General features: G+C 66.4%; 200 protein-coding genes, 10 tRNA genes, 5 rRNA genes and 4 pseudogenes (2 of these 219 only partly in view). 139 read left to right on the top strand and 80 right to left on the bottom strand.

Going from position 1 to position 225,915, the window contains the following annotated elements; all coding sequences use genetic code 11:
* Positions 1–1,790: the 3' portion of a membrane-bound PQQ-dependent dehydrogenase, glucose/quinate/shikimate family gene (locus M9799_RS07600; protein ID WP_231043038.1), read on the top strand. The gene continues 589 nt to the left of window position 1, outside the view; only the last 1,790 of its 2,379 coding nucleotides appear in the window; the start codon falls outside the window, past its left edge; it ends in the stop codon at positions 1,788–1,790.
* 56 nt (positions 1,791–1,846) lie between these two features.
* Here M9799_RS07600 and M9799_RS07595 read toward each other — a convergent pair whose 3' ends face one another.
* The gene (locus M9799_RS07595; protein ID WP_231043247.1) at positions 1,847–2,587 is read right to left on the bottom strand and encodes a GntR family transcriptional regulator; all 741 of its coding nucleotides are present in this window, start codon (positions 2,585–2,587) and stop codon (positions 1,847–1,849) included.
* 312 nt (positions 2,588–2,899) lie between these two features.
* Here M9799_RS07595 and M9799_RS07590 point away from each other — a divergent pair, with 312 nt between their 5' ends.
* The 12 genes from M9799_RS07590 (at position 2,900) to M9799_RS07535 (ending at position 15,361) form a co-directional block, all read left to right on the top strand.
* Positions 2,900–4,228: an aromatic ring-hydroxylating dioxygenase subunit alpha gene (locus M9799_RS07590; RefSeq protein WP_231043039.1), complete on the top strand. Its 1,329-nt coding sequence runs from the start codon at positions 2,900–2,902 to the stop codon at positions 4,226–4,228.
* A 9-nt stretch (positions 4,229–4,237) separates the two neighbouring features.
* Entirely contained in the window at positions 4,238–5,677 is a 1,440-nt protein-coding gene (locus tag M9799_RS07585) for a glutamine synthetase family protein (protein WP_231043040.1), read from the top strand.
* Between the two features lie 10 nt (positions 5,678–5,687).
* On the top strand, positions 5,688–6,011 hold the full coding sequence (locus M9799_RS07580) for a 2Fe-2S iron-sulfur cluster-binding protein (RefSeq protein ID WP_231043041.1): 324 nt from the start codon (positions 5,688–5,690) through the stop codon (positions 6,009–6,011).
* 3 nt (positions 6,012–6,014) lie between these two features.
* Positions 6,015–7,274, top strand: a complete 1,260-nt coding sequence (locus M9799_RS07575; protein WP_231043042.1) for an NAD(P)/FAD-dependent oxidoreductase — start codon at positions 6,015–6,017, stop codon at positions 7,272–7,274.
* A gap of 44 nt (positions 7,275–7,318) precedes the next feature.
* Positions 7,319–8,497 (top strand): ABC transporter substrate-binding protein, encoded by a 1,179-nt coding sequence (locus M9799_RS07570; RefSeq protein WP_231043043.1) that lies wholly within the window; start codon positions 7,319–7,321, stop codon positions 8,495–8,497.
* A 231-nt stretch (positions 8,498–8,728) separates the two neighbouring features.
* A complete protein-coding gene (locus M9799_RS07565; RefSeq protein WP_231043044.1) occupies positions 8,729–9,586 on the top strand; it encodes a branched-chain amino acid ABC transporter permease in 858 nt (285 codons plus the stop codon).
* 1 nt (position 9,587) lies between these two features.
* A complete protein-coding gene (locus M9799_RS07560; protein ID WP_231043045.1) occupies positions 9,588–10,550 on the top strand; it encodes a branched-chain amino acid ABC transporter permease in 963 nt (320 codons plus the stop codon).
* A complete protein-coding gene (locus M9799_RS07555) occupies positions 10,547–11,326 on the top strand; it encodes an ABC transporter ATP-binding protein (RefSeq protein WP_231043046.1) in 780 nt (259 codons plus the stop codon). The genes M9799_RS07560 and M9799_RS07555 overlap by 4 nt, the downstream gene beginning before the upstream one ends.
* The gene (locus M9799_RS07550) at positions 11,319–12,029 is read left to right on the top strand and encodes an ABC transporter ATP-binding protein (RefSeq protein WP_231043047.1); all 711 of its coding nucleotides are present in this window, start codon (positions 11,319–11,321) and stop codon (positions 12,027–12,029) included. The genes M9799_RS07555 and M9799_RS07550 overlap by 8 nt, the downstream gene beginning before the upstream one ends.
* Before the next feature lie 43 nt (positions 12,030–12,072).
* Positions 12,073–13,236, top strand: a complete 1,164-nt coding sequence (locus M9799_RS07545; protein WP_231043048.1) for an ABC transporter substrate-binding protein — start codon at positions 12,073–12,075, stop codon at positions 13,234–13,236.
* Positions 13,233–14,636 (top strand): amidase family protein, encoded by a 1,404-nt coding sequence (locus M9799_RS07540; protein ID WP_231043049.1) that lies wholly within the window; start codon positions 13,233–13,235, stop codon positions 14,634–14,636. Before M9799_RS07545 ends, M9799_RS07540 begins: the two co-directional genes overlap by 4 nt.
* A gap of 2 nt (positions 14,637–14,638) precedes the next feature.
* The gene (locus tag M9799_RS07535; RefSeq protein ID WP_231043050.1) at positions 14,639–15,361 is read left to right on the top strand and encodes a type 1 glutamine amidotransferase; all 723 of its coding nucleotides are present in this window, start codon (positions 14,639–14,641) and stop codon (positions 15,359–15,361) included.
* A 10-nt stretch (positions 15,362–15,371) separates the two neighbouring features.
* On the opposite strand, the gene M9799_RS07530 is transcribed toward M9799_RS07535, so the two are convergent.
* Positions 15,372–16,574 carry an MFS transporter gene (locus M9799_RS07530; protein ID WP_231043051.1) on the bottom strand — a complete coding sequence of 401 codons (1,203 nt, stop codon included), beginning with the start codon at positions 16,572–16,574 and terminating at the stop codon, positions 15,372–15,374.
* 293 nt (positions 16,575–16,867) lie between these two features.
* Here M9799_RS07530 and M9799_RS07525 point away from each other — a divergent pair, with 293 nt between their 5' ends.
* A complete protein-coding gene (locus M9799_RS07525) occupies positions 16,868–18,283 on the top strand; it encodes an SGNH/GDSL hydrolase family protein (protein ID WP_231043248.1) in 1,416 nt (471 codons plus the stop codon).
* Between the two features lie 46 nt (positions 18,284–18,329).
* Here M9799_RS07525 and M9799_RS07520 read toward each other — a convergent pair whose 3' ends face one another.
* Positions 18,330–19,133 (bottom strand): exodeoxyribonuclease III, encoded by an 804-nt coding sequence (locus tag M9799_RS07520; protein ID WP_231043052.1) that lies wholly within the window; start codon positions 19,131–19,133, stop codon positions 18,330–18,332.
* Between the two features lie 11 nt (positions 19,134–19,144).
* On the opposite strand from M9799_RS07520, the gene pyrE reads away from it, so the two are divergent.
* Positions 19,145–19,855, top strand: a complete 711-nt coding sequence (pyrE, locus tag M9799_RS07515) for an orotate phosphoribosyltransferase (RefSeq protein WP_231043053.1) — start codon at positions 19,145–19,147, stop codon at positions 19,853–19,855.
* An 8-nt stretch (positions 19,856–19,863) separates the two neighbouring features.
* Positions 19,864–20,505 carry a DUF4124 domain-containing protein gene (locus M9799_RS07510; RefSeq protein ID WP_422688927.1) on the top strand — a complete coding sequence of 214 codons (642 nt, stop codon included), beginning with the start codon at positions 19,864–19,866 and terminating at the stop codon, positions 20,503–20,505.
* A 4-nt stretch (positions 20,506–20,509) separates the two neighbouring features.
* On the opposite strand, the gene M9799_RS07505 is transcribed toward M9799_RS07510, so the two are convergent.
* From M9799_RS07505 to gatC, 7 genes are all read right to left on the bottom strand, one after another.
* Positions 20,510–20,872: a hypothetical protein gene (locus M9799_RS07505; RefSeq protein ID WP_231043054.1), complete on the bottom strand. Its 363-nt coding sequence runs from the start codon at positions 20,870–20,872 to the stop codon at positions 20,510–20,512.
* A gap of 11 nt (positions 20,873–20,883) precedes the next feature.
* Positions 20,884–22,023, bottom strand: coding sequence for a GTP pyrophosphokinase (locus M9799_RS07500; RefSeq protein WP_231043055.1), 1,140 nt, complete (start codon positions 22,021–22,023; stop codon positions 20,884–20,886).
* Positions 22,024–22,096: 73 nt separating this feature from the next.
* Positions 22,097–22,330 (bottom strand): hypothetical protein, encoded by a 234-nt coding sequence (locus M9799_RS07495; RefSeq protein ID WP_231043056.1) that lies wholly within the window; start codon positions 22,328–22,330, stop codon positions 22,097–22,099.
* Between the two features lie 100 nt (positions 22,331–22,430).
* The gene (locus M9799_RS07490) at positions 22,431–23,540 is read right to left on the bottom strand and encodes an HPP family protein (protein WP_231043057.1); all 1,110 of its coding nucleotides are present in this window, start codon (positions 23,538–23,540) and stop codon (positions 22,431–22,433) included.
* Between the two features lie 65 nt (positions 23,541–23,605).
* Positions 23,606–25,051: an Asp-tRNA(Asn)/Glu-tRNA(Gln) amidotransferase subunit GatB gene (gene gatB / locus M9799_RS07485; RefSeq protein ID WP_231043058.1), complete on the bottom strand. Its 1,446-nt coding sequence runs from the start codon at positions 25,049–25,051 to the stop codon at positions 23,606–23,608.
* A gap of 23 nt (positions 25,052–25,074) precedes the next feature.
* Positions 25,075–26,577, bottom strand: a complete 1,503-nt coding sequence (gatA, locus tag M9799_RS07480; RefSeq protein ID WP_231043059.1) for an Asp-tRNA(Asn)/Glu-tRNA(Gln) amidotransferase subunit GatA — start codon at positions 26,575–26,577, stop codon at positions 25,075–25,077.
* 10 nt (positions 26,578–26,587) lie between these two features.
* On the bottom strand, positions 26,588–26,887 hold the full coding sequence (gatC, locus tag M9799_RS07475; RefSeq protein ID WP_231043060.1) for an Asp-tRNA(Asn)/Glu-tRNA(Gln) amidotransferase subunit GatC: 300 nt from the start codon (positions 26,885–26,887) through the stop codon (positions 26,588–26,590).
* 209 nt (positions 26,888–27,096) lie between these two features.
* On the opposite strand from gatC, the gene M9799_RS07470 reads away from it, so the two are divergent.
* The 4 genes from M9799_RS07470 to mrdA all read left to right on the top strand — a co-directional run bounded on the left by M9799_RS07470 (position 27,097) and on the right by mrdA (position 31,912).
* Positions 27,097–28,140 (top strand): rod shape-determining protein, encoded by a 1,044-nt coding sequence (locus M9799_RS07470; RefSeq protein ID WP_231043061.1) that lies wholly within the window; start codon positions 27,097–27,099, stop codon positions 28,138–28,140.
* An 89-nt stretch (positions 28,141–28,229) separates the two neighbouring features.
* Positions 28,230–29,222: a rod shape-determining protein MreC gene (mreC, locus tag M9799_RS07465; RefSeq protein WP_231043062.1), complete on the top strand. Its 993-nt coding sequence runs from the start codon at positions 28,230–28,232 to the stop codon at positions 29,220–29,222.
* The gene (mreD, locus tag M9799_RS07460) at positions 29,219–29,737 is read left to right on the top strand and encodes a rod shape-determining protein MreD (RefSeq protein WP_231043063.1); all 519 of its coding nucleotides are present in this window, start codon (positions 29,219–29,221) and stop codon (positions 29,735–29,737) included. The genes mreC and mreD overlap by 4 nt, the downstream gene beginning before the upstream one ends.
* 63 nt (positions 29,738–29,800) lie before the next feature.
* Positions 29,801–31,912 carry a penicillin-binding protein 2 gene (mrdA, locus tag M9799_RS07455; protein WP_231043064.1) on the top strand — a complete coding sequence of 704 codons (2,112 nt, stop codon included), beginning with the start codon at positions 29,801–29,803 and terminating at the stop codon, positions 31,910–31,912.
* Here the strand turns inward: mrdA and M9799_RS07450 are convergent.
* The 6 genes from M9799_RS07450 to M9799_RS07425 all read right to left on the bottom strand — a co-directional run bounded on the left by M9799_RS07450 (position 31,909) and on the right by M9799_RS07425 (position 37,937).
* On the bottom strand, positions 31,909–32,604 hold the full coding sequence (locus tag M9799_RS07450) for a hypothetical protein (protein WP_231043065.1): 696 nt from the start codon (positions 32,602–32,604) through the stop codon (positions 31,909–31,911). The two genes, mrdA and M9799_RS07450, sit on opposite strands and share 4 nt — an antisense overlap.
* 41 nt (positions 32,605–32,645) lie before the next feature.
* Entirely contained in the window at positions 32,646–33,386 is a 741-nt protein-coding gene (locus tag M9799_RS07445) for an amino acid ABC transporter ATP-binding protein (RefSeq protein ID WP_231043066.1), read from the bottom strand.
* Entirely contained in the window at positions 33,383–34,165 is a 783-nt protein-coding gene (locus M9799_RS07440) for an amino acid ABC transporter permease (protein ID WP_231043067.1), read from the bottom strand. The genes M9799_RS07445 and M9799_RS07440 overlap by 4 nt, the downstream gene beginning before the upstream one ends.
* A 41-nt stretch (positions 34,166–34,206) precedes the next feature.
* Positions 34,207–34,980 carry an ABC transporter substrate-binding protein gene (locus M9799_RS07435; protein WP_231043068.1) on the bottom strand — a complete coding sequence of 258 codons (774 nt, stop codon included), beginning with the start codon at positions 34,978–34,980 and terminating at the stop codon, positions 34,207–34,209.
* 141 nt (positions 34,981–35,121) lie between these two features.
* Entirely contained in the window at positions 35,122–35,880 is a 759-nt protein-coding gene (locus M9799_RS07430) for a sulfite exporter TauE/SafE family protein (RefSeq protein ID WP_231043069.1), read from the bottom strand.
* 317 nt (positions 35,881–36,197) lie between these two features.
* Positions 36,198–37,937, bottom strand: coding sequence for a GMC family oxidoreductase (locus M9799_RS07425; protein ID WP_231043070.1), 1,740 nt, complete (start codon positions 37,935–37,937; stop codon positions 36,198–36,200).
* A gap of 285 nt (positions 37,938–38,222) precedes the next feature.
* On the opposite strand from M9799_RS07425, the gene M9799_RS07420 reads away from it, so the two are divergent.
* The 6 genes from M9799_RS07420 (at position 38,223) to M9799_RS07395 (ending at position 43,286) form a co-directional block, all read left to right on the top strand.
* Positions 38,223–39,362, top strand: a complete 1,140-nt coding sequence (locus M9799_RS07420) for an MlaE family ABC transporter permease (RefSeq protein ID WP_231043071.1) — start codon at positions 38,223–38,225, stop codon at positions 39,360–39,362.
* A gap of 3 nt (positions 39,363–39,365) precedes the next feature.
* Positions 39,366–40,205, top strand: coding sequence for an ABC transporter ATP-binding protein (locus M9799_RS07415; RefSeq protein ID WP_231043072.1), 840 nt, complete (start codon positions 39,366–39,368; stop codon positions 40,203–40,205).
* Positions 40,205–41,182: an MlaD family protein gene (locus tag M9799_RS07410; RefSeq protein ID WP_231043073.1), complete on the top strand. Its 978-nt coding sequence runs from the start codon at positions 40,205–40,207 to the stop codon at positions 41,180–41,182. Before M9799_RS07415 ends, M9799_RS07410 begins: the two co-directional genes overlap by 1 nt.
* A 9-nt stretch (positions 41,183–41,191) precedes the next feature.
* The gene (locus M9799_RS07405) at positions 41,192–41,869 is read left to right on the top strand and encodes an ABC-type transport auxiliary lipoprotein family protein (protein ID WP_231043074.1); all 678 of its coding nucleotides are present in this window, start codon (positions 41,192–41,194) and stop codon (positions 41,867–41,869) included.
* A gap of 186 nt (positions 41,870–42,055) precedes the next feature.
* Positions 42,056–42,433 carry a hypothetical protein gene (locus M9799_RS07400; protein WP_231043075.1) on the top strand — a complete coding sequence of 126 codons (378 nt, stop codon included), beginning with the start codon at positions 42,056–42,058 and terminating at the stop codon, positions 42,431–42,433.
* 163 nt (positions 42,434–42,596) lie between these two features.
* On the top strand, positions 42,597–43,286 hold the full coding sequence (locus M9799_RS07395; RefSeq protein ID WP_231043076.1) for a dienelactone hydrolase family protein: 690 nt from the start codon (positions 42,597–42,599) through the stop codon (positions 43,284–43,286).
* A gap of 80 nt (positions 43,287–43,366) precedes the next feature.
* Here M9799_RS07395 and M9799_RS07390 read toward each other — a convergent pair whose 3' ends face one another.
* Positions 43,367–44,479, bottom strand: a complete 1,113-nt coding sequence (locus M9799_RS07390; RefSeq protein WP_231043077.1) for a magnesium transporter CorA family protein — start codon at positions 44,477–44,479, stop codon at positions 43,367–43,369.
* A gap of 56 nt (positions 44,480–44,535) precedes the next feature.
* A complete protein-coding gene (hemB, locus tag M9799_RS07385) occupies positions 44,536–45,549 on the bottom strand; it encodes a porphobilinogen synthase (protein WP_231043078.1) in 1,014 nt (337 codons plus the stop codon).
* Positions 45,550–45,691: 142 nt separating this feature from the next.
* Here hemB and M9799_RS07380 point away from each other — a divergent pair, with 142 nt between their 5' ends.
* The 21 genes from M9799_RS07380 to M9799_RS07280 all read left to right on the top strand — a co-directional run bounded on the left by M9799_RS07380 (position 45,692) and on the right by M9799_RS07280 (position 60,742).
* The gene (locus tag M9799_RS07380) at positions 45,692–46,120 is read left to right on the top strand and encodes a CopD family protein (protein ID WP_231043079.1); all 429 of its coding nucleotides are present in this window, start codon (positions 45,692–45,694) and stop codon (positions 46,118–46,120) included.
* Positions 46,121–46,139: 19 nt separating this feature from the next.
* Positions 46,140–47,246 carry a VanZ family protein gene (locus M9799_RS07375; RefSeq protein WP_231043080.1) on the top strand — a complete coding sequence of 369 codons (1,107 nt, stop codon included), beginning with the start codon at positions 46,140–46,142 and terminating at the stop codon, positions 47,244–47,246.
* Between the two features lie 82 nt (positions 47,247–47,328).
* Positions 47,329–47,745 (top strand): (2Fe-2S) ferredoxin domain-containing protein, encoded by a 417-nt coding sequence (locus M9799_RS07370; protein ID WP_422688968.1) that lies wholly within the window; start codon positions 47,329–47,331, stop codon positions 47,743–47,745.
* A 66-nt stretch (positions 47,746–47,811) separates the two neighbouring features.
* Positions 47,812–48,453 carry an alpha/beta hydrolase gene (locus M9799_RS07365; protein ID WP_231043081.1) on the top strand — a complete coding sequence of 214 codons (642 nt, stop codon included), beginning with the start codon at positions 47,812–47,814 and terminating at the stop codon, positions 48,451–48,453.
* A gap of 77 nt (positions 48,454–48,530) precedes the next feature.
* On the top strand, positions 48,531–49,697 hold the full coding sequence (locus tag M9799_RS07360; RefSeq protein WP_231043082.1) for a D-alanyl-D-alanine carboxypeptidase family protein: 1,167 nt from the start codon (positions 48,531–48,533) through the stop codon (positions 49,695–49,697).
* A gap of 390 nt (positions 49,698–50,087) precedes the next feature.
* Positions 50,088–50,465 carry a 30S ribosomal protein S12 gene (gene rpsL / locus M9799_RS07355; protein ID WP_231043083.1) on the top strand — a complete coding sequence of 126 codons (378 nt, stop codon included), beginning with the start codon at positions 50,088–50,090 and terminating at the stop codon, positions 50,463–50,465.
* Positions 50,466–50,627: 162 nt separating this feature from the next.
* Positions 50,628–51,101: a 30S ribosomal protein S7 gene (gene rpsG / locus M9799_RS07350; protein WP_231043084.1), complete on the top strand. Its 474-nt coding sequence runs from the start codon at positions 50,628–50,630 to the stop codon at positions 51,099–51,101.
* 145 nt (positions 51,102–51,246) lie between these two features.
* Positions 51,247–53,355, top strand: coding sequence for an elongation factor G (fusA, locus tag M9799_RS07345; protein ID WP_231043085.1), 2,109 nt, complete (start codon positions 51,247–51,249; stop codon positions 53,353–53,355).
* A 156-nt stretch (positions 53,356–53,511) separates the two neighbouring features.
* A complete protein-coding gene (gene tuf / locus M9799_RS07340; RefSeq protein ID WP_231043086.1) occupies positions 53,512–54,702 on the top strand; it encodes an elongation factor Tu in 1,191 nt (396 codons plus the stop codon).
* A 25-nt stretch (positions 54,703–54,727) separates the two neighbouring features.
* Positions 54,728–55,039, top strand: coding sequence for a 30S ribosomal protein S10 (gene rpsJ / locus M9799_RS07335; protein ID WP_005796953.1), 312 nt, complete (start codon positions 54,728–54,730; stop codon positions 55,037–55,039).
* Between the two features lie 203 nt (positions 55,040–55,242).
* Positions 55,243–55,917 (top strand): 50S ribosomal protein L3, encoded by a 675-nt coding sequence (rplC, locus tag M9799_RS07330; RefSeq protein ID WP_231043087.1) that lies wholly within the window; start codon positions 55,243–55,245, stop codon positions 55,915–55,917.
* Positions 55,917–56,540 carry a 50S ribosomal protein L4 gene (gene rplD, locus M9799_RS07325; RefSeq protein ID WP_231043088.1) on the top strand — a complete coding sequence of 208 codons (624 nt, stop codon included), beginning with the start codon at positions 55,917–55,919 and terminating at the stop codon, positions 56,538–56,540. Before rplC ends, rplD begins: the two co-directional genes overlap by 1 nt.
* Positions 56,537–56,851 (top strand): 50S ribosomal protein L23, encoded by a 315-nt coding sequence (gene rplW, locus M9799_RS07320; RefSeq protein ID WP_175505428.1) that lies wholly within the window; start codon positions 56,537–56,539, stop codon positions 56,849–56,851. Before rplD ends, rplW begins: the two co-directional genes overlap by 4 nt.
* Entirely contained in the window at positions 56,852–57,676 is an 825-nt protein-coding gene (gene rplB / locus M9799_RS07315; RefSeq protein WP_231043089.1) for a 50S ribosomal protein L2, read from the top strand.
* 10 nt (positions 57,677–57,686) lie between these two features.
* Positions 57,687–57,965 carry a 30S ribosomal protein S19 gene (gene rpsS / locus M9799_RS07310; RefSeq protein WP_175505426.1) on the top strand — a complete coding sequence of 93 codons (279 nt, stop codon included), beginning with the start codon at positions 57,687–57,689 and terminating at the stop codon, positions 57,963–57,965.
* Positions 57,966–57,974: 9 nt separating this feature from the next.
* Positions 57,975–58,307 (top strand): 50S ribosomal protein L22, encoded by a 333-nt coding sequence (rplV, locus tag M9799_RS07305; protein WP_175505425.1) that lies wholly within the window; start codon positions 57,975–57,977, stop codon positions 58,305–58,307.
* A gap of 15 nt (positions 58,308–58,322) precedes the next feature.
* Positions 58,323–59,204 carry a 30S ribosomal protein S3 gene (rpsC, locus tag M9799_RS07300; protein WP_231043090.1) on the top strand — a complete coding sequence of 294 codons (882 nt, stop codon included), beginning with the start codon at positions 58,323–58,325 and terminating at the stop codon, positions 59,202–59,204.
* Between the two features lie 2 nt (positions 59,205–59,206).
* Entirely contained in the window at positions 59,207–59,623 is a 417-nt protein-coding gene (gene rplP, locus M9799_RS07295; protein WP_231043091.1) for a 50S ribosomal protein L16, read from the top strand.
* A gap of 15 nt (positions 59,624–59,638) precedes the next feature.
* Positions 59,639–59,836, top strand: coding sequence for a 50S ribosomal protein L29 (gene rpmC / locus M9799_RS07290; protein WP_231043092.1), 198 nt, complete (start codon positions 59,639–59,641; stop codon positions 59,834–59,836).
* Between the two features lie 11 nt (positions 59,837–59,847).
* Positions 59,848–60,117 carry a 30S ribosomal protein S17 gene (rpsQ, locus tag M9799_RS07285; RefSeq protein WP_092940977.1) on the top strand — a complete coding sequence of 90 codons (270 nt, stop codon included), beginning with the start codon at positions 59,848–59,850 and terminating at the stop codon, positions 60,115–60,117.
* A gap of 118 nt (positions 60,118–60,235) precedes the next feature.
* Positions 60,236–60,742 carry a peroxiredoxin gene (locus M9799_RS07280; RefSeq protein WP_231043093.1) on the top strand — a complete coding sequence of 169 codons (507 nt, stop codon included), beginning with the start codon at positions 60,236–60,238 and terminating at the stop codon, positions 60,740–60,742.
* Between the two features lie 117 nt (positions 60,743–60,859).
* On the opposite strand, the gene M9799_RS07275 is transcribed toward M9799_RS07280, so the two are convergent.
* Both M9799_RS07275 and M9799_RS07270 read right to left on the bottom strand, forming a co-directional pair.
* Positions 60,860–61,351 carry a GNAT family N-acetyltransferase gene (locus M9799_RS07275; RefSeq protein ID WP_231043251.1) on the bottom strand — a complete coding sequence of 164 codons (492 nt, stop codon included), beginning with the start codon at positions 61,349–61,351 and terminating at the stop codon, positions 60,860–60,862.
* A gap of 511 nt (positions 61,352–61,862) precedes the next feature.
* Positions 61,863–62,366 (bottom strand): TlpA family protein disulfide reductase, encoded by a 504-nt coding sequence (locus M9799_RS07270; RefSeq protein WP_231043094.1) that lies wholly within the window; start codon positions 62,364–62,366, stop codon positions 61,863–61,865.
* A gap of 165 nt (positions 62,367–62,531) precedes the next feature.
* Here M9799_RS07270 and M9799_RS07265 point away from each other — a divergent pair.
* The 3 genes and pseudogenes from M9799_RS07265 to ptsP all read left to right on the top strand — a co-directional run.
* Positions 62,532–62,976 (top strand): annotated as a pseudogene (locus tag M9799_RS07265) (PTS sugar transporter subunit IIA); the annotation flags it as partial.
* Complete coding sequence (locus tag M9799_RS07260) at positions 62,948–63,217, top strand: HPr family phosphocarrier protein (protein ID WP_231043095.1); 270 nt, start codon at positions 62,948–62,950, stop codon at positions 63,215–63,217. The pseudogene M9799_RS07265 and the gene M9799_RS07260, both read left to right, overlap by 29 nt.
* 93 nt (positions 63,218–63,310) lie before the next feature.
* Positions 63,311–65,038, top strand: a complete 1,728-nt coding sequence (ptsP, locus tag M9799_RS07255) for a phosphoenolpyruvate--protein phosphotransferase (RefSeq protein ID WP_231043096.1) — start codon at positions 63,311–63,313, stop codon at positions 65,036–65,038.
* A gap of 407 nt (positions 65,039–65,445) precedes the next feature.
* Here ptsP and lipA read toward each other — a convergent pair whose 3' ends face one another.
* Genes lipA through M9799_RS07240 form a run of 3 tightly spaced genes read right to left on the bottom strand, consistent with a single transcriptional unit; the run spans position 65,446 to position 67,481 of the window.
* The gene (gene lipA / locus M9799_RS07250; RefSeq protein WP_231043097.1) at positions 65,446–66,432 is read right to left on the bottom strand and encodes a lipoyl synthase; all 987 of its coding nucleotides are present in this window, start codon (positions 66,430–66,432) and stop codon (positions 65,446–65,448) included.
* Between the two features lie 12 nt (positions 66,433–66,444).
* Positions 66,445–67,137, bottom strand: a complete 693-nt coding sequence (gene lipB / locus M9799_RS07245; protein ID WP_231043098.1) for a lipoyl(octanoyl) transferase LipB — start codon at positions 67,135–67,137, stop codon at positions 66,445–66,447.
* Positions 67,138–67,154: 17 nt separating this feature from the next.
* Positions 67,155–67,481 carry a YbeD family protein gene (locus M9799_RS07240; RefSeq protein ID WP_231043099.1) on the bottom strand — a complete coding sequence of 109 codons (327 nt, stop codon included), beginning with the start codon at positions 67,479–67,481 and terminating at the stop codon, positions 67,155–67,157.
* A gap of 255 nt (positions 67,482–67,736) precedes the next feature.
* Here M9799_RS07240 and M9799_RS07235 point away from each other — a divergent pair, with 255 nt between their 5' ends.
* The 9 genes from M9799_RS07235 to M9799_RS07195 are packed head-to-tail and all read left to right on the top strand — an operon-like array spanning position 67,737 to position 74,857.
* Positions 67,737–68,216 (top strand): ATP synthase subunit I, encoded by a 480-nt coding sequence (locus M9799_RS07235; RefSeq protein WP_231043100.1) that lies wholly within the window; start codon positions 67,737–67,739, stop codon positions 68,214–68,216.
* A gap of 21 nt (positions 68,217–68,237) precedes the next feature.
* The gene (atpB, locus tag M9799_RS07230) at positions 68,238–69,101 is read left to right on the top strand and encodes a F0F1 ATP synthase subunit A (protein ID WP_231043101.1); all 864 of its coding nucleotides are present in this window, start codon (positions 68,238–68,240) and stop codon (positions 69,099–69,101) included.
* A gap of 46 nt (positions 69,102–69,147) precedes the next feature.
* Positions 69,148–69,396, top strand: coding sequence for a F0F1 ATP synthase subunit C (atpE, locus tag M9799_RS07225; RefSeq protein WP_231043102.1), 249 nt, complete (start codon positions 69,148–69,150; stop codon positions 69,394–69,396).
* 35 nt (positions 69,397–69,431) lie between these two features.
* Positions 69,432–69,902, top strand: a complete 471-nt coding sequence (locus tag M9799_RS07220) for a F0F1 ATP synthase subunit B (RefSeq protein ID WP_231043103.1) — start codon at positions 69,432–69,434, stop codon at positions 69,900–69,902.
* An 11-nt stretch (positions 69,903–69,913) separates the two neighbouring features.
* Positions 69,914–70,453 (top strand): F0F1 ATP synthase subunit delta, encoded by a 540-nt coding sequence (locus M9799_RS07215; protein ID WP_231043104.1) that lies wholly within the window; start codon positions 69,914–69,916, stop codon positions 70,451–70,453.
* Positions 70,454–70,496: 43 nt separating this feature from the next.
* A complete protein-coding gene (gene atpA / locus M9799_RS07210) occupies positions 70,497–72,050 on the top strand; it encodes a F0F1 ATP synthase subunit alpha (protein WP_231043105.1) in 1,554 nt (517 codons plus the stop codon).
* 18 nt (positions 72,051–72,068) lie between these two features.
* Positions 72,069–72,938, top strand: coding sequence for a F0F1 ATP synthase subunit gamma (gene atpG, locus M9799_RS07205; RefSeq protein ID WP_231043106.1), 870 nt, complete (start codon positions 72,069–72,071; stop codon positions 72,936–72,938).
* Between the two features lie 33 nt (positions 72,939–72,971).
* Positions 72,972–74,381 (top strand): F0F1 ATP synthase subunit beta, encoded by a 1,410-nt coding sequence (gene atpD / locus M9799_RS07200; protein ID WP_231043107.1) that lies wholly within the window; start codon positions 72,972–72,974, stop codon positions 74,379–74,381.
* A gap of 59 nt (positions 74,382–74,440) precedes the next feature.
* On the top strand, positions 74,441–74,857 hold the full coding sequence (locus tag M9799_RS07195) for a F0F1 ATP synthase subunit epsilon (RefSeq protein WP_231043108.1): 417 nt from the start codon (positions 74,441–74,443) through the stop codon (positions 74,855–74,857).
* Between the two features lie 61 nt (positions 74,858–74,918).
* On the opposite strand, the gene M9799_RS07190 is transcribed toward M9799_RS07195, so the two are convergent.
* The 4 genes from M9799_RS07190 to M9799_RS07175 form a co-directional block, all read right to left on the bottom strand.
* Positions 74,919–75,179, bottom strand: a complete 261-nt coding sequence (locus M9799_RS07190; protein WP_231043109.1) for a hypothetical protein — start codon at positions 75,177–75,179, stop codon at positions 74,919–74,921.
* A gap of 77 nt (positions 75,180–75,256) precedes the next feature.
* Positions 75,257–75,802 carry a TPM domain-containing protein gene (locus M9799_RS07185; RefSeq protein WP_231043110.1) on the bottom strand — a complete coding sequence of 182 codons (546 nt, stop codon included), beginning with the start codon at positions 75,800–75,802 and terminating at the stop codon, positions 75,257–75,259.
* A 2-nt stretch (positions 75,803–75,804) separates the two neighbouring features.
* A complete protein-coding gene (locus M9799_RS07180; protein WP_231043111.1) occupies positions 75,805–76,737 on the bottom strand; it encodes a TPM domain-containing protein in 933 nt (310 codons plus the stop codon).
* Between the two features lie 12 nt (positions 76,738–76,749).
* Positions 76,750–77,355, bottom strand: coding sequence for a LemA family protein (locus M9799_RS07175; protein ID WP_231043112.1), 606 nt, complete (start codon positions 77,353–77,355; stop codon positions 76,750–76,752).
* A 119-nt stretch (positions 77,356–77,474) separates the two neighbouring features.
* Between M9799_RS07175 and M9799_RS07170 the strand changes: the two genes are divergently transcribed.
* On the top strand, positions 77,475–78,002 hold the full coding sequence (locus M9799_RS07170) for a DUF2946 family protein (RefSeq protein WP_231043113.1): 528 nt from the start codon (positions 77,475–77,477) through the stop codon (positions 78,000–78,002).
* A gap of 52 nt (positions 78,003–78,054) precedes the next feature.
* On the opposite strand, the pseudogene M9799_RS07165 reads toward M9799_RS07170, so the two are convergent.
* The 4 genes and pseudogenes from M9799_RS07165 to M9799_RS07150 form a co-directional block, all read right to left on the bottom strand.
* Positions 78,055–78,702, bottom strand: a pseudogene (locus tag M9799_RS07165) (c-type cytochrome); the annotation flags it as partial.
* Positions 78,703–78,885: 183 nt separating this feature from the next.
* Positions 78,886–80,313, bottom strand: a complete 1,428-nt coding sequence (locus M9799_RS07160) for an efflux transporter outer membrane subunit (protein WP_231043114.1) — start codon at positions 80,311–80,313, stop codon at positions 78,886–78,888.
* Positions 80,306–83,470, bottom strand: a complete 3,165-nt coding sequence (locus M9799_RS07155) for an efflux RND transporter permease subunit (RefSeq protein WP_231043115.1) — start codon at positions 83,468–83,470, stop codon at positions 80,306–80,308. Before M9799_RS07155 ends, M9799_RS07160 begins: the two co-directional genes overlap by 8 nt.
* An 11-nt stretch (positions 83,471–83,481) precedes the next feature.
* On the bottom strand, positions 83,482–84,810 hold the full coding sequence (locus M9799_RS07150) for an efflux RND transporter periplasmic adaptor subunit (protein ID WP_231043116.1): 1,329 nt from the start codon (positions 84,808–84,810) through the stop codon (positions 83,482–83,484).
* 197 nt (positions 84,811–85,007) lie between these two features.
* Here M9799_RS07150 and M9799_RS07145 point away from each other — a divergent pair, with 197 nt between their 5' ends.
* The 21 genes from M9799_RS07145 to M9799_RS07045 all read left to right on the top strand — a co-directional run bounded on the left by M9799_RS07145 (position 85,008) and on the right by M9799_RS07045 (position 105,656).
* Entirely contained in the window at positions 85,008–85,715 is a 708-nt protein-coding gene (locus M9799_RS07145) for a TetR family transcriptional regulator (protein ID WP_231043117.1), read from the top strand.
* Between the two features lie 52 nt (positions 85,716–85,767).
* Positions 85,768–85,843: transfer RNA gene (locus M9799_RS07140), tRNA-Arg, on the top strand.
* 83 nt (positions 85,844–85,926) lie between these two features.
* Positions 85,927–86,012 (top strand) — tRNA-Tyr (locus M9799_RS07135).
* A 56-nt stretch (positions 86,013–86,068) separates the two neighbouring features.
* A tRNA-Gly gene (locus tag M9799_RS07130) sits at positions 86,069–86,142 on the top strand.
* Positions 86,143–86,190: 48 nt separating this feature from the next.
* Positions 86,191–86,265 (top strand) — tRNA-Thr (locus M9799_RS07125).
* Between the two features lie 70 nt (positions 86,266–86,335).
* Positions 86,336–87,526 carry an elongation factor Tu gene (tuf, locus tag M9799_RS07120; RefSeq protein ID WP_231043118.1) on the top strand — a complete coding sequence of 397 codons (1,191 nt, stop codon included), beginning with the start codon at positions 86,336–86,338 and terminating at the stop codon, positions 87,524–87,526.
* A gap of 12 nt (positions 87,527–87,538) precedes the next feature.
* A tRNA-Trp gene (locus M9799_RS07115) sits at positions 87,539–87,614 on the top strand.
* A gap of 86 nt (positions 87,615–87,700) precedes the next feature.
* A complete protein-coding gene (gene secE / locus M9799_RS07110) occupies positions 87,701–88,084 on the top strand; it encodes a preprotein translocase subunit SecE (protein WP_231043119.1) in 384 nt (127 codons plus the stop codon).
* Positions 88,084–88,677, top strand: a complete 594-nt coding sequence (nusG, locus tag M9799_RS07105; protein WP_231043120.1) for a transcription termination/antitermination protein NusG — start codon at positions 88,084–88,086, stop codon at positions 88,675–88,677. Before secE ends, nusG begins: the two co-directional genes overlap by 1 nt.
* A 135-nt stretch (positions 88,678–88,812) precedes the next feature.
* The gene (gene rplK / locus M9799_RS07100) at positions 88,813–89,244 is read left to right on the top strand and encodes a 50S ribosomal protein L11 (RefSeq protein ID WP_231043121.1); all 432 of its coding nucleotides are present in this window, start codon (positions 88,813–88,815) and stop codon (positions 89,242–89,244) included.
* A 1-nt stretch (position 89,245) separates the two neighbouring features.
* Positions 89,246–89,941, top strand: coding sequence for a 50S ribosomal protein L1 (gene rplA / locus M9799_RS07095; protein ID WP_231043122.1), 696 nt, complete (start codon positions 89,246–89,248; stop codon positions 89,939–89,941).
* 242 nt (positions 89,942–90,183) lie between these two features.
* Entirely contained in the window at positions 90,184–90,711 is a 528-nt protein-coding gene (gene rplJ, locus M9799_RS07090; RefSeq protein ID WP_231043123.1) for a 50S ribosomal protein L10, read from the top strand.
* Positions 90,712–90,751: 40 nt separating this feature from the next.
* Positions 90,752–91,129: a 50S ribosomal protein L7/L12 gene (gene rplL / locus M9799_RS07085; protein WP_231043124.1), complete on the top strand. Its 378-nt coding sequence runs from the start codon at positions 90,752–90,754 to the stop codon at positions 91,127–91,129.
* Between the two features lie 276 nt (positions 91,130–91,405).
* Entirely contained in the window at positions 91,406–95,518 is a 4,113-nt protein-coding gene (rpoB, locus tag M9799_RS07080) for a DNA-directed RNA polymerase subunit beta (RefSeq protein ID WP_231043125.1), read from the top strand.
* A 21-nt stretch (positions 95,519–95,539) separates the two neighbouring features.
* Positions 95,540–99,766 carry a DNA-directed RNA polymerase subunit beta' gene (gene rpoC, locus M9799_RS07075; protein ID WP_231043126.1) on the top strand — a complete coding sequence of 1,409 codons (4,227 nt, stop codon included), beginning with the start codon at positions 95,540–95,542 and terminating at the stop codon, positions 99,764–99,766.
* Between the two features lie 113 nt (positions 99,767–99,879).
* Positions 99,880–100,449, top strand: coding sequence for a LemA family protein (locus M9799_RS07070; protein WP_231043127.1), 570 nt, complete (start codon positions 99,880–99,882; stop codon positions 100,447–100,449).
* Positions 100,446–101,834: a 16S rRNA (cytosine(967)-C(5))-methyltransferase RsmB gene (rsmB, locus tag M9799_RS07065; RefSeq protein WP_231043128.1), complete on the top strand. Its 1,389-nt coding sequence runs from the start codon at positions 100,446–100,448 to the stop codon at positions 101,832–101,834. The genes M9799_RS07070 and rsmB overlap by 4 nt, the downstream gene beginning before the upstream one ends.
* 4 nt (positions 101,835–101,838) lie before the next feature.
* Positions 101,839–102,450 (top strand): DUF4390 domain-containing protein, encoded by a 612-nt coding sequence (locus tag M9799_RS07060; protein WP_231043129.1) that lies wholly within the window; start codon positions 101,839–101,841, stop codon positions 102,448–102,450.
* A gap of 8 nt (positions 102,451–102,458) precedes the next feature.
* Positions 102,459–104,804 (top strand): ATP-binding protein, encoded by a 2,346-nt coding sequence (locus M9799_RS07055; protein ID WP_231043252.1) that lies wholly within the window; start codon positions 102,459–102,461, stop codon positions 104,802–104,804.
* A gap of 14 nt (positions 104,805–104,818) precedes the next feature.
* Entirely contained in the window at positions 104,819–105,511 is a 693-nt protein-coding gene (locus tag M9799_RS07050) for a response regulator (protein WP_231043130.1), read from the top strand.
* Between the two features lie 69 nt (positions 105,512–105,580).
* Positions 105,581–105,656, top strand: a tRNA-Phe gene (locus M9799_RS07045).
* A gap of 379 nt (positions 105,657–106,035) precedes the next feature.
* On the opposite strand, the gene M9799_RS07040 is transcribed toward M9799_RS07045, so the two are convergent.
* Positions 106,036–106,392 carry a response regulator gene (locus tag M9799_RS07040; RefSeq protein WP_231043131.1) on the bottom strand — a complete coding sequence of 119 codons (357 nt, stop codon included), beginning with the start codon at positions 106,390–106,392 and terminating at the stop codon, positions 106,036–106,038.
* 76 nt (positions 106,393–106,468) lie between these two features.
* Here M9799_RS07040 and M9799_RS07035 point away from each other — a divergent pair, with 76 nt between their 5' ends.
* The gene (locus tag M9799_RS07035; protein ID WP_231043132.1) at positions 106,469–108,370 is read left to right on the top strand and encodes a PAS domain-containing hybrid sensor histidine kinase/response regulator; all 1,902 of its coding nucleotides are present in this window, start codon (positions 106,469–106,471) and stop codon (positions 108,368–108,370) included.
* Positions 108,371–108,376: 6 nt separating this feature from the next.
* Here M9799_RS07035 and M9799_RS07030 read toward each other — a convergent pair whose 3' ends face one another.
* On the bottom strand, positions 108,377–109,312 hold the full coding sequence (locus M9799_RS07030; protein WP_231043253.1) for a tripartite tricarboxylate transporter substrate binding protein: 936 nt from the start codon (positions 109,310–109,312) through the stop codon (positions 108,377–108,379).
* Between the two features lie 230 nt (positions 109,313–109,542).
* Between M9799_RS07030 and M9799_RS07025 the strand changes: the two genes are divergently transcribed.
* Positions 109,543–111,753: a rhodanese-like domain-containing protein gene (locus M9799_RS07025; RefSeq protein ID WP_231043133.1), complete on the top strand. Its 2,211-nt coding sequence runs from the start codon at positions 109,543–109,545 to the stop codon at positions 111,751–111,753.
* A 120-nt stretch (positions 111,754–111,873) separates the two neighbouring features.
* Here M9799_RS07025 and metC read toward each other — a convergent pair whose 3' ends face one another.
* The 6 genes from metC to M9799_RS06995 form a co-directional block, all read right to left on the bottom strand.
* Positions 111,874–113,154 (bottom strand): cystathionine beta-lyase, encoded by a 1,281-nt coding sequence (gene metC, locus M9799_RS07020; RefSeq protein ID WP_231043134.1) that lies wholly within the window; start codon positions 113,152–113,154, stop codon positions 111,874–111,876.
* Positions 113,151–114,059, bottom strand: coding sequence for an amino acid ABC transporter ATP-binding protein (locus tag M9799_RS07015; RefSeq protein WP_304505204.1), 909 nt, complete (start codon positions 114,057–114,059; stop codon positions 113,151–113,153). Before M9799_RS07015 ends, metC begins: the two co-directional genes overlap by 4 nt.
* A complete protein-coding gene (locus tag M9799_RS07010; protein WP_231043135.1) occupies positions 114,046–114,852 on the bottom strand; it encodes an amino acid ABC transporter permease in 807 nt (268 codons plus the stop codon). The genes M9799_RS07015 and M9799_RS07010 overlap by 14 nt, the downstream gene beginning before the upstream one ends.
* Positions 114,842–115,591 carry an amino acid ABC transporter permease gene (locus tag M9799_RS07005; protein ID WP_231043136.1) on the bottom strand — a complete coding sequence of 250 codons (750 nt, stop codon included), beginning with the start codon at positions 115,589–115,591 and terminating at the stop codon, positions 114,842–114,844. Before M9799_RS07005 ends, M9799_RS07010 begins: the two co-directional genes overlap by 11 nt.
* A gap of 9 nt (positions 115,592–115,600) precedes the next feature.
* Positions 115,601–116,452: a transporter substrate-binding domain-containing protein gene (locus tag M9799_RS07000; RefSeq protein WP_231043137.1), complete on the bottom strand. Its 852-nt coding sequence runs from the start codon at positions 116,450–116,452 to the stop codon at positions 115,601–115,603.
* Positions 116,453–116,639: 187 nt separating this feature from the next.
* A complete protein-coding gene (locus tag M9799_RS06995; protein WP_422692656.1) occupies positions 116,640–118,274 on the bottom strand; it encodes a rhodanese-like domain-containing protein in 1,635 nt (544 codons plus the stop codon).
* Between the two features lie 468 nt (positions 118,275–118,742).
* Between M9799_RS06995 and recC the strand changes: the two genes are divergently transcribed.
* From recC to M9799_RS06925, 14 genes and pseudogenes are all read left to right on the top strand, one after another.
* Positions 118,743–122,339 (top strand): exodeoxyribonuclease V subunit gamma, encoded by a 3,597-nt coding sequence (gene recC, locus M9799_RS06990; protein ID WP_231043139.1) that lies wholly within the window; start codon positions 118,743–118,745, stop codon positions 122,337–122,339.
* Positions 122,336–126,034: an exodeoxyribonuclease V subunit beta gene (gene recB, locus M9799_RS06985; RefSeq protein WP_231043140.1), complete on the top strand. Its 3,699-nt coding sequence runs from the start codon at positions 122,336–122,338 to the stop codon at positions 126,032–126,034. The genes recC and recB overlap by 4 nt, the downstream gene beginning before the upstream one ends.
* The gene (gene recD, locus M9799_RS06980) at positions 126,031–128,139 is read left to right on the top strand and encodes an exodeoxyribonuclease V subunit alpha (RefSeq protein ID WP_231043141.1); all 2,109 of its coding nucleotides are present in this window, start codon (positions 126,031–126,033) and stop codon (positions 128,137–128,139) included. The genes recB and recD overlap by 4 nt, the downstream gene beginning before the upstream one ends.
* Before the next feature lie 288 nt (positions 128,140–128,427).
* Positions 128,428–128,811: a DUF2946 family protein gene (locus tag M9799_RS06975; RefSeq protein ID WP_231043142.1), complete on the top strand. Its 384-nt coding sequence runs from the start codon at positions 128,428–128,430 to the stop codon at positions 128,809–128,811.
* A gap of 114 nt (positions 128,812–128,925) precedes the next feature.
* Complete coding sequence (locus M9799_RS06970; RefSeq protein WP_231043143.1) at positions 128,926–129,426, top strand: copper chaperone PCu(A)C; 501 nt, start codon at positions 128,926–128,928, stop codon at positions 129,424–129,426.
* 150 nt (positions 129,427–129,576) lie between these two features.
* Positions 129,577–130,323 (top strand): PhaM family polyhydroxyalkanoate granule multifunctional regulatory protein, encoded by a 747-nt coding sequence (locus tag M9799_RS06965; protein WP_231043144.1) that lies wholly within the window; start codon positions 129,577–129,579, stop codon positions 130,321–130,323.
* Positions 130,324–130,364: 41 nt separating this feature from the next.
* Positions 130,365–131,660: pseudogene (locus tag M9799_RS06960) on the top strand (MFS transporter); the annotation flags it as partial.
* 43 nt (positions 131,661–131,703) lie between these two features.
* Positions 131,704–132,786, top strand: coding sequence for a zinc ribbon domain-containing protein (locus M9799_RS06955; RefSeq protein WP_231043145.1), 1,083 nt, complete (start codon positions 131,704–131,706; stop codon positions 132,784–132,786).
* A gap of 188 nt (positions 132,787–132,974) precedes the next feature.
* The gene (locus tag M9799_RS06950; protein WP_231043146.1) at positions 132,975–134,048 is read left to right on the top strand and encodes an ABC transporter ATP-binding protein; all 1,074 of its coding nucleotides are present in this window, start codon (positions 132,975–132,977) and stop codon (positions 134,046–134,048) included.
* Positions 134,049–134,065: 17 nt separating this feature from the next.
* Entirely contained in the window at positions 134,066–135,088 is a 1,023-nt protein-coding gene (locus tag M9799_RS06945) for an extracellular solute-binding protein (RefSeq protein ID WP_231043147.1), read from the top strand.
* A complete protein-coding gene (locus M9799_RS06940; RefSeq protein WP_231043148.1) occupies positions 135,088–135,939 on the top strand; it encodes an ABC transporter permease in 852 nt (283 codons plus the stop codon). Before M9799_RS06945 ends, M9799_RS06940 begins: the two co-directional genes overlap by 1 nt.
* Positions 135,932–136,756: an ABC transporter permease gene (locus M9799_RS06935; protein ID WP_231043149.1), complete on the top strand. Its 825-nt coding sequence runs from the start codon at positions 135,932–135,934 to the stop codon at positions 136,754–136,756. Before M9799_RS06940 ends, M9799_RS06935 begins: the two co-directional genes overlap by 8 nt.
* A gap of 3 nt (positions 136,757–136,759) precedes the next feature.
* On the top strand, positions 136,760–137,236 hold the full coding sequence (locus M9799_RS06930; RefSeq protein WP_231043150.1) for an ureidoglycolate lyase: 477 nt from the start codon (positions 136,760–136,762) through the stop codon (positions 137,234–137,236).
* Positions 137,237–137,268: 32 nt separating this feature from the next.
* Positions 137,269–138,189 (top strand): allantoinase PuuE, encoded by a 921-nt coding sequence (locus tag M9799_RS06925; protein WP_231043151.1) that lies wholly within the window; start codon positions 137,269–137,271, stop codon positions 138,187–138,189.
* Positions 138,190–138,213: 24 nt separating this feature from the next.
* Here the strand turns inward: M9799_RS06925 and M9799_RS06920 are convergent, their stop codons facing one another.
* On the bottom strand, positions 138,214–139,662 hold the full coding sequence (locus tag M9799_RS06920) for a sensor domain-containing diguanylate cyclase (RefSeq protein ID WP_231043152.1): 1,449 nt from the start codon (positions 139,660–139,662) through the stop codon (positions 138,214–138,216).
* Positions 139,663–139,779: 117 nt separating this feature from the next.
* Complete coding sequence (gene tgt / locus M9799_RS06915) at positions 139,780–140,952, bottom strand: tRNA guanosine(34) transglycosylase Tgt (RefSeq protein ID WP_231043153.1); 1,173 nt, start codon at positions 140,950–140,952, stop codon at positions 139,780–139,782.
* A 96-nt stretch (positions 140,953–141,048) separates the two neighbouring features.
* On the opposite strand from tgt, the gene M9799_RS06910 reads away from it, so the two are divergent.
* Positions 141,049–141,546 carry a universal stress protein gene (locus tag M9799_RS06910; RefSeq protein ID WP_231043154.1) on the top strand — a complete coding sequence of 166 codons (498 nt, stop codon included), beginning with the start codon at positions 141,049–141,051 and terminating at the stop codon, positions 141,544–141,546.
* A 185-nt stretch (positions 141,547–141,731) separates the two neighbouring features.
* Here M9799_RS06910 and M9799_RS06905 read toward each other — a convergent pair whose 3' ends face one another.
* The 4 genes from M9799_RS06905 to M9799_RS06890 all read right to left on the bottom strand — a co-directional run bounded on the left by M9799_RS06905 (position 141,732) and on the right by M9799_RS06890 (position 145,985).
* A complete protein-coding gene (locus tag M9799_RS06905; RefSeq protein WP_231043155.1) occupies positions 141,732–142,124 on the bottom strand; it encodes a hypothetical protein in 393 nt (130 codons plus the stop codon).
* Positions 142,125–142,288: 164 nt separating this feature from the next.
* Positions 142,289–143,467 carry a phospholipase A gene (locus tag M9799_RS06900; protein ID WP_231043156.1) on the bottom strand — a complete coding sequence of 393 codons (1,179 nt, stop codon included), beginning with the start codon at positions 143,465–143,467 and terminating at the stop codon, positions 142,289–142,291.
* Entirely contained in the window at positions 143,464–143,910 is a 447-nt protein-coding gene (locus M9799_RS06895) for a hypothetical protein (protein WP_231043157.1), read from the bottom strand. The genes M9799_RS06900 and M9799_RS06895 overlap by 4 nt, the downstream gene beginning before the upstream one ends.
* A gap of 11 nt (positions 143,911–143,921) precedes the next feature.
* Entirely contained in the window at positions 143,922–145,985 is a 2,064-nt protein-coding gene (locus tag M9799_RS06890; protein WP_231043158.1) for an ATP-dependent helicase, read from the bottom strand.
* A gap of 197 nt (positions 145,986–146,182) precedes the next feature.
* Here M9799_RS06890 and M9799_RS06885 point away from each other — a divergent pair, with 197 nt between their 5' ends.
* Both M9799_RS06885 and M9799_RS20645 read left to right on the top strand, forming a co-directional pair.
* Positions 146,183–147,133, top strand: coding sequence for an AEC family transporter (locus M9799_RS06885; RefSeq protein ID WP_231043255.1), 951 nt, complete (start codon positions 146,183–146,185; stop codon positions 147,131–147,133).
* A 299-nt stretch (positions 147,134–147,432) separates the two neighbouring features.
* Positions 147,433–147,693, top strand: a pseudogene (locus tag M9799_RS20645) (ChbG/HpnK family deacetylase); the annotation flags it as partial.
* A gap of 193 nt (positions 147,694–147,886) precedes the next feature.
* Here the strand turns inward: M9799_RS20645 and M9799_RS06875 are convergent.
* The 3 genes from M9799_RS06875 to hemE form a co-directional block, all read right to left on the bottom strand.
* On the bottom strand, positions 147,887–149,047 hold the full coding sequence (locus M9799_RS06875) for an asparaginase (protein WP_377007572.1): 1,161 nt from the start codon (positions 149,045–149,047) through the stop codon (positions 147,887–147,889).
* 132 nt (positions 149,048–149,179) lie between these two features.
* Positions 149,180–151,342 (bottom strand): replication restart helicase PriA, encoded by a 2,163-nt coding sequence (gene priA / locus M9799_RS06870; RefSeq protein ID WP_231043159.1) that lies wholly within the window; start codon positions 151,340–151,342, stop codon positions 149,180–149,182.
* Between the two features lie 699 nt (positions 151,343–152,041).
* Positions 152,042–153,154: a uroporphyrinogen decarboxylase gene (gene hemE, locus M9799_RS06865; protein ID WP_231043160.1), complete on the bottom strand. Its 1,113-nt coding sequence runs from the start codon at positions 153,152–153,154 to the stop codon at positions 152,042–152,044.
* A 326-nt stretch (positions 153,155–153,480) separates the two neighbouring features.
* Between hemE and M9799_RS06860 the strand changes: the two genes are divergently transcribed.
* The gene (locus tag M9799_RS06860; protein ID WP_422688966.1) at positions 153,481–154,323 is read left to right on the top strand and encodes a GNAT family N-acetyltransferase; all 843 of its coding nucleotides are present in this window, start codon (positions 153,481–153,483) and stop codon (positions 154,321–154,323) included.
* Here M9799_RS06860 and M9799_RS06855 read toward each other — a convergent pair.
* The 3 genes from M9799_RS06855 to M9799_RS06845 form a co-directional block, all read right to left on the bottom strand.
* Positions 154,311–154,859 carry a hypothetical protein gene (locus tag M9799_RS06855; RefSeq protein ID WP_231043161.1) on the bottom strand — a complete coding sequence of 183 codons (549 nt, stop codon included), beginning with the start codon at positions 154,857–154,859 and terminating at the stop codon, positions 154,311–154,313. The genes M9799_RS06860 and M9799_RS06855 overlap by 13 nt on opposite strands.
* Positions 154,860–155,018: 159 nt before the next feature.
* Positions 155,019–157,214, bottom strand: coding sequence for a protein-disulfide reductase DsbD family protein (locus M9799_RS06850; protein WP_231043162.1), 2,196 nt, complete (start codon positions 157,212–157,214; stop codon positions 155,019–155,021).
* Between the two features lie 74 nt (positions 157,215–157,288).
* A complete protein-coding gene (locus M9799_RS06845) occupies positions 157,289–158,779 on the bottom strand; it encodes an MATE family efflux transporter (protein WP_231043163.1) in 1,491 nt (496 codons plus the stop codon).
* Positions 158,780–158,831: 52 nt separating this feature from the next.
* Between M9799_RS06845 and M9799_RS06840 the strand changes: the two genes are divergently transcribed.
* Positions 158,832–159,698 (top strand): creatininase family protein, encoded by an 867-nt coding sequence (locus M9799_RS06840; protein ID WP_231043164.1) that lies wholly within the window; start codon positions 158,832–158,834, stop codon positions 159,696–159,698.
* A 150-nt stretch (positions 159,699–159,848) separates the two neighbouring features.
* Here M9799_RS06840 and M9799_RS06835 read toward each other — a convergent pair whose 3' ends face one another.
* From M9799_RS06835 to flgB, 16 genes are all read right to left on the bottom strand, one after another.
* A complete protein-coding gene (locus M9799_RS06835; protein ID WP_231043165.1) occupies positions 159,849–160,523 on the bottom strand; it encodes a histidine phosphatase family protein in 675 nt (224 codons plus the stop codon).
* A gap of 79 nt (positions 160,524–160,602) precedes the next feature.
* Complete coding sequence (locus M9799_RS06830; RefSeq protein WP_231043166.1) at positions 160,603–161,535, bottom strand: PhzF family phenazine biosynthesis protein; 933 nt, start codon at positions 161,533–161,535, stop codon at positions 160,603–160,605.
* Complete coding sequence (locus M9799_RS06825; RefSeq protein WP_231043167.1) at positions 161,535–162,737, bottom strand: aminotransferase-like domain-containing protein; 1,203 nt, start codon at positions 162,735–162,737, stop codon at positions 161,535–161,537. The genes M9799_RS06830 and M9799_RS06825 overlap by 1 nt, the downstream gene beginning before the upstream one ends.
* Positions 162,738–162,964: 227 nt before the next feature.
* The gene (locus tag M9799_RS06820) at positions 162,965–163,564 is read right to left on the bottom strand and encodes a LysE family translocator (RefSeq protein ID WP_231043168.1); all 600 of its coding nucleotides are present in this window, start codon (positions 163,562–163,564) and stop codon (positions 162,965–162,967) included.
* 123 nt (positions 163,565–163,687) lie between these two features.
* Entirely contained in the window at positions 163,688–164,863 is a 1,176-nt protein-coding gene (locus tag M9799_RS06815) for an HDOD domain-containing protein (RefSeq protein ID WP_231043169.1), read from the bottom strand.
* A 17-nt stretch (positions 164,864–164,880) separates the two neighbouring features.
* Entirely contained in the window at positions 164,881–166,089 is a 1,209-nt protein-coding gene (gene flgL / locus M9799_RS06810) for a flagellar hook-associated protein FlgL (protein ID WP_231043170.1), read from the bottom strand.
* A 17-nt stretch (positions 166,090–166,106) separates the two neighbouring features.
* Entirely contained in the window at positions 166,107–168,065 is a 1,959-nt protein-coding gene (gene flgK, locus M9799_RS06805; RefSeq protein WP_231043171.1) for a flagellar hook-associated protein FlgK, read from the bottom strand.
* 12 nt (positions 168,066–168,077) lie between these two features.
* On the bottom strand, positions 168,078–169,031 hold the full coding sequence (flgJ, locus tag M9799_RS06800; RefSeq protein WP_231043172.1) for a flagellar assembly peptidoglycan hydrolase FlgJ: 954 nt from the start codon (positions 169,029–169,031) through the stop codon (positions 168,078–168,080).
* On the bottom strand, positions 169,028–170,173 hold the full coding sequence (locus M9799_RS06795) for a flagellar basal body P-ring protein FlgI (protein WP_231043173.1): 1,146 nt from the start codon (positions 170,171–170,173) through the stop codon (positions 169,028–169,030). Before M9799_RS06795 ends, flgJ begins: the two co-directional genes overlap by 4 nt.
* 21 nt (positions 170,174–170,194) lie before the next feature.
* Positions 170,195–170,899 (bottom strand): flagellar basal body L-ring protein FlgH, encoded by a 705-nt coding sequence (locus M9799_RS06790; protein WP_231043174.1) that lies wholly within the window; start codon positions 170,897–170,899, stop codon positions 170,195–170,197.
* Between the two features lie 127 nt (positions 170,900–171,026).
* On the bottom strand, positions 171,027–171,809 hold the full coding sequence (gene flgG / locus M9799_RS06785; protein ID WP_231043175.1) for a flagellar basal-body rod protein FlgG: 783 nt from the start codon (positions 171,807–171,809) through the stop codon (positions 171,027–171,029).
* Positions 171,810–171,822: 13 nt separating this feature from the next.
* Entirely contained in the window at positions 171,823–172,563 is a 741-nt protein-coding gene (locus M9799_RS06780; RefSeq protein ID WP_231043176.1) for a flagellar basal body rod protein FlgF, read from the bottom strand.
* A 28-nt stretch (positions 172,564–172,591) separates the two neighbouring features.
* The gene (flgE, locus tag M9799_RS06775) at positions 172,592–173,833 is read right to left on the bottom strand and encodes a flagellar hook protein FlgE (protein ID WP_231043177.1); all 1,242 of its coding nucleotides are present in this window, start codon (positions 173,831–173,833) and stop codon (positions 172,592–172,594) included.
* A 19-nt stretch (positions 173,834–173,852) separates the two neighbouring features.
* Positions 173,853–174,509, bottom strand: coding sequence for a flagellar hook assembly protein FlgD (locus M9799_RS06770; RefSeq protein WP_231043178.1), 657 nt, complete (start codon positions 174,507–174,509; stop codon positions 173,853–173,855).
* 2 nt (positions 174,510–174,511) lie between these two features.
* Complete coding sequence (gene flgC, locus M9799_RS06765; RefSeq protein ID WP_231043179.1) at positions 174,512–174,916, bottom strand: flagellar basal body rod protein FlgC; 405 nt, start codon at positions 174,914–174,916, stop codon at positions 174,512–174,514.
* 27 nt (positions 174,917–174,943) lie between these two features.
* Positions 174,944–175,354: a flagellar basal body rod protein FlgB gene (flgB, locus tag M9799_RS06760; protein WP_231043180.1), complete on the bottom strand. Its 411-nt coding sequence runs from the start codon at positions 175,352–175,354 to the stop codon at positions 174,944–174,946.
* 239 nt (positions 175,355–175,593) lie between these two features.
* On the opposite strand from flgB, the gene flgA reads away from it, so the two are divergent.
* From flgA to M9799_RS06745, 3 genes are all read left to right on the top strand, one after another.
* Positions 175,594–176,337 carry a flagellar basal body P-ring formation chaperone FlgA gene (gene flgA, locus M9799_RS06755; protein ID WP_377007561.1) on the top strand — a complete coding sequence of 248 codons (744 nt, stop codon included), beginning with the start codon at positions 175,594–175,596 and terminating at the stop codon, positions 176,335–176,337.
* Between the two features lie 97 nt (positions 176,338–176,434).
* On the top strand, positions 176,435–176,770 hold the full coding sequence (gene flgM, locus M9799_RS06750; RefSeq protein WP_231043181.1) for a flagellar biosynthesis anti-sigma factor FlgM: 336 nt from the start codon (positions 176,435–176,437) through the stop codon (positions 176,768–176,770).
* A 10-nt stretch (positions 176,771–176,780) separates the two neighbouring features.
* Complete coding sequence (locus M9799_RS06745) at positions 176,781–177,152, top strand: hypothetical protein (RefSeq protein ID WP_231043182.1); 372 nt, start codon at positions 176,781–176,783, stop codon at positions 177,150–177,152.
* A gap of 312 nt (positions 177,153–177,464) precedes the next feature.
* Here M9799_RS06745 and M9799_RS06740 read toward each other — a convergent pair whose 3' ends face one another.
* From M9799_RS06740 to motA, 9 genes are all read right to left on the bottom strand, one after another.
* A complete protein-coding gene (locus tag M9799_RS06740; protein ID WP_231043183.1) occupies positions 177,465–178,178 on the bottom strand; it encodes an RNA polymerase sigma factor FliA in 714 nt (237 codons plus the stop codon).
* A gap of 5 nt (positions 178,179–178,183) precedes the next feature.
* Positions 178,184–178,945, bottom strand: a complete 762-nt coding sequence (locus M9799_RS06735; protein ID WP_231043184.1) for a hypothetical protein — start codon at positions 178,943–178,945, stop codon at positions 178,184–178,186.
* The gene (gene flhF, locus M9799_RS06730) at positions 178,938–180,506 is read right to left on the bottom strand and encodes a flagellar biosynthesis GTPase FlhF (protein WP_231043185.1); all 1,569 of its coding nucleotides are present in this window, start codon (positions 180,504–180,506) and stop codon (positions 178,938–178,940) included. The genes M9799_RS06735 and flhF overlap by 8 nt, the downstream gene beginning before the upstream one ends.
* Positions 180,503–182,602 (bottom strand): flagellar biosynthesis protein FlhA, encoded by a 2,100-nt coding sequence (gene flhA, locus M9799_RS06725; RefSeq protein WP_231043186.1) that lies wholly within the window; start codon positions 182,600–182,602, stop codon positions 180,503–180,505. The genes flhF and flhA overlap by 4 nt, the downstream gene beginning before the upstream one ends.
* Entirely contained in the window at positions 182,599–183,753 is a 1,155-nt protein-coding gene (locus M9799_RS06720; RefSeq protein WP_231043187.1) for an EscU/YscU/HrcU family type III secretion system export apparatus switch protein, read from the bottom strand. Before M9799_RS06720 ends, flhA begins: the two co-directional genes overlap by 4 nt.
* 276 nt (positions 183,754–184,029) lie before the next feature.
* Entirely contained in the window at positions 184,030–184,686 is a 657-nt protein-coding gene (locus M9799_RS06715) for a protein phosphatase CheZ (protein ID WP_231043188.1), read from the bottom strand.
* 4 nt (positions 184,687–184,690) lie between these two features.
* Positions 184,691–185,077: a chemotaxis response regulator CheY gene (gene cheY, locus M9799_RS06710; RefSeq protein WP_231043189.1), complete on the bottom strand. Its 387-nt coding sequence runs from the start codon at positions 185,075–185,077 to the stop codon at positions 184,691–184,693.
* 71 nt (positions 185,078–185,148) lie between these two features.
* The gene (gene motB, locus M9799_RS06705; RefSeq protein ID WP_231043190.1) at positions 185,149–186,072 is read right to left on the bottom strand and encodes a flagellar motor protein MotB; all 924 of its coding nucleotides are present in this window, start codon (positions 186,070–186,072) and stop codon (positions 185,149–185,151) included.
* Positions 186,073–186,092: 20 nt separating this feature from the next.
* A complete protein-coding gene (motA, locus tag M9799_RS06700; RefSeq protein WP_231043191.1) occupies positions 186,093–186,953 on the bottom strand; it encodes a flagellar motor stator protein MotA in 861 nt (286 codons plus the stop codon).
* Between the two features lie 425 nt (positions 186,954–187,378).
* On the opposite strand from motA, the gene M9799_RS06695 reads away from it, so the two are divergent.
* The 5 genes from M9799_RS06695 (at position 187,379) to M9799_RS06675 (ending at position 192,733) form a co-directional block, all read left to right on the top strand.
* Complete coding sequence (locus M9799_RS06695; protein ID WP_231043192.1) at positions 187,379–188,551, top strand: flagellin; 1,173 nt, start codon at positions 187,379–187,381, stop codon at positions 188,549–188,551.
* A 276-nt stretch (positions 188,552–188,827) separates the two neighbouring features.
* Entirely contained in the window at positions 188,828–190,303 is a 1,476-nt protein-coding gene (locus M9799_RS06690) for a flagellin N-terminal helical domain-containing protein (protein ID WP_231043193.1), read from the top strand.
* 159 nt (positions 190,304–190,462) lie between these two features.
* Positions 190,463–191,890, top strand: a complete 1,428-nt coding sequence (fliD, locus tag M9799_RS06685; protein ID WP_231043194.1) for a flagellar filament capping protein FliD — start codon at positions 190,463–190,465, stop codon at positions 191,888–191,890.
* Between the two features lie 125 nt (positions 191,891–192,015).
* Entirely contained in the window at positions 192,016–192,432 is a 417-nt protein-coding gene (gene fliS / locus M9799_RS06680) for a flagellar export chaperone FliS (RefSeq protein WP_231043195.1), read from the top strand.
* 1 nt (position 192,433) lies between these two features.
* Complete coding sequence (locus M9799_RS06675) at positions 192,434–192,733, top strand: flagellar protein FliT (RefSeq protein WP_231043196.1); 300 nt, start codon at positions 192,434–192,436, stop codon at positions 192,731–192,733.
* 529 nt (positions 192,734–193,262) lie between these two features.
* Here the strand turns inward: M9799_RS06675 and fliE are convergent.
* Positions 193,263–193,580: a flagellar hook-basal body complex protein FliE gene (gene fliE / locus M9799_RS06670; protein ID WP_231043197.1), complete on the bottom strand. Its 318-nt coding sequence runs from the start codon at positions 193,578–193,580 to the stop codon at positions 193,263–193,265.
* A gap of 176 nt (positions 193,581–193,756) precedes the next feature.
* Between fliE and fliF the strand changes: the two genes are divergently transcribed.
* From fliF to fliR, 13 genes are all read left to right on the top strand, one after another.
* Entirely contained in the window at positions 193,757–195,418 is a 1,662-nt protein-coding gene (gene fliF / locus M9799_RS06665) for a flagellar basal-body MS-ring/collar protein FliF (protein ID WP_231043198.1), read from the top strand.
* Between the two features lie 27 nt (positions 195,419–195,445).
* Positions 195,446–196,441, top strand: a complete 996-nt coding sequence (gene fliG / locus M9799_RS06660) for a flagellar motor switch protein FliG (RefSeq protein ID WP_231043199.1) — start codon at positions 195,446–195,448, stop codon at positions 196,439–196,441.
* On the top strand, positions 196,434–197,207 hold the full coding sequence (locus tag M9799_RS06655; RefSeq protein WP_231043200.1) for a FliH/SctL family protein: 774 nt from the start codon (positions 196,434–196,436) through the stop codon (positions 197,205–197,207). The genes fliG and M9799_RS06655 overlap by 8 nt, the downstream gene beginning before the upstream one ends.
* Positions 197,197–198,597, top strand: coding sequence for a flagellar protein export ATPase FliI (gene fliI / locus M9799_RS06650; protein WP_231043201.1), 1,401 nt, complete (start codon positions 197,197–197,199; stop codon positions 198,595–198,597). Before M9799_RS06655 ends, fliI begins: the two co-directional genes overlap by 11 nt.
* A gap of 12 nt (positions 198,598–198,609) precedes the next feature.
* A complete protein-coding gene (locus M9799_RS06645) occupies positions 198,610–199,074 on the top strand; it encodes a flagellar export protein FliJ (protein ID WP_231043202.1) in 465 nt (154 codons plus the stop codon).
* A gap of 2 nt (positions 199,075–199,076) precedes the next feature.
* A complete protein-coding gene (locus M9799_RS06640) occupies positions 199,077–200,261 on the top strand; it encodes a flagellar hook-length control protein FliK (protein ID WP_231043203.1) in 1,185 nt (394 codons plus the stop codon).
* A gap of 454 nt (positions 200,262–200,715) precedes the next feature.
* Complete coding sequence (locus tag M9799_RS06635) at positions 200,716–201,294, top strand: flagellar basal body-associated FliL family protein (RefSeq protein ID WP_263725671.1); 579 nt, start codon at positions 200,716–200,718, stop codon at positions 201,292–201,294.
* An 18-nt stretch (positions 201,295–201,312) separates the two neighbouring features.
* The gene (fliM, locus tag M9799_RS06630; protein WP_231043205.1) at positions 201,313–202,305 is read left to right on the top strand and encodes a flagellar motor switch protein FliM; all 993 of its coding nucleotides are present in this window, start codon (positions 201,313–201,315) and stop codon (positions 202,303–202,305) included.
* On the top strand, positions 202,302–202,727 hold the full coding sequence (fliN, locus tag M9799_RS06625) for a flagellar motor switch protein FliN (RefSeq protein ID WP_377007547.1): 426 nt from the start codon (positions 202,302–202,304) through the stop codon (positions 202,725–202,727). The genes fliM and fliN overlap by 4 nt, the downstream gene beginning before the upstream one ends.
* Positions 202,720–203,082, top strand: a complete 363-nt coding sequence (locus M9799_RS06620) for a FliO/MopB family protein (protein ID WP_231043207.1) — start codon at positions 202,720–202,722, stop codon at positions 203,080–203,082. Before fliN ends, M9799_RS06620 begins: the two co-directional genes overlap by 8 nt.
* Positions 203,072–203,827: a flagellar type III secretion system pore protein FliP gene (gene fliP / locus M9799_RS06615; protein ID WP_231043208.1), complete on the top strand. Its 756-nt coding sequence runs from the start codon at positions 203,072–203,074 to the stop codon at positions 203,825–203,827. The genes M9799_RS06620 and fliP overlap by 11 nt, the downstream gene beginning before the upstream one ends.
* 8 nt (positions 203,828–203,835) lie before the next feature.
* A complete protein-coding gene (gene fliQ, locus M9799_RS06610) occupies positions 203,836–204,105 on the top strand; it encodes a flagellar biosynthesis protein FliQ (protein WP_231043209.1) in 270 nt (89 codons plus the stop codon).
* A gap of 9 nt (positions 204,106–204,114) precedes the next feature.
* Positions 204,115–204,885 carry a flagellar biosynthetic protein FliR gene (gene fliR, locus M9799_RS06605; RefSeq protein ID WP_231043210.1) on the top strand — a complete coding sequence of 257 codons (771 nt, stop codon included), beginning with the start codon at positions 204,115–204,117 and terminating at the stop codon, positions 204,883–204,885.
* Positions 204,886–205,183: 298 nt separating this feature from the next.
* Here the strand turns inward: fliR and M9799_RS06600 are convergent, their stop codons facing one another.
* Together M9799_RS06600 and M9799_RS06595 are read right to left on the bottom strand one after the other, a co-directional pair.
* Positions 205,184–205,813 carry a response regulator gene (locus M9799_RS06600; protein WP_231043211.1) on the bottom strand — a complete coding sequence of 210 codons (630 nt, stop codon included), beginning with the start codon at positions 205,811–205,813 and terminating at the stop codon, positions 205,184–205,186.
* 32 nt (positions 205,814–205,845) lie between these two features.
* On the bottom strand, positions 205,846–206,931 hold the full coding sequence (locus tag M9799_RS06595) for a hybrid sensor histidine kinase/response regulator (protein ID WP_231043212.1): 1,086 nt from the start codon (positions 206,929–206,931) through the stop codon (positions 205,846–205,848).
* Between the two features lie 202 nt (positions 206,932–207,133).
* Between M9799_RS06595 and M9799_RS06590 the strand changes: the two genes are divergently transcribed.
* The 7 genes from M9799_RS06590 (at position 207,134) to M9799_RS06560 (ending at position 213,378) form a co-directional block, all read left to right on the top strand.
* Positions 207,134–207,580, top strand: coding sequence for a hypothetical protein (locus tag M9799_RS06590; RefSeq protein ID WP_231043213.1), 447 nt, complete (start codon positions 207,134–207,136; stop codon positions 207,578–207,580).
* A 38-nt stretch (positions 207,581–207,618) separates the two neighbouring features.
* Positions 207,619–207,981 carry a response regulator gene (locus M9799_RS06585; RefSeq protein ID WP_231043214.1) on the top strand — a complete coding sequence of 121 codons (363 nt, stop codon included), beginning with the start codon at positions 207,619–207,621 and terminating at the stop codon, positions 207,979–207,981.
* Positions 207,982–208,022: 41 nt separating this feature from the next.
* Positions 208,023–210,146: a chemotaxis protein CheW gene (locus tag M9799_RS06580; RefSeq protein WP_231043215.1), complete on the top strand. Its 2,124-nt coding sequence runs from the start codon at positions 208,023–208,025 to the stop codon at positions 210,144–210,146.
* A 62-nt stretch (positions 210,147–210,208) separates the two neighbouring features.
* Positions 210,209–210,688 carry a chemotaxis protein CheW gene (locus tag M9799_RS06575; protein ID WP_231043216.1) on the top strand — a complete coding sequence of 160 codons (480 nt, stop codon included), beginning with the start codon at positions 210,209–210,211 and terminating at the stop codon, positions 210,686–210,688.
* A 25-nt stretch (positions 210,689–210,713) separates the two neighbouring features.
* Positions 210,714–211,583, top strand: coding sequence for a CheR family methyltransferase (locus M9799_RS06570; RefSeq protein WP_231043217.1), 870 nt, complete (start codon positions 210,714–210,716; stop codon positions 211,581–211,583).
* Positions 211,570–212,262, top strand: coding sequence for a chemoreceptor glutamine deamidase CheD (gene cheD, locus M9799_RS06565; protein ID WP_231043218.1), 693 nt, complete (start codon positions 211,570–211,572; stop codon positions 212,260–212,262). Before M9799_RS06570 ends, cheD begins: the two co-directional genes overlap by 14 nt.
* A 15-nt stretch (positions 212,263–212,277) precedes the next feature.
* Complete coding sequence (locus tag M9799_RS06560) at positions 212,278–213,378, top strand: protein-glutamate methylesterase/protein-glutamine glutaminase (protein ID WP_231043219.1); 1,101 nt, start codon at positions 212,278–212,280, stop codon at positions 213,376–213,378.
* A gap of 49 nt (positions 213,379–213,427) precedes the next feature.
* Here M9799_RS06560 and M9799_RS06555 read toward each other — a convergent pair whose 3' ends face one another.
* Entirely contained in the window at positions 213,428–215,323 is a 1,896-nt protein-coding gene (locus tag M9799_RS06555; protein ID WP_231043220.1) for an ATP-binding cassette domain-containing protein, read from the bottom strand.
* 536 nt (positions 215,324–215,859) lie between these two features.
* Here M9799_RS06555 and M9799_RS06550 point away from each other — a divergent pair.
* The 9 genes from M9799_RS06550 to M9799_RS06510 all read left to right on the top strand — a co-directional run.
* Positions 215,860–217,392: ribosomal RNA gene (locus tag M9799_RS06550) — 16S ribosomal RNA — on the top strand.
* A gap of 75 nt (positions 217,393–217,467) precedes the next feature.
* Positions 217,468–217,544 (top strand) — tRNA-Ile (locus M9799_RS06545).
* A gap of 130 nt (positions 217,545–217,674) precedes the next feature.
* A tRNA-Ala gene (locus tag M9799_RS06540) sits at positions 217,675–217,750 on the top strand.
* 388 nt (positions 217,751–218,138) lie between these two features.
* A 23S ribosomal RNA gene (locus M9799_RS06535) occupies positions 218,139–221,015 on the top strand.
* A 128-nt stretch (positions 221,016–221,143) separates the two neighbouring features.
* Positions 221,144–221,256: ribosomal RNA gene (rrf, locus tag M9799_RS06530) — 5S ribosomal RNA — on the top strand.
* 317 nt (positions 221,257–221,573) lie between these two features.
* A 16S ribosomal RNA gene (locus M9799_RS06525) occupies positions 221,574–223,106 on the top strand.
* Between the two features lie 75 nt (positions 223,107–223,181).
* Positions 223,182–223,258: transfer RNA gene (locus M9799_RS06520), tRNA-Ile, on the top strand.
* A gap of 25 nt (positions 223,259–223,283) precedes the next feature.
* Positions 223,284–223,359: transfer RNA gene (locus tag M9799_RS06515), tRNA-Ala, on the top strand.
* A 387-nt stretch (positions 223,360–223,746) separates the two neighbouring features.
* Positions 223,747–225,915: ribosomal RNA gene (locus M9799_RS06510) — 23S ribosomal RNA — on the top strand (it continues 707 nt past the right edge of the window).
* The 16S, 23S and 5S rRNA genes sit together here with 4 tRNA genes alongside, the layout of an rRNA operon.

Genomic DNA, 225,915 nt, shown 5'->3' with positions numbered 1-225,915 from the left:
GCACCGGCGACATGCGCGGGCCCAAAGACATCGGCGAGACCACCTACCAGGCCACGCCGCTCAAGGTGCATGGCCTGCTGTACCTGTGCACGCCGCACAGCTGGGCCATGGCGCTCGATGCCGATACCGGCAAGGAGCGCTGGCGCTTCGACCCCCAGTCCGGCCTCGAGTCCAAACGCCAGCACCAGACCTGCCGTGGCGTGGCCTACCACGGCAGTGCTGCAGCGCCCGCTGCCGCAACCACGGCCGCAGGCGCCGGGGTGCAGGCCGCAAGCCTGTGCGCCAACCGCATCTTCCTGCCCACGGCCGATGCCAAGCTCTATGCGCTCGATGCCGCCACCGGCAAGCCCTGCGCCGATTTCGGCAAGGGCGGGGCGCTGGACCTGACGCACAATATGCCGTTCAAGCAGCCCGGCTTCTACTACTCGACCTCGCCCCCGGTGGTGGCCGGCGACCGGGTCATCGTTTCCGGCGCGGTCAACGACAACTATGACGTGCGCTCCCCCTCGGGCGTCATCCGCGCGTACGACGTGCGCAGCGGCAAGCTGCTGTGGAACTGGGACTCGGGCAACCCCGAGGCCACCGCGCCCTTCGACCCGGACGATCCCGCGCAGACCTACACCGCCTCCTCGCCCAACAGCTGGTCGGTGGGCAGCGCCGACACGCAGCTGGGCCTGGCGTATTTCCCCATGGGCAACCGCACGCCGGACCAGCTGGGCATGTACCGCAATGCCGAGGAGGAGAAGTACTCGTCCTCGGTGGTGGCGCTGGACCTTGCCACGGGCCGGGCGCGCTGGGTGCGGCAGTTCGTGCACCACGACCTCTGGGACATGGACGCGCCGGCCCAGCCGGTGCTGCTGGACCTCGACCTGCCGCAGGGCCGCACGCCGGCCATCGTGGTGCCGACCAAGCAGGGCGATATCTATGTGCTGGACCGGCGCGACGGCAGCCCGCTGCATGCGGTCGGCGAACGCCCCGCGCCGCAGGGCACCGATATCCCGGGCCAGCGCGTGGCTCCGATGCAGCCCTTCTCGGCATTGAGCTTCGAGCCGTCGCCGCTGCGCGAATCCGACATGTGGGGCGCCAGCCTGGTCGACCAGATGCTGTGCCGCATCGCGTTCCGGCAGCTGCGCTACGAAGGCCGCTACACCCCGCCGTCGATGCAGGGTTCCCTGATCTATCCGGGCAACTTCGGCGTCTTCAACTGGGGCAGCGTCGCGGTCGATCCGCAGCGCCAGGTCATGTTCGGCATGCCGACCTACCTGGCCTTCGTCTCGACCCTGATGCCCAAGGCGCGCATTGCTCCCGGCCAGCAGTCCAATGTCGGCGAGCAGGGCCTGAACGAGATCGAGGGCGCCGGCTATGGCGTCAGGATGCACCCCTTCCTCTCGCCCATCGGCGTGCCCTGCCAGGTCCCGCCCTGGGGCACGGTGGCGGCGGCGGACCTGCGCAGCGGCAAGATCGCCTACCAGCGGCGCAACGGCACCATCCGCGACCTTTCGCCGCTGCCCCTGCCGATCCGCATCGGCGTGCCCGGCATTGGCGGGCCGCTGATCACGGCGGGCGGCGTGGCTTTTCTCGGCGCTGCGGTGGACAACAACTTCCGCGCCTACGACCTGGCCAGCGGCAAGGTGCTCTGGGATGTGCGCATCCCGGCCGGTGGGCAGGCCACGCCCATGAGCTACCTGAACAGCCGGGGCGAGCAGATGGTCGTGCTGGTGGCCGGCGGCCATGGCTCGGTGGGCACCAAGGCCGGGGACTATGTCATCGCGTACCAGCTGAAGCGGTGAGCCAGGCCCGGGCGCAAGCCGGCCGCTGAAGGGCGCCCTGGCGGTTGCCTGCGTTCTCAGCCGAGCCTGCGGCTGGTGTCCGTGACCAGGCGGATCGCCGGCATGACCTTGGCCGCCTGTTCGGGCCGGTCCACCGCGTATTCGAGATTGCGGCAGGCGATCTCCACATGCTCCTCGCCCAGCGCCTGGGCACGCGTGCCCTGGCCGCGCTCGATGGCCTGCACCAGGTTGTGGTGCTGGTGGTGCGCCAGCTGCATCCACTGCGTGCCTTCGGCAATGGACGACTGCATCGGCAGCATGGCGCTGGGCGCGGCAAAGGGCAGGGAGTTGATGCCCTCCATCAGCCGCAGCACCGAGGCATTGCCGCAGCCTTCGAGGATCAGGTTGTGCAGGCGCGCGTTCATGTCCACATAGAGCGCGTAGTCGTCCAGATCCATCACCACCTTCTGCACCGCGCGGTCGCCTTCGTCGAGGCAGTCCTTGAGCGCGCGCAGCAGCGAGCGCGACGCGCCCTGCTCGGCCAGCGTGCGCGCGGCGAAGCCCTCGAGCACGCCGCGCGAACGGATCGCATCGACCACTTCCTTGGCGGTATAGCCGCGCATCTGGTAGCCGCCCGAGGCGCTGGGCTCGATCAGGCCTTCATGCTCGAGCGTGGCCAACGCCAGGCGCACCGGCGTGCGCGAGGTCTGCAGGCGCTCGGCCAGCGGGATCTCCGCCAGGCGCTCTCCAGGGCCGAAGACGCCCTTGAGGATCAGGTCCCGCAACTGGATCAGCACGCGGGCTTGCTGGGATTCGATCGGGCTTTGCATGGCGTTCTCCTTGGGTGCCGAAGTGTGCCATAGGGGCGGGAGTACTCCCTTTCCTGTCTCTGTTTTTTATTGCATGCAATTTTGTGCAGTTTCGCTGGTTAACCCTGTGGGATGCATTCTTCAGGTGCCTTAAATTCGCATCCGTGCCACAAAAAGCGGCAGCGGAAGCCCCATTTCGGTGAATTTCGAAGCGTATCGGCGGGATCTTCACGCAGATATGCATGCAGCTTCCAGAGGGAAAAGCTTGCTGGCACACCTATTGCATACAGCCCGCTGCATACAGGCAGAAAGGTGAATACCGTGATCAGTGCAGAACAAAACGATTTGATGACCCGCGTTGGACCCCAGGCCCCTGCCGGCAAGCTGCTGCGCCGCTACTGGCAACCCGTGGCCCTGGTGGACGAACTCGAAGGCGAGCGGCCGGTGCGCGCCGTGCGCCTGATGGGCCAGGACTTCGTGCTTTTCCGTGACGAGAACGGCCAGCTCGGCATGCTCGACCGCGACTGCCCGCACCGCGGCGCCGACCTGGCGTACGGCCGGCTCGAGGGCGGCGGCCTGCGCTGCCCCTTCCACGGTTGGCTGTTCGACGTCAAGGGCACCTGCCTGGAGACGCCGGCCGAGCCCGTGACCAGCAAGCTGTGCTCGCGCATCCGCCAGAGCGCCTATCCCGTGGTCGAGCGCAGCGGCATCATCTTTGCCTATATCGGCCAGGGCGAGCCGCCGGCCTTTCCCGAATTCGACTGCTTCGTCGCGCCCGGCACGCATACTTTCGCCTTCAAGGGGCTGTTCGAGTGCAACTGGCTGCAGGCTCTGGAAGTCGGCATCGACCCCGCGCATGCCTCCTACCTGCACCGCTTCTTCGAGGACGAGGACACGTCCGACAGCTACGGCAAGCAGTTCCGCGGCGCCTCGGCCGACTCGCAGATGCCGATCACCCAGGTGCTGCGCGAATACGACCGTCCGACCATCGAGGTGCAGCCCGTCGATTTCGGCCTGCGCCTGACCGCGCTGCGCGAGCTCGACGACACGCAGACCCATGTGCGCGTGACGAACGTGGTGTTCCCGCAGGCCTTCGTCATTCCAATGAGCGCCGAGATGACGATCTCGCAGTGGCATGTGCCCGTCGATGACGAGAACTGCTACTGGTACGCGATCTTCACCAGCTTCACCGGCCCCGTGGACAAGCAGCAGATGCGCGACCAGCGCCTGGAGCTCTACGAGCTGCCCGACTACACCTCGCGCAAGAACAGGCGCAACAACTACGGCTACAGTGTCAGCGAGCAGCACTCGCAGACCTACACCGGCATGGGCATGGACATCAACGTGCACGACCAGTGGGCGATCGAGTCGCAGGGCCGGATCCAGGACCGCACGCGCGAGCACCTGGGCACGACCGACAAGGGCATCGTCGCGTTCCGCCGCATGCTGGTCAAAGCCATAGAGAACACGCTGGCCGGCACGGGCGAGATCCCGCTGCAGATCGACGCCGAGCAGGCACGCGCCTTCAGCGGCCCGCCCTCGATCGACGGCATCAGCGCCACGAGCGCGGCGGCCCGCTACTGCGAGGATGCCGACCTGAAGCGCCGCCAGGGCTCGGACTGGGCCAGCGCACGTCTGAAAACCAACTAAGAGGCCGCCATGGCGAGTTTTGTCGACCGTTTCGGCCTGTTCACGGCCGAACAGGAGCTTCGCGCGCGCGAAGTGGCCGAGCGCATTGCCGCCGACCAGCTCGAGCTGGTGCGCTTCGCGTTTGCCGACCAGCACGGCGTGCTGCGCGGCAAGACCCTCGTCGCCAGCGAGGCCATCTCGGCGCTGCGCTCGGGCGTGAACATGACCAGCACGCTGCTGGCCAAGGACACCGCGCACAAGACGGTGTTCCCGGTCTTCAGCGCCGGCGGCGGCTTCGACTTCGCCGGCATGCAGGGCGGGGCGGACTTCACCATGGTCGCCGACCCGGCCACCTTCCGCGTGCTGCCCTGGGCGCGCAAGACCGGCTGGCTGCTGTGCGACACCTACATGGCCGACGGCACGCCCTCGCCGCTGGGCACGCGCCAGATCCTGCAGCGCGCGGTGCGCGAGATGCAGGAGCTGGGCTATGACTTCATCGCCGGGCTGGAGGTCGAATTCCATGTGTTCCGCAGCGAAGAGAAGAACCTGGCGCTGGCGCACTCGGGCCAGCCCGGCCTGCCGCCGGGCGTGAGCCTGCTGTCGCATGGCTACCAGTACCTGACCGAGCAGCGCTACGACGGCCTGGACGACACGATGGAGCTGCTGCGCTCGACGCTGGTCGCGCTGGGCCTGCCGCTGCGCTCGCTGGAAGTCGAGATGGGGCCGAGCCAGCTCGAGCTGACCTTCGGGCCGACGGCGGGCGTGATGCCGGCCGACCTGATGATGCTGCTGCGCAGCGCCGTCAAGCAGGTCTGCGCGCGCAACGGCCTGCACGCGACCTTCATGTGCCGCCCGCGCATTCCCAATGTCTGCTCCAGCGGCTGGCACCTGCACCAGTCGCTGCAGGCGCGCGGCTCGGGAAGCAATGCCTTCATGCCCGGGCAGGAGGGCCAGGCGCTGAGCCCGCTGGGCATGCATTACCTCGGCGGCCTGCTCGAGCATGGCGCGGCCTCGACGCTGCTGGCCAGCCCGACCATCAACGGCTACCGGCGCTTTCGCGCGCATTCGCTCGCGCCCGACCGCGCCGCCTGGGGGCGCGACAACCGCGGCGCGATGCTGCGCGTGCTCGGCGGCCCGGGCGACAAGGGCAGCCGCATCGAGAACCGCGTGGGCGAGCCCACGGCCAATCCCTATCTGTACCTGGCCTCTCAGCTGTTCTCGGGCATGGACGGCATGCGCCGCCAGCTCGATCCCGGCGCCTCGGCCGACGTTCCCTACGAGACGCCGGCCGAGCGCCTGCCGCGCTCGCTGCCCGATGCGATGGCGCGGCTCAAGGCCGATGCCTACCTCTGCGAGCGGCTGGGCGAGCGCTTCGTCAACTACTACTGCCATATCAAGCAGGCGGAAATCGACCGCTTCAACCTCGAGGTCAGCGAGTGGGAACACCGCGAGTACTTCGATCTCTTCTGAACTGATTGCCATGCCAGCCATCCACTACCTGCTGCAAGACGGCAGCACCCGCACCATCGACGCGCCCCTGGGGCGCAGCGTGATGGAGGTCGCCATCCTCAACAACGTGCGCGGCATCGATGCCGAATGCGGCGGCTGCTGCTCCTGCGCGACCTGCCATGTCTACGTGGACGAAGACTTCATCGACCGGCTGCCCGCGCCCGACGAGATGGAGGAGGAACTGCTCGATGGCGTGGCCAGCGAGCGCCGCCGCGGCAGCCGCCTGAGCTGCCAGATCATGGTCGATGCCGCACTGGACGGGTTGACCGTGCAGGTGCCGGCAAGCCAGTCCTGAGCCATGACAGCCGGCCTGCTCATCATCGGCGCCTCCTACGCGGGCATGCAGCTCGCGGACGCGGCGCGCGCCAAGGGCTATACCGGGCCGATCACGCTGATCGGCGACGAAGCCGCGGCGCCGTACCAGCGCCCGCCGCTGTCCAAGGGCCTGCTGCTGGGCAAGCAGACGCCCGAGGGCCTGACGATCCGCGCGCCCGCCTATTTCGCGGAGCAGCGCATCCAGCTTCGGCTGCAGGTGCGCGCCGAAGCCATCGACCGCGTAGCGCGCCGCGTCACGCTCCACGGCGGGGAACAGCTGCCCTATGAATGGCTGGTGCTCGCCACCGGCGCGCGCAGCCGCCCGCTGCCTGTGCCGGGCGGCGACCTGCCCGGCGCATACGGGCTGCGCAGCCTCGACGATGCGCTGGCCATCGATGCGATGGCGCGCACCGCGCGGCGCGTATGCGTGATCGGCGGCGGCTTCATCGGCCTGGAGACCGCCAGCGCGCTGCGCACGCGCGGCCTCGAAGTCGACGTGGTCGAGGCCGGTGCGCAGCTGCTGGGCCGCGTCGTGCCGCCCGAGGTATCCGACTATTTCGCGCGCCTGCACACCGAGCAGGGCGTGCGGCTGCATTGCAGCGCCGTGGTCGAGGCGCTGCAGCCCGGCGCCGACGGGCGCGTGGCCGCGGTGCTGCTGGCCGACGGCCGCCGGCTGGACTGCGACGCGGTCGTGGTCGGCATCGGCGTGCTGGCCAATGACGAGCTGGCGCAGGCCGCGGGCCTGCCCTGCGCGCAGGGCGTGCTGGTCGATGCCTGCGGGCGCACGCCCGACCCGTGGATCCTCGCCGCGGGCGACTGCGCGCGCTTTCCCAACCCCTTCGGCGCCGATCCGGCGCAGCCGCTGCGCCTGGAATCGATACAGGCGGCCAACGACCTGGCGCGCGCCGCGGCCAGCGTCATTGCCGGCCGGCCCGAGCCCTACCAGGCCGTGCCCTGGTTCTGGAGCGACCAGTACGCGAGCAAGCTGCAGATCGCGGGCCTGGGCCTGCCCGGCGACCTGCGCGTGCTGCGCGGCGAGCTGGAGCAGGGCCGCTTCAGCCTGTTCCTGCTGCGCGCCGGCCGCGTCGTCTGCGTGCACAGCGTCAACCGCCCGGCCGAGCATCTGTTGGCACGGAAGTTGATTGAATCCCGGGTGCAGGCCGACGCCGCGGCGCTGGCCGATCCCGACTTCGCGCTCAAGTCGCTGCTCGAGCCCGGCCCGGCGGCTGCGCTGCCGGCGTGACGTCCTTTTTTCCGCCTTCCTCACGAACCTAGAAAGACAGACCCATGAAAGCCCCTCGTTTCCTTGCCGCGCTGTCGTTGATCGGCATGGCCTGCGCGGCCCCGGCCCTGGCCAATGACGCGGTGCGCGTCGGCATGATCGCCACCTATTCGGGGCCGTACGCGGACTACGGCCGCCAGTTCGACGCCGGCGTGGCGCTGTACCTCAAGGAAAGCGGCGGGCTGCTGGGTGGCAGGAAGGCGGAGATCATCAGGAAGGACACCGGCGGCCCCGCGCCCGATGCCAGCAAGCGCATCGCGCAGGAGCTGATCGTGCGCGACAAGGTGCAGTTCCTCACCGGCCTCGACTTCAGCCCCAACGCCTACGCGATCGCACCGCTCGTGACGCAGGCCAAGATCCCCACGCTGGTGATGAACGCCTCGTCGTCGGCCATCACCACCAGCTCGCCCTACATCGCGCGCGTGTCCTTCACGGTGCAGCAGGTGTCGGACCCGATGGCGCGCTGGATGCTGCGCAATGGCATCAACGAGGCCTACACCGTGGTTGCCGACTACGCCTCGGGCACCGACGCGCACGGCGCGTTCGAGAAGGCTTTCACCGCGGGCGGCGGCAGGATCGTCGGCAGCGTGCGCACGCCGATGAACAACCCCGACTTCTCGGCCTACGTGCAGCGCATCAAGGACGCCAAGCCCAAGGCGGTGTTCTTCTTCTTCCCCTCGGGCGTGATGCCCCCGGCCTTCCTCAAGGTCTGGAAGGAGCGCGGCATGGCCGAGGCCGGCATCCAGCTGTTCGCCACCGGCGAGGCCACCGACGACAGCTACATGGACGTGACCGGCGACGTGGCGAAGGACCTAATGACCAGCCACCACTACTCCTACGACCATGCCTCGGCCAAGAACCGCAAGTTCGTCGCCGACTTCGAGAAGGAATTCGGCACGAAGATGCGCCCGAGCTACTTCGCCGTCGCCGCCTACGACGCGATGGCGGCCATGGACCAGGCGCTGAAGAAGACCGGCGGCAACGCGGGCGGCGACGCGGTGATGGCAGCGCTCAAGGGCCTGCAGCTCGAGAGCCCGCGCGGCCCGATCGAGATCGACGCGCAGACGCGCGACATCGTGCAGACGGTCTACATCCGCAAGGCCGAGCTGAAGAACGGCAAGTGGGTCAACGTCGAGATCGACAAGGTCGAGCGCGTCAAGGACCCGGCCAAGGAATCCAAGTAATCACCGGCGCGCCTGGCGCGGTTCCGTGCTGAGTGGCCCGTCATCCTTCGACAGGCTGCCCTGCGCCAGGCTCAGGACGAACGGAATCCTCACCTATCCTTCGGCAGGCTCAGGACGAACGCAATCCCCCACCGTTCGCCCTGAGCTTGCCTACGCGGCCCGGTCGAAGGGCGTTTCACGCCACGGCGGTCAAGATGAAACCGCTGTAGCGGTTCAGTCAAAGGAGGCCCCATGGGCATCGTGCTATTTGACGGCGTGGCCTACGGCATGCTGTTGTTCCTCATCGCCGTGGGTCTGTCGATCACCCTGGGCCTGATGAATTTCGTGAACCTCGCGCACGGCGCGTTCGCCATGGCCGGCGGCTATGCGGCGGCCGTGGCGATGAACCGCTACGGCTGGAGCTTCTTTCCGGCGCTGGCGCTGAGCTTCGTCGTCGCGGCGCTGGTCGGCGGGCTGCTCGAGCTGCTGCTCTACCGGCGGCTGTACCGCTCGCATCCGCTCGACCAGGTGCTGCTGTCGATCGGGCTGGTGTTCGTGTCCATCGCTTCCTTCACCTACTTCTTCGGCCCGTCGATGCAGCCCTTCACGCTGCCGCCGCTGCTGACCGGGCAGGTGGCGCTGGCCGGCATGGAGGTCGGCCGCTACCGGCTGTTCCTCGTCGTCTGCGGCGTGGTGGTGCTGGGCGGCCTGCTGCTGCTGCTCAACAAGACGCGCTTCGGCGCCATGGTGCGCGCCGCGGTGGACAACCAGCGCGTGGCGCGCGGCACGGGCATCCCGGTGCAGCGGCTGTTCTTCGCCACCTTCGTGCTCGGCTGCGGCCTGGCCGGGCTGGGCGGCGCGCTGAGCCTGGGCATGCTCGGGCTCGAGCCGACCTTTCCGCTCAAGTACCTGGTGCTGTTCCTGATCGTGGTCTGCGTCGGCGGCGCGGGCACGGTGGTCGGGCCGTTCGTCGCGGCCCTGGTGGTGGGAGTGGTCGACGTGGCGGGCAAGTACTACCTGCCCGAAGCCGGCGCCTTCCTGATCTACGTCTTCATGGTCGTGACGCTGCTGCTGCGCCCGCATGGCCTGATTCCGCGCAAGGGCCTCTGACATGCATCCCATCTCCCTTTCCCCGCGCCGGCTGCCACTGGCCGAAGCCGCGTTCTGGCTGCTGCTGGCCAGCGGCTATTTCCTGCTGCCCGAGCATCTGACGCTGCTGAGCCAGATCCTGATCATGGGGCTGTTCGCGGTGTCGCTCGACATGGCGCTGGGCTACGCCGGCATCCTCACCGTGGGCCATGCGGCCTTCTTCGGCATGGGGGCCTACGCGGCCGGCCTCTGGGCCAAGCATGCCTGGGCCGAGCCGTTCTCGGGCCTGCTGCTGGCGCTGCTGGTGTGCGCCGCGCTCGGCTACCTGCTGAGCTATCTGGTGGTGCGCGGCGCCGATCTCACGCGGCTGATGATCACCATCGGCGTGTGCATGCTGCTGAGCGAGCTGGCCAACCGACTGGTCCACATCACCGGCGGTACCGACGGCCTGCAGGGCATCGCGATGGCGCCGGTGTTCGGACTGTTCGAGTTCGATCTGTATGGCAAGACCGGCTTCGTCTATACCTTCGCGATGGTGCTGCTGGTGTTCTGCGTGGCGCGGCGCATCCTGCGCTCGCCCTTCGGGCTGGCGCTGCGCGGCATCCACGACAGCAGCAAGCGGATGCAGGCGATCGGCTCGCCGGTGGCGGCGCGGCTGCGCATGGCCTACTGCTTCTCGGCGGCGATCGCCGGGCTGGCGGGCGCGCTGATGGCGCAGTCCACGCAGTTCGTCGGCATCGAGTCGCTGGGCATCAACCGCTCGGCGGAGATCCTCATCATCCTGGTGCTGGGCGGCGCGGGCCGGCTCTATGGCGGGCTGCTGGGGGCGATCGTCTACATGGTGGTGCACGACTGGTTTGCCGACCTGAATCCCGAGTACTGGATGTTCTGGATCGGCTGTTTCCTGATCGCGGTGGTGATGCTGGGCGGCGGCGGCCTGATGGGCCTGCTGGCACGCTTGGTCAAGGTGGAGAAGGCACGATGAGCAGGCCGCATTCCTCGACATTGACGACCGAAGGCCTGGGCATCCGCTTCGGCGCGTTCCAGGCCGTGGGCGATGTCTCGCTGACGCTCGAGCCCGGCGCGCGCCAGGCGCTGATCGGCCCGAACGGCGCCGGCAAGACCACGCTGATCAACCTGCTGACCGGCGTGTACCGCCCGACCAGTGGCCGCATCTACCTCGACGGCCAGGACATCACCGAGCTGCGCTGCGACCAGCGTGCGCGGCTCGGGCTGGTGCGCACCTTCCAGATCAACACGCTGTTTCCCAGCCTCACGCCGCTCGAGTCGGTGGTGCTGGCGATCTGCGAGCGCGAGGGGCTGGGCGCGTGCTGGTGGAAGCCGGTCAAGCGCCTGACGCATGTGCACGACGAGGCGCATGCGATCCTGCGCCGGCTGCGGCTCGACGCGCTGGCCGAGGTGCGCGTGGACACGCTGGCCTATGGCAAGCAGCGGCTGCTGGAGATCGCGCTGGCGATGGCCGCCAGGCCGCGCATCCTGCTGCTCGACGAACCCGCGGCCGGCGTGCCGCAGGGCGAGAGCAGCGAGCTGTTCGAGGTGGTGGCCGAGCTGCCGGCCGAGATCGGCGTGCTGTTCATCGAGCACGACATGAACCTGGTGTTCCGCTTCGCGCAGCGCATCTCGGTGCTGGTCGCGGGCCAGATGCTGATGGAAGGCACGGCCGCCGAGGTCGGGGCCGATGCGCGGGTGCGCGAGGTCTACCTGGGCAAGAGCACGCACATTGGAGGTGGTCATGGCTGAATTTCTCGCATTCGAAGGCGTGAGCGCGGGCTACGGCGAGGCCGTGGTGCTCGATCAACTGGGCTTCGCGCTGGCCGAGGGCAAGAGCCTGGCGATCCTGGGGCGCAATGGCGTGGGCAAGTCGACGCTGCTCGAGACGCTGATGGGCAACACCCGCGTCATGGCCGGGCGCGTGCTCTGGCGCGGCCGCGACATCACGCGCCTGCCCTCGCACCAGCGCGTGCATGCCGGCCTGGGCTGGGTGCCGCAGGAGCGCGAGGTGTTCCCCTCGCTCACGGTGGAGGAGAACCTCACGGTGGTGGCGCGCAAGGGCGCCTGGAACCTGCAGCGCGTGTATGCGCTGTTCCCGCGGCTCAGGGAGCGCCGCGCCAACTACGGCAACCAGCTGTCGGGCGGCGAGCAGCAGATGCTGGCCGTGGGCCGCGCGCTGATGACCAATCCGCAACTGCTGCTGCTCGACGAGCCGATGGAGGGCCTGGCGCCGATCATCGTCGAGGAGCTGGCCGAGGCCATCCGGCGGATGTGCGCGCAGGAGGGCCTGGCCTCGATCGTCGTCGAGCAGCACCCGGTACTGACGCTGGCCATGACCGACGAGGTCATCGTGCTCGAGCGCGGCAAGGTGATCCACCAGGGCACGAGCCGGGCGCTTGCCGACGACAGCGCGCTGCTCGACCGCATGCTGGGCGTGACGCTGGCCGCCTGAACCATCCCCATCCACCCACGAGCGCATTGCGCAGGAGTTCCCCATGAATCGAGTCAACCGTCGCCTGGTGATTGCCGCCGCCTGCGCCATCACCGTCCTGCAGGCCGCCCCGGCCTTGGCCCAGGAGGTTCTCAAGGTCGGCCTGGTCGCCGAGATGTCGGGCCCCTTCGCCGACTTCGGCCGGCAGATGGAGGCCGGCATCAAGCTCTACCAGAAGCAGCATGGCGACACCGTCGCCGGGCGCAAGGTCGTGGTCGTCACCAAGGATGTGGCCGGCCCCAACCCCGAGCTGGCCAAGCGCCTGGCGACCGAGCTGATCGTGCGCGAGAAGGTGCAACTGCTTGCCGGCTTCGGCTTCACGCCCAACGCGCTGTCGGTCGCGCCGCTTGCCACCCAGGCCAAGGTGCCGATGCTGGTGATGAACGCCGCCTCCTCTGGCCTCACGGCCAAGTCGCCCTACATGCTGCGCACCTCGTTTGGCTACGACCAGATCGTGCCGCCGATCGCGCAGTGGGCGCGCAAGGAGGGCGTGAAGAAGGCCTATGTGCTGGTGGCCGACTACGCGCCGGGCCACGATGCCGAGGCGGCGTTCATCCAGTCCTTCAAGGCCGCGGGCGGCGAGATCGTCGGCACGGTGCGCACGCCGGTCATGACCGTGGACTTCGCGCCCTACATCCAGCGCATCAAGGACGCGCAGCCCGATGCGCTGTTCACCTTCGTCAATGCCGGCGACGTCGCCCCGGCGCTGATGAAGGAATTCCGCGAGAAGGGCCTGCACGACGCGGGCATCCGGCTCATCGGCACGGGCGACATCGTGTTCGAGTCGGCGTTCGACGCGATCGGCGACAAGGGTCAGGGCGTGGTCACTTCCTACCCCTATTCGATGCGCCACGCATCGCCGCTGAACCAGCAGTTCGTTGCCGGCTTCCAGCAGATCGCGCCCGGGCACAGCAGCCGCCCGACCATCATGGCGGTCTCGGCCTATGACGGCATGGCCGCGCTGTACGCGGCGCTGAAGAAGACCGGCGGCAAGTCCGACGGCCCGGCGCTGATGCAGGCCTTCAAGGACCTGGCCTGGGAAAGCCCGCGCGGCCCGGTGCGCCTCGACGCGCAGACGCGCGACATCGTGCAGACGCATTACATCCGGCGCTACGAGAAGGTCGGCGCCGAGTTCGGCAATACCGAGATCGGCAAGGTCGGGCCATGAGCCTGCCGGACAGCCTGGCGGCGCTGTCCGCGCAGCAGCTGCTCGCGGGCTACCGCGCGCGCGCCTTCACGCCCGTGCAGGTGCTGCAGGACCTGCTCGCGGCCATCGGCGGCGATGCCTTCAACGCCTTCGCCTTCATCGACACCGCGGGCGCGCTGCGCGACGCGCAGGCCTCGGCCGAACGCTGGCAGCGCGGCGCGCCCCTGGGTCCGCTCGATGGCGTGCCGGTATCGATCAAGGACCTGGTCACGGTCGCGGGCTGGCCGATACGCCGCGGCAGCCAGCTGTCGCCCCCCCAGGTCTCGGCCGGGGACGCGCCCGCGGTGGCGCACCTGCGCCGCAGCGGCGCGCTGCTGCTGGGCAAGACCACCACCACGGAAATGGGCTGCGCGATCCATGCCGACGGTCCGGTGCATGGCCGCACGCTGCATCCGCTGGCGCCGGGCCGCTGCGTTGGCGGCTCGAGCTGCGGCGCCGCGGCGCAGCTGGCTGCCGGCTGGGGGCCGCTGGCGCTGGGCAGCGACGCGGGCGGATCGGTGCGCATTCCCGGCTCCTACGCGGGGCTGGCGGCGTTCAAGCCCAGCTTCGGCTGCATTCCCATGGGGCCGGCCAGCGCCTTTGCCGAATTCGCGCACCTCGGGCCAATGGCGCGCAGCGTCGGCGATATCGCGCTGGCGATGCAGGTGCTGGGCCAGCCCGATGCGCGCGATCCGGCTTCTCTTCATGCGCGCGCCGCGTCCGTGCCCGAGGAGGGCGCGGCGCTGCGCATCGGCCACTGCCTGCGCATCGGCCCCGACGCCGGGCTCGACGCGGCCATCGCAACGGCAATGCAGACGCTGCTCGCGCAGCTGAAGGGCCGCACCTGGCGCGGCCGGCAGATCGAGCTCCTGCCCATCGACCTTGGCGATTTGTGGCTGGCCGACGCACTGTGGCAGACCTGGTGCGCGCGTGTCTTCGAAGCCTGCCTGCACCTGTCGGCCGCGCAGATCGCGCAGCTGGGCCCCGACATGCAGCGCCAGCAGGCACAGGGCCAGGCGCTCACGGGGCTGCAGCTGGCCACCGCGCGGCGCACGCTGCGCGAGGGCGCGCAGCGCCTGCATGAACTGTTTGCCGGGCTCGATCTGCTGCTCACGCCATCCACGCCCGGCGCCGCTCCCGCAGCCGGCGATTTCGTGCATGACGCGCACCCCGACGCCGAGGCGCTGCGCGCCAGCGGCAACTGGCTTGCCGCCACGCCGTTCTCGCACCCGTTCAATGTGACCCAGCAGCCCGCGCTGAGCATGCCCTGGGGGCACGATGCGCAGGGCCTGCCCTTTGGCCTGCAGCTGGCGGGCCGGCGTTACGCCGATGCGCTGGTGCTGGACTTCGGCGCCGCGCTCGAGCAATGGATCAAGGAATGACGATGAAACCCGTTGGCATCTTCCAGCACACCGAGGTCGGCGCGCCCGGCAGCATTCCCGGGCTGCTGGCCGAGCTGGGCGTGCCCGCGCGCGTGCTGCGCATCGTCGACGGCGAGGCCGTGCCGCAGGACCCGCAGGCATCCTCCGGCCTGGTGTTCATGGGCGGCTACATGGCCGTGCACGACGACCTGCCGTGGATCGCGCAGGAACTGGCGCTGATCCGCCGCGCGGTGGCGCTGGGCATTCCGGTGATCGGCCACTGCCTGGGTAGCCAGCTGCTGGCCACCGCGCTGGGCGCCGAGGTCACGCGCGCCGAACGCAGCGAGATCGGCTGGTCGCGGATCGGCGTGGCGCCCGGCGCGCTGGCGCAGGAATGGTTCGGCCAGCCTGCGGGCGAGCAACTGCTGACCTTCCAGTGGCATGGCGACACCTTCGGCATTCCACCGGGCGCCGAGCGCATCGCCGGCAGCGCCCACTGCCCCAACCAGGCCTTCGTCGCCGATGGCCGGCATCTGGCCATCCAGTCGCATCTGGAGATGACGCCCGCGCTCGTGGCGCTGAGCGTCGAGCGCAACGGCGCGCAGATGGAGCGCCAGGAAGCCGCGGGCAACCCCGCCTGCAGCCCGCGCGCCGAGGTGCTCGACGACCTGGACGCGCGCACCGCCGAGATGCGCGCCACCCTCAAGCGCCTCTACGAGCGCTGGATCCAGGGCCTGCGGGCCTGAGCGCCGCGGCTCACCGCGCCGGCGGCGCCGGAATCCAGCGCGCCATCAGCGCCGCGGCGGTGAAGGCGATGGCGCCGGTCGCGCCCACGCCCAGCGGCAGCGACACCGCGGCCGCCAGCAGTGCCACCAGCGCCGGCCCGGCCGTCGAGCCGATATCGGCCATCAGGCGCCAGGCGCCCAGGAAATAGGCACGGCCGTGGCGCGGCGCATGGTCGGCGCCCAGCGTCATGATCAGCCCCGAGCCGATGCCGTTGGCGAAGCCGATCGCCATGGCGACGATCAGCAGGCTGACGAAGCCGGTGGTGAACGGCACCAGTGCCAGCGCCGTGCCCATGATAAGCATCGAGGGCAGCGCCACCCAGCGCCGGCCCTTGGTATCCATGACCTTGCCCGCGGGATAGAACAGCAGCATCTCGATGCCGCCCGCGAGGCCGTAGATCAGCGAGGCCGCGGCGGGCGCCAGCAGCAGATGGTCGGCCCACAGCGGCAGCACCGCCTGGCGCGAGGCGCGCACGGCGCTGACCAGCAGCACCGCCAGGCCCAGCGTCAGGAAGACGCGGCGATGCTCCTTGAGAATGCCAAGCCAGCTGGTGTTGACGGGTGCCTGCCCCGCGGGCAGCGCCGGCTCGGGCAGGTCGGGCACGCGCATGCCGATCAGCGAGGCGCAGACCACGCCCGCGATGCCGACCCAGAAGGCCGCGGCCATGCCGAAGGCATGCACCACCGTGGCCGCGAGGAAGGGCCCGACGAACAGCCCGATGCGCATGACCCCGCCCAGCGTCGACAGCGCGCGGGCGCGAAAGCCCACCGGCACCGCGGCCGAGAGGTAGCTCTGGCGCGCGATGTTGTAGACCGACTGCGACATGCCGACCATGAAGCAGCCCAGAGCGAACAGCTCCAGGCGGTGCGTCATCAGGCACAGCAGCATGCCGGCCGCGCTCCAGAAGCCCGCGGCGATGATCGCGCCGCGCTCGCCCCAGCGCATGGTGATGTAGGAGGCCGGAAGGTTGTTGAGCAGCGAGCCCAGGCCCAGCAGCGTGACCATCAGCGCCGCCAGCGGAATGCTCGCACCCAGATCGCGCGCCATCAGCGGGATCATCGGCAGGATCGCGCCCTCGCCGATACCGAACATCAAGGTCGGACCGAAGGCGGGCAGCGCGATGCGGCGCAGCGAGAAGGCGCTGGAATCGGGGACGTCGTCGGAGGGCGGCATGCGGCGGTGCAAGGGAAAAGGCGGGCCTGTCACCTGCCGAATCCCGATGGTAACTGCTTGCGGCCCTTGCCGCAGGGCCCGCGCCGCCCGCGTTCGCGGCCTGTGCGTAGGCGGCAGGGACCAAGACGGACCTCGGCCCGGCAGGCAAACAAGCCACAAGCCTATAAAACTGTTTGTGTCGTTTAGTAACTTATGTGTACTATTGTTACGCGTCCGAAGAATTCCACTTTGGTGGTGCGAACCCCAACGCCCTGTTGATGCGGTGCCATTGGCCACTTCCGGTCGTGTGGTCGATGCGCTGCCCTTGGAACGGAGACATCATGCGCAAGACTTACCTGGCCACCTTGCTGGCCGCATGCTTCTTGAGTGCCTGCGGTGGAGGCAGTAGTTCCACTCCCGAAACGCCCCCCGCCGTCGTACAGCCCACTCAGCCCACGGAGCCGGCCAAGCCGCGCTTTGCCCGGCAGATTTCCTTTGGCGACAGCCTGTCGGACGTGGGCACCTATGCGGTGGGCACGGTCAAGACGCTGGGCGGCGGGAAATTCACCATCAATGGCGGCGCCACCGCTGAGATCTGGGTCGAGCAGCTGGCCCGGCAGCTGAGCCTGGCAGCACCCTGCGCCGCGCAGACCGGACTGGGTGGCGATGCGCAAATGGGTTTCTCCGTGCCGGTGACGGACCATGCCGGGTGCTTTGGCTATGCCCAGGGCGGCGCCCGTGTCACCAATGACGTGGGCCCGACGCACAAGAGCACCGGCAGCCCGCTGGGTGCCCTGACCGTGCCGGTGGCGAAACAGGTTTCCCGCCATCTGGAGCGTTCGGGCGGCAAGTTCCAGGCCGACGATCTGCTGCTGGTGATGGCCGGTGGCAATGACCTGCTGTATGAGCTGCAATTGCTTCGCGCCGAGGCCGAGGCCGCAGGAGCGGCCGCGGGTCAGCGGGCCTTCGACAACAGCCTGGCCCGGGCACTGGCAACCGGCGCTCCCGATCCGGACGCTCTGGTCGCGGACATTCTTGCGGCAATGGCCTCCCAACGCGCCATTGCGGGGAGCTCGAATGAACAGGTGATCGGGACGGGTGTGGGCATCGCCATCTTCGGGACCGGGAACCTGGACTTGCTGGACATAGCTGTCGTCGCATCGATGGTGCAGCAGGCGCTTGCCGAAGGCGAGGGCGCAGGGAAGGCAGCGGTACCCGTATACATCCAGGGCAAGGTGCCCACGCTCGTGGGCGCCATGGTGAAGGCGGGCACCGAACTGGCCGCGCTGGTGAAAAACCAGATGCTTGCCAACGGCGCCCCATACGTGCTCGTCAACAACCTGCCGGACGTGGCCGGCACCCCGAGCGGCCGCGCAATGGATGCAGCGGTCCAGCCCTTGGTCAAAGCCATGGCCGAGGCCTTCAACGAGCAGCTGCGCATCGACCTGGCAAGCGAGCCCCGCGTGCTTCTGGTGGATGCGTATGCGCTGACCCAGGAGGCCGCGGCCAACCCCGCCGCATTCGGGCTGACCAACGTGACCGAGACGGCCTGCGACCTGTCGGTGGAAAAGAACCGCCTGCAGAGTTCGCTCGCCTGCAATGCGTCGAACCTGAAGCCGGGCGACGTCAGCCGCTACGCCTACGCCGATGGCGAACACCCGACGCCGTTCTTCCACAACGTGCTGACCAACCGCGTGCTGGAAGAAATGAAGAAGAAGGGCTGGCAGTAAGCCCGCCCCCGGCCCGCCAGGCACATCCTGCCGGGCCGGCGTCTTCTCAAAGCGCGTACTCGTAGCCGATGGTGATCGGCGCATGGTCCGAGAACTTCACCTCCTTGTAGATCTGCTCGGTGCGCGCGAGCTGCGCCATGGCTGGCGTGGCCAGGTGGTAGTCCAGGCGCCAGCCGACGTTCTTCGCATAGGCCTGGCCGCGGTTGCTCCACCAGGTGTAGCAATCGTCGGTGGTGTCCGGGCGCAGGCGGCGGTAGACGTCGACCAGGCCGCCCGTGGGCTCGGTGGTGTGCAGCAGCGCGCTCATCCAGGCGCGCTCCTCGGGCGTGAAGCCGCTGTTCTTCTGGTTGCTGCGCCAGTTCTTCAGGTCGATGTTCTGGTGCGCGATGTTGAGGTCGCCGCAGAGCACGAATTCGCGCTCGCCCTTCAGGCGCATCAGGTGCGCGTGCATCTCGGCCAGGAAGCGGAACTTCGCGTTCTGGCGCAGCTCGCCCGAGGAGCCGCTGGGGAAGTAGGCGCTGATGACCGACAGCTTGCGCGCGGGCGTGTCGAAGCGCGCCTCGACATAGCGGCCCTCGACGTCGAACTCGTGCGAGCCGAAGCCGCTGACCACGTCGCTGGGCGCGTGCCGGCTGTAGATGCCGACGCCCGAATAGCCTTTCTTCTCGGCGAAATGGAAGTGCCCGCGCAGCTCGGCCAGCACCTCGAAGCGCCCGGCCATATCGGCCGCCTGGGCCCTGACTTCCTGCACGCAAATACAATCCGGCGCAGTGGCCGCGATCCAGGACTCCACGCCTTTGGATGTGGCGGAGCGGATGCCGTTGAGGTTGAGGCTGGTTAATTTGAACAAGGATGGATCCAATGGTGATAGGTGACGCGCGTCAGGACGACAAGAATCTGCTGGCGCTGGAATTCGTGCGGTTTGCCGTCGACGCAGGCGTGCTGCGCTTTGGCGAATTCAAGACCAAGGCCGGGCGCATGAGCCCGTATTTCTTCAATGCGGGCCTGTTCGACGATGGCGCCAAGATGGGCCGGCTGGCCGAATTCTATGCAAAAGCCATCTTGGCAAGCGGCATCGAGTTCGACATGGTGTTCGGCCCGGCCTACAAGGGTATCCCGCTGGCCGCGACGGTCGCCGTGGAGCTCGCGCGCCAGGGCCGCAACGTGCCCTTTGCCTACAACCGCAAGGAAGCCAAGGACCATGGCGAGGGCGGCAGCCTGGTCGGTGCGCCGCTCCAGGGCCGGGTGCTGATCATCGACGACGTGATGTCGGCGGGCACGGCGGCGCGCGAATCGATCGCGCTGATCAAGGCCGCGGGCGCGACGCCGCATGCCGTGGCGATCGCGCTGGACCGCCAGGAAATGGCCACCGAGAACGGCCAGGACGTGCCGCACAGCGCGGTGCAGTATGTGCGCAACCAGCTCGGCATGCAGGTCTGCACGATCGCCAATCTCGCCGACCTGCTGGTTTATCTGGACCAAAGCATGGGCAATGCAGGACAATCCATGGAAGAACACCATGCGCGCGTGCTGGCCTACCGCCAGCGCTACGGAGTCGACGACAAGGGGTAATCCGGTACATGCAGTGGATGCCGATCATCGCGGGGGGCTGGGCACTGGCGGCCGCCGTGGTGGCGGCACCGGCCATGGCGCAGAACCCGCCCGAGGCCGGTATCTACAGCTGCACCGATGCGCAGGGCCGGCGGCTCACGGCCGACCGTCCGATCGTTGCCTGCCTGGACCGCGAGCAGCGCGTGTATGGCCGCTCGGGCGTGGAACGCGCGCGCGTCGGCCCGTCCCTCACCGATGCCGAGCGCGAGGCGCAGGCGCTGCAGCGCCGCCAGCAGCTGCAGGCCGAGCAGCGTGCGCGCGACGAACTGCGGCGCCAGCGCGCGCTGGCCTACCGCTATCCCGACCAGGCTGCGCATGATGCGGAACGCGCGGCGGCCATCGCCCAGATCGACGACCTGGCCGCGCTGGCGCAGCGCCGCGCGCAGGACCTGCGCGCCGAGCGCCGCAAGCTCGACAGCGAAATGGAGTTCTACGCCAGGGACCCGGCGCGCGCGCCGGCGGCGCTGCGCCGCCAGCTCGCGCTCAACGACGAATCGCAGGCCGAGCAGGCGCGCTATTTGGCGGCGCAGGAGCAGGAGAAGCGCCGCATCCACCAGCGCTTCGATGCCGAACTGGCGCAACTACGGCAGTTGTGGGCTCCGGCCCCCTGAGATTTCAGCCCCCGCGCCGCTGCTCGTTCCCCAGCAGGCGCAGCACCAGCTGCAGCATGAGCGCGCCGCCCCAGGCAATCGCGCCAATGAACAGGGCCAGTGAAATCAGCGTGTCCGTGCTGATCATGCGCGCCAGCGCCGCGTCGCCAAGAAAACGTCCATAGCCGGTGTAGGTGGCGTATCCCCACCAGGCCAGCGCCCCGGCGGCATACACCCATGCCCATAGCCGCGCCGTGCGCCCTTGCGGCGAACCTGCCGCCACGGCCTGCGCCCCGCGCTGCACGCGCCAGATGGCGGCCAGGGTGATGAACAGGGCGGCAAGCACCGAAGCATAGAGCCGCACCAGCGGGTATTGGGACCATTCCATGGAGCAGCCGCTCAGGAAGCGCCTTGTTCCTCGCTCAGCCATTGCTCGAATGCCTGGCGCATATCCGCCCCCAGCAGATGCTGGAAGCTGTTCCGGTCGCTCAGGTACATGCAGTGGCGGATCACCTCATAGGGGCTCATGGAATCGCCCGGGTGCAACAGCTCGAACTGCTTCTTGTAGTCCTTGACGGTGCTGATGTGCGTGCGCATGCTCTGGTTGAAGCCGGTGCGCGTGAAACCCGGACGGAAGCTGTTGATCTCCTGCGTGAAGCTGTCGACCTTGTGCGGCGTGAACTCGAAGTCGTTGAAGAAATGGTTGGCGATGCGCAGGAAGCCGAAGGCATCGAGCTGATGCCCGCGCGCGGCCGCAGGCGCGGGGGCGGGCTTGGCGCGGGCACCGTCCTCGTTGGTGGCGGCGGCGCTGGCATCCGGCGCCGGCGCGCCGGGCTGCTCCTCGGCTTCGAGCTCCTCGTAGGCATTGGGGCCCGCGGCCTCGGCCAGTTCGTGCGCCGTGGCATCGCGGATCTCGCGGAACTCGCGGTCGGCCAGCTCGAACAGCGCGGCCAGGGTGTTGATGCGGCGCTTGAGGCTGCCGGGAATCGACTTCTTGTACTTGATCTGGTGGTCCAGCACGCTCCAGGAGTCCTGGATGATGGTGCGGATCTGCACCTCGACGCGCGCGTCGGCATAGGAGGCGTACTCGGGCAGGCTGCGGCGCGCCGCGCCCAGGCGCAGGTCCAGATGCAGGCCCTTGTAGCCGAACTCGCCCTCGGTGCTCTCCAGCGACGCCGACTTGTCGGTGGTGTCGATGACCTCGAAGTGCTCGGAGAGCACCTTCTTGATCTGCCGCACCTCGTCTTCATAGAGGCAGACGATGCGCAGGCCGATCAGGTCGGTCACATGCTCCTGGATCGCATAGGGCTGCTGCGCGCTCTCCAGCTGCAGCAGGTATTTGCTCTGGAACTTGTGGATGCATTCCTCCCGGTCCTTGACGCGCGCCTCGATCTTCGACAGCTGCAGTCCGGGAATCTGCTTGAGCAGCGAACGTGCCAGCGCCGTGAAGGTCTCCTTCGCCTCCTCCAGCGAATCGATGTGCTGGTCGTAGAACTGGCGAAACAGCTTTTTTTCAAGCTTGAAATCCAAAGAGGGCATGGGAGGGAATGAGTAAGGGGCCTGGGTTAGGGGGCCGCCGGGCGCAAAAGTTCAGCCGCGCGGCAGCCGTCCATCACACCGTGCGCCAGACGGTGGCAGTGCCGCTGTCTTGCGCGGGCTCGGCGTGGATGCCCAGCACCGGCGCATGGCGCTGGAGCTGTTCCTCGAACAGGGCCACGTCCTCGTCGGAAGCGTTGCCCTGGGCGTACTCGCTGGCGATCACGGCCGCGGTGAAGGAGGAGGCGTCGAACTTCTGCACGATGTTGCGCAGCTTGTCGAGATCGATCTGGGCAGTGGCGGTGCTCATGGCAGTTCCCTTTCTGTCGTCGCAGTCAAACCTTCGCCGGCCTGGCGCGCGCCGGCCGGCCCGTAGCCATAGTGTAGCCACAGGCGCGGCAGCAAAGATGTCAGCGCAGGCGCAGCAAAGCGCGGATCACGTCGGTGCGCGTGATCAGGCCCGCCAGCCGGGTGCCGCGCAGCACCGGGATGAAGGGCACCGTGTGCTCGGCCAGCGTGCCCAGCAGCTCGCCCAGCGGCGTGGCCTCCTGCACGCACAGCTCGGGCGAGCGCATCAGCTGCCCGGCCGTGGCAGCCGGCATGCGCGGGCGCAGCAGCTGGCGCCAGCGGCTGCGGCGGTGGCCTTCCCAGAGCCAGTCGAACAGATCGGAGCGCAGCAGCAGGCCGCGCAGCTCGCCTTCGGGGCCGACCACCGGCAGGCTCTTGACCAGATGGCGGTGGAACAGGTCGGCCACGGTTTCCAGCGAATCCGTGGGCGCCACCGTCAGCAGCTTCGCCGACATGACTTCGCCGCAGGTCACGGCGGCAAAGCGCTGCTGGATGGCCTGCTCCTCGGCCGCGGCCAGCAGCTGGCCCAGGTCTTCGGGGCTGAGGTTGTAGGACTGGTCGAAGCGCGTGAGCAGCGCGGCCAGGTCCTCACCGCTCAGCGCCAGCCGGCCCGCCGCGGGGGCCCGCGCCTGCGCCGGCGGCGTGTGGCGCAGCGGGTAGTTGCGCCGCGTGGCGCGGTGGTAGACCAGGCCGGCCAGCACCAGCGCCAGGGTCAGCAGGAAAACGGTGAGCGCGAGATGCCAGCCCAGCGGCACCAGCTTGGGGGCGGCCAGCACGACCAGCAGCGCCATCGCGCCGCCGGGCGGATGCAGCGCGCGGCACAGCATCATCACGGCAATGGCGCCGCCCACGGCCAGCGCCTCGGGCCAGGGGCTGGGCAGGGCGGGCAGGGCGTTGAGCAGCGCCAGCGTCCAAAGCGCCGACAGCGTGTTGCCCATGACCGCAGGCCAGGGCTGGGCCAGCGGGCTGTTGGGCACGGCAAAGACCAGCACCGCGCTGGCGCCCAGCGGCGCAAACAGGAAGAAGTGGGCCCCGGCCTCGGTGGCCCAGACCAGCAGCCCGGCCAGCGCCAGGCCCAGGGCCGCGCCCAGCGAACTGTGCAGCAGGTCGCTGCCCGAGGGGCGCTGGGCCAGCGGGCCCCAGCTGCCCAGGAACCTTGAAAGAGATGGCATGTGAGGGCGTCCAGGCCCGCAGGCCTGGACCGGAAAACAGCGCCCGCAGCAGCAGGCGCAGGGGCTCAGACGAGCTTTGCCTTGAGCAGTTCGTTGACCTGGCCGGGATTGGCCTTGCCCTTGGACGCCTTCATCACCTGGCCGACCAGCGCGTTGAAGGCCTTGTCCTTGCCGGCGCGGTACTGCTCGACGTTGCCGGGGTTGGCGGCAATGACCTCGGCAATGATGGCTTCGAGCGCGCCGCTGTCGTTCATCTGCTTGAGGCCCTTGGCCTCGATGACCGCGTCGACTTCGCTGGCTTCGCCGCTCCACAGCGCCTCGAACACCTGGCGCGCGGCGTTGTTGCTGATGGTGCCGTCGGAGATGCGGCCGATGAGCCGGGCCAGCTGGGCGCTGTCCACCTTGGCTTCGGCAATGCCGATTTCCTCGGTGTTCAGGCGCCGCGAGATCTCGCCCATGATCCAGTTCGAGGCCAGCTTGGGCTGGCCGCAGGCCTGGGCCGTGGCCTCGAAGTAGCTGGCCATGTCCTGGCTCTGGGTCAGCGTGGTCGCGTCGTACTCGGGCAGGCCGTAGTCGGCGACGAAGCGCGCGGCGCGCTGGCGTGGCAGCTCGGGCATTGCGGCGCGCACTTCATCGACCCAGCTCTCGGCGACCACCAGCGGCGGCAGGTCCGGGTCGGGGAAGTAGCGGTAGTCGGCCGCGTCTTCCTTGGTGCGCATGGCGCGCGTCTCGCCGGTGTCGGGGTTGAACAGCACCGTGGCCTGCCGGATCTGGCGGCCGTCCTCGAGCTCCTCGATCTGCCAGCGGATCTCGTAGTCGATCGCCTGCTGCATGTTCTTGAAGCTGTTGAGGTTCTTGATCTCGCGGCGCGTGCCCAGCGGGCCGCCGGGCTTGCGCACCGAGACGTTGGCGTCGCAGCGAAAGCTCCCCTCCTGCATGTTGCCGTCGCAGATGCCGATCCAGGTCACGATCTTGTGCAGCTCGCGCGCATAGGCCACGGCCTCCTCGGAGGAGCGGATGTCGGGTTCGGTGACGATCTCCAGCAGCGGCGTGCCGGCGCGGTTCAGGTCGATGCCCGACTGGCCGATGAAGTCCTCGTGCAGCGACTTGCCCGCGTCCTCCTCGAGGTGGGCGCGCACCAGGCGCACGGTCTTCTTTTCCTCGCCCAGGAAGAACGACACCTCGCCGCCCTGCACGACGGGAATCTCGAACTGGCTGATCTGGTAGCCCTTGGGCAGGTCGGGATAGAAGTAGTTCTTGCGCGCGAAGATGCTGCGCGGCGCGATGTGCGAGCCCAGCGCCAGGCCGAGCTTGATGGCGCATTCGACGGCCTTGCGGTTCATCACCGGCAGCGTGCCGGGCAGCGCCATGTCGACGGCGCTGGCCTGGGTGTTGGGCTCGGCGCCGAAGGCGGTGGCCGCGCGGCTGAAGATCTTCGACTGGGTCGCGAGCTGGGTGTGGGTTTCGAAGCCGATGACGACTTCGTAGCCGTGGATGAGTTTGGCGGTCATGGGTAAGAGGTTCTCCCGGCTGATTACAGAGCCATGCCGGCCGGTTGGCGCAGGTGGAAGTCGGTCGCTTGCTGGAAGCGGTGGGCGGCGCCCAGCAGCTGGCCTTCGCGGAAGTAGTTGCCGATCAGCTGCAGGCCCACGGGCATGCCGCCTTCGCCGAAGCCCACGGGCAGGCTCATGCCGGGCAGGCCGGCCAGCGACGCCGGCAGGGTGTAGATGTCGGCCAGGTAGTCGGTCAGCGGATCGTGCTTGGCGCCCAGCGCCCAGGCCACCGTGGGGGCCACCGGGCCGGCAATGACGTCGCACTGCTGGAACGCGGCCTGGAAGTCGTCGGCGATCATGCGGCGGATCTTCTGCGCCTGCAGGTAGAAGGCGTCGTAGTAGCCCTCGCTGAGCACGTAGGCGCCCATCATGATGCGGCGCTTGACCTCGTCGCCAAAGCCTTCGGCGCGGGTCTTCTTGTACATGTCGACCAGGTCGGCGTAGTCCTTGGCGCGGTGGCCGAACTTCACGCCGTCGAAGCGCGACAGGTTGGACGAGGCCTCGGCCGGCGCCAGGATGTAATAGACCGGGATCGACAGCTCGGTGCGCGGCAGGTGGATCGGCACCAGCGTCGCGCCGAGCTTCACGTATTCCTGCAGCGCGGCATCGATGGCGGCGCTCACGTCGCTCGACAGGCCGGCGCCGAAGAACTCCTCGGGCACGCCGATGCGCAGGCCGGCGATGTCGTTGTTCAGCGCCGCGCCGAAGTTCTCGACCGGACGGTCGAGCGAAGTCGAGTCGCGGTCGAGGTCGGGGCCGCACATCGCGCTCAGCAGCAGCGCGCAGTCCTCGGCGCTGCGCGCCATCGGGCCGGCCTGGTCCAGGCTCGAGGCATAGACGATCATGCCGTAGCGCGAGGCGCGGCCATAGGTCGGCTTGATGCCGGTGATGCCGCAGAACGATGCCGGCTGGCGGATCGAGCCGCCGGTATCGGTGCCGGTCACGGCCGGCGCCAGGCGCGCGGCCACGGCGACGGCGGAGCCGCCCGAGGAGCCGCCGGGCACGCGCGACAGGTCCCAGGGGTTGCGCACCGGCGCGGGCGCGTCGAAGCCGATCGGCGCCACGGCCGAGTTCTCGTTGGCCGAGCCCATGCCGAATTCATCGCAGTTGAGCTTGCCCAGCGTCACGGCGCCGGCCTCGGCCAGGCGTGTGACCACCGTCGCGTCGAAGGGCGAGCGGTAGCCGGCCAGCATCTTCGAGCCGGCCGTCGTGGGGAAGTCGCGCGTGACGAAAAGGTCCTTGTGGGCAATGGGCACGCCGGTCAGCGTGCCGGCGTGGCCCGCGGCGAGCTGCGCATCGGCGGCGCGCGCCTGGGCCAGCGTGGCTTCCTCGTCGAGCGCCACATAGGCCCCCAGCTCGGTCTGCGCCCTGGCGCGGTTCAGGAAATGCTGGGCGGTCTCAACGGCGGACACCTGGCGCGTGCGCAGCTGCTGGGCCAGCGCGGTCACGCTCAGGTCGTGCAGGTCGGTGGAATGCGAAGTCATGCGGAAAGCCTTACTCGATCACTTTGGGAACCAGGAACAGGCCGCGCTCGACGGCCGGTGCGTTTTGCTGGTTGGCTTCGCGGTTGTCCGGCTCGCTGGCGACATCCTCGCGCAGGCGCAATTGCACGTCCTCGATGGCGGCCACGGGGTGCGACAGCGGCACGATGCCCGAGGTGTCCACGGCCTGCATCTTCTCGACGATGCCGAAGAATTCATTGAGTTGCGAAAGCATGCGCTCACTCTCGGTGGAGGATAGTTCGAGCCGCGCCAGATTGGCGATGCGCTCGATGTCGTGAGAGGTCAGTGCCATAGGGTTTTGAAAGGAGGAAACCAGAAGTAAAGCTGTGATCCGGGTCAAGTCGGCAAGGGTTGTTCACAGGGGATACGGTATTATCTCGGCTTTGCCGCACTACCACCTTTTGAAGCGGTATTTGCGGCATCGACCCCTATTGCACTCCCACCCCCCTGATACCTGGCGATGCCCGGCCGACGCGCCGTCCATGCCTGAGAGGACTTTGAATGTTCGGAGCTTTTCGTCGGTACTTCTCCACCGACCTGGCCATTGACCTTGGCACAGCCAACACGCTTATTTTCGCCCGAGACAAGGGCATCGTCCTGGACGAACCCTCGGTTGTCGCCATCCGCCACGAAGGCGGTCCGCACGGCAAGAAGGTGATCCAGGCCGTCGGCAGCGAAGCCAAGGCCATGCTCGGCAAGGTGCCGGGCAACATCGAAGCCATCCGCCCGATGAAGGACGGCGTCATTGCCGACTTCGTCATCACCGAGCAGATGATCAAGCAGTTTATCAAGATGGTGCATCCGCGTACGCTGTTTTCGCCCAGCCCGCGCATCATCATCTGCGTGCCCTGCGGCTCGACCCAGGTCGAGCGCCGCGCCATCAAGGACGCGGCGGAAGCCGCAGGCGCGCGCACCGTGCATCTGATCGAGGAGCCGATGGCCGCGGGCATCGGCGCCGGCCTGCCGGTGTCCGAAGCCTCGGGCTCGATGGTCGTCGACATCGGCGGCGGCACGACCGAGGTCGGCGTCATCTCGCTGGGCGGCATGGTCTACAAGGGCTCGGTGCGCGTGGGCGGCGACAAGTTCGACGAAAGCATCATCAGCTACATCCGCCGCAACTATGGCATGCTGATCGGCGAGCCCACTGCGGAATTGATCAAGAAGCAGATCGGCTCGGCCTTTCCCGGCTCCGAGGTGCGCGAGATCGAAGTCAAGGGCCGCAACCTGTCCGAAGGCGTGCCGCGCAGCTTCACCATCTCCAGCAACGAGGTGCTCGAAGCGCTGACCGAGCCGCTGAACCAGATCGTCTCGGCCGTGAAGAACGCGCTCGAGCAGACTCCGCCCGAGCTGGGCGCCGACATCGCCGAGCGCGGCATGATGCTGACCGGCGGCGGCGCGCTGCTGCGCGACCTCGACCGTCTGCTGGCCGAGGAAACCGGCCTGCCGGTGCTGGTTGCCGAAGAGCCGCTGACCTGCGTGGTGCGCGGCTGCGGCATGGCCCTCGAGACGCTCGACCGCCAAGGCAGCATCTTCACCAGCGAGTGAGCCGCGGGCTGCATGGACCGCGCTGAGCGGCGAGAAGTGAGACACATGGCTGCGCAAGCATTTGCACCGCCACAGGCAGGATGGGCATGATGCCGCTGGGAACTCTTGACCGGCGCGTGCCTTCGCTGTTCCGCCAGGGCCCGTCGGCCCTGTCGCAGCTGGCTTTCTACAGCGCCCTGGCGCTGTTTCTGATGGTGGCCGACGCGCGCTTCAAGCTCACCGAACCGGTGCGCCAGGCGGTGGCCACCGTGCTCTATCCCGTGCAATGGCTCATGGTCCAGCCGGTGGCGCTGGTCAACGAAGGCATGGGCTACCTGCAGTCGATGGAGCAGGCGCAGGCGCAGGTGCGCGCTGCCGACCAGCGGCTGGCACAGGTCGCGCAAAGCGCCCACCTGGCCGAGCAGCTGCAGGACGAGAACCTGCACCTGCGCGCGCTGCTGGCGCTGCGCGAGCACCTGCCCAGCCCGGGCCAGGCGGCCGAAGTCATCCACGACACCCCCGATCCCTACACGCGCCGCGTCGTCATCGACCGCGGCGAGACTTCGAAGATCGCGCTCGGCTCGCCGGTGCTCGATGCCAACGGCGTGCTGGGCCAGGTGACGCGCGTCTATCCGCTGCGCAGCGAGGTCACGCTGCTGATCGACCGCGACCAGGCGATTCCCGTCTTCAACCCGCGCACCGGCGCGCGCAGCGTCGCCTATGGCGACCCTGCGCCCGGCGGCGGCGGCAGCATCGAGCTGCGTTTCGTGCCGAGCAACGCCGATGTGGTCGAGGGCGACCTGCTCACCACCAGCGGCGTCGATGGCGTCTATCCCGCCGGCATCCCGGTGGCGCGCGTGCTGCGCGTCGAGCACCGCGCCGATTCGGCGTTCTCGCGCATCCACTGCGAGCCCATGGCCCGGGTCCAGCAGGCGCGCCACGTGCTGGTGCTGGCGCCGCAGGCGCTGGCGTCGGCGGACGATGCGCCCGCGGCGCAGGCCCCGGCCGCCAAGCCCGCGGCAACGCCTGCCGCCAGGCCGGCAGCGGCGCCCGCTGCGCCCGCTGCCCCGGCCGCGCGCGCGCCCCAGGAGAATCAGCGATGATCATGCCGCGCGGCCAGCCGCTGCTGCTGCCGGTCAATCCGGTGTTCATGGGCGCCAGCCTGTTTGCGGCGCTGGCCCTCAACATGCTGCCGCTGGGCCGCGTCGCCTGGCTGCCTGATCTGCTGCTGCTGCTGCTGGCTTTCTGGAGCGTGCACCAGCCCCAGCGTGTGGGCATGGGCCTGGCCTTCGTCTTCGGCCTGTGCATGGACGTGCAGCACAGCGCGCTGCTGGGCCAGCACGCGCTGGTCTATTGCCTGCTGCTGTTCGGCACCAAGAGCGTGCGCCGGCGCCTGCTCTGGTTCAGCCTGCCGGTGCAGGCGCTGCAGCTGCTGCCGCTGTTCTTCCTGGCGCATGCCGTGGCGCTGGTCGTGCGGATGATCGGCGGGGGCGATTTCCCGGGCTGGAGCGTCGTCATCGCCCCGGCCGTCGAGGCCCTGCTCTGGCCCCTGGCCAGCGGCTTGCTGCTCGCGCCCCAGCGGCGCGCGCCCGATGCCGACGAAAACCGGCCGCTGTGAGGTGCGCATGACGGGGGTACGTTCCGCCTTGGGCTGCGCGCGGCATGCATGGAGGGCCGCAGCATGATGGAAGTGCTCGACTCCGAAGCCGAACAGTCGCGCTTCAGGCTGCGGGTCTGGGTGGTCGGGGCCGTCGTGCTGCTGGCCTTCGGCCTGCTGGTCTGGCGCCTGCTGGTGCTGCAGGTGGTGCGCCATGAAGACCTGTCCGAACGCGCCGAGAGCAACCGCACGGCGGTCGTGCCGATCGTGCCCAACCGCGGCCAGATCCTGGACCGCAACGGCGTGGTGCTGGCCACCAACTACGCCGCCTACACGCTCGAGATCACGCGCTCCAAGGTCAAGGACCTGGAGGCGACGATCGACGAGCTCGCGACCCTGGTCGAGATCACGCCGCGCGACCGGCGCAAGTTCAAGCGCCTGGTCGAGGACTCGAAGAATTTCGAGTCCCTGCCGATCCGCACCCGCCTGAGCGACGAGGAGGTCGCGCATTTCGCGGCCCAGCGCTACCGCTTCCCGGGCGTGGACATCAAGGCGCGGCTGTTCCGCTCCTATCCGCTGGAAGAGACCGCCAGCCATGTGATCGGCTACATCGGCCGCATCAACCAGCGCGAGAAGGAGGCGCTCGAGGACTCCGAGCACGCCGCGAACTACCGCGGCACCGAGGTCATCGGCAAGCTGGGCATCGAGCAGAGCTACGAGCAGGACCTGCACGGCCTCACCGGCTGGGAGCAGCTTGAGACCTCGGCCGGCGGCTACGCGGTGCGCAAGCTCGGCAGCCGCGCCGCCACGCCGGGCGACAGCCTGGTGCTGTCGCTCGACATCCGCCTGCAGCGCATGATCGAGCAGCTCTACGGCAACCGCCGCGGCGCGCTGGTCGCCATCGACCCGCGCAACGGCGAGGTGCTGGCCATGGTCAGCCGCCCGGCCTTCGACCTGAACCTGTTCGTCGACGGCATCGACCAGGAAAGCTGGACCCAGCTCAACGAATCGATGGACCGCCCCATGCTCAACCGCGCGCTGCGCGGCACCTACCCGCCGGGCTCGACCTACAAGCCCTTCATGGCGCTGGGCGCGCTGGAGCTCGGCGCGCGCCGCACCGACACCGTCGTCCAGGACAACGGCAGCTGGACCTTTGGCGGCCACACCTTCCGCAGCGGCCACCCCAACGGCCCGGTCGACATGCACCGCGCGATCGTCAAGTCGAGCAACGTGTACTTCTACCAGCTGGCCAACGACATGGGCGTGGACACCATGCACGACTTCATGAAGCCGCTGGGCTTCGGCCAGCTCACCGGCATCGACGTGCGCGGCGAGGCGCGCGGCGTGCTGCCGAGCCAGGAGTGGAAACGCAACACCTACAAGCGCCCCGAGCAGAAGAAGTGGTATGCGGGCGAGACCATCTCGCTGGGCATCGGCCAGGGCTACAACAACTTCACGCTGCTGCAGCTGGCGCACGCCACGGCCACGCTGGCCAACCGCGGCGTCAAGCACCAGCCGCACCTGGGCCTGGGCAAGGTCGACGCGCTGACCCGGCGCTACGAGCCGCTGGCGCAGCCCGCGGGCATCGACCTGGGCTACAAGCCGCAGAACGTCGAGGCGGTGCGCCGCGCGGTGGCCGCGGTCACCGTGGAGGGCACGGCGCGCGGCCTGTTCATGGGCGCGCCCTACACCTCGGCCGGCAAGACCGGTACGGCCCAGGCCGTGACCGTGGGCCAGAAGGACCGGTACAACGCCGCGCGGCTCAGCGAATACCAGCGCGACCATTCGCTCTACATGGCTTACGCGCCGGCCGACAACCCCACCATCGCGCTGGCGCTGATCGTGGAGAACGCGGGCTTTGGCGCTGCCGCCGCAGGGCCGATCGCGCGCCGGGTGTTCGACTACTGGCTGCTGGGACAGTATCCCAGCGAAGAGGACATGGCCTCGGTGCGCGCGGGCCAGGCACGCACGCCGATGGGCCAGCCGCGCCGCGCCAACGACATTCCCGTGCCTTCCGACAGCATTGCGCTCGAAGGCCTGCCGCGCCGCCCGCTGCCCGATCCCTTCCCGCCGGCCACGCCTGAGGGAACGGCTCCGGCCACGGCTCCCGGCAACTTGCGCCCGCCGAACGCTGCGGCTGCCGCAGCGACTGCTGCCGCAGCGGCGGCCAGTGCGGCCTGGGTACCCGAAGACTAGCGCGTGCGGCCTTCGCGCAGCCGGCGCAGCTGCAGCGCGGCCACGATGGCCAGCGCCGGCAGCATCCACTCGAGGATTTCCTCCAGGCTCAGCAGCACGTGCAGCAGCGTCTGCGGCACATAGTGATGCACGCCCCATTCCTCCAGCGAGGCGGGCGTGCGGTCGGCGATCTTGGCAAACACCAAGGCGGCGATCAGCATGGCCACCGTGACCATGGGCGCATTCCAGCGCGAAAGGGGCGCCAGCCAGCGCCGCAGATGGCGCTTTGCCAGCCAGGCGCCCGCGGCCACGATCGGCAGCAGGATCGCCAGCGCCACGGCAATCTGCCACAGCGGTGCATCGATGTAGAAGCGCGACTTCAGGATGCTGATGTCGAACAGCGCCTTGTGCAGGTCCATCTCGCGCAGGGCCATGGCCAGCAGCAGCAGCGCCGCGCTCACGGCGTCCAGCGGGGCTTCACGTCCATGCCAGGCCAGCACGCAAACGAACGCCACGGCATAGACCCAGATGGTGCTGCGCTCGACAAAGCCGTCTTCCTGCAGGAACCCCAGGGGGATCACCTGCGGCACCAGCAGCCCGACCACGATGGCAATGGCGGCGGCCGCAAGAGTGACATACAGGCCGAGCAGCGACTCGGAAGAGGGCAGCCAGCGGCTGCGGTGCGCGGAGGCGCCAAGAGGGGCGGAGTTCAAGGGGATGGCCTGTATGGACGCGAAAGAGAATGATTCTAGTCCTACCGGTCCAGGCGCCCGATGAACGCGCGGATGCGCTCGCTGGCGGGCTGGCCGAAGAATTCCGCCGGTGGGGCTTCATGCGCGATGCGGCCCTGGTCGAAAAAGAGCACGCGGTCGGCCACCTCGCGCGCAAAGCCCATCTCGTGGGTCACGACCACCATCGCCATGCCCGCGTGCGCGAGCTCGCGCATCACGTCCAGCACCTCCTGGACCATTTCCGGGTCCAGCGCCGAAGTCGGCTCGTCGAACAGCATGACCTTGGGCTGCATCGCCAGCGCGCGCGCGATGGCCACGCGCTGCTGCTGCCCGCCCGACAGCTGCCAGGGGTATTTGCCGCCATGCTCGTGCAGGCCCACGCGGCGCAGCAGCGCCATGGCCTGTTCCTCGGCCTGCGCCCGCGGCGTGCGGTGCACGCGCCGCGGCGCCAGCGTCAGGTTGTCCAGCACCGTCAGGTGGCCGAACAGGTTGAAATGCTGGAACACCATGCCCACGTCGATGCGCTGGCGCTGCAGCGTCGCCTCGTTCGAGCTGACAGGCACGCCGCCGATCGTGATGCTGCCGCTGTCGTGCGGCTCGAGCCGGTTGATCGCGCGCAGCAGCGTGGACTTGCCCGAGCCGGAGGCGCCGATGATGACGCTGACCTCGCCGGTGCAGAACTGCGTCGTGACGTCGCGCAGCACCAGGTGCGGACCGAAGGACTTGCAGACCCGTTCGACGACGATATAGGGCAGGCCCCTCATTGCGCGCGCCCCTCGATGTCGAAGCGGTACTCGATGGCCTGCGTGGCCTGGGTCACGAGCGTGGTCAGCAGCAGATAGGTCAGCGCCACCGTGCCCAGCGAGGCGATGGGCTGGAAGGTTTCCGACTGCAGGCGGTTGCCGACATTGGTCAGCTCGACCACGCCGATCGCATAGGCCAGCGACGAGTCCTTGAGCAGCGCCACGAAGTTGCTGACCAGCGGCGGCAGCGCCATCTTGAAGGCCTGCGGCATGACCACGTCGAAGAACACCTGGCGCCGGGCCAGGCCCAGCGCGCGTGCGGCCTCGGTCTGGCCCTGCGGCACGGCCAGCAGGCCGGCGCGGATGGCTTCGCTGTTGTAGGCACCGGCATTGAGGCCAAGCGCCAGCACGGCCGCCGAGAATTCCGGCAGCCGCAGGCTGGGCACCAGCACCGGCAGCGCGAAATACACGAACAGGATCTGCACCAGCAGCGGCGTGCCGCGGATCACCCACAGGTACAAGCGCGCGATCCAGCGCAGCAGCGCCCAGCGCGAGGTGCGCGCCAGCGCCGTGGCCGTGCCCAGCACCAGCCCCACGGCGCCGCTGATCAGCGTCAGTCCCAAAGTGGTGCGCGCGCCCTCGGCGAAGATCTGCGCGCTCGAGCCTATGGGCTCGGGCAGCCAGGACAGCAGCCAGCCCAGCGCGGCCATCACCAGCACCAGCAGCAGCAGTGCCAGCACCAGCGTGGCGTTGCTGCGTTGCAGGCGCGTCCAGTCGGCGGGCCACAGAGGATTGGGCATGGGGCAGGACCGGCAGTTAGGCTTGTGTAGTGGATCGGCCGTCAGGGCTGGGCCGGGCAGCGGATGTCTTCCTGGAAGTATTTCTGCGAGACCTGGGCATAGCTGCCGTCGTCCATGACCGCCTGCAGCGCCTGCGACCAGGCGTCGGCCAGCGCGGTGTTGCCCAGCTTCACGGCCGCGGCGATACGCTCGGTGGTGACCCGGTCGCCGATATGGAAGCCCGCGTTGGGCGATTTGCGCAGCAGCTCCTTGGCGACGAAGCGGTCGGTGACCATGGCATCGACGCGCCTGGAGGCCAGCGCGCTGCGCGCATCGCTGTCCGACGGGAAGTTCTTCACCGACTTGACGCCCGGCAGGCGCCGGACCTCGGCCGCATAGGTGGTGCCGGTCTGCACCGCGATGAGCTTGCCGGCAAGATCCCGGGCGCTGCGCAGCGCCGGGTTCATCGAGACCACGGTGCCGCCCGAGCAATAGTGCGGCGCGGTGAAGGTGACGGCCTTGGCGCGCTCGTCGGTGATGGCATGCGAGGCGATGGCCACGTCCCAGCGGTCCTGCTGCAGGCCGGTGAGCAGCGCGTCGAAGCCCAGCGCCTTCCATTGCGGCCTGAGCCCCATCTTGCGCGCCACCAGTTCGGCCACTTCGACCTCGAAGCCCGCGAGCTGCTGGTCCTTGAAGTAGTTGAAGGGCGCGTACTGGCCCTCGGTGGCCAGCAGCAGCGTGCCGTCCTTGCGCACCGCGTCCAGCGGCCGTGCCGCCAGCGGAGTGGCGCCCGCGCACAGCAGCGCCACGAGAGCAAAGGTCTGCAGAATGTTCATGCGCATCTCCTGAGCAGGGCCGGACCCTGGCGTCATGATGGCGCGCGCAGCGCACTGCGGCACGCGCCTGAAACGCATAGTGTTGCGCTGAAAGGCCTGCAGCCGTTGCAAGCGCTTGCTGGCTTGAGGGTTGCTGCCTGGTCAGCGCAGAAAAGCGTCGTAGCCGGTCTTCAGGATCAGCGCGCTGACCACCACGATGAAGATGCCGCGCACGAAGCCCGTGCCGTGGCGCAGCGCCATGTGCGTGCCCAGCAGGCTGCCCAGCACGTTCGCCAGCGCCAGCGGCACCGCGAAGTGCCACCAGACATGGCCCTTCATGCCGAACAGCACGATGGCCGCGACGTTGGTCGCGATGTTGAGCAGCTTGGCCGAGACCGAGGCATTGAGGAAGTCATAGCCCAGCAGGCGCACGAACAGGAACACGAAGAAGCTGCCGGTGCCCGGGCCGAAGAAGCCGTCGTAGAAGCCGATCACTAGGCCGATGGCGCAGGCCGCGAGGGTCTGGGCCCGGCCCGCATAGCGCGGCGCATGGTGGCGGCCCATGTCCTTCTTGATCAGCGTATAGATCAGCACGGCGACCAGCACCAGCGGCAGCAGCTTGCGCAGGAAATCGGAGGAGATGACGGTGACCGCCCAGGCGCCGGCAAAGGATCCGGCGAAGCTGACGGCAATGGCGGGGGTCAGTGAAGCCCAGGGAATGTCGACGCGGCGGCTGTATTTCCAGGCCGACATCGTCGTGCCCCAGACCGATGCACTCTTGCCGGTGCCCAGCAGCGTGGCCGGCGGGGCATGGGGAAACGCCGCGAAAATGGCCGGCACGAGGATCAACCCGCCGCCGCCCACGATTGCATCGATAAACCCGGCCAGCAGCGAGGCCAGCGATACGAGGAGCCATTCCATATGGACCGGAATTGTCGCACTGCGGACGAGGCTGCAGGCCGTCCTCAGACCAATAAAGCGACAGCCAGAACAATAAAAAAGCGCCGGACTGGCCGGCGCTTCGTGAAGGCATCTCGCTGTATGCTTTTTGAATATTGGTCTGCTTGTCGAGTCGTCTCCTCGGCTCCTCTTCGTCGCACCGAGGTGCACTTGAGTGCATGGACTTTAGCGCCTGCACCCGCTTGGTGCATTGGGGGTTTCCCGAGGTGCATTGCGGCCACAGCGCAGCTAAAAGGTAACTTTTTGCAACCGTGGCGGTGCTTTCGTCGAGGTCGGCCTCAGGCGCCCACTGCCGCAGGCGCGCGCGGCGCGGTGACCGCGGTGGCGGCCGGTTCGGCCCGTCCCTTGCGTATCCATTCCGCCACCTTCTCGGCCATCATCAGCGTCGGCGAATTCGTGTTGCCGCTGGTGATGGTCGGCATCGCGCCCGCATCGACCACGCGCAGCCCGGCAATGCCACGCACGCGCAGCTGGCTGTCGAGCACGGCCATGGGGTCGTCCGCGCGGCCCATCTTCGTGGTGCCCACGGGATGGAAGATGGTGGTGGCGATGTCGCCCGCCAGGCGTGCGAGCTCCTCGTCGGTCTGGAACTGCACGCCGGGCTTGAACTCCTCGGGCGCGAAGCGCGCCAGCGCCGGCTGGGCGCAGATTCGCCGCGTGAGGCGCAGGCTGTCGGCCGCGACCTGACGGTCCTCGGCAGTGCTGAGGTAATTCGGCGCGATGGCCGGCGCCTGGCGGAAATCCGGGCCCTGGATCCGCACCGTGCCGCGGCTGGTCGGGTTGAGATTGCAGACGCTGGCGGTGAAAGCCGGGAAGGCATGCAGCGGCTCGCCGAATGCATCGAGCGACAACGGCTGCACGTGGTATTCGAGGTTCGGATGGGGCTGGTCGGGGCGGCTGCGCGTGAACGCGCCGAGCTGCGAGGGCGCCATGCTCATCGGCCCGCTGCGCCGCAGCGCGTACTCCATGCCGATGCGCGCCTTGCCCAGCAGGCTCGATGCCAGCGTGTTGAGCGTGGGCGCGCCCTGGATCTTGAACACCGTGCGGATCTGCAGATGGTCCTGCAGGTTGGCGCCCACGCCGGGCAGGTCCTGGACCACTGCGATGCCGTGCCGCTGCAGCAGTGCTCCGGGGCCGATGCCCGACAGCTGCAGCAGCTGCGGCGAGTTGATGGCGCCGGCGCAGAGCAGCACCTCGCAGTTGGCATGCACCGTTTCGATGCCTTCGCCGGTCGCGACCTCGACGCCGGTGCAGCGCCGGCTGCCGTCGGCCTGCGTCTGCACCAGCAGCCGCTTGGCCTGGGCCATGGTCCACATCTCGAAGTTGGCGCGGCCGTAGCAGGCCGGGCGCAGGAAGGCCTTGGCCGTGTTCCAGCGCCAGCCGGACTTCTGGTTGACCTCGAAATAGCCCACGCCCTCGTTGTCGCCGCCATTGAAGTCGTCGCTCGCGGGAATGCCGGCCTGCTGCGCGGCCTGGGAAAACGCATCCAGGATGTCCCAGCGCAGGCGCTGCTTCTCGACGCGCCACTCGCCGCTGCTGCCGTGGCTGCGATGGCCATGCAGGCTCTTGAAACGGGCATCGGCCCCCGGGGCACCGGCATTGCCGCCGACATCGAGCCGCCAGTGGTCCTCATGGCGCATGAAGTGCGGCAGGCTGTTGTCCCAGCGCCAGGCATCGTCGCCCGTGAGCTGCGCCCAGTGGTCGTAGTCGCGTGCCTGGCCGCGCATGTAGATCATGCCGTTGATGCTGCTGCAGCCGCCCAGCGTCTTGCCGCGCGGATAGCGCAGGCTGCGGCCGTTGAGGCCGGGTTCGGCCTCGGTCTGGTAGAGCCAGTCGGTGCGCGGGTTGCCGATGCAGTAGAGATAGCCCACGGGAATGTGGATCCAGTGGTAGTCGTCCTTGCGCCCGGCCTCGATCAGCAGCACGCGCTTGCTGCGGTCGGCGCTCAGGCGGTTGCACAGCAGCGCTCCGGCCGTGCCGCCGCCGATGATGATGTAGTCGAAGGTGGTGTCGCTCATGTGCGTGGGGCGGCGCGGCGCGCGGAAATGGAGGGGCTGCGGTCCATTGTGCGGATCGCCTGCAGGCTGTCGATAGGGAAAGCGCGGGGGGCGGCCAGGGAGCACGGGGGCGTGGCGGCGGCTTTTTTTGCCGCGTGGGGTGGCTTGCGCTAGAGTGCAGGTCGAGGTCGCGTCCTGCGTGGAGCGGCCTGCCGGATATGCAAAACTGGTTGCCGACCCGTACTTGTGGGGCGGGTCGTTTCCGCCTTCACCGTCTTCATGCCGCCATCGTCCATCCCTTCCGTCGTGCTTGATCCCGCTTCGGCGAGCCGCGCCCCAACCGGCCGCGCCTCAGCCGGCCGCGCCTCAGCCGGCCGCGCCCTGCTTCAGGGCGACTGGACTGCCGCGGGCATTGCCGACCGCGCAGCCTGGCGCCGGCTGCAGCGCGAGCTGGATGCGGTGGACAAGGACGCGGTCTGGGACCTGGCCAACATCGGCCGCCTCGATTACGTGGGCGCGCAGATCCTCTGGCGCCACTGGGGCGCCAAATGGCCGGCGGAATATGCGCTGAGCGACGCGCAGCGCGAGATCCTCGAGCGCGTCGCGGAACTGAGCCAGGTCGAGAAGCCCGAGCGCGAGCGCTGGCATCCACTGGACCAGATCGACAGCTTCGGGGTGCTGGTGCTGGCCGGCTGCAGCCATGTCAAGGACCTGGTGGAGCTGATCGGCCAGCTGCTGCTGGACTTCTGCCGCCTGCTGCGCCGGCCGCAGCGCGGGCCGTGGCGCGATTTCTCGGGCCATCTCTACAGCATGGGCGCGACGGCGCTGCCGATCACGGCGCTGGTGGGCTTCCTGATCGGCGTGGTGCTGGCCTTCCTGATGGCGCTGCAGCTGCGCCAGTTCGGCGCCGAATCCTTCATCGTCAACATCCTGGGCATCTCGCTGATCCGCGAGCTCGGGCCGCTGCTGGCGGCGATCCTGGTGGCGGGCCGCACCGGCTCGGCCATCACCGCGCAGATCGGGGTCATGCGCGTCAACGAGGAATTGGACGCGATGCAGGTCATGGGCATATCGCACGGCTTCAGGCTGGTGCTGCCGCGCGCGCTGGCGCTGGCGCTGGCCATGCCGCTGGTGGCGGTCTGGACCACGCTGGCGGCGCTGGCCGGCGGCATGCTGGCAGCCGATCTGACGATGGGCATCACGCCCGCCTATTTCGCCCAGGCGCTGCCCTCGGCCGTGGAGTCCGCCAACCTCTGGATGGCGATGGGCAAGTCGATGGTCTTCGGCGTGCTGATCGCGCTGATCGGCTGCCACTGGGGGCTGCGCGTCGAGCCCAACACCCAGAGCCTGGGCAAGGGCACGACGGCCTCGGTGGTTTCGGCGATCACCATGGTGATCATCGTCGACGCCATCTTTGCCATCGTCTTCAAGGATGTGGGGATTTAGGCAATGGCGGCTACCGATCGCTCCGTATCTTCCCAGAACGCTTCCCAGGAAGCGCCCGTGGTCCGCATCGAAGGCTTGTGGAGCGTGTTCGGGCAGGGCGAAAAGGAATTCGCCGTGCACCAGGACCTGGAGCTGACGGTCGAGCGCGGCGAGATGCTGTCGATCGTCGGCGGTTCGGGCACGGGCAAGACGGTGCTGCTGCGCCAGATGCTGGGGCTGCTCAAGCCCAGCAAGGGCACGGTCGAGGTGCTGGGCCGCCCGGCCGCGGAGATGGGGCGCGAGGGCGCGGCCAGCCGTGTCGGCATGCTGTTCCAGCATGGCGCGCTGTTCTCGGCCTTCAATGTGCTCGACAACATCGCCTTTGCGCTGCGCGAGCAGGGCAGCCTGCCCGACGACCTGGTGTACGACGCGGCCATGGTCAAGCTGCAGATGGTCGGGCTCGAGCCCGCGCATGCAACGCGCATGCCCTCGGACCTCTCGGGCGGCATGATCAAGCGCGTGGCGCTGGCGCGCGCGCTGATCATGGACCCGCCGCTGCTGCTGCTGGACGAGCCCACGGCCGGGCTCGATCCCACCAGCGCCGATGAATTCTGCGCGCTGCTGCGCGAGCTGCACGCGTCGCTGGGGCTGACGCTGATCATGGTCACCCATGATCTCGACACGCTGTTCGCGCTGTCCTCGCGCGTGGCGGTGCTGGCCGAGAAGAGGGTGCTGGTCACGGGCACGCCGCGCGAGGTCGCGGCCCATGACCATCCCTTCATTGAAACCTTTTTCCGGGGAGAGCGGGGCCGTCGTGCCATGGCGCCCCTGAGCAACGGCCCCGAGGCCGCGGGAGAAACCTGATGGAAAACAAGTCGCATGCCATGGCGGCCGGGATCTTCGTGGTGCTGGTGGCGGCGTTGCTGGCCGGGCTGGCGCTGTGGCTGACCCGGGACCGCAACCAGTACACCCTGTACGAGATGACCACCAAGGACGGCATCGGCGGCCTGCAGCCGCAGGCGGCCGTGCGCTACAAGGGCGTGCCCGTGGGCAAGGTCATGAACATCGGCTTCGACCCGCAAGCCAACGGCAATGTGCTGATCCGCATCGCCGTGGACACCGCAACCCCGATCTCGCCCAACACCTTCGCCACCATGGGCTACCAGGGCGTCACCGGCCTGGCGCACATACAGCTCGACGACGCCACCGAACCCCCGCCGCCGCAGCCGCCAGGCCAGAGCGGCCTGCCGCGGCTGTGGCTCAAGTCCTCGCCGCTGAGCATGCTGGCCGACCAGGGGCCGGCGCTGCTGGGGCGCGTCGACGAAGTCACGCGCCGGGTCAACGACATCCTGGGCGACGAGAACCAGCGGCGCTTCAGCGAGATGCTGGACAACATCTCGGGCGCGGCGGCCAGCGTGCGCGATCTGAGCGCCGACGTGCAGCACACGCTCACCCAACGCGTCAACCCGGCGCTGGCCGATTTCCCCGCGTTGACCTCCGATGCGCGCAAGACGCTGCAGTCGCTGGACCAGGCCGGCCAGAACGCCGCCGCGGTCGCGGCCGACCTGGGCGAGACGGTGCAGCGCATCAATGCTCCCGAAGGGCCGCTCGAGCAGATCGCCGAAGGCACGCAGGCGCTGGTGCGCGCCGCGGACAGCCTGGGCCGCACCACCTTGCCCCATGTGAGCCGCGCCGCCGACGACGTGTCGCGCGCCGCGCGCCAGCTCGGCGCTGCCGCCGGCAGCTTCAGCGACAACCCGCAATCGGTGATCTACGGCAGCGGCCGCGCGATTCCCGGCCCGGGCGAGCCCGGTTTTGCGGCCCCTACCACCCAGCCTTAGGAATCCGCCATGTCCGCTTCTTTCCCCGAGATCGCACGCCGCGGCGCGCTGCGGGCCGCCGCCTCCATCGCCTGCCTGTGGCTGGCCGGCTGCTCGGTGCTGCCGCGTCCGCCGGCGCAGCCCGTGCGCTATGACTTTGGTCCCGTCATGCCTGCGGCGGCGGCTGCGGCGGCCGCCGTGCCCCAGGTGCCACGGCCCGCCATCGCGCTGGCCGAAGTCGAAGCCCCGGGCCTGCGCGACTCCGAGACCTCCGTGCTCTACCGCCTGGCCTATGCCGAATCGCAGGTGGTGCGTCCCTACCAGCTGGCGCGCTGGACGCTGCCGCCCGCACAGCTGGTGCAGCAGCGGCTGAGCAGCGGTCTGGGGCGTGATCGTGCGGTGCTGCTGGGCGGCGACGGCACCGCGCAGCCCAAGGTCGAGGGGCAGACGCCCGCAGTGCTCAAGGTCGAGCTCGAGGAATTCAGCCATGTGTTCCGCTCTGCGCAGGACAGCGTCGGCTGGGTGCGGCTGCGCGCCACGCTGGTGGACCGCCAGGCACAGGGCGACGTGCTGCTGGGCCAGACCACCTTCGTGGCCCAGCACCCCGCCGCCAGCCCGGACGCGGCCAGCGGCGTGCGCGCACTGACGCAAGCCACCGATCAGGTGATTGCCGAGTTGCAGGCATGGCTGAGCCAGCTGGGGCATTGAATGGTCGGTGCCGCGGCGGTGGAGCCGGCAACGGGCCGGTGTATCTTTCGCGCACTCGAGCGCATGCCGTTTCCTTCAAAGCACACATCAATAAATGCATCGATACTACAATATCGATTGTAAAAACTAATCAATGTGTCGATCCAGCGTCCCCTTGGGCTGCTGCGAGAAGAAATGGAAGGAACCATGCGCTCCCCACACCACCTGCAGGTGCCGTTGTGCATCTGCATTCTTTCGGCTGTCGCAGCCTTGGCCAGTATGGCCATGGGCTCGGCAGCTTCCCAGCAGATGGCGACAAAACGCCGTATTTCCCAGCAGTTGCAACAGGACATCGCGCAATGCGTGCAGCTTGACGGGGGCGAGGCAGTGTTCTGCCGACAGCAGGCCTTTCACCATGCCGAGGTGGCCAGGAGCGAGCTGCAGGTGCAGCGCCACGCCCTGCGGCAGGCAAGCAGGCGCCGGGTTGCAATGCATCGCGTCGGCGGGCCGGCGCAGTGCGGCGCCTTGCTGCAGCACCGGCTCGCACCCTGCGTCAGTGCAACGCCGGCATCGGCAGCTTCCTGAGCAGGCTGCCACGCGCCTCGGGCCTATGCTCGCGGCGGCTGGTGCATCCCGCTTTCTCCTGTAAGAATGCAGCAGTGGACTCGCGCATTGCCGCGCGTTACGGCACCTGCCGCGGCCCGGGCGCTGCGCAGGTGGATGCCAACCAATTGCAAAGGGAGACAGCATGGGAAGTTTCGTGAATTTGACCTCGGCTGACGGTTTTGTCGCACCTGCCTGGGTGGCTGTGCCGGACGGCCCGGTGCGCGGCGCCATCGTGGTGCTGCAGGAGATCTTCGGCGTCAACGCCCACATCCAGGCCGTGGCCGACCGCTTCGCGGCGCGCGGCTACGTTGCCGTGGCACCCTCGATGTTCGCGCGCGTGCAGCCCGACGTGAATCTGGGCTATGAAGGCGCCGACATGAAGCGCGGCCAGGAGCTCAAGGCCGCGACCGAGGCCCTGCCGGCACCCGGTGCCATGGCCGAAGTCGAGGCCGCCGTGGCGCACGCTGCGGCCATCAGCGCCGGCAAGGTCGGCATCGTCGGCTTCTGCTGGGGCGGCCTGGTGAGCTGGCGCGCCGCCTGCACGCTTCCCGACCTGTCCGCGGCCGTATGCTATTACGGCGGCGGCATGACCTCGCCCGCCGAAATGGGACGCGAGGCGCTGTGCCCGGTGCTGGCCCACTTCGCGCGCCAGGACCACTGGATCCCGCTCGACTCGGTCCAGGCCTTCGACCGTGACCACCCGGACGTCGAAGTGCATCTCTACGATGCCGACCATGGCTTCAACTGCGACCAGCGCGGTTCCTATGACGAAGCCAGTGCGCTGCTGGCGCGCGATCGGACGCTGGCATTTTTTGATAAGTACCTGGCTTGAAGGCGCTGGGCGAGCGTTGAAGAACGTTCGCGGTAAGCCCGTCGAAGGATGAACGTCCATCCTCGAGCCATCGCCCCGCCTCAAACATCCCTGTCGATGTGCTCCAGGTACCGCTTGCGCCAGAAGTAGGCGATCAGCACCAGCGACACCACGACCATGCCGGCCATGGCCCACCAGAAGCCGTCCTGCTTGTGCACGAGCGGAATGAACTCGAAGTTCATGCCGAACACCGCGGCAATCAGGTTCAGCGGAAGGAACACGGCGGTGATCGTGGTCAGCGTGCGCATGATGTCGTTGGCGCGGTTGCTCTGCAGCGAGAAGTGCATCTGCACCGCGGTTTCGGCGCTTTGCTCCAGGCGGCGCACGTGGTGGACCACGCGCTCGATATGTTCCAGCACGTCACGCGAGCGCACCTTGAGCAGCTCGCGCTCGCGCTGCGCGTGGGGCATGGCTTCCGGGGGCCAGGCGTCCAGCGCCTCGATCCATTCCTGGATCGCGGCGCGCTGGTCTTCGCAGATCTCGTCGAGCTGGTGCAGCGCCAGCCGGGCATCGAGGATCGCGCTCCAGTTGGAGATGCGCGCCTTGGGCTCGAGCAGTGCCGCCTGCCAGTGGTCGAGCTGGCGCGTGAGCTCGCGGCGCAGCTCCAGGTAACTGTCCACCATATGGTTGACCAGCCGCAGCATCAGGTCGGCCGGGCTGCTGGTGCGCCGGGCCTGGCCGCCACGCGTGTCGGTCGGCTGCTCCGACAGCAGCCGCTGCACGAAATGGGCGCGCACCGGGCAGGCCTCGGGATGCACGGTCAGCAGCAGATGATCGAACACCACCATGCCCACGGGCCGCGTCACGATGCGCGCCAGCACCGGCGCGCCATGCTGCGCACCGGCCGGTGGCGCGCCTGGCGCTGCCTCGCCGCTTTCCGCCGAGGCCAGGCGCTGGAACACCATCAGGTCATATTGCGAAGTCGCGTCGTAATTCGACGGCAGTTGCGCGTTGAGCAGGTCGGAGACATGCAGGTCGACCAGCGCCATGCCGCACTGCCTGTGCAGCATGGCCTGCAGCGCCGGCAGCTGGGCGGCAAACTCGGCGCGGGTGCACGAGACCCAATAGAAGCCCGTGGCAGAGGAAGGCGCCAGCGGCAGCTCCTCGCCCAGGTCCTGGGCGGGGCCGGTGGCGGCAATGTGAAGCGTGCGCATGGCGCGAGTCTAGCGGTCCCGGAGGAAGCCGGGGCCGGCCGCCCGGCATGAGCCGCTCAGAGGATGCCGCGCAATTTCTTTGCGGCGTCGATGGCGAAATAGGTCAAGACACCATCGGCACCCGCGCGCTTGAAGGCCAGCAGGCTTTCCATCATCACCGCGTCATGGTCCACCCAGCCGTTCGCGGCCGCGGCCTTGACCATCGCGTACTCGCCGGACACCTGATAGGCAAAGGTCGGCACCTTGAACTCGTCCTTCACGCGGCGCACGATGTCCAGGTACGGCATGCCGGGCTTGACCATCACCATGTCGGCGCCTTCGGCCAGGTCCAGCGCGACCTCGCGCAGCGCCTCGTCGCTGTTGCCTGGGTCCATCTGGTAGACGTTCTTGTCGGCCTTGCCGAGCGCGCCGCGCGTGCCCACGGCATCGCGGAAGGGCCCGTAGAACGCGCTCGCGTACTTGGCGCTGTAGGCCATGATGCGGGTGTGGATGTGGCCGTGGTTCTCCAGCGCCTCGCGGATGGCGGCAATGCGCCCGTCCATCATGTCGCTGGGCGCGATCATGTCGACGCCGGCCTCGGCATGCGCCAGCGCCTGGCCGATGAGGATCTCGACGGTCTCGTCGTTGAGGATGTAGCCCGAGGCGTCCAGCAGGCCGTCCTGGCCGTGGCTGGTGTAGGGATCGAGCGCCACGTCGGTCATCACGCCCAGGCCGGGGAATTCCTTCTTCAGCGCACGCACGACGCGCGGGATCAGGCCGTCGGGGTTGAGCGCCTCCTTGCCGTCCGGTGTCTTGAGGCCGGCATCGATGGCCGGGAACAGCGCCAGCACCGGGATCTCGAGCTTCACGCATTCCTCGGCCACCGGCAGCAGCAGGTCCAGGCTCAGGCGGTCCACGCCGGGCATGGAGGGCACGGCCTCGCGCCGCTGCGTCCCCTCGTGCACGAACACCGGGTAGATCAGGTCGTGGGCCGTCAGCACGTTCTCGCGCACCAGATTGCGCGTGAACGGATCGCGGCGCAGGCGCCGCGGGCGGTTGTGGGGAAAGGGGGTGGGGCTGGAAAGATGCATCGGAAAATTGTGCCCCATTCGCTGCATGGGTGGCGCAGCGGCACGGCAAAAACTGCGGCGCCAGGCGGGGAAGCGGGTGCCGCGCAGGCCTGCGGCGCATGGTTTTGCGTGCCGGCACGCCCTACGCCCGTACACTGGCAGCATGCTATGGGTCAAAGCTTTTCATATCGTGTTCGTTGCGAGCTGGTTCGCGGGACTTTTCTATCTGCCGCGGATCTTCGTGAACCTGGCCATGGTGACGCCCGGATCGGTGGCCGAGCGCGAGCGCCTGATCCTGATGGCGCGCAAGCTGCTGCGCTTCACCACGCTGCTGGCCGTGCCGGCGCTGCTGCTGGGCCTGTGGCTGTGGCAGGGCTACGGCATCGGCCGCGGGCCCGGCAACGGCTGGATGCATGCCAAGCTGCTGGCCGTGCTGCTGGCGGTGGGTTACCACCATGCCTGCGCGCGGCTGCTGCGCAAGTTCATCGATGACGTGAACCAGCGCAGCCACCGCTGGTACCGCTGGTTCAACGAGGTGCCGGTGCTGCTGCTGGTCGCGGCGGTGGTGCTGGTCGTCGTCAAACCCTTCTGACGCCGGGAGCCGCGGCGCAGTGCACAAGACTTCCGCCTGGCCGCTGGCGCTGGTGTATGCGGCGCTGATCGTCTTCGCCAGCCTGTTTCCCTTCGCCGGCTGGCGCGCCCAGGGCATCAACCCCTGGGTGTTCTTCTCGGCCGACATTCCCCCTCCGTACTGGACCTGGTTCGACGTCAACATCAACATCGTCGGCTACGGCCCGCTGGGCTTCCTGCTGGCGCTGGCGCTGCTGCGCTCCGATGCGCCACGCGCGGCGGTGCCGGTCGCGGCCCTCGCGGGCACGCTGTTGTCGGCGGCCATGGAGTTCCTGCAGATCTACCTGCCGCGGCGCGTGCCCTCCAACATGGACCTGGCGCTGAACGCCGCCGGCACGCTGCTCGGCGCGCTGCTGGCGCTGGCGCTCGAGCGCCTGGGCGCCATCGACCGCTGGAGCCTGTTCCGCGCGCGCTGGTTCACGGCCCAGGCGCGCGGCGCCATCGTGCTGCTGGTGCTCTGGCCCGTGGCGCTGCTGGTGCCGGCGGCGGTGCCTTTCAGCCTGGGCCAGGTGTTCGAGCGCCTCGAGTCCTTCCTGACCGAGCTGCTCGAGGGCACGCCCTTTCTCGACTGGCTGCCGCTGCGCGACACGCCGCTGGTGCCGCTGTCGCCGGGCGGCGAGCTGCTGTGCGAGGTGCTGGGCCTGCTGGCGCCCTGCCTGCTGGCCTATTGCGTGGTGCCCAACATCGGGCGCCGCGCGGTGCTGGCGGTGCTGGGCGTCGGGCTGGGCATCGCGGCTACGGCGCTGTCGGCCGCGCTGAGCTACGGTCCCGTGCATGCCTGGGAATGGCTGGGGCTGCCGGCCCATCTGGCGATCTGGTTCGCGCTGGCGCTGGCCGCCGCGCTGATCGCGCTGCCCGCGCGCGCCTGCGCGGCGGTGCTGCTGCTGGTGCTGATGTGGCAGCTGAGCCTGCTCAACCAGGCGCCGACCAGCGCCTATTTCGCGCAGACGCTGCAGACCTGGGAGCAGGGGCGCTTCATCCGCTTCTATGGCCTGGGCCAGTGGCTGGGCTGGCTCTGGCCCTATGCCGCGCTGGTCTACGTGCTGCTCATGGTGGCGCGGCGCGAGCGCACATCCTCCAAGGGGTAGGCCTAGAATGGGCGCCATGAGCGACAACACTTCCAATCAGCTATCCGCAGCCCAGGCAGCTCTAGCAGCCGATGAAATTGGCATGGCCCAGCGGCAGGGCACCGAGGAAGGGCCGCCCCGCACCGACGGTGCCGTCCCCCTGGGGGGAAGCGGCGTGAGCCGCTCAGGGGAGAGCAACTACTATGCCCGCCATATTTTCTTCTGCTTGAACGAGCGTCAAAACGGTGAGGACTGCTGCGCGCTGCATGGCGCCAAGGCCGCTTTCGACCGCTGCAAGTCCCAGGTCAAGGCCGCGGGCCTGTCCGGCCCGGGCAAGGTGCGCGTCAACAAGGCCGGCTGCCTGGATCGCTGCGCGGGCGGGCCGGTGGCCGTGGTCTATCCCGAAGGCACCTGGTACACCTTTGTGGACAATGACGATATCGACGAGATCGTCGAGTCGCATCTGAAGAACGGCCAGATCGTCGAGCGCCTGCTCACGCCGCCGGAACTCGGCCGCTGAAACGCGCTCCATCCCAGCAGCCTTTTGTTTTTCAGGCGGAACCATTCGCCTCCCTGGAATTGCAACGTGAATGCCCAGACCGAACGCTTGACCCTGACGGGCGCCGCCGGCGCCATCGAGGCGCTGCGTGACGCCCCCCAACTGACCGCAGGCCAGGCGCCGCGCGGCGTCGCCGTCATCGCCCATCCGCACCCGCTGTTTGGCGGCAGCATGGACAACAAGGTGGTGCAGACCCTGGCACGCGCCTTCGTGCAAAGCGGTTTCACCGCCGTGCGCTTCAACTTCCGCGGCGTGGGCGCCAGCGCCGGCACCTACGATGCGGGCGGGGCCGAGCTGCAGGACCTGCTCGAGGTCGTGCGCCAGGTCGCGCCCGAAGGCCCGATCGCGCTGGCCGGCTTCTCCTTTGGCGCCTTCGTGACCAGCCATGCGCTGGCGCAGCTGTGGCCCGAGGGGCGGATCGAGCGCGCGGTGCTGGTCGGCACGGCCACCAGCCGCTTCAGCGTCGCGCCAGTGCCGCCCGAGGCCCAGCAGCGCACGCTGGTGATCCACGGCGAGGCCGACGATACCGTGGAGCTGGCCTCGGTCATGGATTGGGCGCGCCCGCAGATACTCCCTGTCACAGTTGTTCCAGGGGGCGGCCATTTCTTTCACGGACAATTGCCGCTGCTCAAGAGCCTGGTGGTGCGCCACCTGCTGCCGGGGCTGTGACGCCCAGCCGCAGCCGCCCGCACGCTTCCCCTCCCGCTGCACCGGCGGGCGTTTTTCAGTCTTTCTCCGAGCCTCAAATGACCCTCATCCGCACCTTGCGTGTACTTGCCGCGACCGCGGCAATCGCGCCTGCCCTTGCCCTCGCCCAGATCAGCCTGCCCCAGCCGCCCGAGATCGCCGCCCGCAACTACCTGTTGGTCGATGTGACGGCCAACCAGGTGCTGGGCGCCAAGGACATCGACGCCCCCATCGAGCAGGCCTCGCTGACCAAGCTGATGACCGGCTACCTGGTGTTCGATGCGCTGCGCGCCAAGAAGATCACGCTCGAGCAGCGCTTCCCGGTCAGCGAGCGCGCCTGGAAGATGCCCGGCTCGCGCATGTTCATCGACCCGAAGATGCAGGTGCCCGTCGACGACCTGATCAAGGGCATGATCGTGCAGTCGGGCAACGACGCCACTGTGGCGCTGGCCGAGGGCGTCGGCGGTTCGCTGGAAAATTTCGTGCGCCTGATGAACGAGCAGGCCAAGGCCCTGGGCATGAAGGGCACGAACTACAAGAACCCCGAAGGCCTGACCGAGCCGGGCCACCTGACGACGGCGCGCGACCTGTCCATCCTGGCGCAGCGTCTGATGCAGGACTTCCCCGAGTACATGCACTACTACGCGACCAAGCAGTACCACTATGAAGGCACGCCCGCGTCGAACGGCACCAACCGCAACACGCTGCTGTTCCGCGACCCCACCGTCGACGGCCTGAAGACCGGCCATACCGCCGCGGCTGGCTATTGCCTGGTGTCCACATCCAAGCGCACCATGCCGCAGGTCGGCGAGCGCCGCCTGCTGTCGATCGTGCTGGGCGCGGCCAGCGCCAACTCGCGCGCCACCGAAAGCCAGAAGCTGCTGAACTGGGGCTACACCGCCTTCGATTCGGTCAAGCTGTTCGACGCCGGCCAGCCGGTGGCCACGCCCGCGGTCTGGAAGGGCCAGGCCAGCACCATCCAGATCGGCCAGGCCAAGCCGATCGTCGTCACGGTGCCCGCGGGCTCGGGCGGCAAGCTCAAGACCGAGGTCGTGCGCCAGGATCCGCTGATCGCGCCCTTCACCAAGGGCCAGGCCATGGGCACGCTCAAGGTGACGCTGGACGACAAGGTCGTGGCGGAAGTGCCGCTGGTGGCACTGGAGGCGGTCGAGCAGGCAGGCTTCTTCGGCCGGCTGTGGGATGCGATCCGTCTTTGGATCAAGTGAGAATTCGAAGCAGTTAGAGCACATTGCACGGCAGCGCACTAAGGGTAAGGCTAGGGCTTTCGCTTGAGGGCAGGCCGTTCATCCTTCGACAGGCTCAGGACGAACGGTTGGTGCTCCGTATTTCAATCAGACATCTTTGTCTTCGCCCTGGCCGGCACTGTTCAAACTTCGTGACCGCAACGCCCCTCATCCGTTCGTCCTGAGCTTGTCTAGGCGACCCCGTCGAAGGAGGACGGGCCTGCCCACGAGCCCGTACCCAAATACAAGTCATCCGAGCAGGGGTGCCAGGAGCCAGGCTTGCTTTGCCAAGCCCAAGCTGCTACAGTCGAATGCTTTTCGGAAATTCCGAAGGGATTCACGTTTTCGTTTTTTACGTTTAGGGACGTATACATGCCAACCATTAACCAGCTCGTTCGTCAGGGGCGCTCGGTCGAAACGATCAAGTCCAAGAGCCCCGCGATGGAAAACTCCCCCCAGCGCCGCGGCGTGTGCACCCGTGTGTACACCACGACGCCCAAGAAGCCCAACTCCGCTCTGCGTAAGGTCGCCAAGGTGCGCCTGACCAACGGTTTTGAAGTCATCTCCTACATCGGCGGTGAAGGCCACAACCTGCAGGAACACAGCGTCGTGCTGGTTCGCGGCGGTCGTGTCAAGGACTTGCCCGGTGTGCGTTACCACATCGTCCGCGGTTCGCTGGACCTGCAAGGCGTCAAGGATCGCAAGCAAGCCCGTTCGAAGTACGGTGCCAAGCGTCCCAAGAAGGCCTGAGCCTTCCTGTAGACAGATTTTTCGGTGTTTGCCTGCCAGGCAGGCGGTGCAAACGTAGTGACCCCAAGCGCAAGTGTTTTGCGTGGGTCGAGTAAGTGGGAGTCCTGTTGGCTCTCGCGGTGTCTGAAAAGATGCCAACTGAAGCAAAGATAGAGGTAAAAAATGCCACGTCGTCGCGAAGTCCCCAAACGTGAAATTCTGCCGGATCCCAAGTTCGGCAACGTAGAGCTGTCCAAATTCATGAACGTGATCATGGAAGGCGGCAAGAAGGCAGTTGCAGAGCGCATCATTTACGGCGCCCTGGAACTGATCCAAAAGAAGCACCCCGACAAGGATCCTCTGGAAGCCTTCGTTGTTGCCATCAACAACGTGAAGCCCATGGTGGAAGTCAAGTCCCGCCGCGTGGGTGGTGCGAACTACCAGGTGCCTGTGGAAGTGCGCCCTGTCCGTCGCCTGGCCCTGTCCATGCGCTGGATCAAGGAAGCTGCCCGCAAGCGCGGTGAAAAGTCCATGGCCCAGCGCCTGGCCAACGAGCTGCTCGAAGCGACCGAAGGTCGTGGCGGCGCGATGAAGAAGCGTGACGAAGTGCACCGCATGGCAGAAGCCAACAAGGCATTCAGCCACTTCCGCTTCTAAATCGGCGTCAGCCCCTTTCGATTCGAGGCCGCTGGCATTTTTTGCCTGCGGCCTTGTCTCGATGGAGAGTGGCCCCACATTAACTGCTGCCAGAGAGTTCCGGGGATTGGCAGCCCCCCTCCATACGATCAATTAAGGATCCACCATGGCTCGCAAGACCCCCATTGAGCGCTACCGCAACATCGGTATTTCCGCTCACATTGACGCCGGCAAGACCACCACCACCGAGCGTATCCTGTTTTATACCGGCGTGAACCACAAGTTGGGCGAAGTGCACGATGGCGCTGCCACCATGGACTGGATGGAGCAGGAACAAGAGCGCGGCATCACGATCACCTCCGCTGCCACGACCTGCTTCTGGTCGGGCATGGACCGCTCGTTCTCCGAACACCGTTTCAACATCATCGACACCCCCGGCCACGTGGACTTCACGATTGAAGTCGAGCGCTCGATGCGCGTGCTGGACGGCGCCTGCATGGTGTACTGCGCCGTGGGCGGCGTGCAGCCCCAGTCGGAAACCGTGTGGCGCCAAGCCAACAAGTACCGCGTGCCCCGTCTGGCCTTCGTGAACAAGATGGACCGTACCGGTGCCAACTTCTTCAAGGTCGTGGACCAGATGAAGCTGCGCCTGAAGGCCAACCCCGTGCCGATCGTGGTGCCCATCGGTGCCGAAGACGGCTTCGAAGGCGTGGTCGACCTGGTCAAGATGAAGGCCATCTTCTGGGACGAGAAGTCGCAGGGCATGAAGTTCGAATACCGCGACATCCCCGCCGACCTGGTCGACGTGGCCAACGAATGGCGCGAGAAGATGGTCGAAGCCGCGGCTGAAGCCAGCGAAGAGCTGATGAACAAGTACCTCGAAGAGGGCACGCTCACGGAAGAGGAAATCATGGACGGCCTGCGCACGCGCACGCTGGCCGTGGAAATCCAGCCGATGCTGTGCGGCTCGGCCTTCAAGAACAAGGGCGTGCAGCGCATGCTGGACGCCGTGATCCAGTTCCTGCCCGCTCCCGTGGAAGTGCCTGCCATCGAAGGTACCGACCCCGAAGACGAAGAGAAGAAGCTGACGCGCAAGGCCGACGACAACGAGAAGTTCTCGGCGCTGGCATTCAAGCTGATGACCGACCCCTTCGTGGGCCAGCTGACCTTCGTGCGCGTCTACTCGGGCGTGCTGACCAAGGGCGACACCGTGCTGAACGCGGTCAAGGGCAAGAAGGAACGTATCGGCCGTATCGTGCAGATGCACGCCAACGAACGCCTGGAAGTGGAAGAAATCCGCGCCGGCGACATCGCTGCCTGCGTGGGCCTGAAGGACGTGACGACCGGCGAAACGCTGGCCGATCCGAACAACCCCATCATCCTGGAACGCATGGTCTTCCCCGAGCCCGTGATCGCCCAGGCCGTCGAGCCCAAGAGCAAGGCAGACCAGGAAAAGATGGGCATCGCCCTGTCGCGCCTGGCCGCTGAAGATCCGTCGTTCCGCGTGCGTTCCGACGAGGAATCGGGCCAGACCATCATCGCCGGTATGGGCGAGCTGCACCTGGAAATCATCGTCGACCGCATGAAGCGCGAATTCGGCGTGGAAGCCAACGTCGGCAAGCCCCAGGTGGCCTACCGTGAAACCATCCGCAAGACCGTCGAAGAAGCCGAAGGCAAGTTCGTGCGTCAGTCGGGCGGTAAGGGCCAGTACGGCCACGTGGTGCTGAAGATCGAACCCAACGAAGCCGGCAAGGGCATCGAGTTCGTCGACGCCATCAAGGGCGGTGTGGTTCCTCGCGAATTCATCCCCGCGGTGGAAAAGGGTATCAACGAAGCCGTCACGCAAGGCGTGCTGGCCGGCTACCCCGTGGTCGACGTCAAGGTCACGCTGCACTTCGGTTCGTACCACGATGTGGACTCGAACGAACTGGCGTTCAAGATGGCTGCCATCTTCGGTTTCAAGGAAGGTTGCCGCAAGGCCAACCCCGTGATCCTCGAGCCCATGATGTCCGTGGAAGTGGAAACTCCCGAAGACTACGCCGGTACCGTGATGGGCGATCTGTCCTCGCGTCGCGGCATGGTCCAGGGCATGGACGACATGGTCGGTGGCGGCAAGGCCATCCGTGCCGAAGTCCCGCTGTCGGAAATGTTCGGCTACGCCACCTCGCTGCGTTCGGCAACGCAAGGCCGCGCCACGTACACGATGGAATTCAAGCACTACGCTGAAGCCCCTCGTAACGTGTCGGAAGCCATCATGGCCGCCCGCGCGAAGTAAAATACCGGTCTTTGCCAAACGGCTGCCTTGCGGGGCAGCCGTTTTGGCGTGCCAGGTCTGCGATGGAGTGCCCCCCTGTTTCCTGTGCGGGGGGAATCAGCAACTCGATGCAGACGTTAAACCATCACACAGGTTTTGCTCTTTTGGAGAAATCTCATGGCAAAAGGTAAGTTCGAACGCACCAAGCCCCACGTCAACGTGGGCACCATCGGTCACGTCGACCACGGCAAGACGACCCTGACGGCTGCCATCGCAACCGTTCTGTCGGCCAAGTTCGGCGGCGAAGCCAAGAAGTACGACGAAATCGACAAGGCGCCCGAAGAAAAGGCCCGCGGCATCACCATCAACACCTCGCACGTCGAATACGAAACCGCCGGCCGTCACTACGCTCACGTGGACTGCCCCGGCCACGCCGACTATGTGAAGAACATGATCACCGGCGCCGCCCAGATGGACGGCGCGATCCTGGTGTGCTCGGCCGCCGACGGCCCGATGCCCCAGACCCGCGAGCACATCCTGCTGGCTCGCCAGGTGGGCGTTCCCTACATCATCGTGTTCCTGAACAAGTGCGACATGGTGGACGACGAGGAACTGCTGGAACTGGTGGAGATGGAAGTCCGCGAACTGCTGGACAAGTACAACTTCCCCGGCGACGACACCCCCATCGTGCGCGGTTCGGCCAAGCTGGCCCTGGAAGGCGACAAGGGCCCCCTGGGCGAGCAAGCCATCGACAAGCTGGCTGAAGCCCTGGACACCTACATCCCCACGCCCGAGCGCGCTGTGGACGGTGCCTTCCTGATGCCCGTGGAAGACGTGTTCTCGATCTCCGGCCGCGGTACCGTGGTGACGGGCCGTATCGAGCGCGGCCTGATCAAGGTCGGCGAAGAAATCGAAATCGTCGGTATCCGCGACACGCAAAAGACCACCTGCACCGGCGTGGAAATGTTCCGCAAGCTGCTGGACCAGGGCCAAGCTGGCGACAACGTCGGCCTGCTGCTGCGCGGCACGAAGCGCGAAGACGTCGAGCGCGGCCAGGTGCTGTGCAAGCCCGGCTCGATCAAGCCCCACACCCACTTCACCGCTGAAGTGTATGTGCTGAGCAAGGACGAAGGCGGCCGTCACACTCCCTTCTTCAACAACTACCGTCCCCAGTTCTACTTCCGTACGACTGACGTGACCGGTGCCATCGAGCTGCCCGAAGGCAAGGAAATGGTCATGCCCGGCGACAACGTGTCGATCACCGTCAAGCTGATCGCCCCCATCGCCATGGAAGAAGGCCTGCGCTTCGCCATCCGCGAAGGCGGTCGTACCGTCGGCGCCGGTGTGGTTGCCAAGGTCCTGGCTTAATTCTTAGACTTACTGGGAATTGACCATGTCCAAGCAAAAGATCCGCATCCGCCTGAAGGCGTTTGACTACAAGCTGATCGACCAGTCGGCAGCTGAAATCGTTGACACCGCCAAGCGCACCGGCGCGATCGTCAAGGGCCCCGTGCCCCTGCCGACCCGCATGAAGCGCTTCGACATCCTGCGTTCGCCGCACGTCAACAAGACCAGCCGCGACCAGCTGGAAATCCGTACCCACCAGCGTCTCATGGACATCGTGGACCCCACGGACAAGACCGTTGACGCGCTGATGAAGCTGGACCTGCCAGCTGGCGTGGACGTCGAAATCAAGCTGCAATAAGTTCCTGAAGGCTTCCCCGGAAGCCTCTCAAGGTCTTGATCTAACGCGAACTTGCTTGAAAAAGCGGTTCGCGTTAGAATTTGGGGCTCCGCCTTTTTTGGGCGGAGTTTTATTAACCTTCTTTCGCGCCAAATCTCAAATGCGAGACGCGGCAAACGCTGGGCCAATTGCAGTTACAGCGGCGGAAGTTTTGGAGCAAACAAATGAGTCTGAGCAACTCCCTGGGGTTGCTGGGTCGCAAGGTGGGCATGATGCGTCTGTTCACCGATGACGGGGACGCAGTGCCCGTCACGGTGGTGGATGTGTCCAACAACCGTGTGACTCAGGTCAAAACCCAAGAGAACGATGGCTACGTGGCCCTGCAGGTCACGTTCGGTTCGCGCCGCGCTTCGCGCGTGACCAAGCCCCAAGCCGGCCACCTCGCCAAGGCAGGTGTCGAAGCCGGTGAAGTGACCCGCGAATTCCAAGTGACCGACGAAGTGGCCGGCAAGTATGCTGCTGGCGCCACGCTGCCTGTCGCCGAGCTGTTCGCAGTGGGCCAGAAGGTGGACGTGCAGGGCACTTCCATCGGTAAGGGCTTCGCTGGCACGATCAAGCGTCACAACTTCAGCTCGCAGCGCGCCTCGCACGGTAACAGCCGTTCGCACAACGTTCCTGGTTCCATCTCGATGGCACAGGATCCGGGCCGCGTGTTCCCTGGCAAGAAGATGACGGGCCACATGGGCGACGTCACCGTGACCACCCAAAACCTCGACGTGGTTCGTATCGACGAAGCACGCCAACTGCTCTTGATCAAGGGCGCTGTTCCGGGCTCCAAGGGTGGCTTCGTGACGGTGCGTCCCGCAGTCAAGGCTAAATCTTCCCAAGGAGCGAACTAATGCAGCTCGAACTCCTGAATGAACAAGGCCAGGCAGCATCGTCCTTCGATGTGCCCGAAACCGTGTTCGGTCGTGAATTCAACGAAGACCTGATCCATCAGCTGGTCGTCGCCTACCGTGCCAACGCACGCCAGGGCACGCGCGCCCAGAAGGATCGCGAGCAAGTCCGTCACACGACGGCCAAGCCGTTCAAGCAAAAGGGTACGGGCCGCGCTCGTGCCGGTATGTCCTCCTCGCCTCTGTGGCGTGGCGGCGGCCGCATCTTCCCGAATCTGCCCGAAGAAAACTTCACGCAGAAGATCAACAAGAAGATGTACCGCGCCGGCATGGCTTCCATCCTGTCGCAGCTGGCCCGCGAAGGCCGCCTGGCCGTGGTGGACTCCCTGACGCTGGATACTCCCAAGACCAAGGTGCTGGCCGACAAGTTCAAGGCCATGAACCTGGCCGAGTCGGTGATGGTGATCGCTGACGAAGTGGATGAAAACCTGTACCTGGCTTCCCGCAACCTGAAGAACGTGTTCGTCGTCGAACCACGTTACGCCGACCCCGTGTCGCTGGTGCATTACAAGAAAGTGCTCGTCACCAAGGGCGCAATCGACAAACTCAAGGAGATGTTCGCATGAGCACGCTCAAGTTTGACGAAGGTCGTCTGATGCAAGTGCTGGTCGCTCCCATCGTGTCCGAAAAGGCCACCATGGTTGCCGAGAAGGCCAACGTCGTGACGTTCAAGGTGCTGCAGAACGCTACCAAGCCCGAAATCAAGGCCGCTGTGGAATTGATGTTCAAGGTGGAAGTGTCGAAGATTTCTGTGCTGAACACCAAGGGCAAGGCCAAGCGCTTTGGCAAGACCATGGGTCGCCGCGACAACGTTCGCAAGGCCTATGTGATGCTCAAGCCCGGCCAAGAGCTGAATCTGTCTGGGGAGGCCGCTTAAATGGCAGTCATCAAACTCAAGCCCACGACGCCAGGTCAACGCGGTGCCGTCAAGGTCACGCGCGATCACCTGCACAAGGGCGAGCCGTATGCACCCCTGCTGGAACCCCAGTTCCAGAAGTCCGGTCGCAACAACAACGGCCACATCACCACCCGTCACAAGGGCGGTGGCCACAAGCATCACTACCGCGTGGTGGACTTCCGTCGCAACAAGGACGGCATCCCCGCAAAGGTCGAGCGCATCGAATACGATCCCAACCGTACGGCCCACATCGCCCTGGTGTGCTATGCCGACGGTGAGCGTCGCTACATCATTGCTCCTCGCAACCTGGAAGTGGGCGCGACCATTGTCAGCGGTTCGGAAGCCCCGATCCGCGTGGGCAACACCCTGCCTATCCGCAACATCCCCGTGGGCTCGACCATCCACTGCATCGAACTGCAAGTGGGCGGCGGTGCACAGATCGCGCGTTCCGCAGGTACCTCCGCCACGTTGCTGGCCCGTGAAGGCGTCTACGCTCAAGTGCGTATGCGTTCGGGCGAAGTGCGCAAGATTCACATCGAGTGCCGCGCAACCCTGGGCGAAGTCGCCAACGAAGAGCACAGCCTGCGCCGTCTGGGCAAGGCCGGTGTGAAGCGCTGGATGGGTATCCGCCCGACCGTTCGCGGTGTGGTGATGAACCCTGTGGATCACCCGCACGGTGGTGGTGAAGGCAAGACCGGTGAAGGCCGTCACGCAGTTGACCCATGGGGCAACCTGACGAAGGGCTACCGTACCCGTAACAACAAGCGCACGCAATCGATGATTGTGTCGCGTCGTAAGAAGTAAGGGGTAGCAAATGACTCGTTCTCTCAAAAAGGGTCCGTTTGTTGACCATCACTTGGTTGCCAAGGTCGAAAAGGCCGTCGCCACCAAGGATAAGAAGCCAGTCAAGACCTGGTCGCGTCGCTCCATGGTTCTGCCCGAGTTCATCGGTCTGACCATTGCCGTGCACAACGGCAAGCAGCACGTGCCGGTCTACGTTACCGACCAGATGGTGGGCCACAAGCTGGGCGAATTCGCCCTGACGCGCACCTTCAAGGGTCACCCCGCGGACAAAAAAGTCCAGAAGAAGTAAGGAACGACCATGTCTGAAACACGTGCAGTCCTCCGGGGCGTCCGTCTGTCGGTGGACAAGGGTCGCCTGGTCGCTGATCTGATCCGCGGCAAGAAGGTTGATCAAGCTCTGAACATCCTGACGTTCACGCAGAAAAAAGCTGCTGTGATCATCAAGAAGGTTGTGGAGTCCGCCATTGCCAACGCCGAGCACAACGACGGCGCCGATATCGACGAACTGAAGATCAAGACGATCTACGTCGAACAAGGCACGACGCTCAAGCGCTTCACCGCGCGCGCCAAAGGCCGCGGCAATCGTATCAGCAAGCCCACGTGCCATGTGTACGTGACGGTTGGCAACTGAAAGGCCTGGAAGAATATGGGACAGAAAATCCATCCTACCGGCTTCCGTCTGGCTGTGAGCCGGAACTGGGCCAGCCGTTGGTACGCGAGCAACCGTGACTTCGCCGGCATGCTGGCCGAAGACATCAAGGTTCGCGAGTACCTGAAGGCCAAGCTGAAGAACGCCGCTGTGTCGCGCATCCTGATCGAGCGTCCTGCAAAGAACGCCCGCATCACGATCTACTCGGCACGTCCTGGCGTGGTGATCGGCAAGAAGGGTGAAGACATCGAGAACCTGAAGAAGGAACTCGCGTCGCGCCTGGGCGTGCCGGTGGCAGTGAACATCGAAGAAGTGCGCAAGCCCGAAATCGATGCCAAGCTGATCGCCGACTCGATCACCCAACAGCTCGAAAAGCGCATCATGTTCCGCCGTGCCATGAAGCGCGCCATGCAAAACGCCATGCGTTTGGGCGCCCTGGGCATCAAGATCATGTCGTCGGGCCGTCTGAACGGTATCGAAATCGCTCGTACCGAGTGGTATCGCGAAGGTCGCGTGCCGCTCCATACGCTGCGTGCCGACATCGACTATGGCTTCTCTGAAGCGCAAACCACCTACGGCGTCATCGGCGTCAAGGTGTGGGTGTACAAGGGTGACACGCTGGGCCGCAACGACCTGCCTCTGGCAGAGACGCCGCGTCCCGAAGAAGAGCGTCGCCCCCGTGGCCCGCGTCGCGATGGCCGTAATGGCGATCGCAACGCCGGCCCCGGCCGCGGTGCACCTCGCCGTCCTGTGGGTGGCAACGTGGCTCCGGCCGACGGCAGCGACAAGCCTGCCGGCGCCGGTGCCGACACCAACGCCGTTAAGCGCGTTCGCAAGGCAGACGCGCCCGCTACAGCAGCGGACGGTAAAGGAGAATAAGTATGCTGCAACCTGCTCGCCGCAAATATCGCAAGGAGCAAAAGGGTCGCAACACCGGTGTTGCAACGCGGGGTAACTCCGTTGCTTTCGGTGACTTCGGCCTGAAGTCCACGGACCGTGGCCGTCTGACGGCCCGCCAGATCGAAGCTGCACGTCGTGCGATTTCCCGTCACGTGAAGCGTGGCGGCCGCATCTGGATCCGCGTGTTCCCTGACAAGCCAATCTCGACCAAGCCCGCAGAAGTGCGTATGGGTAACGGTAAGGGCAACCCTGAGTACTACGTGGCTGAAATCCAGCCCGGCAAGATGCTCTATGAAATCGTGGGCGTGCCGGAAGAACTGGCCCGCGAAGCGTTCCGCCTGGCTGCCGCCAAGCTGCCGCTGCGCACCACGTTCGTTGCCCGCCAGGTTGGCGCTTAATCAGGAGAATTCACAATGACGAAAACTACTGAACTGCGCCAAAAAGACGTTGCCGGCCTCGAAGCTGAAATCAAGTCCTTGCAAAAGGCGCATTTCGGCCTGCGCATGCAGAAGGCTACGCAACAACTGGCCAACACGAACACGCTGCGCACCACGCGCCGCGATATCGCTCGCGCCAAGACCATCCTTGCTCAAAAGCAAGCCGCCAAGTAATAGGAGCCGACATGACGGAAGCTAAAAAATCCCTCAAGCGCACCTTGATTGGCAAGGTGGTCAGCGACAAGCGTCAAAAGACTGTGACCGTGCTGGTCGAACGCCGTGTGAAGCACGAGCTGTACGGCAAGATCGTGGCCAAGTCGAGCAAGTACCACGCTCATGATGAAAATGGCGAGTACAAGCTGGGCGACACCATTGAAATCACGGAAAGCCGTCCTTTGTCCAAGACCAAGAACTGGGTTGCGACCCGTCTGGTGCAAAAGGCTGGCCTGCTCTAAAGCCTCTTGGGCCTTAGTGCTGCAAAGCTGAAGAAAACGACCCACAATGTGGGTCGTTTTTTCGTTTGGGGCTGCGCTTTTCGCGCAGACCGTTTTTTTGAGTCAACCGGAGCTTTTGATGATCAAAGTTGGAGATACCCTGCCCGCCGTCACGCTGACCGAGTACGTTGCCGTGGAAGGCAATGGCTGCAGCATCGGCCCGAGCCCTGTCAACGTGCAGGAAGCGGCAGCAGGCAAGACGGTGGCCATCGTTGCCGTGCCCGGCGCGTTCACCCCCACCTGCTCCGCCAAGCACCTGCCCGGTTATGTCGAGCAGGCCGACGCGCTCAAGGCCGCGGGCGTGGACGAGATCTGGTGCCTGTCGGTGAACGACGCCTTCGTGATGGGCGCCTGGGGCCGCGACCAGAACGTCGGCACCAAGGTGCGCATGATCGGCGACGGCGACGCTGCCTTCGCCAAGGCCGCCGGCCTGACGCTGGACCTCAACGGCAAGGGCCTGGGCCTGCGCAGCAACCGCTACTCGATGCTGGTCAAGGACGGCAAGGTGGTGCAGCTGAACAATGAAGCTCCAGGCAAGTTCGAAGTCAGCGACGCGGCAACCCTGCTTTCCCAAGTCAAGGGCTGAGCGGCAAAATCCTCCCGGGCGCGTGTTGACGCTCGCTGAGGATCGATACCGGAAGGCGCCTGGCGCTGATCTTCCTGAGGGGAGTTCGGCTCCAGGCGTTTCTCATGGCGCGAGCACTTAGAACAGCTCTGCCTTCAGGTAGTGCGCCCCCGCCATGGGGTTGTAGTAGTACGGCGGGATCTCCTCGAAGCCCAGCTCGGTATAGAGCGCGCGGGCGGCTTCCATGTCGTCCAGGGTGTCGAGCAGAACGCGGTCATAGCCGGCTTGGCGCGCGAGGTCCAGCATGGCGGCCGTGAGTTCGCGGCCCAGCCCGAAGCCGCGAAACGGCCGGCGCACATAGAGGCGCTTCATTTCGGCGGCGTTGGCATAGTCGCTGCCATCGAGCGGACGCAATGCGCAGCAGCCAGCCAGCGCGCCATCGACCCAGGCCAGCAGCAGCTGCCCGCGCGGCGGGACATAGTCACCGGGCAGGCAGGCCAGTTCGGCGGCAAAATTTTGAAATTCCAGATCGATGCCTATGCTCTCGGCGTATTCCTCGAAGATCTGGCGCACGGCGTCCAGATCCTGGGGGAAAGTCGCTGTCAGCAGGGCCACAGAAGGCTTGTCCACGGGCGAAGCGCAAAAACAACGGAAACTGCAGTGTAGGGCATGTGCTGCGCAGGGTGAAACTTTCAGCCGTTGCGCAGCAGGCCGATAACCCCAGGAAATGGCGCCGCATACCAGCGCAATGGCCAGTGCCAGCAGGCGTTCGCGCATGCCGTCCGCGGCGTCGGGCAGCGGCTCGGGCAGCTCCCGGTTGCCGCTCAGCATGGCGCGTACCAGCGGCTGGCGGCGCAGCAGGGTGTAGTAGGTGCAGGCCCAGCAGTGCCAGCAGCAGATACTGGCCGGCTCCGGCATGCCAGCGCGTGACGGCCCCTGTGGTTTCGCGGGAGGCCGTCAAGCTGGCGGCAGCGGCAAAGCAGGGCGATCTGGCCAGCCTCAAGGCCGCTCTGTTGGCGCCCTGGCAAGCAGCTGCAAGGCCTGCCACGACAGTTTCCGCAACCGGTGACGCCGCAACCGCTGCCATGCAAAAACGCCCGGGACGGGGAGTCCGCGGGCGTCTTTTCATGGAATGCAAGGCTCAGGCTTCGGCCAGCAGCTTCTCGATCAGCTGGTGCAGCTCGGCAAAATCGGGAGCGCCGACATAGCGTTTGACGATCTCGCCGCGCTTGTTGACGATGAAGGTCGAAGGCGTGAGCTGCACATCGCCCCACTGCTTGGCGACCATGCCGGTGTTGTCGATGGCGACCTTGAATGGCAGCTGCCGGCTCTGCGCGAAATTCACCACATAACTGGGCGGGTCGTAGCTCATCGCCACGGCCACGGTCTCGAAGCCCTTTGGCTGATACTTGTTGTAGGTGGCGACGATCTCGGGCATTTCGGCCACGCAGGTGGTGCAGCTGGTGGCCCAGAAGTTGACCAGCGTGACCTTGCCGCGCAGATCGGCAGTGGTTTTCTGACTGCCGTCCAGCAGCACGAAGGTCGACGCCGGCGCCGGGCTGGTGCCGGCATTCAGGTAGATGAAGCCGCCCATGCCGACGACGGCGGCCAGCGCCACGCCTGCTATCCATTTGTTGAGTGCCATGCCCCAATTGTGCCCAAAGCCGCCGGCGATCCGGCAATCCGGGGTTTATGGGCGCCATGCGCGCCGAAGTCCGCGCCGGGCAGGGCCGTCCAAATGGGCGAATGGGCGCGGGAATGCGGCAATGGTTTGCACGGTATCGGCGGAGCTCGCGCGATAATGCCCTGCATGAACACGCGCATTCTCCTCGTCACCCATGCCCCGCTGGCGCAGGCGCTGCGGGCTTGCGCACTGCATGTGTTTGCCGACAGCGCCGCCGATGTGCTGGCGCTCGACATCGAGGCCGATGAAAGCCCCGAAGCCTCGTTGGCGCGTGCGCGCCAGCTGCTGGGCCAGGGCGATGCGCCGGTGCTGGTGTTGACCGATGTATTTGGCGCGACCCCGAGCAATGTGGCCCAGCGCCTGGTGGCGGGCCATGCCGCCCGGTTGGTGGCGGGCGTGAACCTGCCGATGCTGCTGCGCGCCATCGGCTACCGCCATGAAGCGCTCGAAGCCGTTGCGGCCCGGGCCGTCGCGGGCGGCACTCAGGGGGTGATGGCCGTGGCTGGCCACCCCGTCGAAGAACAAGAACCTCCGTTCCATCCATGATCAAGACCACCATCACCATCAGCAACAAGCTGGGGCTGCACGCGCGCGCCTCGGCCAAGCTCACCAAGCTCGCGGGCAGCTATCCCTGCGAGGTGTGGATGACCAAGGGGGAGCGGCGCATCAATGCCAAGAGCATCATGGGAGTGATGATGCTGGCAGCGGGCATCGGTTCGCAGGTGGAGCTTGAGACCAACGGCGAGCAGGAGCAGGAAGCAATGGATGCGCTGCTGGCATTGATCGACGACAAGTTTGGCGAAGGGCAGTGAGCCGATGCGCTGCAGGCATCGCATTTGTCCAGACGGTTGGCCGCCTGCGTGTCGCGCGCACGGGCCGGCATGATTGACTGAAGGACAGTCCGGATGACGTTTGCAATTCACGGCCTGGCGGTTTCCCGCGGCATCGCCATCGGGCGGGCGGTGCTCGTGAGCTCGAGCCGCATCGAAGTGCAGCACTATTTCATTGCTGCCACCGAAGTGCAGGCGGAAATCGCGCGGGCGCGCATGGCGCGCCATGCGGTCATCGAGGAGCTGCAGCGGCTGCAGACCGAGATGCCGCATGACGCACCGGCCGAGCTGGATGCGCTGCTGGACGTGCACCTGATGCTGCTGCAGGACGAATCGCTGGTCCATGGCGTGGAACAGTGGATCCGCGAGCGCCTGTACAACGCGGAGTGGGCACTGACCACGCAGCTCGAGGCGATATCGCGCCAGTTCGACGAGATGGAGGACGAATACCTGCGCGAACGCAAGGCCGATCTCGAACAGGTGGTGGACCGCATCCTGCGGCATCTCAAGGGCGTGGCCGGCCCGGTGCCTGCGGTGCATTCCGGCACCACGCCGGAATGGCCGCTGATCCTCGTGGCGCAGGATCTGGCACCGGCCGACATGCTGCATTTCAAGACCAGCGTGTTTGCCGGCTTCGTGACGGCGGTGGGCGGCAGGACCTCGCATACGGCGATCGTCGCACGCAGCATGGACATTCCTGCCGTCGTCGGCGCGCGTGCCGCGGGCCAGCTGGTACGGCCCGACGACTGGTTGATCATCGATGGCAATGCCGGCGTGGTGATCGTCGATCCTTCCCCGGCGATTCTGGCCGAATATGAAGACCGCCAGCGCGAGCATGCGCTCGAGCGCGAGGGCCTGGAATTGCTGCGGCATACGCCGGCGGTGACCATGGACGGGCAGTCGATCGAGCTGCTCGCGAATATCGAGCAGCCCGGCGACGGTCCGGCCGCGCTGGGCGCGGGCGCACAGGGCGTGGGGCTGTTTCGCAGCGAGTTCCTGTTCATGGGGCGCGACGGTCCCATGCCCGGCGAGGAAGAGCAGTACCTGGCCTACAGGCAGGCCGTCGAGGGAATGCAGGGCCGGCCCGTGACCATCCGCACCATCGACGTGGGCGCGGACAAGCCGCTGGACCGGGCGCAGGCCCGGGAATACTCGCTCAACCCGGCGCTGGGGCTGCGGGCGATCCGCTGGAGCCTGGCCGATCCCGGCATGTTCCGCACCCAGCTGCGCGCCGTGCTGCGCGCGGCCGTGCACGGGCCCGTGAGCCTGCTGTTCCCTATGCTCGCGCACCAGCGCGAAATCGAGCAGACCCTGGCCCAGGTGGAGCTGGCGCGCGCCGAGCTCGACGCGCGCGGCATGGCCTGGGGCGCGGTGCAACTGGGGGCGATGATCGAGATTCCGGCAGCGGCGCTGATGGTGCGCATGTTCCTGCGCTACTTCGACTTCTTGTCGATAGGCACCAATGACCTGATCCAGTACACGCTGGCCATCGACCGTGCCGACGAGGCCGTGGCGCACCTGTACGACCCGCTGCACCCGGCCGTGCTGCGCCTGGTGGCCGAGGTCATTGCCGAAGGGCAGCGCCAGGGCAAGAACATCTGCGTCTGCGGCGAGGTGGCGGGCGACGTCGGCATGACGCGCCTGCTGCTGGGCCTGGGCCTGCGCAGCTTCTCCATGCACCCGGCGCAGATTCTCACCGTGAAGCAGGAGATACTGCGCGCCGACGCGGGCCGGCTCGGCGCCTGGGCGCGGCAGGTGGTGCTGGCCGATGACCCCGCAGCGTTGCTGGCCGCGGGACCCTGAAAAGCACCACGCAAAATCCTTTTGAAAAATAGTTGCGAGTGCTTCTCATTTAGATGTTATGATTCATCCACTGACGCAGCACATATCCTGGTGGGAGCCGTGCTCCAGCAGTTTTTCAGTTTCATCGTGGGGCGACTCGTGGGCCTGTCAAGCCCTCAGTCGTTTTTTGCCAGCCAGCGGCTCGCCGGTTAGCCAGGCATTTTTTGATGAAGCCAACGAAGAAAGCCTTCCAAATGGAAGGCTTTTTTGTTTCGTGGGAGTGGCGATGGCCCAAATTAGCCGATGAGCTTGAGGACAGGCCGTCCACCCTTCGACGGGCTCGGGGCGAACGGTGGTTTGGAGCAAGTGCTCCTCATTGTTTCCTGTTTACCGTGCGCAGGCCAAGGGCAGCACCGTCGAAAAGCGTCTCAGGAGCTGCTTAATACCCCGTGTGCCTGCTGATCGGCATGGTAGCTCGAACGCACCATGGCGCCCACGGCCGCATGGCTGAAGCCCATCTTGTAGGCTTCTTCCTCGAACATCTTGAAGGTGTCGGGGTGCACGTAGCGCTTCACCGGCAGGTGGCTGTTCGAGGGCGCCAGGTATTGGCCGATGGTCAGCATGTCGATGTCGTGCGCGCGCATGTCGCGCATGACCTGCAGGATTTCCTCGTCGGTCTCGCCCAGCCCGACCATGATGCCGCTCTTGGTCGGCACGTTCGGGTGCAGCGCCTTGAACTTCTTCAGCAGGTTCAGGCTGAACTGGTAGTCGGAGCCCGGGCGCGCTTCCTTGTACAGGCGCGGCGCGGTCTCGAGGTTGTGGTTCATGACGTCGGGCGGTGCGGCCTTGAGGATCTCGAGCGCGCGGTCGTCGCGGCCGCGGAAATCGGGCACGAGGATCTCGATCTGCGTGGTGGGCGACAGTTCGCGGATATTCCTGATGCACTCGACGAAATGGCCGCTGCCGCCGTCGCGCAGGTCGTCGCGGTCGACGCTGGTGATCACCACGTACTTCAGGCGCAGCTGGGCGATGGTCTTGGCCAGGTTCAGCGGCTCATCTGCATCGAGCGGATCGGGGCGGCCGTGGCCGACGTCGCAGAACGGGCAGCGGCGCGTGCACTTGTCGCCCATGATCATGAAGGTCGCCGTGCCCTTGCCGAAGCACTCGCCGATGTTCGGGCAACTCGCTTCCTCGCAGACGGTATGCAGCTTGTTCTCGCGCAGGATGTCCTTGATCTCGTAGAAGCGCGTGGTCGGAGAGCCGGCCTTGACGCGGATCCACTCGGGCTTCTTGAGCACCTCGCCCTGTTCGACCTTGATGGGAATGCGCGACAGCTTGGCCGCGGCCTTCTGCTTGGCCAGCGGGTTGTAGGTGGCTGCGGACTGCGCTTCGCGTACGACGTCTATGGTGCTCATGGCTCTAGGGGGTCAGGGGGCGAGCCGGATTTCCAGCTGTCGGCCAAGCACATGCGCAGCCTCGTCCCAGGTTGTCTGGACTCCGATTGTAGAAAGATCCACGCTCGGCAGGCCGGCATAGCCACAAGGATTGATGCGCGAGTAGGGTTCCAGGTCCATGGCCACGTTCAGCGCCAGACCGTGGTAGGTGCAGTGGCGGCTGACCTTGATGCCCAAAGCGGCAATCTTGCCCAGGCCGTGGAAGTCGGGCGTGGGCGCGGCGCTGCCCGGCAGCCGCAGCTGCGGGCGCTGTTCGAGCATCGCGTGGCTGGAAGGATCGCCCAGGCGCACGTAGATGCCGGGCGCGCCCGCGACGCGGTGGCCCGTGACGCCGAAATGCGCCAGCGTGCGGATCACGGCTTCTTCCAGGCGGTGGACATATTCCTTGACGAAGTAGCCGCGGCGCTGCAGGTCCAGCAGTGGATAGGCGACGACCTGGCCCGGGCCATGGAAGGTCACCTGGCCGCCGCGGTTGGTGGCCACCACCGGGATGTCGCCGGGCACCAGCACATGGTCGGCCTTTCCAGCCAGCCCCTGGGTGAAATGCGGTGCGTGCTCGCAGATCCATAGCGCATCGGGAGTGTCCGGCCCGCGCTGCTGCGTGAAATCCTGCATGGCCTGTACCGTGGCCCGGTAGTCGGTGCGGCCGAGCAGGCGCGTATCCATGCCGGCGTCCGGCACGTTCAGAGCACCACCTTGACGTGGGGATCGGAGGTCAGCGCGCGATACAGGTCGTCGAGCTGCTCGCGGCTGGTTGCCGTGACGGTGATGGTCACGCCCAGGTACTTGCCGGTGCTGCTGGGGCGCAGCTCGATGGTGCTGGCATCGAAGGCCGGATCGAAGTGGTGTGCAATGGCAGTGATGGCCGACACCAGGTTGTCGTGCTTCAGGCCCATGACCTTGATCGGGAACAGCGAGGGATACTCGATCAGCGAGTCCTTGCGTGCCACGGCGTCATCGCCGGCGCCAATGATGCTGGCGGAGGGGGAAAGGGGAGTTGACGAGCTCATGACAGAGACTTTCAAAGGTTAATACCTTGTCGGAACCGACGGTTATGCGGTAACGTTCCGCCGGCACCGATGTGGTGCAGGTCCAGCGAAAAACCTATGCGCGGCAAAGGCTTGCCTGCATTGTTGGGTGAGCGGCGCAGAGCCGGTGGCACAAGATAAATTTGGCCACACCCGTGACAACCCCTATCTTAAGGCAGGGGTTTTTACTTATAATCAGAGGCTTTGTGAAAGTTTCAGTCTCAACCTGGGCGCCAGATGTCAGAAAAATATGCACCCGGGACTGAAGCTGAGGCTGAAGACTCCGACTTCAACCCCCTGACTGCCGAAGAGGCGCAGCAGTGGCGCCAGCGCAATCCGCCGGTGTCGCCATGGCGTGTGGTGGCAGGGCAAGTGCTGGTGGGCGCGCTGGTGGCGCTGCTGGCCTGGCTGGTGAGCGGCAGGCCCACGGTGGGCTGGTCGGCTGCCTATGGTGCGCTCGCGGTGGTGCTTCCCGCCGCCCTGTTTGCGCGCGGCATGGCCCGCCAGCAGGCGGCGTCCAATGCGAGCGCGGCGATGGTGGGGTTCTTCGGCTGGGAATTGGCCAAGCTGGTGCTGTGCATTGCCATGTTGGCGATGGCGCCCAGGCTGGTGGCAGGTTTGAGCTGGTTGGCTTTGCTGGCCGGCATGGTGGTAACGATGAAAACGTACTGGATTGCGCTGCTGCTGCGACGCTCCGGTGTCCGAAAAACCGATTGATATTGAGAGAAGAGTTGTCCGATGGCCGCAGACGCGCACGCACCAACTGCAAGTGAATACATCGTTCACCACTTGCAGCATCTCCAGAACATCAAGCAGACGAGCATCGTCGATTTCTCGGTGGTCAACTATGACTCCGTGATCATCGGCCTGATCGTCGGTGGTCTGGCCCTTTTTGCCCTCTGGCTGGCAGCCCGCAAGGCGACTGCCGGCGTTCCCGGACGCTTCCAGGCGGCCGTGGAGATGCTGGTGGAAATGGTCGACAACCAGGCCAAGGCCAACATCCACAATGCCGAAAGCCGCAAGTTCATTGCGCCGCTGGCACTGACGGTGTTCGTCTGGATCTTCGTGATGAATGCGATGGACCTGCTGCCCGTCGACCTGCTGCCGCTGCTGTGGCAAGGCGCGACCGGCGACAGCCACGCCTATCTGCGCGTCGTGCCTACCGCCGACCTCTCGACCACTCTGGGCCTGTCGTCCGCCGTGCTGCTGCTGTGCTTCTGGTACAGCGTCAAGATCAAGGGCGCCGGCGGCTGGGCCCATGAACTGGTGACCGCACCTTTCGGCACCAGCAAGAATCCTGTCTTCGCCCTGATCCTGGGCGTCGTGAATCTGCTGATGCAGATCATCGAATACGTTGCCAAGACCGTCTCGCATGGCATGCGACTGTTTGGCAACATGTACGCTGGTGAGTTGGTATTCATGCTGATTGCCCTGATGGGTGGTGCGGCTGCCATGTCTCTCTCTGGTGTGTTGCTCCCTGTGGGGCACATCATTGCAGGTTCTATCTGGGCGATCTTCCACATTCTGATCATCACCCTGCAGGCCTTCATTTTCATGATGCTGACGCTGATTTACCTCGGCCAGGCACATGAAGCCCACTGACCCTTTCTTTCCTTTCCTTTCACTTTTTTAATCCTCTGGAGTCATCATGGAAAACATTCTCGGTCTCGTCGCTCTGGCTTGTGGTCTGATTGTTGGTCTGGGCGCTATCGGCGCTTCTATCGGTATCGCTCTGATGGGCGGCAAGTACCTCGAAGCTTCGGCTCGCCAGCCTGAACTGATCAACGAACTCCAAACCAAGATGTTCATCTTGGCCGGTCTGATCGACGCTGCTTTCCTGATCGGCGTGGCCATCGCTCTGCTGTTCGCTTTCGCCAACCCGTTCGCCCTGGTCTAAGCTCCCCCTCAACGCCCATATAGAAAGGTGTTGCCGTGAGTATCAACGCGACCCTGTTCGTTCAGGCCATCGTCTTCCTGATCCTGGTGCTGTTCACGATGAAGTTCGTGTGGCCTCCGATCGCGAAGGCGCTGGATGAGCGAGCCCAGAAAATCGCCGATGGCCTCTCTGCTGCCGACAAGGCCAAATCCGAACTGACCGCCGTCAACAAGCGCGTCGAGCAGGAACTGGCCCAGACGCGCAATGAAACGACATCGCGGCTTGCGGACGCCGACCGCCGCGCCCAGTCCATCATCGAAGAGGCCAAGGCCCGTGCGACTGAAGAAGGCAACAAGCTGATTGCAGCCGCCCGTGCAGAAGCCGAGCAGCAAGCAATTCAAGCCCGTGAGGCCCTGCGCGAGCAGGTGGCCGCACTGGCCGTCAAGGGTGCCGAGCAGATTCTCCGCAAGGAAGTCAACGCCGGCGTCCACGCCGATCTGCTGAACCGCCTCAAGACTGAGCTGTAAGGAACGCAAACATGGCAGAACTCGCCACCATTGCCCGCCCTTACGCTGAAGCCCTGTTCAAAGCCAGCACCGCCAGCGGTGCGGATTTGAACGGCACAGTCGGCTGGGTGGAGAAATTGGCGGCGGTTGCCGCCGATTCGCAATTGCGCCAACTGGCAGACAACCCCAAGGTCAGCGAAGAACAGCTGTTCGACGTTTTCACGGGTGTTGCCGGTTCGGCACTTCCCGATGCCGCCCGTAATTTCCTGCGCGTCATCATCGAGAACGGCCGCGTGAACGCGCTGCCCGAGGTTGCAGATCAGTTTCGTGGTCTGGTCAACCAGCTCGCGGGCTCGTCGGATGCGGTGGTCTATAGCGCCTTCCCGATCGAACCTGCCGCACTGACGGAGCTTGGCGCTTCGTTGGAAAAGCGTTTTGGCCGCAAGCTGCATCTCACCGTTCAGCCCGATGAGTCGCTGATCGGTGGCATTCGCGTGGTCGTGGGTGACGAAGTGCTCGACACCTCGGTCAAGGCCCGTCTGGAACAAATGAAAGCAGCCCTCACTGCCTAACCGCGCTGAGGTCCCGGCTAAACAAAGAAAGAAGGAAAGAGTCATGCAACTCAATCCCGCAGAAATTTCTGAATTGATCAAGAGCCGCATCGAAGGTCTGGCTGCGAGCACCGATATCCGCAACCAGGGCACCGTGGTGTCGGTGACGGACGGTATCGTGCGCATCCATGGCCTGTCGGACGTGATGCAAGGCGAAATGCTGGAATTCCCGGCCACCGCTGACGGTCAACCCTCGTACGGCCTGGCCCTGAACCTCGAGCGCGACTCCGTCGGCGCCGTGATTCTGGGTGAGTACACGCACATCTCCGAAGGCGATACCGTCAAGTGCACGGGCCGCATCCTGGAAGTGCCGGTCGGCCCCGAGCTGATCGGCCGCGTGGTGAACGCGCTGGGCCATCCCGTTGACGGCAAGGGTCCGATCAACGCGAAGATGACCGACGTGATCGAGAAGGTCGCTCCCGGCGTGATCGCACGCCAGTCGGTGGACCAGCCGCTGCAGACCGGCGTGAAGTCGATCGACTCGATGGTTCCCGTGGGCCGCGGCCAGCGCGAACTGATCATTGGCGACCGCCAGACCGGCAAGACCGCCGTGGCCATCGACGCCATCATCAACCAGAAGGGCCAGGGCGTGACGTGTATCTACGTCGCCATCGGCCAGAAGGCTTCGTCGGTCAAGAACGTCGTGCGCGCCCTGGAACAGTCCGGCGCCATGGAATACACCATCGTGGTGGCTGCCACCGCTGCCGAATCGGCCGCGATGCAGTACGTGTCGGCCTACTCGGGCTGCACCATGGGCGAATACTTCCGCGACCGCGGCGAAGACGCGCTGATCGTCTATGACGACCTGTCCAAGCAAGCCGTGGCCTACCGCCAGGTCTCGCTGCTGCTGCGCCGTCCGCCAGGCCGCGAAGCCTTCCCCGGCGACGTATTCTATCTCCACAGCCGCCTGCTCGAGCGCGCTGCCCGCGTGAACGCCACCTACGTGGAAGAGTTCACCAAGGGCGCCGTCAAGGGCAAGACCGGTTCGCTGACCGCGCTGCCGATCATTGAAACCCAGGCGGGTGACGTCTCGGCTTTCGTGCCTACCAACGTGATCTCGATCACCGACGGCCAGATCTTCCTGGAAACCAGCCTGTTCAACGCCGGTATCCGTCCCGCGATCAACGCCGGTATCTCGGTGTCGCGCGTCGGTGGCGCCGCCCAGACCAAGTTCGTCAAGGGCCAGTCCGGCGGTATCCGTACCGACCTGGCACAGTACCGTGAACTGGCTGCGTTCGCGCAGTTCGCTTCCGACCTGGACGAATCCACCCGCAAGCAGCTCGACCGCGGTGCCCGCGTGACCGAACTGCTCAAGCAGGCCCAGTACAGCCCGCTGTCGGTGGCCCTGATGGGTGCTTCGCTGTTCGCGGTGAACAAGGGTTACATGGACGACATCGAAGTCAAGCAGGTTCTGCCCTTCGAAGCCGGTCTGCACCAGTTCCTCAAGACCAGCCACGGCGCATTGATCGACAAGCTCAATGCCACCAAGGCCATGGACAAGGAATCCGAAGCCGAATTGACCGCTGCCATCGCTGCGTTCAAGAAGTCGTTCGCTTAATCCGGACGAGGAGCCATCATGGCAGCAGGTAAGGAAATTCGCGGCAAGATCAAATCGGTGGAGAACACCAAGAAGATCACGAAGGCCATGGAAATGGTCGCGGCATCCAAGATGCGCAAGGCGCAGGAACGGATGCTGGCGGCCCGTCCCTATAGCGAGAAGATCCGCAACATTGCAGCCCATCTTGGCCAAGCCAATCCCGAATATGTGCATCCGTTCATGCAGGTGAACGATGCACAGAAGGTCGGCGTCATCGTGGTGACGACCGACAAGGGATTGTGCGGCGGCATGAACACCAACGTGTTGCGTGTCGTCACGGCCAAGCTGCGCGAGCTGCAGGACCAGGGTATCTCCGCGGAGGCCGTGGCCATTGGCAGCAAGGGTCTGGGCTTCTTGAACCGTGTCGGCGCCAAGGTGGTTTCGCATGTCACGGGTCTGGGCGACACCCCGCATCTGGAAACTCTGATCGGCCCTGCAAAGGTGCTGCTCGACGCGTATGCCGAAGGCAGGATCAGCAAGGTGTACCTGAGCTACACCCGCTTCATCAACACGATGAAGCAGGAATCGGTCATGGAGCAGTTGCTGCCCCTGTCGTCCGCGCAAATGCAGGCTGAGAAGACGTCTGGCGCCAGCTGGGACTACATCTACGAACCCGATGCGCAAACCGTCATTGACGAGTTGCTCGTGCGTTACGTGGAGTCCCTGGTGTACCAGGCCGTTGCCGACAACATGGCGTCCGAGCAGTCGGCGCGCATGGTGGCCATGAAGGCCGCAACCGACAACGCAGGCAACGTCATCAGCGAGTTGAAGCTGGTCTACAACAAGACGCGCCAGGCAGCTATCACGACCGAGCTGTCGGAAATCGTGGCCGGCGCCGCCGCTGTGTAAGCAGCTCAACCGACAAACTTATTGGAGCAAAAAATGGCTCAAGTGCAAGGCAAGATTGTTCAATGTATTGGCGCGGTGGTGGACGTCGAGTTCCCCCGCAACGCAATGCCCAAGGTGTACGACGCGCTCAAGCTCGACGGTTCGAACCTGACGCTGGAAGTGCAGCAGTTGCTGGGTGACGGCGTGGTGCGTACCATTGCCCTCGGTTCTTCCGACGGCCTGCGCCGCGGCCTGATGGTCAGCAATTCCAACGCTCCCATCACCGTGCCCGTGGGCAAGGCCACCCTGGGACGCATCATGGACGTGCTGGGCGCGCCCATCGACGAACGCGGTCCCGTGGACCAGACGCTGACGGCCCCCATCCACCGCGAAGCTCCTGCCTACGACGAACTGTCGCCTTCGCAGGAACTGCTGGAAACCGGCATCAAGGTGATCGACCTGATCTCCCCGTTCGCCAAGGGCGGCAAGGTGGGTCTGTTCGGTGGCGCCGGCGTGGGCAAGACCGTGAACATGATGGAGCTCATCAACAACATCGCCAAGGGCCACGGTGGTCTGTCGGTGTTTGCCGGTGTGGGCGAACGTACCCGTGAAGGCAATGACTTCTATCACGAAATGTCCGATGCGGGCGTCGTGAACCAGAACAACCTGAACGAGTCCAAGGTGGCCATGGTCTACGGCCAGATGAACGAGCCGCCAGGCAACCGTCTGCGCGTTGCGCTGACCGGCCTGACGATGGCCGAAGCCTTCCGTGACGAAGGCAAGGACGTGCTGTTCTTCGTGGACAACATCTACCGCTACACGCTGGCCGGTACCGAAGTGTCCGCACTGCTGGGCCGCATGCCTTCGGCCGTGGGCTACCAGCCCACGCTGGCGGAAGAAATGGGCCGCCTGCAAGAGCGCATCACGTCGACCAAGGTCGGCTCGATCACTTCCATCCAGGCCGTCTACGTGCCTGCCGATGACTTGACCGATCCCTCGCCCGCCACGACCTTCGCCCACCTGGATTCCACCGTCGTGCTGTCGCGTGACATCGCTTCGCTGGGTATCTACCCCGCAGTCGATCCCCTGGATTCGACCAGCCGCCAGTTGGACCCCCAGGTGGTGGGTGACGAGCACTACCAAGTGGCCCGCGCCGTGCAAGGCACGCTGCAGCGCTACAAGGAACTGCGCGACATCATCGCGATTCTGGGCATGGACGAACTCGCGCCCGAAGACAAGATGGCCGTGGCCCGTGCGCGCAAGATCCAGCGTTTCCTGTCGCAGCCCTTCCACGTCGCCGAAGTGTTCACCGGCGCTCCCGGCAAGTACGTGCCCCTGGCTGAAACCATCCGCGGCTTCAAGATGATCGTGGCTGGCGAATGCGATCACCTGCCCGAGCAGGCGTTCTACATGGTCGGCACCATCGACGAAGCCTTCGAAAAGGCCAAGAAGCTGGCTGCTTGAGGCACCGGGGCCCGCAAGGGCCCTTGTTCCCAGCCCATTCTTGACATTTAGGAGCAAAGATGAACACCATCCACGTCGATGTGGTCAGTGCCGAAGAGTCGATCTTCTCGGGTGAAGCGCGTTTCGTCGCGCTGCCCGGCGAGGCCGGCGAACTGGGCATCTACCCGCGCCACACCCCGCTGATCACGCGCATCAAGCCCGGCTCGGTGCGCATCGAGATGGCGGACGGCAGCGAAGAGTTCGTCTTCGTGGCCGGCGGCATTCTCGAAGTGCAGCCCAACAGCGTCACCGTGCTGTCCGACACGGCCATCCGTGGCAAGGACCTCGACGACGAGAAGGCCAACAAGGCCAAGGCCGCCGCCGAGGAAGCGCTGAAGAACGCCAAGGGCGAGCTGGACCTGGCCAAGGCCCAGTCCGAACTGGCCGTCATGGCGGCGCAAATCGCTGCCCTGCGCAAATATCGCCAGAAGCGCTGAGCTTCAAGCTTCCCATGAAAAAACCGCTCCTTGGAGCGGTTTTTTCATGCCCGGACAGCTGTCAGGGATTGCACTTGGCCTGATAGACATAGATCACGGCGTTGTCCTTGGGATCCACCGTGCGGCGCTTGTCCAGCTTGGCCTTCTCCGGTGCGGGGCACAGGGCCCGGACCTGTGCCTCGCACTTGCTGGGGTCGTCTTCCTTGAGCTTGCAGCTCAGCGCATAGTCATAGACCACGGGTTCGGCGCCGCCAACGCCCAGGCTGGCACAGCCGGTCAGGCCAAGGGTTGCGCCCAATGCAAGGACTGCCAATGATTTCATGCAAAACTCCGGTAATGGGAATGCTTCGAAGCTATCACAGCTTGTGACAGGTGTGACAGGTGTGACGGTGCCATGCCTCACTGCGCACGGCCCCGGCGGCCGAAGCGCAGCCGCACCGGCGCATCGGGCAAACCGTTGGGATCGATGGGTGCGCCTGCGTCGGTGGCGAAGTGCTGATGCAGGAGCGCCGTGACGTGCGACAGGGCATGCGTCAAGCCATCCTCGTAATGGCCGTCGTGAAACGCGGTGCCCATGTCCTGCACCAGCTTTTCCCAGGTGTCGGCGGCAATGGCACGCGTCAGGCCCCGGTCGGCAATGATCTCGATGGCATGGTCGGCCAGCAGCAGATAGATCAGCACGCCATTGTTGTGCTCGGTGTCCCAGACGCGCAGCTTGCCGAACAGCGCGACCGCGCGTTCGCGTGCCGAGGCATCGCGCCAGATATAGGATATCGGCAGCCCGGCTTCGACGCAGATGCGGATCTCGCCCGAGTGGCGCTGTTCGCTGGCGGCCACGCGCCGGGCCAGGCGCTCGAGCAGGTTGTCGGGCACGGCGGAGTGCAGCCGGCCCTCGGCCCAGCGATGGCGCACCAGGCGCGTGAAGCGTTGCATCCAGTTGCGCATGTTCACCAGCTCCCCGAGGCGCCGCCGCCGCCAAAACTGCCACCGCCGCCGGAGCTGAAGCCGCCGCCGCCGAAACCGCCACCGCCCAACCCGCCGCCGCCGAAACCGCCACCGCCCAACCCGCCGCCGCCGCCGAATCCGCCGCCAAAGCCGCCGCCAAAACCACCACCACCACCACCGACATGCATGCCCTTGCCATTGGATAGCAGCGTGATCAGCAGTGCTACCAGGCCGGCGCCGCCCGCCAGCAGCATGCTGGTGGTCAGCCAGAAAGCCACCGCGCCCGTGCCCGCGCCCATCAGCATTGCGCCCAAGCGGTTGCCGAAGATGCGGCGCGCCAGGGGGCGCAGTACGGACACGGCAATGAAGAGGAAGATGGCCAGCGACTCCAGGTCGAGACTGTTGCTCTTCTGCGCACGTGCCGGCGCGGGCAGCTGCTCGCCTGCAATCAGCCTTTCGACCTGCGTGATCGCCGCGCCCAGGCCGCCGGCGTAATCGTTGGCGCGAAAGCGCGGCTGGATGTATTCATCCAGGATGCGTGCGGCCGCGATGTCGGGGATGGCACCCTCGAGCCTGCGCGCGACTTCGAAGCGCATGCGCCGGTCGTCCTTGGCCACCAGCAGCAGCAGGCCGTCGCCCACGTCGCGCCGGCCGATCTTCCAGCTGCTGGCGACGCGATAGGCATAGGCGGCGATGTCTTCGGGTGCCGTAGTGGCCACCATCAGCACTGCGACCTGCGAGCCATGCCGGCTTTCGATGGATGCCAGTTGCGCCTCCAGCGCGCTGCGTTCGGCCGGAGTGAGCGTGCCGGTCTGGTCGATGACACGCGCAGTGAGCGCAGGCACCGGTTGCAGCGCCTGCGCCTGCAGCACTTGCAGCGGTGCGCAGGCCAGCAGCAGGGTGAACAGCCAGCGCCAGGCCAGCGGAAACGGCATGTCGCGCTCCGGTCAGCGTGCAGGCGCAGGGGCCGGGGCCGAGAAGTCGACGCTCGGCGGCGTGGAGATCTGCGCCTCGTTCTGCACCGTGAAGTTCGCCTTGGGTTCGTAGCTGAAGACCTTGGCCGTCAGATTGCTCGGGAAGCTACGCGCAAGGACGTTGTAGGCCTGCACGGTCTGGATGTACTGGTTGCGCGCAACGGTAATGCGGTTTTCCGTGCCTTCCAGCGTCACGCGCAGGTCGCGAAAGCCCTGGTTGGCCTGCAGTTGCGGATAGCGCTCGGAGACCACCATCAGGCGCGACAGTGCGCCGGACAGTTCGCCCTGTGCCTGCTGGAAGCGGTTGAAGGCTTCAGGGTCGTTGATCAGCTCGGGGGTGGCCTGTATCGAAGTGGCCTTGGCGCGGGCCTCCACCACCCGGGTCAGGGTTTCCTGCTCGAAGTTGGCCTCGCCCTTGACGGTGGCCACGATGTTCGGCACCAGGTCGGCGCGGCGCTGGTACTGGTTGAGGACTTCGCTCCACGCGGCCTTGGATTGCTCGTCCAGGCGCTGGAAGTCGTTGTAGCCGCAACCCGTCAGGGCCAGGGCTGTGAACACAATCGCGAGAAATCGTTTCATGATGGGCTCTTGCGGCACCCGGGTGGGCGAGATTGCTTGGGATGGTTGCCGATGCCGGGAATTGTGCCGCTGTACCATCGGGGCGGCGGTAGGAGCCGGCCGCATACGAGGAGGCAAGGATGGACGATATCGTGAAACAGGCAATGGCCCGCTGGCCCAATGTGCCCGACTGCTTCGGCTGGCTGGGCCTGGATGCGCGCGGCCAGTGGTTTCTGCGCGACGAGGAGACACAATCGCGGGGGCCCTTCGCGCAGAGCAAGGGCTCGCTGGTGGAGCATGAGAAGCTGCAGGCTTTCATCGCGCGCAATTACGCCAGGGACGAACTGGGGCGTTGGTTCTTCCAGAACGGCCCGCAGCGCGTGTATGTGGAGCTCGAGGCCGCGCCCTTCGTCTGGCGCCTGCAACCCGATGGACAGGTGCAGGCACATACCGGCGTGCGGGTCATGCCCGAGGCCTGTCTGGTCGATGAGCAGGGGCGGGTGTATCTGGTGGCGGCGCCCGGCCTGGGGCTGGTGCACAGCCAGGATGTGCTTTTGCTGGCCGAATGGCTGGAGCAAAAGCGCTGGCCGCAGGAGGAGGTGCTGGCAGACAGCCTGCCGCAGCGCTTTCGCTTCGTGGCAAGTCCCGCGCAGCAGGCGCTTGCCTAGCGCATCGAAAGAGGCCGAAGGCCTCGGGAATGAAGCTGGGTCAGGACTTGGGTTCGCCAGCGCCCGGGGCCTCGGCACCGGAATCCGGGGCCTTTGGCGCGGCTGCGTCCGGCGCAGCTGCGGCGCCTGGTGCGGCGGCTGCCGGTACAGCTGTGGCGGCCTGTGCAGCAGCGCCACCTTCGGCTGCGGCGGCCGGTGCCGCGGCGGCCGTTGCCTGGGGCTCCTCGAACTTCGCGCCGGCGGCGTTGGCCATGAACACCACGCCACGGGCGATTTCGGTGTCGTTGAACTCGCCGACCTGGGGCGGCATGGCGCCCTTGCCCTTGATGGCGGCTTCGACCATCGCCTCGAAGCCATGCGCCAGACGCGGGCCCCAGGCAGCAGCGTCCTGGAACTTCGGTGCACCGGCCGCGCCCACCGCATGGCAGGCTGCGCACTGGGTCTTGTAGACCTCTTCGCCGCCGCGCAGCGGACGGTTGGCGTCGCGGATCTCGACATGGCCCACCTTCTGCAGGCGCTGGGCCTTGGCCATCTCCGGATCCGCCGCGCCCGGGCCGGGCTTGTTCTGGGAAGTGACGAACATGACCAGCCCAATGATCACCAGTACCGGAATCACAAAGGACAGGAACACCGCGATCAGCAACTGCTTGGGGTTCTTGATCGGGCCTGAATGTCCTTCTTCGTGGAGATTGGCGCTCATGTCGTCCTCAATGTTTTTAGGGATATAGACCAGCAACAAATTATATGGGCCGCCCTGCGCCGGGCTGCTGCGCGTTTCCCCGCCCATCCAGGCGCCAGTTCCCCACGGATTGGAAGAAAAAAAGGCCATGACCGCGCCGGTCATGGCCTGGTATGCAGGGCACCGCGTGGCGCCTGCGCTGCTTCAGCGTGCCACGGCCGCGCTTGCCAGCGGCGTGGGCGAAGTCACGCCGCCACCCAGCGCCCGGTACAGCAGCAGCTGGTTCTGCAGCTGGGCCAGGCGTACCTGCACCACCGATTGCTCGAGCGCGAACAGCGTGCGCTGGGCATCGAGCAGATCCAGGTAGCTGGACACGCCGTTGCGGTAGCGCAGATCGGACAGCCGCAGGCGCACGCTCTCGGCTTCGAGCTGGGCGCGCTGCGCGCGGTCCTGCTCGGCCAGCGCGGCCTGGCTGTCGAGCGCATCCGAGACTTCGCGGAACGCCGTCTGGATGGCTTTCTCGTACTGCGCGACGGCAATGCGCCGGTTCACCACGGCGGCATCGAGGGTCGCATTGTTGCGCCCCGCGTCGAAGATCGGCAGCAGTGCCGAAGGCGCCAGCGAGAAGCCCCAGGAGCCGCCGTTGAACAGCCCCGAGAGTTCGCTGCTGGCGGTGCCGACCTGCGCCGTGAGCGCGATGCGCGGGAAGAAGTTCGCGCGCGCCGCGCCGATGTTGGCGTTGGCGCCGATCAGCGCCTGCTCGGCCTGGCGAATGTCGGGCCGCTGGATCAGCAGGTCGGAGGGCAGGCCCGCCGGCAGCGCCGGCAATGCCGCGGCCTGGTCCAGGCGCGTGCCGGCGATGCTGGCGTCGATCTCGGGCGGCAGCGGCTGGCCCAGCAGCAGGGCCAGCGCATTCGCATCCAGCGCGCGCTGGCGCTGCTGCTGCGCCAGCGTGGCGCGCGCGGATTCGGTCAGGGAGACCGCCTGGCGGTAGTCGAGCTCCGAAGCGGCGCCGGCGTCGAAGCGCAGGCGGGTCAGCTCGACCGATGCCTCGCGCGTCTCCAGCGTGCGGCGCGAGATCGCCAGCAGCTCCTCGTCGGCCAGCAGCGCGTACCAGGTGCTGGCGACCGAAGACACCAGGCTGACCTGCGTGGCGCGCATGCCTTCCTCGGTGGCCAGGTACTGGGCCAGCGCCTGTTCCTTGAGCGCGCCGATGCGGCCAAAGAAGTCGATCTCCCAGGCCGTGGTCTGCAGGCCCACCTGGAAGGAATTGGCATAGCCGCCGTTGACCACGTCCGGCGCGCGCGATGCATTGATGCCGCCGCCGATGGTCGGGAACTGGTCGGCGCGCGTGATCCGGTACTGCGACCGGGCCTGCTCGATGTTGAGCACCGCCACCTGCAGGTCGCGGTTGTTGTTCAGCGCCAGGCCGATCAGCTGCTGCAGGCGCGCATCGGTGAAGAACTGCTGCCAGGGCAGGGCGGCCGCCGGCTGGGTGCCCGCTGCCCCTTGCGGGGCGGAGCGGTAGGCTTCGGGCACGGGCGCCGCGGGGCGCTCGTAGGTGGGAATGAACGAGCAGCCGGCCATCAGCAGGGCCGCTGCGAGCGCTACGGGAGTGCAGCGGTTAATCATGGCGCAGGGCCTCCGGGTTGTGGGCGGGAGCGTGGGGGGTGTCGGCGTTGTCGGCATCCTCCGCATGCTTCTTGCCCTTGAACAGCGTGCGCACGATCACGAAGAACACGGGCACGAAGAACACCGCCAGCACCGTGCCGGTGACGATGCCGCCGAGCACGCCGGTGCCGATCGCGCGCTGGCTGGCCGAGCTTGCGCCCGAGGCCAGCACCAGCGGCACCACGCCCAGGCCAAAGGCCAGCGAGGTCATGATGATCGGGCGGAAGCGCAGGTGGGCGGCCTCGATCGCGGCCTGTATCACGCTCTTGCCCTGGGCCTGCAGGTCCTTGGCAAACTCGATGATCAGAATCGCGTTCTTGGCCGTCAAGCCGATGATGGTGATCAGCCCGACCTGGAAGTACACGTCGTTGGAGTAACCGCGCAGGAGCGTGCCCAGCACCACGCCGAGCACGCCCAGCGGCACGACCAGGATCACCGCCAGCGGAATCGTCCAGCTCTCATACAGCGCGGCCAGGCACAGGAACACGGCCAGGATGGCGAAGCTGTAGAGAATCAGCGATTGCGAGCCTGCGAGCTTTTCTTCGAACGACTGGCCGGTCCATTCATAGCCGAAACCTTCAGGCAGCTGGGACACCATGCGCTCCACCTCGGCCATGGCGTCGCCGGTACTGTAGCCCGGTGCCGGCACGCCCGTGATCTTCATCGCGGGATAGCCGTTGTAGCGCACGGTCTGCTGCGCGCCATTGACCCAGCGCGTCGTGGCAAAGGCCGAGAAGGGCACGGGCTGGCCCTGGGCGTTGGGCGCCGTGAGCTGCATCAGGTCTTCGGCCTGCATGCGCGCCGGCGCATCCGCCTGCACGATCACGCGCTGCAGCCGGCCGCGGTTCGGGAAGTCGTTGACATAGCTCGAACCCAGCGCGGTGGACAGCGTCGAGTTGATGGCGTTGAACGCCACGCCCAGCGCGCTGGCCTTGTCGCGGTCGATGTCGATCTGCAGCTGGGGCGCATCTTCCAGGCCTTCAGGGCGTACCTGGGTCAGCACCTTGCTTTGCGAGGCCATGCCCAGCAGCTGGTTGCGGGCGTTCACCAGTGCCGCATGGCCGTTGCCTCCGCGGTCCTGCAGACGCAGCGTGAAGCCGGTCGAGTTGCCGAGCTCGGGAATGGGTGGCGGGCTCAGCGCAAAGATGAAGGCATCGCGCACGCCGGACATCGCGCCCATGATGCGCCCCGCCAGCGCGTCTGCGGAATGCGCGGCGCCGTCGCGTTCGCTCCAGTCCTTGAGCGAGATGAATGCCAGGCCGGCATTCTGTCCCTGGCCCGAGAAGCTGAAGCCCAGCACGCTGACCATGCTCGAGACTTCGGGCTGCTGCAGCGCGAACTTCTCGACTTCTTCCATCACCGCCTGCGTGCGCTGCAGCGTCGCGCCAGGGGGCAGTTGCACGTTGGCGATGACCGTGCCCTGGTCTTCGCCGGGGAGGAAGGAGGTCGGCAGGTTCTTGAAGATCAGCGCCACGGCGCCCAGGATGGCGGCGTAGATGATCAGGTAGCGCGCCGCCTTCTTGAGCATGCGCGCGACCACGCTCTCGTAGCCCTTGGCGGTCCGGCTGAAGCTGCGGTTGAACCAGCGGAAGAACTTGTTCTTTTCCGCGTCGTGATCGATGGGCTTGAGCAGCGTGGCGCACAGCGCCGGCGTGAGCGACAGCGCCATGAAGGCCGAGAACCCGATCGAGGCCACCATCACGGTGGCGAACTGGCGGTAGATGTTGCCCGTGGAGCCGGCAAAGAAGGCCAGCGGCACGAAAACCGAGATCAGCACCACGGTCACGCCGATGATGGCGCCCGAGATCTGGCCCATGGCCTTGCGCGTCGCGGCGCGCGGCGGCAGCTTCTCCTCCTCCATGATGCGCTCGACGTTCTCGACCACCACGATGGCATCGTCCACGACGATACCGATCACCAGCACCATGCCGAACATGGTCAGCACGTTGATCGAGAAGCCCAGCGCCAGCAGCGTGCCGAAGGTGCCCAGCAGCGCGATCGGCACGACGATGGTCGGGATGATGGTGTAGCGCCAGTTCTGCAGGAACAGGAACATCACCAGGAACACCAGCGCCACGGCTTCGATCAGCGTGTGGGCGACCTGCTGGATGGAGATGCTCACGAACTTCGAGCTGTCGTAGGGAATCGACCACTCGACGCCTTCGGGGAAGTACTTGGCCAGCTCCTCGAGCTTGGCGCGCACGTCCTCGGCGGCCGCCAGCGCATTGCCCGAGGGCGCGAGCTGGACACCGATGCCCGCGGCCGGCTGGCCATTCAGGCGCGCCGAGGTCGACAGGCTCTGCGCGCCGATCTCGATGCGCGCCACGTCCTTGAGGCGCACGGTCGAACCGTCGGTCTGCGCACGCAGCACGATGTTGCCGAACTGTTCGGGCGTGGACAGCTGGCCGCGCACCGTGACGGTGGCGGAGATGCTCTGGCCGGTGATGTTGGGCAGCTCGCCGATCGCGCCGCTGGCGACCTGCGCGTTCTGTGCCTGGATGGCGGCGGTCACGTCGGCCGAGGACAGGTTGAAGCCCTGCAGCTTGGCCGGATCGATCCAGATGCGCATCGCCTGCTCGGAGCCGAACACCTGCACCTGGCCGATGCCGGGAACGCGCTGCAGCTCGGGCACGACGTTGCGTGTCGCGTAATCACCCAGCGCCGTCGGATCCCAGTCGGGGTTCTTGGACGACAGCATCGCGAACAGCAGGAAGTTGGCGGCGGACTTGTCCACGCGCACGCCCTGCTGGGTCACCGCGGGCGGCAGGCGCGGCGTGGCGCGCGACAGACGGTTCTGCACGTCGACCTGGGCCAGCTCGGGGTTGGTTCCCTGCGCGAAGCTCACGGTGATGGAACCCGTGCCGTTGGCCTGGGCGGTCGACTCCATGTAGAGCAGGCCCGGCGAGCCGTTCATCTCGCGCTCGATCACGGACAGCACGCTGTCCTCGAGCACCTGGGCGGAAGCACCGGGATAGGCGGTGCTGATCACGATGGCCGGCGGGGCCACGGGCGGATACTGCGCGATCGGCAGCTGCGTGAGCGAGACCGCGCCCATCACGATGATGAACAGTGCGATCACCCACGCAAAAATGGGGCGTTCAATGAAAAACTTGGCCATGACGATGCCTTTTACTTGTCAGCGGCGGCGGCTGCTGGAGCCGGTGCCGGCGCGGCTGGCGCAGCGCCTGGGGCTGCTCCAGGAGCTGCCCCAGGCGCAGCCGCGCCTGCCGCAGGAGCGGTCGGCGCGGTGCCCGGCGCCTGCCAGGGCACGGGAGTGACGGGGGTGCCGGGAGGCAGCATCTGCAGCTTCTGGAAGCCGTCGACCATGACCTTCTCTCCGCCCTTGAGGCCTTCGAGCACGACCCACTGCTGGTTCTGCGCGGCGCCGACCTTGATGGGGCGCTGCGTGATCTTGCCGTCGTCGCCAACCACCGACACGGTGTCGCCGTTCTCGCTGCGCGTCACCGCCTGCTGGGGCAGGGTGATGGCGTTGGCAGCCTGGGCCTGCTCGACCTGCACGCGCACATACAGGCCCGGCAGCAGCATGCCCTTGGGGTTCGGCACCTCGGCGCGCAGCGTGACCTGGCCGGTGGCGCTGTCAACCGACAGGTCGGTGAACAGCAGCCGGCCCGTGCGTTCGTACACGCTGCCGTCCTCGAGGATCACCTTCACGCTGGCGGCGTCATTGCCGGAAGCCTTCTTCAGCTGGCCTTCGGCCATGGCCTTGCGCAGCTTGAAGGCCTCGCTCGAGGACTGGGTGAAGTTGATGTAGACCGGATCAATCTGCTGGATCACGGCCAGCGGCGTGGCTTCGCCCTGGCCGACCAGTGCGCCTTCGGTGACCAGCGACTGGCCGATGCGGCCGGAGATCGGCGCGGTGACCCGGGCATAGCCCAGGCTGATCTCGGCGGTGCGCACGTTGGCCTTGCCCGCGGCGACATCGGCCAGCGCCTGCTTGTATGCGGCTTCGGCGTTCACGAAGTCCTGCTTGCTGATGGCATTGGCTTCGACCAGGGGCTTGTAGCGTTCGAGTTGGGCCGAAGCCTGCGCCAGGTTGGCTTCGGAGCGCGACAGCGCGGCACGCGCGCTCTGCGCCGTGGCCTCGTAGGAGGCGGCATCGATGCGGTACAGCGGCTGGCCGGCCTTGACGTCGCTGCCTTCACGGTACAGGCGCTCGAGCAGGATACCGGCGCTGCGGGCGCGCACCTGCGCCACGCGCGAGGCTTCGACGCGGCCGGGCAGTTCGGTCACCAGGCCGACGTCGCGGGGCGTGGCCACCACGACACCGACCTGGACCTGGGGCGCCTGCTGGGCGGCGGCCGCAGGGGGCTGGCCTTCCGCGGGCTTGTCGCCGCAGGCAGCCAATGCCACTGCCGCCGAAACAGCCAGTGCCAGCGCTGCGTGGCGGAATAGACGACGGGGAGGTTGGGCGTCGGGCGCATTGCGCGTGCTGTGCATGGTTTTTTTCCTAAGAAGAATCAGCGTCGGAGCATCGAGTGCCGGTAACAGTTGAAACCGTACGCACGCGCAATGCCCCTCAAAAGAGCTTGGCGATTGTACATACATTCATGGATGTATAATAAGACCCCTGGATGAGTTGAGGGCATTGTGGCCCTGGTGCGTGTCAAGCGCACTACCAAAATGGAGACATGGTTATGGCCCGTAGAACCAAAGAAGATGCGGTGGCGACGCGCAATGCCTTGCTTGACGCCGCCGAGCAGGTTTTCCTGGCGCAGGGCGTGTCGCAATCTTCGCTGGCGGCGATCGCGCAGCAGGCTGGCGCCACGCGAGGCGCGGTCTATTGGCACTTCAAGGACAAGCTCGATCTGTTCACTGCAATGATCGATCGCGTGACCATGCCGCTGGATCAGGTGGTGTTCGAGGGCGCGGGGCAGCTTTCGGGGGCTGCGCCGCTGTCGCGCATGTGCCGCGTGATCCATCTGCTGCTCAACGGCCTGGTGACCGACGAGCGCATCCGCCGCGTCTTCACGATCATGATGCACCGCATGGAGTTCGTCGGCGAGCTTGCGGCGCTGCAGGTGCGGCATACCTCGTCGATGAACGAATTCACGCGCCGACTGGCGCTGGATTTCACGGCGGCGGCCGAGCATGAGGGCGTGGAGCTGCTGAGTCCGCCGCAACTGCTCGCGACCGGGCTGCGTTCGCTGCTCGATGGCCTGATGCATTCCTGGCTCATGGGCGTCGAGGGCTTCGACCTGGAAAAGGACGGCATCGCAGCCATACAGGTCTATCTGGTGGGCGCGGGTTTGCCGCATGCGGCAGTGGTTGCGGCCTTCGAGGAAGCCGCCGCATTGCCCGGACTGGCGCGCATGCCCTGCGCATATGAAAGCAAGATCGTGTGAATGGTCGCAAAGTCGTGCGACAATGCACGCTTGCTTTGGATCTCGGTCCGGGGCGGCTGTAGCTCAGTGGATAGAGTATTGGCCTCCGAAGCCAAGGGTCGTGGGTTCGATCCCCGCCAGCCGCACCAGCTCTGCATGAAAGTGCGGGACAAAGCGAAAAAGTGGCAGTTTTGTTTTTGATGTCAAAAATGCTGCTACAATCGAATTCTTCGGAGGGGTGCCCGAGTGGCTAAAGGGGGCAGACTGTAAATCTGTTGGCTTACGCCTACACTGGTTCGAATCCAGTCCCCTCCACCAGTTTTTGGTTGAAGAGTTTGAGGGATGCTTTTACCGGCATCCGCGCACTGAAAAGTGCGGGAGTAGTTCAATGGTAGAACCCTAGCCTTCCAAGCTAATGACGCGGGTTCGATTCCCGTCTCCCGCTCCAGACTGTGTGTAGAGTATTTTTTTCGAGTCGCCGCAAGGTGATTTGAATGCCCATGTGGCTCAGTGGTAGAGCACTCCCTTGGTAAGGGAGAGGTCGCGGGTCCGATTCCCGCCATGGGCACCAGCTTTCTGGTGCTTCCGCTAGATGGTTGCGCCGAGTCCTGTAGTTAAAGATTTTTTTCGGAGTCGGAAAAATGGCAAAAGGCAAATTCGAGCGCACCAAGCCTCACGTCAACGTGGGCACCATTGGTCACGTCGACCACGGCAAGACGACCCTGACGGCTGCCATCGCAACCGTTCTGTCGGCCAAGTTCGGCGGCGAAGCCAAGAAGTACGACGAAATCGACAAGGCGCCCGAAGAAAAGGCCCGCGGTATCACGATCAATACCTCGCACGTCGAATACGAAACCGCCGGCCGTCACTACGCCCACGTGGACTGCCCCGGCCACGCCGACTATGTGAAGAACATGATCACCGGCGCCGCTCAGATGGACGGCGCGATCCTGGTGTGCTCGGCCGCCGACGGCCCGATGCCCCAGACCCGCGAGCACATCCTGCTGGCTCGCCAGGTGGGCGTTCCCTACATCATCGTGTTCCTGAACAAGTGCGACATGGTGGACGACGAGGAATTGCTGGAACTGGTGGAGATGGAAGTCCGCGAACTGCTGGACAAGTACAACTTCCCTGGCGATGACACCCCCATCATCCGCGGCTCGGCCAAGCTGGCTCTGGAAGGCGACAAGGGTCCCCTGGGCGAGCAAGCCATCGACAAGCTGGCTGAAGCCCTGGACAGCTACATCCCCACGCCCGAGCGCGCTGTGGACGGCGCTTTCCTGATGCCCGTGGAAGACGTGTTCTCGATCTCCGGCCGCGGTACCGTGGTGACGGGCCGTATCGAGCGTGGCCTGATCAAGGTCGGCGAAGAAATCGAAATCGTCGGTATCCGCGACACGCAAAAGACCACCTGCACCGGCGTGGAAATGTTCCGCAAGCTGCTGGACCAGGGCCAAGCTGGCGACAACGTCGGCCTGCTGCTGCGCGGCACGAAGCGTGAAGACGTCGAGCGCGGCCAAGTGCTGTGCAAGCCCGGCTCGATCAAGCCCCACACCCACTTCACCGCTGAAGTGTATGTGCTGAGCAAGGACGAAGGCGGCCGCCACACTCCCTTCTTCAACAACTACCGTCCTCAGTTCTACTTCCGTACCACGGACGTGACCGGTGCCATCGAACTGCCTGCCGACAAGGAAATGGTCATGCCCGGCGACAACGTGTCGATCACCGTCAAGCTGATCGCCCCGATCGCCATGGAAGAAGGCCTGCGCTTCGCCATCCGTGAAGGCGGTCGTACCGTCGGCGCCGGTGTGGTTGCCAAGGTCCTGGCATAATAGAGAGTTTCTAGGGGTATAGCTCAATTGGCAGAGCGTCGGTCTCCAAAACCGAAGGTTGTAGGTTCGATTCCTACTGCCCCTGCCACCTCGGTGGTGAAATAAAAAAGCCCGCCAGCCTCTGGCGGGCTTCAGCGTCTTGGGCGTGGCGCGATGAGCGCGAGAGAATGTTATATGGCCACAAGTCAGGTTGAAACCGTTAGTTCCGCTGCCGATAAGGCGAAGCTTGCCGCAGTAGCGGCTTTGGTCGTTGCCGCGATCGCAGGTTTCTACCTGTTGTCCAAGCAGGGTCCTGTGGCGCAGTGGGGCGTGCTGATTGTCGGTCTGGTGGCTGCAGCCGGTGTGTTCCTGGTTTCCGAGCCAGGCAAGCAGTTCGTCGGCTTTGCCCAGGACGCCTGGCGCGAAGTCAAGAAGGTGGTCTGGCCTACGCGCAAAGAGACCATGCAGATGACGGCCTACGTTTTCGTGTTTGTGGTGATCATGGCTTTGTTCCTGTGGTTCACCGACAAGACACTGGAGTGGGTGTTGTACGATCTGATTTTGGGCTGGAGGAAGTAATGACAGATGCTGTCGAAATGGGCGTGACAGACACCTCGGGTGCTGCTCCCGCATCCAATCCTGACCTGCGCTGGTACATCGTTCATGCCTATTCCGGCATGGAAAAGGCCGTCGAGCGCAACATCACCGAGCGCATCATGCGCGCCGGCATGGAAAACAAGTTCGGCCGCATCCTGGTGCCCACCGAGGAAGTGGTGGAGATCAAAAACGGCCAGCGCAAGACCACCGAGCGCCGCCTGTTTCCCGGCTACGTGTTTGTCGAGATGGTCATGGAAGACGACACCTGGCATCTGGTCAAGCACACCAACAAGGTGACCGGTTTCGTCGGCGGCGCGAAGAACCGCCCGGCCCCGATCTCGGAAGACGAAGTGCAGAAGATCGTCAGCCAGATGCAGGAAGGCACCGACAAGCCGCGCCACAAGATCGAATTCCTGGCCGGCGAGCTGGTGCGCGTCAAGGACGGCCCGTTCACCGACTTCAACGGCTCGGTCGAGGAAGTCAACTACGAGAAGAATCGCCTGCGCGTGTCGGTGATGATTTTCGGCCGCTCGACTCCCGTCGAGCTCGAATTCTCCCAGGTCGAAAAGACCTAAGACCCCGCATGGGGCTCAGGCCTCATGTCTTGTGTTTCCGCATTTCCCGGCTCGGTGCGGAATTTTCAAATGAGTCGTTAACCCCCGGGGAGCCGCGCATGCAAACGCGCAGCGTTATACCCGCAAGGAGCAATCATGGCGAAGAAAATCGTCGGCTTCATCAAGCTGCAAGTCCCAGCTGGTAAGGCCAACCCATCCCCACCAATCGGTCCCGCACTGGGCCAGCGTGGCCTCAACATCATGGAGTTCTGCAAGGCATTCAATGCGCAGACCCAAGGTGTCGAGCCCGGTCTGCCCCTGCCCGTGGTGATCACGGCCTTTGCCGACAAGAGCTTCACCTTCATCATCAAGACCCCGCCTGCGACGGTCCTGATCAAGAAGGCCATCAAGCTGGACAAGGGTTCCTCGAACCCCAACAAGGCAAAGGTCGGCAAGATCACGCGCGAGCAGCTGGTTGAGATTGCTAACACCAAGCTCAAGGACATGAACGCCGCCGACGTTGACGCCGCTGTGCGCACGCTGGCTGGCTCCGCCCGTTCGATGGGCGTGCTGGTGGAGGGTCTGTAAAATGGCGAAGTTGACCAAGAAGCAAAAAGCCCTGGCAGGCAAGGTTGATTCGAACAAGCTGTATGCTTTCACTGAAGCCGTCGTGCTGGTGAAGGAAGCTGCAACTGCCAAGTTCGATGAGTCGATCGACGTGGCCGTGCAACTGGGCGTGGACGCAAAGAAGTCGGACCAAGTGGTGCGCGGCGCTGTCGTGCTGCCCCATGGCACCGGCAAGACCACCCGCGTGGCGGTGTTCGCCCAAGGCGCCAAGGCTGAAGAAGCCAAGGCTGCCGGCGCCGACATCGTTGGCATGGACGACCTGGCCGCCATGGTCAAGGCCGGCGACATGCCTTTCGACGTGGTCATCGCTGCTCCCGACGCCATGCGCGTCGTGGGTACGCTCGGTCAGATCCTCGGCCCCCGCGGCCTGATGCCCAACCCCAAGGTTGGCACTGTGACGCCTGACGTCGCCACGGCCGTGAAGAACGCCAAGGCTGGTCAAGTGCAGTACCGTGTCGACAAGGCCGGCATCGTGCACAGCACCATCGGCCGCCGCTCGTTCGACAACGAAAAGCTCCAGGGCAACCTGGCTGCGCTGATCGACGCCCTGAACAAGTCCAAGCCCGCCACGAGCAAGGGCCTGTACCTGCGCAAGGTGGCAGTTTCCTCGACGATGGGCGTGGGCGTTCGCGTCGACACCCAGACCATCGCAGCGTAATTGCAAAAAATCTTCAGGCTGGTTTCCGGACCGGCCTGATGTGGTGGGCTGCGGCCCTGCGCTCAGGCGCGGGGTCCAGGCCATCCAAGACCGTTGGTGCACACCTGGCTGTGCTTAAACCCGGATGGGCCAACGCAGATGGCGATCCCGCTGCAGATGGATGTATTTCCTCAACAGTTGGTCGCTGCAACAAGAGCGCGTACGAGGGGGTTTCCTCGCGTATGCATTTTAAGGAGTAGACCTTGAGTCTTAATCGCAGTGAGAAAGAAGCGGTCATCAATGAAGTGACCAGCCTCGCCGCTAAAGCTCAAACGCTTGTGATCGCGGAATACCGCGGCATCACGGTCGCCGACATGACCAAACTGCGTGCCGATGCCCGCAGCAAGGGTGTGAGCCTGAGCGTGTTGAAGAACACCCTGGCCCGCCGTGCTGTCGCCGGCAGCGCGTTTGAAGTGGTGGCTGACCAGATGACCGGTCCGCTCATCTATGGCTTCTCTGAAGACGCAGTGGCCGCCGCCAAGGTGGTGGCCGACTTCGCGAAAACCAACACCAAGTTGGTCATTCGCGCAGGCGCTTTCGGTGGCAAGGCCCTGGATGTCGAAGGCGTGAAGCAGCTGGCAAACATTCCTTCCAAGGAAGTTCTGCTGGCACAGCTGTGTGGCTTGCTTATGTCCCCCATGTCGCGTACGGCCGTCGTGCTGGGCGCCCTGGCGGCGAAAAAAGGCGAAGGCGCTGCCGAAGTGGCCGCCGAAGAAACTGCTGCGGCCTGAGCGCCCGGCAGTCAACCAACAAATTTGTTAGGAAATCAAAATGGCATTCGATAAAGACGCATTCTTGACCGCTCTGGACAGCATGACGGTTCTGGAACTCAATGACCTGGTCAAGGCCATTGAAGAGAAGTTTGGCGTGAGCGCTGCCGCCATGGCCGCTCCCGCTGCTGGTGGTGCTGCTGCTGGCGGCGCTGCTGCCGAAGAGAAGACCGAATTCAACGTCGTCCTGCAAGAAGCCGGCGCCAACAAGGTGTCCGTCATCAAGGCCGTGCGCGAAATCACCGGTCTGGGTCTGAAGGAAGCCAAGGACCTGGTCGACGGCGCTCCCAAGAACGTGAAGGAAGGCATTGCCAAGGCTGACGCCGAAGCTGCCGTGAAGAAGCTGGTGGAAGCCGGTGCCAAGGCTGAACTCAAGTAATTGAGTGCAATCCCTGGGCTGGAGTGACCGCAAGGCGCTCCAGCCTTTGGCGCTTATGGAACTAAGTTTCCAGAACGCACCAGAAAGCGGTCGTGCAAGCGAGCGCTTTTTAGTGTCTTCTGACAACCCGACAGCAGAAGACGCCTTGGTTCGGGCGGTGTGCAAGGCACCGTCGTCAGCCATGGTTGGTAGTGGCCAACCGCCAAGCCCGCAGGGAGCTTTCCATGTGGGGCAGTCGTCGAAGACCCAGGACTCATGTCTTTGCCCGGAGATCTCATGGCCTATTCTTACACCGAACGCAAGCGGATCCGCAAAAGTTTCGGCAGCCGCGACAGCGTGCTCGAAGTGCCGTATCTGCTCCAGATGCAAAAGGACGCCTACACCGCGTTCTTGCAAGCAGATGCAGCCCCAAAAAAACGTACCCACGAAGGCCTGCAAGCAGCTTTCAACGCTGCGTTCCCCATCGTCTCGCACAACGGTTTTGTGGAGATGAAGTTTGTCGAGTACAACCTTGCCAAGCCCGCATTTGACGTGCGCGAGTGCCAGACCCGTGGTCTGACCTTCGCCTCGGCCGTGCGCGCCAAGGTCCAGCTCATCATCTACGATCGCGAATCCTCGACCAGCCAGTCCAAGGTGGTCAAGGAAGTGAAGGAGCAAGAGGTCTACATGGGCGAGGTGCCCCTGATGACCGAAAAGGGCTCGTTCATCATCAACGGCACGGAACGTGTGATCGTTTCGCAGCTGCACCGTTCGCCTGGCGTGTTCTTCGAGCACGACAAGGGCAAGACCCACAGCTCGGGCAAGTTGCTGTTCTCGGCGCGCATCATCCCCTACCGCGGCTCCTGGCTCGACTTCGAGTTCGACCCCAAGGACATGCTGTATTTCCGCGTCGACCGCCGCCGCAAGATGCCGGTCACGATCCTGCTCAAGGCCATCGGCCTGACGCCGGAGTCGATCCTCGCCAACTTCTTCGTCAACGACAATTTCCGTCTGATGGACAGTGGCGCGCAGATGGAATTCGTGGCCGAGCGCCTGCGCGGCGAAGTCGCGCGCTTCGACATCACCGACAAGTCGGGCAAGGTGGTCGTGGCCAAGGACAAGCGCGTCACCGCGCGCCACACGCGTGAACTCGAGCAGTCGGGCACCAAGTACATCAGCGTCCCCGAGGACTTCCTGATCGGCCGCGTCTGCGCGCGCCACATCGTCGATCCCGACACCGGCGAGATCATTGCCAAGGCCAACGAAGAGCTGACCGAAGCGCTGCTGAAGAAGCTGCGCAGCGCCGGCGTGCAAGAGCTGCAGTGCATCTACACCAACGAACTCGACCAGGGCGCCTACATCTCGCAGACGCTGCGCATCGATGAGACGGTGGACGAGTTCGCGGCCCGCGTCGCGATCTACCGCATGATGCGTCCCGGCGAGCCGCCGACGGAAGACGCCGTGCAGGCCCTGTTCCAGCGCCTGTTCTACAACCCCGACACGTACGACCTGTCGCGCGTCGGCCGCATGAAGTTCAACGCCAAGATCGGCCGCGAAGGCGCGACCGGCCCGATGGTGCTGTCGAACGAAGACATCCTGGCCGTGGTCAAGATCCTCGTCGACCTGCGCAACGGCAATGGCGAAGTCGATGACATCGATCACCTGGGCAACCGCCGCGTGCGTTGCGTGGGCGAACTCGCCGAGAACCAGTACCGCACGGGCCTGGCACGTATCGAGAAGGCCGTGAAGGAACGTCTGGGTCAGGCCGAGCAAGAGCCGCTGATGCCGCACGACCTGATCAACAGCAAGCCGATCTCGGCCGCGCTGAAGGAATTCTTCGGTGCCTCGCAGCTGTCGCAGTTCATGGACCAGACCAACCCGCTGGCCGAAATCACCCACAAGCGCCGCGTCTCGGCCCTTGGCCCGGGTGGTCTGACGCGCGAGCGTGCGGGCTTCGAAGTGCGCGACGTGCACGTGACCCACTACGGCCGCGTCTGCCCGATCGAAACGCCCGAAGGCCCGAACATCGGCCTGATCAACTCGCTGGCCCTGTATGCGCGCCTGAACGAGTATGGCTTCATCGAAACGCCCTACCGCCGCGTGGTGGACGGCAAGGTGACGGCCGAGATCGACTACCTGTCGGCTATTGAAGAAGGCAAGTACATCATTGCCCAGGCCAACGCCGAACTCGACGCCGAAGGCCGCCTCACGGGCGAGCTGATCTCGGCGCGCGAGAAGGGCGAATCGACGCTGATCTCCGCCGACCGCGTCCAGTACATGGACGTGTCGCCGGCGCAGATCGTGTCGGTCGCTGCCTCGCTGATTCCGTTCCTGGAACACGATGACGCGAACCGCGCATTGATGGGCGCCAACATGTCGCGCCAGGCCGTGCCCGTGCTGCGCCCCGAGAAGCCCATGGTCGGTACCGGTATCGAGCGCGTGGCCGCGGTCGACTCGGGCACCGTTGTGACGGCGACCCGCGGCGGTATCGTGGACTACGTCGATGCGACCCGCATCGTGATCCGCGTGAACGACGCCGAAGCCGTGGCCGGCGAAGTCGGTGTGGACATCTACAACCTGATCAAGTACCAGCGTTCCAACCAGAACACCAACATCCATCAGCGTCCCGTCGTCAAGCGCGGCGACCTGCTGGCCAAGGGTGACGTGATCGCCGACGGCGCCTCGACCGACCTGGGCGAGATCGCCATCGGCCAGAACATGCTGATCGCCTTCATGCCCTGGAACGGCTACAACTTCGAGGATTCGATCCTGATCAGCGAGCGCGTGGTGGCCGAAGACCGCTACACCTCGATCCATATCGAGGAACTGGTCGTGATGGCCCGCGACACCAAGCTCGGTGCCGAGGAAATCACGCGCGACATCCCGAACCTGTCGGAACAGCAGCTCAACCGCCTCGACGAGTCGGGCATCATCTACGTCGGCGCAGAAGTCCAGCCTGGCGACACGCTGGTCGGCAAGGTCACGCCCAAGGGCGAGACCACGCTGACGCCGGAAGAGAAGCTGCTGCGCGCGATCTTCGGCGAGAAGGCTTCGGACGTGAAGGACACCTCGCTGCGCGTGGACCAGGGCAGCTCGGGCACCGTCATCGACGTGCAGGTCTTCACGCGTGAAGGCATCCAGCGCGACAAGCGCGCCCAGCAGATCATCGACGATGAACTCAAGCGCTTCCGCCTGGACCTGAACGACCAGCTGCGCATCGTTGAAGCCGACGCGTTCGACCGTATCGAGAAGCTGCTGATCGGCCGCGTGGCCAATGGCGGCCCGCAGAAGCTGGCCAAGGGTGCCAAGCTCGACAAGGCCTATCTGGACGGCGTCGAGAAGTTCCACTGGTTCGACATCCGCCCCGCGGAAGACGACGTGGCAGCGCAGCTCGAGTCGATCAAGAACTCGCTGGAGCAGACGCGCCACAGCTTCGACCTGGCTTTCGAGGAAAAGCGCAAGAAGCTCACGCAGGGCGACGAGCTGCCCGCGGGCGTGCTGAAGATGGTCAAGGTCTACCTGGCCGTCAAGCGCCGCCTGCAGCCTGGCGACAAGATGGCCGGCCGCCACGGCAACAAGGGTGTGGTCTCGAAGATCACGCCCGTCGAAGACATGCCTTTCATGGCCGACGGCACCACTGCCGACATCGTGCTGAACCCGCTGGGCGTGCCTTCGCGCATGAACATCGGCCAGGTGCTGGAAGTCCATCTGGGCTGGGCCGGCAAGGGTATCGGCCAGCGCATCGGCGACATGCTGCAGGAGCAAGCCAAGGCTGCGGAAATGCGCGAGTTCCTGGAACAGGTGTACAACTCGCGCGGCCGCAAGGAAGACCTGGCGCAGCTGAGCGACACCGAAGTCATGGCCATGGCGGAGAACCTCAAGACCGGCGTGCCGTATGCGACGCCCGTGTTCGACGGTGCTTCCGAAAAGGAAATCCAGGACATGCTGGCGCTGGCCTACCCGCCGGAAATCGCCGCGCGCAAGGGCCTGACGGAAAGCCTGACCCAGGCCTACCTGTTCGACGGCCGCACCGGCGAGCGCTTCGAGCGTCCGACGACCATCGGCTACATGCACTACCTGAAGCTGCATCACCTGGTCGACGACAAGATGCACGCGCGCTCCACCGGCCCGTACTCGCTCGTCACGCAGCAGCCCCTGGGCGGTAAAGCCCAGTTCGGCGGCCAGCGTTTCGGTGAGATGGAAGTGTGGGCGCTGGAAGCCTACGGCGCCGCCTATGTGCTGCAGGAAATGCTGACGGTGAAGTCCGACGACGTGGTGGGCCGTACCAAGGTGTACGAATCCATCGTCAAGGGCGAACACTCCATCGAGGCCGGCATGCCGGAATCGTTCAATGTGCTGGTCAAGGAAATCCGTTCGCTGGGCCTGGACATCGAGCTGGAACGCTCCTAAGCGGAAAAGGAAAGAGTCACTATGAAATCGCTACTCGACCTATTCAAGCAATTCACGCCGGATGAGCATTTCGATGCCATCCGCATCGGCATGGCTTCGCCCGAGAAGATCCGTTCGTGGTCTTTCGGCGAAGTGAAGAAGCCCGAGACCATCAACTACCGCACGTTCAAGCCCGAACGCGACGGCCTGTTCTGCGCCAAGATTTTTGGTCCCATCAAGGACTACGAATGCCTGTGCGGCAAGTACAAGCGCCTGAAGCACCGCGGCGTGATCTGCGAGAAGTGCGGCGTTGAAGTCACGCAGACCAAGGTGCGCCGCGAGCGCATGGGTCACATCGACCTGGCTGCGCCCTGCGCGCACATCTGGTTCCTGAAGTCGCTGCCGTCGCGTCTGGGCCTGGTGCTCGACATGACGCTGCGCGACATCGAGCGCGTGCTGTACTTCGAAGCCTATGTGGTGACCGACCCCGGCATGACCCCGCTGAAGAAGTTCGGCATCATGTCCGAGGACGACTACGACGCCAAGCGCAAGGAATACGGCGATGAATTCATCGCCAAGATGGGCGCCGAAGGCATCAAGGACCTGCTGGAGTCGATCGACATCGAGATCGAGATCGACAAGCTGCGCAACGACCTGACGGGCTCCGAAGTCAAGATCAAGAAGAACGCCAAGCGCCTGAAGCTGCTCGAAGCCTTCAAGAAGTCGGGCATCAAGCCCGGCTGGATGGTGCTCGAGGTGCTGCCCGTGCTGCCGCCGGACCTGCGTCCGCTGGTGCCGCTGGACGGCGGCCGCTTCGCGACCTCCGACCTGAACGACCTGTACCGCCGCGTCATCAACCGCAACAGCCGCCTGCGCCGTCTGCTGGAGCTGAAGGCGCCGGAAATCATCGCGCGCAACGAAAAGCGCATGCTGCAGGAAGCCGTCGACAGCCTGCTGGACAACGGCCGCCGTGGCAAGGCCATGACGGGCGCGAACAAGCGCGCCCTCAAGTCGCTGGCCGACATGATCAAGGGCAAGAGCGGCCGCTTCCGCCAGAACCTGCTGGGCAAGCGCGTGGACTACTCCGGTCGTTCCGTCATCACGGTGGGTCCTTACCTCAAGCTGCACCAGTGCGGTCTGCCCAAGCTGATGGCGCTCGAGCTGTTCAAGCCCTTCATCTTCTCGCGCCTCGAAGCCATGGGCATCGCGACGACGATCAAGGCCGCCAAGAAGGAAGTCGAATCCGGCACGCCGGTGGTGTGGGACATCCTGGAAGAGGTCATCAAGGAACACCCGGTGATGCTCAACCGTGCGCCCACGCTGCACCGTCTGGGTATCCAGGCTTTCGAGCCGATCCTGATCGAAGGCAAGGCCATCCAGCTGCACCCGCTCGTCTGCGCGGCCTTCAACGCCGACTTCGACGGTGACCAGATGGCTGTCCACGTGCCGCTGTCGGTGGAAGCGCAGATGGAAGCCCGCACGCTGATGCTGGCCTCCAACAACGTGCTGTTCCCGGCTTCGGGCGAACCGTCGATCGTTCCCTCGCAGGACGTGGTGCTGGGCCTGTACCACGCCACCCGCGAGCGCATCAACGGCAAGGGCGAGGGCATGGTCTTCGCCGACATCGGTGAAGTGCAGCGCGCGCTGGACGCGGAGCAGGTCGAACTGACCGCGAAGATCAACGTGCGCATGACGGAGTGGACCAAGAACAAGGCGACGGGCGAATTCGAGCCCTCGACCCAGCTCGTGGAAACCACCGTCGGCCGCGCGCTGCTGTCGGAAATCCTGCCCAAGGGCCTGCCGTTCAGCAACATGAACAAGGCGCTGAAGAAGAAGGAAATCTCCAAGCTCATCAACACCTCGTTCCGCAAGTGCGGTCTGAAGGCGACGGTGGTGTTTGCCGACAAGCTGCTGCAAAACGGTTTCCGCCTGTCGACGCACGCCGGCATCTCGATCGCCATCGGCGACATGCTGGTGCCCCCGCAGAAGGCCGAGATCATCGGCCGCGCGGAAGCCGAAGTGAAGGAGATCCAGCAGCAGTACGTCTCCGGTCTGGTGACGTCCGGCGAGCGCTACAACAAGGTCGTGGACATCTGGGGCAAGGCCGGTGACGAAGTCTCCAAGGTCATGATGCAGCAGCTGGCCAAGGAAAAGACCATCGACCGCCACGGCAACGAGGTGGACCAGGAATCGTTCAACGCGATCTACATGATGGCCGACTCCGGCGCCCGCGGTTCCGCGGCGCAGATTCGCCAGCTCGCCGGCATGCGTGGCCTGATGGCCAAGCCCGACGGCTCGATCATCGAGACGCCGATCACCGCGAACTTCCGCGAAGGCCTGAACGTGTTGCAGTACTTCATCTCCACCCACGGTGCCCGCAAGGGTCTCGCGGATACGGCGCTGAAGACGGCCAACTCGGGTTACCTGACGCGCCGCCTGGTCGACGTGACGCAGGACCTGGTCGTGACCGAGCAGGATTGCGGCACGAGCAACGGCACGCTGATGCGCGCCATCGTCGAGGGCGGTGAAGTCATCGAATCGCTGCGCGAACGCGTGCTGGGCCGCACCACGGCCGAGGACGTGCTCAGCCCCGAGACGCGCGCCGTGGTCGTTCCCGCGGGCACGCTGCTCGAGGAAGACGTCATCGAAGGCCTGGAAGCCGCCGGTGTCGACGAAGTCAAGGTGCGCACGGCGCTGAACTGCGAGACCCGCTATGGTCTGTGCGCCAGCTGCTACGGCCGCGACCTGGGCCGTGGCGGCCAGATCAACCTCGGCGAAGCCGTGGGTGTGATCGCTGCCCAGTCGATCGGCGAGCCCGGCACGCAGCTGACCATGCGTACGTTCCACATCGGTGGCGCGGCATCGCGTGCGGCCATCGCGTCGAGCGTGGAAGCCAAGTCCAATGGCTTGATCGCTTTCAACCCGACGATGCGCTATGTGACCAACACCCGTGGCGAGCTGGTGGTGATTTCGCGTTCCGGCGAGATCGTCATCCAGGACGAGCACGGCCGCGAGCGCGAGCGCCACAAGGTGCCGTACGGCGCGATCCTGACGATCAAGGCCGACCAGACCATCAAGGCTGGCACGATCCTGGCGAACTGGGATCCGCTGACCCGACCGATCATCACCGAGTACGCCGGTAGCGTGAAGTTCGAGAACGTCGAGGAAGGCCTGACGGTTGCCAAGCAGCTGGACGAGGTGACCGGTCTGTCCACGCTGGTGGTGATCGATCCGAAGCGCCGCGGCTCGACCAAGGTGATCCGTCCCCAGGTCAAGCTGATCGACGCGAACAACCAGGAAGTCAAGATCCCCGGCACCGACCACTCGGTGACGATCGGCTTCCAGGTGGGCGCGCTGATCCAGGTGCGCGACGGCCAGGAAGTGGGCCCCGGCGAAGTGCTGGCACGTATTCCGGTCGAAGGCCAGAAGACGCGCGACATCACCGGTGGTCTGCCGCGCGTGGCCGAGCTGTTCGAAGCCCGCACGCCCAAGGACAAGGGCACGCTGGCCGAGATGACCGGCACGATCTCCTTCGGCAAGGAAACCAAGGGCAAGGTGCGCCTGCAGATCACCGATCTGGAAGGCAAGGTCTCCGAGGAACTGGTGCCCAAGGAGCGCAACATCCTGGTGCACGAGGGCCAGGTGGTGAACAAGGGCGAGCTGATCGTCGACGGCCCGGCCGATCCGCAGGACATCCTGCGCCTGCTGGGCATCGAGGAGCTGTCGCGCTACATCGTGGACGAAGTCCAGGACGTGTACCGCTTGCAGGGCGTGAAGATCAACGACAAGCACATCGAAGTGATCGTGCGCCAGATGCTGCGCCGCGTCGTGGTCGAGAACCCCGGCGAGTCGACCTACATCGCCGGCGAGCAGATCGAGCGCTCGGAGATCCTCAACACCAACGAGCAGCTGCTAGCCGAGGGCAAGATCCCCGCGACGTACTCGAACGTGCTGCTGGGTATCACCAAGGCATCGCTGTCGACCGATTCGTTCATCTCCGCGGCTTCCTTCCAGGAAACCACCCGCGTGCTCACCGAGGCTGCCATCATGGGCAAGCGCGACGAGCTGCGCGGCCTGAAGGAGAACGTGATCGTCGGCCGCCTGATTCCTGCGGGTACCGGCCTGGCCTACCACCAGGCACGCAAGGCCAAGGACGCCATGGACGACGCCGAGCGCCGCGCCATCGCCGAAGCCGAAGCCGCCGAACTGGCTGGCATCGTTGAGGAAGGTGCGGACACCGTCTCCGCCGGTGACCCCTCTGCAGATTAAGTCTTCTGACTTGAACTGAGCCGCGCCCCCGTTCCGCTGCTGCTGGACGGGGGCGTTTTCATTGGTCTTTCACGAAGCGGCCCGCGAACAGCGAAGCGGGCCGATCCCTGTGCATGTGGTCTGTATCCCTGGACTGGATCGTCCTGGCCGTGCTGGTCTTCTGGGCCGTGGGTGCCTATAACCGCATCATGCGTCTGCGCACCGCCTGCGTGCAGGCCTTTGGCGCGCTGGACAGCTATCTGCAGCAGGCCCAAGGGCTGCTGAGCGAATGGAGCGCGACGCAGACCATGGATGAAGACCCGACGGCGCCGCGGCGCCTGGCCGATGCCGCCTGGCAGCAGAGCCTGGCGGCCATGGGCGCGGCTTTGGCCGCCGCCCGGGCGCGGCCGCTGCATGCGCCGACAGTGCAGCGCTTCGAGCGCTCGCACGAAGCGCAGTTCGTGGCCTGGCAAGCCCTGAAGAACCTGCCGGGATCGCCCGACGAAGCCGCATGGCGCCTGCGCTGGCAGCAGCAGCAGGCCCAGACCGGACTGGCCGCCGACCAGTTCAACACCGCAGTGGCGCAATACAACGCGGCCATTGCCCAATTTCCAGCGCGCGTGCTGGCGTGGTTCTTCGGATTCCGCGCCGCGCGAGCGCTCCAACCGGCCCTCGGGGGCCCGCTTCCAGATACTGCCGCATGAGCCGAATCTTTCCTCCTTCTTCGCGAGAACCTGCGCCGGCCGCAGGCGGCGCACCCGCGCTGTCGCAGCAGCTGGCCGAAGTCGCCCAGGCGCTGCAGGCCATCCTGGCCGGCCAGTCGGGCACGCAGGCGCTGTCGGCCGTGCCCCAGCGCTTGCGCCCGGGCGTGCAGGCGCTGCTGTTCCAGGTCCTGCGCCAGCTCGGCCGCGCCCAGGCGCTGCGCGCCGAGCTGGCACCGCGCACGCCGCCGCCGCGCGTGAACGCGCTTCTGTGCACGGCGCTGGCGCTGGCCTGGGATGAAACCCAGGCGCCGTATCCGCCGTTCACGCTGGTCAACCAGGCGGTCGAGGCCGCCAAGCGCGGCCCGGCCCAGCGCCAGGCGGCGTTCATCAATGCCTGCCTGCGGCGCTTCCTGCGCGAGCGCGATGCGCTGGTGCGCAAGACGGATTCCCAGCCGCAGGCGCTGTGGAACCATCCCCAGTGGTGGATCGAGCGGCTCAAGCAGGACCATCCCGCGCACTGGCAGCAGATCCTCGCGGCCAACAACCGGCATGCGCCCATGACGCTGCGCGTCAACCGGCTGCAGGGCACGGTGGAGGAGTACCGGCAGCTGCTGTCGGCGCAGCAGCTGGCAGCCACGCCCGTGGGTGAGGACGGCCTGGAGCTGGCCCAGCCCCAGCCGGTGCAGGCGCTGCCCGGCTTTGCGCAGGGCCAGGTGTCGGTGCAGGATGCGGCCGCGCAGATGGCCGCGCCGCTGCTGCTGGCGGGCCTGGATCTCGCCCGGCCGCTACGTGTGCTCGACGCCTGCGCCGCGCCCGGCGGCAAGACGGCGCATCTGCTGGAGTACGCGGGCGCAGACATGGGCAACAGGGCGCCGCTGCAGGTCACGGCGCTGGAGATCGACCCCGAGCGCAGCCAGCGCATCCACGAGACGCTGGAGCGCGTGGGCGTGAAGGCGCAGGTGCTGGTGGCCGATGCGGCGCGCCCCGAACAGTGGTGGCCGCAGGCCGGCGGCGCGCAGTTCGACGCCATCCTGCTGGACGCGCCCTGCACGGCCTCGGGCATCGTGCGGCGCCACCCCGACGTGCGCTGGCTGCGCCGCGAAAGCGATGTGGCGCAGCTGGCGGCGATCCAGTCGCGGCTGCTCGACACGCTGTGGCCGCTGCTGCGCGACGGCGGGCGCATGCTTTACTGCACCTGCTCGGTTTTCAGGGCCGAGGGCGACCAGCAGGTGAAAGCGTTCCTTGCGCGCAACAGTCAGGCGCGGCTGCTGCCTTCGCCCGGACATTTAATTCCGGGCAATATCGCGCAAAACGCGGCTGTCCCGGACAATCAACCGGGTGACCATGATGGATTCTTCTACGCCCTGCTGGAAAAGACCGCTTGAGCGCATGCCGCGCGCAGGCGCCTGGCACTGGTGCCTCCTCTGCCTGCTGTGCCTGTGGACCTGGGGCCTGTGCGGCGAAGCCCGCGCCCAGGGGCATGCCGAGATCACGCAGATGCAGGTCGAGCGCACGCCCGAAGGCATGCTGCTGAGCGCGGCGCTGGCCTTCGATCTGCCCGAGCATGTCGAGGATGCACTGCGCAAGGGCATCACCATGCATTTCGTGCTGCAGGCGCAGGTGCTGCGCGAGCGCTGGTACTGGTCGGACCTCGAGATGGCGCACGCCGCGCGCTATCTGCGCCTGAGCTATCAACCGCTGACGCGGCGCTGGCGGCTGCATATCTCGCCCGAGCCGTTGACGGGCCCGGGCCAGGGGCTGGCGCTGGCGCAGACCTATGACGAGCTGGCCGACGCGATCGGCGCCATGCAGCGCGTGGCGCGCTGGAAGATCGCCGACAGCGCGCAGGTGCCCGAGGACCTGCCGGTCACGGTGCAGATGCGCTTTGGCCTGGACCTGTCGCAGCTGCCACGGCCGCTGCAGATCGGCGCCTTCGGCCGCTCGGGCTGGATCCTGCAGATGTCGCAGAGCCTGCGGCTTGCGGGCGGAGGCCTGCCTTGAGCCTGCATATGCCTACGCCGGCCGCACCTACGCCGGCCGCACCGATGCCGGCGTCGCGCTGGTCGCGCACGGTGCGCTGGGCCGTGGGCGTGGGCGTGGCGCTGATGTGCGCCATGGGCCTGGTGCTGATGTTCATGCTGGCGCTGGCCACCAACAACCGCGAGGCCTACGAGCGCAACTACAGCTGGCTGTTCACGATGAACGTGCTGGTCGCGGCCGTGCTGCTGGGCCTGCTGCTGTGGGGCGGGGTGCGGCTGGCGCTGCGGCTGCGGCGCGGGCGCTTCGGCAGCCGCCTGCTGCTCAAGCTCGCCGGCATCTTCGCGCTGGTCGGGGTGGTGCCGGGGCTGCTGATCTATGTGGTGTCCTATCAATTCGTCTCGCGCTCGATCGAGAGCTGGTTCGACGTCAAGGTCGAAGGCGCGCTGTCGGCGGGCGTGAGCCTGGCCAGCGTCACGCTGGACACGGTGGCCAATGACATGGCGCACAACACGCGCACCGCCAGCGAGTCGCTGGCCCAGGTGCCGAACGCGGCGGCCGGTTTCGAGCTCGAGCGCATCCGCGAGCAGCTCGGCGCCATCGATGTGGTGCTGTGGAGCGCTTCGGGCAAGGTCCTGGCCAGCGTCGGGCCGTCGAAATTCGACCTGCTGCTGCCCGAGCGGCCCAGCGCGCAGCAGATGCGTGCGCTGCGCGAGCAGCAGGCCTCGGCGCGCATCGAGGGGCTCGATGACGTGTCGGCGGTCGACGATCCCGAGGCCCTGGCACGCATGCTGGACGCGGTGCGCGTGCGCACGCTGGCGCTGGTGCCCAATCCCGCCGTCGGCCTGCTGGCCGAGGCGCGCTACGTGCAGGCCACGCTGAAGATGCCGGTGGCGCTGCTGACCAACGCCATGGCGGTGCAGGAGGCAAACCGCGAATACCAGGAGCGTGCGCTGGCGCGCGAAGGCCTGCAGCGCATGTATATAGGCACGCTCACCCTGAGCCTGTTCCTGGCGGTGTTCGGTGCCATCTTGCTGGCCGTGGTGCTGGGCAATCAGCTGGCGCGGCCGCTGCTGCTGCTGGCGCAGGGCGTGCGCGAGGTGGCGCGCGGCGATCTGCGCCCCAAGGCCTCGCTGCCCAGCGCCGACGAGCTCAGCGGGCTGACGCGCGCGTTTGCGCTGATGACGCGGCAGCTGGCCGAGGCGCATGCTGCGGTGGGCCAGAGCATGGCCGATGTCGATGCGGCGCGCTCCAACCTGCAGACCATCCTGGACAACCTGACTTCGGGCGTGATCGTGCTCGACGAGACCGGCCATGTGGTGTCGAGCAACCCCGGCGCGACGCGCATCCTGCGCGTGCCCATGGCCGCCTACCAGGGGCGCCTGCTGGAGGAGGTGCCGGGCCTGGCGGAATTCGCGCAGATGGTGCGCGAGCAGTTTGCCCAGTTTCTCGGCGAGCGCGGCGCGGCGCCGGGGCGCGACCGCTGGCAGATGGTGCACGAGGTCCACGGCACGGGCGGCGGCGGCGGCGTGGTGCAGGACAGCACCAGCCTGGTGGTGCGCGGCGCCGAGCTGCCGGGCAGCCAGCGGCTGCTGGTGTTCGACGACATTTCCGAGATCGTGTCGGCCCAGCGCGCGCAGGCCTGGGGCGAGGTGGCGCGGCGCGTGGCGCACGAGATCAAGAATCCGCTGACGCCGATACAGCTGTCGGCCGAGCGTCTGGCCATGAAGCTGATGGACAAGCTGGCGCCCACCGAGCAGGCGCTGCTGGGCAAGTCGGTGAAGACGATCGTCGAGCAGGTGGGCGCCATGAAGCACCTCGTGGACGAGTTCCGCGATTACGCGCGCCTGCCCGCGGCCCAGCTGGTGCCGCTGGACCTCAACGGCCTGCTGGCCGATGTGCTGCATCTTTACGGCGAGGAGAATGCGGCAGTGCGCATCAACGCGCAGCTCGACCCGAACTGCCCCTGGATTGCAGGGGATGCGCAGCAACTGCGGCAGATCGTGCATAACCTGCTGCAAAATGCCCAGCATGCCACCGAGCAGGCCGCTGCCGAGAACGGCAGCGCTCCCGAGGCGGTGGAGCTGGCCACGCAATGGAACGAAGTCACCGGTCGCGTGCATTTAAGCATCAGCGATCGAGGGACAGGATTTCCCGCGAATATCCTGCAGCGGGCCTTCGAGCCCTATGTCACAACCAAGGCACGCGGCACCGGTTTGGGCCTGGCCGTGGTCAAGAAAATCGCAGATGAGCATTCGGCCCGCATCAACTTGAGCAACCGGGTGGAAAACGGGGTAGTGCGGGGAGCCCAAGTGTCGCTATCATTTGCCCCAGTAACCAAGGTCCTCGCAGAGGACGCCGCTCAGCGCAGTACATAGGCGTTTCAATACACATGGCAAACATACTGGTGGTCGACGACGAACTGGGGATTCGGGATCTGTTGTCTGAGATCCTCAATGACGAAGGACATAGCGTCGATCTGGCCGAGAACGCGACCCAGGCCCGGGCGGCACGCCTTTCCGGCAGCTATGACCTGATCCTGCTGGATATCTGGATGCCCGATACGGACGGCGTGTCGCTGCTCAAGGAATGGTCCGCTGCAGGACAGCTGACCATGCCGGTCATCATGATGAGCGGCCACGCCACCATCGACACCGCGGTGGAGTCCACGCGCATCGGCGCGTTTTCCTTTCTGGAAAAACCGATCACGCTGCAGAAGCTGCTCAAGGCCGTGGAGCAGGGCCTGGCGCGCAGCAGCGCCCAGGCGGCATCGGCGCCCGGCCACGCAGCCCCCGCCGATGTCGCCAGCCCCGCGGCAGCCGCCGAATTGCCGCACCACCATGCGATGTCCGCGGCGGTGCGCGTTTCGGCCGAGACCGGTCCCGAGCAGCACCAGGGCTTCGACCTCGACCGTCCCCTGCGCGAGGCGCGCGACGGCTTCGAGAAAGCCTACTTCGAATTCCATCTGGCGCGCGAAGGCGGCTCGATGACCCGCGTCGCCGAAAAGACCGGCCTGGAGCGCACCCACCTGTACCGCAAGCTGCGCCAGCTGGGTGTCGACCTGGGCCGCAACAAGCGCAATTGAGATTTTTTGAAAAAAATCGCGATTTTCAAATTCGGGTCGAAAAACGCCCCTATAATTTGAGCTTCAGCAGGCCCGGTAGCTCAGTCGGTAGAGCAGAGGATTGAAAATCCTTGTGTCGGCGGTTCGATTCCGTCCCAGGCCACCAAACATGAAGCCCCAGATCAGAAATGGTCTGGGGCTTTTCTGTTTTTCTGCGTGCCAGCCGGATCATTGCGCGTGCCCGGCCGCAGATAAGTCTGGGTGAAAACTGCAGGTACTGCCTCGAGGCAGCCTGCGTGCAAGCCGATGCTCTTGATGCCTGCGAAGCAGTTGCGGCCAGCCGTTGCTGCAGGAGGCGGATCCGGTCTCGCGCAGAGTACCGCATTGGTACTGCCATCGTGGGCCGGCGGGGCTGCAGGCCGATCTCCTGTAGGCGCGACTTGCAGTCGGAGCCGTTCAGCTGTGCGGTAGGGATCAGGCGTGCGGCCCAAGGCGCTGGGAGCGGCCGCCAGGCGCCGCTGTGGCCGACAAGTCCGGGACGCGCCTCAGTCCGGAAACAGCTTCTGTATCTGCTCGATCGTTACCGGTTTGACGAAGTAGTGGTCCACGGTAACAAAGGTGGCCTTGACGCGCGGGTCGTCGGCGGGCGAGCCGGTGATGGCGACCAGGATGACGTCGTCGCCGAACTGCTCGCGAAAACGCCGCGCGAGTTCCAGACCGTCCATGCCGGCCATGGCGATGTCCAGCATGACGCAATGGGGAGGCTCGGTCTGCGCGCGCGCCAGCGCGTCTTGCCCGTTGTAGAAGGGATGGGCGTGGTGCCCCATCAAACCCAGCAGCGTCGCAAGCGAGTCCGCAGCATCTTTGTTGTCGTCAACGACGTAGACTGTCAGCTGATCCAAGATATTCCTTACACGTGCAAGTCAGCGCGAGTGAGCAATTGTGCCCGCGAGCGGCGAAAAAAACACACGGAGTCCCATGGCGCAACAAAAAAAACTGGATGTAACCAACGCCGACCGTTTCCGGCTGCTGGTCGAAGCCGTACAGGACTACGGCATTTTCATGCTGGACCAGTCGGGTATCGTGATGTCCTGGAACGCGGGCGCGGCGCGGCTCAAGGGCTACACGGCCGAGGAAGTGATAGGGCGCCATTTCTCGATCTTCTATCCCGAACCGGCCAAGCAGAGATTGTGGCCCGACCATGAATTGCGGCTGGCTGCGGAGCACGGCACCTACGAGGAGGAGGGCTGGCGCGTGCGCAAGGACGGCAGCATGTTCTGGGCCAACGTGGTGATCACCGCGCTGCGCGATACGGAGGGCAACCTGACCGGTTTCGGCAAGGTCACGCGCGACCTGACCGAGCGCCGGCTGCACGTGGAGGCGCTGCGCCAGAGCGAGGAGCGCTTCCGGCTGCTGATCGAGGGCGTGCGCGACTATGCGATCTACATGCTGGACCCGATGGGCATGATCCAGAGCTGGAACAGCGGCGCCGAGCTGATCAAGGGCTACACGGCGCAGGAGGTCGTCGGCAAGCACTTCCGCATGTTCTTCCGCAGCGAGGACGTGGAGCGGGGGGTGCCGGGCAAGGAGCTGCGCGACTGCCTGAAAAATGGACGCACCGAGGAGGAAGGCTGGCGCGTGCGCAAGGACGGCTCCACCTTCTGGGCGAACATCGTCATGGCGCCGATGTGGGGCGCCGACGGCACGCACCTGGGCTTTGCCAAGGTCACGCGCGACATGACCGAAAGCCGGCGGCTGCGCGAGCTCGAGCATTCGTCGCGGCAGATGAACGAGTTCCTGGCGATGCTGGCGCACGAGCTGCGCAATCCGCTGGCGCCGATCCGCAATGCGGTGTCGATCCTGCAGCTCGAGCCCGCGCCCAGCACCACGGTGCGCACCAGCCGCGACATGATCGACCGCCAGCTGTCGCATCTGACGCGCCTTGTCGACGACCTGCTGGACGCGGGCCGGCTGACCAGCGGCAAGATCCGCATCAAGCCGGAGCTTATCTCCTTCAACAAGGTGGTGGCCCGCGCCATCGAGGCCACGCGCCCGGCAATGGACGCGCGCTCGCACCGTTTCAAGCTGCTGGTGCCGCCCGAGGACCTGTGGGTCAACGCCGACGAGACACGGCTGGCGCAGGTGCTGCAGAACCTGCTGAGCAACGCCACCAAGTTCACCCCCGTGGGCGGCGAAATCACGCTGTCGGCGCGCGTCGAGGGCGGACGGCTGCACGTCGATGTCGAGGACAATGGCGAAGGCATCTCCGCGGCCGCGATGGACAGCATCTTCGAGCTCTTCTCGCAGGGCGACGGGCTGGCGGCGTCGCGCCAGTCGGGTCTGGGCATCGGGTTGTCGCTGGCGCGCTCGCTGGTCGAGATGCATGGCGGCTCGATCTCGGCCAGGAGCCCGGGCGTCGGGCAGGGCAGCGTGTTCAGCTTCGAGCTGCCGGGTGCCATCGTCAAGTCGGGCCTGGCCGATGGCGACAACCCGGAGCTCAAGTCCAGCCTGGCGGTGCGCATGCTCGTCGTGGACGACAACCGCGATGCGGCGGACAGCCTGGCCGAGATCCTGCGCCTGCTGGGTTACCGGGTGAGCACCGCCTACGACGGACGCTCGGCACTCGAGGCCGCGCTCCGGGACAAGCCCAGCGCGGTGTTCCTCGACATAGGCATGCCCGACATGGACGGGCCCTCGGTGCTGCGTGCCCTGCGCGCGCTGCCGGGTGGAAAAGCCATCCATGCCACGGCGGTGACCGGCTATGGCGCCGGAGACGAGCGCGCCGAGCGCCCGGACTTCGCGGGCTTCGACACGCGTCTGCTCAAGCCGGTGGCGCTGGAGGACCTGCAGAAGCTGCTGAGCATGGCGGGGCTTGCATGAAGCCGCTCAGCGAATCGACAAGCCTGCGGTCTTGATGGCCTGCGCATAGCGCGGCTGCTCGGTCTGCAGGCTCCTGGCGAGATCGGCCGAGGAGCCGCCCGCCACCTTGAAGCCCTGCGCCTCGAGCTGCGCGCGCACTTCGGGCGACTGCAGCACCTGGTTGATGTCGCGGTTGATCTTCTGCACGATGGCTGGCGGCGTGCCTGCGGGCGCGAAGTAGCCCTGCCAGCTTTCGACCGAGAAATTCGGCAGTTGCGCGGCTTCGGCAATCGTCGGCACGCCCGGCAGCGCCGGCGAGCGGTAGCTGGTGGTGACGGCCAGCGCGCGCAGCTTGCCGGCGCGCACGTATTCGGTCACTGCGGCCAGCGTGATCAGCGTGGCGTTGGCATGGCCGGCAAGCACGTCGACCGAAGCCGGGCCGCCGCCGGGGTAGGGAATGTAGTTGACCTTGGCGCCGGTTTCCTGCGCCAGCATTTCATGCGCCACATGCGCGATGCCGCCATTGCCCGGCAACGCCAGGCTGATGCTCTCGGGCTGCGCCCTGGCGCGCGCCAGGTATTCGGACAGCGTGTTGATGCCGGTGCCGGGGTTCACCACCAGCACCTGCGGGTTGACCACGGCCTTGACGACCGGAACGAAGCTGCGCGCCGAGTCGTAGGGCAGCTCGCGGAACAGGATGCTGTTGAGCATCAGCCCCTCGCCCTGCTGCAGCAGCGTGTAGCCATCGGGCGCGGCCTTGGCGACCTTGGCGGCGCCGATGGTGCCGCTGGCGCCGGCAACGTTCTCGACGATCACCGTCTGCCCCCACAGCACCGACAGCCGCTCGCCCAGCGTGCGCGTCAGCTTGTCGGCGCTGCCACCCGGCGCGATCGGCACGATGATGCGCACCGGCTTGCTAGGGAACGTCGCGGCGGCATCCGGGGCGGCGTGCAGCGCGGACATATGCAGCGCGGCGCCGCCGGCGGCCGCAAGGGCCACAGCCGAGGCCAGGGTGCGCAGGAAGAAACGTTTGGTGCTCATGGGAGAACTCGGCAGGATGTATGGATAGCCAGAATCTAGGCGTCGCCCCGCACCGAGTGAACGAAGCTTTTCGGCTATCGATCTGCGCTTTTCTTCGTTGGACCAGCGCGGGCGCGTGCGTACCGTGGGGGCGTTTTCCTGCAAGGCCCACCATGACCCAGACCCATGTTTCCCTCGATTTCAGCGGCAGCGACGTTGCCAGCCGCCGCGCCGCCGCCGTTGCGGACTTCATTGCCCAGGCGCGGCGCCTGGTGCCCGACCCCGAGCGCGCGGCGCCCGAACAGCTGCGCGCCGTCGCCACGCTGCTCGAGCGCCTGGGAACGCAGCGCGCGCTGTTTGCGCCCGAGCATTTCCCGGTGTCGGCGCAGAACCCGTCGCAGGTGTACCGCCTGAGCGAGGACGCGGCGGGCCGCTACGCGCTCTACCTGTCGGCGGGGCTGCCGGGCAAGTCGCAGCCGCCGCACGACCACACGACCTGGGCCATCATTGCCGGGGTCGCGGGCAACGAGCGCAATGTGTTCTTGCGCCGCGACAAGACCCAGGACCCGGCGCGCGACGCGCTCACTGCCGAGCGCAGCGTCGATGTGACGCCCGGCGTGTCGGTCGTGCTCTCGCCCACCGATGTGCACACCATCGAGCTGGTCGGCGACGAGCCCGGCCTGCACCTGCATTTCTACGGCCTCGCCATCGACCGCCTGCCCGGGCGCGTGGTGTTCGAAAGCCGCGAGGGCGGCAGCTACCGCACCTTCGGCCCGCCGAAATCCATTCGCCATGCGCTGATCTCGCCCCGGGCGCTCAAGGCCGCGCTGTCCGACGGCGAGGAGATCGCCGTGCTCGATGTGCGCGAGACCGGCGTGTTCGCGCACCGCCATATCCTGTTCGCGGCCTCGGCGCCGCTGTGGCGCATCGAGCTGCTGATCGACCGCCTGGTGCCGCGCCGCGGCACGCGCATCGTGCTGGTCGATGGCAACGAATCGCTGTCGCACCAGGCCGCGGCCAAGCTCGCGCGCCTGGGCTGGCGCAATGTGTCGGTGCTGCAGGACGGCACCGAGGGCTGGGCCGCCGCGGGCTTCGAGATCTTCAGCGGCACCAATGTGCCGAGCAAGGCCTTTGGCGAAGTCGTCGAGCACGAGAAGCACACGCCCTGGATCACTTCCGACGAACTGCACGCGCGCGTCGAGCGCGGCGACAACATCGTGGTGGTGGACAGCCGCACGCCCGAGGAATTCGCGGCCTTCAGCCTGCCGTTCGCGCACAGCCTGCCGGGCGCGGAGCTGGTCTACCGCATCGGCGAGATCGCGCCCGACCCCGAAACCTTCGTGGTGGTGAACTGCGCGGGCCGCACGCGCAGTATCGTCGGCGCGCAGACGCTGATCGATGCCGGCATTCCCAACCGCGTGGCCTCGCTGCGCAACGGCACCATGGACTGGCTGATGACGGGCCGCACGCTGGCGCACGGCCGGGAGGCAAGCTTCCCGGAGCCCGCGCCTGAAACGCTGGCCCAGGCGCGCGAACGTGCCGCCGCCGTGGCGCAGCGCGCGGGGGTGCAGCGCATCGATGGTGCGGAGCTGGCGCGCTTCGAGGCCGAGGCCAACGAACGCTCCCTCTATCGCTTCGATGTGCGTACGCAGCAGGAATACGAGGCTGGCCATCTGCCGGGCTGGCGTTGGGCGCCAGGCGGCCAGCTGGTGCAGGCGACCGATGAATACGCCGCGGTGCGCGGCGCGCGCATCGTGCTGGCCGACTGGGACGGCGTGCGCGCGCTCACGACGGGCGCGTGGCTGGCGCAGCTCGGCGGCTACGAAGTCTATGTGTTTGCGCCGCCCGCGCTGGCCACGCTGGAAGTGGGCAGCGAGCCGGTGCGCGTGCTGGCCTCGCATGCGCCGGCAAAGCTGGTGTCGCCGCAGCAGGCCCATGCGCTGGTGCAGGCCGGCCAGGCCAGCATCTTCGACATCGACCGCCGCGCGGCCTTCGAGAAGCAGCACATCGCCGGCGCGCGCTTTGCGGTGCCGGACCGCCTGGAGTCCTTTGTGGCGGAACTGCCGCAGGAGCAGGCCGTGCTGCTGCATTCGCCCGATGGCGTGCTGGCGCGCATTGCCGCGGCCGAGCTGGCGGCGCGCACCGGGCGCGACGTGCGCGCGATTGCCGGCGGCACCGCGGCCTGGATAGCCGCAGAGCTGCCGCTGGCGCGCGGCGCCGAAGGCGTACTGACGGGGGATGACGACCATTGGTACAGCCCTTATGCGCACCATGATCTGGAACTGCGCAACGCGGGCTTCCAGCGGTATCTGGACTGGGAGCTGGGGCTGGTGGCGCAGCTCGAGCGTGAGGGGGCTACGGGGATGCGGTTGGTGGCGGGGTGAGGGGCGGCAGTCCGCAAGGGCTGCTGCTGGAAGGCAAGCAACAACGGCGCTCTTGGGCGCCGTTGTTGTTGGCAGAGGTGTTGTGTTTGGACGGCCGTCCTCAAATTGAGCGCAGGCCCTTCATCCTTCGACAGGCTCAGGACGAACGGTCGAAAGTCCGTTCGCCCTGAGCTTGTCGAAGGGTGGTTCCACTGCGATGGAAGAGCGCTCCTCCACCCGCGCAAACGCCTGCCCCAGATCCGCAATCAGATCCTGCGGCTCCTCCAGCCCCACATGCAGCCGCACGACGGGCTGGGTGCCGCTCCAGAAGCTGTGCTCGCGCACGCGGTCGCGTGCGGCAACCAAGGCCAGGCTTTCGTAGCCGCCCCACGAGGCGCCAATGGCAAAGAAGCGCAGCGCATCGACAAAGGCCTCGGCGCCGCGCGCGTCGATGGCGTCTTCAAATGCGAAAGACACCAGGCCGTTCGCGCCGCTGAAGTCGCGCTTCCACAGTGCGTGGCCGGGGTCCGAGGGCAGCGCGGGATAGAACACGCGGCCGACCTGGGGCTGCTCGAGCAGCCATTGGGCCACCTGCGTTGCATGGCGCTGGTGCTGCGCCAGCCGCACCGGCAGCGTGCGCAGGCCGCGCAGCGCCAGGTAGGCGTCGTCGGCGCCGACCGTCAGGCCCAGCGCTTCATGGGCCGTGGCGATCTTCCCGGACAACTCGGCCGAATCGGTGACCACGATGCCCTGCATCACATCCGAATGGCCGCAGATGTATTTGGTCGAGGCGTGGATGGAGATGTTCGCGCCCAGCGCCAGGGGCTGGTGGAACCAGCCGCCGCTCCAGGTGTTGTCGATGGCCACGGGAATGCCATGCGCGCGCGCGATGGCGCCCAGCGCGGGCAGATCCAGCACCTCATAGAGCAGCGAGCTGGGTGATTCGAGATAGATCAGCCGGGTGTTCGGGCGGATCCTCGCGGCCAGGTCGTCCCGCGAGGGCGAGAAGTATTCGAGCGTGATGCCCAGGCGCTGCAGCAGCGTGTCGTCGACGCGGCGCACCGGCGAGTAGACGCTGTCGGCCACCAGCGCATGGTCGCCGGGCGCCAGCAGCGCCAGCAGCACCAGCGTGATGGCCGACAGCCCCGAGGGCGCGAGAAAGGCGCGGTGCCCGCCTTCGAGTGCCGTCACAGCGTCCTCCAGCGCCCGGTGGGTGTCGAGGCCATGGCGGCCATAGGTGGCAATGCGTTCGCCCGCGCTGCGGCGATGGTTGTGCTCGGCATGGGCGGCGCTGCTCTCGAAGCGCACGGTGCTGGTGCGCACCACGGGCACGTTGACGGGACCGGAGCCGCCGCGCAGATCGGGTGCGCCGGCGTGCAGCAGGCGCGTGGTGCGGCCTGTATGGGTGGGAGTGTTGGTCATCGATATTTCTTGGGGCAATGGATCAAAGGGCAAAGCGCAGCTGGCTGGCGCGCAGCGTTTCGGCACTCGCCGAGCTCCGGCGCTGCGTTGCGCACGCGCGGGCCTTCGCCTGGCACGACGCCCGGCGCGCGCTGCAGGAACTGGCGCGTGCGCTCGCTGCGCGGCTGGCCGAAGATCTGCGACACAGGCCCGTGTTCCACAATGCGGCCGGCCTCGGTGAAATGCACCTGGTCGCTGATCTCCTCGGCAAAGCGCATCTCGTGCGTGACCAGCACGCAGGTCAGGCCTTCGCGCACCAGCTCGCGGATCACGGTGAGCACCTCGCCCACGGTTTCGGGATCGAGCGCGGAAGTGACTTCGTCGAACAGGATCAGCTCGGGCTGCATGGCCAGCGCGCGCGCAATCGCCACGCGCTGCTGCTGTCCGCCCGAGAGCTCGCCAGGGTAGGCATCGGCCTTGTGCGCGAGCCGCACCTTCTCGAGCAGCACGCGCGCATCGCGTTCGGCCGCGGCGTGGCTGCGGCCGATCACGCGGGTTGGCGCGATCACCAGGTTCTGCAGCACCGTGAGGTGCGGAAACAGGTTGTACTGCTGGAACACGAAACCCACGCGCTTGCGCAGCGCGATCAGCTCGGCCTCGGTGCGCAGCGCATCGACGCGCGTGCCGCCCACGGAGATCTCCCCGGCCTGCGGCCGCAGCAGCCCGGTGATGCAGCGCAGGATGGTCGACTTGCCCGAGCCCGAGGGCCCGATGATGGACACCGCCTGGCCGCGCCGCACCTCGAGATCGATGCTCTTGAGCACGGCGTTGTCGCCAAAGGACAGGTGCACGTTCCTGAGCTGCACCAGCGGCGCTTGCGCAGCCGGGGCCGTGTGCCTGGCGAGAAAGGAATCAGTGGCGTTCATGGCGTCGCTCCAGGGCGCGGGTGGCGCGGGCAATGGGGTAGCAGTAGGCGAAGAACAGCGCCAGCAGCGTGAAATAGACCAGGATGGTGAAGTCGGTGCGCACCACGGTGTTGCTGGCGATCTGCGCCATGTCGACCACGTCGTGCACGCCCACCAGCGAGGCCAGCGAGGTGCTCATGGTGATGCTGGCGTAGAGGTTCATCCAGGGCGGCAGCATGCGCCGCAGGCACTGCGGCAGCACGATCAGGCGCAGGACCTGGCGGCGCCTGAAGGCCAGCGACTGCGCCGCCTCCCACTGGGCGCTCGGGATCGACTGGATCGCGCCGCGGAAGATCTCGGCCACGTTGGCGCTGGTCGGCAGCGCCAGGCCCAGCACCACCTTGAGCCAGTCGGGGAAGGGAAAGCGCCACTGCCAGAGCTGCACCTCGAAGGGAAACACATAGGTCGTGAAATAGATCAGCACCAGCAGCGGCACATTGCGAAAGGCCTGCACATACAGGCGCGCGATGCGGCGCACGAGGGCTGCGGGCGACAGCAGCAGCGCGCCCACGACCAGCCCGACGATGGTGCCCAGCGCCACGGCCAGCACGCTGATCTCGATGTTGACCCACAGACCGCGCAGCAGCGCCGGCAGCCATTTCCACAGCAACGCCACGGCCTGCGGCGTGGTGCCCGTGGCGCTCCAGAACGCCAGCAGCGCCAGCGATGCCAAGCCGGCCAGCAGCCAGGGACTGCGTGCGAGGCCGAAGCGCCAGGGCGGCGCGATGGCGGGCAGGGCGGCATCATTGGCCATAGCCAGGCATCCTCATTCGTTGTTCGAGCCAGCGGCCCGCCAGGCTCACCAGCCCCGTCAGCAGGCCGAACCACAGCAGGATCAGCAGCAGCAGCTCGAGCACGTTGTCGCGCTGCGACCAGATCATGATCGACTGGTAGGTCACGTCTCCCACCGCGATGGCCGAGGCCACGGCGGTCATCTTCACCAGGTCCACCAGGTTGTTGACCAGCGAGGGCAGTGCAAAGCGCACGGCCAGCGGCAGCTGCACGCGCGCCAGCAGCTGGCGGCGCGAGAACCCCAGCGAACGCGCGGCCTCGAGCGTGGCCTGCGGCACGCTCTCGATGCCCGCGCGCAGCGCCTCGGCGTGGAACACGCCCTTGTGCAGTGAAACGACGATCACCACCCAGATGAAGGGCGTCAGCGGATTCGGGCCCGCGCCCCAGTCGCGCAACTGCTGCGTGATCAGCATGTTGAGCACCAGGAAGGCGCAGTACAGCTGCACCAGCGTCGGCGTGTTGCGCGTGACTTCGACCACGGCGCGCGCCGGCGCCGCGAGCCAGGCGCGGCCCGAGGCCAGCAGCGCGGCCAGCAGCACGCCCACCGCCAGGCTGCCGGGAATCGTCAGCAGGCACAGCTGCAGCGTCACGCCCAGGCCGCGCACGAAGGCCTGGCGCTCCATGTCGTCCAGCATGAAGGCGTAGTTCAGGCCCAAGGCCTTGAGTGCCTGCACGCCCTGCACCAGCAGGCTATCGCTCATGCTGCGGCTTCAGCGCGAGGCGGTCTTGAACTTCGCTTGCTGTTCGGCAAGAAAAGGGTTGGCCGGTGCAATGCCGACGCGCTTTTCGGTGTCGATCAGCCAGCCGCTGCGGTGCCATTCCCGCACCACCTTGTCGACCGCAGCAATGGTGTCGGCCTCGCCCTTGCGCGTCCAGACCACCGACGGCGCCGGCAGGATCTCGCTGGCGATGGGCGCGGCGTACTGCGTCCATTCGGGATTGCTGCGCACCAGCGGGTGGATCAAAGTGCTGTCATGCACGGCCGCCACGCAATTGCCGCCGCGCAGCGCCAGCAGCGAATCCGACGCGCTCTTGTAGCCCTGCACCTGCGCGCCGTATTCGGCGGTGAGCGGTTTGGCAAAGCTGCTGCCCTGCGACACGCAGACCGGCTTGCCGCGCAGGTCGGCCCATTGCGCGATGCCGCTGTCCTTGCGCACGGCAGCGGCGCCGCCCACGCGGTAGAAGGGGGTGGGCGCGTAGCCCAGGATCTCCGCGCGGTCGGGGTTGAGCTCCATCGAGGCAATCAGCAGATCGACCTTGCCGGACTGCAGGAACTGCACGCGCGTCGCCGTCTGCACCTGCACCAGCTCCGCCTCGGCCCCCAGGCCCTTGGCCAGGGCGCGCGCGAGTTCGGGGTTCCAGCCCACGAGCTGCTGGGTCGCGGCATCGATGGAGCCAAAGGGCCCGCCATTGATCAGCACGCCGATGGTGACCTTGCCGCGCTGCTTGATCCTGTCCAGCGTGGCATCGGCATGGGCGGTGCCGGCCAGCAGCGCGAGGGCGGCGGCCACGCCGGTCAACGGCCGGGCGAAGGAGCAGAAAGAGGCTTGGAGGTGGCGCATGGCGGGCAAAAGAAAATGGCAGATGGGCAGTGATCTTCTGGCAGCCCGGCCGATGCGCCAACAAAGCTTATCGATGAACGATATGCGGGCAATGCGTTAAGGCGCTGGGCCCGCTGGCGGCCGTTTATCGATGGCGTTTGTTCATGTGGCGTGAACATTGCCCAAGCCTGGACAACCAAGACCTTTCTCAGGGAGCGCTGGAGGTCGCCTCAGCTTTGGGCAGCCTGAACCCTGCCAGCTCATCAGGCTCGCATTGCGCAATCAGGCCGGTTTCCCACGCCAGATAGCGGCGCGCGGCGTCGAGGTTGCCGTCGTGGCGGTCGTGCACGAAGAACAGGTAGTCGATGGCTTCGCTGTCGGCGGGGCTGTACGGCGTGCTTTCGACGGGCAGGCCTGCGGCCACCCAGTCGGCGGCATGCGCCCATCGCAGCGTGCCTGCGTCGCGCTGCGGCAGCTCGCCCAGCGCCAGCGCGGCGGTGGCGGCATCGGGGGTGAGCAGCAGCACGGGCTGGCCATCGCGTGCCGCGGCTTGCAACTGCGCGGCCAGGCGCGGGCGCACGGACCAGAGCGCGCCGGCGGCATGCTGCTGACGGTAGGCCGGCGAAGGCTGCAGGTCGACGAGCAGCGGCGCATGGCTTGCGACCCAGGCGGCGAGGTCCTGCGCTGCGATGGGCGCGGTGGCGGGCTGGGGCGCGGCAGCGGTGTCGGGCGGCAGGTGCAGCGGCGCGTGGATGCCGCCCTGCACGGTCGCGGTTTCATAGCCCAGGCGCCAGAGCCAGCTGGCGACGACCGGCGCGCGCACCGCTTCGTCGTCGAGCAGCAGCACGCGGCTGTGGCGCACGCCGATGCTCTGGTCGGTGGCCTGCAGCAGCTGGCCGCCGGGCGCATGGTGCGCGCCGGGCAGCGTGCCGGCGGCGAATTCCTCGGCGCTGCGCACGTCGAGCACATAGGTGGTGCGCGTGCGGTCGTCGATCCAGGCCTGGGCCTGCGCGGCATCGAGCTGCGGCACGCCGACTTCGGCAGCCAGCGCGGCGGCTGCGGCCTGGTCCTGCGCGCGGGCTTTGCCGTTGGCAGGGCTGCTGCGCGGGCTGCCGTGCTCGAGCTGCAGGCCCGCGAGCGCCCAGCCCTGGGTGCCGTTTTCCAGCGCCAGCACGGGGTTCGGCACGCCCAGGCTGCGCAGGATCTGTGCGCCGATGATGCTGCGCGTGCGCCCGGCGCAATGCACGACGATGGGCATGTGCGGATCGGGCGCCAGCGCCTGCCAGTGCAGCGCCAGCTCGCCGTTGGGCACGGGCGTGGCACCGGGAATGGTCATCTTGCGGTGCTCGGCGAGCGTGCGGCCGTCGAGCAGCACCAGCGGCTCGCCCGCCTGCTGGCGGCGCTGCAGTTCCTGCGCCGACAGGCGCGGCGTGTCGAAGGCATGTTCCACCAGTTCGCCAAAGGTCTTGGAGGGCAGGTTCACGCCCTGGAAAAGCACATAGCCGGCCGCGGCCCAGCCAGGGGCGCCGCCCTCGAGCACATGCAACTGGGTGTAGCCCAGCGCCGCAAGGCGCGCGGCGGCGCGCTCGGCCACGCCATCGCCGGCGTCGAGCAGCACCACGCGCGTGTCGCGGCGAGGAGCCAGGCGGGGGACATCCTTTTCCAGCTGGCTGTAGGGCGCGGGAATGGCAAAGAAGGGGTGGCCTTCGCCGAACTGGCCGGCTTCACGCACGTCGAGCAGCGCGATTTCGGCGCCGTCATTGAGCCAGGCGCGCAGGGTGGTGGCGGGGATGGGGAGGAAGAGGGGGAGGGCATGGGAAAGGAGATGAGTGCGCGCTGCAATGGATGGATCGGCTGACAGCGCTGCGCGCTGCCAGATCGAATCTATGCATGTGCCACTGCATTTCCAACGAAGAAATGTGCATATGCAATGTGGGAAAACTTCTTTGGGGAATTGCCTTCTGGTGCAGGGCATGTCCTTTCTTGAGGACAGGCCGTCCATGGTTCGACAGGCTCACCACGAACGGTCGAGAGGGCAGGCTCACCACGAACGGTCGAGAGGGCAGGCTCACCACGAACGGTCGAGAGGGCAGGCTCACCACGAACGGTTTTTCCGTTCGCCCTGAGCTTGCCTGGGCGGCCCCGTCGAAGGGTGGACGTCCTGCCCTCAATAGACCCGGAGGCCTTCGCCAAGTTAAACCCTCGCTTCGGCCTCACCCACAACGATTTCCCCCCATTCCCCCGGAAATCCACCCGCGCCGGGTTAAGCTTTGCGCTTTGCGCAACGGCCGGAGACAGGAAATCCAGCCGCATGGCGCTGCATTCCAAGGACAAAACGTTGGCATCGACACTGCAGCCAGGGCTCATTGCCCTGCATGGCAACCGCACCGAAACCCTGGCCGAGACGGTGTTCTCGTGGCTGCGCGCGCATCCGCTCGGGGCATTGGAGCAGGAAGTGGTGTTGGTGCAGAGCAACGGCATGGCCGAGTGGTTCAAGATGGGCATGGCCGAGGCGCTGGGCGTGTGCGCCGCGGCGCGCGTCGAGCTGCCGGCGCGTTTCCTGTGGCGCACCTACCGCCAGGTGCTGGGCGCCGCTGCCGTGCCGCGCCAGTCGCCGCTGGACAAGACGGCGCTGACCTGGCGGCTGATGCGGCAGTTGCCGGAGTGCGCGGCGCAGGACGGGTACGAATCGATTGCCGGGTTTCTGTCGCCTGGAGACCCGGAGCGGTTGCTTCAGTTGGCCGAGCGGCTGGCCGATTTGTTCGACCAATACCAGATCTACCGCTCCGATTGGCTCGACGACTGGGCCGCCGAACGCGATGTGCTGCGCACGCCAGGCAAGCCGGACATCCCGGTGCCCGAGGAGCAGATCTGGCAGCCGAAGCTGTGGCGCTGCATCCTGGCGGGCCTGAGCGAGGCCGAGCGCGCCAGCACCCGGCCCGAGCTGCACCGCCAGGTGATCGCGGCGCTCGAGGGCGATACGCCGCCGGCGCGGCCCATCGCGCGGCGCGTGGTGCTGTTCGGCATGAGCCATCTGCCGCTGTCGATGCTGCAGACGCTGGCCGCCATGGCGCGCCACAGCCAGATCCTGCTGGCCGTGCCCAATCCCTGCCGCTTCCACTGGGCCGATGCCATCGACGGGCGCGAGCTGCTGCGCATGCAGCGCCGGCGCCAGCCACTGAAGAACGGGCGCGACCTGGCCGCCTTGCCGCTGGAGATGATGCATGCGCATGCGCACCCGCTGCTGTCGTCCTGGGGCCGGCAGGCGCGCGACTATGTGCGCCAGCTCGATGCCTTCGAGACCGTGCTGCCCGCGGGCGCGGTGGCCGAGCTGCCGCGCGTGGACATTTTCGACGAGGAAGTCGACCCCGAGGCGCCGCTGCTGGCCCAGGTGCAGCAGGCCATCCGCGACATGGTGCCGCTGGGCGAGCACCCGCGCAGCGCCGTGCCGCGCAGCGACCGTTCCATCGTTTTCCACTGCGCGCACAGCATCGTGCGCGAGCTCGAGGTGCTGCACGACCAGCTGCTGGAACTGCTGGCCGAGCCCGCTCCGCCCGGCGGCCGGGCGCTGCAGCCGCGCGATGTGGTGGTGATGGTGCCGGCCATCGAAGGCGTGGCGGCCTCCATCCGCGCGGTGTTCGGGCAGTACGGCCGCCACGATCCGCGCCACATTCCCTTTGACATCGCCGACCTGAGCGCCAGCGACAACAACCCGCTGGTCGCGGCGCTGCAGTGGCTGCTGCGCCTGCCGCGCCAGCGCTGCCGGCTGAGCGAGCTGCGCGACCTGCTGGACGTGCCGGCCGTGTCCGCGCGCTTCGGGCTCGATCCCGAGAACCTGCCCCAGCTCAGCGCCTGGATGGCGGGCGCGGGCATCCGCTGGGGGCTCAATGCGAAGCAGCGCGGCGCGCTCGGGCTCGAGGCCTGCGGCGAGCAGAACAGCGCCTGGTTCGGCCTGCACCGCATGCTGCTGGGCTTTGCCAGCGGCAGCGGCCCGCATACGGGTGGCGCGCACGCTGGGGGGCCATTGCATGAAGGCTCGGGGCTGGCGCAGATCGAGCCCTATGCCGAAGTCGGCGGACTGGACGCCGAGCTCGCGGGCCAGCTGGCGACGCTGCTCGAGCGCCTGCTGGACTGGTGGTCATTGGCTGGCGAAGCCTGCGATCCCGCGGGCTGGGCGCGGCGCTTTCGCCAGCTGCTGGCGGACTTCTTTGCGGCCGAGACCGATGGCGACCGCGCGCTGCTGGCAGCTCTGGACAATGCACTCTCTTGTTGGCTGGAAGCTTGCGAGCTGGGCGGCTTCGACGACGATGTCGAGCTGCCCGTGGCCCAGCAGGCCTGGCTGGACATCGTGCAGCAGCCCTCCGTGGACAGCCGTTTCCGCGCCGGCGGCGTCACCTTCTGCACGCTGATGCCGATGCGCGCCATTCCCTTCGAGGCCGTGTGCCTGCTGGGCATGAACGATGGCGACTACCCGCGGCGCGCGATGCGCAGCGATTTCGACCTGATGGCGCTGCCGGGCCAGCTGCGCGCCGGCGACCGCGCGCGCCGCGACGACGACCGCCAGCTGATGCTCGAGGCGCTGCTGTCGGCGCGGCGCATGCTCTACATCAGCTGGGCCGGGCGCAGCGTGCGTGACAACAGCGAACAGCCGCCCTCGGTGCTGGTGTCGCAGCTGCGCGACTACCTGGCCGCGGGCTGGACCGGCGAGGGCGGCGAGGAGGGCAGCCTGCTGGCGCAGCGCAGCTTCCAGCATCCGCTGCAGCCCTTCAGCCGGCGCTATTTCGCGCCCGATTCGCCGCTGCGCACCTATGCGCGCGAATGGCGTGCGGCGCACCTCCTGCAGGCCGATGCCGCGGCTGCCGCCGTGCCTCCGCTGGCACCCTTCGTGCCCGATATCCAGGTGCCGCTGACGCTGGCGCAGCTGCACAGCTTCGTGCGCCACCCGGCGCAGGCCTTTTTCCGCAGCCGCCTGAACGTGCGTTTCGACAAGGAACTGGAGCTGAGCTTCGACGAGGAGGCCTTTGGGCTGCAGGGCCTGGCGGGCTATCGCCTGGTGGAGCAGCTGCAGCAGCAGATGGTGGCCGAGATCGAGGCCGCGCCCGCGCAGCATGCACCGGCGCCGCAGGCGCTCGAGCAGCGCGTGGCGGCGCATCTGGCGCGCATCCAGCGCGCGGGCGCGCTGCCGCTGGCGGGCCTGGGCGCGCGCAAGAGCGCCGAGCTGCAGGAGGCGGTGCTGCCCTCGCTGCAATCGTGGCTGGCGCACCGCCAGCGCTTCGACCGGCCGCTGCAGCGCCAGCGCCTGCATCTGGCGCAGGACGGGCTGGTGCTCGACGATTGGCTCGAGGACCTGCGCGTGCCCGACGGCGATGGCGAGGCCGTGCCGGCATGGCTGGCACTGCAGGCGCGCGCGCTGCTGGGGCCGCGCGGCGAGGTCAGGCCGTCGGCGGTGCTGCTGCCCTATCTGCGCAGCCTGGTGGCCGCGGCCTGCGGCGTGGCGGTGCAGGGCATCGTGGCCGGGCGCGACGCGACGCTGGTGCTGCAGCCGATGCCGCAGGGCGAGGCACTGGCGCAACTGCAGACGCTGCTGCAGGTCTGGCAGGCGGGGCAGGACAGCCCGCTGCCGCTGCCGCTCAAGACCGCGCTGGCCGCGGCCGCCGCGGGAGAGGACCTGACGCGCGTGGAGACGGTCTACGAAGGCGACGGCTTTGCCCAGGCCGGCGAGGCCGATGATGCCTGCTGGGCGCGCATCTATCCCGATTTCGATGCCTTGCTGGAAGACGGGCGCTTCGCGCCGCTGGCCGAGGCGGTGCATGCGCCGCTGCTGGCCTGGCTGGCCGAGCAGGTGCAGGTGCTGGAGCCCGGCGAAGTCGCTGCGGTGATCTATTCTTCGCCGATGGAGCCGGCATGAGCCATGTATTGAATGCGCGCGACTTCCCGCTGTGGGGCAGCCGCCTGATCGAGGCCAGCGCCGGCACGGGCAAGACCTGGACCATTGCCGCGCTCTACCTGCGGCTGGTGCTGGGCCATGGCGAGGAGAACGCGCACCCGCGCGCGCTGATGCCGCCCGAGATCCTGGTCATGACCTTCACGCGCGCCGCGACGCGCGAGCTCTCGGACCGCATCCGCGCGCGCCTCACGGAGGCCGTGCAGTGCTTTCGCGGCGAGCGCGAGCCCGCCGAGCACGACCAGCTGCTGCAGGGCCTGCTGGCCGATCACCCCGAGGGCACCGCGCGCACCCAGGCCGCCTGGCGCCTGGCGATGGCCGCCGAGGCAATGGATGACGCGGCGGTGTTCACCATCGATGCCTGGTGCCAGCGCATGCTGCGCGAGCATGCCTTCGACAGCGGCAATCTGTTCGACGAGGAGCTGGCGGCCGACGAGGAGCAGCTGCGCCGCGACGCGGTGCAGGACTACTGGCGCCAGCAATGCTATCCGCTCGATGGCGAGCCATTGGATGCGGTGCTGGGCATCTGGAGCGGGCTCGATGCGCTGCTCAAGGACATGCACAGCCTGCTGGACCAGGAGATCGATCCCGCGGCCGGCGAAGGCAGCCTGGGCGAGTGCGTGCAGGCCGCGCAGGCCGAGCGTGCCGTGGCCCTGACGGCGCTGGCCGAGGGCTGGGGCGCGCGGGCGCAATCGCTGCGCGACTGGCTCGATGCGCAGGTGGCCGATCACGGCGCGCACTGGGACGGGCGCAAGCTCGCGCCGCGCAATTACACCGGCTGGCTGCAAGGCGTCATCGACTGGGCCGAAGATCCACTGCAGGTGGAGCTGGCGCTGACCGATTCCGCACGCCACCGGCTCAGCTCCGAGGGGCTGCTCGAAGCGCGTAAAAAGGGCGCTCCATCGCTGGCGCTGCCATCCGGTTTCGAAGCATTGCAGCAGCTGTTGGCCGATCACGCCAGGCTGCCGGCGCTGGGCGGCAGGCTGCGCCTGCATGCCGCGGCGCGCGTGCTGCAGCGGCTGGCGCAGCTCAAGCGCCAGCAGGGCACCTTTGGCTTTGCCGACCTGCTGCAGCGCCTGGACCGGGCGCTGGCCGGCGACAGCGGTGCGACGCTGTGCGCGCGCATCAAGTCGCAGTACCCGGTGGCGCTGATCGACGAATTCCAGGACACCTCGCCGCTGCAGTACCGGCTGTTCGACCGTATCTACCGCACGCCGGACAACGATGCGCAGACTGCGCTGCTGCTGATCGGCGACCCCAAGCAATCGATCTACGGCTTTCGCGGCGCCGATATCTACAGCTATCTGCAGGCGCGCAGCGCCACGGCCGGGCGGCACTATGTGCTGGGCACCAACTACCGCTCGACGCAGGCGCTGGTCGATGCCGTCAACCACTGGTTCGGCCAGGCCGAGCGGCGCGATGGCGCCGGGGCCTTCATGTTCCGCAATGGCGATGCAGCCGCCAATCCGCTGCCCTTCCTTCCCGTGCAGGCGCAGGGCCGCAAGGAAGTTTTTCGTGATGGACAGGGCCCGGTGGCGGCGCTGCAGCTGCAGGTCGAGCTCGATGCGATGCAGACCCCGAAGCGCGCGCAACGCGGCTTCGCGGCGCGCTGCGCCGAGCAGATCGTGCAGTGGCTCAACGACCCCGAGGCCGGCTTTGCGGAACCCGGCAAGCCGCTGGCGCGGCTGCGCCCGGCGGACATCGCGGTGCTGGTGCGCACCGGCAGCGAGGCGCGCTCGGTGCGCCGCGAGCTGGGCGCGCGCGGCGTGGCCTCGGTCTATCTTTCGGACAACGAATCGGTGTTCGCCGGCAGCGAGGCGCAGGACCTGGTGCTGTGGCTGCAGGCGGTGGCGGCGCCGCGCGATGCGCGCGCGGTGCGCGCCGGGCTGGCGACGCGGCTGCTCGATCTCTCGCTCGACGAACTCGGCTGGCTGGCAGCTGATGACGAGGCCTTCGATGCGCGCTGCGAGCAATTGCGCGCGCTGCAGGGCGTGTGGCTGGGGCAGGGCGTGCTGGCCATGCTGCGCCAGACGCTGCACCAGTTCGACCTGCCCGCGCGCTGGCTGGCCGACACCGGCGGCGAGCGCCGCCTCACCAACTACCTGCATCTGGCCGAGCTGCTGCAGACCGCGAGCGCGCAGCTCGAGGGCGAGCAGGCGCTGATCCGCTGGCTGGCCACGCAGTGCGCGGGCGAGGGCAGCCACAGCGACGCGCAGATCGTGCGGCTGGAAAGCGATGCCGACCTGGTCAAGGTGGTCACGGTGCACAAGAGCAAGGGGCTGGAATATCCGCTGGTGTTCCTGCCCTTCGCCTGCAGCTTCCGCGAGATCAACCGGCGCATGGACCGTTTCGTCAGCCTGCCGCAGCCCGGCGGCGGGCGCGCGCTGCGCCTGGACTATGACGACGACGAGCTGGCCCAGGCGGATGACGAGCGCCTGCGCGAGGACCTGCGGCTGCTGTATGTGGCGCTGACGCGCGCGCGCCATGCGCTGTGGCTGGGCGTGCCGATGCTGCAGGCCGCGCGCAGCAAGGCCAGCACCTGCCTCAATCACCGCTGCGCCACCGGCTACACGCTGGCCGGGCCTGAGGCGCGCACGCCCGACGACTGGCGCGCGCTGTTGCAAGAGCTCGATGCCGGCACGGCCGGCCTGCGGTGGCAGCCGGTGCAGGATGCGCCGGGCCGCAGCCGGCTGCGCGCGCGCGAGGCGCCGGCGCCGCTGCTCGATGCACCGCACTATGCGGCGCAGTTTGACAGACGCTGGGGCATTGGCAGCTTTTCGTCTCTGGTGCGCGCGCTGGCGGCGTCGGCATTGCCGGTTTCTCCCGTGCCGCAGCAGCAGCCTGCCGATGACGAGCGGCCAATCGAGGCGGATGCACCGGCAGCCGCCGTTGCCGCGCCGGCCGCGCAGGGCGCGGTCTGGCACCGCTTCATGAAGGGGCCGGTCATTGGCAACTGGGTGCACGACGAACTGGAATGGCTGGCGGGCGAGGACTTCGCGCTCGAAGCCGATGGCAACGGCCCGCTGGCCCAGCGCCTGCTGCAGCGCAGCGCGCGCGCCGGGCGCTCCGCCCAGGGTGCTGACCTGGTGCAATGGCTGGCGGCGGTGGTGCACCATCCGCTGGAGCCGCTGGGCGTGCCGCTGTCGGGGCTCGACCAGGTGCTGCCCGAAATGGAATTCTGGTTGCCCGCCGAACAGCTGCCCGCGCCGCGGATCGACGCGCTGTGCCAGCAGCATCTGCTGCCCGGACAGCCGCGGCCCGCACTGCCCGCGCGCCAGCTGCACGGCATGCTGATGGGCTTTGCCGATCTGGTGTTCGAGCAGGACGGGCGCTACTGGGTGCTCGATTACAAGACCAATTTCCTGGGCCGCGATGGGGCAGCCTATGGCGCGCAGGCGCTGGCCGATGCCATGCTGGCGCACCGCTACGACGTGCAGGCCGCGCTCTATCTGCTGGCGCTGCACCGGCTGCTGCAAAGCCGCCTGGGCGACGATTACGACCCGCAGCAGCATCTGGGCGGCGCGCTGTATTTCTTCGTGCGCGGCATCGACGGCCCGGCGCAGGGCATGCATGTGGTGCCGCCCTCGCTGGAGTTGCTCGATGCCCTGGGCGCGCTGCTGGATGCGCCCGATCTGGAGATGGAGGCCCGGCTGCCATGAAAAACGTCGACACGCTGACCTTCGATCTGTTTGCCGAGCTGGAGCCGGAGGCGCCCGTTTCCCCGGCAACGGCTGAAAGTGTTCTGGCTACCCTGCGCGAATGGAGCGAGCAGGGCCTGCTGCGCCATCTCGACATTGCCATGGCGCGCTTCCTGGCCGCGCAGGACCGCGATGCCGCGCCCGAGCTGCTGGTGGCCACGGCCGTGCTGGTGCAGATGGAAGGCCGCGGCCACAGCTGCCTGCCGCTGGCGACGCTGGTGGCCGATCCGAACGCGGTGCTGGCCTGGCCCGCGGATGCGCTCGAAGGCCTCAACGCGCTGTGGGCACAGCTGCCGCGGCAGCTGGGGCAGTGGCAGCAGGCGTTGAAACAAAGCCCGCTGCTGCGCACGGGCAGCGCGCCCGACCACGGCCAGCCGCTGGTGCTGGGCGGGCCCGCGCATGCGCCGCTGCTTTATCTGCGCCGCTATTGGGATTACGAACGCCAGGTGGCGCAGCAGATCACCCAGCGCAGCACGGCGCAACTGGCCGTCGAGAGCGCGAAGGTGCAGCAGTGGCTGGACCGGATGTTTTCTTCTGCCCCCGCGTCCTTCGACTGGCAGCGCCTGGCCTGCGCGGTGGCGCTGCGCGGGCGCTTCTCGGTCATCACCGGCGGCCCCGGCACGGGCAAGACCTACACCGTGGCGCGCCTGCTGGCGCTGCTGTTCGCCACCGCCCCCGAACCCGAGCGGCTGCGCGTGGCGCTGGCCGCGCCCACCGGCAAGGCCGCGGCGCGGCTCAAGCAGTCCATCGATGCCTCGCTCAAGGAATTGCATGGCAGCCTGGGCGGCATGCTGGATCTGGAGACGCTGGTGCAGCGCATGGGCGCGGCGCGCACGCTGCATTCGCTGCTGGGCGCGCGCCCCGACACGCGCGCCTTTGCGTTCCACCATGGCCGGCCGCTGGATGTCGATGTGTTGATCGTCGACGAGGCCTCGATGATCCATGTGGAGATGATGGCCGCGCTGCTCGATGCGCTGCCGGCGGCGGCGCGCGTGATTTTCCTGGGCGACAAGGATCAACTGGCGTCGGTCGAAGCCGGCGCGGTGCTGGGAGACCTGTGCCGCAGTGCGGAAGCCGGCCACTACACGCCCGAGACCGCGCGCTACGCGCTGGACGCGGCCGGCCAGCATGTGCCCGACGCCTACCGCGCGGCTGCCAGCCAGGCCCTTCCGCTGGCCCAGCAGACGGTGATGCTGCGCGAGAGCCGGCGCTTTGGCGGACCCATCGGCCAGCTGGCCGAGGCCGTGAACAGCGGCAACAGCGCGCGTGCATTGGCGCTGCTGCAGGCGCAGACCCGGGACGGCGGCGAGCTGCGCCTGCGCGAGGGCGCGCCCGCGCACAGCGTGTGGCAGATGGCTGTCGAAGCCGCGCCCGGACGCATCAACTACCAGGCCTTTGCGCAGGCACTGGCCGCGCGCCCGCCGGTCTCTGCAGGCGCCCAGGCGCATGCGGCCTGGGTGCGCAGCGTGCTGCTGGCCTTCGAGCGCTTTCGCCTGCTGTGCGCGGTGCGCGAGGGCGAATGGGGCGTGCAGGGCCTGAACCGCGCGGTGGAAAAGGCGCTCGCCAGCCAGGGCGCGATCGCGCCGCGCGGCGAATGGTATGCGGGCCGCCCGGTCATGGTCACGCGCAACGACGCGGCGCTGGGCGTGTTCAATGGCGATATCGGCGTGACGCTGCCGGCTGCCAGCGCGGGCGCCGGGCTGCGCGTCTATTTCCTGGACGAGCCCAAGCCGCGCGATGTCGGCGTGGCGCGGCTGGCGCATGTGGAGACCGCATTTGCCATGACGGTGCACAAGAGCCAGGGTTCGGAGTTCGAGCACACGGCGCTGGTGCTCTCGGCCCACGCCGGCAGCGTGCTGGGCCGCGAGCTGGTCTACACCGGCATCACGCGCGCGCGCCGCGCCTTCACGCTGATGTCCCAGGCGCCGGGATTGCTGGCCAGCGCCATCCATAGCCCGACGCAGCGTGCGAGTGGTCTGCTGGGATTTCTCGAACAGCGGGCGCGCGAAATCCGGCAGGCGCCGCCGCTGGCGCCGGCGGATGGGTTTGCGCCGTGGGTGGAGTGAGGGGTTGCGTGAGGCAAAAAATAGGCGGCCTATCCACCAGTATGAATCCGCGCACTTCGGAAAGGCTCTGTTGAATAGGTCGTTGGGGCCATTCACCCTTCGACAGGCTCAGGGCGAACGGTTCCGAAACCGTTTGTCCTGAGCCTGTCGAAGGATGGACGGCCAGTCCTCGAAATAATTCTCCGCTTCTACTTCCGCCCTCCGTCCGTCATCCTCTCCACATCGTTCGCCGCCCAAGCCGACTGCCACCGCTGACGGCTCCCATCCCTGCCTACCTACAATATGCCCATGTCTTGGCTGCGCTCCTCCTCCCCCACGCTGCTGCCCTCGCGGCAGGCAGCGCTGGTGCGCGCCTGCCTGGCAGCCTGGCTGCTGGTGCTGGCGGCGGGGCTGTTCACGCCCTGGGCGCAAGCGCGAGGACTCGAAGCCGTCTGCTCGGGAACGGGCCATGGCAGCTACCGTCTCGGGCCTGATGCAGATAGCCTGGCGCATGCGCTGCATGGTCTCGACTGTCCGCTGTGCCTGCCGCAGCTGGCCGCGCCGCCGCAGGACGCAGGGGCGGTGCCCGCCGACGGGCCGCGCGCTGCGCAGCCCGCGCGGCTGCAGGCCATGGCGTGGATACCCGTGCCCTCGGCCTGTCCGCCGCCCGCGCGCGGACCTCCTGCTGTGTGATGACCCAGGGGTCCTGCCTCAACGGCAGCGGCCTGTATATCGATAACGGACGGCGCCGATGCCGCCCGCACAGACCATCACACAGAGTTCCCCTTGCGGGACAGGAGCATTCCCATGAAACACAACCGCTGGATTTCCCCCTTTCTCGTTGCCGCCGCCCTGACGGCCGGCAACGCCATTGCCCACCCCGAGGCCGCGCATGTCGAAGTCGAGGGCGCCTGGGTGCGCGCCACCGTGCCCGGCCAGCAGGGCACGGGCGGATTCATGCGCCTGAAGGCCAAGGAGGCCATGACCCTGGTGGGCGTGCGCTCGCCCGCTGCCGAAGTCGCCGAACTGCATGAAATGAAGATGGAAGGCGACGTGATGCGCATGCGCCCCATCGACGCGCTGGCGCTGCCCGCGGGCAAGACCGTCGAGCTCAAGTCGGGCGGCCACCACTTGATGCTGCAGCAGCTCAAGGCGCCGTTGATCAATGGCAGCGAGGTGCCGGTCACGCTGGAGTTCAGGGATGCCAAGGGCGAGCTGTCGCGCCTGCATCTGCGGCTGCCGGTGGCAACCTCGGCGCCGGCAGGGGCAAGCCCGGCCGCGGCCCACGGGCACGGCCACGCGCACTGAGAGCCAAAGGGCGTGTCACCGGGCTGCTGGCGGCAGCCGCGGGTACGCCAGCCGCTGGTACGCCAGCCGCTGGTACAGTAGCCTGCAGTGGCGCGCTTGCGGTCTTCCGGGGTGCTGCCTGATGTCCTCCATTTTCCAAAGAGGTAGGCAATGAGCAACACCGGCAGTACCGATCCTTTTGGCTTTGGCAAATTCATTCCCGGCTTCGACTTCCTGCAGAGCCTGTCGCAGGGCGCGGCGGCCGGTGCCGCGGCAGGGGCCGGCGCCGGAACGCCGCCGACCTGGGTGGCGCCCACCATGAGCGTCGAGGACATCGACAAGCGCATCCAGGAGCTGCGCGCGGTGCAGTTCTGGCTCGAGCAGAACGGCCGGGCGCTGACGGCCACCATCCAGGCGCTCGAGGTGCAGAAGATGACCCTGGCGGCGCTGCAGAGCATGCAGGGCGGCATCAGCGAATGGGCCAAGGCTTCGGCTTTCAAGATGCCCGAGGCGGGTGCAGCATCGGCTCCTGCCTCCGCACCATCGCCTTCCGCGCCACCTCCTGCACCCGCCACTGCGCCTCCTGCGTCCGCTTCGGCAGCCGAGGCTACCGCCGCCAATGGCGCCGTCGATCCCCTGCAATGGTGGGGCGCCTTGACCCAGCAGTTCCAGCAGATCGCAACCCAGGCCATGCAGGAGCCTGCGAACCAGAAAGCCATGGAAGCGGGCGCCCAGATGGCCACTGAATTCACGCGCAATGCCATGCAGTCCGCGGCCGATCTGGCCAAGGCTTCTGCGTCCGCGTCCGCGCCGGCTCCCGCATCAGAGCCTGAACCCACCCCGACCACGCCACCCAAGGCCGAACCCGCCACGCCCGCCGCCAAGGCTGCACGCAAAACCCCGCGCCGCGCCTCCTGAGCGCGGCACAATGCCGGCTCAACCTCTTCTAGGATGCCGGCATGGACCGCCCCAACCAGTACGCGCTGCTGCGCCAACGCCGCTTCGGCCCCTTCTTCTGGACCCAGTTCGCGGGTGCGGCCAACGACAACCTGTTCAAGTTCGCGTTCACCGTCCTGGTGACCTACCAGCTCGGCGTGTCGTGGCTGCCGCCCTCCCATGCCGGGCTGGTGATCGGCGCGCTGTTCATCCTGCCGTACCTGCTGTTTTCCGCCACCTCGGGCCAGCTCGCCGACAAATGGGACAAGCGGCGCATCTTCGTGCTGACCAAGAACCTCGAGATCGGCATCATGGCGCTGGTGGCCTGGGGCATGCTCACGCAGAACGTGGCGCTGCTGCTGGCCTGCATCTTCCTGATGGGGACGCATTCCACGCTGTTCGGCCCGGCGAAGTTCGCCTACCTGCCCCAGGTGCTGTCGCCGCGCGAGCTCACGGGCGGCAACGGCATGGTGGAGATGGGCACCTTCGTCGCCATCCTGCTGGGCAATGTGGCCGGCGGCCTGCTGGTGGCCACGCCCGAGGTCGGCCATGCGCAGGTGGCCGCGGCCGGCCTGCTGCTGGCGCTGCTCGGGCGGCTGTCGGCGCAGTTCATTCCCGCGGGCCCGGCCACCGACCCCGGGCTGCGCATCAACTGGAACCTGTTCAGCGAGACCTGGCGCAACCTGCGGCTTGCCTATGCGCAGCCGGTGGTGTTCCGCTCGCTGCTGGGCATCAGCTGGATGTGGTTCTTCGGCGCCGTGTTCCTGAGCCAGTTCCCGGCCTTTGCGCGCGAGGTGCTGCATGGCGACGAGCGCGTGGCGTCGCTGCTGCTGGTGGTGTTCTCGGTGGGGGTGGGCGCGGGCGCGCTGCTGTGCGAGCGCCTGAGCCGCGGGCAGGTCGAGGTCGGCCTGGTGCCGCTGGGCGCCCTGGGCATGAGCCTGTTTGCCGCCGACCTGTACCTGGCCTCGCGCAGCCTGCCGCCGGACGCGCTGATGGATATCTCGGCCTTCCTCTCGCGGCCCGCGCACTGGCGCGTGGTGGCCGACCTGCTGCTGCTGTCGGCGTCGGCGGGCATCTACAGCGTGCCCATGTATGCGCTGGTGCAGCTGCGCAGCCAGCCCACGCACCGCGCGCGCATCATTGCCGCGAACAATATACTGAATGCGCTGTTCATGATTGCCAGCAGCCTGATCGCCGGCGCGCTGCTGTCCGCGGGCTTCGGCATTCCGCAGCTGTTCCTGTTCACGGCCGGCGCCAATCTGCTGGTGTCCATGGCGGTGTTCCTGCTGGTGCCCGAATACCTGTCGCGCTGCGCGGCGCTGCTGCGGCCAGCGCGTACCTGAGATCCATCGAGGAGGTTCCATGAGCAAAGCCCTGCGTCTGCCCGAGAAATGGTTCCGCCGCGGCCTGTGGCTGGTGGCGCTGGTGTTTGCCTCGTTCCTCGTGGGGCTGGGCGGCCTGGTGGTGGGCGACCTGCCGCAGGTGGAGGAGCCCCAGCGCATCGAGGACTTCATGCCGCCCGGGCGCGCCGACCAGGTGCGGCTGGAGCAGGAGACCGCCGAGCGGCTGCACGCCCAGGCGTCCAGCGCGCTGGAGCAGGCCGAGCTGCGCTATCGCGCGGCGCAGAAAGCCTATGCCGGGGCGCGCGAAGCCTTCGACAACTGGGTCGCCACGCGCAGCGCCACGCAGCGCGCCGACCAGGACACCGAGCTGCTGACGCGCACCCGCGCGCTGGACCAGCTCAAGCAGGCCGAGCGCCGCGCAGGCGTTGCCGTGGAAGCGCAGCAGCAGCAGCAACTCGATGCGCAACAGGCCGTCGAGCGCGCCCTGCAGACCCGGCACCAGCTGGAAGAGGGCGCAAGCGAGCAATGGCGGGCCGCGCAGCGTGCGCAGGAGCTGCGCGTGTTTCTCTACCGCCTGGCATTGACGCTGCCGCTGCTGCTGGTGGCGGGCTGGCTGTTCGCAAGGAAGCGCCACAGCAGCTGGTGGCCTTTCGTCTGGGGCTTCATTTTCTTCGCGCTGTTTGCTTTCTTCGTCGAGCTCGTGCCCTATCTGCCCAGTTACGGTGGCTATGTGCGCTATATCGTCGGCATCGTGCTCACCATGGTGCTGGGGCGCGCGGCCATACAGGCCTACAACCGCTATCTGGAGCGGCAAAAGCTCAAGGAAGCCATGCCTGATGCCGAGCGCCGCATCGAGCTGAGCTATGACACCGCGCTGTCGCGTCTGGGCAAGGGCGTGTGCCCGGGCTGCGAGCGGGTCGTGGACCTCAAGGACCCGGGCATCGATTTCTGCCCGCATTGCGGCATCGGCCTGTTCGACCATTGCGGCGCCTGCAATACGCGCAAGAGCACCTTCTCGCGCTTTTGCCACGCCTGCGGCACGCCGGCGGGCGACGCGCGGCCGGCGGTGGCAAGCGTTGCGGCGCCCGACCCCTTGAACTGAGGGGCGCGCCGCCCGCGGCCGCAACTGGTGCATTGCGGCACCCAAGGCGTGCAATGCATTCCATAGGGGTGCAAATCAGTCTTCATTCTGGCGATTGCATATTGCCAAAGCCTTGTTCATTCGACGTGCTGAAGCTGGCACGATTATCGCTATGACTGTGGTGTTGCCATTTCAAGGTGCGCTGCAAGATGAAATCGAGTTCCCTGGATATAGAGTCGATCACCCAGCGTTTCGGGAATTTCACCGCACTCGACGACGTCAGCATTTCCATCAATCCAGGCGAGATATTGGCCTTGCTCGGCCCCTCGGGCTGCGGCAAGACTTCGTTGCTGCGCATCGTCGCGGGTTTTGCCAGGCAGACGGCAGGCGCCATTCGCATCGACGGGCGCACGGTCGACGACCTGCAGCCAAATGCGCGCAATATCGGCCTGGTATTCCAGAACTACGCGCTGTTTCCCCATATGACGGTCATCGAGAACGTCGCCTATGGGCTGCAGGCGCGCAAGGAATCCCCCAGCCTGGTCATGAAGCGCGCCATGGAGTGCCTGGAGATCGTGCAGCTGCCGCATGCGCGCGACCGCTACCCGCGCCAGCTCTCGGGCGGGCAGCAGCAGCGCGTGGCGCTGGCGCGCGCCATTGCCACGCGGCCCCAGGTGCTGCTGCTGGACGAGCCCTTCAGCGCGCTCGACAAGAACCTGCGCCTGGACATGCAGCTGGAGATCAAGCGGCTGCAAAGGCAGCTGGGCATCACGGCGATTCTCGTGACCCACGACCAGGAAGAGGCCATGACGGTCGCCGACAAGGTGGCGGTGATGAACCAGGGGAAACTCGAGCAGCTCGATACCGCGGTGAATATCTACGACCGCCCCAAAACCCTTTTCGTCAATCAGTTCGTCGGCAATTGCAATCAGATACAGGCGAATGTGATTTCCAGCGGCAGCGGTTTCATGCAATTGCGCATCGCCGATGGCAAGGAGCTGGCGGTGCCCTGGACTGGAGAAGGTTTCCCTGCGGGTAAATCGGTGATCCTGACCATCCGGCCCGAGCAGCTTGAAATCGCTTCGAGCCAGCGCCCTGGTTTCATTCCCGCCCGCAGGATTTTGAGCACTCCGCTTGGCGGGAATGCGGTGCATCAGATTCAAATGGGTGAAAGCCTCAGCGTCAAATCCATCCATAAACGCTCGGCGCTGGATGCGGATTTGCCTGGAGATATCTGGATAGGGTTGTCCGATACGGCCAGTCCTCGGGTTTTTGCGGTCTGAAAAAAGGAAGTGTTCTCATGAATCGACGCGACTTCATTCAATTCGGCAGCGCCGCGGCGGCCTGCGGCCTGGCGCCCGGCGCCTTCGCCAACGACGGGACCGTGACGACGGCGATCTATCCAGGCAGCTGGGAGGAAGCCTATCGAAGCATCGTCGCCCCGGCCCTGAAAAGGGATGCGGGCGTGGAGCTGCGCATGCAGAGCCTGTGGGCCGTCGACCAGATCGCCAAGGCGCGCGCGGCGCGCGGCCGCGCGCCCTTCGATACCTTCATCCTCGACCCGGGCCCGCGCGTCACGGCCATCGAATCCGGCCTGTTCGAGAAATTCGATGCCTCGCGCCTGAAGAACGCCTCGAAGCTGCCGCCCGGCATGATCGACGCGCATGGCGTCAACGTGGCCGGGCAGTTCGTCGGCATTGCCTACAACCCGAAGAAATTCCCCAAGCCGCCGACCAGCTGGAAGGAGCTGTTTGCCGAGCCCTATGTCTCGCGCCTGGGGCTGACCGGCTTCCAGACCACTTTCGGCACGGTATCGATCATCGAGATCGCCAAGGCCTTCGGCGGCTCCGAAACCGATGTCGAGCCTTTCTTCACCGAGCTCAAGAAGGTGCTGCCCAAGGTCGCGGTGATCGGCAATTCGGCGTCGATGCCGAGCCTGTTCCAGCAGGGCCAGTGCGACATCATGTACACCAACACGCAGACCGTGGGCACGCTCAAGGCCAAGGGCGTGGACATCGAGATGGCGGTCCCCAGCAGCGGCCTGATCGCCTTCTTCACGACCTTCCACATCGCCAAGGGCAGCAAGAACGTCGACAACGCCTACAAGTTCATCGATACCGCGATCAGCACGCCGATGCAGCAGCAGCTGATGGCCAGCCCCTACTTCATGGCGCCGGTCAACAGCGAGGTCAGCCTGGCCAATGCCGGGCTGCCGCTGCGCTCGCTGGACGAGATGAAGAACATGGTGCAGCACGACTGGACCAAGATCAATCCGCTGCGCGCCGGCTGGATCGAGCGCTTCAACCGCGAAGTGGCGCGCTGATGCGCGGGCTCGCCATGCGCGCGGGCGAGGGGGCGCTGGTGCTGCCCCTGTTCCTGACCTTCATGCTGCTTTTCGCCGCGCCGCTGGTGCTGCTGCTCGGGGTCAGCCTGCACAACGATCCCGAGCTGGAGCAGTGGGGCCTGCTGACCTGGAAGAAGTTCGTGCAGGACGGGTTCTACTGGCAGGCCACGCTCGATACGCTGCGGCTGGGCGCGACGACGGTGGTGGCCGCGGTGCTGCTGGGCTATCCGCTGGCGTTGACCTACCTGTCGCTGGGCGAGCGCGGCCAGCGCATCCTGCTGTTCATCATCATCATGCCGCTGCTGCTGTCGGTGGTGGTGCGCACCTTCGCCTGGATCGTCATCCTCTCCCACGAGGGCGTGGTGAACCAGACGCTGCTGGCGCTGGGCCTGACGGCGGCGCCGCTGCGGCTGCTGCAGACCGAGCTCGGGCTGGTCATCTCGCTGACGCAGATCGAGCTGCCGATGCTGCTGCTGCCGCTGATCGCGGCGCTGTCACGGCTCGACCGCAACCTGTTCGACGCCTCCAGCATCCTGGGCGCCTCGCGCTGGCGCACGCTGTTCAAGGTCATCCTGCCGCTGAGCCTGCCGGGGCTGATCGCCGGCTGCACGCTGGTCTTCGCCAGCTCGACCACGGCCTTCATCTCGCAGTCGGTGATCGGCGGCAATCGGCTGGTGTACCTGCCGCTGCTGATCTGGCAGCAGACCTCGGTGGTCTACCACTGGCCCATGGCGGCGGTGATCTCCATCGTGCTGCTGTGCACGGTGCTGGCCTGCCTGTATGTCATCAACCTGATGGGACGCAAGAGCATGAGGTATCTGCATGTCTAGGCGCGACAACAAGATGGACGTCTCCTACCAGCTGGCGATCGGCGGCATCGCGGCGCTGGCGCTGCTGATCCTGGTCGGGCCGGTGGCGATCGTGCTGCTGTCCTCGCTCACGGACAGCCAGACGCTGTCCTTCCCGCCCAAGGGCCTGTCGCTGCGCTGGTACCAGCAGCTGTTCGATGCCCAGCGCTCGGCGCCCATCCATGCCGCGGCCGGGCACAGCGTCAGCGTGGCGCTGGTGGCGGCGGGCACGGCGGTGCTGCTGGGCACCTGCGCCGCGCTGGGGCTGCAGGCGCAGCCTTCGGCGCGCTGGAGCCGCGGGCTGCTGGCCTTCTTCCTGTCGCCGCTGGTGCTGCCGGGCATCTCCTTCGGCCTGTCCGCGCTGATGTTCTTCTCGCTGCTGGGGCTCGAGCCCTCGCTGACGCTGATCGTCGCCGGCCACCTGGTGATGATCGTGCCCTTCGTGCTGCGCACGACGACTTCGAGCCTGCTGCAGCTCGACCGCGGGCTGCTGGAATCCTCGGCGATCCTGGGCGCCTCGCAGTGGTATGGCTTTCGCCGCATCACGCTGCCGCTGATCGCTCCGGGCATTGCCGCCGGCGCCTTCATGGCGACCATGGCCTCGATGGACAACGTGCCCGTCTCGCTGTTCCTGGCCGATGCCGAGACCGACATGCTGCCGATCCGCATGTGGGGAATGATGGAATCGACGCTGGACGTGCGCGTGGCGGCGGTCTCGGGCGTGCTGATTGTCTGCGTGCTGCTGCTGATGCTGGTCATGGAGCGCGCGGTGGGTCTGACCAAACGTATTCAGGGGTGATGCATGAGACAACTGGCAACGAAGCCACTGACGGCGGACGCCTTCGCGCCCTATGGCGCGGTGCTCGAGATTCCATCCGCCGCGGGCAAGGCGGTGCTGCCGCCGGCGCTGGCCAACCTGCGTGAACACGCACAGCCCGACCTGTCGGTGAGCTGCGTCGAGCAGATCCAGGCGCTGCCGCTGGCAGTCACCTTCATGGAGCGCCACGAGTTCTCCTCGCAGACCTTCATGCCGCTGGACCCCTGCAGCTACCTGGTGATCGTGGCGCCGCCCGATGCCCGGGGCGGGCCCGATGGCGCGCGCGCCGAGGCCTTCATCGTCCACGGCGGACAGTCCATCACCTACCACCCCGATACCTGGCACTACAGCCTGACGCTGCTGGAAGGCCCGGCGCGCTTCGCGGTCTGGATGTGGAAGGCGCACGACGCCGGCGACGAGGAGTTCGTCGACATTCCCGCATTCGAAGTCGTCGCTTCCTAGCCTTGCTTTGTTCCACTCTTGATCGGCATTCCATGACCTGGCAACCACAGCGCGACTTCATTGGCTACGGCAACCAGCCGCCCGACCCACAATGGCCCGGCGGCGCGCGGCTGGCGCTGAACTTCGTGATGAACTACGAGGAAGGCTCCGAGCCCTCCTTCGACGATGGCGAGAATTTCAGCGAGACCGGCCTGTCCGAGGCGCACGGCCTCAACCAGATGGGCAACGGCCGCGACCTGGCCGCCGAAGGCATGTTCGAATACGGCAGCCGCGTCGGCTTCTGGCGCCTGGTGCGGCTGTTCGAGGAGCGCGGCCTGCCGATGACGGTGTTCGGCTGCGCGCTGGCGCTCGAGCGCAACCCGCTGGCCGTGGCCAAGATCCGCGACAACGGCTACGACATCTGCTGCCATGGCTGGCGCTGGATCAAGCATTTCGAGCTGAGCGAGGAGGAGGAGCGCGAGCACATCCGCCGCGCCATCGCCTCGCTGCAGGCGACCATGGGCGAGCGCCCGCTGGGCTGGTACTGCCGCTACGGCCCGAGCGTCAACACGCGCCGGTTGATCGCCGAGGAGGGCGGCTTTCTCTACGACAGCGACTACTACGGCGACGAGCTGCCGCTGTGGCAGCTGGTGGAGGGCAAGCCGCACCTGGTGATTCCCTACTCGCTGACCAACAACGACGGCAAGTACGCGGGCTGGACCGGCACCTCCGACGAGTGGTTCAGCTTCCTGCGCGACGCCTTCGACATGCTGTATGCCGAGGGCGCGACCCAGCCGAAGATGATGTCGGTGGGCCTGCACATGCGCCTGGTGGGCCACCCCGCGCGTGCCGTGGGGCTGCGCAAGTTCCTCGACTATGTGCAGCAGTTTCCCGATGTCTGGATCACGCGCCGGCTGGACATCGCGCGGCACTGGATGCAAAAGCACCCGTTCGTCCCGGACTCCGCGCTGTGAGGGACGCCCCGGGCGGGTGGGCCCTCAGGCGTGCATCGCCGGCGCCAGCGCCGGGCGCAGCTCGCTGGCGCGGCAGCGCTGCCAGGCATCGCGGCCCGCGGCCTTGACCTGGTAGAGCGCCGCGTCGGCGCGCTGCAGCAGGGCATCGAGGGTTTGCTGCTTGCCGTCGCTGCAGGCCAGGCCGATGCTCACCGTCACCTCCAGCACCGTGCCCTGCGGCAGCGCCAGGCGCTGCGCGCGCACCGCGGCGCAGATGCGCGCGGCCACCTGCTCGGCGGCCGCGGCGCGCACGCCGGGCAGCAGTACCGCGAATTCCTCGCCGCCCACGCGGCCCAGCAGGTCCAGGGGGCGCAGCACCCGGCCCACGGTCTTGGCAAAGGCGCGCAGCAGCGCGTCGCCCGCAGCGTGGCCATGCAGGTCGTTGACGCGCTTGAAATGGTCGAGATCCAGCATCAGCACGGCCGAGGGACGGTTTTCATGCTGCAGGCGCTCGAGCAGGCGCTGACCGTGGGCCATGAAGGCGCCGCGCATCAGCACATCGGTCAGCGAATCATGGCTGGCGGCGCGGTTGAGCCGGTCCAGCAGCTCGCTGCGCGCCGCCTGCGTGCAGGCCACGGCCAGCGGCCCGAGCGACAGCAGGGCCAGGCCCAGGCGCAGCGACAGCGCCTGCTCCAGGTCGTTGGGCGTGAAATCCATGACGCCCAGTGAAATGCTGAAGATCTTCCAGCTGCACACCAGCAGGCCCAGCAGCGTCGTGGTGAACACGCCATAGGCCAGCGCGCACCACAGCAGCGAGGGCACGCTGAAGGCCAGCGCGCCCGGCCCGCCCAGCGCGATGGCAGTGGTTTCGGTGGCGATCAGGCACAGCAGCGGCAGCAGCCGCAGCAGCGCGGCGCGCGGCGCGAACCGGGGGCGCCAGCGGGGCAGTGCGCCCCGCGGGATGCTCAGGAGCACGGGCACGATCAGCATGTGGTTCATCAGCTCGTTGCTGAACCACATCAGCGCGCTCTCGGTCCAGCCGACGCCGAACAGGTAGGGGCCGGTGCCCGCGCCGGCCAGCGCCGCGCCCGCCGCGGCCAGGATGCAGCCGGTCAGCAGGTACGGCGCCGAAAGCTGGCGCCGCAGCTGCAGCAGCGGCGCGTCCAGGCGCCGCAGGAACCACCAGCCGCAGGCCACGCCGCACAGGTTGGCGGCCGACAGCCACAGGGTGCTCAGCAGGCTGCTGCCCATGACCAGGTCGGCCAGCACCATGGCCACCGCGGCAAGCAGCCAGCTGCTGGCGCGCGCCAGCGCCGGCCAGCGCAGCAGCAGGCCCAGCAGCAGCGCATTGGCCGGCCAGAGCGCGGCCAGGAAACCTTCGGGGCGGCTCAGTATTCCGATCAGGCAGGCCAGGAACAGACAGAGTCCCAGGCCCAGGGAAGATGCGAGAAGCAGCGTTTTGCGCGGGGACGAAGCGGAGGCGATTCGAGACATGGAAGAGGCACGGAACCAAGGTCCCAGCCAATATAGCGGGCCCCGTTGACAGCGTGTGTCATGTTTTGTCGGAGGGCAGCCCGCCCCGGCGCGGGGCGCGGCGCCGACCCTCCTGACTTAGATGCCGCGGGCGCGATCTGCCCTGAACTGCGCGCGGAATGCGGCGAAAGTGCCGCTATCGAGCGCATCGCGCACTTCCTGCATCAGGTTCAGGTAATAGTGCAGGTTGTGGATGGTGGTCAGCATGGGCCCCAGCATTTCGCCGCAGCGGTCCAGATGGTGCAGGTAGGCGCGCGAGAAGCCGTCCCGGCCGCCCTGCTCCCAGCTCACGCCCGAGCTGCCGGCGCAGGCGTGGCAGGTGCAGGTCGTGTCGATGGGCTGGTGGTCGCTCTTGTGGCGCGCATTGCGCAGCTTCAGGTCGCCAAAGCGCGTGAAGATGGTGCCGTTGCGCGCATTGCGCGTGGGCATGACGCAGTCGAACATGTCCACGCCGTCGGCCACGCCCTGCACCAGGTCCTCGGGCGTGCCCACGCCCATCAGGTAGCGCGGCTTGTGCGCCGGCAGTCGGTGCGGCGTGTGCGCCATGATCTGCAGCATCAGTTCCTTGGGCTCGCCCACGCTGACGCCGCCGATGGCATAGCCCGGAAAGTCCATCTCGACCAGCGCCTCCAGCGATTCCTGGCGCAGGTTCTCGAACATGCCGCCCTGCACGATGCCGAACAGCGCGTTCGGATTCTCCAGCCGCGCGAACTCGTCCTTCGAGCGCTGGGCCCAGCGCCGGCTCATCTCCATCGACTTGCGCGCCTCGGCCTGCGTCGTGAGGTGGCCCTTGGTCTCATAGGGCGTGCACTCGTCGAGCTGCATCACGATGTCGGAGTTGAGCGTGGTCTGGATCTGCATGCTCACCTCGGGCGACATGAACAGCTTGTCGCCGTTCACGGGCGAGGCGAAGTGCACGCCTTCCTCGGTGATCTTGCGCATCGCGCCCAGGCTCCAGACCTGGAAGCCGCCGGAGTCGGTCAGGATCGGCTTGTTCCACTTCTCGAAGCCATGCAGGCCGCCGAAGCTCTGCATGATGTCCAGGCCGGGGCGCATCCACAGGTGGAAGGTGTTGCCCAGGATGATCTGCGCGCCCATTTCCTCGAGGCTGCGCGGCATGACGCCCTTGACGGTGCCATAGGTGCCCACGGGCATGAAGATCGGGGTCTGCACCACGCCGTGGTTGAGCGTGAGCTTGCCACGGCGCGCGTGGCTGGAGGGGTCGGTTTGAAGGGTTTCGAACTGCAGCATGGGCGCCATTGTCCCAGAGTGCTTGCGAGGTCGTCCTTCATGGGGGGAAGGCTGCCGTCTGGCACACTGGGCCATCGTCAATTTCCGGAGACCTGGATGCTCAGAATCATGATTGCGGTGGATGGATCGGAACCCTCCCTGGACGCGGTGCGCCATGGCGTGCAGCTGGTGCGCCAGGGACTGCAGGCCAGCCTGGTGCTGGCCCATGCGCAACAGGAAGCCACGCTCTATGAACTCGCGACCCAGGACCCGGACCTGATCGCGCGCGCCAGCGTCGCCGCGGGCCGGCACCTGATGGAGCCGGCCGTGGCGCTGGCCGAGGCGGCGGGCGTGCCCTATGAAACCGACATCGGCCTGGGAGAGACCGCCGCCACGCTGGTCGCGCTGGCCGAGCGCAATGGTTGCGACATGATCATCATCGGCGCCCTGGGCCAGGGCGGCGTGCGCCGCGCGCTGGTCGGTTCGGTCTCGCGCGAGGTGGCACGCCTGAGCCCGGTGCCGGTGACCATCGTGAAGCATCCGGATCCAGAGGATCTGGAGGATATCGCGGAGGTGGAGGCGGAAGTGGATGCGGGGGTTCCGCCGTTGCGGTGAGGAGGGGCTGGTCAGGCCGCTTGTGCCGTGCCTAAAGCTTGCGCCCGGCGAGATTCTTGTCGCCAGGCCGTCCATGGTTCGACAAGCTCACCACGAACGGTTCAAATCCGTTCGTCCTGAGCCTGAGCTTGTCGAAGGATCGAAGGATGGACGGCCTGTCCTAAAAACAGGGAAACGGCTGGCCTTCAAGCCCGCTGTCCCTTGTCAGATCCCGGCTTTGCCGCCTGCCACTTTCCATGCGGAAGACTCGAAAGCCGCTGGAACATCCTCCTGCAATACCCCCGTATGCGCAGGCAGTTGTTGATCTCCTCCACCGGCAGCGGCCCCGACACCACCACGATGTCGTCCGCCGAGTCCCACGCCCCCGCCGCGCGCAGGCGCCGGCGCGCCGTCAGCGCCCAGGACAGGATGCGCGTGGGCGTGCCGTGCTGGTGCACCTCGCCGGTGTGCAGGTCGAAGGCAATGGCCACGGTTTCTGTGCGCAGCCGAAAGCGCCGCTCGCCCGTGACGGCGCTGGGCGCATCGCGCATGTCGTAGAGATAGTAGTGGCCGGCCTTGAGCTGGTACTGCAGTTCCATCGGTCCTCCTTCAGGCACCATTCTGCGCGGCCTGGAGGGCCTGGCAAGGGCCAGTAAGCGGTGTGAAAGCCGGGCTGTTCGTCCCCGGGGCTCCCCATGGTACTTGTACTGCCCACAAGCTCTGTAACCGGCCTTTACCGTGGCTGCCCACGGCAAAGCCGCCATCAGAAGTCCAGGAGACTGAAGCCGACGCTGAACACCGTGCGCTTGCGGTTGTAGTCGATCAGGCTATCGCCATAGCCCGAGAACAGCTGGGTATGCAGGCGCAGGTTGCTGCGGCCGCCGCCAATGCCCTCGCCCAGCGTGCGCAGCCACTCCAGGCGCAGCGAGCCGCGCGGCGCCGATCCCAGCGAGCTGCGCACCGTGGCGCTGAGCGTGTGCAGGCGGTTGGGGTTCCAGGTGCCGGTGAGCTCGGCGCGGCCGAGGAGGTTGCTGATGTCGGGGTTGTCGTCGCTCAGCGCGCCTTCGCTGACGCGCTTCCAGATGCGGCCGGTGAGGGCGAAGTCGTTGCCCTTCTCGATGCCGCTCATCAGGTACCAGCGATTCCAGCTGCGCGACAGCGGCAGGCTCTGGCCGTTGGACTGGTGCACCAGGCCCGCGCCCGCGTAGGCCCAGTTCCAGCCGCCGGGCAGCGCCAGCGACAGCGGGTAGACGTACATCACCTCGGGCTCGTGGTCGGTGGTGCGGAAGGGGCGCGACAGGCCCGGGCTGAACACCTGCCAGTACGACTGCTGGGTGTAGCCGAACCACAGCGAGTCCTTGCGCTCGGGCGCGTGCGCCAGCAGGCCCGTGGCCAGCTTGGTGCGCACCGAGATGTTGAGCCGGGTCTCGGTGCTGCGGTAGTCGGTGGCGGTGGTGCTCTGGTGGTCGGGCGCGGGCGAGGACGGCAGCCGGTTGACGCGGTTGCCGGCCACCACCGAGATCGACATCGGCCGGTAGCCGCGCACGGTGAAGGTGCCGCAGTCGGTGCCCTCGGTCAGCTCCCAGAAGCGCGTCATGGCGCTGTACTTGGCGTCATTGCAGCCGCGCACCACGGGGTCGGCCGGCATCGGGTCGGCCGTGAGCGGCGCGGCCGAGGTGGCGACGATCGGCGCGGGCGCGGGCAGCACCGTGCCGGCCGGCTCGGACCGGGCGCTGGCGGCCGGCGACTGCCAGGGCTGCTTGTCGGCCCAGGCATCGAAACAGGCCAGGCGCTCGGCGCCATCGGTGGCCGCCGTGCACAGGCGCCAGGCATCGGCGGGCGTGCTGCCGACGGGTGCGGCGTTGCCCTGGGCCAGCGCCGGCAGCGCCATCAGGCCCCAGGCCGCGGCGGCGACCAGCGTGGGCGCGTGCCGCGCGCTCATTGCCCGGCCTGCTTGCGCAGGACGAAAGAAAGGGAGAGGGGAGGATTTTCCTGAGTCCATGTTCCGCGTATTTCCTTGCCGCAGCTGTCGGGTACGACCTGACCGATCCAGGTCGCGCTGATGTTGGTGCCGTTGATGGATTCTTCGAGCGTGAAATCGCCCTGGTCGACGTCGCCGGCCAGCAGCGCTTCGACGCCCGCGCGCTGCAGCCGGCCGCGCACGCTCGCCGCCAGCTCGGGGTGGGGGATGAGCTCGAGATGCGCCGTGCCGGAGGGCGAGTCATCGGGCGCGCGGAACTGCGCCTCCCAATGGCCCAGCAGCGTCTCGTGGCTGGCCTCGGTGGCATCGACGCAGGGGGCCGTCTGTGCCAGGGCGCTGGCGCCCAGGCACAGCAGGACGGAGGCCGCGGCATGGCGCAGCAACGAAGGGGGAGAGGAATGCATGTCGCTGGAAATCAGGTAACGGGGGCCTGCGCGGCCTTGCGCGCGAATTCGGCGCGCAGCTGGCGCAGCTTCTCGCGCGGGTCCTCGCGCATCGTCGCCTGGTCCAGCCCCATCTCCTTGATGAAGCGGCTGGGCATCGCGGCCACCATCTCGCGGCCCTTCTTGCGCCGCTTGGTCCAGCTCACCGCCAGGCTGCGTTGGGCGCGCGTGATGCCCACGTACATCAGGCGGCGCTCTTCCTGCAGCCGCTGCGCGGTCTCGTCGGTGACCTTTTCCTGGCGGCCGTTGTCGTCGTCGAGCTTGAAGGGCAGCATGCCCTCGGTCACGCCGACCAGCATCACATGCGGCCACTCCAGCCCCTTGGAGGCATGCAGCGTCGACAGGACCACCATGTCCTGCTCCTTCTCACGCTCGCTGATGGTGGAGAGCAGGGCAATGGTCTGCGAGACTTCCAGCAGGCTTTTCTTCTCGCTGGTGATGACGCTGCCGCTGCTGTCGTCGACCTGCCCGCCGGCGCGCTGCGCCATCCAGTCGCAGAATTCCAGCACATTGCTCCAGCGCGCGGCGGCGACGGTCTCGCTGTCCTCGCTGTCGTAGATGTGCTTCTCGTAGTCGATCTCCTTGAGCCAGTCGGCCAGGAAGGCACGCGAATCCTCGGCGCCCAGCGTGTGGCGCGCGCGGTATTCGAGGTCGTTCACGTAGCGGCCGAACTCCATGACGCTGTCGTGCGCCTTGGCCGGCAGCACGGCGGGCAGCATGTGGCTGAACAGCGCGCCGAACATGCTGAGCTTGTGCTGCGTGGAGAACTCGCCGAGCTTGCCCAGCGTGGTGTGGCCGATGCCGCGCCTGGGCGAGGTGATCGCGCGCAGGAAAGCCGGGTCGTCGTCGTTGTTGATCCACAGCCGGAACCAGGCGCAGAGGTCCTTGATCTCGGCGCGGTCGAAGAAGCTGGTCCCGCCCGAGACCTTGTAGGGAATATTGGCCTTGCGCAGCGCCTTCTCGAAGGGCTTGGCCTGGTGGTTGGCGCGGTACAGGATGGCGAAGTCCTTCCACGCCGGCGGCGGGTTGCTGGCCGCGCGCAGGCCCTGGATGCGCGCCACCGCGCGCTCGGCCTCGTGCTCCTCGGAGTCGGCATCGACCACGCGCACCGGCTCGCCCTCGCCCAGCTCGGAGAACAGCGTCTTGGGAAACAGCTTGGGGTTGGGCTGGATCACGTTGTTCGCCGCGCGCAGGATGGCGCTGGTCGAGCGGTAGTTCTGCTCGAGCTTGATGACCTTGAGCTGCGGGTAATCGAGCGGCAGCTTCTTCAGGTTGTCGAGCGTCGCGCCGCGCCAGCCGTAGATCGACTGGTCGTCGTCGCCCACGGCGGTGATGTGGCCGCGCGCGCCGATCAGCAGCTTGAGCAGCTCGTACTGCGTGGCGTTGGTGTCCTGGTATTCGTCGACCAGCACGTGGCCGAGCTGGCTCTGCCACTTCTCGCGCACCGCGGGGTGGTCGCGCAGCAGCCGCAGCGGCATGCCGATCAGGTCGTCGAAGTCCACGCTCTGGTAGGCCGTGAGGCGCTCCTCGTAGCGCGCCATCAGCAGCGCGATGCTGCGCTCGCTGTCGTCCTGGGCCATGGCCAGCGCGCTGCGGCTGTCGAGCCCCATGTTCTTCCACTTGCTGATGGTCCACTGCCACTGGCGCGCGGTGGCCACGTCCGTGGTGCCGCCGGCCGCGTCCTTGAGGATGTTGACCACGTCGTCGGCGTCGAGGATGCTGAACTGCGGCTTGAGGCCCAGCACCTGGCCGTCCTCGCGCACCATCTTCACGCCCAGCGCGTGGAAGGTGCAGATCAGCACGTCCTTGGCGGCGCGTCCGATCAGCCCCTTGGCGCGCTCGCGCATCTCGGCGGCGGCCTTGTTGGTGAAGGTGATGGCGGCAATGCGCTTCGGATGCAGCCCGGTCTCGATCAGCCGGCCGATCTTGTGCGTGATGACGCGCGTCTTGCCCGACCCGGCGCCCGCGAGCACCAGGCACGGGCCTTCGGTGTAATGGACCGCTTGAAGCTGGGCAAGGTTGAGACCGGCGGACATGGACAGGAAAATGGCAGGAGAGGAGGAAAAAGCCGGGAGCGGCGTGCGCCGCCCGGACCACCCAGCATGATACCGGCCCCGCGCAGCAGCTGTTGTTGCACTGCACCATGGCACTGGACGAAGCCAGGGCGTATGCTCCGTGCCAACCGCGTGCCTTTGGCATGCGCGCCACTGTGCCTGTCCTGTCTTTCGTCGCCGTGCTGTCCGTCCTGCTGGTCACTTCCCCCTTCTTTGCGCTGGTGCTCTGTGGCTTTGTTGCCACGCGGCGCGGCATCCTGCCGCTGTCGGCCATCGGCGGGCTCAACAGCTTCGTGCTGTATTTCGCGCTGCCCTGCATGCTCTACCGCTTCGGCGCGCGCACGCCCATCGCGCAGCTGCTGGACCCGGCTGCGGCCGGCGCCTATCTGGCCGCCGGGCTGGTGCTGGTCGCCGCAGTGGTCGTGCTCACGCGCCGGCGCCTGGGCTGGAACGACGCAGCCTTTGGCGCGCTGGTCACGGTCTTTCCCAACACCGGCTTCATGGGCGTGCCGCTGCTGGTGGCGCTGCTGGGCGCGCATGCCGCGGGCCCGGCGATCCTGTGCATCGCCATCGACATGGTGCTCATCAGCTCCCTGTGCATCGGCCTGTCGCGCCTGGGCATGCCCGGCGGCGCGGGCGTGGCGCTGCGCAACGCGCTCAAGGGCATGGCCGCCAACCCCATGCCCTGGGCCATCGCGCTGGGGGCGCTGGCCTCGTGGGCGCAATGGCAGCTCCCCGCGCCCGCCGAGCGGACCATCGCCATGCTGGCCGATGCCGCCTCGCCGGTGGCGCTGTTCACCATCGGCGCGGTGCTGGCGCGCTCGCAGATGATCGCGGGCGAGCGGGTGCCGCCGCGCGACTACGTGCCGCTGGCGCTGGCCAAGCTGCTGGCGCACCCGCTGCTGGTCTGGCTCGCGGGCCGCGTGGCCATTGCGCTCGGTGCTCCGCTGCCCGAATCGGCGCTGGTGGTGCTGGTGCTGGTCGCCGCATTGCCCAGCGCCAGCAATGTCGCGATGCTGACCGAGCGCTTCGGCGCCCACGGCGGGCGCGTGGCGCGCATCATCCTGGTCAGCACGGCGCTGGCCTTCCTGACGTTTTCCGGGGCGGTGGCGGTGCTGGCGGGCGGCTAGCGGGTACAGCCTGCATCCTGAAGCAGGGGCAGGTTGCATTGGGAACGCGGGGAGGATGAACAGTTAACCCAGACGCAATTGGGCTTTTTGCGTACGGTGCCTATGTCCTTTTCTGCTCCATCGGCTTTGACGCCGCGCCACATGGCGTTCTTGCTGCTGCCCGGTGCCTGGCCTGCAAGGCCATGGTCACCCTGTCCGCCGGCAATCTCGACCCCTGCCACGACATGCTCTAGAGCTATGCCTGGTCGCAGCCGCTGCGCTGGGGCACGGCGCCGGATTTCATCGACGGCCACCAGCATGTGCACCAGCTGCCTGGCGTGCGGGAAGCGCTGCTGGCCGCGCTGCGGCAACGCTACGCAGCGCAGGAGATGCCATGGGTGCGCTCGACCGCGCCGGCGCACGGCCTGTGGCGCGGCCCCAAGGCGGGGGCGATCGCGCTGCTGGGCGGCTGGACGGCCACGCGCCGCCTGGGCGGTGCCGGGGTCCGCGTGAACCGCGGTTCTGGCGTTGTCTACGCTTTCAATGCGCCGGACGCAGCCGCCTCTGGCGCGTGGATGGCGCAGTGGCTGGCGCAGCTGGGCGACGGCGGCCTGCTGATGCGCCAGCCGGCCGTCCGGGAGCTGCCCGGCGATGCGATCGGGCGCCAGCGGCCGGTGGATTTGCCTATCTTTCCTCCGAGGCATTCGGCGCATTGCCGGCGCAGCAGCGCCCGCAGGTGGCCCGGGGCCGCTGCGCCCGCTGCTGCGCTGACGCTCAATACTCCCAGAAGATGCGCTGCAGCTCGCGCGTGTCGCGTGTCTGCGTCAGCGCCACGGCCGCCAGCAGCCTTGCCTTCTGCGGGTTCAGGTCGTGGGCCACGATCCAGTCGTATTTGTCGTCGGGCTGCTCGGCGTTGCGCAGCACGAAGCCACCGGGAATGCGCGAGCTGCGCACCACCACCACGCCCTTGCGGCGCCATTCGTTGAGCCGCGGCACGATGCGGTCGGCCACCGAGCCGTTGCCGGTGCCCGCGTGGATGACGGCCTGCATGCCGGCCGCGCCCAGGGCATCGAGCGCGGTGCCGGGCACGTTGGCGTAGCTGTAGACGATGTCCACGGCCGGCAGCGCCTGGATGCGGTCGATGCTGAATTCGCTGGCGCTGGTATGGCGCTTGACGGGCGCGCGGAACCACCAGGTCTTGCCTTCCACCACCATGCCCAGCGGCCCCCAGGGGCTGGCAAAGGCGCTGGTCTTGATGTTGGCCATCTTGGCCACGTCGCGCGCGGTGTGGATCTCGTCATGCATGCTGACCAGCACGCCCTTGCCGGCGGACTCGGGGCTGGCGGCCACGCTCACCGCACCCACCAGGTTGAGCGCGCCATCGGCCGACAGCGCCGTGCCCGGGCGCATCGAGCCGACCAGCACGACGGGCTTGTCGGTCTGCACCACCAGGTTCAGGAAGAAGCCGGTCTCCTCCAGCGTGTCGGTGCCGTGGGTGATGACGATGCCCTGCACGTCGGGCTGGCGCACCAGCGCCTGCACGCGCCGCGCCAGCGTCAGCAGCTGCTCGTTGGTGAAGCTTTCCGAGGCGATCTGGAACACCTGCTCGCCCGACACGCGCGCGGCCTTGCCAAGCTCGGGCAGGCCGGCGAGCAACTGGTCCACCGGCACCTTGGCCGCCTGGTAGGTGGCGCTGCTCGTGGCCGAGGCGCCGGCGCCGGCAATGGTGCCGCCCGTGGCCAGCACCACCACATGGGGAAGGCCGGCCGGGGCGGGGGCGGCCGCCGCGGGCTGCACTGCGATCGTGGACGGCGCAGCCTGCGCCATGGCGGGCATGGCGCCCGGCTCGCGCGGCGGTGCGGTCGTGCAGGCGGCCAGGGTGAGCGCTGCGGCGTACAGGGCCAGGCGCGCGAAGGGGCGATTGAGGGTCTTCATAGTTATGGGCTCCAGCAGGGGCGCGCGCCGCAGAGGACCCGCGGCGCGCCCACCAGACAACGACAATGCCGCTTTGCCCGGGCCTGTGCAACGCCATAGCCACGGCGTCAGCAGGCGCTTGACCGCGGCCGTTCAGATCGCTAGAGGGTCGACGTCGACGAGCCAGCGCACCAGCGGCCGGTGCACGGGCTGGGCGCGCAGCTGGTGCAGCAGCGGCTGCCAGGCATGCAGGAAGCGCTGCAGCGCCATGCGGTCCACGCTCTCGAGCAGCATCTGCGCGCGTTCGACATTGGCCACGCGCTGGATGGTCATGGGAATGGGCGGAAACAGGAAGACCTCGTCCAGCCCGGGCAGCCGGGCCTCGCGCGCCGCCTGGCAAGCGGCGTGCAGGAAGGCCTGCGCATCCTCCTGGGTGCGCGCGTCGGCGCGCACCAGCGCCTGGTAGGCGAAGGGCGGCATGCCTGCGTCCTCGCGCTCGCGCAGCTGCTGCGCGGCGAAGCTGGGATAGTCATGGCTGCGCAGCGCGGTGAACACCGCATGCTGCGGGTCGCGCGTCTGGATCCACATCTCGGCGCGGCTGCCCTGGGCCTGCAGGTAGCCGGCATCGCGCCCGGCCCGGCCCGCGGCCTGCATCAGCAGGCAGAACAGCCGCTCGGCCGCGCGGTAGTCGTTGGAAAACAGCGCGTTGTCGGGCTGCACGGCCGCGACCAGCGTGATGCGCCGGAAGTCATGGCCCTTGGCGACCATCTGCGTGCCGACCAGCACGTCGATGTCGCCGGAATGCATCTGCGCCAGCTGGGCTTCGAGCGAACCCTTGGTCTTGGTGGTGTCGGCATCGATGCGCGCCACGCGCGCCGGCGCATGGTCGGGGCGCTGCACATTGCGCAGCAGACGCACCAGCTCCTCCTCGAGCTGCTCGGTGCCCTTGCCCAGCGGCAGGATGTCGGGGTTGCCGCAGCTGGGACAGGCCGGGGGCACGCGCTGCGTGAAGCCGCAGTGGTGGCAGCGCAGCGTGCGGTCGTTCTTGTGGAACACCTGGTGCGCGCTGCAGTGCGGGCAGTCGCTTTTCCATTCGCAGTCGGCGCAGTAGAGCACGGGCGCGAAGCCGCGGCGGTTGAGCAGCACCAGGCTCTGCTCGCCGCGCTGCACGCGCTCGGTGATGGCGGCGAGCAGCGGCGGCGAGAACACCGCGCGTTTGGGCTGCTGGGTCATGTCGACCAGCCGCACCCGGGGCAGGGCGGCAGAGCCGATGCGGCTGGGCATGTGCAGCCGCAGGTAGCGCCCGCCCGGGTCCTGCGGCGTGGCCGGGCGGCTGGCATGCCAGCTCTCCAGCGAAGGGGTGGCGCTGCCCAGGATGATCTGCGCGCCATGGGCGCGCGCGCGCCAGATCGCCAGGTCGCGCGCCGAGTAGCGCGCGCCTTCCTGCTGCTTGTAGCTGGCGTCGTGCTCCTCGTCGACCACGATCACCTTGAGGCCTGGCAAACTGGCGAACACCGACATGCGCGTGCCCAGCACGATCCGCGCCTGGCCGGTGTGCGCCGCCAGCCAGCTCCTGAGGCGCTGCGGGCCGGTCATGCCGCTGTGCATGCTGACCACGGCCGCCGCGCCGTACTGCGGCGCGAAGCGCTCGACGAAGCGCGATTCCAGCTGCGGCGTCAGGTTGATCTCGGGCACCATCACCAGCGCCTGGGCCTGCGGGTCGGCATCGAGCGCCGCCTGCACGCAGCGCAGATAGACCTCGGTCTTGCCGCTGCCGGTGCTGCCGTAGAGCAGGAATGGCCGGCGGTCTGCGCTGCCGGCTGCAATCTGCGCCACCACCGCCTCCTGCTCGGCGCTCAACGCCACCAGCGGCGCCGCGGCGCCCGCCGCGGCAGCTGCCGGCGCAGCCGCCTTGGACGGCTTGAGGCGGCGCGCCAGCTGCTCGGGCGTGAGCTCGCGCAGCTGCGGCGGCAGCGCCGCCATGGCGATCTCGCCGCAGCTGCGCTGGTAGTAGCGCGCGGCAAAGGCCACCAGCCGGCGCCAAGCATCGGGCAGCGGGGCAATGCCATCGAGCACCGCGCTCACGGCCCGCAGCTGCGTGCCCTCGGGCAGGGCCTGCGCCGGCGCTTCGCCAGGCGCAGTGCCGCAGGAATCGTTGTCGTCCCAGACCACGCCCAGCACCTCGCGCCGGCCCAACGGCACACGCACCAGCGTACCCGGTGCCAGGCGCGCGCCGGCCGCATAGGTCAGCAGGTGGCCCACCGCGCTGTGGGCTGGCATCTGCAGGGCAATCTGGACGGGGAACAGGGCGGTCATGGCGCGGCGGACAGAGGTCGGTGAAGCGGGGAAACCCGGAGATTCGCGGAATTTCGGGTTTTCTGTGGATAACTTTGTGGGAATTGTCAGGGCTTGTGCCGAGGCGAAAGCTTTTGGCAAGGCAAACGTTGTTTTTTCCTCAGCCGGGCCCTCCAGTTCAGTCTTTATAAATCAATGGCTTACAGACGGGCCGCCAGGATTCTGGCAGTGTTTTCGCCCTCGCTCATGCCTCCCGTGACCACGCCGACCCATGTGCATAAGTCGGAATCGGCCTGGCTGTCAAGCGCCTGGCCCCGGCCATTTTTGTTCCGCAAACCCTGGGTTCGGCGGTAAAAGCCTGAGAAATCCACTGCAAGTCCTTGATTTGCGGCTCTATTTGCCGATTTCCGGCAATTCTGTGGATAACTTTGTGCACAAAGGATGTGGGCACAGCCGCAACATGGTTGACTCGCCTGGCTTGTGTCGCTAGGCAGATCCTTGCAGTAAACGGGAATTTCCTTTTGAATCAACGACTTGCGATTTTCTCTTGAAGCGCGGGAGCAGGGTCTGCAGGCCATCGCGCACTGCAAGTGTGCATGCCGGCCTGCCCCGTTGCTGTGCATAACTACGTGTGTGCAAGGTGGGCGCTTGCTCACCGGCATCCAGGCGGTATTGGTGGGGGCGCAAGGCATGGAAAGACCGTCCCCGGGCCCCAGGCGCTCAGCGCTGGCGCAGAGCGCGCGAGTGGCTGTGCACCGTTTCGACCAGCGCCGCCACATTTTCGGGCGGCGTGAACTGGCTGATGCCATGCCCCAGATTGAAGATATGCGTGGGGCCGGTCGTCGTGCGGTCGGTGTGCGGCGCGCCGAAGCTGTCGAGCACCGAGCGGGCCTGTGCAGCCACTTGTTCAGGCGCGGCAAACAGCACGTTCGGGTCGATGTTGCCCTGCAGCGCCTTGCCCGCACCGCCCGCCTCGCCGCCGACGATGGCGCGCGCCTTGCCCAGGTTGGCCGTCCAGTCCAGCCCCAGCACCTCGCAATCCAGCTCCTTCATCTCGGGCAGCCAGATGCCGCCGCCCTTGGTGAAGACGATGCGCGGCACATCGCTGCCGTCGGCCCCCGTGCGCTTGAGCTGGGCCAGCACGCGGCGCGTGTAGGCCAGGCTGAATTCCTGGAAGCAGCCGTCGGCCAGCACGCCGCCCCAGCTGTCGAAGATCATCACCGCCTGGGCGCCGGCATCGATCTGCGCATTGAGATAGGCGGCCACGCTGTCGGCATTGACGGCCAGGATGCGGTGCATCAGGTCGGGGCGCGCATACATCAGGCTCTTGACCAGGCGGTAGTCGGAGCTGCCCTGGCCCTCGACCATATAGCAGGCCAGCGTCCAGGGGCTGCCCGAGAAGCCGATCAGCGGCACGCGGCCGTTCAGCGCGCGGCGGATCGAGGTCACGGCGTCGAAGACATAGCGCAGTTTGTCCATGTCCGGCACGGCGAGTTCGGCCACGGCGGCCTCGTCGCGCACCACCTTGGCAAAGCGCGGGCCTTCGCCGGCCTCGAAGCTCAGGCCCAGGCCCATGGCGTCGGGCACCGTGAGGATGTCGCTGAACAGGATCGCGGCATCGAGCGGAAAACGTTCGAGCGGCTGCAGCGTGACCTCGGTGGCGTAGTCGGTGTTGGTCGCCAGCCCCATGAAGCTGCCGGCCTGCGCGCGCGTGGCCTTGTATTCAGGCAGGTACCGGCCGGCCTGGCGCATCAGCCACAGCGGGGTGTAGTCGGTCGCCTGGCGGCGGCAGGCGCGCAGGAAGGTGTCGTTTTGAAGGGGGGCAAAAGACATGGGGCTCACTCACAAAGGGCTGGGCCGCGGGGGACGGCGCCGCGCGGGGCGCATCCAGCGGTCATGGACGGCGCCGCGGGCCGTGGCGGCCGGGCGGTCCACAGGGATTCGGGCAAGGGGGCAGTTTAACGGATCGCGCACCGAACCGGGCCCGGCTCCCGTAATGGCAGGCGACATGCAACTGTCATGCTGTCATCACGGCGCTGTCACATCGCGGGCGAACAATGCGTAGCGTGAGCCGGGGCTGAAAAAAGGGGAGCGACGCGGTCACCCGTCACCCACCCGATCCCGGTATCACGCCAATTCAACGCAGCGCGGGAGTATGTATGGACGAGAACCTGCAAGCCATGCCGATCGGAGGCTGGATACCAAGCATTCCCTTCCACGCTCCCGGGCCGCTGCCCGCGCTGCTCCAGCCTCCGGCAGCGAAGCCCTCGTCCACGCGGCTGCTGGTGCAGTGGGCGCGCCATCAGGACGAGGTGCGCGCCGCCCAGCGCCTGCGCCACCAGGTGTTCGTGCAGGAGATGGGCGCGCGCCTGCCCGAGCCGCTGGCGGGCCACGACATCGACCACTTCGACGACTATTGCGAGCACCTGCTGGTGCGCGACCCGCTGAGCCAGGAGGTGATCGGCACCTACCGCCTGCTGACCCCCGCCGAGGCGCGGCGCGCGGGCGGGCTGTATTCGGACAACGAATTCGATCTCGCGCCGCTGGCCGCCTGGCGCCCGCGGCTGGTGGAGCTGGGCCGCAGCTGCGTGCACGCCGAGTGGCGCAACGGCGCAACGATCCTCGCGCTCTGGGGCGCGCTGGCCGAATTCATGCAGCGCAACCGGCTCGAAGCAATGCTCGGCTGCGCCAGCATGCCCATGTACCACCCGGGCCTGGCCTATGGCGAGGGCGCGGCCGCGATCTGGCAGCAGCTGCGCACGCGCTATCTGGCCGGAGCGCAGATGCAGGTGCAACCCTATACCGCGCTGCCGCTGCCAACGCAGGAGCGCGCGCCGGGTGCGGTGCAGGTGCAGGCTCCGGCCCTGATCCAGGGCTATCTGCGCATGGGCGCCAAGGTGCTGGGCGCGCCCGCGTGGGATCCGGATTTCCAGACCGCGGACCTTCCGCTGATGGCAAAGATCGAAGACCTGCCGGCCCGCTACCGCCGTCAACGCGACTGAGGATTGCCCTCGGCCTCTTCATCGGGACGGGTGAACAGCAGACCGAGTGCCGACAGGCTCAGAAGAAAGATCACGAACATATAGAGCGCGGTGGCCAGCGCCAGGCTGATGGTGAACACCCACTGCCAGGTATTGCAGATATTGCCGGTGCCATAGAGCGCCAGGCACTGCTGCACATGCGGCATGTGCAGATACCACAGCAGCGCCACCAGCGTGAGCAGCACGACCAGCGCCACGCCGCGCCAGCCCGAGCGCAGCGACAGCAGCGCGACCAGCGAGATCGATACCGCCGTGCCCCAGACCAGCATCAGCGCCCAGCTCACGCCCGGCCAGCGCGCCAGCCATTCCTGCAGCCATGGCAGCTTGGGGAACTGGTCGAACGCGCCCAGCAGGTCCCAGACCAGCGGCAGCACCGCGCCGGCGACGGCCAGGCAGGCCACCAGCAGCGCCATCAGGCCATAGCGCCATCGGCGCGAAACGCGTTGCCTGCCGGCAAGCCGGGAGGGGGGATCGGGGGGGCGCACTGCAGCGGTCATGGGAAACCTCCTTGTGGTCGATGCCGGAACCCCTCCGGCGCGCCGCAGGATGCTGCAGCGTGCGTTCAGTCTAGGCCTGCAGGCCGGAGCGCGCCAGTAGGCAACTGCTGACGCAGCAGCCCGGCGCGGCGGTTGCCGCCATGCCGGACTCGCACAGGTTCAGAGCGTCTCGAGCGCCGCATGCACCTCGGCCGGTGTCAGCAGCTCGGTCATCACCTTGGGCGCCTTGCCGGGCGCATAGAGCACATAGACCGGAACGCCGCTGCGCCCCAGCGCGGCGAGCGCGGCGGTGATGGCCGGGTCGCGCCGCGTCCAGTCGGCGCGCAGCAGCGCCACGCCGCGCGCGGCGAAGTCGGCGCGCACCTCGGCGCGGTTGAGCGTGGTGTGCTTGTTGACCTGGCAGGTCACGCACCAGGCGGCGGTGAAGTCGACGAACACCGGCGTGCCCGCGGCCGTGAGGCTGCCCACGCGTTCGGCCGACCAGGGCTGCCAGCCATCGGCGCCGGCCTCGGGCGCATTGCCCGGCGCCGCCACGGCCGCAGGCGCGAGCTGCGGGCCCAGCGCGCTGCCCAGCCACAGCAGGCCCAGCAGCAGCGCGCCGCCCAGGACCCAGCGGGTCCTGCCGGCCAGCGTCAATGCCCAGACCAGCGCGCTGAGCGCCACCAGCAGCGCCAGCAGCGCGCCCGCGCCGTCGATGCCGCTTTGCTGGCCCAGCACCCAGACCAGCCAGGCGACGGTGGCGAACATCGGGAAGGCCATGGCGCGGCGGAAGGTCTGCATCCAGGCGCCGGGGCGCGGCAGCCAGCGCACCAGCCCCGGCAGCCAGCTCGCCAGCACATAGGGCAGCGCCATGCCGATGCCCAAAGCGGCAAACACCGTCAGCGCCTGCGCCGCCGGCATGTCGATGGCCAGCCCCAGCGAGGCGCCCATGAAGGGCGCGGTGCAGGGCGAGGCAATGGCCACGGCCAGCACGCCCGAGAGAAAGGCCTCGGCCACCGGGTGGCGCAGTTGCGCCCCGGACCAGCGCTGGGGCAGGATGCGGCCGAACTCGAACATGCCCGCCAGGTTCAGCCCCAGCAGCGTGAACAGCGCGGCCATGGCCGCGACCAGCCCCGGCGACTGCAGCTGGAAGCCCCAGCCCAGCTGCTGGCCCGCGGCGCGCAGCGCCAGCAGCAGCCCGCCGAGCGCCATGAACGACAGCAGCACGCCCGCGCCATAGGCCAGCCCGCCCAGGCGCAGCCGGCGCCGGTCCTGGTCATGGCGCGCGAAGCCGACGATCTTGATCGCCAGCACCGGGAACACGCAGGGCATGAGATTGAGGATCAGGCCGCCCAGCAGGCCGCCGAGCAGCGCCATCCACAGGCCGCCACTGGTCGCTGGAGCCGCCGCCTGCTGGGCATTGGCCGCCAGCGCCGCTTCCAGCGCAGGCGATACGCCGGCAACGGGCGCGCTGTCCCAGCGGCCTTCGACCGCGGCCACGGTGCGCCAGCCCACGGGTCCTGCATCAGGCGCTTTCGAGGGAGTCACCACAAAGGGCAGTTGCGCAGGCGTTTCGCCGCGCATCTTCGACAGCGGCCAGCTGGCGGTCCAGATCGCGCCCTCCCAGGCCTGCGTGCCAAGGGCGGCGTGTTCGAGCACTTCAGGGGTCTCGGGGAACAGCTGCAGATCGGTGCCCCGCAACGCCGCGGGCAGGCCCTCGATGCGCACCTGCAGCCGGTCGCCCGCCACCGTCGCAGTGCTCCGGCCGGAAAGCTCTGCAGGCTGGCGCGCCCGGGCCGCGGCAAAGGCCTGGGCATGCATTGCGCTGGCGCTGCGCACCGGCAGCTGCAGCGTGAAATCGCCCTCCTCGGGAATGCACTCGACGCGGCAGACCAGCCAGCTGGCATGCAGGCGAATGGTCAGCGTATCGCCCTCGGGCGCCTGGAAATCGGGCGCGACCTTGACGGGCACCGGCAGCAGCAACTGGCCTTCATAGCCATAGTTGGCCAGCGGGCCCACGCGGATGATCCTGGGCAGCGGCCATTCGATGGCGCCGGCTTCGAGCCCCGCAGGCAGCTGCCAATCGAGCTGGGTCGGCAGGCCCGAGTCGCCGGGGTTCTTCCAATAGGTATGCCATTCGGGCTGGTGCGCGATCGACAGGCCCAGCCACAGCGGCCGGCCGGGCGTGACGCCCTCGGGCGCATGCGCCACCAGCTCGGCGCGCACGCGCTCGGTCGTGACCACGGCCCCGGAGGAGCCCAGGCCGCGCAGCTGGATCTGGGCGCGGCTGTCCTGCGCCGTCCCCAGCAGGAACAGCGCCAGCAGCCACAGGCAAAGGACCCAGGGAAGAGAACGGGAAGGAAGGCGATGGTTCATGGCGCAGGTGGGAGCCGGGCGCATGCGGATTGGTTCCGCGCCCGGCCCTGCGATGGTAACGCCCCGGGATTTTCCTAGCGCGCCGGTGCCAGCCCGCGCGGCAGTTCGGGCGCCGGCTCGGGCGCCAGCGACTGGCAGCACACCGGCGAGGGTGGCAGCGCGGCGACCTCTGCGGGCGTGGCCAGCTGCTCCTCGACCGGCTCGATCATGCGCGCCTGGCGCCAGCCGCCCCAGCGGTAGTAGCCCATCGACAGCAGCATGGCGCAGGCGGCGCTGATCGGGAAGCTCCACCAGATCGCGTCCACGCCCCACAGCGGCTGCAGCCACTGCGCCACGGGCAGGCGCACGCCCCACAGCGCGATCGCCAGGATCACCAGCGGCGCCACCACGGCGCCGGTGGAGCGTACCACGCCCGAGAGCACGAAGGTCACGCCGAAGAACAGGAAGGAACCGATCGCGATGTGGTTGAGGTGGCGCGCGGTCTCCAGCGCCGCGCTGCCTTCGGGCAGGAACATGGCCAGCACATACCGGTCCGCGGCCACCGCCGCCAGGATCAGCGCGCCGGTCATCAGCACATTGCAGATCACGCCCGCGCGCGCCGTGGCGTCCACCCGCGCCCACAGCTTCGCGCCCACGTTCTGCGCGGCAATCGAGGAGCAGGCCGCGCCGATGGCCATGGCCGGCATCTGCACATAGGTCCACAGCTGCAGCGCGGCGCCATAGGCCGACGACAGCTGCACGCCATGGCTGTTGACCATGCCCATCAGCATCAGCATGGCCATCGAGATCATCACCATCTGCGCGCCCATCGGCAGGCCCTTCATGACCAGCGCGCGCAGCAGCTGCAGGTCGGGCTTGAACAGCCGCAGCTCGTCCGAGCCGATCCACAGCGGATGGTCGCGCCAGCGCAGCCAGCCCAGCAGGGCGGCGAAGCCGATGGTATGCGCCACCAGCGTCGCCATGGCCGAGCCGCTGATGCCCATGCGCGGCACCGGCCCCCAGCCGAAGATGAACAGCGGGTTGAACGCGGTGTCGAGCAGCACCACCAGCAGCAGGAAATAGAAGGGCGTGCGCGTGTCGCCCGCGCCGCGCATCACCGCCGAGACGAAGGCAAACAGATACAGCAGCGGGATCGCCAGGAAGATCACGCGCAGATAGGCCTCGGCCAGCGGCAGCGCCTCGGGCGGCGTGCCGAGCCAGCCCAGGATATGCGCCGAGAACAGCCAGCCCAGCGCCGCGATGGCGACCGAGGCCGCGCCGAACAGCGTGGCGCTGGTGCCGATCACGCGCTTGGCCTGGGGCAGGTTGCGCGCGCCCATCGCCTGAGCCACGAGGATGGTGGCCGCCATGCCGATGCCGAACACCAGCCCGATCAGCGCGAACAGCACATTGTTGGCATTGGCCGTGGCAGTGATCGCCGCCTCGCCCAGATAGCGCCCGACCCAGATCGCATTGATCGAGCCGTTGAGCGATTGCAATACGTTGCCGGCCAGGATCGGCAGCGAGAACACCAGCAGTGTCTTGCCGATCGGGCCTTGGGTCAGGTCGCGGGTAGTGGATGCCATGGCGCATTGTCAGCGGTCCATGCGAGCTCGGCTGTCAGCCATCTGCACTACCATGGCAGGCATGTCTCCGACCTCTCATGCATCCCCGCCCCGCTGGCCCTCGCGCTGGTGGGCCCAGGCCTCGGCGCGCGACTTCGCCCTGGCCCAGACCAACGGGTTGGCGGCCGAAACCGTGGCGCTGCTGCCGGTCGCGGCCACCGAGCAGCATGGTCCGCACCTGCCGTTATCCGTGGATGCGACACTCGCGCAAGGCGTGCTCGACGCGGCGCTGGCGCTGCTGCCGCCCGAGCTGCCGCTGCTGTGCCTGCCGCCGCAGGACATCGGCCTGAGCATGGAACACCAGGCCTATGCCGGCACCCTGACCCTGTCGCCCGCGACGCTGATCGCGCTGTGGTGCGAGCTCGGCGCCTGCGTGGCGCGCGCCGGCGTGCGCAAGCTGCTGCTGTTCAACGGCCATGGCGGCCAGGTCAGCGCGATGGACATCGTCGCGCGCGAACTGCGCGCCCGCCATGGCCTGCTGGTCTACAGCAGCAGCTGGTACGGGCTGGTGGACGACGCCGCGAACCAGCAGTTCTGCGCGCACGAGCACCGCTTCGGCATCCATGGCGGCGAGGTCGAGACCTCGATGATGCTGCATCTCGCGCCCGAGACCGTGGCCATGGAGCATGCGCGCAATTTCGCATCCACTTCCGAAGACCGCTCAAGGCGATACGCCTTGCTGGGCAATGGGCGCAGCGCGAAGATGGGCTGGGCGATACAGGATTACAACCCGGCGGGAGCGGTGGGGAATGCGGTGGCGGCTACGGCGGAGCGAGGGCGGGTGATGGTGGAGGCTTCGGCAAGGGGGCTGGCGCAGCTGGTGCAGGAGATTCATGCGCTGCCGGGGTCAACGGTGGTGAGTGAAGCCCGTCCGTTTTAGAGCACAGGACGTCCATCCTTCGACAGGCTCAGGACGAACGGTTGATGCCTCGCTTACTTACCGAGGCTTACTTACCGAGGTTTAGGGCGAACGGCAAAAACCTCCGTTCGCCCTGAGCCTGTCGAAGGGTGAAGGGCCTGCCCTATAAAGTCACGCATGCGTCACCCACCCCCGATGCGCATCGCTATCCAGATGGTTCAGAGTATTGAACGTCTGCAGCATCAACCTCTTCGGACTGATGCTGAACTCCGTCACCGCACTGTTGCGCAAGCGCATGTTCAGCGCGATCGTGGCCTCGGGAGAAGTGCCCAGCACCTGACCGATGGCCGCGCAGATCGGCCCGCCGCTGCTCACCAGCAGCACGTTGTGCCCGCTGTGCTGCTGGCGCACCTGCTCGAGCACGCCGCGCACGCCGGCCGAGAAATCGTTCCAGCTGGGCATGCCCTGGGGACTGATCACGCCGGCCATCCACTGCGCCAGCGCGTCGCACAGCATGCGGAAGTGCTGGCGGTAGAGCTCGGGCGTGTCGGGGCGCGGCAGCGGCTGGGGGTGGATCGCGGCCAGCAGTGCCTGGCTGTCGTATTCATTGAGGGCGGGCAGCGCCGTCACCGGCGCCGTGAGCCCTTCGAGGCCTTCGCCGATGCCGTCCAGCGTCTGGCCGTGGCGCCGCAGGCCGCCGACCAGCACCGCGTCGAACACCATGGAGCGCTCGCGCCAGTATTCGCCCAGGCGCCGCGCCTGCTCGTGGCCGCGCGCGCTGAGCTGGTCATAGTTGTCGGCGCCAAACGAGGCCTGGCCATGGCGCACGAGATAGAGGGTTCCCATGGGCGCGATTGTGGGCAGGCGCCTGGGCAGGGCAAGTCACGCAAGCGACCGGGCGGGCGCCCGTTGTCGCGTGCGGGACCTACAGCAGCACCGTGCCCTGGATGCAGCCCACCGTCTGCCCGCCGATCCAGAGCCGGCCCTGTTCGTCGGCCGCAACATGCACCCAGCCATCGCGCCCCAGGCAGCTGCCCTGGCTGGCAACGTAGGGCGCCTGCAGCCGGCCTTCGGCAATGAGCCACTGCGCCAGGCTGGCGTTGAGGCTGCCCGTGACCGGGTCCTCGTTGATGCCCGTGGCCGCGGCAAAGGCGCGCACCTCGAGCTGCACCGCGGCCCGCGCGGGTGCCTGGGCAAACGCGCGCGCCTCGCGGCTCGAGCGCTTGATCAGTGCGGGTGCATCGCCGGCAGGATAGAGCGCGGCCACGCCGACCTTCTGCCCCAGCGCCTTGAGCCGTGCATGGTCCGGGTCGAGCGCGAGCACGGTCTCGGGGCTGTCGAGCAGCAGGCCCAGCCACAGCGGGCCATTGTCGAGCTGCTCGGCGGCAATCACCCGATCGGGCGTGAGCGCCAGCGCCTGCAGCACCGCCGCCAGCAGCTGCGGCTCGGGCGCGCTGCGCGCAAGGGCCGGCGCGGCAAATGCCAGCGTGCCGTCACCCTGGCGCGCGATGCTCACCAGCCCCTTTTTGCATTCCTGCACGATATGCGTGGCCGACTGCGGCTTGCCGCCATGGGCCAGCCAGGCGTGGCAGCTGCCCAGCGTCGGATGCCCCGCGAAGGGCAGCTCGCCCCCGGGCGTGAAGATGCGCAGCTGGTAGTCGGCTCCTGCGGCGCGCGCCGCGGGCGTGGGCGGCAGCACGAAGGTGGTTTCGGACAGCTGGGTCCATGAGGCAAAGGCCTGCATGGCCGCGTCATCGAGCCCTTCGCCATCGAGCACCACGGCCACCGGGTTGCCGCGCAGCGCCACCTGCGTGAACACATCGACCTGCGCGAAGGTGCGTGCGCGGGGCGCCGGCATCAGGCGACGGCCAGGGAAGCGCCGGCCAGCGTGGTGCGGATGGCGTCGGCCAGCGCCGCAATCGCGGTGTTGATCTCGTCGCTCGAGGCCGTCACATAGGATAGGCGCAGCGTGCGCGGATCGGGGTTCTCGGCGTAGAAGGGCGCGCCCGGCACGAAGGCCACATGGCGCTCGACGGCCGAAGCCAGCAGGCTCTGGGCATTCATGCCTTCGGGCAGCGTGACCCAGAGGAACATGCCGCCGACGGGGCGCGTCCACTTGACGTCCAGGCCGGCCATTTCGCGCTCGAGCGCGGCCAGCATGGTGTCGCGCTGGGCCTTGTAGAGCGTGCGGATGGTCGGCACATGGCGGTCCAGGAAGCCGTCCTTGATGACCTCGGACACCACGCGCTGGTTGAAGCCGGGCGTGTGCAGGTCGGCCGCCTGCTTGGCCTGCAGGAACTTCGGATAGACCTCGAGCGGCGCCACCAGGTAGCCCAGGCGCAGGCCCGGGGCCAGCACCTTGGAGAAGGAACCCATGTAGATGACGCCGGCCGGATTGCGCGCGGCCAGCGGCAGCGGCGGCTCCTCGTCGAACCACAGGTCGCCGTAGGGGTTGTCCTCGATCAGCGGAATGTTCAGCTCGGCCGCCTTGGCCACCAGCGCCGAGCGGCGCGCATCGCTCATGGTGCGGCCCGTGGGGTTCTGGAAGTTGGGCAGCACATAGGCCAGGCGCGCCTTGTCGGCGCCGCTGCCGGCTTGCGCCGCGAAATCGTCGATCAGCATGCCCTCGTCGTCGCTGGCGACGCTGACGGCAATCGGCTCCTGCGGCGCGAAGGCCTGCAGCGCGCCCAGGTAGGTGGGGGTCTCGACCAGCATGCGGCTGTCCTTGTCGAGGAACACCTTGCCGATCAGGTCCAGCGCCTGCTGCGAGCCGGTGGTGATCAGCACCTGGTCGGGATGCACGTCCCAGGGCAGCAGGTCGGCCACCGCCTGGCGCAGCGGCGCGAAGCCCTCGCTGGTCGAATACTGCAGCGCGGACGCGCCGTCGCGCGCCATGACAGCGGCGCAGGCCTCGGTGAAGGCGCTCAGCGGAAAGGCCTTGGGCGAGGGCAAGCCGCCGGCCAGGCTGATGATGCCGGGCCGGTCGGTGAGCTTGAGGATCTCGCGGATCGCGGAAGGATTCATCTTGGCCGCACGCGCCGCCAGGGTCCAATTCGTCATAACTATCTCTCTGTATTTGCTAAAACCGGCATTGGGAAATGCGCTGGGGATCGGGGCATGCCGTCGTGGGGCATGTGCTGGAAAGGGGGCGACGCGTCGGACCTGGCGTAAATGTCTGCGCTGCCGTGCCAGCAATCCAGCCATTTTGGCGCTTCCATGGTGCATCGCGTGCAAAGCCCCGGAAATGGCAACAGGCCCGGCTATGGCAATTTTGGTGCAGCATGGGTTCAGGCCGCCAGCATCCAGGCGGCGGTCAGCACCAGCAGCAGCGCCATCAGCCGGTTGAACCACAGCAGCCGCTGCCCCTGCGCCAGCCAGCCGCGCAGCAGCGCGCCCACGCAGGCATAGAGCAGATTGCTGCTGAGCGCAAAGAAGGCCATGACCGGCAGCGCCACCGTCAGCCGCTGCCAGGCATCGGGGCGGCCCGCGATCCAGCCGGCCACCACGGCAAACATCAGCAGCCAGGCCTTGATATTGACGAACTGCAGCCCCACGCCCTGCCAGAAGGGCACCGCCAGCCCGTTGCCTCCGGCCTGCGCCAGCTGGCCGGTGCGGCTCAGCCGCAGCGCCAGCCACAGCAGGTAGCCGATGCCCAGCGCCTTGATGGCCCAGCGCAGCGCCGGCACCGCCAGCACCAGCGCGCCCACGCCCGCGGAGGTGAGCAGCAGCAGCAGGCACCAGCCAAAGGGCACGGCGCAGACGAAGCGCAGGCTGGGCCGCAGGCCGTGGTTGGCGGCCAGCGTGGCGGCCAGGGTGGTGTTGGGACCGGGGCTGAAGCTCATGGCGGCGGCGAGCACGAGCAGGGCGGTGAATTCGACGAGGGGCATGGCGGTCAAATGTAGGCGCGATGCGGGGGACGGCTCAGAGTGTTTTCACGCAGGGGGCGCCCTTTTCTTGAGGGCGGCCCCGTCGAAGGATGAAGGGCCCTACCTAGAGAAAGACCCCTAACCTCACCGCCCCGCCACCTTCCCCGCCCCCGCATCCCGCAGCATCTTCAACAGATTCCGGTTCACCCCTTCGAGCTCCATCCCATGCGTCCTGCACAGCGCACGCACGGTGGCCCCGTCGGGGGATTCCAGCGCCTCGGCCAGCGCCAGGCTGGGGGCGTAGGGGCCGGTCTTGCCGATGATCGCCTGGTAGATGCGCTCGGACAGCGGCAGGCGGCGCAGGCTGTTGGCCAGCGGCTCGCCCAGCAGCAGCTCGAGCTGCGAGAACAGGCCGCACAGGTAGACCTCGCGCTGCAGCTCGTGCCCCATGCCGGCCTCGACCAGCTGCTCCGTGAGATGGCCGCGCATGACCATCGCCGCGCGCACCGGCTGCAGGTCGGGTTCGGTGTCGGCATGCGGCAACTGGTCGCTGAGCCAGCGCTGCAGCGTGCCGTAGCCCAGCATGACCAGGCCGCGGCGCAGCGAATCGACGCCCGTGCGCAGGCCCAGCGCCGCCGAATTGGTATAGAGCATGAAGCGGTAGGCCAGCACGGGATCACGCCCCAGGATGTCCTCGAAGGTCTCGAGCGACTGCTCGGCATCGATGGCCTGCATCAATGCCAGCACCTGCTTGCGGCAGGGCTGGGCGGCGCGGCCGCGCAGCTGCTGCAGCACGTCCTCGGTGGGCCAGCCGGCAACAGCGGCCGCGCGGTGGCCGTCGAGGCACTGCTCGAGCAGCGTACGGCTGGGCAGGCTCTCGTACATCTGGCCGTCCAGCAGGGCGCCGGACTGCGCGGAGTCGAGCTGCAGCAGGCTGTTGGCGAACCACTGCGCGGTGCCGGCGTCGGGCAGGTCGGCCAGCGCGCCGCGCCACACGAGCTTGAGCCCGCGCGCCTGCGCGGCCCGGGCCTGTTCGTAGAGGGTGGAATTCTCGAGCCAGTCGCCGCGCACCTCGATCCAGGGGCTGCCCGCGGGCGCATGCTCCAGCAGCGCGCCGAGCAGCTGGTGCGTCTGGGGCGACAGCAGCAGCGGCGGCGCCGCCTGGCTCCACATTTCCTGCAGGATGCGCAGGAAGTGCGGCACATCCGGGTCCAGCGCCGGGTCGCAATCGAGATAGAGCTGCACGCCGGCCAGCGCACGGTCCTTGTTCCAGAGCGGCCTGTAGCCAAGTGTCAGGGAGCTGAGTGCGGGCAGGGCCATGGAATGCAGCAGAAGGGTTAACCGATATAGTCGAACAGCGAGAGCTTCTGGATCTGGGCATAGGACTGCAGCGCGGCCGAGTAGCCGGTCTGCTGCGTCTTCAGCTCCGACAGCGCTGTAATCATATCGACATCTTCGGCCGCCGAGCGGTCTGCCTCGAGTTGCACCGAGCGCGCGCTGAGGTTGGCCGACAGGGTGTCGGCGCGGTTGAGCAGGTCGCCAGCCATGCCGCGCACGGCCTGCATGCGGTTCATGCCGCTGTCGATCTCAGCCAGCGCCTTGGCCACGCCATGCGCCAGCGTGCCCGAGGCCGTGCTGCCATCGGCATTGACGCTGCTGCGCACCGCGGCGATCGCCGAGTCCAGCACGCTGAACAGGTCGCTGCGCTCGCTGGCGCCGATGGTGAAGCTGTCGCCATCGGCCGGCTGGCCGGTGACAGTCAGGCTCATGCCGGCCACGCTGATCTTCTCGCCCGACTTGTAGGGCACGGCAGTGCCGCCGGCAATGCTGTAGCTGGTGCTGCCGTCCGCGCCGACGCTGAACGTGATGCCGATCGGCGGGTTGGCGCTGGCTGCGGCCGCGGCGGCCGAGGGGTCGGTGATGGTGCCGATGTCGGTCCAGGCCTTGCCGGTGCTGGCCGCGCTGCGGTTCACGGCCAGCACGCCGTTGCCGGTGGGCACGTTCATGAAGGCGGCCACGCCGTCGAGCGTGTTGGCAATGCCGTTGGTATTGCTGCTGGTCTGGCCCGATTGGCCCAGGAAGCTGCCGCCCTGCAGCGGCTGCTCGGCGCTGCCCAGCCCGCGGAACAGGGGCAGACCGTTGCTGTCGGCGGCGTTGGCGTGGTCGGCGATCTGGGCGCGCAGCGAGCTCAACTGGGCCACCAGCGCATCGCGCTCGGTCTGCGTATAGGCGCCGTTGCCGGCGTTCACCATCAGCGCGCGGAATTCCTGCAGCGCATTGTTGGCCAGGCCCAGCGTCGATTCGCCTTCCTTGATGATCGAGACCTGCGCGTCCAGCGCGCGCTGGTCGGCTTCGGTGCGGTCCATGCGCGTGCGCGCGCGCTCGGCCTGCGCGGCCGCGACCGGGTCGTCGCTGGCGCGCAGCACGCGCTTGCCGGCGCTGGTGCTCTCCATCAGGTTGGCGAGCTTGGCCTGGCGCTCGGCCAGGTTGTTGACCGTGCGGTCGTACATGTTGGCGGAGCCAAGGCGGGTGATGCTGTTGTTCATCGGAAACTCCTGGGATCTCAGCGGCCGACCGTGGAGATCATGCTTTCGAAAATGCTCTGCGCGATCTGCAGCATCTTGGCCGAGGCCTGGTAGGCCTGCTGGTACTGCAGCAGCTTGGCGGCTTCCTCGTCGAGGTTGACGCCCGAGACCGAGGTACGGTCGGCCTCGAGGTTCTTGGCAATCGTGCCCGAGAGGTCGGCGGCCAGCTTGGCGCTCTGGGTGCGCGTGCCGACCTGGGCGATCAGCGTCGAGAAGCCGTCGCTGAGCGTGGTGCCGCCGTCGAACAGCTTGGCGTCGCGCAAGGCGAGAAAGGCCGTGGCGTTGCCGGCATCGCGCTTCCAGTTGTCGCCCAGCGCGGGGCTCCTGGCGTTGGAGACCATGACGCTGTCGCCCGCATGCGGCGTGCCGGTCAGCGTGATCTCCCAGCCATCGATCCTGATCGGCTGGCCCGGCACGTAGCTGCCGCTGGCGCCGTTGCTGGCGGTGTAGGTCACGGCCGAGGTGGCGGGGTCGACGGCAAAGCGGATTTCCACGCCGGCGGAAGCCGCGTCGGGAAGGCCCGCGCCCGTCACCTTCAGCCCCGCCAACTGCAGCGAACCGCCATTGCCCGCGCTGATATTGGCGGTGACGGCGTTGGACACGGCCAGATCCTGGGGCGACAGCACCAGCGCTTCCATGCTGGAGGCGGCGCTGCTGAAGGGCTTGAACAGCACCGTCTCGTTGAGCTTGCCGCTGCCGGAGATATTGAACTGCAGCCCGTCGATGGTCTGCGCGGAGAGCTGCGCCACATCGTCATAGCTGCGCGTCAGCCCGTCGGACAGGCGCACCAGATTGACCTTGCCGCTCTCGCCGAACACCACTTCGTAGTCGGAGGCCACATAGGCCGAGGCGTCGAGCACCGGCTTGGGATTGGCGCTGGAGCGCGTGTCCACGAAGCTCACCGAGGCCGAGACGCCTTCGATCGCGGTATAGCCCGGCATCTGCGTGATCTGCGAGAACAGCGGGCTGCCCGCGGCGCCCGACAGCGTCAGGCCCTGGGTCTGCTGCGCGTTCATCGCGGTGCCGATCACCTGCGCCAGGCGGCCCAGCAGGTTGCGGCCTTCGGACAGGTCGTCGTTGTTGAACTTGAGCAGGCCCGCGACCTCGCCGCCGCCGACCATGCCGGCGCTGAGCTCCACCGGCGTGTTGCCCGGCTGGGTGAAATACAGCGCCAGCTTGCCGCTGCCCGGATATTGCAGGGATTCGCTGACCGACAGCTGCGATGCGTTCGCGCCCAGCACCAGCGCCTGGCTGCCGCCGACGAACAGGTTGAGCGTGCCGTCGGCGCCGTCGACCTGGCTGGTCTGCACATACTGGTTCATCTCGCGCACCAGCTGGTCGCGCTTGTCGAGCAGGTCGTTGGGCATCAGGCCGGCGGCCTGCGAGCGGCTGATCTGGGTGTTGAGCCCGGCGACCTGGGCGGCCAGGCTGTTGACCAGCGTCACGTCGTTCTGGATCTGCAGCTTGTTGGTGTAGTCGAGTTCGTCCAGGCTGGAAGAGGCCGCCTTGAAGCGCCCGGCCAGTTCGGTCATGCGCGTCAGCACCACGTTGCGCGCCGTCAGGTCGGTGGGCGCGTTGACCACGTCGGAAAACGCGTTGAGCATCTCGTTCATTGCCGCGCCCAGGCCGCTTTCGCCGCCCGAGAACGCCTCCTGCATCTGCGCCAGCGAACTGGCGCGCGCCAGGTCGGCTGCCTGGACCGCGCCCGCGGTGTTGGCCTGGCGGTTGAGCAGCGCGCTGTAATTGCGCACGATCGAGGCCACGCTCACGCCGTTGCCCACGTAGCCGTTGCCCATGTCCTGGCCGGAATTCGTGCCCATCGACACGCTCTGGCGCGAGTAGCCCGCGGTGTTGGCGTTGGCGATGTTGTTGCCGATGGTCTGCAGGGCGATCTGGTTGGCCATCAGGGCGCCGGAACCGACATTCAGAAGACTCATGTTCTTATCTCTTTATGCTTGCGTATTCTGGACGCGGAGGGTGCTTTGGATGGCGCGATTGAGCTTGTTCGCGTATTGCGGATCGGTGGCGTAGCCGGCCTTCTGCAGCTCGCTGGCATAGGCCAGCGCCGAGCCGGTCTGGGCGCGCGCCTTTTCATAGCGCGCGCTGCCGTTGATCAGCTGCGCGTAGTCGCGGAACGACTCCTCGAAGGAGTCGTAGGCGCGGAATTTGGCCGTGACCTTGCGCGGCACGCCGTCGATGTATTCGGTGGTGGTGATCTCGGCAACCTTGCCGGTCCAGCCCTTGCCGGCCTTGATGCCGAACAGGTTGAAGGAGTTGCTGCCGTCGGCATTGCGGATCTCGCTCTTGCCCCAGCCGGTCTCGTGCCCGGCCTGGCCCAGCATGTAGGCCGCGGGAATGCCGCTGGCCTGCGCCACGCGCTCGGCGGCCCCGGCATGCGAGCGCACGAAATTGTCCAGGCCCTTGGGCGAGGGCGCGTTGGCGGCGTAGGCATCGACGGAGCTGGTGGCGCCGGCACTCTTGCCCGGCACGAAACCGCCGTAGCGCGCAAAGCCGCCCTGGCGGCCGGCGAAGCTCAGCGTCGAGGGCAGCGCGTCATCGCCGGCATCCTCGGTCACGCCGCCCATGGCCCTGGACAGCTGGCGCGCGATGGCATCGGCCAGGCCGCCGGGCTGGCCGGACATGGTCACGGACAGCTGCTGGTCCAGCAGGTCGGCGCCCAGGTCGCCCTGCGCGCCGTCGAGCAGGCCGGACTTCATCGTCGCCTCGCGCATGCTCTTGATCATCTCGCGCATGAACAGCGACTCGAGCTGCTTGGCGGTCTCGCGCACGGCCGCCGGGTTGTTCTCGCCGGCCTGGTACTTGAGCGCGTTGAGCGAGCGCGCGTCCACCGCCAGCGCGTTGGACGTGCCCATCGACACGGTGGATTTGAGCGACATGCTCATATCACCTCCAGCTCGGCATTGAGCGCACCCGCGGCCTTGATGGCCTGCAGGATCGCCAGCAGGTCCTGCGGCGTCGCGCCCAGGGTGTTGAGCGCGCGCACCACGTCGGTGAGCTGCGGCGAGGACGGCATCTGGATCACGTTGCCCGGTTCCTGGCGCACCTGGATGCTGGCCTTCTCGGCCACCACGGTCTGGCCCTGCGAGAACGGGGCGGGCTGGCTGATCACCGGCGTGGAGCTGATGGTGATCGACAGGTTGCCATGCGCCACCGCGCAGTTGCCCAGCGTCACCGCCTGGTTGAGCACGATGGAGCCGGTGCGGGCATTGATCACGACCTTGGCGGATGGCGTGGAATTCTCGATCTGCAGCTCCTCGAGCTGGGCGATGAAGCGCACGCGCGCGCCCGGGTTGCTCGGCGCGTTGACCTGCACGGTGCGCCCGTCGAGTGCCGTGGCCGTGCCCTGGCCGAGATTGCGGTTGATGGATTGCACCACCTTGTCGGCGGTCTGGAAATCGGTGGCGTTGAGGCTCAGCTGGATGGTCTGGCCTTCATGCAGCGGCGTCGGCACCGCGCGCTCGACCTGCGCGCCCTGCGGAATGCGCCCGGCGCTCAAATGGTTGATCTGGACCTTGGAGCCGCCCTGGGCCGCGCCCGCGCCGCCGACCACCAGGTTGCCCTGGGCCAGCGCGTAGATCTCGCCGTCGGCGCCGCGCAGCGGCGTGGTCACCAGCGTGCCGCCCTTGAGCGACTTGGCATTGCCCATGGAGGAGACGTTGACGTCGATCATCTGCCCGGGCTGGGCAAAGGCCGGCAGCTCGGCGGTGATGATGACCGCGGCCACGTTCTTGAGCTGCAGCTGGCTGGCGTTGCCGCCCGCGGGCAACGCGATGCCCATCTGCTGCAGGTAGTTGGCCAGGGCCTGCTTGGTGTAGGGCATCTGCGTGGTCTGGTCGCCGGTGCCGTCGAGGCCGACGATCAGGCCGTAGCCTGTGAGCTGGTTGCTGCGCACGCCCTGGACGGCGGCGACTTCCTTGATGCGGGCGGCCTGCGCTGGCACAGCCAGCACGGCCGCACCCGCGGCGAATGCCCAGAGCGCGAGGTGGGCAGGGCGCAATTTTTGGAGTGTGGACAGTGCTTTCATAGCTGTCCATTCTCGGGAAAATCAGAACGGCATAACGTTCAAAAAGAAGCGTGACAACCAGCCAATTGACTGGGCTTCGGCCTGCTGGCCGCGCCCGCGCGACTCGATGCGCACGTTGGCCACCTGGGTCGAGCTGACGACGCTGCCGGGCTGCAGGTTGCGCGGATCCACGGTGCCCGAGAAGCGCAGCACGTCGACGTTGTGGTTCACGCCGATCTGCTTCTCGCCGGTCACGACGAGGTGGCCGTTGGGCAGCACCTCGGCCACGGTGGTGGTGATCGAGCCGGTGAAGGTGTTGCTGTTGGCGGTCTCGCCCTTGCCCGAGAAGCTGTTGTCGCTGCCGGCGCCGATCTTCGAGCGGCCGATGATGTTCGCGGCATTCGCGGCCTTGAAGATCGGCAGGTTGGTGAGGCCGGCGTTGAGCTCGTTCTCGCGCTCCAGGCTCGAGGTCGAGCGCTGCGAGGCCGTCACGCGCTCGACGATCATCACCGTGACCATGTCGCCGACCAGGCGCGCGCGCTGGTCCTCGAACATCGGCCGGTAGCGCGCGGCCTGGAACAGCCCGCCCGTGGGCGTGGCCGGCAGCGCCGCGATCGGGGTGGGGGTCTGCAGCGGCGCGGTCGGAAGGATATCGACGGGCGGCGGGGGGTTGAGGGTGGCGGCGCAGCCGGTGAGGAGGAGGGTGGCCAGGGCGGCGGCGCTGAGGGGGAGGCGGGAGGGGGTCATGGCGGGGTTCCTGGGGGAGGTGCGCATCCGCGCACTGGTTGGAGGTGGGGCCGTCCATCCTTCGACAGGCTCAGGATGAAGGGCCAGGCCTCAAGTTCTCAAACTGAAGTCACCGAAGAAGCAGTAATCACAACTGCGCCAGCTTCGCCAGCATCTGGTCTGAAGTCTGGATCGCCTTCGAGTTCATCTCGTAGGCACGCTGCGTCTGGATCATGGTGACCAGCTCCTGCACCACGTTGACGTTCGAGCCTTCGAGGTAGCCCTGCTGGATCGTGCCCAGCCCGTTGGTTCCGGGCGTGCCCTGCTGGGGCTGGCCCGAGGCCGCGGTCTCGATGTACAGGTTCTGGCCGCGCGGCTCGAGGCCGGCCGGGTTGATGAAGGTCGACATCGCCAGGTTGCCGACGGCCTGGGGCTCGGCGGCGCCGGGCATGACGGCGCTCACCACGCCCTCGGCGCTGATGCTGACGCTGGTCGCGCCCGCCGGGATGGTGATGCCGCCGCCGACGGGCAGGCCGCTGGAAGTGACCAGCTGGCCCTGGGCATTGACCTGGAAGGAGCCGTCGCGCGTATAGGCCGTGGTGCCGTCGGGCTGCGTGACTTCGAAGAAGCCGTTGCCGTTGATGGCCACGTCCAGCGCGTTGTTCGACTGCTGCAGCGTGCCCTGCAGGAAGTTGCGGCTGGTGGCGGCGGCGCGCACGCCCAGGCCCAGGTGCAGGCCGGTGGGCAGCTGGTTTTCCTCGGTGGTCTGGGCACCGACCTGGCGCAGGTTCTGGTAGATCAGGTCCTCGAAGACCGCATTGGCGCGCTTGTAGCCCGTGGTCGAGACGTTGGCCAAGTTGTGCGAGATGACGTCCAGCTGGGTCTGCTGGGCCTCCATGCCGGTCTTGGAGATGAAAAGCGAATTGATCATGGCTGAATCCTGGTTAACCGTTCATGCTCAGAAGCTGGGCAGCGGTTTTGTCATTCGTTTCTGCGGTCTGCATCAGCCGCATCTGGGTCTCGAACTGGCGCGAGGCGGCGATCATGCCGACAATGCTTTCCACGGCGTTGACGTTCGAGCCCTCGATGGAGCCCGACAGCAGGCGCGCGTTGGCGTCGTTCGGCAGCGGGTCGCCATTGGCCGAGCGGAACAGGCCGTCGTTGCCGCGCTGCAGCGGGTTCTCGGCATCGGGCGTGGCCAGCTTGACGCGGCCGGCGATCAGCGGCGGCTGGTCGGCCAGCTTGGCCGTGACGGTGCCGTCGGCGGCCAGCGTCACCTGCGCGCCCTGCGGCACCTCGATCGGCGCGCCGCCGTCCGAGAGCACGGGCAGCCCGCTGCTGGTCAGCAGCGCGCCTTCGGCGGAGACCTCGAAGGCGCCGCTGCGCGTATAGGCCTCGAGGCCGTCGAGCGCCTGCACGCCGAACCAGGCATTGCCCATGGCCATGGCGTCCAGCGCGCGGCCGGTGCGCTGGGCCGGGCCGGGCGTGTCCAGGTGGCCCGAAGTGGCTTCCAGCGCAAACACGCGCGTGGACGAACCGCTGCCCTGCACGGGCACCGAGCGGAAGGTCGACATCTCGGCGCGAAAGCCGTTGGTGCCGGAGTTCGCCAGGTTGTTGGAGAGCACCGCCTGGCGCTGGGCAGCGGCATTGGCGCCGGTCATGGCGGTGTAGATGATGCGGTCCATGGCGGAACTCCTTGGCTAGCGGGTGGGATCAGCGCAGGTTGACCAGTGTCGAGAACACCTGGTCCTGCGTCTTGATGGTCTGGGCATTGGCCTGGTAGGCGCGCTGGGCGGTCATCATGTTGACCAGTTCGGCCGTCAGGTCGACGTTGGAGCTCTCGAGCGCCCCCGAGACCAGCGCGCCGAAGCTGCCGCTCTTGGCGGAGCCCAGCACCGGCGGGCCCGAATCGCCGGTCGCGACCCAGTTGTTGCCGCCAATGGCCGCCAGGCCCTGGCTGTTGCTGAACTTGGCCAGCGCCAGCTGGCTTTCGGCGCGCGTCACGCCGTTCGAGTAGTTGGCCATGATGGTGCCGTCGGCGCCGATGGTGATGCCGTTGAGCTCGCCCGCGGCATAGCCGTCGTGGTTCAGCTTGGACACCGAGAAATCGCTGACGGACTGGGTCACGCCGCTCAGGTCCAGCGTCAGGTTCAGGTTGGTCACCGGGTTGACGCCGTTGGCGTTGGGGTTGGTCGAGGCCACGGTCATGGCCATCGGGCTGCCCGAGACCAGCTTGCCGGCGCCGTCGAACACCAGCTGGCCCACGGGCGCGGCCGCGGCATCCAGCGAGTTGTAGACGTTCCAGGTGTTGCCCGCGGCCTTCTCGAAATACATCGTGACCGGCGTGGGCATGCCCTGGCTGTCATAGACCTCGAGCGAGGTGCCGTAGGTGGCGCGCGGCGTGGCGGGCACCGGCGGCGTGGCCGTGGCATCGCCCGCGGCGTTGGCAGCGCGCGCATTCAGGTTCAGCAGCGCAGTGACCTGCGTGCTCTGCTTGGCGGGAATCGGCTGGCCGGTGGGGAACTTGATGGCTTCCAGCGTGGTGCTGCTGGTCAGGCCGGTGAGCGGGTCGATGGGATAGCCCATGACGCTGGCGCCGTCGGCCGTGACCATGTTGCCGGCTTTGTCGAGCTGGAAGTTGCCGGCGCGGGTATAGGCCTGGGTGCCGTCCGTGAGGTTGACGCGGAAGAAGCCGTCGCCGTTGATCGCCAGGTCCAGGCTGTTGCCGGTCTCGTTGATCGCGCCCTGCAGGAACTGCTGCGAGACCGTCTGCACGTTCACGCCGATGCCCGAATTCGCGCCGGTCGAGGTGACGACCGCGCTGGCCACCATCTCGGCGAATTCGGTGCGCGAGGATTTGAAGCCGGTGGTGCTCGAGTTGGCGACGTTGTGGCCGATGACGTCGAGGTTCTTGCTGGCGGCGTTGAGGCCCGAGAGGCCCTGTTGGAAAGACATGGTGTGCTCCTGTTCGGTGTTAGAAGACGGCCTTGACCTTGTTGTAGGCCAGGCTCTCGCCGTTCTCGAGTTCCAGCGTCAGCGCGTTGTCGGTGGTGCTGGTGGCGACCACCATCTTCGGCGCCAGCGGCGTGTTGGCGACGTTGGCGGTGCCATTGGTCGATGCCACCTGGAAGCGCAGGGCGCTGACGTCGCCCGTGTAGTTGCTGCTGTCCCAGGTGAAGTAGTGGCGGCCGGCGTCCAGGGCGCCGAGCTTGACGGTGTCGACCACGGTGCCCGCGGCGGTGGTGATGTTCACTTTCACATCGGCGGCGGTGCCGCTCAGGTCGAAGGCCGCGGTGCTGACCTTGTCGACCGGCGTGCTCAGCGTGTTGCCCTCGGACAGCACGGTGCGCCCGATCATCGAGGTGCCCTGCAGCACCTGCATCGCGGTGAATTGCGAGGACATCGCCTCCATCGTGCTGTTGAGCTGGTTGATGCCGACGACGGTGTTGATCTGCGCCATCTGCGTGGTCATCTGCGCGTTGTCCATCGGATTCATCGGATCCTGGTTGTTCAGCTGCGCGACCAGCAGCTTCAGGAAACGGTCCTGCTGGGCCGCGGGATCGGTGGACGCTGCGGCGTTCGAAGCGCCGTTGGCGGTGGCGCCAGTGCCGGAGACGGGGTTGAGGATCATGCTTATTGGCCCATCTGCAAAGTCTTGAGCAGCAGCGACTTCGCGGTGTTCATGACTTCGACGTTGTTCTGGTAGGAGCGCGAGGCGGAGATCATGTTGACCATTTCGTCCACGGCGTTGACGTTGGAGTGGGTCACATAGCCCTGGGCGTCGGCCATCGGGTGGTTCGGGTCGAGCACGCGGCGGCCCGGCTCCTGGTTCTCGCTGATGGCGCTGACGCGCACGCCCGAGGCGGCCTCCGCGCCCAGCGGCGTGGTCTGGAACACGACCTGGCGCGCCTTGTAGGCCTGGCCGTCGGGGCCGGCCACGGCATCGACGTTGGCCAGGTTGCTGGCCACGACGTTGAGGCGCTGCGACTGCGCGCTGACGGCGCTGCCGGAGACGCTGAAGATGGAAAACATGGACATGGTTGCTGCCTTTGGTCTGTGCGTGGCTTACTGGCCCTGGATGGCGCTGAGGATGCCCTTGGCCTGGCCGTTGATGAAGCGCAGCGTGGCTTCGTAGCGCACGGAGTTGTCGACGAAGTTCGCGCGCTCGCGGTCGAGGTCGACGGTGTTGTTGTCCAGGCTGGGCTGCGACTGCACCGAGTAGCCCAGGCTGACGGTGCTGTGGCTGGTCTGCGCCGCGTGCAGCGGGATGTGGCCCGCGTGGGTGGTGCCGCTGCCGGCCAGCGCGCTGCCGCCTTCGGTGGCGGCGCGCAGCGCCTGCGAGAAGTTGAGGTCGCGCGCCACATAGCCCGGGGTGTCCGCGTTGGCGATGTTGCTCGCGAGCAGGCGCTGGCGTTCGGCGCGCAGCAGCAGTGCGTTGCTATGGAAATCCAGTCGGCTGGTGAGTTTGTCGAGCATGTGGGCCTCGCGCTTGTGGCTTCGGAATAAAGAAGGCGCAATGCAGGACGCACCGCGACAGGCCCTGATTATGGAAATCGCGCGCTTTTCCTAAAGCGTGAAGAACGCGTGGATTGCTGCGCAGTTTCGTGCTTTGCGCGCGCCGCAAACGCCTACAGTCGATGGCACGCCTTGCCGCGGCCGCGCCGTGGCATTGCGCCTGGCGCCGCGCCAGGCCCCACTGAATTGGAGGAGTTCCCTTGATACGCAGCCCCAGGCCCCTGGCCGCACCCGTTTCCGCCGCAGCGCCCCGCCTGGCGCGCGCCGTGCTGGCCGGCCTGGGCCTGTCGCTGGGTGCCGCGCAGGCGCAGACCCATGCCGAACTCGAGGCCCTGTCGCAGCGCTGGGCCGATGCCGCGCTGGCCGGCGAGGCGCCCGCCGGGCTGCCGCTGCGCCTGCAGATACAGATCGGCAAGCTCGACGCGCGCCTGCAGCTGGCAGCCTGCGCCAAGGTCGAGCCCTACCTGCCGCCCGGCACGCGCCTGTGGGGACGCAGCCGCATCGGGCTGCGCTGCGTCGAGGGCCCAAGGCCCTGGAACGTGTATCTGCCGGTCACGGTGCAGGCCTTCGGCCCGGCCTGGGTGCTCAACAGCAATGTGCGCATGGGCGAGGCATTGACCGCCGCCGATGCCTCGCTGGCCGAGATCGACTGGGCCGAGACGGATTCGCCCGTGGTCGCCAACCAGCCCGACTGGGTCGGCCTCGAGGCCGCACGCCATCTGCAGGCCGGCCAGGCGCTGCGCCAGAACCTGCTGCGCGCGCCGCAGCTGTTCGCGCAGGGCGCGCAGGTCAAGGTCGCGGCCGGTGGCGGCGGCTTCACCATCATGTCCTCAGGGCGCGCCATGGTAGCCGGCGCGGAGGGAGCGAATGTGCGCGTGCGCATGGATAATGGCCGGCTGGTCTCGGGCATCGTCAATGCGCAGGGGGTGGTGGAGGTGCGTTAGCACGCACTTGCCGCAAGAAAAATAGCTAAAGTTTTTCGGACCGCTGCCGAAACCAGTGTCAAGGAGCCTCAGGCGAATGGGGCCATGGAGAATCAAGATGAAGATTGGACAGAAACCGGAGCTGAGCGCCGCCGCCTTGCAGGCCGCGGCCACGGCCTCCAAGCAGGCCAAGACCACGGGTCCGGCCGCTGAAGAAGCTGCCAAGGGCGCCCAGGTGGCGACCTCGTCCGCTGGCGTGTCCTTTTCCAGCTCGGCCAGGGCGCTTGACGCCGCGGGCCGCGCCCCGACCGAATTCGACGCCGACCGCGTCAAGGCGATGCGCGAGGCCATTGCCAACGGCACCTTCAGCGTGAGCGCCGAGGCCATTGCCGACAAGCTGCTGGCCAACACCGGCGAGATCCTGGCGCATTCGATGGCCACGCGCGCGGCCTGAGACCGGCCCCATGCAGCTGACCGATTCCCTGGCCCAGGCCGAGACCGCGCTGCAGGCGCTGTCGGCCGCGCTGGCCGGCACCGACGCCAATGTGCTCGAGCTGCGCAGCACCGAGCTGCGCGACGCCTTCATGTCGCTGGCCGTGCTGCGCCAGCAGCACACCCGCAGCGGCCAGATGCTCGACGCCGCGCTGCGCGAGCGCATCGAGGCCGTCGGCCGCCAGATCGGCCCGCTGCGCGAGCAGCTCGCGCGCGCCAGCGCGCTGACCGGCTCCAAGGTGGCGACGCTGCTGCCGATGCAATCGGCGGCGCCTACCTATGACGCGCTTTCCGGCCGCGCGGCACGCACGGGGCCGGCCAGGATCTATCGCAGCGCCAGTTAGCTTGGCTTGTTTCCCATTCGCACAATGAAGAAACGCAGCGCTGGGGCTGCGTTTTTGTTTTGGAGTCTCGGGGGCTGAGGTAAGTGCATGCCTTTGCTGTAGGGCAGGCCTTTCATCCTTCGACAAGCTCAGGACGATCGGGTCGACGAGCGTTGCGCCCTGGAAGCCGAGGGGTGTTTGAGGTGAATGGAGAGCGAGGCTTGGTCGAGGGCGAAGCGCCTCCCAACCGTTCGTCCTGAGCCTGTCGAAGGATGGACGGCCGGCCCTCAAGACAGCCCCACACCCTTCGCCAAGGCCAAGACAAACATAAGCTCAATGCGCCCGCATCTTCGTCCGAAGTCGCGCAATCGCCTGGCTATGCAACTGGCACACCCGCGACTCCGTCACCCCCAGCACCGCCGCGATCTCCTTGAGATTCATGTCGTGCTCGTAGTACATCCCCATGATGTACTGCTCGCGCTCGGGCAGCAGCTTGATGGCCTCGACCAGCGCGCCGCGCAGGCGCTGGTCGCGCAGCAGGGCCATCGGGTCGGCGCTTTCGTCGGCCACATGGCGGTCGAGGAAACCGTCGCTGTCCTCGCCGGGCGCGATGTCTTCCAGGTAGACCAGCTGCGTGCCGCGCACCTTGCCCAGCAGTGCCTGGTATTCGTCGAGCGGCATGCCGAGCTCGGAGGCGATCTCCGACTCCAGCGGGGTCCGTCCGAGCTTCTGCTCGAGGCGGCGCAGCGCCTGCTCGATGTCCTTCTGGCTCTTGCGCGAGCTGCGCGACATCCAGTCGCCGTCGCGCAGTTCGTCGAGCATCGCGCCGCGGATGCGCTGCGAGGCAAAGGTCTCGAACTGCACGCCCTGCGCGGCCTCGAAGCGGGTCAGGGCGTCGGCCAGGCCGATCATGCCGACCTGGATCAGGTCGTCGAGCTCCACATTGGGCGGCAGCTTGGCGATCATGTGGTGCGCGATGCGCCGCACCAGCGGTACATGCTGGCGGATCAGCGCGTTGCGTTCCAGATGGCCATTCGCGGTGTACATGGCGTTCATAGCTTCCACGCAGGTTGGGAAAAGGCAGGCGCCGCGGCATAACGCGCCGGCAGGGCGGCCAGCCCGGGGGTCAGGGTGGCGGAATGCGACAGCAGCAGCAGTGCCAGGCGGCGCATGTCCTGCGCCAGCGCCGGGTCGGCGCGGGTGCACAGCGGCGCCAGGCGCAGGTGGCGCTCGGCGCATTGCGCCAGCGAGGCCATCAGCGTGTCGGCATGGCGGCGCGCGAAGGGCTCGTGCGCGGCGGCGGCGGCGGCAACGATGCTCGGCAGGCCGGCGTGCAGCGCCAGGTGCTTGATCTGGCGGTAGCTGCGCACCATGCCGCGCGGCTGCATGTCCAGCGGCAGCAGCGGGCGCATGGCATGGCCCTGCAGCAGCGGCGCGAGCTGCTCGACCGGTGCATGGATCAGCACCACGGCATAGCGGCGCGCATAGGGCAGCAGTTGTTCCAGGCCGCCCAGCTGCGACAGCCCCAGTGCCGCGGGCAATGCCGCCACCGAGGCCTCGGCCGGGCGCGGGCCCAGCATGGCGGCATGCCAGGCCGGATCGGCCAGCAGGTCGCGCAGGCCGGGGGTGGCCGCGGACTCGGCCTGGCTGGCGTCGAGCACCAGCACCGGATAGCCCAGCTGCTGCAATTGCGCGCTCAGCGGCCACAGCAGGCTCGAGCCCGGCGCGGTGGCCGAATAGGCAATGGCGCAGACCTGGAGTTCATGCCAGGCGGCGGATTGCAGCCCGCTGCCCTGGGTTGCGCTGTCAAGCATGGTCCAGCTCCACGTCGGCCTGGCTGGACTGCGTGAAGAAGAAGTCCAGTTCGATGGCCTTGGGGTCGAATGCCGAGCGCGTGTTCGTGCGCATGGAGGCGGCGACGAGCTGGTGCGCGTCGGCCGCTTCCCAGTCCTCGGGCACGCGCTGGCCGTTGGTGACGCCGCACAGCTGCATCTGGTGGCGCACCAGCGTGTCGATCGAGGGGCCGAGCTTCACGGCCTCGTCCACCTTGGACAGGATCACCTGCCGGCAGCCCTCGGCCTTGAAGGCGTTGAGCACCTCGTCGTTGGAGTCGCCCTGGCTGCTGGCGTTGAGCACCAGCATGCGCTGCACGCCGGGCAGGTCCAGCACGTCGAGGATGTCGTCCTTGCGCGGGTCGCGCGGGGCGACGCCGGTGGTGTCGATCAGCACGACCTTCTTGTTCGCCAGCAGGCCCAGCAGGTCCTGCAGCGCCGCGCGGTCGTGCGCCTGGTGGGCGACGATGCCCAGCATGCGGCCGTAGGCGCGCAGCTGCTCGTGGGCGCCTACGCGGTAGGTGTCGAGCGTGATCAGGCCGACCTCTCTCGCGCCGTGGATGCGCGCGGCCATCGCCGCGAGCTTGGCGGTGGTCGTGGTCTTGCCCACGCCGGTGGCGCCGACCAGGGCGAACACGCCGCCCTGTTCATAGATCGGCGCGGAATGCGCGTTGGTGCGCAGGTTGCGCTCGAGCACGTCCATCAGCCAGCGCACGGCCTGGGCCGGCGAGCAGCTTGCGGGCAGGTTCTCCAGCAGCAGGCGCGACAGCGCGGGCGAGTAGCCGGCGCGGATCAGCTTGAGCATCAGATTCGACTGCAGCGGGCTCTGGCGCGCCTGGCCCAGCCAGGCGAGGGTGTTGAAGCGGTCCTCGATCAGCGCCTTCATCGACTGGATCTCGTCCATCATGACCTGCGGCGCGGGAGCGGCGGCAGGCTGTGGACGGGCCGTGGGCTGGCTGGCAGGGCGCTGCGCGCGCAGCGGGTTGTGGCGCGCCACGGCGGCGGCCGGCGCCTGCACGGGCTCGCGGCGCAGCTCGTCGAGCTGGCGCGCGCGCTGCGCGAAGGTCGGCAGCTCCTGTTCCAGCGCGGCTTCGGGCGCGGGGGCGCTGTCGCCATGCAGCGACTCGTGGCGCCGGCGCAGCATGCGCTCGCGCACATAGTCCTGGAACGACAGCGTGCTCATCGCCAGCTGGGCCGCGTCTTCCTCGACGGACTGGCGCAGCGGGGAGGAGGCTGCGGTTTCGGCAGCCGCTGCGGCAGCGGCCGGCGCCGCAGCGGCCTGCGTCACCGCAGCCGCCAGCGTGCGCGGCCGTGGCAGCGCACGCGCCTCGTCGGCCGCACGCTTCTCGAGCGCGCTTTGCAGCGGCGAGCTGGTGGCGACGCCCGCGTCGAGCTTCTCGAGCATGTCCTCGGCGGTGGCCGTGACTTCCACGCCATCGGGCGTCGCGCGGTTCGACAGGATCAGCGTGCCATCGCCAAAGGCCATGCGCGCCTTGGCCAGGGCCTCGCGCGAGGTGGGGGCGGTAAAGCGGCGGATGTTCATGCGGATGCACCTTTAAGAATGGGGCCAATGCGGATCGTGTGCGTCTCGGGGATCTCGCTGTGCGAGAGCACCTGCAGACGGGGCGCCACGCGCTTCAACAATCGGGCAATGGCGTTGCGGATCGAGTCGGGCACCAGCAGGCAGGCGGGCATTCCGAGCTCTTCTTGTTTCTGCGCCACATCGGCGGCTTTTTGCGTGAGGATCTCGGCCACGCCCGGGTCCAGCGAAGGCGCCGCGGGGTTGCCCAGCGCCTGCACCAGCAGGCGCTCGAGGCTCGGCTCGATGGCGATCACATTGAGCTCGCGCGTCGGGCCGTAGATCTGCTGCACGATGGCCGGCGACAGCGCGATGCGCACGCGGCGCGCCAGCTCCACCGGGTCCTGGGTCAGCGGTGCATGCTCGGCCAGGGTTTCGATGATGGTGCGGATGTCGCGGATATGCACGGCGTCTTCCAGCAGCAGCTGGAGCACCTTCTGGAACGTTGAGATCGACACCATCTTTGGAACCACTTCTTCAATCAGCTTGGGAGCCAGGCGCGCCACATGTTCGACGAGCTGCTGGGTCTCCGTGCGGCTCAAGAGCTTGGCCGCATGCACTTGCATCAAGTGTGACAAATGCGTGGCCATCACGGTTTCGGAATCAACGACGGTAAAACCCGCCATTTGTGCCGCTTCCTTCTGGCGCTCGTCGATCCAGTGCGCCGGCAGGCCAAAGGCCGGATCGGTCGTGGGCGTGCCGATCAGCGGCGTGCTGATGCCGCCGGGGTTGATCGCCAGGAACATGCCGGGGAAGGCCTCGCCCTCGGCAATGCTCACGCCGCGCAGCGTCACGCGGTAGGCGCTGGGCTTGAGCTCGAGGTTGTCGCGCACGTGCACGGCTGGCGGCAGGAAGCCGACCTCCTGCGCGAACTTGCGGCGCACGCCCTTGATGCGCGTCAGCAGGTCGCCCTGGCGCTTCTTGTCGACCAGCGCGATCAGGCGGTAACCCAGCTCCAGGCCCAGCAGGTCCACGGGCTGCAGGTCGTCCCAGGTGGCCTCGCCGGAGTCGCCGGCCGGAGCCTGCGCCGCCGCGGCAGGGGCCGCCGCCTTGGCCTTGGCCGCCTGCTGCTTGCGCGCCAGCAGCCAGGCGCCATAGATCAGCGCGCTGCCCATGCCCAGGAACACGACATGGGGCATGCCGGGAATCAGGCCCAGCATCGCCAGCACGCCGCCGGTCACGGCCAGCACGCGCGGCGACATGAACAGCTGGTCGACGATCTGCCGGCCCATGTCCTCGCCCTTGCCCACGCGCGAGACCACCATCGCCGCGGCCACCGAGATCAGCAGGCCGGGGATCTGCGCCACCAGCGCGTCGCCGACGGCCAGCAGGATGTAGCTGTCGGCGGCCTGGCCGGCCGACAGGCCGTGCTGCGCCATGCCGATGATGAAGCCGCCGACGATGTTGATCACCAGGATCAGGATGCCGGCGATCGCATCGCCGCGCACGAACTTCGAGGCACCGTCCATCGAGCCGAAGAAGTTGGCTTCCTCGCCCACTTCCGCGCGGCGGCGCTTGGCCTCCTCTTCATTGATCAGGCCGGCGTTCAGGTCGGCGTCCACCGCCATCTGCTTGCCCGGCATCGCATCCAGCGTGAAGCGCGCCGAGACTTCGGCGATGCGCTCCGCGCCCTTGGTCACCACCACGAAGTTGATCACCACCAGGATCGCGAACACGATCAGGCCGACGGCGAAGTTGCCGCCGATCAGGAAGTGGCCGAAGGCCTCGATCACCGCGCCGGCCGCGCCCGGGCCGGTGTGGCCTTCGAGCAGCACCACGCGCGTCGAGGCGACGTTGAGCGACAGGCGCATCAGCGTCGTCAGCAGCAGCACCGTGGGGAAGGCGGCGAAGTCCAGCGGCCGGATCATGTAGGCCGCGACCATCATCACCATCAGCGCCACGGCGATGTTCAGCGTGAAGAAGGTGTCGAGCAGCCACGGCGGGATCGGCAGCACCATCAGCGCCAGGATCGCCACCACCAGCAGCGGTGCCGACAGGCCCTGGGCGGTCGAGCCGTATTTGCTGCCCAGCAGCTGCAGGGATTTCATCGAGGAGTTCATGTGGCACTGCCTTGGGGGACCACGCGCTGGTGCGGGTCGAGTTCGGGGGGGACCGGGACTTCGTCAAGCGCCTGCGGCATCTGGCCTTCGCCGCGCAGCGCGGCCTTGAGGCGGTAGACATAGGCCAGCACCTGGGCCACCGCGGTGTACAGCGGCGCGGGAATCGACTGGTCGAGCTCGGCATGCGCGTAGAGCGCGCGCGCCAGCATCGGGGACTGCAGCACCGGCACGTCGTGCGCGTTGGCGACTTCGCGGATCTTCAGCGCCAGCAGGTCGGTGCCCTTGGCGATGACCTGGGGCGCGTCCATGCGCGCCTCGTCGTAGCGCAGCGCCACGGCATAGTGGGTCGGGTTCATGACCACGAAATCGGCCTTGGGCACGGCCTGGATGCTGGCGCGGTTGGCGATCTCGCGCTGCTTCTGGCGCAGCTTGCCCTTGATCTCGGGGTTGCCTTCCGATTCCTTGTGCTCCTGCTTGACTTCCTGGTGCGACATCTTCAGGCGCGACTTGAACAGGAAGGCCTGCAGCGGCACGTCGATCAGCGCCACCAGGAACACCACCAGCAGCAGCAGCGCCACGCCGCCGGCCAGCCATTCGCCGACCATGGCCAGCGCCATGGGCGAGGGCTGGCTGATCACGCGCGCCATGTCCTCGAGGCCGGCCGCCAGGTACTTCCAGCCGATGAACGACAGCACGATGGTCATGAGCACCATCTTCACGACGGTGATCAGCTGCTGCTTGGAAAACAGGTTCATGAAGCCCGACAGCGGATTGAGCCGGCTGAACTTGGGCATGACGGGCGTGAAGCTGAAGATCCAGCCGCCGGCCATGATGCCGCTGAGCACCGCCGCAGAGATCGTCGCCAGCGCGAACAGCACGCAGGCCACCAGGCCCCAGCTGCCCATCTGCAGCAGGCGCTCGAGCATCAGCGCCGGCGTCTGCACGGTCTGGGCGTTGAAGGAGAACTGCTGGATGAAGGCCAGTTTCAGATAGCTGGTCAGCGGCTGCGCGCCGACCAGCATCGCCACCGCGCCCATGCCCAGGATCGCGAGATGCGAGAGGTCGCGCGAGCGCGCGCCTTGGCCGTCCTTGCGCGTTTTCTGCAACTTGCGCTCGGTGGCGGGGAGATTTTTGTCTTGGCTGGAGTCCATGGCGGGTATGACGGAAGGTCGCCGTCATTGTCGCCAGGGGCTGGTTTTGCTAAAGGGGGAAAAGAAGCGGAGGAAGGGCGCTGTTTGGGCGCGTTGGGGGCTTTGACCCTATGGGCCTTGGCTTGAGGCCTGGCCCTTCATCCTTCGACAGGCTCAGGACGAACGGTCAATACCCAGTTCGCTCTGTGCTAGGGCGCGTTACCGTTCGTCCTGAGCTTGCCTGGGCGGCCCCGTCGAAGGATGAGCGGCCTGTCCGAAAGTGAAAGCCCCCGGGGTTCAGAACCCCAGACTCGCCAGCAAATCATCCACCTGCGACTGCGAAGTCACCACATCCGGCGTGCGGCTGGGGTCGACCACCGGACCGGCCAGGGGTTCCTGGGTTTTCTCGGAGCTTCCGGCAACCACCGCAGCCGCGGCCGCGACGGGCATGACCGAGGCCGGCACGCCGCCCTGGGGAGCGGTCTGGATCAGCATCTGCACCAGCTGGTCCTCGAGATTGGCCGCCAGGTTCACCACGCGGCCGATCACCTGGCCGGTGAGGTCGTGAAAGTCCTGCGCCATCATGATCTCGGTCAGGTGCTCGTCGGCCTTCTGCGTCACGGCTTCCATGTCGGTCAGGAAGTTCATGATGTCGCCCTTGGCCACGGCCGCGACCGGGTCCTCGATCAGCGCCGCCACCATGCGCCGTGTTTCCTGGGCGATATAGGCCTGCTGGGCCTTGGCCTGCTCGACGCGGTTGAGCACCTTCTCGGCGGCCTCGCCCGTGAGGCGGGCGATATAGGACAGCCGGCTTTGCGCGTCGGGCAGTTCGTCGATGGTGCCACGCAACCGGTCGGCATAGCCCAGCTCATTGAGCGAATCGTGCAGCTGACGCGTCAGCACACCGATCTTGTAATGCAGTTCGCCAGGCTCGGCGGGCGTGTTGCTGTCCATGGCGTCACATCCCCAGTTTCTTCAGGATCAGGGTGACCTTTTCTTCCAGCGTGGCCTTGGTGAAGGGCTTGACGATGTAGCCCGCAGCGCCGTTTTGCGCAGCGGCCACGATGTCTTCCTTGCGGGCTTCGGCCGTCACCATCAGCACCGGCAGGTGCTTGAGCTTTTCGTCGCCCTTGATCTCGGCCAGCAGCTGGAAGCCGTTCATGTTGGGCATGTTGATGTCGGTGACGACGAAATCGAACTTGCTGTTGCGCAGCTTGTGCAGCGCAACGACGCCATCCTCCGCCTCATCGGCCTCGGGGAAACCGCTTTCCTTGAGAAGGTTGCGCACGATGCGGCGCATGGTGGAGAAGTCGTCGACGATCAAAAAACGCAAGGCATTAGCCACGTGAGACCCTTTCGGTCGTGATGTGCTCTGGGGAGAAAGGCAGATTCGGCAGCAAGTGTCACAAATGGAGGCTATTGCGTGCCAGCCGGGGGATTGTCCTGCTTTTTCGCGGCGGGCGAAGGCGTGTGCTCTTTGCCCAACAGCCGCTCTTCCGCTTCGCGGGTCAGGACGGTGATGGTGATGCGCCGATTCTGCGGCGCACGCGGGTTCTCGGGCTCGAGCAGGTCGCTGTCGGCCATGCCGACCACGCGCGCGAGTTTGAGCGCCGGCATGCCGGCGCCGATGAGCTCGCGGCGCGAGGCGTTGGCGCGGTCGCCCGAGAGCTCCCAGTTGCTGTAGCCCCGGTCGCCGTTGCCGTAGGGCGCGGCGTCGGTGTGGCCCGACAGGCTGATGCGGTTCTCGGTCTCGCCCAGGGCCGCGCCCACGGCGCGCAGGATGTCCTGCATGTAGGGCTTGACGATGGCGCTGCCGCTGTCGAACATCGGCCGGTTCTGCTCGTCGACGATCTGGATCTGCAGGCCGTCGGGCGTGACCTGCACGCGGATCTGCGAGCGGTATTCATTGAGCTTGGGGTTGCTGGAGATCAGGTTCTCGACCTTGACCTGCAGCTCCTTGATGCGCAGCGCGTCCTGGCGCGCGCGCTCGGCGCGCGTCGAGTCCAGGCTCTGCTTGCGGTCGGCGGTCTCGCTGGCTTCGGAGCGCCGCACCTGGCCGTGGACCTTGCTCAGGTCGTTGCCGCCGCCGGGAATGATGCTCGAGCTGTTGCCCGAGCCGTCGCCGCCCTGCATCGAGACCCTCAGCGGCGCATTGAAGTAGCTGGCAATGCCCTGCAGGTCGCCCTTGGAGGTCGAACCCAGCAGCCACATCAGCAGGAAGAACGCCATCATGGCCGTCATGAAGTCGGCGTAGGCGATCTTCCAGGCGCCGCCATGCGGGGCATGGGTCACCTTCTTCACGCGCTTGACGATGATCGGTTGGAGTTTCTTGTCGGCCATGGTGTGCTCTCGTGCTCGGCTTACTTCTTGCCCTTGACGTGGTTTTCCAGCTCCAGGAAGCCCGGGCGTTCGGTCGAGAACAGCACCTTGCGGCCGAATTCAATGGCCGTCGAGGGGTTGTAGCCCTGCATGCTGGCCAGCAGCGTGGTCTTGATGCACTCGAATTCCTTGGCCGCGTCCTGCGTCTGCTGCTCGATCAGCCCGGCGATGGGCTCGACCACGGCATAGGCCAGCAAAATGCCGAGGAAGGTGCCGACCAGCGCCGAGCCGATCATCGCGCCCAGCACCGAAGGCGGCTGGCCCACCGAGCCCATGGTGTTGACCACGCCCAGCACGGCCGCGACGATCCCGAACGCCGGCAGCCCGCCGGCCATGCGGCCCAGCGCCGCGATCGGTGCGTGCGATTCCTGGTGGTGGGTCTCGATCTCGCTGTCCATCAGCGCCTCGATCTCGTGCGAATTGAGGTTGCCCGAGACCATCATGCGCAGGTAGTCGGTGAGGAACTCCATCACATGCACGTCGGCCATCAGATTCGGATACTTGGCAAAGATCGGCGACTCCTGCGGCGCCTCGACATCGGATTCCACCGACATCAGGCCTTCCTTGCGCGCCTTCTGCAAGATCTCGTAGAGCAGCGCCATCAGCTCGAGAAAGCGCTCCTTGTTGTATTTGGAAGACTTGAACGCCGCCGGCAGCGCGCGCAGCGTGGCCTTGATCACCTTGGGCTGGTTCGCGACGATGAACGCCCCGAGCGCCGCACCCCCGATGGTGAGCATTTCAAACGGCAGGGCCTTCGCGACCACGCCGATATTGCCCCCGTGCAGCACGTAGGTGCCGAACACGCAGGCGAAAGCGATGATGAAACCAAGAATGACAAGCATGCGGAGATTGTGCGTTTGCCTGCCTGCCGGGATTGGCTGGATAAGCGGGGCAATTGCCGCATTTATCGGCAGCTTTGCGCGCGCGTGTAGGGTGGACGGCGCAAATGGCCGGCGCCGGCTGGCGGCGCTGCCGCTCCGGGCGGCAGCCGGAGCCCGCGAGGCATATATAGATATGGATATGCCTCCAAGACCCGCGGCCCACGCCCGCGCAAAAAATTTGCTCCAGCGCCCTAAAGTTTGTTCCCCACCCCTCCGATAACCAAAGCAACAGGGAAGTTGACGCCCTGCACCGCACAAGCTGCCGACCAACCCAACCTTTCGTTGAGTGGCTTGCACGGATTGGGCTGCCGCCGCCGCCCGCCTTGGAGTGATCCGGGGGACTGGTCTGGCGGCGGGCGTTTTGATTTGACTTAGGAGCTATCACCATGGCCATGACCATCAACACCAACATCTCGTCGCTGAACGCACAGCGCAATCTGTCGACGTCGCAGTCCTCGCTGTCGACTTCCATGCAGCGCCTGTCGTCGGGCATGCGCATCAACAGCGCCAAGGACGACGCCGCCGGCCTGGCCATCGCCGAGCGCATGAGCGCACAGATCACCGGCCTGAACCAGGCACAGCGCAATGCCAACGACGGCGTCTCGCTGATGCAGACGGCTGAAGGCGCCCTGGGCACCATCGGCAACAACCTGCAGCGCATCCGTGAACTGGCCGTGCAGTCGCGCAACGCCACGAACTCCACCGACGACCGCGCCGCGCTGCAAAAGGAAGTGACGCAGCTCAAGGAAGAAATCGACCGCGTTGCAACGACCACCTCCTTCAACGGCACCAAGCTGCTGGATGGCAGCTTCAAGGCCCAGGCATTCCAGGTCGGCGCCGACCAGGGCCAGACCATCAGCATCGCCAGCATCCAGAACTCCAAGATTGCGGATCTCGGCACCTGGACGAATGTCAAGGTCAACGAATATGCATATGCAGAAGGCGCCGCAGCTGCGCTCACGGATCCTGCAGCCGCCGCAAGCTTCAAGATCAATGGCGTGGAGATTGCCGTTCCAGCTTTGGCCAACCGAGACGCTGCTGCCTCGCTGACCGCACTGGGTGCCGCATTCACGGCTGCCAAGACGGCAAACGCCGATGCCCTGAAGGACATCACGATGACCGATGGCAAGATCACGGTGGCCAAGACCGCAATCAAGACGGTCGTTTCGGATGCTGTCGGCATGACGGCTCCGACTCTGGGTACCGAGACTGTGTCCACGAAGGACGGCACGGGAGTTTCCAAGACGGGCTTCTCCGACCTGGATATCTCTACCGTTGAAGGCGCCGACAATGCGATCCTGGCCATGGACGGTGCCCTCAAGTCCGTGAACTCCGCCCGTGCCGACCTGGGTGCCCTGCAGAACCGCTTTGAGTCGGTGGTCTCGAACCTGGGCGTGAACAGCGAAAACCTGTCGGCTTCCAAGAGCCGCATCATGGACGCCGACTTCGCGGCTGAAACCGCCAACCTGAGCCGCTCGCAGGTCCTGCAGCAAGCCGGCACGGCCATGGTGGCCCAGGCAAACCAGCTGCCCCAGGGCGTGCTGTCCCTGCTGCGCTGATCGATCCCCGGCATCCGCCCGCGGGCAGGTGCCAGGACTTCACCGCAAACCCGGCTTCGGCCGGGTTTTTTGCGTTCTGGATGCCTGGGAGGTGGGAACTGGGCGGTTTTTTCAACGCTTTTCCCTGTTATGGCAAATGCCCGTTGCGCGAACAATTGCTGCATCCGGGCGGCGGCTCCATGCGCTGTATCGCTCGAATGGAACGCCAGTGCGTTGTGCTGGCATTGCAACAGCTTTCGCAGTGCCGGGAGCATGGCTTTAAACAGGAGCGTTTACATGGCAGCCATCATCAATACGAACATTCAGTCCCTCAATGCGCAGCGGAATCTTTCGTCTTCGCAAAATTCGCTGGCCACTTCGATGCAGCGCCTGTCCTCGGGCCTGCGCATCAACAGCGCCAAGGATGACGCTGCCGGCCTGGCGATCTCCGAACGCATGACCACCCAGGTGCGCGGCCTCACGGTGGCGGCGCGCAATGCCAACGACGGCATCTCGCTGGCGCAGACGGCCGAAGGCGCGCTGAGCTCGCTGGGCAACAACCTGCAGCGCATCCGCGAACTGGCGGTGCAGGCGCGCAATGCGACCAATTCCTCCGAAGACCGCGCCGCGCTCGACGCCGAAGTGCAACAGCTCAAGGCCGAAGTCACGCGCATTTCCCAGCAGACCAGCTTCAACGGCACCAAGCTGCTCGATGGCTCGTTCACGAACATGGCCTTCCAGGTCGGCGCCAACCAGGGCCAGACGATCAACATCAGCGGCATCGTCGATGCCAATGTGGACAAGCTTGGCCAATGGACCAGCGTGGCCAAGCCCGCCGGCCCGCTGACGGCCGATGTGGTGGCAGGTACCACCAGCGCGACCCAGGTTGACGGCAAGGTGACGACTACGGCCATCCCTACAGGCGATCACAGCGGCGCTCCAATCAGCTTCACCGTGGATTCCAAGCCGGTGACGCTGAATGGCAATTACGCCGCGACCGAGGACATCCGTCAGGCGGTGGCGACTGCGCTGGGCAGCGATTATGCAGTGACCGATGCGGCGGGCGTGCTGACCATCACCAAGACCGGCAGCGTGACGGCACCGGTCTTCACCGCCGGCACTGGCGGCGTCTCGGGTACGTCCACCCCCGGCACAGCAGCCGGCGCTGCCAGCTTCTCCCCAGTCAGCTTCAAGCTCAATGGCACGGACATCACCGTCAATGACTCGGCCACGACCGCGTCCGAGCGCATGTCCAACCTGATCAAGGCCATCAACCTGCACACGGACACCACCGGTGTCGTTGCCAGCAACGACAAGGGCGCGCTCAAGCTGACGTCCGCGGGCGGAACCGGTAACATCAATATCGCACTGGGAGCGGGCACGGATGCTGCGGCGCTCAAGGCCCAGGCCGGTCTGACCGCAGCCGACAACCTGGCCACCGCAGGCAAGGGCGAGATCGGATTTGCCAGCCTGAGCGTGCTGGATGCGACCGACGCCGACAACGCCATCCTGGCCATGGATGCCGCGCTGATGGCCGTCAACGGCGCGCGCGCCAGCCTGGGTGCCGTGCAGAGCCGTTTCGAGACGACGATCGAGAACCTGAGCGTGACGACCGAGAACCTGTCGGCCGCGCGCAGCCGCATCATGGATGCCGACTTCGCGGTGGAAACCGCCAACCTGAGCCGCTCGCAGATCCTGCAGCAGGCCGGCACCGCGATGGTGGCCCAGGCCAACCAGCTGCCGCAGCAGGTGCTGCAGCTGCTGCAGGGCTGATTGCGGCGCCTTGGGGGCCAGGCCCTCAAGTTCCCGCTGTTTGCGCCGATACGTGGGTAGTGACGTTGTCGGCGGGTCCGGCTGCCTGGGCGGCCGGCCATCCTTATTGTTGTGTGCAGCGGCGTGCGGCCAGGGGCCGGCCGCGAAGGGGAGATATTTATGGCGATCAGCTCGATAGGCTTGGGCAGCGGTCTCGACGTCGAGGATATGGTGGCCAAGCTGGTCGCCCTGGAGCAAAAGCCCATCCAGGCCCTGCAGATCAAGGCCACCGCCATCAATTCCCAGGTGTCGGCCTTCAGCCAGCTCAAGTCGCAGATCTCCAACCTGCAGACCCAAGTCGACAAGCTGACCGCTTCCGAGACCTGGCAGGGCCGGGTGCTGAGCTCGGCCAATTCTTCCACCGTATCGGGCACCGCGACCAGCAAAGCGGCCTTTGCCACCTACGATGTCAAGGTGCAGCAACTGGCCTCGGCGCAGACCATTGGTTCGGGGCTGGTGCCAACCGGCACGGCCCTGGGTCAGGGCAAGCTGACCATCACCCTGGGTGAGTGGAAGGACGGAGCGCTCAAGCCCAATGAGGTGGACGGCTTGCCGGCTTCGGTTTCCATAGACATCACGGCCGAGGACGACACGCTGGCCAAGGTGGCGGCCAAGATCAATGCCGCCAATGCCGGCGTTTCGGCCACGGTGCTGCGCGACCACACGGGCGAGCGCCTGTCGCTGCAATCCACGGCCACCGGCACCAATGCCGCGTTCAGCGTGGCTGTGGAAGAAACGGCTGACCAGCCCGGGCTGAAGCGCCTGGAGTACCTCGGCGCTGACAGCAGCGCGGGCATGACCCGCTCGCAGACCGCCCAGGACACGCTGGCCACCATCAACGGCATCGCCATGGCTTCGCGCAACACGACCTTTGCCGATGTGGCCGATGGCGTGACCCTGACGGTTTCGCAGAAGACGGAAGGCGATGCCGCGGTGCGCATCACCATCAAGGGCGATACCGCGACCGCAAAGACCGCGCTGACCAACTTGGTGGAGTCGTACAACGCGCTCAGCAGTGCAATGTCCACCATGACGTCGTACGACCCGACTTCCAAGACCGCGGGCACGCTGCAGGGCGATTCGACGGCCATCAACCTGCAAAGCGCGCTGCGCCGGCTGCTGACCAGCAACAGCGGCGCGGGCGGCGCCTTCACCACGCTGTCGCAAATAGGGCTGGCATTCCAGACCGACGGCACGCTCAAGATCGACGACACCAAGCTGACCAAGGCGCTCGAGGACCCGGACAGCATGGCGAAGTTCTTCGCCGCCGATCTCGAGGGCGACGCCAATGACGGTCTGGGCGTGCGGCTCAAGGATTTCACCACCGGCCTGCTGTCCAGCGATGGTGTTTTTGCCACCAAAGACGAGAGCATGAAAAGCCAGCTCAAGCGCAACACGCAGGACCAGGAGCGTCTGACGACCCGCGTCAATGCCTATGAAAAGCGTCTGCTGGCGCAGTACACCGCGCTGGATGTGAAGATGTCCAGCCTCACGGCACTGGACACTTACATCAATCAGCAGATCACGATGTGGAACAAGGACAGTTGAGCGGCTTTCTTCCTGTACATCGCGGGATTTCGCGAATCAGGACAAATTAAGCTTGAGTTTGTGCCGCCCATGCCGATAAGTCTGGCAAGTACATAGAAATATCGGCATTGGAAGGAGTGGTTGTCATGTTTTCCCCAGTAAGCGCTCGTGCAACTTCGGCCTACCGTCAGGTGGGCGTGCAATCGATGGTCGATGGCGCCTCGCCGCACCAGCTGATCAAGATGCTGTTTGACGGCCTGATTTCCACGCTCCATGGCGCGCGTGGCGCGATAGAGCGCGGCGACATCGGCGAAAAGGTGCGCCATATCGGCAAGGCCGTGCGCATCCTGCAGGAAGGCCTGCTGGGCGCGGTCGATCGCGAGCGCGGCGGCGAGGTGGCAAACAACCTGGCCATGCTTTACGAGTACTGCGTGGGCCGGCTGACTCTGGCCAATGCGCGCAACGATGTGAAGCTGGTCGAGGAAGTCGCGGACTTGGTGGGGACGGTGTCCCAGGGTTGGACCGAAATGGGCCTTCAGGGTAGTGCTACCGCTGGAGGCTGAAATGGAGCATAGCTTGATCGATTACTACAAAGCCATAGAAGACAGCAGCCTCAAGATGCTTGAGGCCGCACGGGGGAAGGACTGGGAAGGCGTGGCGCGCTACGAAGGCGCCTGTGCAGTGTTGATCGAGCAGCTGCGCTTCAAGTCCCAGGAGCAGGAACTGCAGCCCGAGCAGCGCCGCGAGAAGGCGCGCATCATGCAGCGCATCCTGCGCAACGACGCGCTGATCCGCACGCTGGCCGAGCCCTGGCTGGCGCAGGTGGAGCATATGTTCGACGGGCAGCCGCAGGTGCTGCATTGATTGGCTCGAGGCCGCTGCGTGCGGCTGGTGGCTGAAAGAAACCCGCGTTCTGAGAATGCGGGTTTTTTTATGGGCGGGGCTTTATGCGTTTGTCCTGAAATTGTGGAAGGATAGGCTCGCCCGTCTGGCTTGTGGCGGGGACGTCCACCCTTCGACAGGCTCAGCGGGCCCGCCTAGGGCAAACGGTTTTTCCCGTTCGTCCCATGGGTGGGCCCCCGAGCCCCTGGACGGCCTCTTGGAAGGATGTCGGTTCGTTCGTCTGAGCCTGCCTGGGCGGCGCCGTTGGAGGATGAATGGGCGTTCTGGAAAAGAGGTCGTCCATGGTTCGACAAGCTCACCACGAACGGTTGAAAAATCCGTTCGTCCCCGATGCGGGCCCGTGAGCTTTTCCCAACCGTTCGTCCTGAGCTTGCCTGGGCGGCCCCGTCGAAGGATGGACGGTCAGAACTCCAGCAAGCTCCACACGCAAAAAAGCCGCCAGCAAAAGCCGGCGGCCAACAAAGGTCGAGAACGCGCAGCGCGCCCGTCCTCAAACCTGCATGTTCATCACATCCGTATAGGCCTGCACCAGCCGGTTGCGCACGTGCAGCGATGCCTGGAAGCCGATCTGCGCCTTCTGGATGGCGATCATCGTCTCTTCGAGGCTCACCGCCGGGTTTTCCAGCTGCACCTCGCGCTGCAGGTTGCCCGAGTGCTCCTGCGCGGCGCTGACCGACTGCAGCGCGCCCTTGAGCGCCTGGGTAAAGCCGCCATCGACCTCGCGGGTGGAGGTGGGCGTGGCGGCAACGCGGCGCGCCAGGTCGGCGCCGGAGAGGGAAGGAATCGAAGTATTGATGCGCAGGTCCATGACAAATCCCAGGGGAGTTTGTGAGATGGGCTGAATCGTAGGCGGTCCGCGCCGTTCCATCTTGGCAAATAGATGCCCAAAGGCGCGCCTTATCGGCGGAACGTCGCGGCCCGAATTCCGAATAATCGGCCCCACGTCAGGCTCCTTGTCGGGCCGTGCCAAATTGGAACCAAGAGATGTCCGCAGTCGCTGAAATCCCCGCCGCAATCCCTTCCGCCAGCCCCTCGTGGTCGCAGCGGCTGTCCGCGCTCGATCGCGGCCAGCGCCTGCGCCTGGGCGCCGTCGCCGCACTGGCGGTGATCGGCCTGGTCGCGGCGGTGATGTTCAATCGCCAGCCCGACTACAAGGTGCTGTTCTCGAACCTGAGCGACAAGGACGGCGGCGCGATCGTCGCGCAGCTGACCACGCTCAACGTGCCCTACCAGTACGCCGAGGGCGGCGGCGCGATCCTGATCCCCGCCGACCGCGTGCACGACGTGCGCCTGAAGCTGGCCACGCAGGGCCTGCCCAAGGGCTCGGTCACCGGCTTCGAGCTGATGGAGACCAGCCGCTTCGGCATCACCCAGTTCCAGGAACGCCTGAACTTCCAGCGCGGCCTCGAAGGCGAGCTCACGCGCTCGATCCAGGCGCTGGCCTCGGTGCAGAACGCCCGCGTGCACCTGGCGCTGCCCAACCAGAACGGATTCTTCCGCGAGCAGCAGAAGCCCTCGGCCTCGGTGCTGGTGACGCTGCATCCCGGCCGCTTCCTGGACCGCGCGCAGATCGCCGGCATCGTGCACCTCGTCGCATCGAGCGTGCCCGAGCTGCAGCCCTCGGCCGTGAGCATCCTCGACGACACCGGCAAGCTGCTTTCGCAGTCGCCCGACGGCAGCGGCAACGCGGTCGACGTGCAAAAGCTCATGTATACCCAGCAGATCGAGCAGCAGTACACGCGCCGCATCCTGGACATCCTCGAGCCCGTGGTCGGCAAGAACAACGTGCGCGCCCAGGTCACGGCCGAGATGGACTTCAGCCAGACCGAGTCCACCTCCGAGCAGCACCGCCCGAACCAGACGCCCGAGAACAGCGCCATCCGCAGCCAGCAGGTCGTGGAAAGCACCGGCGCGCAGCAGCCGGCACTGCCCACGGGCGTGCCCGGCGCCACCAGCAACCAGCCCGCGGTGGCGGCTGCCGCGCCGATCAACGGCGCCAACCCGGCGCCCGCCGCGGCCAACGGCCAGCAGGGCGCCGCGCCCGGCGGCAAGCGCGAATCGCTGACGAACTACGAAGTCGACAAGACCGTGAGCGTGACGCGCGGCAGCAGCAGCGCCATCAAGCGCCTCACGGCCGCGGTGGTGGTGAACTACCAGCCGGGCATGGCCGAGGCCGGCCAGGCACCGGTGCCGCAGGCGATGAGCCCCGAGCAGCAGGCCAGCATGCTGGCGCTGGTGCGCGAGACCATCGGCTTCAGCCAGGAGCGCGGCGACTCGGTCAACCTGATGAACGCGCCCTTCCGCGACGACAGCACGCCGCCCGTGGAGCTGCCGCTGTGGAAGCAGCCCGAGACCATCGAGCTGGCGCGCACGCTGGCCTGGCCGCTGGGCCTGGCGCTGTTCGGCGCGATCCTGGTGCTGGGCCTGCTGCGGCCGCTGCTCAAGAGCCGCGCGCCCGAAGCCCGCGGCCCGCAGTTCGAGGCGCTCGAGGCCGAAGATCCGGAACGCCCGGCGCTGGCCGCACCGGCCGCGGAACTGATCCCCACCGACAGCCAGCTGCGCCTGGAGCAGGCGCGCCAGCTGACCAAGCAGAACCCGATCGCCGTGGCGAACATTGTGAAAACCTGGGTCAACGGCGAAAGCTGATCCCGCATCTGGACATACGAGTTTCCTATGGATGATCGAGGCCTGAACGACGCCGCCATCTTGCTGATGTCGCTTGGCGAGGAAGAGGCGGCGGAGGTGTTCAAACACCTGACGCCCAAAGAAGTGCAAAAGCTCGGCGAGACGATCGCGCGCATGCGCGGCGTGTCGCGCGAGAAGGTGGATTTCGTCATCAACCGCTTCCATGACGATGCCGGTGCGCAGAGCCTGCTGGTGAACGACGCCAGCGACTACGTGCGCTCGGTGCTCAAGCGCGCGCTGGGCGACGACAAGGCCTCGCTGCTGATCGACCGCATCCTGCAGGGCGGCGACGTCTCGGGCATCGAGAGCCTGAAGTGGATGGATCCGCTGTCGGTGGCCGAGCTGCTGCGCAACGAGCACCCGCAGATCGTCGCGGCGATCCTGGTGCACCTCGAGCACGAGCAGTCGGCCGCGGTGCTGATGCAGCTGCCCGAGCGCTTTCGCAGCGAAGTGCTGCTGCGCGTGGCCACGCTCGAAGGCATCCAGCCGACGGCGCTCAAGGACCTCAACGAGGTGCTGTTCAAGGTGCTGGCCGGCGGCGACAAGGTGCGCAAGACCTCGCTGGGCGGCGTCAAGACGGCCGCGGAAATCATCAACCAGCTCGGCGGCAATGCCGATGTGTCGGTGCTGGAAACCATCCGCAACTACGACCTGGACCTGGCGCAGAAGATCATGGACAAGATGTTCGTGTTCGATGACCTGGTCAAGCTTGACGACCGCTCGCTGCAGCTGGTCCTGCGCGAGGTGGCGTCGGAAACCCTCATCGTCGCGCTCAAGGGCGGCACGATGGAAGTGCGCGACAAGATCCTCGCCAACATGTCGATGCGCGCCTCCGAGGCGTTGCGCGAAGACCTCGAATCGCGCGGGCCGATGCGCCTGTCCGAAGTCGAGGCGCAGCAGAAGGAAATCCTCAAGGTGGTGCGCCGCCTCGCGGAAGAGGGCCAGATCACCATAGGCGGCGCCGCCGAGGACAGCTATGTCTAACGGCCCGCACTCGCGCTTCATTCCCAGCGAGGAAATCGACAGCGGCCGCGTCGTGCAGTGGCGCTTCGGCGCCGTGGGCGATGGCGGACTGTCGCCGCTGCTGCCACTGGACGGCGCCGCCGCCGCTCAGGCGCCGCAGGAAGTGGAAGTCGTCGACGCCCCCGTGTCCGCGCCCCAGCATGACGCCGAGCAGCTCGAACAACTGCTCAAGGAAGCGCGCGAAAAGGCCCATGCCGAAGGCCGCGCCCAGGGCCTCGCCCAGGGCCGCGCCGAAGCCACCAACGAATGGCAGCAGCGCATGGACAGCTATACCTCCGGCGCCGGCCGCGAGACCGCGCAGCAGCTGCAGTCGGTGCTGCAGAAGTACGAACAAAGCCTGCAGGCGCTCGAACAGAACATGGCTTCGGAAGTGCTGCAGCTGGCCTGCGACATCGCGCGCCAGGTGGTGCGCCAGGAGCTGGCCTGCAAGCCCGAGGCGCTGCTGCCGGTGGTGCGCGAGGCGCTCGACATGCTGGTCACCGAAGGCCGCGTCGCCACGGTGCGCCTCAATCCCGTGGACTTCGAAGTGCTCGATGCGCCGCTGCGTGCCGAGCATGGCGCCGCGGGCAAACTGCAATGGCTGGCCGACGCTTCGGTGCCCGCCGGCGACGTGCGCGTCGACGCGGGCGGCGCGGTGATCGAAGCCGGCCTCGACAGCCGCTGGCGCCGCGCCGTGGCCGCGCTGGGCCTGGTCTCTTCCTGGTACGAGGGCGGCCATGGCGAATGAACAGGCGCTCGCTCCGTGGCGCGAATTCCTCGCCAGCGCACGTGCGCGCTACGCCCAGCCGGTGCCGCTGGAAAGCCGCGGCACGCTCAGCCGCCTCACCGGCCTGGTGCTCGAGGCCTCGGGCCTGCGCGTGCCCGTGGGCGCGCAATGCCATGTGCAGATGCCGCACCAGGAGCCGGTGCTGGCCGAGGTCGTGGGTTTCGCCGGTGAAAAAGCCTTTTTGATGCCCGCGGGCGACATCCAGGGCCTGTCGAGCGGCGCGGTGGTCACGCCCGCGCCGGCCTTCGTGCCGCCCCCGCGCTGGGGCGAGCCGCCGGCCGAAGTCTCGCTGGCCACCGGCATGCTGCGCCTGCCGATGGGCGACGGCCTGCTGGGCCGCGTGGTCGATTCGCAGGGTACCCCCCTGGACCATGCGGGCCCGATCAGCGATGTCACGGCCGAGCCCATGGACCGCCGCCAGATCAACGCCATGGACCGCGACCCGGTGCGCGAGCCGCTCGACACCGGCGTGCGCGCCCTGAACGCGCTGCTGAGCGTCGGCCGCGGCCAGCGCCTGGGCCTGTTTGCCGGCTCGGGCGTGGGCAAGAGCGTGCTGCTGGGCATGATGGCGCGCTACACCAAGGCCGACGTGATCGTCGTCGGCCTGATCGGCGAGCGCGGCCGCGAGGTCAAGGAATTCGTCGAGGACATCCTCGGCGCCGAGGACCGCGGCCGCGCCGTCGTGGTCGCGGCGCCAGCCGATGCGCCGCCGCTGCTGCGCATGCAGGGCGCGGCCTATGCCACCGCCATTGCCGAGCATTTCCGCGACAAGGGCCAGCACGTGCTGCTGCTGATGGATTCGCTCACGCGCTACGCCATGGCGCAGCGCGAGATCGCGCTGGCGATCGGCGAGCCGCCGGCCACCAAGGGCTATCCGCCATCGTGCTTCGCCAAGCTGCCGCAGCTGGTCGAACGCAGCGGCAACGGCCTCAACGGCGTCGGCTCGATCACCGCCTTCTACACCGTGCTGTCCGAAGGCGACGACCAGCAGGACCCGATCGCCGACGCGGCGCGCGCGATCCTCGACGGCCACATCGTGCTGTCGCGGGCGCTGGCCGAAACCGGCCACTTTCCGGCGATCGACATCGAGCAGTCGGCCTCGCGCGTGATGCACAACGTGGTGCAGCGCGAACACTTCGACCTGGCGCGGCGCTTCCGCGCGGTCTATTCGCGCTACCAGAAGAGCCGCGACCTGATCCAGGTCGGCGCCTACGTCGCGGGCTCCGACCCGCAGATCGATGAAGCGGTGAAGCTGCAGCCGGCGATGGCCAGCTTCCTGCAACAGAACATGTTCGAAGCCGCCACTATGGACGAGAGCGTCTCGGGCATGGCGGCACTGCTTGGCCACTAACCGGGAATCCGAATGTCGTCGTTGAATGCTCTCATGGTGGCGATCGATGCAGCGATGCGCAAGCGCGACGAGGCGCGCCGCACGCTGCAGGCGCGGGCCCAGGCCTGCCAGTCGGCGCAGGCCCAGATGGACCAGCTGCAGGACTATGCGGCGCAGATGCAGCAGCGCTGGGGCGCGCACGAGAACCAGGCGGTGCAGCCCGAGGTCATGTACCACCAGTACCAGTTCATGGAACGGCTGAACCATGCCATGGGCCTGCAGACCAAGGTCATCCAGGACCACGCGATCCGCCTCGAGGCGGCGCAGAAGGCGCTGATGGCCTGCGAGCTGCGCGTGACCAGCCTGCAGAAGGTGGTGGCCGCACGCCAGCGCGACATCTCGCTGGCGCAGATGCGCCGCGAACAGAAGCAGACCGACGAGCGCGCCGCGCTGCAGTTCATCGGCCGCACCTTCGGCCTGCAGTTCCAGGAGGCATGAGCATGGAAAAAGCCGCCATCCGTCCCGCCCAGGCGCCGGCCTCCGGCAATCCGATAGCGCGCAACGCCGCCGCGCGCCAGGCCGCGGGCAGCGAAGCCCAGGGCGGCTTTTCGCTGCTGCTGGCCGACATGGCTGCACCCGCTGCGCTGGCCGTTGCAGCCGAGGATCCGTTGGCCGGCGCCGATCCGTCGCTGGCCGCGCTGCCGGGGCAGGACCTGGCTGCCATCGACGCCATGGCCGGATCCGGCCTCTTCTCGCTGGCCAGCCTGGTCGGCCAGACCGCGCGCATGGATGGCGCCGCCGATACCGCCCAGCGCGACGGGCGCGATCTCCCCGAAACCGAGGGTCTGCGCCGCAGCGCGGCCCTGCCCATGGGTGCGGGCCAGCCGGCCGCCGCGCCGCAGGCGCCCGCATGGGCCGCGGCCGGTGCACGCGACACCGCAGGCAACGATACCGGTGCCGCCTTGCTGCAAGCCTCGACCGAACTCTCCGATACGCCCGCGGCCGGCTCCGCCACGCTGTCGCCGGCGCTCTCCGAGCGCGGCACGCAGCCGCATGGGCTGGCCGCGCTGATCGCCCGGATGGAGCCGGAGCCCCAGGCCATGGCCAGCGCCCTGGCACCGGCAGGCCCGCCGGGTCTTTCCGCCCCAGGCAACGCGGCTGCTCCCGCCACCGGTGGCGGCGCTGGCGATGCAGCCGGGATTGCTTCGGCCGCAGAGACCGCGCCCACCGATACGCTGGCCGAAGCGGCGGCAGCCGACCCGGTCTTGTCAATGCCCGACGACACCTGGGCCGACCAGCTCTCCGAGCAGGTCGCCTTCTGGGTCCAGCAAAAGACCCAGCGCGCCGAGATGACCATCGACCGCCAGGGCCAGCCGGTGCAGGTGCAGGTGGCGATCACCGGCAGCGAGGCCCATGTCACCTTCCGCAGCAACGAGCAGCAGACGCGCGACATGCTCGACGCCAGCACCGCGCAGCTGCGCGAGATGCTCGAGCAGCAGGGCCTGACGCTGGCCGGGGTGACCGTGCAGACCGGCAATGCGGGCGGGCAGGGCGGCTCCGCGCGCCAGGATGCTTCGGGCCGGCAGGCAGCGCGTGGCGATGAGGGTCAGCGCCAGACCGCCGAGGTCGCGGTGGACCTGCGCGGACGGACGAATAGCGGACGCACCGTGGATCTGTTCGTCTAGGCTGCTGCATTTGTCGCGCGACCGTCATCCTTCGACGCGGCCGGCGAGGCAGGCTCAGGACGAACGGATTCAAAAGCCGCGCGCCCTGCGCTCGATCAATCCCGAACCCGCTCCTTTCGTCTGAGCCTAACCCCCACCGTTCGTCCTGAGCCTAACCCCCACCGTTCGTGCTGAGCCTGACCCCCACCGTTCGTCCTGAGCCTGACCTCCACCGTTCGTCCTGAGCCTGACCCCCACCGTTCGTCCTGAGCCTGTCGAAGGATGGACGTCCCGCGCTCGGATGATCCCGCGCCCTCACCGATCGCCGTGAGCCTGCCCCCCCCCCTGGCCGTTCGTCCTGATCCCGGACACCCCCCAAGCCCCAATAAAGCCCAGGTTTCCATCGTCTATTCGGCTTATGAACCGCCGACCAAAGACCAATAATAGGCGCCATCGGTCAAGCCGAACCCGTCTATTGCAAGGAAATCCAACGTGTCCGCCAAACCCCCCCGCCGCCGCAGCCCCCGCCAAGGAACCCGCCAAGCGCAAGCTGGTGCTGATCGGCGCCATTGTCGTGGTGCTGGTCGTCGTGGCCGCAGCGGCGTTGCTGTTTCTCAATGGCCGCAACCAGGAAAGCGACGAGGAGCACGGCAGCGCTGCCGCGGCCGCCGTGGTGCCCACCTTCCTGCCGCTCGACAACATGGTGGTCAATCTGGCCGACCCCGGCGGCGACCGCTTCGTGCAGCTGGGCATCACCCTCGAACTTGCGGACGACAAGACCGCCAGTCTGGTCAAGCAATACCTGCCCAGCATCCGCAGCGGCATCCTGATGCTGGTGTCGCAGCGCTCCTCGGAAGAGCTGCTGCTGCGCGAAGGCAAGGAAAAGCTCGCGGCCGAGATCCGCGAGGAAGTCAGCCGCCCGCTGGGCCTGGGCAGCGCGAAGAAGGGCCGTGCGCAGGACGAAGACCTGGCCGACGAGGAAGAGCGTCCAGGCCGCCAGCAGCCGCAGGGCGCCGTGCGCCGCGTGCTGTTCTCCAGCTTCATCATCCAGTGATCCGCCAGGGAATTTGCCATGAGTGATTCATTTCTCTCCCAGGAAGAAGTCGATGCCCTGTTGGAGGGCGTGACCGGAGAGAGCCAGAAATCGGTCATCGAGGAGGTCGAGGCGGGCACGGTCCGCAACTACGACATCTCGAGCCAGGAGCGCATCGTGCGCGGGCGCATGCCGACGATGGAAATCGTCAACGAGCGCTTCGCGCGCAATTTCCGCATCGGCCTGTTCAACTTCATCCGCCGCAGCCCCGAGGTCTCGGTCGGCACGGTGTCGGTGCAGCGTTACAGCGCCTTCCTGCGCGACCTCGCGGTGCCGACCAACTTCAACATCGTCGCGATCCGCCCGCTGCGTGGCAACGGCCTCGTGGTCTGCGATCCCTCGCTGGTCTTCGGCGTCATCGACACGCTCTACGGCGGCACCGGCCGGCTGCAGACGCGCATCGAAGGGCGTGACTTCTCGCACACCGAGCAGCGCGTCATCAACCGCCTGGTCGAAGTGATCTGCGACGAATACCGCAAGGCCTGGCAGGGCATCTATCCGCTGGAGCTCGGCTATCAGCGTTCGGAGATGCAGCCGCAGTTCGCCAACATCGCCACGCCCAGCGAGATCGTCGTCTCCACGGCCTTCCAGCTGGAGATCGGCGACATCTCGGGCGCGATCCACATCTGCATGCCCTATGCGACGCTCGAGCCGATCCGCGACGTGCTGTACTCCTCGACGCAGGGCGACTCGATCGAAGTCGACCGCCGCTGGGTCAAGGTGCTGACGCGCGAGATCCAGGCCGCGGAGGTGACGCTGGTGGCGGAACTGGCGCGCGCCGACGCCACCGTCGAGCAGCTGCTGGCCATGAAGGCCGGCGATTTCATCGAACTCGACCGCGAGCCGCGCATCCGCGCCTCGATTGGCGGGGTTCCGATCTTCGAGTGCCAATACGGCACGCACAATGACAAGTATGCAATCCGCATCGAGCAGTGCCTGCGCGGCACGGATGCGAATTGGACGGGAGAATGAGCATGGCAATTGACAACAACAGCGCGGATGACGCGTTTTCCGGCTGGGCCGAAGCCCTGCAGGAGCAGCAGGCGGCCAAGCCGGCCGTGGACCCCGAGCAGGGCGGCCCGCTGACCGGCGAGCCCGCACGCGGTTTCGCTGGCGGCGAGGTTCCTGTCAACGACATCAACATGGTGCTGGACATCCCGGTGCAGCTGTCCGTGGAGCTGGGCCGCACCAAGGTGCCGATCAAGTACATCCTGCAGCTGGCGCAGGGCTCGGTGGTCGAGCTCGACGCACTGGCCGGCGAGCCCATGGACGTGCTGGTCAACGGCTACCTGATCGCCCAGGGCGAGGTGGTGGTGGTGAACGACAAGTTCGGTATCCGCCTGACCGACGTGGTGACCCCTTCGGAGCGCCTGCGGCGCGTCAGCCGTGGATAGCGGCAGCCTGTCCCAGACGCTGCTGGCGGTGCTGGCCTTCGTGGCCGTCATTGCCGCGCTGCCCTGGCTCGTGCGGCGCATGCAGCAGCGCCAGGCGCTGGCGCGCGGCGGCGACGTGAGCACGCGCGTGCTGTCGGCGGTGGCCGTCGGCGCGCACCAGCGCGTGGTCACGGTGGAAGTCGGCGAGGGCGCGCAGCGCACCCGGCTGGTGCTGGGCGTCACGGCGCAGCAGATCAACTGCCTGCATGTGCTGGACGCCCGGGCGGGCGCCGCGCCAGCCGATATCGCCACCTTTTCCCAGGCCATGGCCAGCGCCAAGACCGGCGCTGCAGACAAGACTCCCCATGCCGAATAAAACATCGCGCGCCGCGGCACTCCTGGCCGCGCTCCTGCTGCCGGGCCTGGCGCTGGCGCAGTCCGCCGGCACGCCCGGCACGCTGCCGCTGCTGGTCGGCTCGGGCGGCGGCACGAGCTTTTCCGTGCCCATCCAGACGCTGCTGTTCTTCACCGCGCTGTCGTTCCTGCCGGCCGTGCTGCTGATGATGACCGGCTTCACGCGCATCGTCATCGTGCTGTCGCTGCTGCGCCAGGCGCTGGGCACGCAGTCGGCGCCGCCCAACCAGGTGATCGTCGGGCTGTCGCTGTTCCTCACGCTGTTCGTCATGGGTCCGACCCTCGACCGCGTCTACAAGGAAGCCTATGTGCCCTACACCACCAACGCCATGGGCTTCGAGGAGGCCATGGGCAAAGCCGAGGCGCCGATGCGCGACTTCATGCTCAAGCAGACACGCCAGTCCGACTTCGCGCTGTTCGCCCGCCTGGCCAAGCTCGAGGCCGGCGTCACGGCCGAGAATGCGCCGCTGCGCGTGCTGGTGCCGGCCTTCGTCACCAGCGAGCTCAAGACCGCGTTCCAGATCGGCTTCATGATCTTCATCCCGTTCCTGGTGATCGACATGGTGGTCTCGAGCATCCTGATGTCGCTGGGCATGATGATGCTGTCGCCGGTGCTGGTGGCGCTGCCCTTCAAGATGATGCTGTTCGTGCTGGCCGACGGCTGGAACCTGCTGATCGGTTCGCTCGCGGCAAGCTTTGCGACCTAGGAAAATTCATGACTTCGCAGATGGTTCTCACTTTCGGCCGCGACGCGCTGATGCTGCTGCTGATGATTTCGCTGCCGGTGCTCGGCGTGGTGTTGGCCGTCGGCCTGCTGGTGAGCATCTTCCAGGCCGTGACCCAGGTGCACGAGGCCACGCTGGCCTTCGTGCCCAAGCTGCTGGCGGCCGTGGCGGTGTTTGCCATTGCCGGGCCCTGGATGCTGAGCACGCTGGTGGAGTACATCCGCCGCACCATTGAATCCATTCCCGCGGCGCTGGGCTAGCGCGGTTCCGTGATCACCTTCAGCGAAGCCCAGCTGGTCGCCTGGATCTCTCCCATCCTGTGGCCCTTCGTGCGCGTGCTGGCGCTGTTCACCTCGGCGCCGGTGTTCTCGCAGCGCTCCATACCCATGCGCGCGAAGATCGGCCTGGCCTTCCTGGTTGCCGTGTGCGCCCAGGCCACGCTGGTCGGCCAGCCGGTGGTCGGCGTCAATTCGCCGCAGGCGCTGGGCACGCTGGTGCAGCAGATCGTGGTGGGCCTGGCCATCGGCTTCGCGGTGCGGCTGGTGTTTGCCGCGCTGGAGATCGCCGGCGAGCTGATCGGCCTGCAGATGGGCCTGAACTTCGCCTCGTTCTTCGACCCGGCGAGCAATGCGCAGGTCAGCGCGCTCTCGCGCTTCTTCATGCAGATCGGCACGCTGGTGTTCATCGTCATCAACGGCCACCTGCTGCTGCTGATGGCCGTCGTCAAGAGCTTCGAGTCCTTCCCGGTCGACGGCAATTTCATGCAGTCGCTGGCGCAGATGCGCATCCATGAAATGGGCAGCGCGGTGTTCGCCAGCGCCTTCTGGATCGCGCTGCCGATGATCGCGATGCTGCTCTTCGTCAACCTCGCGCTGGGCATCATCTCGCGCGTGGCGCCGCAGATGAACATCTATTCCGTGGGTTTCCCGGTCACGCTGACGGTGGGCCTGATCGGCATCGTGGCCACGCTGCCGATGCTCGAGCAGCCGCTGATGGCGCTGCTGCAGCGGGCGATGGATATCTTTGGGGTACAGACCTAGCGTCGTTCGTCTGGTTCACAGCGTGACAGTGCCCGTCCCCCGTTCGTCCTGAGCCTCAACCCCACCCGTTCGTCCTGAGCCTGTCGAAGGATGAAGGGCCTGTGCTCAAGTTTAGAAAGCAGGCCGTCCATGGTTCGACAAGCTCACCACAAACGGTTTCAAGCCGTTCGTCCCGAGCCTGCCTGGCCGGCCGCGTCGAAGGATGAACGGCCAGATCTCACAGACCCTTCATGGTTCGACAGGCTCACCACGAACGGTTTAAAGCTGTTCGTGCGCCCCTCAACTTGGCGTACCCCCTTCAAACCAGCTGATTCCGAATCGCGTAGACCGTCAGCTCCGCGTTGTTGCTCAACTGCAATTTCTCCAGCACCCGCGCCCGGTACACGCTCACGGTCTTCGGGCTGAGCATCAGTTCCTCGGCGATGTCGGTCAGCCGCTTGCCCGAGGCGATCTTCAGCAGCGTCTGCAACTCGCGCTCCGACAGGCTTTCATGCGGCACCTCGACCACCGGCTGCGACAGGCTCTCGGCCAGCATCTGCGCGACTTCGGCCGTCAGGTATTTGCGTCCCTGCATGACCACGCGCACCGCATTGACCAGCAGCACCGGGTCGCCTGCCTTGTTGGCATAGCCCTGGGCGCCGGCCTTGAGGCAGCGCAGCGCGTATTGGTCCTCCGGGTACATCGACACCACCAGCACCTTGATGTGGGGATGGGTCTCGCGCAGGCTCGCCAGCACTTCCAGGCCGCTGCGCCCCGGCATGTTGAGGTCGAGCAGCAGCACGTCGCAGGGCGCGGTGCGCAGCACGTCGCGCAGCTCGGAATAGCCCGAGGCCTCGGCCGTGACGGTGATGTCGGGCGCCTCCGTCAGCGTATCTCGGATGCCCCGGCGCAAGATCGCATGGTCATCGCAAATCACCACATGGATCAATGGAGCTCTCCTTAATGAATTCGGCAGCCATGTTAGTGGGCTTGCAAAGGCACGGAGACGATGATGGACGTTCCCTGGCCCGGCTGGCTGCTGACGTCGAGCCAGCCGTCGACGGTGCGCGCGCGCTCCTGCAGCCCGCGCAGGCCGAAGGAGCGCGGCTTCTCGCGCTGCGCCGCCGTCATGCCGGCCCCATTGTCGGTGACCTCGAGCGTCAGAAAACCCTCGTGGTCCGAAAGATCGATTTCCACCCGGCTCGCATGGGCGTACTTGCCGATGTTGGTGAGCGCCTCCTGTGCGGTGCGGTAGGCCACCAGCTGGATCTCGGGCGAGGCCGCGATCTGCTGGCTGCTGGTGCGCATGTGCACCGCCACGCCCGTGCGCCGCTCGAAGCTCTCGGCCAGCCACTGCACCGCGGCCACCAGGCCCTGGTCCAGCACCGGCGGGCGCAGGTTCATCATGATGCGCTGGCTCGCGCCCAGCGCATGCTGCAGCATCTCCAGCGCCGCGACCGCATGCGCGTGCAGCGGCTGGTCGGCAGGGGTGTTGCGCGTGATCCAGGCCAGGTCGAATTTGACCGAGGTCAGCGAGCCGCCGATGTCGTCGTGGATCTCGCGCGCGATCGAGGCGCGCTCCTCCTCGATGGATGACTGCAGGTGCTCGGTCAGCTCGGCCAGCCGGCGTTCGGACTGCGCCAGCTCCGCCATGGCCCGCTCCTTGGCGCGCCGCGCCTCGTGCACCTCCATGGCGCGCTCGACCACCATCGGCAGCCGCGCGATGTCCTCCTTGCGCAGGAAGTCCGTCATGCCCAGGCGCATGATGTCCACGGCCGCGGCCTCGCCGATGGCGCCAGACAGCAGCACGAAGGGCGGGCGTGCGGGCAAGGGTTCGACCAGCGCCCAGGCATCGAGGGCCGTGAATCCGGGCAGGTGATAATCGGCGAGGATCAGATCGAAGCTCCGTTCCTGCAGTGCCTGCTGCAGCGCCGCAAGCGTCTCCACGGGCTGGATGTGGCAGGCCATGCCGGCGCGCCGAAGGATGATGCGCGCCAGGCCCTGGTCGGCGCTTGAATCCTCGATATGGAGGATTTGCAGGGCTAGATCTGGGCTTTCAATGGCCATAGGAGCGCTATCATAGGATACATCTTGGAACACACGAGGTAAGCATATGTGTGCTGGCCTGGAGGAGTGCGCGGGTCGCCGCGCCCTGCTTGCTGTGCGCCGCCGGCGGCATGCCAAGGCATGGGTCCAGGATGCGGGTTCACTCTGGCGCAACCAGCGTGGTTTGTGAAGCATGTCATCCGAACAGGGTTCTGGAAATACGATGCAGTCAACGCTAACAGGGTCCGGGCAGCCTGCGGTCCAAGTGCCTGTCATGGTGGCGGCCGACATCCAGGACTCGTTGCTCGTGGTGGTGCACGACCTCCAGCGCCTCGAGGGCCTGCTGGGCCACGCGACCGACAACCTGCTGGCGCGTTTCGACGAGGCCAATGCCCTGCTCGACCCCGCGCACGGCGCGGATTCCAGCCGCTTCGCGGCCGCGCGCGAGGTGCTGCGTTCGGCGGTGACCGAGCTGCAGTTCCAGGATCTTGCCAGCCAGTTGCTGAGCCACACCACACGCGTGCTGCAGGCCTGCGCCTTCTGCCTGGCCAATGAAACCATGGGGCACGAGGAGGGCGAGGTCGATGCGCCACTGGCAGCCCTGGCCCCGCAGCGCCCCAACCCCGTGACCCAGAGCGAGATGGATGCCGGTTCGGTGGAACTGTTCTGAGCTCCTGCGGCCCCATTCCCTATTTGAAAGTTCCTTACATGCGTTCAATCCTGGCGGTAGATGATTCCCCCTCCATGCGCAAGATGGTGTCCTTCACCCTGTCCGGGGCGGGCTACCACGTGGTGGAGGCGGTGGACGGCATGGATGCGTTGGCCAAGGCCCAGGCGCAGCAGATCGACCTGGTGCTGGCCGACCAGAACATGCCCAACCTCGACGGCATCGGCCTCACGCGCCAGCTGCGCGAATTGCCGCGCTTCAAGAACACGCCGATCCTGATTCTCACCACCGAATCCAGCGACCAGATGAAGCAGGCCGGCCGCGCGGCAGGCGCCACCGGCTGGCTGGTCAAGCCTTTCGACCCGAACCGGTTGATCGAAGTCATACAGAAAGTCATCCGCTGAGCACGGCGGGCGCGGAAGATCCAAGGAATACAGGAAAACAGATGGCGGACACACAGCACGACACCGGCGCGGATTTCGATCTGACCCAGTTCTATCAGATCTTCTTCGAGGAAGCCGGGGAGAACCTCGACCAGATGGAGCAGATGCTGCTCGATCTGGACCTGTCGGCGGCCAACGAGGAAGAGCTCAACGGCATCTTCCGCTGCGCGCACTCGATCAAGGGCGGCTCGGCCACCTTCGGCTTTGCCGACGTGGCGGAGCTGACGCACAAGATGGAGTCGCTGCTGGACCGGCTGCGCCGCCATGAAATCACCCCCATCCCGCAGATGGTCGACGTGCTGCTGGAATCGGCGGATGCATCGCGCAGCCTGCTGGCGCGCCATCAGGCCGGCGGCGTGGGCGAGGCCATCTCCACGCTGGATCTGGTGCGGCGCATCAGCGAACTGGCCGCCGGGGCAGGGCCTGCAGCCGCGGCACCGGTCTATGTCCCCGCCACGCCTCCGGTCATGGCGCCCCCGCCGGCTCCTGCGCCTGCGCCAGCCCCTGAGCCCGCTCCTGCGCCCGCGCCCGCTGCAGCTGCCGGTGAACGTGCACTGCAGATCCGCATCGGACCGCTGGAGCGCGTGGAGCTGGCCGATTCGATCAAGGAGCTGTTCCGCGACATTCCCGGCCTGGGCAGCATCGACGATCTGCCCTGCGAGGATGCGGGCTGCCGCCTGTTCCACGTCAACACGAGCTCCACGGACGAAGACCTGCTGGATCTGTTTGCCTTCCATGTCTCGAAGGAGCAGGTGCGCATCACCCCGGCGGCTGGCGCTGCCAGCCCCGCCGAACCGCCCGCCGCGGCGCCGGTGCAGGAGGAGGTGATGGCCCCGGCCGTGGTCTATCCCCCGGCGCACGAAGCCTATGGATTCTTCCCCGGCGCACCCGGCGAGCCGCAGCCGGCCGATGCCTCCGCTGCCCCCAAGGCCGCCGCCAAGGCCGCCACGCCGGCGCAGATGGAATCCACCAGCATCCGCGTGGCGGTCAACAAGGTCGACCAGCTGATCAACCTGGTGGGCGAACTCGTCATCACCCAGGCGATGCTGGCGCAGACCAGCCGCGGCCTCGAGGCTTCGGCCAACCAGCAGCTGCTCGCCGGCCTGGCCGACCTGGACCGCAATACCCGCGACCTGCAGGAGTCGGTCATGTCGATCCGCATGATCCCGATGTCCACGGTCTTCAGCCGCTTCCCGCGCATGCTGCGCGACCTGGCCGGCAAGCTCGACAAGAAGGTCGAGCTGCAGACCCTGGGCGAGGCCACCGAGCTCGACAAGGGGCTGGTCGAGAAGATCACCGACCCGCTGACGCACCTGGTGCGCAACAGCGTGGACCACGGCATCGAGGCGCCCGCCGAGCGCCTGGCCGCAGGCAAGAGCGAACACGGCACGCTGACGCTGGCCGCCTCGCACCAGGGCAGCTCCATCGTCATCGAGGTGCGCGACGACGGCCGCGGCATGAACCGCGACAAGATCCTGGCCAAGGCACGCGAGCGCGGCCTCGACGTCTCGGACCAGATGCCCGATTCCGAGGTCTGGCAGCTGATCTTCGCGCCCGGCTTCTCCACGGCCGAGGTGGTCACCGACGTCTCCGGCCGCGGCGTCGGCATGGATGTGGTCAAGCGCAACATCGCCGCGCTCAACGGCACGGTGGAAATCGAATCCGCCCAGGGCGTGGGCATGCGCGTGGCGGTGCGCCTGCCGCTGACGCTGGCCATCATGGACGGCATGTCGGTGGGCGTGGGCGAGGAGGTCTACATCCTGCCGCTGTCCTCGGTGGTCGAATCCTTCCAGGTCAAGCCCGAGGACATCAACACCGTGGCCCAGGGCTCGCAGCTGGTCAAGGTGCGCGACGAGTACATGCCGGTGATCGCGCTCGAGCGCATCTTCGAGGTGCCGCGCACGCCCGGCAGCGCACCCAACCCCATCATGGTGGTGGTGGAGTCCGACGGCAGCCGCGTGGCGCTGCTGGTGGACGAACTGCTCGGCCAGCACCAGGTCGTGGTGAAGAACCTCGAGTCCAACTACCGCAAGGTGCCCAACGTGTCGGGCGCGACCATCCTGGGCGACGGCCGCGTGGCGCTGATCCTGGACACCGGCAGCCTGGTGCGCCGCGTGCGCCACTGAGCCAACCTGCAAGCCCGGCCTTGCGGAGGCCGGCAGCCATTCCTACGAGAAAGAGAAAGATCATGAGCGTGATGGGCAAGATGGCCGAGGGTACGGCCGCGCGTGAATACCTGACCTTCCGCCTGGACCAGGAGGAGTACGGCATCGACATCCTCAAGGTGCAGGAGATCCGTGGCTACGAGCCGCCGACGCGCATTGCCAATGCGCCGGCGTTCATCAAGGGCGTGGTCAACCTGCGCGGCACCATCGTGCCGATCGTCGACATGCGCCTGAAATTCAACTGCGCGCAGGCCGAGTACAACAGCTTCACGGTGGTCATCATCCTGAACCTGCACCAGCGCGTGGTCGGCATCGTGGTCGACTCGGTCAGCGACGTGCTGGAGCTGCCCGCCGATGCGGTGCGCGCCGCCCCCGATATCGACAGCGCCATCGACAGCGGCAGCATCACCGGCCTGGGCTCGGTGGGCGAGCGCATGCTGATCCTGCTGGACATCGAGAAGCTGATGTCCGGCACCGACATGGGCCTGGTGGCCGCCGAGTAAGCTGCATGCCGGCCCCCGCGCTTCCATGACCACGCTCACGCGCCCGTCCACCACCCCCGCCGAGACCGCCGGCGGCCCGCCGCTGCAGGGCCGCGAATTCCTCTGGTCGGATGCCGACTTCGCGCGCGTGCAGGCGCTGATCTACCAGCGCGCGGGCATCAGCCTGCATGACGGCAAGCACGCCATGGTCTACAGCCGGCTGTCGCGGCGCCTGCGCGAAACCGGCCACGGCAGCTTCCGCGACTACCTGTCCTGGCTGGAGAAGCACGACGGCCCAGAATGGCAGGAGTTCGTGAACGCGCTGACCACCAACCTCACGGCCTTCTTCCGCGAACCGCACCACTTCGAGATCCTGTCCACGCACCTGCGCAGCAAGAGCGCGGGCACGCCCTGGCGCGTGTGGTGCAATGCGGCTTCGACGGGCGAGGAGCCCTATTCGATCGTCATGACAGCGCTCGAGACGCTGGGCGCCAAGGCGCCGTTCAAGCTCTGGGCGAGCGACATCGATTCGCGCGTGCTGGCCTCGGCTGCAGCCGGGGTCTACCGCAGCGAGAACCTCAAGGGGTTGTCGCCCGAGCGGCTGCAGCGCTTTTTCCTCAAGGGCAAGGGCGCCAACGCGGGCATGGCGCGGGTCAAGCCCGAGCTGCAGCAGCTGATCGAATTCCTCAGCGTCAACCTGGTCCGCGACGACTGGCCGTTCCGCGAGCCCTTCGACGTGGTGTTCTGCCGCAACGTCATGATCTATTTCGACGCCGCGACCCAGCGCCGCGTGCTCGAGCGCATCCACCGCGTCATGAAGCCCGGGGGCCTGCTGTTCGTCGGCCACGCGGAGAACTTCAGCGAGTCGCGCGACCTCTTCACCCTGCGCGGAAAGACCGTCTATGAACGACGCTGAACGGCGCCGCGTGCCGCGCATCGCGCCGCTGGGCAGCCCGCCGGCCATCCCCGCCGCGCCCGCGACACTCGAGGCGCTGCGCGCGCGCCCGCGCCGCCCCGGGCAGGCCTCGTTCTTCTATTTGGATCCGCATTTCCAGTGCAATGCGGTCAAGGTGCTGCCGGGCGAGTATTTTGTCGCCAACGAAAGCCTGGCCATCGTCACCGTGCTCGGCTCGTGCATTGCCGCCTGCCTCTGGGACAACCGCATGCAGGTCGGCGGCATGAACCACTTCATGCTGCCCGACACCGAGTCCAGCGATACCTCGGGGCGCTACGGCTCGTACGCCATGGAACTTCTGATCAATGAAATGCTCAAGCTTGGAGCGCGGCGCGAAACGATGCAGGCAAAGATCTTCGGCGGCGGCCAGGTCATGCACAATTTCACGACCATGAACGTGGGCGAACGCAACACCGATTTCGTCAAGAAGTATCTGCAGACGGAGCGCATTCCTCTGGTGTCCGAGGATGTGCTCGACATCTATCCCCGCAAGGTGGTTTATTTTCCCGCCACGGGCAAGGCCATGGTCAAGCGCCTGGCCCATGCGCACCCGGACTCGCTGGTGGCGCAGGAAGCCCAGCGCGGCAGTGCCGCTGCCGTGGCGCGGGTGACGGCAGGCGGCTCGGTCGACCTGTTTTGAGAGAGGCCAGAGCGAATGAATAGAAAAACCCGGGTGATTGTGGTGGACGACTCCGCATTGGTGCGCAGCCTGTTGTCCGAAATCATCAATCGACAGACCGACATGGAGTGCATCGGCACTGCCAACGACCCGCTGATCGCGCGTGAAATGATCCGTGAGCTGAACCCCGACGTGATCACGCTGGATGTCGAGATGCCGCGCATGGACGGCATCGATTTCCTGGGACGGCTCATGCGCCTGCGTCCGATGCCGGTGCTGATGATCTCCACGCTGACCGAGCGCGGCGCCGAGGTCACGATGAAGGCGCTGGAGCTGGGCGCCGTCGATTTCGTGGCCAAGCCGCGCGTCGGCGTTGCCAACGGCCTGAACGAGCTGGCCACCGAGATCGTCGACAAGATCCGCGTGGCCGCCGTGGCACGCGTGCACCGCACCCTGACTGCTGCCGCACCTGCGTCGGCCGCGCGCACCAGCCAGCCGGCCCAATCCGCCCAGGCCGCGCCTGCGCCCATGCTCGGGCGCCTGTCGACCGAGAAGATCATTGCCATCGGCGCCTCCACCGGCGGCACCGAGGCCATCCGCGAAGTGCTGACGCACCTGCCGGCCGACTGCCCGGCCATCGTCATCACCCAGCACATGCCGCCAGGCTTCACCACCAGCTTCGCGGCGCGGCTCAATGGCCTGTGCCAGATGAAGGTCAAGGAAGCCGAGCATGGCGAACGCATCCTGCCGGGCCACGCCTATATCGCCCCCGGCGGCAAGCATTTCTCCATCAACCGCAGCGGCGCCAACTATGTGGCCGTGGTGGACGATACCCCGCCCGTCAACCGCCACCGTCCTTCGGTGGAAGTGCTGTTCCGCTCGGTCGCGGCCTGCGCGGGCCGCAATGCCGTGGGCGTCATGCTGACCGGCATGGGCGCGGATGGCGCCGCCGCCATGCGCGAGATGAAGCTGGCCGGCAGCTACAACTACGTGCAGGACGAAGCCAGCTGCATCGTCTTCGGCATGCCGCGCGAAGCCATTGCCCACGGCGCCGCCGACGAGGTGCTGCCGCTGACGCAGATTGCGCCGGCGATGCTGGCGCATCTGCGCAGCAATCCATCCCATTATCGAATTTAGGCGCGACGTAAAAAAAGGAGCCTCGGCTCCTTTTCTCATTGCGGGCTGCTCAAGCCCCCAGTTCCGACCAGCGCTCCAGCGCCTCCATCAGCAACTCGTCGATCTCGGCATCGCGGCTGGCCAGCGTGGCGGCGCGTGCCGCGTCCTTGGCGTAGAGGCTGCCGTCTGCCAGCTCCTCCTGGATGGACTTCTGCTCGACTTCCAGCGCCGCGATCTGCGCGGGCAGCTGTTCGAGCTCGCGCTGCTCCTTGTAGCTGAGCTTGCGCTTGGCCGGCGCCGCCGCGGGGGCCGGGGATGCAGCCACGGCGGGCGCCGCCACCGCCGCCGGCTTCGGTGCCTGCTTCGCCTGCGAAGCGGCCAGGGCCTTGCTGCGGCGCGACTGCTCGAGCCAGTCCTGCACGCCGCCTTCATACTCGCGCCACAGGCCGTCACCTTCGTAGGCAATGGTGCTGGTCACCACGTTGTCGAGGAAGGTGCGGTCATGGCTCACCAGGAACACCGTGCCGTCGTAGTTGGCGAGCAGGTCTTCCAGCAGATCCAGCGTATCGATGTCCAGGTCGTTGGTTGGCTCATCAAGCACCAGCACATTGGCCGGACGTGCAAACAGGCGCGCCAGCAGCAGGCGGTTGCGTTCGCCGCCGGACAGCGAGCGCACCGGCGAGCGCGCGCGTGCGGGCGAGAACAGGAAGTCGCTCAGATAGCTCTTGACATGCTTGCGCTGGCTGCCGATCTCGATCCATTCGCTGCCCGGGCTGATGAAGTCCTCGAGCGTGGCGTCCAGATCCACCGCATGGCGCATCTGGTCGAAGTAGGCGATCTGCAGATTGCCGCCCTGGCGGATGCTGCCGCTGTCGGGAGGCAGGCTGCCCAGGATCATGCGCAGCAGCGTGGTCTTGCCGGCGCCGTTCGGGCCGATCAGGCCGACCTTGTCGCCGCGCAGGATGGTGCCCGTGAAGTTCTTCACGATCAGCTTTTCGCCAAAGGACTTGCTGACATCGTGCAGCTCGGCCACGATCTTGCCCTGGTAGCCGTCGCCCTTGCCCGAAGCGATGTCCATGTTCACGCTGCCCAGCTTCTCGCGCCGGTTGCTGCGGTTCTCGCGCAGCTTCTCCAGCCGGCCGATGCGGCTCTGGCTGCGCGTGCGGCGCGCCTCGACACCCTTGCGTATCCAGATTTCCTCCTGGGCCAGCAGCTTGTCGGCCTTGGCATTGATCACCGCTTCCTGCGCCAGTTGCTCTTCCTTCTGGATCACATACTGCGCGAAGTTGCCGGGATAGGAGCGCAGCGTGCCGCGGTCGAGCTCGACGATGCGCGTGGCAATGGCGTCGAGGAAGCTGCGGTCATGGGTGATGGTGATGACGCTGCCCTTGAAATCCACCAGCAGGCCTTCGAGCCATTCGATGGCATCCAGGTCCAGGTGGTTGGTGGGCTCATCGAGCAGCAGCACGTCGGGGCGCGTCACCAGCGCCTGGGCCAGCGCCACGCGCTTCTTCGTGCCGCCCGACAGCGTGCCGACCACGGCCTCGGGGTCCAGGTGCAGGCGCTGCAGCGTCTCTTCCACGCGCTGCTCCCAGTTCCAGGCGTCGTAGGCCTCGATCTGCGACTGCAGTGCATCGAGGTCTTCGTTTTCATCGCCCGACAGGTAGCGGTCGCGCAGCTTGATGACATGCGCAATGCCGGCCGAAGCCGCTTCGAAGATGGTGTGTTCGGGCAGCAGCTCGGGCTCCTGCGCCACATAGGAGATGCGCACGCCGGACTGCACCTGCATCTGGCCGTCGTCGGCCTTGGCCAGCCCGCCGAGAATCTTCAGCAGCGAAGACTTGCCGGCGCCGTTGCGGCCGATCAGCCCGATGCGCTCCCCGGTTTCCAGTGAAAGCTGGGCATGGTCCAGCAGGGCCACATGGCCGAAGGCCAGTTGCGCGTCGATAAGGGTAATAAGTGCCATGGTGCGCGCATTATGGACGCCAGCCCTAAGACCTACAGTTCGCGCCCGCCAGGGCGCGAACCGCTTGCCGCAGGCAAGCCTGGATCCGTTTCCTGACAAAAAGTTGAAAAATACCTATTTAGTACTTTTTCCTTGTGCTACAGTTGCACTCCGCTTCAGACGAGGCGCCGGTAACGGCAAGCCCACGGACGAAGCAGGGAGTTGAGCCAAGTTGATGAAACGGTTGAAAAACCGGGCTACAATGCAGGGCTTCACTGCTGAAACAATCTCTTGATTGAATCTGCGGCGAGAAACTTAAAGTTGACAGGGTCTTTAAAACTGTTGCATAATTCAAGGCTTCGCTGATCACAGCGAGCCAAGCGAGAAAAGAGATTTTCCCGCTGATCCTTAAAAATATACAGCCGATAAGCGTGGGCGTTTGAAGGCGATTGCAAAGTTCTTTTGGAACTAGTGCATTGCACTACAAATGCTCATGAAGAAGTGAAGTTCACTTCAATTTCTGAATGAGTCGCTCGAAAGAGCAAAAAATCAAGATCGAACTGTAGAGTTTGATCCTGGCTCAGATTGAACGCTGGCGGCATGCCTTACACATGCAAGTCGAACGGTAACAGCACTTCGGTGGCTGACGAGTGGCGAACGGGTGAGTAATACATCGGAACGTGCCCGATCGTGGGGGATAACGGAGCGAAAGCTTTGCTAATACCGCATACGATCTACGGATGAAAGCAGGGGACCCTCGGGCCTTGCGCGAACGGAGCGGCCGATGGCAGATTAGGTAGTTGGTGGGATAAAAGCTTACCAAGCCGACGATCTGTAGCTGGTCTGAGAGGACGACCAGCCACACTGGGACTGAGACACGGCCCAGACTCCTACGGGAGGCAGCAGTGGGGAATTTTGGACAATGGGCGAAAGCCTGATCCAGCAATGCCGCGTGCAGGATGAAGGCCTTCGGGTTGTAAACTGCTTTTGTACGGAACGAAAAGCCCCGGGATAATACCCTGGGGCCATGACGGTACCGTAAGAATAAGCACCGGCTAACTACGTGCCAGCAGCCGCGGTAATACGTAGGGTGCGAGCGTTAATCGGAATTACTGGGCGTAAAGCGTGCGCAGGCGGTTATGTAAGACAGATGTGAAATCCCCGGGCTCAACCTGGGAACTGCATTTGTGACTGCATAGCTGGAGTACGGCAGAGGGGGATGGAATTCCGCGTGTAGCAGTGAAATGCGTAGATATGCGGAGGAACACCGATGGCGAAGGCAATCCCCTGGGCCTGTACTGACGCTCATGCACGAAAGCGTGGGGAGCAAACAGGATTAGATACCCTGGTAGTCCACGCCCTAAACGATGTCAACTGGTTGTTGGGTCTTCACTGACTCAGTAACGAAGCTAACGCGTGAAGTTGACCGCCTGGGGAGTACGGCCGCAAGGTTGAAACTCAAAGGAATTGACGGGGACCCGCACAAGCGGTGGATGATGTGGTTTAATTCGATGCAACGCGAAAAACCTTACCCACCTTTGACATGTACGGAATCCTTTAGAGATAGAGGAGTGCCCGAAAGGGAACCGTAACACAGGTGCTGCATGGCTGTCGTCAGCTCGTGTCGTGAGATGTTGGGTTAAGTCCCGCAACGAGCGCAACCCTTGCCATTAGTTGCTACATTCAGTTGAGCACTCTAATGGGACTGCCGGTGACAAACCGGAGGAAGGTGGGGATGACGTCAAGTCCTCATGGCCCTTATAGGTGGGGCTACACACGTCATACAATGGCTGGTACAGAGGGTTGCCAACCCGCGAGGGGGAGCCAATCCCATAAAGCCAGTCGTAGTCCGGATCGCAGTCTGCAACTCGACTGCGTGAAGTCGGAATCGCTAGTAATCGCGGATCAGAATGTCGCGGTGAATACGTTCCCGGGTCTTGTACACACCGCCCGTCACACCATGGGAGCGGGTCTCGCCAGAAGTAGGTAGCCTAACCGCAAGGAGGGCGCTTACCACGGCGGGGTTCGTGACTGGGGTGAAGTCGTAACAAGGTAGCCGTATCGGAAGGTGCGGCTGGATCACCTCCTTTCTGGAAAACCGCAATCCAATTTGAACGTCCACACTTATCGGTTGTTGGAGCAGTCCCCGGGACTGTCCGCAAAATGGGTCTGTAGCTCAGCTGGTTAGAGCACTGTGTTGATAACGCAGGGGTCGTTGGTTCGAGCCCAACTAGACCCACCATTTTTGCTCCGACGTAGAGGTTGAACGATGATTGGCTAGAGCCAAGTCCTGCAAGGCGCGAGGAGCGAAGCACACACATAGTGTGTGAGCGACGAGCAACGCCGCAGGACGCCGGCTATAGACAATCAGCGGGGGATTAGCTCAGCTGGGAGAGCACCTGCTTTGCAAGCAGGGGGTCGTCGGTTCGATCCCGTCATCCTCCACCATTTGCTGTCTGGCATCATCCAGGCATGCTATAATTTTTGACTCAACACAAAAGCAGTCTTGCAAAGACTGCTTTTGTGTTGATCGTTATCCAACGATCATCGGCTGTTCTTTAAAAATTCATAGAGTCGAAATCAGAGTTGTTAGCGGAAACTGCACATTCGTAAAGGTTTAGTGCAGACCGTGCCGCTAACGACATTTTTGATTGCGTCAAAACAAGATTTAACTTTGTTAAATTCTTAAGTAATGACGAATCATTCTCTAAGCATTCATTGAGAAATCAATGAAAGCGAAAGAATCATTCACATTACGGCATAACGCGCGAGGTGAGAGACCTCGCAAGTCTTTGATACAGCTGAGATTGTCTCGCAAGAGACGTCAAAGTTATAGGGTCAAGTGACTAAGAGCATGTGGTGGATGCCTTGGCGATTACAGGCGACGAAAGACGTGATAGCCTGCGATAAGCTTCGGGGAGCTGGCAAATGAGCTTTGATCCGGAGATTTCTGAATGGGGAAACCCACCCGCAAGGGTATCGCATACTGAATACATAGGTATGCGAGGCAAACCGAGTGAACTGAAACATCTAAGTAGCTCGAGGAAAAGACATCAACCGAGATTCCGAAAGTAGTGGCGAGCGAAATCGGAACAGCCTTCTAGTGATACCTCGACTGTTAGCAAAGCGGCATGGAAAGGCCGACCATAGTGGGTGATAGTCCCGTATGCGAAAACAGACGAGCGGTACTGAGCTAGAGAAAAGTAGGGCGGGGCACGAGAAACCTTGTCTGAATATGGGGGGACCATCCTCCAAGGCTAAATACTCGTAATCGACCGATAGTGAACCAGTACCGTGAGGGAAAGGCGAAAAGAACCCCGGGAGGGGAGTGAAATAGATCCTGAAACCGCATGCTTACAAAAAGTAGGAGCCCGCAAGGGTGACTGCGTACCTTTTGTATAATGGGTCAGCGACTTACATTCAGTGGCAAGGTTAACCGAATAGGGAAGCCGTAGAGAAATCGAGTCCGAATAGGGCGAATCAGTCGCTGGGTGTAGACCCGAAACCAAGTGATCTATCCATGGCCAGGATGAAGGTGCCGTAACAGGTACTGGAGGTCCGAACCGACTAATGTTGCAAAATTAGCGGATGAGCTGTGGATAGGGGTGAAAGGCTAAACAAACTTGGAAATAGCTGGTTCTCTCCGAAAACTATTTAGGTAGTGCCTCAAGTATTACCTGCGGGGGTAGAGCACTGTTTAGGCTAGGGGGTCATGGCGACTTACCAAACCTATGCAAACTCCGAATACCGCAGAGTACAGCTTGGGAGACAGAGCACCGGGTGCTAACGTCCGGACTCAAGAGGGAAACAACCCAGACCGCCAGCTAAGGTCCCTAAAATTGGCTAAGTGGGAAACGAAGTGGGAAGGCTAAAACAGTCAGGATGTTGGCTTAGAAGCAGCCATCATTTAAAGAAAGCGTAATAGCTCACTGATCGAGTCGTCCTGCGCGGAAGATGTAACGGGGCTAAGCCAGTTACCGAAGCTGCGGATGTGCAATTCATTGCACGTGGTAGGAGAGCGTTCTGTAAGCCTGTGAAGGTGTCTGGTAACGGATGCTGGAGGTATCAGAAGTGCGAATGCTGACATGAGTAGCGTTAAAGGGGGTGAAAAGCCCCCTCGCCGTAAGCGCAAGGTTTTCTACGCAACGTTCATCGGCGTAGAGTGAGTCGGCCCCTAAGGCGAGGCAGAGATGCGTAGCTGATGGGAAACAGGTCAATATTCCTGTACCGATGTGTAGTGCGATGTGGGGACGGAGAAGGTTAGCTCAGCCAACTGTTGGATATGTTGGTTCAAGCCTGTAGTCGTGCCCGGTAGGCAAATCCGCCGGGCTTAGATGAGGGGTGATAACGAGGCTGCTTGCAGCCGAAGTGAGTGATACCCAGCTTCCAGGAAAAGCCACTAAGCTTCAGCTACACACGACCGTACCGCAAACCGACACTGGTGCGCGAGATGAGTATTCTAAGGCGCTTGAGAGAACTCTGGAGAAGGAACTCGGCAAATTGATACCGTAACTTCGGGAGAAGGTATGCCGCAAGTAGGTGATCCTGCACAAGGGGAGCCCAAAGCGGTTGCAAAAAATCGGTGGCTGCGACTGTTTAATAAAAACACAGCACTCTGCAAACACGAAAGTGGACGTATAGGGTGTGACGCCTGCCCGGTGCTGGAAGATTAAATGATGGGGTGCAAGCTCTTGATTGAAGTCCCAGTAAACGGCGGCCGTAACTATAACGGTCCTAAGGTAGCGAAATTCCTTGTCGGGTAAGTTCCGACCTGCACGAATGGCGTAACGATGGCCACACTGTCTCCTCCAGAGACTCAGCGAAGTTGAAATGTTTGTGATGATGCAATCTCCCCGCGGAAAGACGGAAAGACCCCATGAACCTTTACTGTAGCTTTGTATTGGACTTTGAACAGATCTGTGTAGGATAGGTGGGAGGCTTTGAAGCGAGGACGCTAGTTCTCGTGGAGCCAACGTTGAAATACCACCCTGGTGTGTTTGAGGTTCTAACCTAGGTCCCTTATCGGGATCGGGGACAGTGCATGGTAGGCAGTTTGACTGGGGCGGTCTCCTCCCAAAGCGTAACGGAGGAGTTCGAAGGTACGCTAGTTACGGTCGGACATCGTGACGATAGTGCAATGGCATAAGCGTGCTTAACTGCGAGACTGACAAGTCGAGCAGATGCGAAAGCAGGACATAGTGATCCGGTGGTTCTGTATGGAAGGGCCATCGCTCAACGGATAAAAGGTACTCTGGGGATAACAGGCTGATACCGCCCAAGAGTTCATATCGACGGCGGTGTTTGGCACCTCGATGTCGGCTCATCTCATCCTGGGGCTGTAGTCGGTCCCAAGGGTATGGCTGTTCGCCATTTAAAGAGGTACGTGAGCTGGGTTTAAAACGTCGTGAGACAGTTTGGTCCCTATCTTCCGTGGGCGCTGCAGATTTGAGGAAGCCTGCTCCTAGTACGAGAGGACCGGAGTGGACACACCTCTGGTGTATCGGTTGTCACGCCAGTGGCATTGCCGAGTAGCTAAGTGTGGAAGAGATAACCGCTGAAAGCATCTAAGCGGGAAACTCGTTTCAAGATGAGATCTGCCGGGGGCTTGACCCCCCTGAAGAGTCGTTCGAGACCAGGACGTTGATAGGTTGGGTGTGGAAGCGCAGCAATGCGTTAAGCTAACCAATACTAATTGCTCGTGAGGCTTGACCCTATAACTTTGATCCCCCAGCGGATTGAAGACAGTTATGCCAAAAATGGCGCAGTCAAAATAATCTGATTTCAGTCTCTATGAATTCGCCGAGTTGTTCGACAAACCGAACGACAAGGCAAAAAGTTATGCCTGATGACCATAGCAAGTTGGCTCCACTCCTTCCCATCCCGAACAGGACAGTGAAACGACTTTGCGCCGATGATAGTGCGGGTTCCCGTGTGAAAGTAGGTCATTGTCAGGCTCTTACAGCAGCAAACGCCCAGTCGTGTGACTGGGCGTTTTCTTCTCCCATCTGATGCAGATGTGAAAAGAAAACGCAAGTCGTTTGAGCGCAGCGAAAGCTGTGCTAGAATTCAAGGCTTCGCTGATCGCAGCGAGTCAGGCGAAAGAGCAATCTTTCGTTGATCCTTAAAAACATACAGCCGATAAGCGTGGGCGTTTGAAGGCGATTGCCAAGTTCTTTTGGAACTAAGTGCATTGCACTACAAATGCTCATGAAGAAGTGAAGTTCACTTCAATTTCTGAATGAGTCGCCCGCAAGGGCAAAAAATCAAGATCGAACTGTAGAGTTTGATCCTGGCTCAGATTGAACGCTGGCGGCATGCCTTACACATGCAAGTCGAACGGTAACAGCACTTCGGTGGCTGACGAGTGGCGAACGGGTGAGTAATACATCGGAACGTGCCCGATCGTGGGGGATAACGGAGCGAAAGCTTTGCTAATACCGCATACGATCTACGGATGAAAGCAGGGGACCCTCGGGCCTTGCGCGAACGGAGCGGCCGATGGCAGATTAGGTAGTTGGTGGGATAAAAGCTTACCAAGCCGACGATCTGTAGCTGGTCTGAGAGGACGACCAGCCACACTGGGACTGAGACACGGCCCAGACTCCTACGGGAGGCAGCAGTGGGGAATTTTGGACAATGGGCGAAAGCCTGATCCAGCAATGCCGCGTGCAGGATGAAGGCCTTCGGGTTGTAAACTGCTTTTGTACGGAACGAAAAGCCCCGGGATAATACCCTGGGGCCATGACGGTACCGTAAGAATAAGCACCGGCTAACTACGTGCCAGCAGCCGCGGTAATACGTAGGGTGCGAGCGTTAATCGGAATTACTGGGCGTAAAGCGTGCGCAGGCGGTTATGTAAGACAGATGTGAAATCCCCGGGCTCAACCTGGGAACTGCATTTGTGACTGCATAGCTGGAGTACGGCAGAGGGGGATGGAATTCCGCGTGTAGCAGTGAAATGCGTAGATATGCGGAGGAACACCGATGGCGAAGGCAATCCCCTGGGCCTGTACTGACGCTCATGCACGAAAGCGTGGGGAGCAAACAGGATTAGATACCCTGGTAGTCCACGCCCTAAACGATGTCAACTGGTTGTTGGGTCTTCACTGACTCAGTAACGAAGCTAACGCGTGAAGTTGACCGCCTGGGGAGTACGGCCGCAAGGTTGAAACTCAAAGGAATTGACGGGGACCCGCACAAGCGGTGGATGATGTGGTTTAATTCGATGCAACGCGAAAAACCTTACCCACCTTTGACATGTACGGAATCCTTTAGAGATAGAGGAGTGCCCGAAAGGGAACCGTAACACAGGTGCTGCATGGCTGTCGTCAGCTCGTGTCGTGAGATGTTGGGTTAAGTCCCGCAACGAGCGCAACCCTTGCCATTAGTTGCTACATTCAGTTGAGCACTCTAATGGGACTGCCGGTGACAAACCGGAGGAAGGTGGGGATGACGTCAAGTCCTCATGGCCCTTATAGGTGGGGCTACACACGTCATACAATGGCTGGTACAGAGGGTTGCCAACCCGCGAGGGGGAGCCAATCCCATAAAGCCAGTCGTAGTCCGGATCGCAGTCTGCAACTCGACTGCGTGAAGTCGGAATCGCTAGTAATCGCGGATCAGAATGTCGCGGTGAATACGTTCCCGGGTCTTGTACACACCGCCCGTCACACCATGGGAGCGGGTCTCGCCAGAAGTAGGTAGCCTAACCGCAAGGAGGGCGCTTACCACGGCGGGGTTCGTGACTGGGGTGAAGTCGTAACAAGGTAGCCGTATCGGAAGGTGCGGCTGGATCACCTCCTTTCTGGAAAACCGCAATCCAATTTGAACGTCCACACTTATCGGTTGTTGGAACAGTCCTCGAGACTGTCCGCAAAATGGGTCTGTAGCTCAGCTGGTTAGAGCACTGTGTTGATAACGCAGGGGTCGTTGGTTCGAGCCCAACTAGACCCACCATTTGCCCAACGATCTTGGGGATCCCGGGGGATTAGCTCAGCTGGGAGAGCACCTGCTTTGCAAGCAGGGGGTCGTCGGTTCGATCCCGTCATCCTCCACCATTTGCTGTTTGGCACCATCCAGGCATGCTATAATTTTTGACTCAACACAAAAGCAGTCTTGCAAAGACTGCTTTTGTGTTGATCGTTATCCAACGATCATCGGCTGTTCTTTAAAAATTCATAGAGTCGAAATCAGAGTTGTTAGCGGAAACTGCACATTCGTAAAGGTTTAGTGCAGACCGTGCCGCTAACGACATTTTTGATTGCGTCAAAACAAGATTTAACTTTGTTAAATTCTTAAGTAATGACGAATCATTCTCTAAGCATTCATTGAGAAATCAATGAAAGCGAAAGAATCATTCACATTACGGCATAACGCGCGAGGTGAGAGACCTCGCAAGTCTTTGATACGACTGAGAAGTCTCGCAAGAGACGTCAAAGTTATAGGGTCAAGTGACTAAGAGCATGTGGTGGATGCCTTGGCGATTACAGGCGACGAAAGACGTGATAGCCTGCGATAAGCTTCGGGGAGCTGGCAAATGAGCTTTGATCCGGAGATTTCTGAATGGGGAAACCCACCCGCAAGGGTATCGCATACTGAATACATAGGTATGCGAGGCAAACCGAGTGAACTGAAACATCTAAGTAGCTCGAGGAAAAGACATCAACCGAGATTCCGAAAGTAGTGGCGAGCGAAATCGGAACAGCCTTCCAGTGATACCTCGACTGTTAGCAAAGCGGCATGGAAAGGCCGACCATAGTGGGTGATAGTCCCGTATGCGAAAACAGACGAGCGGTACTAAGCTGGAGAAAAGTAGGGCGGGGCACGAGAAACCTTGTCTGAATATGGGGGGACCATCCTCCAAGGCTAAATACTCGTAATCGACCGATAGTGAACCAGTACCGTGAGGGAAAGGCGAAAAGAACCCCGGGAGGGGAGTGAAATAGATCCTGAAACCGCATGCTTACAAAAAGTAGGAGCCCGCAAGGGTGACTGCGTACCTTTTGTATAATGGGTCAGCGACTTACATTCAGTGGCAAGGTTAACCGAATAGGGAAGCCGTAGAGAAATCGAGTCCGAATAGGGCGAATCAGTCGCTGGGTGTAGACCCGAAACCAAGTGATCTATCCATGGCCAGGATGAAGGTGCCGTAACAGGTACTGGAGGTCCGAACCGACTAATGTTGCAAAATTAGCGGATGAGCTGTGGATAGGGGTGAAAGGCTAAACAAACTTGGAAATAGCTGGTTCTCTCCGAAAACTATTTAGGTAGTGCCTCAAGTATTACCTGCGGGGGTAGAGCACTGTTTAGGCTAGGGGGTCATGGCGACTTACCAAACCTATGCAAACTCCGAATACCGCAGAGTACAGCTTGGGAGACAGAGCACCGGGTGCTAACGTCCGGACTCAAGAGGGAAACAACCCAGACCGCCAGCTAAGGTCCCTAAAATTGGCTAAGTGGGAAACGAAGTGGGAAGGCTAAAACAGTCAGGATGTTGGCTTAGAAGCAGCCATCATTTAAAGAAAGCGTAATAGCTCACTGATCGAGTCGTCCTGCGCGGAAGATGTAACGGGGCTAAGCCAGTTACCGAAGCTGCGGATGTGCAATTCATTGCACGTGGTAGGAGAGCGTTCTGTAAGCCTGTGAAGGTGTCTGGTAACGGATGCTGGAGGTATCAGAAGTGCGAATGCTGACATGAGTAGCGTTAAAGGGGTGAAAAGCCCCCTCGCCGTAAGCGCAAGGTTTTCTACGCAACGTTCATCGGCGTAGAGTGAGTCGGCCCCTAAGGCGAGGCAGAGATGCGTAGCTGATGGGAAACAGGTCAATATTCCTGTACCGATGTGTAGTGCGATGTGGGGACGGAGAAGGTTAGCTCAGCCAACTGTTGGATATGTTGGTTCAAGCCTGTAGTCGTGCCCGGTAGGCAAATCCGCCGGGCTTAGATGAGGGGTGATAACGAGGCTGCTTGCAGCCGAAGTGAGTGATACCCAGCTTCCAGGAAAAGCCACTAAGCTTCAGCTACACACGACCGTACCGCAAACCGACACTGGTGCGCGAGATGAGTATTCTAAGGCGCTTGAGAGAACTCTGGAGAAGGAACTCGGCAAATTGATACCGTAACTTCGGGAGAAGGTATGCCGCAAGTAGGTGATCCTGTACAAGGGGAGCCCAAAGCGGTTGCAAAAAATCGGTGGCTGCGACTGTTTAATAAAAACACAGCACTCTGCAAACACGAAAGTGGACGTATAGGGTGTGACGCCTGCCCGGTGCTGGAAGATTAAATGATGGGGTGCAAGCTCTTGATTGAAGTCCCAGTAAACGGCGGCCGTAACTATAACGGTCCTAAGGTAGCGAAATTCCTTGTCGGGTAAGTTCCGACCTGCACGAATGGCGTAACGATGGCCACACTGTCTCCTCCAGAGACTCAGCGAAGTTGAAATGTTTGTGATGATGCAATCTCCCCGCGGAAAGACGGAAAGACCCCATGAACCTTTACTGTAGCTTTGTATTGGACTTTGAACAGATCTGTGTAGGATAGGTGGGAGGCTTTGAAGCGAGGACGCTAGTTCTCGTGGAGCCAACGTTGAAATACCACCCTGGTGTGTTTGAGGTTC

It is taken from the genome of Comamonas endophytica (assembly GCF_023634805.2).
Classification (GTDB): Bacteria; Pseudomonadota; Gammaproteobacteria; order Burkholderiales; family Burkholderiaceae_C; genus Comamonas; species Comamonas endophytica.
The sequence above is the reverse complement of the archived record's forward strand: the minus strand, read 5'-3'. Positions and strand labels throughout refer to the sequence as shown.

What these genes read in the sequence shown, in the direction of transcription:
- M9799_RS07585 (WP_231043040.1), top strand. Translation starts at nt 4,238, where the DNA reads ATGGCGAGTTTTGTCGACCGTTTCGGCCTGTTCACGGCCGAACAGGAG.
- M9799_RS07580 (WP_231043041.1), top strand. Translation starts at nt 5,688, where the DNA reads ATGCCAGCCATCCACTACCTGCTGCAAGACGGCAGCACCCGCACCATC.
- M9799_RS07575 (WP_231043042.1), top strand. Translation starts at nt 6,015, where the DNA reads ATGACAGCCGGCCTGCTCATCATCGGCGCCTCCTACGCGGGCATGCAG.
- M9799_RS07570 (WP_231043043.1), top strand. Translation starts at nt 7,319, where the DNA reads ATGAAAGCCCCTCGTTTCCTTGCCGCGCTGTCGTTGATCGGCATGGCC.
- M9799_RS07565 (WP_231043044.1), top strand. Translation starts at nt 8,729, where the DNA reads ATGGGCATCGTGCTATTTGACGGCGTGGCCTACGGCATGCTGTTGTTC.
- M9799_RS07560 (WP_231043045.1), top strand. Translation starts at nt 9,588, where the DNA reads ATGCATCCCATCTCCCTTTCCCCGCGCCGGCTGCCACTGGCCGAAGCC.
- M9799_RS07555 (WP_231043046.1), top strand. Translation starts at nt 10,547, where the DNA reads ATGAGCAGGCCGCATTCCTCGACATTGACGACCGAAGGCCTGGGCATC.
- M9799_RS07550 (WP_231043047.1), top strand. Translation starts at nt 11,319, where the DNA reads ATGGCTGAATTTCTCGCATTCGAAGGCGTGAGCGCGGGCTACGGCGAG.
- M9799_RS07545 (WP_231043048.1), top strand. Translation starts at nt 12,073, where the DNA reads ATGAATCGAGTCAACCGTCGCCTGGTGATTGCCGCCGCCTGCGCCATC.
- M9799_RS07540 (WP_231043049.1), top strand. Translation starts at nt 13,233, where the DNA reads ATGAGCCTGCCGGACAGCCTGGCGGCGCTGTCCGCGCAGCAGCTGCTC.
- M9799_RS07535 (WP_231043050.1), top strand. Translation starts at nt 14,639, where the DNA reads ATGAAACCCGTTGGCATCTTCCAGCACACCGAGGTCGGCGCGCCCGGC.
- M9799_RS07530 (WP_231043051.1), bottom strand. Translation starts at nt 16,574, where the DNA reads ATGCCGCCCTCCGACGACGTCCCCGATTCCAGCGCCTTCTCGCTGCGC.
- M9799_RS07525 (WP_231043248.1), top strand. Translation starts at nt 16,868, where the DNA reads ATGCGCTGCCCTTGGAACGGAGACATCATGCGCAAGACTTACCTGGCC.
- pyrE (WP_231043053.1), top strand. Translation starts at nt 19,145, where the DNA reads ATGGTGATAGGTGACGCGCGTCAGGACGACAAGAATCTGCTGGCGCTG.
- M9799_RS07510 (WP_422688927.1), top strand. Translation starts at nt 19,864, where the DNA reads ATGCAGTGGATGCCGATCATCGCGGGGGGCTGGGCACTGGCGGCCGCC.
- M9799_RS07505 (WP_231043054.1), bottom strand. Translation starts at nt 20,872, where the DNA reads ATGGAATGGTCCCAATACCCGCTGGTGCGGCTCTATGCTTCGGTGCTT.
- M9799_RS07500 (WP_231043055.1), bottom strand. Translation starts at nt 22,023, where the DNA reads ATGCCCTCTTTGGATTTCAAGCTTGAAAAAAAGCTGTTTCGCCAGTTC.
- M9799_RS07495 (WP_231043056.1), bottom strand. Translation starts at nt 22,330, where the DNA reads ATGAGCACCGCCACTGCCCAGATCGATCTCGACAAGCTGCGCAACATC.
- M9799_RS07490 (WP_231043057.1), bottom strand. Translation starts at nt 23,540, where the DNA reads ATGCCATCTCTTTCAAGGTTCCTGGGCAGCTGGGGCCCGCTGGCCCAG.
- gatB (WP_231043058.1), bottom strand. Translation starts at nt 25,051, where the DNA reads ATGACCGCCAAACTCATCCACGGCTACGAAGTCGTCATCGGCTTCGAA.
- gatA (WP_231043059.1), bottom strand. Translation starts at nt 26,577, where the DNA reads ATGACTTCGCATTCCACCGACCTGCACGACCTGAGCGTGACCGCGCTG.
- gatC (WP_231043060.1), bottom strand. Translation starts at nt 26,887, where the DNA reads ATGGCACTGACCTCTCACGACATCGAGCGCATCGCCAATCTGGCGCGG.
- M9799_RS07470 (WP_231043061.1), top strand. Translation starts at nt 27,097, where the DNA reads ATGTTCGGAGCTTTTCGTCGGTACTTCTCCACCGACCTGGCCATTGAC.
- mreC (WP_231043062.1), top strand. Translation starts at nt 28,230, where the DNA reads ATGCCGCTGGGAACTCTTGACCGGCGCGTGCCTTCGCTGTTCCGCCAG.
- mreD (WP_231043063.1), top strand. Translation starts at nt 29,219, where the DNA reads ATGATCATGCCGCGCGGCCAGCCGCTGCTGCTGCCGGTCAATCCGGTG.
- mrdA (WP_231043064.1), top strand. Translation starts at nt 29,801, where the DNA reads ATGATGGAAGTGCTCGACTCCGAAGCCGAACAGTCGCGCTTCAGGCTG.
- M9799_RS07445 (WP_231043066.1), bottom strand. Translation starts at nt 33,386, where the DNA reads ATGAGGGGCCTGCCCTATATCGTCGTCGAACGGGTCTGCAAGTCCTTC.
- M9799_RS07440 (WP_231043067.1), bottom strand. Translation starts at nt 34,165, where the DNA reads ATGCCCAATCCTCTGTGGCCCGCCGACTGGACGCGCCTGCAACGCAGC.
- M9799_RS07435 (WP_231043068.1), bottom strand. Translation starts at nt 34,980, where the DNA reads ATGAACATTCTGCAGACCTTTGCTCTCGTGGCGCTGCTGTGCGCGGGC.
- M9799_RS07430 (WP_231043069.1), bottom strand. Translation starts at nt 35,880, where the DNA reads ATGGAATGGCTCCTCGTATCGCTGGCCTCGCTGCTGGCCGGGTTTATC.
- M9799_RS07425 (WP_231043070.1), bottom strand. Translation starts at nt 37,937, where the DNA reads ATGAGCGACACCACCTTCGACTACATCATCATCGGCGGCGGCACGGCC.
- M9799_RS07415 (WP_231043072.1), top strand. Translation starts at nt 39,366, where the DNA reads ATGGCGGCTACCGATCGCTCCGTATCTTCCCAGAACGCTTCCCAGGAA.
- M9799_RS07410 (WP_231043073.1), top strand. Translation starts at nt 40,205, where the DNA reads ATGGAAAACAAGTCGCATGCCATGGCGGCCGGGATCTTCGTGGTGCTG.
- M9799_RS07405 (WP_231043074.1), top strand. Translation starts at nt 41,192, where the DNA reads ATGTCCGCTTCTTTCCCCGAGATCGCACGCCGCGGCGCGCTGCGGGCC.
- M9799_RS07400 (WP_231043075.1), top strand. Translation starts at nt 42,056, where the DNA reads ATGCGCTCCCCACACCACCTGCAGGTGCCGTTGTGCATCTGCATTCTT.
- M9799_RS07395 (WP_231043076.1), top strand. Translation starts at nt 42,597, where the DNA reads ATGGGAAGTTTCGTGAATTTGACCTCGGCTGACGGTTTTGTCGCACCT.
- M9799_RS07390 (WP_231043077.1), bottom strand. Translation starts at nt 44,479, where the DNA reads ATGCGCACGCTTCACATTGCCGCCACCGGCCCCGCCCAGGACCTGGGC.
- hemB (WP_231043078.1), bottom strand. Translation starts at nt 45,549, where the DNA reads ATGCATCTTTCCAGCCCCACCCCCTTTCCCCACAACCGCCCGCGGCGC.
- M9799_RS07380 (WP_231043079.1), top strand. Translation starts at nt 45,692, where the DNA reads ATGCTATGGGTCAAAGCTTTTCATATCGTGTTCGTTGCGAGCTGGTTC.
- M9799_RS07370 (WP_422688968.1), top strand. Translation starts at nt 47,329, where the DNA reads ATGGCCCAGCGGCAGGGCACCGAGGAAGGGCCGCCCCGCACCGACGGT.
- M9799_RS07360 (WP_231043082.1), top strand. Translation starts at nt 48,531, where the DNA reads ATGACCCTCATCCGCACCTTGCGTGTACTTGCCGCGACCGCGGCAATC.
- rpsL (WP_231043083.1), top strand. Translation starts at nt 50,088, where the DNA reads ATGCCAACCATTAACCAGCTCGTTCGTCAGGGGCGCTCGGTCGAAACG.
- rpsG (WP_231043084.1), top strand. Translation starts at nt 50,628, where the DNA reads ATGCCACGTCGTCGCGAAGTCCCCAAACGTGAAATTCTGCCGGATCCC.
- fusA (WP_231043085.1), top strand. Translation starts at nt 51,247, where the DNA reads ATGGCTCGCAAGACCCCCATTGAGCGCTACCGCAACATCGGTATTTCC.
- tuf (WP_231043086.1), top strand. Translation starts at nt 53,512, where the DNA reads ATGGCAAAAGGTAAGTTCGAACGCACCAAGCCCCACGTCAACGTGGGC.
- rpsJ (WP_005796953.1), top strand. Translation starts at nt 54,728, where the DNA reads ATGTCCAAGCAAAAGATCCGCATCCGCCTGAAGGCGTTTGACTACAAG.
- rplC (WP_231043087.1), top strand. Translation starts at nt 55,243, where the DNA reads ATGAGTCTGAGCAACTCCCTGGGGTTGCTGGGTCGCAAGGTGGGCATG.
- rplD (WP_231043088.1), top strand. Translation starts at nt 55,917, where the DNA reads ATGCAGCTCGAACTCCTGAATGAACAAGGCCAGGCAGCATCGTCCTTC.
- rplW (WP_175505428.1), top strand. Translation starts at nt 56,537, where the DNA reads ATGAGCACGCTCAAGTTTGACGAAGGTCGTCTGATGCAAGTGCTGGTC.
- rplB (WP_231043089.1), top strand. Translation starts at nt 56,852, where the DNA reads ATGGCAGTCATCAAACTCAAGCCCACGACGCCAGGTCAACGCGGTGCC.
- rpsS (WP_175505426.1), top strand. Translation starts at nt 57,687, where the DNA reads ATGACTCGTTCTCTCAAAAAGGGTCCGTTTGTTGACCATCACTTGGTT.
- rplV (WP_175505425.1), top strand. Translation starts at nt 57,975, where the DNA reads ATGTCTGAAACACGTGCAGTCCTCCGGGGCGTCCGTCTGTCGGTGGAC.
- rpsC (WP_231043090.1), top strand. Translation starts at nt 58,323, where the DNA reads ATGGGACAGAAAATCCATCCTACCGGCTTCCGTCTGGCTGTGAGCCGG.
- rplP (WP_231043091.1), top strand. Translation starts at nt 59,207, where the DNA reads ATGCTGCAACCTGCTCGCCGCAAATATCGCAAGGAGCAAAAGGGTCGC.
- rpmC (WP_231043092.1), top strand. Translation starts at nt 59,639, where the DNA reads ATGACGAAAACTACTGAACTGCGCCAAAAAGACGTTGCCGGCCTCGAA.
- rpsQ (WP_092940977.1), top strand. Translation starts at nt 59,848, where the DNA reads ATGACGGAAGCTAAAAAATCCCTCAAGCGCACCTTGATTGGCAAGGTG.
- M9799_RS07280 (WP_231043093.1), top strand. Translation starts at nt 60,236, where the DNA reads ATGATCAAAGTTGGAGATACCCTGCCCGCCGTCACGCTGACCGAGTAC.
- M9799_RS07270 (WP_231043094.1), bottom strand. Translation starts at nt 62,366, where the DNA reads ATGGCACTCAACAAATGGATAGCAGGCGTGGCGCTGGCCGCCGTCGTC.
- M9799_RS07260 (WP_231043095.1), top strand. Translation starts at nt 62,948, where the DNA reads ATGATCAAGACCACCATCACCATCAGCAACAAGCTGGGGCTGCACGCG.
- ptsP (WP_231043096.1), top strand. Translation starts at nt 63,311, where the DNA reads ATGACGTTTGCAATTCACGGCCTGGCGGTTTCCCGCGGCATCGCCATC.
- lipA (WP_231043097.1), bottom strand. Translation starts at nt 66,432, where the DNA reads ATGAGCACCATAGACGTCGTACGCGAAGCGCAGTCCGCAGCCACCTAC.
- lipB (WP_231043098.1), bottom strand. Translation starts at nt 67,137, where the DNA reads ATGGATACGCGCCTGCTCGGCCGCACCGACTACCGGGCCACGGTACAG.
- M9799_RS07240 (WP_231043099.1), bottom strand. Translation starts at nt 67,481, where the DNA reads ATGAGCTCGTCAACTCCCCTTTCCCCCTCCGCCAGCATCATTGGCGCC.
- M9799_RS07235 (WP_231043100.1), top strand. Translation starts at nt 67,737, where the DNA reads ATGTCAGAAAAATATGCACCCGGGACTGAAGCTGAGGCTGAAGACTCC.
- atpB (WP_231043101.1), top strand. Translation starts at nt 68,238, where the DNA reads ATGGCCGCAGACGCGCACGCACCAACTGCAAGTGAATACATCGTTCAC.
- atpE (WP_231043102.1), top strand. Translation starts at nt 69,148, where the DNA reads ATGGAAAACATTCTCGGTCTCGTCGCTCTGGCTTGTGGTCTGATTGTT.
- M9799_RS07215 (WP_231043104.1), top strand. Translation starts at nt 69,914, where the DNA reads ATGGCAGAACTCGCCACCATTGCCCGCCCTTACGCTGAAGCCCTGTTC.
- atpA (WP_231043105.1), top strand. Translation starts at nt 70,497, where the DNA reads ATGCAACTCAATCCCGCAGAAATTTCTGAATTGATCAAGAGCCGCATC.
- atpG (WP_231043106.1), top strand. Translation starts at nt 72,069, where the DNA reads ATGGCAGCAGGTAAGGAAATTCGCGGCAAGATCAAATCGGTGGAGAAC.
- atpD (WP_231043107.1), top strand. Translation starts at nt 72,972, where the DNA reads ATGGCTCAAGTGCAAGGCAAGATTGTTCAATGTATTGGCGCGGTGGTG.
- M9799_RS07195 (WP_231043108.1), top strand. Translation starts at nt 74,441, where the DNA reads ATGAACACCATCCACGTCGATGTGGTCAGTGCCGAAGAGTCGATCTTC.
- M9799_RS07190 (WP_231043109.1), bottom strand. Translation starts at nt 75,179, where the DNA reads ATGAAATCATTGGCAGTCCTTGCATTGGGCGCAACCCTTGGCCTGACC.
- M9799_RS07185 (WP_231043110.1), bottom strand. Translation starts at nt 75,802, where the DNA reads ATGCGCAACTGGATGCAACGCTTCACGCGCCTGGTGCGCCATCGCTGG.
- M9799_RS07180 (WP_231043111.1), bottom strand. Translation starts at nt 76,737, where the DNA reads ATGCCGTTTCCGCTGGCCTGGCGCTGGCTGTTCACCCTGCTGCTGGCC.
- M9799_RS07175 (WP_231043112.1), bottom strand. Translation starts at nt 77,355, where the DNA reads ATGAAACGATTTCTCGCGATTGTGTTCACAGCCCTGGCCCTGACGGGT.
- M9799_RS07170 (WP_231043113.1), top strand. Translation starts at nt 77,475, where the DNA reads ATGGACGATATCGTGAAACAGGCAATGGCCCGCTGGCCCAATGTGCCC.
- M9799_RS07160 (WP_231043114.1), bottom strand. Translation starts at nt 80,313, where the DNA reads ATGATTAACCGCTGCACTCCCGTAGCGCTCGCAGCGGCCCTGCTGATG.
- M9799_RS07155 (WP_231043115.1), bottom strand. Translation starts at nt 83,470, where the DNA reads ATGGCCAAGTTTTTCATTGAACGCCCCATTTTTGCGTGGGTGATCGCA.
- M9799_RS07150 (WP_231043116.1), bottom strand. Translation starts at nt 84,810, where the DNA reads ATGCACAGCACGCGCAATGCGCCCGACGCCCAACCTCCCCGTCGTCTA.
- M9799_RS07145 (WP_231043117.1), top strand. Translation starts at nt 85,008, where the DNA reads ATGGCCCGTAGAACCAAAGAAGATGCGGTGGCGACGCGCAATGCCTTG.
- tuf (WP_231043118.1), top strand. Translation starts at nt 86,336, where the DNA reads ATGGCAAAAGGCAAATTCGAGCGCACCAAGCCTCACGTCAACGTGGGC.
- secE (WP_231043119.1), top strand. Translation starts at nt 87,701, where the DNA reads ATGGCCACAAGTCAGGTTGAAACCGTTAGTTCCGCTGCCGATAAGGCG.
- nusG (WP_231043120.1), top strand. Translation starts at nt 88,084, where the DNA reads ATGACAGATGCTGTCGAAATGGGCGTGACAGACACCTCGGGTGCTGCT.
- rplK (WP_231043121.1), top strand. Translation starts at nt 88,813, where the DNA reads ATGGCGAAGAAAATCGTCGGCTTCATCAAGCTGCAAGTCCCAGCTGGT.
- rplA (WP_231043122.1), top strand. Translation starts at nt 89,246, where the DNA reads ATGGCGAAGTTGACCAAGAAGCAAAAAGCCCTGGCAGGCAAGGTTGAT.
- rplL (WP_231043124.1), top strand. Translation starts at nt 90,752, where the DNA reads ATGGCATTCGATAAAGACGCATTCTTGACCGCTCTGGACAGCATGACG.
- rpoB (WP_231043125.1), top strand. Translation starts at nt 91,406, where the DNA reads ATGGCCTATTCTTACACCGAACGCAAGCGGATCCGCAAAAGTTTCGGC.
- rpoC (WP_231043126.1), top strand. Translation starts at nt 95,540, where the DNA reads ATGAAATCGCTACTCGACCTATTCAAGCAATTCACGCCGGATGAGCAT.
- M9799_RS07070 (WP_231043127.1), top strand. Translation starts at nt 99,880, where the DNA reads ATGTGGTCTGTATCCCTGGACTGGATCGTCCTGGCCGTGCTGGTCTTC.
- rsmB (WP_231043128.1), top strand. Translation starts at nt 100,446, where the DNA reads ATGAGCCGAATCTTTCCTCCTTCTTCGCGAGAACCTGCGCCGGCCGCA.
- M9799_RS07060 (WP_231043129.1), top strand. Translation starts at nt 101,839, where the DNA reads ATGCCGCGCGCAGGCGCCTGGCACTGGTGCCTCCTCTGCCTGCTGTGC.
- M9799_RS07055 (WP_231043252.1), top strand. Translation starts at nt 102,459, where the DNA reads ATGCCTACGCCGGCCGCACCTACGCCGGCCGCACCGATGCCGGCGTCG.
- M9799_RS07050 (WP_231043130.1), top strand. Translation starts at nt 104,819, where the DNA reads ATGGCAAACATACTGGTGGTCGACGACGAACTGGGGATTCGGGATCTG.
- M9799_RS07035 (WP_231043132.1), top strand. Translation starts at nt 106,469, where the DNA reads ATGGCGCAACAAAAAAAACTGGATGTAACCAACGCCGACCGTTTCCGG.
- M9799_RS07030 (WP_231043253.1), bottom strand. Translation starts at nt 109,312, where the DNA reads ATGTCCGCGCTGCACGCCGCCCCGGATGCCGCCGCGACGTTCCCTAGC.
- M9799_RS07025 (WP_231043133.1), top strand. Translation starts at nt 109,543, where the DNA reads ATGACCCAGACCCATGTTTCCCTCGATTTCAGCGGCAGCGACGTTGCC.
- metC (WP_231043134.1), bottom strand. Translation starts at nt 113,154, where the DNA reads ATGACCAACACTCCCACCCATACAGGCCGCACCACGCGCCTGCTGCAC.
- M9799_RS07015 (WP_304505204.1), bottom strand. Translation starts at nt 114,059, where the DNA reads ATGAACGCCACTGATTCCTTTCTCGCCAGGCACACGGCCCCGGCTGCG.
- M9799_RS07010 (WP_231043135.1), bottom strand. Translation starts at nt 114,852, where the DNA reads ATGGCCAATGATGCCGCCCTGCCCGCCATCGCGCCGCCCTGGCGCTTC.
- M9799_RS07005 (WP_231043136.1), bottom strand. Translation starts at nt 115,591, where the DNA reads ATGAGCGATAGCCTGCTGGTGCAGGGCGTGCAGGCACTCAAGGCCTTG.
- M9799_RS07000 (WP_231043137.1), bottom strand. Translation starts at nt 116,452, where the DNA reads ATGCGCCACCTCCAAGCCTCTTTCTGCTCCTTCGCCCGGCCGTTGACC.
- recC (WP_231043139.1), top strand. Translation starts at nt 118,743, where the DNA reads ATGGCGCTGCATTCCAAGGACAAAACGTTGGCATCGACACTGCAGCCA.
- recB (WP_231043140.1), top strand. Translation starts at nt 122,336, where the DNA reads ATGAGCCATGTATTGAATGCGCGCGACTTCCCGCTGTGGGGCAGCCGC.
- recD (WP_231043141.1), top strand. Translation starts at nt 126,031, where the DNA reads ATGAAAAACGTCGACACGCTGACCTTCGATCTGTTTGCCGAGCTGGAG.
- M9799_RS06975 (WP_231043142.1), top strand. Translation starts at nt 128,428, where the DNA reads ATGTCTTGGCTGCGCTCCTCCTCCCCCACGCTGCTGCCCTCGCGGCAG.
- M9799_RS06970 (WP_231043143.1), top strand. Translation starts at nt 128,926, where the DNA reads ATGAAACACAACCGCTGGATTTCCCCCTTTCTCGTTGCCGCCGCCCTG.
- M9799_RS06965 (WP_231043144.1), top strand. Translation starts at nt 129,577, where the DNA reads ATGAGCAACACCGGCAGTACCGATCCTTTTGGCTTTGGCAAATTCATT.
- M9799_RS06955 (WP_231043145.1), top strand. Translation starts at nt 131,704, where the DNA reads ATGAGCAAAGCCCTGCGTCTGCCCGAGAAATGGTTCCGCCGCGGCCTG.
- M9799_RS06950 (WP_231043146.1), top strand. Translation starts at nt 132,975, where the DNA reads ATGAAATCGAGTTCCCTGGATATAGAGTCGATCACCCAGCGTTTCGGG.
- M9799_RS06945 (WP_231043147.1), top strand. Translation starts at nt 134,066, where the DNA reads ATGAATCGACGCGACTTCATTCAATTCGGCAGCGCCGCGGCGGCCTGC.
- M9799_RS06940 (WP_231043148.1), top strand. Translation starts at nt 135,088, where the DNA reads ATGCGCGGGCTCGCCATGCGCGCGGGCGAGGGGGCGCTGGTGCTGCCC.
- M9799_RS06935 (WP_231043149.1), top strand. Translation starts at nt 135,932, where the DNA reads ATGTCTAGGCGCGACAACAAGATGGACGTCTCCTACCAGCTGGCGATC.
- M9799_RS06930 (WP_231043150.1), top strand. Translation starts at nt 136,760, where the DNA reads ATGAGACAACTGGCAACGAAGCCACTGACGGCGGACGCCTTCGCGCCC.
- M9799_RS06925 (WP_231043151.1), top strand. Translation starts at nt 137,269, where the DNA reads ATGACCTGGCAACCACAGCGCGACTTCATTGGCTACGGCAACCAGCCG.
- M9799_RS06920 (WP_231043152.1), bottom strand. Translation starts at nt 139,662, where the DNA reads ATGTCTCGAATCGCCTCCGCTTCGTCCCCGCGCAAAACGCTGCTTCTC.
- tgt (WP_231043153.1), bottom strand. Translation starts at nt 140,952, where the DNA reads ATGCTGCAGTTCGAAACCCTTCAAACCGACCCCTCCAGCCACGCGCGC.
- M9799_RS06910 (WP_231043154.1), top strand. Translation starts at nt 141,049, where the DNA reads ATGCTCAGAATCATGATTGCGGTGGATGGATCGGAACCCTCCCTGGAC.
- M9799_RS06905 (WP_231043155.1), bottom strand. Translation starts at nt 142,124, where the DNA reads ATGGAACTGCAGTACCAGCTCAAGGCCGGCCACTACTATCTCTACGAC.
- M9799_RS06900 (WP_231043156.1), bottom strand. Translation starts at nt 143,467, where the DNA reads ATGAGCGCGCGGCACGCGCCCACGCTGGTCGCCGCCGCGGCCTGGGGC.
- M9799_RS06895 (WP_231043157.1), bottom strand. Translation starts at nt 143,910, where the DNA reads ATGCATTCCTCTCCCCCTTCGTTGCTGCGCCATGCCGCGGCCTCCGTC.
- M9799_RS06890 (WP_231043158.1), bottom strand. Translation starts at nt 145,985, where the DNA reads ATGTCCGCCGGTCTCAACCTTGCCCAGCTTCAAGCGGTCCATTACACC.
- M9799_RS06875 (WP_377007572.1), bottom strand. Translation starts at nt 149,047, where the DNA reads ATGAAGACCCTCAATCGCCCCTTCGCGCGCCTGGCCCTGTACGCCGCA.
- priA (WP_231043159.1), bottom strand. Translation starts at nt 151,342, where the DNA reads ATGACCGCCCTGTTCCCCGTCCAGATTGCCCTGCAGATGCCAGCCCAC.
- hemE (WP_231043160.1), bottom strand. Translation starts at nt 153,154, where the DNA reads ATGTCTTTTGCCCCCCTTCAAAACGACACCTTCCTGCGCGCCTGCCGC.
- M9799_RS06860 (WP_422688966.1), top strand. Translation starts at nt 153,481, where the DNA reads ATGGACGAGAACCTGCAAGCCATGCCGATCGGAGGCTGGATACCAAGC.
- M9799_RS06855 (WP_231043161.1), bottom strand. Translation starts at nt 154,859, where the DNA reads ATGACCGCTGCAGTGCGCCCCCCCGATCCCCCCTCCCGGCTTGCCGGC.
- M9799_RS06850 (WP_231043162.1), bottom strand. Translation starts at nt 157,214, where the DNA reads ATGAACCATCGCCTTCCTTCCCGTTCTCTTCCCTGGGTCCTTTGCCTG.
- M9799_RS06845 (WP_231043163.1), bottom strand. Translation starts at nt 158,779, where the DNA reads ATGGCATCCACTACCCGCGACCTGACCCAAGGCCCGATCGGCAAGACA.
- M9799_RS06840 (WP_231043164.1), top strand. Translation starts at nt 158,832, where the DNA reads ATGGCAGGCATGTCTCCGACCTCTCATGCATCCCCGCCCCGCTGGCCC.
- M9799_RS06835 (WP_231043165.1), bottom strand. Translation starts at nt 160,523, where the DNA reads ATGGGAACCCTCTATCTCGTGCGCCATGGCCAGGCCTCGTTTGGCGCC.
- M9799_RS06830 (WP_231043166.1), bottom strand. Translation starts at nt 161,535, where the DNA reads ATGCCGGCGCCCCGCGCACGCACCTTCGCGCAGGTCGATGTGTTCACG.
- M9799_RS06825 (WP_231043167.1), bottom strand. Translation starts at nt 162,737, where the DNA reads ATGACGAATTGGACCCTGGCGGCGCGTGCGGCCAAGATGAATCCTTCC.
- M9799_RS06820 (WP_231043168.1), bottom strand. Translation starts at nt 163,564, where the DNA reads ATGCCCCTCGTCGAATTCACCGCCCTGCTCGTGCTCGCCGCCGCCATG.
- M9799_RS06815 (WP_231043169.1), bottom strand. Translation starts at nt 164,863, where the DNA reads ATGGCCCTGCCCGCACTCAGCTCCCTGACACTTGGCTACAGGCCGCTC.
- flgL (WP_231043170.1), bottom strand. Translation starts at nt 166,089, where the DNA reads ATGAACAACAGCATCACCCGCCTTGGCTCCGCCAACATGTACGACCGC.
- flgK (WP_231043171.1), bottom strand. Translation starts at nt 168,065, where the DNA reads ATGAGTCTTCTGAATGTCGGTTCCGGCGCCCTGATGGCCAACCAGATC.
- flgJ (WP_231043172.1), bottom strand. Translation starts at nt 169,031, where the DNA reads ATGAGCATGTCGCTCAAATCCACCGTGTCGATGGGCACGTCCAACGCG.
- M9799_RS06795 (WP_231043173.1), bottom strand. Translation starts at nt 170,173, where the DNA reads ATGAAAGCACTGTCCACACTCCAAAAATTGCGCCCTGCCCACCTCGCG.
- M9799_RS06790 (WP_231043174.1), bottom strand. Translation starts at nt 170,899, where the DNA reads ATGACCCCCTCCCGCCTCCCCCTCAGCGCCGCCGCCCTGGCCACCCTC.
- flgG (WP_231043175.1), bottom strand. Translation starts at nt 171,809, where the DNA reads ATGATCAATTCGCTTTTCATCTCCAAGACCGGCATGGAGGCCCAGCAG.
- M9799_RS06780 (WP_231043176.1), bottom strand. Translation starts at nt 172,563, where the DNA reads ATGGACCGCATCATCTACACCGCCATGACCGGCGCCAATGCCGCTGCC.
- flgE (WP_231043177.1), bottom strand. Translation starts at nt 173,833, where the DNA reads ATGTCTTTCCAACAGGGCCTCTCGGGCCTCAACGCCGCCAGCAAGAAC.
- M9799_RS06770 (WP_231043178.1), bottom strand. Translation starts at nt 174,509, where the DNA reads ATGATCCTCAACCCCGTCTCCGGCACTGGCGCCACCGCCAACGGCGCT.
- flgC (WP_231043179.1), bottom strand. Translation starts at nt 174,916, where the DNA reads ATGTCCATGTTTTCCATCTTCAGCGTCTCCGGCAGCGCCGTCAGCGCG.
- flgB (WP_231043180.1), bottom strand. Translation starts at nt 175,354, where the DNA reads ATGCTCGACAAACTCACCAGCCGACTGGATTTCCATAGCAACGCACTG.
- flgM (WP_231043181.1), top strand. Translation starts at nt 176,435, where the DNA reads ATGAAGATTGGACAGAAACCGGAGCTGAGCGCCGCCGCCTTGCAGGCC.
- M9799_RS06745 (WP_231043182.1), top strand. Translation starts at nt 176,781, where the DNA reads ATGCAGCTGACCGATTCCCTGGCCCAGGCCGAGACCGCGCTGCAGGCG.
- M9799_RS06740 (WP_231043183.1), bottom strand. Translation starts at nt 178,178, where the DNA reads ATGTACACCGCGAATGGCCATCTGGAACGCAACGCGCTGATCCGCCAG.
- M9799_RS06735 (WP_231043184.1), bottom strand. Translation starts at nt 178,945, where the DNA reads ATGCTTGACAGCGCAACCCAGGGCAGCGGGCTGCAATCCGCCGCCTGG.
- flhF (WP_231043185.1), bottom strand. Translation starts at nt 180,506, where the DNA reads ATGAACATCCGCCGCTTTACCGCCCCCACCTCGCGCGAGGCCCTGGCC.
- flhA (WP_231043186.1), bottom strand. Translation starts at nt 182,602, where the DNA reads ATGAACTCCTCGATGAAATCCCTGCAGCTGCTGGGCAGCAAATACGGC.
- M9799_RS06720 (WP_231043187.1), bottom strand. Translation starts at nt 183,753, where the DNA reads ATGGACTCCAGCCAAGACAAAAATCTCCCCGCCACCGAGCGCAAGTTG.
- M9799_RS06715 (WP_231043188.1), bottom strand. Translation starts at nt 184,686, where the DNA reads ATGGACAGCAACACGCCCGCCGAGCCTGGCGAACTGCATTACAAGATC.
- motB (WP_231043190.1), bottom strand. Translation starts at nt 186,072, where the DNA reads ATGGCCGACAAGAAACTCCAACCGATCATCGTCAAGCGCGTGAAGAAG.
- motA (WP_231043191.1), bottom strand. Translation starts at nt 186,953, where the DNA reads ATGCTTGTCATTCTTGGTTTCATCATCGCTTTCGCCTGCGTGTTCGGC.
- M9799_RS06695 (WP_231043192.1), top strand. Translation starts at nt 187,379, where the DNA reads ATGGCCATGACCATCAACACCAACATCTCGTCGCTGAACGCACAGCGC.
- M9799_RS06690 (WP_231043193.1), top strand. Translation starts at nt 188,828, where the DNA reads ATGGCAGCCATCATCAATACGAACATTCAGTCCCTCAATGCGCAGCGG.
- fliD (WP_231043194.1), top strand. Translation starts at nt 190,463, where the DNA reads ATGGCGATCAGCTCGATAGGCTTGGGCAGCGGTCTCGACGTCGAGGAT.
- fliS (WP_231043195.1), top strand. Translation starts at nt 192,016, where the DNA reads ATGTTTTCCCCAGTAAGCGCTCGTGCAACTTCGGCCTACCGTCAGGTG.
- M9799_RS06675 (WP_231043196.1), top strand. Translation starts at nt 192,434, where the DNA reads ATGGAGCATAGCTTGATCGATTACTACAAAGCCATAGAAGACAGCAGC.
- fliE (WP_231043197.1), bottom strand. Translation starts at nt 193,580, where the DNA reads ATGGACCTGCGCATCAATACTTCGATTCCTTCCCTCTCCGGCGCCGAC.
- fliF (WP_231043198.1), top strand. Translation starts at nt 193,757, where the DNA reads ATGTCCGCAGTCGCTGAAATCCCCGCCGCAATCCCTTCCGCCAGCCCC.
- fliG (WP_231043199.1), top strand. Translation starts at nt 195,446, where the DNA reads ATGGATGATCGAGGCCTGAACGACGCCGCCATCTTGCTGATGTCGCTT.
- M9799_RS06655 (WP_231043200.1), top strand. Translation starts at nt 196,434, where the DNA reads ATGTCTAACGGCCCGCACTCGCGCTTCATTCCCAGCGAGGAAATCGAC.
- fliI (WP_231043201.1), top strand. Translation starts at nt 197,197, where the DNA reads ATGGCGAATGAACAGGCGCTCGCTCCGTGGCGCGAATTCCTCGCCAGC.
- M9799_RS06645 (WP_231043202.1), top strand. Translation starts at nt 198,610, where the DNA reads ATGTCGTCGTTGAATGCTCTCATGGTGGCGATCGATGCAGCGATGCGC.
- M9799_RS06640 (WP_231043203.1), top strand. Translation starts at nt 199,077, where the DNA reads ATGGAAAAAGCCGCCATCCGTCCCGCCCAGGCGCCGGCCTCCGGCAAT.
- fliM (WP_231043205.1), top strand. Translation starts at nt 201,313, where the DNA reads ATGAGTGATTCATTTCTCTCCCAGGAAGAAGTCGATGCCCTGTTGGAG.
- fliN (WP_377007547.1), top strand. Translation starts at nt 202,302, where the DNA reads ATGAGCATGGCAATTGACAACAACAGCGCGGATGACGCGTTTTCCGGC.
- fliP (WP_231043208.1), top strand. Translation starts at nt 203,072, where the DNA reads ATGCCGAATAAAACATCGCGCGCCGCGGCACTCCTGGCCGCGCTCCTG.
- fliQ (WP_231043209.1), top strand. Translation starts at nt 203,836, where the DNA reads ATGACTTCGCAGATGGTTCTCACTTTCGGCCGCGACGCGCTGATGCTG.
- M9799_RS06595 (WP_231043212.1), bottom strand. Translation starts at nt 206,931, where the DNA reads ATGGCCATTGAAAGCCCAGATCTAGCCCTGCAAATCCTCCATATCGAG.
- M9799_RS06590 (WP_231043213.1), top strand. Translation starts at nt 207,134, where the DNA reads ATGCAGTCAACGCTAACAGGGTCCGGGCAGCCTGCGGTCCAAGTGCCT.
- M9799_RS06585 (WP_231043214.1), top strand. Translation starts at nt 207,619, where the DNA reads ATGCGTTCAATCCTGGCGGTAGATGATTCCCCCTCCATGCGCAAGATG.
- M9799_RS06580 (WP_231043215.1), top strand. Translation starts at nt 208,023, where the DNA reads ATGGCGGACACACAGCACGACACCGGCGCGGATTTCGATCTGACCCAG.
- M9799_RS06575 (WP_231043216.1), top strand. Translation starts at nt 210,209, where the DNA reads ATGAGCGTGATGGGCAAGATGGCCGAGGGTACGGCCGCGCGTGAATAC.
- M9799_RS06570 (WP_231043217.1), top strand. Translation starts at nt 210,714, where the DNA reads ATGACCACGCTCACGCGCCCGTCCACCACCCCCGCCGAGACCGCCGGC.
- cheD (WP_231043218.1), top strand. Translation starts at nt 211,570, where the DNA reads ATGAACGACGCTGAACGGCGCCGCGTGCCGCGCATCGCGCCGCTGGGC.
- M9799_RS06560 (WP_231043219.1), top strand. Translation starts at nt 212,278, where the DNA reads ATGAATAGAAAAACCCGGGTGATTGTGGTGGACGACTCCGCATTGGTG.
- M9799_RS06555 (WP_231043220.1), bottom strand. Translation starts at nt 215,323, where the DNA reads ATGGCACTTATTACCCTTATCGACGCGCAACTGGCCTTCGGCCATGTG.